General features: G+C 56.5%; 223 protein-coding genes and 6 pseudogenes (2 of these 229 running past the window's edge). 124 read left to right on the top strand and 105 right to left on the bottom strand.

Annotation, left to right across the window (positions count from 1 at the left end; all coding sequences use genetic code 11):
• The 11 genes and pseudogenes from CDA56_RS15680 to CDA56_RS15635 all read left to right on the top strand — a co-directional run.
• Positions 1–294: the final stretch of a sugar ABC transporter ATP-binding protein gene (locus CDA56_RS15680; protein WP_102802911.1), read on the top strand. Its footprint begins 1,239 nt before the window's first position; 294 of the gene's 1,533 nt are visible here — the last part of the coding sequence; its start codon lies off the left edge, out of view; its stop codon occupies positions 292–294.
• Positions 281–1,300, top strand: a complete 1,020-nt coding sequence (locus CDA56_RS15675; RefSeq protein ID WP_103814373.1) for an ABC transporter permease subunit — start codon at positions 281–283, stop codon at positions 1,298–1,300. The genes CDA56_RS15680 and CDA56_RS15675 overlap by 14 nt, the downstream gene beginning before the upstream one ends.
• Before the next feature lie 77 nt (positions 1,301–1,377).
• Positions 1,378–2,748 carry a hypothetical protein gene (locus CDA56_RS15670; protein WP_102802913.1) on the top strand — a complete coding sequence of 457 codons (1,371 nt, stop codon included), beginning with the start codon at positions 1,378–1,380 and terminating at the stop codon, positions 2,746–2,748.
• Positions 2,745–3,665 (top strand): carbohydrate kinase family protein, encoded by a 921-nt coding sequence (locus tag CDA56_RS15665; RefSeq protein ID WP_064378182.1) that lies wholly within the window; start codon positions 2,745–2,747, stop codon positions 3,663–3,665. The genes CDA56_RS15670 and CDA56_RS15665 overlap by 4 nt, the downstream gene beginning before the upstream one ends.
• 239 nt (positions 3,666–3,904) lie before the next feature.
• Positions 3,905–4,045 carry a hypothetical protein gene (locus tag CDA56_RS30940; RefSeq protein ID WP_004851064.1) on the top strand — a complete coding sequence of 47 codons (141 nt, stop codon included), beginning with the start codon at positions 3,905–3,907 and terminating at the stop codon, positions 4,043–4,045.
• A gap of 314 nt (positions 4,046–4,359) precedes the next feature.
• Complete coding sequence (locus CDA56_RS15660; protein WP_049084092.1) at positions 4,360–5,151, top strand: class I fructose-bisphosphate aldolase; 792 nt, start codon at positions 4,360–4,362, stop codon at positions 5,149–5,151.
• 14 nt (positions 5,152–5,165) lie between these two features.
• Positions 5,166–5,717 (top strand): glycerol-3-phosphate responsive antiterminator, encoded by a 552-nt coding sequence (locus CDA56_RS15655; RefSeq protein ID WP_004851068.1) that lies wholly within the window; start codon positions 5,166–5,168, stop codon positions 5,715–5,717.
• Positions 5,718–5,737: 20 nt separating this feature from the next.
• On the top strand, positions 5,738–7,276 hold the full coding sequence (locus CDA56_RS15650; RefSeq protein WP_049079371.1) for an FGGY-family carbohydrate kinase: 1,539 nt from the start codon (positions 5,738–5,740) through the stop codon (positions 7,274–7,276).
• Between the two features lie 11 nt (positions 7,277–7,287).
• Positions 7,288–8,049, top strand: coding sequence for an SDR family NAD(P)-dependent oxidoreductase (locus CDA56_RS15645; protein WP_014229444.1), 762 nt, complete (start codon positions 7,288–7,290; stop codon positions 8,047–8,049).
• A gap of 16 nt (positions 8,050–8,065) precedes the next feature.
• Complete coding sequence (locus CDA56_RS15640) at positions 8,066–9,061, top strand: 2-hydroxyacid dehydrogenase (protein ID WP_103814371.1); 996 nt, start codon at positions 8,066–8,068, stop codon at positions 9,059–9,061.
• A gap of 89 nt (positions 9,062–9,150) precedes the next feature.
• Positions 9,151–10,412, top strand: a pseudogene (locus CDA56_RS15635) (PTS galactitol transporter subunit IIC).
• Between the two features lie 131 nt (positions 10,413–10,543).
• On the opposite strand, the gene ompC reads toward CDA56_RS15635, so the two are convergent.
• The 6 genes from ompC to CDA56_RS15605 all read right to left on the bottom strand — a co-directional run bounded on the left by ompC (position 10,544) and on the right by CDA56_RS15605 (position 16,850).
• The gene (gene ompC, locus CDA56_RS15630) at positions 10,544–11,629 is read right to left on the bottom strand and encodes a porin OmpC (RefSeq protein ID WP_025106268.1); all 1,086 of its coding nucleotides are present in this window, start codon (positions 11,627–11,629) and stop codon (positions 10,544–10,546) included.
• A gap of 697 nt (positions 11,630–12,326) precedes the next feature.
• Positions 12,327–12,803 carry a WbuC family cupin fold metalloprotein gene (locus CDA56_RS15625; protein ID WP_104011378.1) on the bottom strand — a complete coding sequence of 159 codons (477 nt, stop codon included), beginning with the start codon at positions 12,801–12,803 and terminating at the stop codon, positions 12,327–12,329.
• A gap of 330 nt (positions 12,804–13,133) precedes the next feature.
• Positions 13,134–13,640, bottom strand: coding sequence for a helix-turn-helix domain-containing protein (locus CDA56_RS15620; protein WP_048252274.1), 507 nt, complete (start codon positions 13,638–13,640; stop codon positions 13,134–13,136).
• A 430-nt stretch (positions 13,641–14,070) separates the two neighbouring features.
• Positions 14,071–15,063 carry a FecCD family ABC transporter permease gene (locus CDA56_RS15615; protein ID WP_103814369.1) on the bottom strand — a complete coding sequence of 331 codons (993 nt, stop codon included), beginning with the start codon at positions 15,061–15,063 and terminating at the stop codon, positions 14,071–14,073.
• Complete coding sequence (locus CDA56_RS15610) at positions 15,060–16,016, bottom strand: ABC transporter substrate-binding protein (RefSeq protein WP_103814367.1); 957 nt, start codon at positions 16,014–16,016, stop codon at positions 15,060–15,062. Before CDA56_RS15610 ends, CDA56_RS15615 begins: the two co-directional genes overlap by 4 nt.
• Before the next feature lie 24 nt (positions 16,017–16,040).
• Positions 16,041–16,850, bottom strand: a complete 810-nt coding sequence (locus CDA56_RS15605; protein ID WP_025106265.1) for an ABC transporter ATP-binding protein — start codon at positions 16,848–16,850, stop codon at positions 16,041–16,043.
• Positions 16,851–17,139: 289 nt separating this feature from the next.
• Here CDA56_RS15605 and CDA56_RS15600 point away from each other — a divergent pair, with 289 nt between their 5' ends.
• Positions 17,140–17,469 carry an NIPSNAP family protein gene (locus CDA56_RS15600; protein WP_049102975.1) on the top strand — a complete coding sequence of 110 codons (330 nt, stop codon included), beginning with the start codon at positions 17,140–17,142 and terminating at the stop codon, positions 17,467–17,469.
• Positions 17,470–17,580: 111 nt separating this feature from the next.
• On the opposite strand, the gene CDA56_RS15595 is transcribed toward CDA56_RS15600, so the two are convergent.
• Entirely contained in the window at positions 17,581–18,402 is an 822-nt protein-coding gene (locus CDA56_RS15595) for a homeodomain-like domain protein (RefSeq protein WP_049102976.1), read from the bottom strand.
• Positions 18,403–18,555: 153 nt separating this feature from the next.
• On the opposite strand from CDA56_RS15595, the gene celB reads away from it, so the two are divergent.
• Genes celB through CDA56_RS15580 form a run of 3 tightly spaced genes read left to right on the top strand, consistent with a single transcriptional unit; the run spans position 18,556 to position 22,294 of the window.
• A complete protein-coding gene (gene celB / locus CDA56_RS15590) occupies positions 18,556–19,875 on the top strand; it encodes a PTS cellobiose transporter subunit IIC (protein WP_047723780.1) in 1,320 nt (439 codons plus the stop codon).
• A 4-nt stretch (positions 19,876–19,879) separates the two neighbouring features.
• Positions 19,880–20,833: a glycosylasparaginase gene (locus CDA56_RS15585; RefSeq protein ID WP_009652191.1), complete on the top strand. Its 954-nt coding sequence runs from the start codon at positions 19,880–19,882 to the stop codon at positions 20,831–20,833.
• 3 nt (positions 20,834–20,836) lie between these two features.
• Positions 20,837–22,294: a leucyl aminopeptidase family protein gene (locus CDA56_RS15580; RefSeq protein ID WP_049079376.1), complete on the top strand. Its 1,458-nt coding sequence runs from the start codon at positions 20,837–20,839 to the stop codon at positions 22,292–22,294.
• A gap of 831 nt (positions 22,295–23,125) precedes the next feature.
• Here CDA56_RS15580 and CDA56_RS15560 read toward each other — a convergent pair.
• Positions 23,126–24,325, bottom strand: coding sequence for an MFS transporter (locus CDA56_RS15560; RefSeq protein WP_014838552.1), 1,200 nt, complete (start codon positions 24,323–24,325; stop codon positions 23,126–23,128).
• 108 nt (positions 24,326–24,433) lie between these two features.
• On the opposite strand from CDA56_RS15560, the gene CDA56_RS15555 reads away from it, so the two are divergent.
• The gene (locus CDA56_RS15555) at positions 24,434–25,390 is read left to right on the top strand and encodes an AraC family transcriptional regulator (protein WP_004851102.1); all 957 of its coding nucleotides are present in this window, start codon (positions 24,434–24,436) and stop codon (positions 25,388–25,390) included.
• On the opposite strand, the gene CDA56_RS15550 is transcribed toward CDA56_RS15555, so the two are convergent.
• Genes CDA56_RS15550 through CDA56_RS15520 form a run of 7 tightly spaced genes read right to left on the bottom strand, consistent with a single transcriptional unit; the run spans position 25,387 to position 30,516 of the window.
• Complete coding sequence (locus CDA56_RS15550) at positions 25,387–26,175, bottom strand: pyrroline-5-carboxylate reductase family protein (protein WP_014838554.1); 789 nt, start codon at positions 26,173–26,175, stop codon at positions 25,387–25,389. The genes CDA56_RS15555 and CDA56_RS15550 overlap by 4 nt on opposite strands.
• A gap of 12 nt (positions 26,176–26,187) precedes the next feature.
• The gene (locus CDA56_RS15545) at positions 26,188–26,943 is read right to left on the bottom strand and encodes a VOC family protein (protein ID WP_102803885.1); all 756 of its coding nucleotides are present in this window, start codon (positions 26,941–26,943) and stop codon (positions 26,188–26,190) included.
• On the bottom strand, positions 26,931–27,470 hold the full coding sequence (locus CDA56_RS15540; protein WP_049082672.1) for an L-2-amino-thiazoline-4-carboxylic acid hydrolase: 540 nt from the start codon (positions 27,468–27,470) through the stop codon (positions 26,931–26,933). The genes CDA56_RS15545 and CDA56_RS15540 overlap by 13 nt, the downstream gene beginning before the upstream one ends.
• Positions 27,471–27,474: 4 nt before the next feature.
• Complete coding sequence (locus tag CDA56_RS15535) at positions 27,475–28,317, bottom strand: transporter substrate-binding domain-containing protein (protein WP_049082671.1); 843 nt, start codon at positions 28,315–28,317, stop codon at positions 27,475–27,477.
• The gene (locus tag CDA56_RS15530; protein WP_038424548.1) at positions 28,307–29,059 is read right to left on the bottom strand and encodes an amino acid ABC transporter permease; all 753 of its coding nucleotides are present in this window, start codon (positions 29,057–29,059) and stop codon (positions 28,307–28,309) included. Before CDA56_RS15530 ends, CDA56_RS15535 begins: the two co-directional genes overlap by 11 nt.
• A 9-nt stretch (positions 29,060–29,068) precedes the next feature.
• Complete coding sequence (locus tag CDA56_RS15525) at positions 29,069–29,767, bottom strand: amino acid ABC transporter permease (protein WP_032695039.1); 699 nt, start codon at positions 29,765–29,767, stop codon at positions 29,069–29,071.
• A gap of 8 nt (positions 29,768–29,775) precedes the next feature.
• Complete coding sequence (locus CDA56_RS15520) at positions 29,776–30,516, bottom strand: amino acid ABC transporter ATP-binding protein (RefSeq protein ID WP_102803886.1); 741 nt, start codon at positions 30,514–30,516, stop codon at positions 29,776–29,778.
• A gap of 332 nt (positions 30,517–30,848) precedes the next feature.
• Here CDA56_RS15520 and CDA56_RS15515 point away from each other — a divergent pair, with 332 nt between their 5' ends.
• Both CDA56_RS15515 and CDA56_RS15510 read left to right on the top strand, forming a co-directional pair.
• A complete protein-coding gene (locus CDA56_RS15515) occupies positions 30,849–31,058 on the top strand; it encodes a YdgH/BhsA/McbA-like domain containing protein (RefSeq protein WP_004102265.1) in 210 nt (69 codons plus the stop codon).
• Positions 31,059–31,129: 71 nt separating this feature from the next.
• Entirely contained in the window at positions 31,130–31,318 is a 189-nt protein-coding gene (locus CDA56_RS15510) for a hypothetical protein (protein ID WP_004134116.1), read from the top strand.
• A 41-nt stretch (positions 31,319–31,359) separates the two neighbouring features.
• Here CDA56_RS15510 and CDA56_RS15505 read toward each other — a convergent pair whose 3' ends face one another.
• Positions 31,360–31,635: a VF530 family protein gene (locus CDA56_RS15505; RefSeq protein WP_025105728.1), complete on the bottom strand. Its 276-nt coding sequence runs from the start codon at positions 31,633–31,635 to the stop codon at positions 31,360–31,362.
• A 271-nt stretch (positions 31,636–31,906) separates the two neighbouring features.
• On the opposite strand from CDA56_RS15505, the gene CDA56_RS15500 reads away from it, so the two are divergent.
• The 4 genes from CDA56_RS15500 (at position 31,907) to CDA56_RS15485 (ending at position 35,339) form a co-directional block, all read left to right on the top strand.
• Entirely contained in the window at positions 31,907–32,935 is a 1,029-nt protein-coding gene (locus CDA56_RS15500; RefSeq protein ID WP_004851112.1) for an isopenicillin N synthase family dioxygenase, read from the top strand.
• A 153-nt stretch (positions 32,936–33,088) separates the two neighbouring features.
• Positions 33,089–33,895 carry a MetQ/NlpA family ABC transporter substrate-binding protein gene (locus tag CDA56_RS15495; RefSeq protein ID WP_032719155.1) on the top strand — a complete coding sequence of 269 codons (807 nt, stop codon included), beginning with the start codon at positions 33,089–33,091 and terminating at the stop codon, positions 33,893–33,895.
• Positions 33,892–34,683 (top strand): methionine ABC transporter ATP-binding protein, encoded by a 792-nt coding sequence (locus CDA56_RS15490; protein ID WP_014229467.1) that lies wholly within the window; start codon positions 33,892–33,894, stop codon positions 34,681–34,683. The genes CDA56_RS15495 and CDA56_RS15490 overlap by 4 nt, the downstream gene beginning before the upstream one ends.
• Positions 34,680–35,339 carry a methionine ABC transporter permease gene (locus CDA56_RS15485; RefSeq protein WP_165795109.1) on the top strand — a complete coding sequence of 220 codons (660 nt, stop codon included), beginning with the start codon at positions 34,680–34,682 and terminating at the stop codon, positions 35,337–35,339. Before CDA56_RS15490 ends, CDA56_RS15485 begins: the two co-directional genes overlap by 4 nt.
• A gap of 31 nt (positions 35,340–35,370) precedes the next feature.
• Here the strand turns inward: CDA56_RS15485 and CDA56_RS15480 are convergent, their stop codons facing one another.
• Complete coding sequence (locus tag CDA56_RS15480) at positions 35,371–36,417, bottom strand: NAD(P)H-dependent flavin oxidoreductase (protein WP_102803888.1); 1,047 nt, start codon at positions 36,415–36,417, stop codon at positions 35,371–35,373.
• Positions 36,418–36,509: 92 nt separating this feature from the next.
• Here CDA56_RS15480 and CDA56_RS15475 point away from each other — a divergent pair, with 92 nt between their 5' ends.
• The gene (locus CDA56_RS15475) at positions 36,510–37,346 is read left to right on the top strand and encodes a LysR family transcriptional regulator (protein ID WP_014229470.1); all 837 of its coding nucleotides are present in this window, start codon (positions 36,510–36,512) and stop codon (positions 37,344–37,346) included.
• Here the strand turns inward: CDA56_RS15475 and CDA56_RS15470 are convergent.
• Positions 37,329–38,516 carry a YbfB/YjiJ family MFS transporter gene (locus CDA56_RS15470; protein WP_064374697.1) on the bottom strand — a complete coding sequence of 396 codons (1,188 nt, stop codon included), beginning with the start codon at positions 38,514–38,516 and terminating at the stop codon, positions 37,329–37,331. The genes CDA56_RS15475 and CDA56_RS15470 overlap by 18 nt on opposite strands.
• A 207-nt stretch (positions 38,517–38,723) precedes the next feature.
• Positions 38,724–39,344, bottom strand: a complete 621-nt coding sequence (locus CDA56_RS15460; RefSeq protein WP_014229472.1) for a LysE family translocator — start codon at positions 39,342–39,344, stop codon at positions 38,724–38,726.
• Positions 39,345–39,500: 156 nt separating this feature from the next.
• Between CDA56_RS15460 and CDA56_RS15455 the strand changes: the two genes are divergently transcribed.
• Positions 39,501–39,890: a VOC family protein gene (locus CDA56_RS15455; RefSeq protein ID WP_102803889.1), complete on the top strand. Its 390-nt coding sequence runs from the start codon at positions 39,501–39,503 to the stop codon at positions 39,888–39,890.
• A gap of 3 nt (positions 39,891–39,893) precedes the next feature.
• On the opposite strand, the gene CDA56_RS15450 is transcribed toward CDA56_RS15455, so the two are convergent.
• Positions 39,894–40,112, bottom strand: coding sequence for a DUF7661 family protein (locus tag CDA56_RS15450; RefSeq protein ID WP_102803890.1), 219 nt, complete (start codon positions 40,110–40,112; stop codon positions 39,894–39,896).
• A gap of 49 nt (positions 40,113–40,161) precedes the next feature.
• Positions 40,162–40,608 (bottom strand): VOC family protein, encoded by a 447-nt coding sequence (locus tag CDA56_RS15445; RefSeq protein WP_009654757.1) that lies wholly within the window; start codon positions 40,606–40,608, stop codon positions 40,162–40,164.
• A 195-nt stretch (positions 40,609–40,803) separates the two neighbouring features.
• Between CDA56_RS15445 and CDA56_RS15440 the strand changes: the two genes are divergently transcribed.
• Both CDA56_RS15440 and CDA56_RS15435 read left to right on the top strand, forming a co-directional pair.
• Complete coding sequence (locus CDA56_RS15440) at positions 40,804–41,994, top strand: MFS transporter (RefSeq protein ID WP_103814362.1); 1,191 nt, start codon at positions 40,804–40,806, stop codon at positions 41,992–41,994.
• A gap of 192 nt (positions 41,995–42,186) precedes the next feature.
• On the top strand, positions 42,187–42,477 hold the full coding sequence (locus CDA56_RS15435) for a hypothetical protein (protein ID WP_009654750.1): 291 nt from the start codon (positions 42,187–42,189) through the stop codon (positions 42,475–42,477).
• A 35-nt stretch (positions 42,478–42,512) separates the two neighbouring features.
• Here CDA56_RS15435 and CDA56_RS15430 read toward each other — a convergent pair whose 3' ends face one another.
• The 5 genes and pseudogenes from CDA56_RS15430 to CDA56_RS15410 form a co-directional block, all read right to left on the bottom strand.
• Positions 42,513–45,626 carry an efflux RND transporter permease subunit gene (locus CDA56_RS15430; protein ID WP_102803892.1) on the bottom strand — a complete coding sequence of 1,038 codons (3,114 nt, stop codon included), beginning with the start codon at positions 45,624–45,626 and terminating at the stop codon, positions 42,513–42,515.
• Positions 45,623–47,092 carry an efflux RND transporter periplasmic adaptor subunit gene (locus tag CDA56_RS15425; RefSeq protein WP_102803893.1) on the bottom strand — a complete coding sequence of 490 codons (1,470 nt, stop codon included), beginning with the start codon at positions 47,090–47,092 and terminating at the stop codon, positions 45,623–45,625. The genes CDA56_RS15430 and CDA56_RS15425 overlap by 4 nt, the downstream gene beginning before the upstream one ends.
• Positions 47,092–48,338: pseudogene (locus CDA56_RS15420) on the bottom strand (TolC family protein). Before CDA56_RS15420 ends, CDA56_RS15425 begins: the two are co-directional and overlap by 1 nt.
• A gap of 13 nt (positions 48,339–48,351) precedes the next feature.
• Complete coding sequence (locus CDA56_RS15415; RefSeq protein ID WP_102803895.1) at positions 48,352–48,720, bottom strand: copper-binding protein; 369 nt, start codon at positions 48,718–48,720, stop codon at positions 48,352–48,354.
• Between the two features lie 72 nt (positions 48,721–48,792).
• Positions 48,793–49,212, bottom strand: coding sequence for a hypothetical protein (locus tag CDA56_RS15410; RefSeq protein ID WP_004851141.1), 420 nt, complete (start codon positions 49,210–49,212; stop codon positions 48,793–48,795).
• Between the two features lie 70 nt (positions 49,213–49,282).
• On the opposite strand from CDA56_RS15410, the gene CDA56_RS15405 reads away from it, so the two are divergent.
• Both CDA56_RS15405 and CDA56_RS31550 read left to right on the top strand, forming a co-directional pair.
• Positions 49,283–50,263 carry an IS5-like element ISKpn26 family transposase gene (locus tag CDA56_RS15405; RefSeq protein WP_000019441.1) on the top strand — a complete coding sequence of 327 codons (981 nt, stop codon included), beginning with the start codon at positions 49,283–49,285 and terminating at the stop codon, positions 50,261–50,263.
• Entirely contained in the window at positions 50,245–50,430 is a 186-nt protein-coding gene (locus tag CDA56_RS31550; RefSeq protein WP_306821319.1) for a hypothetical protein, read from the top strand. The genes CDA56_RS15405 and CDA56_RS31550 overlap by 19 nt, the downstream gene beginning before the upstream one ends.
• A gap of 222 nt (positions 50,431–50,652) precedes the next feature.
• Here the strand turns inward: CDA56_RS31550 and CDA56_RS15395 are convergent, their stop codons facing one another.
• A complete protein-coding gene (locus tag CDA56_RS15395) occupies positions 50,653–51,453 on the bottom strand; it encodes an MBL fold metallo-hydrolase (protein WP_032694364.1) in 801 nt (266 codons plus the stop codon).
• Positions 51,454–51,639: 186 nt separating this feature from the next.
• Between CDA56_RS15395 and tam the strand changes: the two genes are divergently transcribed.
• Positions 51,640–52,392: a trans-aconitate 2-methyltransferase gene (tam, locus tag CDA56_RS15390; protein ID WP_025105745.1), complete on the top strand. Its 753-nt coding sequence runs from the start codon at positions 51,640–51,642 to the stop codon at positions 52,390–52,392.
• A gap of 233 nt (positions 52,393–52,625) precedes the next feature.
• Here tam and CDA56_RS15380 read toward each other — a convergent pair whose 3' ends face one another.
• From CDA56_RS15380 to sad, 7 genes are all read right to left on the bottom strand, one after another.
• Complete coding sequence (locus tag CDA56_RS15380; RefSeq protein ID WP_025105746.1) at positions 52,626–53,066, bottom strand: GNAT family N-acetyltransferase; 441 nt, start codon at positions 53,064–53,066, stop codon at positions 52,626–52,628.
• A gap of 313 nt (positions 53,067–53,379) precedes the next feature.
• The gene (locus tag CDA56_RS15375; protein ID WP_038424556.1) at positions 53,380–54,831 is read right to left on the bottom strand and encodes a tagaturonate reductase; all 1,452 of its coding nucleotides are present in this window, start codon (positions 54,829–54,831) and stop codon (positions 53,380–53,382) included.
• 111 nt (positions 54,832–54,942) lie between these two features.
• The gene (locus CDA56_RS15370) at positions 54,943–55,473 is read right to left on the bottom strand and encodes a GNAT family N-acetyltransferase (RefSeq protein WP_004851153.1); all 531 of its coding nucleotides are present in this window, start codon (positions 55,471–55,473) and stop codon (positions 54,943–54,945) included.
• Between the two features lie 89 nt (positions 55,474–55,562).
• Positions 55,563–56,975 (bottom strand): GGDEF domain-containing protein, encoded by a 1,413-nt coding sequence (locus CDA56_RS15365; RefSeq protein WP_004851155.1) that lies wholly within the window; start codon positions 56,973–56,975, stop codon positions 55,563–55,565.
• A gap of 107 nt (positions 56,976–57,082) precedes the next feature.
• Entirely contained in the window at positions 57,083–57,457 is a 375-nt protein-coding gene (locus tag CDA56_RS15360; RefSeq protein WP_004851158.1) for a DUF4186 domain-containing protein, read from the bottom strand.
• On the bottom strand, positions 57,457–58,383 hold the full coding sequence (gene glsB / locus CDA56_RS15355; protein ID WP_014229486.1) for a glutaminase B: 927 nt from the start codon (positions 58,381–58,383) through the stop codon (positions 57,457–57,459). Before glsB ends, CDA56_RS15360 begins: the two co-directional genes overlap by 1 nt.
• A gap of 204 nt (positions 58,384–58,587) precedes the next feature.
• A complete protein-coding gene (gene sad / locus CDA56_RS15350; RefSeq protein WP_025105750.1) occupies positions 58,588–59,973 on the bottom strand; it encodes a succinate-semialdehyde dehydrogenase in 1,386 nt (461 codons plus the stop codon).
• A gap of 105 nt (positions 59,974–60,078) precedes the next feature.
• Between sad and ptrR the strand changes: the two genes are divergently transcribed.
• Positions 60,079–60,957 carry a putrescine utilization regulator PtrR gene (gene ptrR / locus CDA56_RS15345; RefSeq protein WP_004851166.1) on the top strand — a complete coding sequence of 293 codons (879 nt, stop codon included), beginning with the start codon at positions 60,079–60,081 and terminating at the stop codon, positions 60,955–60,957.
• On the opposite strand, the gene CDA56_RS15340 is transcribed toward ptrR, so the two are convergent.
• Positions 60,911–61,393: a GNAT family N-acetyltransferase gene (locus CDA56_RS15340; RefSeq protein WP_025105751.1), complete on the bottom strand. Its 483-nt coding sequence runs from the start codon at positions 61,391–61,393 to the stop codon at positions 60,911–60,913. The genes ptrR and CDA56_RS15340 overlap by 47 nt on opposite strands.
• Before the next feature lie 145 nt (positions 61,394–61,538).
• On the opposite strand from CDA56_RS15340, the gene CDA56_RS15335 reads away from it, so the two are divergent.
• A complete protein-coding gene (locus CDA56_RS15335; protein WP_014229489.1) occupies positions 61,539–62,483 on the top strand; it encodes an L-lactate dehydrogenase in 945 nt (314 codons plus the stop codon).
• A 119-nt stretch (positions 62,484–62,602) separates the two neighbouring features.
• Here CDA56_RS15335 and CDA56_RS15330 read toward each other — a convergent pair whose 3' ends face one another.
• Together CDA56_RS15330 and CDA56_RS15325 are read right to left on the bottom strand one after the other, a co-directional pair.
• Positions 62,603–63,391 carry a PhzF family phenazine biosynthesis protein gene (locus tag CDA56_RS15330; RefSeq protein WP_102803897.1) on the bottom strand — a complete coding sequence of 263 codons (789 nt, stop codon included), beginning with the start codon at positions 63,389–63,391 and terminating at the stop codon, positions 62,603–62,605.
• A 9-nt stretch (positions 63,392–63,400) separates the two neighbouring features.
• Positions 63,401–64,192: a PhzF family phenazine biosynthesis protein gene (locus CDA56_RS15325; RefSeq protein ID WP_102803898.1), complete on the bottom strand. Its 792-nt coding sequence runs from the start codon at positions 64,190–64,192 to the stop codon at positions 63,401–63,403.
• A gap of 205 nt (positions 64,193–64,397) precedes the next feature.
• On the opposite strand from CDA56_RS15325, the gene CDA56_RS15320 reads away from it, so the two are divergent.
• Complete coding sequence (locus tag CDA56_RS15320) at positions 64,398–65,597, top strand: sugar transporter (RefSeq protein ID WP_025105754.1); 1,200 nt, start codon at positions 64,398–64,400, stop codon at positions 65,595–65,597.
• A gap of 76 nt (positions 65,598–65,673) precedes the next feature.
• Here the strand turns inward: CDA56_RS15320 and CDA56_RS15315 are convergent, their stop codons facing one another.
• Positions 65,674–66,342: a MarC family NAAT transporter gene (locus tag CDA56_RS15315; protein WP_004119839.1), complete on the bottom strand. Its 669-nt coding sequence runs from the start codon at positions 66,340–66,342 to the stop codon at positions 65,674–65,676.
• 261 nt (positions 66,343–66,603) lie between these two features.
• Here CDA56_RS15315 and marR point away from each other — a divergent pair, with 261 nt between their 5' ends.
• Genes marR through marB form a run of 3 tightly spaced genes read left to right on the top strand, consistent with a single transcriptional unit; the run spans position 66,604 to position 67,685 of the window.
• Positions 66,604–67,038 carry a multiple antibiotic resistance transcriptional regulator MarR gene (gene marR / locus CDA56_RS15310; RefSeq protein WP_004102349.1) on the top strand — a complete coding sequence of 145 codons (435 nt, stop codon included), beginning with the start codon at positions 66,604–66,606 and terminating at the stop codon, positions 67,036–67,038.
• Positions 67,039–67,055: 17 nt separating this feature from the next.
• Positions 67,056–67,436, top strand: a complete 381-nt coding sequence (marA, locus tag CDA56_RS15305) for an MDR efflux pump AcrAB transcriptional activator MarA (protein WP_004102351.1) — start codon at positions 67,056–67,058, stop codon at positions 67,434–67,436.
• A 30-nt stretch (positions 67,437–67,466) separates the two neighbouring features.
• Positions 67,467–67,685, top strand: a complete 219-nt coding sequence (marB, locus tag CDA56_RS15300) for a multiple antibiotic resistance protein MarB (RefSeq protein WP_004851184.1) — start codon at positions 67,467–67,469, stop codon at positions 67,683–67,685.
• Between the two features lie 32 nt (positions 67,686–67,717).
• Here marB and eamA read toward each other — a convergent pair whose 3' ends face one another.
• Positions 67,718–68,617, bottom strand: a complete 900-nt coding sequence (gene eamA / locus CDA56_RS15295) for an O-acetylserine/cysteine exporter (RefSeq protein ID WP_032719252.1) — start codon at positions 68,615–68,617, stop codon at positions 67,718–67,720.
• A gap of 192 nt (positions 68,618–68,809) precedes the next feature.
• Here eamA and ydeE point away from each other — a divergent pair, with 192 nt between their 5' ends.
• Entirely contained in the window at positions 68,810–70,003 is a 1,194-nt protein-coding gene (gene ydeE, locus CDA56_RS15290) for an efflux MFS transporter YdeE (RefSeq protein WP_047723749.1), read from the top strand.
• Positions 70,004–70,120: 117 nt separating this feature from the next.
• Positions 70,121–70,591, top strand: coding sequence for a helix-turn-helix domain-containing protein (locus CDA56_RS15285; RefSeq protein ID WP_102803899.1), 471 nt, complete (start codon positions 70,121–70,123; stop codon positions 70,589–70,591).
• Positions 70,592–71,089: 498 nt separating this feature from the next.
• On the opposite strand, the gene urtE is transcribed toward CDA56_RS15285, so the two are convergent.
• The 7 genes from urtE to CDA56_RS15245 all read right to left on the bottom strand — a co-directional run bounded on the left by urtE (position 71,090) and on the right by CDA56_RS15245 (position 78,421).
• Positions 71,090–71,788, bottom strand: a complete 699-nt coding sequence (gene urtE / locus CDA56_RS15275) for an urea ABC transporter ATP-binding subunit UrtE (RefSeq protein WP_048263395.1) — start codon at positions 71,786–71,788, stop codon at positions 71,090–71,092.
• A 9-nt stretch (positions 71,789–71,797) separates the two neighbouring features.
• On the bottom strand, positions 71,798–72,595 hold the full coding sequence (gene urtD / locus CDA56_RS15270; RefSeq protein WP_025105756.1) for an urea ABC transporter ATP-binding protein UrtD: 798 nt from the start codon (positions 72,593–72,595) through the stop codon (positions 71,798–71,800).
• Positions 72,595–73,668 carry an urea ABC transporter permease subunit UrtC gene (urtC, locus tag CDA56_RS15265; RefSeq protein ID WP_014229497.1) on the bottom strand — a complete coding sequence of 358 codons (1,074 nt, stop codon included), beginning with the start codon at positions 73,666–73,668 and terminating at the stop codon, positions 72,595–72,597. Before urtC ends, urtD begins: the two co-directional genes overlap by 1 nt.
• The gene (gene urtB / locus CDA56_RS15260; protein ID WP_048263393.1) at positions 73,668–75,242 is read right to left on the bottom strand and encodes an urea ABC transporter permease subunit UrtB; all 1,575 of its coding nucleotides are present in this window, start codon (positions 75,240–75,242) and stop codon (positions 73,668–73,670) included. Before urtB ends, urtC begins: the two co-directional genes overlap by 1 nt.
• Positions 75,243–75,326: 84 nt before the next feature.
• Positions 75,327–76,598 (bottom strand): urea ABC transporter substrate-binding protein, encoded by a 1,272-nt coding sequence (urtA, locus tag CDA56_RS15255; RefSeq protein ID WP_014229499.1) that lies wholly within the window; start codon positions 76,596–76,598, stop codon positions 75,327–75,329.
• 177 nt (positions 76,599–76,775) lie between these two features.
• On the bottom strand, positions 76,776–77,879 hold the full coding sequence (locus tag CDA56_RS15250; protein WP_025105758.1) for a cobalamin-independent methionine synthase II family protein: 1,104 nt from the start codon (positions 77,877–77,879) through the stop codon (positions 76,776–76,778).
• Positions 77,880–78,028: 149 nt separating this feature from the next.
• Entirely contained in the window at positions 78,029–78,421 is a 393-nt protein-coding gene (locus tag CDA56_RS15245) for a rhodanese-like domain-containing protein (protein WP_032719181.1), read from the bottom strand.
• Between the two features lie 67 nt (positions 78,422–78,488).
• On the opposite strand from CDA56_RS15245, the gene ftrA reads away from it, so the two are divergent.
• The 3 genes from ftrA (at position 78,489) to CDA56_RS15230 (ending at position 80,227) form a co-directional block, all read left to right on the top strand.
• Positions 78,489–79,499, top strand: a complete 1,011-nt coding sequence (gene ftrA / locus CDA56_RS15240; RefSeq protein ID WP_047723747.1) for a transcriptional regulator FtrA — start codon at positions 78,489–78,491, stop codon at positions 79,497–79,499.
• A gap of 135 nt (positions 79,500–79,634) precedes the next feature.
• The gene (gene mgtS, locus CDA56_RS15235) at positions 79,635–79,730 is read left to right on the top strand and encodes a protein MgtS (protein ID WP_004102377.1); all 96 of its coding nucleotides are present in this window, start codon (positions 79,635–79,637) and stop codon (positions 79,728–79,730) included.
• A 218-nt stretch (positions 79,731–79,948) separates the two neighbouring features.
• Positions 79,949–80,227, top strand: a complete 279-nt coding sequence (locus tag CDA56_RS15230) for a hypothetical protein (RefSeq protein WP_064357352.1) — start codon at positions 79,949–79,951, stop codon at positions 80,225–80,227.
• Positions 80,228–80,369: 142 nt separating this feature from the next.
• Here CDA56_RS15230 and CDA56_RS15225 read toward each other — a convergent pair whose 3' ends face one another.
• Together CDA56_RS15225 and CDA56_RS15220 are read right to left on the bottom strand one after the other, a co-directional pair.
• The gene (locus tag CDA56_RS15225) at positions 80,370–81,401 is read right to left on the bottom strand and encodes a methionine synthase (RefSeq protein ID WP_064357349.1); all 1,032 of its coding nucleotides are present in this window, start codon (positions 81,399–81,401) and stop codon (positions 80,370–80,372) included.
• A 27-nt stretch (positions 81,402–81,428) separates the two neighbouring features.
• Complete coding sequence (locus tag CDA56_RS15220) at positions 81,429–82,406, bottom strand: DUF1852 domain-containing protein (protein WP_102803901.1); 978 nt, start codon at positions 82,404–82,406, stop codon at positions 81,429–81,431.
• A 181-nt stretch (positions 82,407–82,587) separates the two neighbouring features.
• Between CDA56_RS15220 and CDA56_RS15215 the strand changes: the two genes are divergently transcribed.
• Together CDA56_RS15215 and iraP are read left to right on the top strand one after the other, a co-directional pair.
• Positions 82,588–82,869, top strand: coding sequence for a hypothetical protein (locus CDA56_RS15215; RefSeq protein WP_064374629.1), 282 nt, complete (start codon positions 82,588–82,590; stop codon positions 82,867–82,869).
• A gap of 127 nt (positions 82,870–82,996) precedes the next feature.
• The gene (iraP, locus tag CDA56_RS15210) at positions 82,997–83,308 is read left to right on the top strand and encodes an anti-adapter protein IraP (RefSeq protein WP_004851215.1); all 312 of its coding nucleotides are present in this window, start codon (positions 82,997–82,999) and stop codon (positions 83,306–83,308) included.
• Between the two features lie 188 nt (positions 83,309–83,496).
• On the opposite strand, the gene CDA56_RS15205 is transcribed toward iraP, so the two are convergent.
• From CDA56_RS15205 to CDA56_RS15195, 3 genes are all read right to left on the bottom strand, one after another.
• A complete protein-coding gene (locus tag CDA56_RS15205) occupies positions 83,497–84,705 on the bottom strand; it encodes a diguanylate phosphodiesterase (protein ID WP_064374628.1) in 1,209 nt (402 codons plus the stop codon).
• A gap of 236 nt (positions 84,706–84,941) precedes the next feature.
• Positions 84,942–85,376 carry a GNAT family N-acetyltransferase gene (locus CDA56_RS15200; protein WP_103815463.1) on the bottom strand — a complete coding sequence of 145 codons (435 nt, stop codon included), beginning with the start codon at positions 85,374–85,376 and terminating at the stop codon, positions 84,942–84,944.
• 386 nt (positions 85,377–85,762) lie between these two features.
• Positions 85,763–86,833, bottom strand: a complete 1,071-nt coding sequence (locus CDA56_RS15195; RefSeq protein WP_064374627.1) for a LacI family DNA-binding transcriptional regulator — start codon at positions 86,831–86,833, stop codon at positions 85,763–85,765.
• Positions 86,834–87,040: 207 nt separating this feature from the next.
• On the opposite strand from CDA56_RS15195, the gene CDA56_RS15190 reads away from it, so the two are divergent.
• Positions 87,041–90,148 carry a beta-galactosidase gene (locus tag CDA56_RS15190; protein ID WP_102803902.1) on the top strand — a complete coding sequence of 1,036 codons (3,108 nt, stop codon included), beginning with the start codon at positions 87,041–87,043 and terminating at the stop codon, positions 90,146–90,148.
• Between the two features lie 55 nt (positions 90,149–90,203).
• Positions 90,204–91,454, top strand: a complete 1,251-nt coding sequence (locus tag CDA56_RS15185) for an MFS transporter (RefSeq protein ID WP_025105768.1) — start codon at positions 90,204–90,206, stop codon at positions 91,452–91,454.
• 73 nt (positions 91,455–91,527) lie between these two features.
• Here CDA56_RS15185 and CDA56_RS15180 read toward each other — a convergent pair whose 3' ends face one another.
• The 3 genes from CDA56_RS15180 to CDA56_RS15170 all read right to left on the bottom strand — a co-directional run bounded on the left by CDA56_RS15180 (position 91,528) and on the right by CDA56_RS15170 (position 93,262).
• Entirely contained in the window at positions 91,528–92,616 is a 1,089-nt protein-coding gene (locus CDA56_RS15180) for an AAA family ATPase (RefSeq protein ID WP_014838607.1), read from the bottom strand.
• Between the two features lie 102 nt (positions 92,617–92,718).
• On the bottom strand, positions 92,719–92,979 hold the full coding sequence (locus CDA56_RS15175) for a hypothetical protein (RefSeq protein WP_014229513.1): 261 nt from the start codon (positions 92,977–92,979) through the stop codon (positions 92,719–92,721).
• Positions 92,980–93,007: 28 nt separating this feature from the next.
• Positions 93,008–93,262, bottom strand: coding sequence for a hypothetical protein (locus tag CDA56_RS15170; RefSeq protein WP_064374625.1), 255 nt, complete (start codon positions 93,260–93,262; stop codon positions 93,008–93,010).
• A 381-nt stretch (positions 93,263–93,643) separates the two neighbouring features.
• Here CDA56_RS15170 and CDA56_RS15165 point away from each other — a divergent pair, with 381 nt between their 5' ends.
• Complete coding sequence (locus tag CDA56_RS15165; RefSeq protein ID WP_004851233.1) at positions 93,644–93,916, top strand: ElaB/YgaM/YqjD family protein; 273 nt, start codon at positions 93,644–93,646, stop codon at positions 93,914–93,916.
• 62 nt (positions 93,917–93,978) lie between these two features.
• Here the strand turns inward: CDA56_RS15165 and CDA56_RS15160 are convergent, their stop codons facing one another.
• Positions 93,979–94,290, bottom strand: a complete 312-nt coding sequence (locus CDA56_RS15160; protein ID WP_025105771.1) for a hypothetical protein — start codon at positions 94,288–94,290, stop codon at positions 93,979–93,981.
• Positions 94,291–94,452: 162 nt separating this feature from the next.
• Between CDA56_RS15160 and CDA56_RS15155 the strand changes: the two genes are divergently transcribed.
• From CDA56_RS15155 to CDA56_RS15125, 7 genes and pseudogenes are all read left to right on the top strand, one after another.
• Positions 94,453–94,992 (top strand): DUF2058 domain-containing protein, encoded by a 540-nt coding sequence (locus tag CDA56_RS15155; protein ID WP_025105772.1) that lies wholly within the window; start codon positions 94,453–94,455, stop codon positions 94,990–94,992.
• A 114-nt stretch (positions 94,993–95,106) separates the two neighbouring features.
• Positions 95,107–95,583: a cold-shock protein gene (locus CDA56_RS15150; RefSeq protein WP_004851238.1), complete on the top strand. Its 477-nt coding sequence runs from the start codon at positions 95,107–95,109 to the stop codon at positions 95,581–95,583.
• Between the two features lie 246 nt (positions 95,584–95,829).
• Complete coding sequence (locus tag CDA56_RS15140) at positions 95,830–96,810, top strand: IS5-like element ISKpn26 family transposase (RefSeq protein ID WP_000019441.1); 981 nt, start codon at positions 95,830–95,832, stop codon at positions 96,808–96,810.
• Positions 96,792–96,992: a hypothetical protein gene (locus CDA56_RS31545; RefSeq protein ID WP_306821318.1), complete on the top strand. Its 201-nt coding sequence runs from the start codon at positions 96,792–96,794 to the stop codon at positions 96,990–96,992. The genes CDA56_RS15140 and CDA56_RS31545 overlap by 19 nt, the downstream gene beginning before the upstream one ends.
• A gap of 5 nt (positions 96,993–96,997) precedes the next feature.
• A pseudogene (locus CDA56_RS15130) lies at positions 96,998–97,264 on the top strand (SOS response-associated peptidase family protein); the annotation flags it as partial.
• Between the two features lie 477 nt (positions 97,265–97,741).
• Positions 97,742–99,010, top strand: a complete 1,269-nt coding sequence (locus CDA56_RS30730; protein ID WP_139536123.1) for a hypothetical protein — start codon at positions 97,742–97,744, stop codon at positions 99,008–99,010.
• 117 nt (positions 99,011–99,127) lie between these two features.
• Positions 99,128–99,292, top strand: a complete 165-nt coding sequence (locus CDA56_RS15125; protein WP_163520947.1) for a hypothetical protein — start codon at positions 99,128–99,130, stop codon at positions 99,290–99,292.
• A gap of 263 nt (positions 99,293–99,555) precedes the next feature.
• Here the strand turns inward: CDA56_RS15125 and CDA56_RS31540 are convergent.
• The 3 genes and pseudogenes from CDA56_RS31540 to CDA56_RS15110 all read right to left on the bottom strand — a co-directional run bounded on the left by CDA56_RS31540 (position 99,556) and on the right by CDA56_RS15110 (position 101,370).
• Positions 99,556–99,818: pseudogene (locus CDA56_RS31540) on the bottom strand (DNA polymerase III subunit theta).
• A gap of 156 nt (positions 99,819–99,974) precedes the next feature.
• The gene (locus CDA56_RS15115) at positions 99,975–100,466 is read right to left on the bottom strand and encodes a hypothetical protein (protein WP_064406410.1); all 492 of its coding nucleotides are present in this window, start codon (positions 100,464–100,466) and stop codon (positions 99,975–99,977) included.
• A complete protein-coding gene (locus CDA56_RS15110; protein ID WP_133163271.1) occupies positions 100,453–101,370 on the bottom strand; it encodes an endonuclease/exonuclease/phosphatase family protein in 918 nt (305 codons plus the stop codon). Before CDA56_RS15110 ends, CDA56_RS15115 begins: the two co-directional genes overlap by 14 nt.
• Between CDA56_RS15110 and CDA56_RS15105 the strand changes: the two genes are divergently transcribed.
• Positions 101,266–101,844: a tyrosine-type recombinase/integrase gene (locus CDA56_RS15105; protein WP_306011233.1), complete on the top strand. Its 579-nt coding sequence runs from the start codon at positions 101,266–101,268 to the stop codon at positions 101,842–101,844. The genes CDA56_RS15110 and CDA56_RS15105 overlap by 105 nt on opposite strands.
• A gap of 152 nt (positions 101,845–101,996) precedes the next feature.
• On the opposite strand, the gene dcp is transcribed toward CDA56_RS15105, so the two are convergent.
• Positions 101,997–104,039, bottom strand: coding sequence for a peptidyl-dipeptidase Dcp (gene dcp, locus CDA56_RS15100; RefSeq protein WP_102803264.1), 2,043 nt, complete (start codon positions 104,037–104,039; stop codon positions 101,997–101,999).
• A gap of 171 nt (positions 104,040–104,210) precedes the next feature.
• On the opposite strand from dcp, the gene ydfG reads away from it, so the two are divergent.
• Entirely contained in the window at positions 104,211–104,960 is a 750-nt protein-coding gene (gene ydfG / locus CDA56_RS15095; RefSeq protein WP_004851244.1) for a bifunctional NADP-dependent 3-hydroxy acid dehydrogenase/3-hydroxypropionate dehydrogenase YdfG, read from the top strand.
• A 90-nt stretch (positions 104,961–105,050) separates the two neighbouring features.
• Positions 105,051–105,737, top strand: coding sequence for a GntR family transcriptional regulator (locus tag CDA56_RS15090; RefSeq protein WP_004851246.1), 687 nt, complete (start codon positions 105,051–105,053; stop codon positions 105,735–105,737).
• 43 nt (positions 105,738–105,780) lie between these two features.
• Here CDA56_RS15090 and CDA56_RS15085 read toward each other — a convergent pair whose 3' ends face one another.
• From CDA56_RS15085 to CDA56_RS15060, 6 genes are all read right to left on the bottom strand, one after another.
• Complete coding sequence (locus CDA56_RS15085) at positions 105,781–106,212, bottom strand: universal stress protein (protein ID WP_025105778.1); 432 nt, start codon at positions 106,210–106,212, stop codon at positions 105,781–105,783.
• A gap of 277 nt (positions 106,213–106,489) precedes the next feature.
• On the bottom strand, positions 106,490–107,953 hold the full coding sequence (locus tag CDA56_RS15080) for a mannitol dehydrogenase family protein (protein ID WP_064377334.1): 1,464 nt from the start codon (positions 107,951–107,953) through the stop codon (positions 106,490–106,492).
• 234 nt (positions 107,954–108,187) lie between these two features.
• Positions 108,188–109,564 carry an MFS transporter gene (locus tag CDA56_RS15075; protein ID WP_029946863.1) on the bottom strand — a complete coding sequence of 459 codons (1,377 nt, stop codon included), beginning with the start codon at positions 109,562–109,564 and terminating at the stop codon, positions 108,188–108,190.
• A 43-nt stretch (positions 109,565–109,607) separates the two neighbouring features.
• The gene (locus CDA56_RS15070; RefSeq protein ID WP_038424569.1) at positions 109,608–110,627 is read right to left on the bottom strand and encodes a Zn-dependent oxidoreductase; all 1,020 of its coding nucleotides are present in this window, start codon (positions 110,625–110,627) and stop codon (positions 109,608–109,610) included.
• Between the two features lie 14 nt (positions 110,628–110,641).
• Entirely contained in the window at positions 110,642–111,856 is a 1,215-nt protein-coding gene (gene rspA, locus CDA56_RS15065; RefSeq protein ID WP_102803265.1) for a starvation-sensing protein RspA, read from the bottom strand.
• A 206-nt stretch (positions 111,857–112,062) separates the two neighbouring features.
• The gene (locus CDA56_RS15060; RefSeq protein ID WP_004851258.1) at positions 112,063–112,389 is read right to left on the bottom strand and encodes a YnfA family protein; all 327 of its coding nucleotides are present in this window, start codon (positions 112,387–112,389) and stop codon (positions 112,063–112,065) included.
• Positions 112,390–112,525: 136 nt separating this feature from the next.
• Here CDA56_RS15060 and CDA56_RS15055 point away from each other — a divergent pair, with 136 nt between their 5' ends.
• Both CDA56_RS15055 and speG read left to right on the top strand, forming a co-directional pair.
• Positions 112,526–112,867, top strand: coding sequence for a DUF1283 family protein (locus tag CDA56_RS15055; protein WP_004851259.1), 342 nt, complete (start codon positions 112,526–112,528; stop codon positions 112,865–112,867).
• Positions 112,868–112,929: 62 nt separating this feature from the next.
• Complete coding sequence (speG, locus tag CDA56_RS15050; protein WP_004102449.1) at positions 112,930–113,490, top strand: spermidine N1-acetyltransferase; 561 nt, start codon at positions 112,930–112,932, stop codon at positions 113,488–113,490.
• Here the strand turns inward: speG and CDA56_RS15045 are convergent.
• Entirely contained in the window at positions 113,484–114,194 is a 711-nt protein-coding gene (locus CDA56_RS15045; RefSeq protein WP_014229527.1) for a YnfC family lipoprotein, read from the bottom strand. The genes speG and CDA56_RS15045 overlap by 7 nt on opposite strands.
• Positions 114,195–114,296: 102 nt before the next feature.
• On the opposite strand from CDA56_RS15045, the gene CDA56_RS15040 reads away from it, so the two are divergent.
• The 6 genes and pseudogenes from CDA56_RS15040 (at position 114,297) to clcB (ending at position 120,705) form a co-directional block, all read left to right on the top strand.
• On the top strand, positions 114,297–114,548 hold the full coding sequence (locus tag CDA56_RS15040; RefSeq protein ID WP_004119709.1) for a DUF1161 domain-containing protein: 252 nt from the start codon (positions 114,297–114,299) through the stop codon (positions 114,546–114,548).
• Between the two features lie 148 nt (positions 114,549–114,696).
• Positions 114,697–117,132, top strand: a pseudogene (gene ynfE, locus CDA56_RS15035) (selenate/tellurate reductase subunit YnfE).
• 10 nt (positions 117,133–117,142) lie between these two features.
• Positions 117,143–117,760, top strand: a complete 618-nt coding sequence (locus tag CDA56_RS15030) for a DMSO/selenate family reductase complex B subunit (protein ID WP_032719195.1) — start codon at positions 117,143–117,145, stop codon at positions 117,758–117,760.
• A 1-nt stretch (position 117,761) separates the two neighbouring features.
• Positions 117,762–118,619, top strand: a complete 858-nt coding sequence (locus tag CDA56_RS15025; protein WP_014229530.1) for a DmsC/YnfH family molybdoenzyme membrane anchor subunit — start codon at positions 117,762–117,764, stop codon at positions 118,617–118,619.
• Between the two features lie 40 nt (positions 118,620–118,659).
• Positions 118,660–119,268: a Tat proofreading chaperone DmsD gene (gene dmsD, locus CDA56_RS15020; RefSeq protein WP_102803267.1), complete on the top strand. Its 609-nt coding sequence runs from the start codon at positions 118,660–118,662 to the stop codon at positions 119,266–119,268.
• A 141-nt stretch (positions 119,269–119,409) separates the two neighbouring features.
• Positions 119,410–120,705 (top strand): voltage-gated ClC-type chloride channel ClcB, encoded by a 1,296-nt coding sequence (gene clcB, locus CDA56_RS15015; RefSeq protein WP_064357329.1) that lies wholly within the window; start codon positions 119,410–119,412, stop codon positions 120,703–120,705.
• Here the strand turns inward: clcB and bioD are convergent.
• The 3 genes from bioD to CDA56_RS15000 form a co-directional block, all read right to left on the bottom strand.
• Positions 120,658–121,353 carry a dethiobiotin synthase gene (gene bioD / locus CDA56_RS15010; protein ID WP_004851267.1) on the bottom strand — a complete coding sequence of 232 codons (696 nt, stop codon included), beginning with the start codon at positions 121,351–121,353 and terminating at the stop codon, positions 120,658–120,660. The two genes, clcB and bioD, sit on opposite strands and share 48 nt — an antisense overlap.
• A 127-nt stretch (positions 121,354–121,480) precedes the next feature.
• Complete coding sequence (gene mlc / locus CDA56_RS15005; RefSeq protein ID WP_014229533.1) at positions 121,481–122,701, bottom strand: sugar metabolism global transcriptional regulator Mlc; 1,221 nt, start codon at positions 122,699–122,701, stop codon at positions 121,481–121,483.
• Positions 122,702–122,834: 133 nt separating this feature from the next.
• A complete protein-coding gene (locus tag CDA56_RS15000) occupies positions 122,835–123,728 on the bottom strand; it encodes a LysR family transcriptional regulator (protein ID WP_025105786.1) in 894 nt (297 codons plus the stop codon).
• 118 nt (positions 123,729–123,846) lie between these two features.
• On the opposite strand from CDA56_RS15000, the gene CDA56_RS14995 reads away from it, so the two are divergent.
• A complete protein-coding gene (locus CDA56_RS14995; protein ID WP_014229535.1) occupies positions 123,847–125,097 on the top strand; it encodes an MFS transporter in 1,251 nt (416 codons plus the stop codon).
• Between the two features lie 35 nt (positions 125,098–125,132).
• Here CDA56_RS14995 and CDA56_RS31260 read toward each other — a convergent pair whose 3' ends face one another.
• Positions 125,133–125,225: a KPN_01571 family protein gene (locus tag CDA56_RS31260; protein WP_004851273.1), complete on the bottom strand. Its 93-nt coding sequence runs from the start codon at positions 125,223–125,225 to the stop codon at positions 125,133–125,135.
• A 300-nt stretch (positions 125,226–125,525) separates the two neighbouring features.
• Between CDA56_RS31260 and CDA56_RS14990 the strand changes: the two genes are divergently transcribed.
• Positions 125,526–127,013 (top strand): carboxypeptidase M32, encoded by a 1,488-nt coding sequence (locus tag CDA56_RS14990; protein WP_103815454.1) that lies wholly within the window; start codon positions 125,526–125,528, stop codon positions 127,011–127,013.
• Between the two features lie 174 nt (positions 127,014–127,187).
• Complete coding sequence (gene asr, locus CDA56_RS14985; RefSeq protein WP_075209002.1) at positions 127,188–127,556, top strand: acid resistance repetitive basic protein Asr; 369 nt, start codon at positions 127,188–127,190, stop codon at positions 127,554–127,556.
• 112 nt (positions 127,557–127,668) lie between these two features.
• Here asr and CDA56_RS14975 read toward each other — a convergent pair whose 3' ends face one another.
• Positions 127,669–127,929: a hypothetical protein gene (locus tag CDA56_RS14975; RefSeq protein ID WP_224244191.1), complete on the bottom strand. Its 261-nt coding sequence runs from the start codon at positions 127,927–127,929 to the stop codon at positions 127,669–127,671.
• 832 nt (positions 127,930–128,761) lie between these two features.
• On the opposite strand from CDA56_RS14975, the gene CDA56_RS14965 reads away from it, so the two are divergent.
• Positions 128,762–129,574, top strand: a complete 813-nt coding sequence (locus CDA56_RS14965) for a trypsin-like serine peptidase (RefSeq protein WP_103815452.1) — start codon at positions 128,762–128,764, stop codon at positions 129,572–129,574.
• Between the two features lie 4 nt (positions 129,575–129,578).
• On the opposite strand, the gene CDA56_RS14960 is transcribed toward CDA56_RS14965, so the two are convergent.
• From CDA56_RS14960 to CDA56_RS31755, 4 genes are all read right to left on the bottom strand, one after another.
• On the bottom strand, positions 129,579–131,735 hold the full coding sequence (locus CDA56_RS14960) for a putative bifunctional diguanylate cyclase/phosphodiesterase (protein ID WP_064377287.1): 2,157 nt from the start codon (positions 131,733–131,735) through the stop codon (positions 129,579–129,581).
• Positions 131,736–131,840: 105 nt separating this feature from the next.
• Positions 131,841–132,170, bottom strand: a complete 330-nt coding sequence (gene mdtI, locus CDA56_RS14955; protein WP_004851284.1) for a multidrug/spermidine efflux SMR transporter subunit MdtI — start codon at positions 132,168–132,170, stop codon at positions 131,841–131,843.
• The gene (gene mdtJ / locus CDA56_RS14950; RefSeq protein ID WP_004851286.1) at positions 132,157–132,519 is read right to left on the bottom strand and encodes a multidrug/spermidine efflux SMR transporter subunit MdtJ; all 363 of its coding nucleotides are present in this window, start codon (positions 132,517–132,519) and stop codon (positions 132,157–132,159) included. The genes mdtI and mdtJ overlap by 14 nt, the downstream gene beginning before the upstream one ends.
• A gap of 117 nt (positions 132,520–132,636) precedes the next feature.
• On the bottom strand, positions 132,637–132,717 hold the full coding sequence (locus tag CDA56_RS31755) for a hypothetical protein (protein ID WP_463730016.1): 81 nt from the start codon (positions 132,715–132,717) through the stop codon (positions 132,637–132,639).
• Between the two features lie 327 nt (positions 132,718–133,044).
• On the opposite strand from CDA56_RS31755, the gene CDA56_RS14940 reads away from it, so the two are divergent.
• From CDA56_RS14940 to mdcH, 10 genes and pseudogenes are all read left to right on the top strand, one after another.
• Complete coding sequence (locus CDA56_RS14940) at positions 133,045–134,079, top strand: AI-2E family transporter (RefSeq protein ID WP_004119683.1); 1,035 nt, start codon at positions 133,045–133,047, stop codon at positions 134,077–134,079.
• 363 nt (positions 134,080–134,442) lie between these two features.
• A complete protein-coding gene (locus CDA56_RS14935) occupies positions 134,443–135,423 on the top strand; it encodes an IS110 family RNA-guided transposase (protein WP_104011377.1) in 981 nt (326 codons plus the stop codon).
• A 384-nt stretch (positions 135,424–135,807) separates the two neighbouring features.
• A pseudogene (gene mdcA, locus CDA56_RS14930) lies at positions 135,808–137,462 on the top strand (malonate decarboxylase subunit alpha).
• On the top strand, positions 137,462–138,304 hold the full coding sequence (locus tag CDA56_RS14925; protein WP_103814302.1) for a triphosphoribosyl-dephospho-CoA synthase: 843 nt from the start codon (positions 137,462–137,464) through the stop codon (positions 138,302–138,304). Before mdcA ends, CDA56_RS14925 begins: the two are co-directional and overlap by 1 nt.
• 17 nt (positions 138,305–138,321) lie before the next feature.
• Positions 138,322–138,621, top strand: coding sequence for a malonate decarboxylase acyl carrier protein (gene mdcC, locus CDA56_RS14920; RefSeq protein WP_004102520.1), 300 nt, complete (start codon positions 138,322–138,324; stop codon positions 138,619–138,621).
• Positions 138,614–139,447, top strand: a complete 834-nt coding sequence (locus CDA56_RS14915) for a biotin-independent malonate decarboxylase subunit beta (RefSeq protein WP_004851300.1) — start codon at positions 138,614–138,616, stop codon at positions 139,445–139,447. The genes mdcC and CDA56_RS14915 overlap by 8 nt, the downstream gene beginning before the upstream one ends.
• On the top strand, positions 139,447–140,247 hold the full coding sequence (mdcE, locus tag CDA56_RS14910) for a biotin-independent malonate decarboxylase subunit gamma (protein ID WP_049082734.1): 801 nt from the start codon (positions 139,447–139,449) through the stop codon (positions 140,245–140,247). The genes CDA56_RS14915 and mdcE overlap by 1 nt, the downstream gene beginning before the upstream one ends.
• A gap of 129 nt (positions 140,248–140,376) precedes the next feature.
• Complete coding sequence (locus tag CDA56_RS14905) at positions 140,377–141,336, top strand: AEC family transporter (RefSeq protein WP_004851304.1); 960 nt, start codon at positions 140,377–140,379, stop codon at positions 141,334–141,336.
• A 2-nt stretch (positions 141,337–141,338) separates the two neighbouring features.
• Entirely contained in the window at positions 141,339–141,959 is a 621-nt protein-coding gene (locus CDA56_RS14900; protein ID WP_004851306.1) for a malonate decarboxylase holo-ACP synthase, read from the top strand.
• Positions 141,956–142,858, top strand: a complete 903-nt coding sequence (gene mdcH, locus CDA56_RS14895; RefSeq protein ID WP_064377282.1) for a malonate decarboxylase subunit epsilon — start codon at positions 141,956–141,958, stop codon at positions 142,856–142,858. The genes CDA56_RS14900 and mdcH overlap by 4 nt, the downstream gene beginning before the upstream one ends.
• Here the strand turns inward: mdcH and CDA56_RS14890 are convergent.
• From CDA56_RS14890 to CDA56_RS14875, 4 genes are all read right to left on the bottom strand, one after another.
• On the bottom strand, positions 142,848–143,774 hold the full coding sequence (locus CDA56_RS14890) for a LysR family transcriptional regulator (protein WP_004135593.1): 927 nt from the start codon (positions 143,772–143,774) through the stop codon (positions 142,848–142,850). The genes mdcH and CDA56_RS14890 overlap by 11 nt on opposite strands.
• Before the next feature lie 214 nt (positions 143,775–143,988).
• On the bottom strand, positions 143,989–145,644 hold the full coding sequence (mqo, locus tag CDA56_RS14885) for a malate dehydrogenase (quinone) (RefSeq protein WP_103814304.1): 1,656 nt from the start codon (positions 145,642–145,644) through the stop codon (positions 143,989–143,991).
• 299 nt (positions 145,645–145,943) lie between these two features.
• Positions 145,944–146,849 (bottom strand): N-acetylmuramic acid 6-phosphate etherase, encoded by a 906-nt coding sequence (locus CDA56_RS14880; RefSeq protein WP_014838636.1) that lies wholly within the window; start codon positions 146,847–146,849, stop codon positions 145,944–145,946.
• A gap of 231 nt (positions 146,850–147,080) precedes the next feature.
• A complete protein-coding gene (locus CDA56_RS14875; RefSeq protein WP_103814307.1) occupies positions 147,081–147,821 on the bottom strand; it encodes an SDR family oxidoreductase in 741 nt (246 codons plus the stop codon).
• 107 nt (positions 147,822–147,928) lie between these two features.
• Between CDA56_RS14875 and CDA56_RS14870 the strand changes: the two genes are divergently transcribed.
• The 3 genes from CDA56_RS14870 (at position 147,929) to dcuR (ending at position 151,262) form a co-directional block, all read left to right on the top strand.
• A complete protein-coding gene (locus CDA56_RS14870; RefSeq protein ID WP_049071515.1) occupies positions 147,929–148,852 on the top strand; it encodes a LysR family transcriptional regulator in 924 nt (307 codons plus the stop codon).
• A gap of 80 nt (positions 148,853–148,932) precedes the next feature.
• A complete protein-coding gene (locus CDA56_RS14865) occupies positions 148,933–150,546 on the top strand; it encodes a sensor histidine kinase (protein ID WP_004851318.1) in 1,614 nt (537 codons plus the stop codon).
• Positions 150,543–151,262 carry a two-component system response regulator DcuR gene (dcuR, locus tag CDA56_RS14860; protein WP_004851320.1) on the top strand — a complete coding sequence of 240 codons (720 nt, stop codon included), beginning with the start codon at positions 150,543–150,545 and terminating at the stop codon, positions 151,260–151,262. The genes CDA56_RS14865 and dcuR overlap by 4 nt, the downstream gene beginning before the upstream one ends.
• Here the strand turns inward: dcuR and CDA56_RS14855 are convergent.
• Both CDA56_RS14855 and CDA56_RS14850 read right to left on the bottom strand, forming a co-directional pair.
• Positions 151,243–152,193, bottom strand: a complete 951-nt coding sequence (locus tag CDA56_RS14855) for an FAD:protein FMN transferase (protein ID WP_103814309.1) — start codon at positions 152,191–152,193, stop codon at positions 151,243–151,245. The genes dcuR and CDA56_RS14855 overlap by 20 nt on opposite strands.
• Positions 152,194–152,259: 66 nt before the next feature.
• Positions 152,260–155,037, bottom strand: coding sequence for a flavocytochrome c (locus CDA56_RS14850; RefSeq protein ID WP_103814311.1), 2,778 nt, complete (start codon positions 155,035–155,037; stop codon positions 152,260–152,262).
• 627 nt (positions 155,038–155,664) lie between these two features.
• Here CDA56_RS14850 and CDA56_RS14845 point away from each other — a divergent pair.
• A complete protein-coding gene (locus CDA56_RS14845) occupies positions 155,665–157,170 on the top strand; it encodes an anion permease (RefSeq protein ID WP_004851326.1) in 1,506 nt (501 codons plus the stop codon).
• A 52-nt stretch (positions 157,171–157,222) separates the two neighbouring features.
• Positions 157,223–158,878 carry a class I fumarate hydratase FumA gene (gene fumA, locus CDA56_RS14840; RefSeq protein WP_103814313.1) on the top strand — a complete coding sequence of 552 codons (1,656 nt, stop codon included), beginning with the start codon at positions 157,223–157,225 and terminating at the stop codon, positions 158,876–158,878.
• Positions 158,879–158,958: 80 nt separating this feature from the next.
• Here fumA (CDA56_RS14840) and pcaC read toward each other — a convergent pair whose 3' ends face one another.
• Genes pcaC through CDA56_RS14810 form a run of 6 tightly spaced genes read right to left on the bottom strand, consistent with a single transcriptional unit; the run spans position 158,959 to position 164,017 of the window.
• Positions 158,959–159,342 (bottom strand): 4-carboxymuconolactone decarboxylase, encoded by a 384-nt coding sequence (pcaC, locus tag CDA56_RS14835; RefSeq protein WP_064357309.1) that lies wholly within the window; start codon positions 159,340–159,342, stop codon positions 158,959–158,961.
• Positions 159,332–160,099 carry a 3-oxoadipate enol-lactonase gene (pcaD, locus tag CDA56_RS14830; protein ID WP_038424585.1) on the bottom strand — a complete coding sequence of 256 codons (768 nt, stop codon included), beginning with the start codon at positions 160,097–160,099 and terminating at the stop codon, positions 159,332–159,334. The genes pcaC and pcaD overlap by 11 nt, the downstream gene beginning before the upstream one ends.
• Entirely contained in the window at positions 160,089–161,441 is a 1,353-nt protein-coding gene (locus CDA56_RS14825; protein WP_103814315.1) for a 3-carboxy-cis,cis-muconate cycloisomerase, read from the bottom strand. The genes pcaD and CDA56_RS14825 overlap by 11 nt, the downstream gene beginning before the upstream one ends.
• A gap of 9 nt (positions 161,442–161,450) precedes the next feature.
• Positions 161,451–162,653: a 3-oxoadipyl-CoA thiolase gene (pcaF, locus tag CDA56_RS14820; protein ID WP_004851337.1), complete on the bottom strand. Its 1,203-nt coding sequence runs from the start codon at positions 162,651–162,653 to the stop codon at positions 161,451–161,453.
• Positions 162,654–162,663: 10 nt separating this feature from the next.
• Positions 162,664–163,320 carry a 3-oxoacid CoA-transferase subunit B gene (locus CDA56_RS14815; protein WP_014229557.1) on the bottom strand — a complete coding sequence of 219 codons (657 nt, stop codon included), beginning with the start codon at positions 163,318–163,320 and terminating at the stop codon, positions 162,664–162,666.
• Positions 163,321–163,330: 10 nt separating this feature from the next.
• Positions 163,331–164,017: a 3-oxoacid CoA-transferase subunit A gene (locus CDA56_RS14810; RefSeq protein WP_014229558.1), complete on the bottom strand. Its 687-nt coding sequence runs from the start codon at positions 164,015–164,017 to the stop codon at positions 163,331–163,333.
• Between the two features lie 167 nt (positions 164,018–164,184).
• Between CDA56_RS14810 and CDA56_RS14805 the strand changes: the two genes are divergently transcribed.
• Positions 164,185–164,991 (top strand): IclR family transcriptional regulator domain-containing protein, encoded by an 807-nt coding sequence (locus CDA56_RS14805; protein ID WP_004851343.1) that lies wholly within the window; start codon positions 164,185–164,187, stop codon positions 164,989–164,991.
• Here CDA56_RS14805 and smrA read toward each other — a convergent pair.
• Both smrA and CDA56_RS14795 read right to left on the bottom strand, forming a co-directional pair.
• Positions 164,988–165,551 carry a DNA endonuclease SmrA gene (gene smrA, locus CDA56_RS14800; RefSeq protein ID WP_004851345.1) on the bottom strand — a complete coding sequence of 188 codons (564 nt, stop codon included), beginning with the start codon at positions 165,549–165,551 and terminating at the stop codon, positions 164,988–164,990. The genes CDA56_RS14805 and smrA overlap by 4 nt on opposite strands.
• An 82-nt stretch (positions 165,552–165,633) precedes the next feature.
• Positions 165,634–166,542 (bottom strand): LysR family transcriptional regulator, encoded by a 909-nt coding sequence (locus CDA56_RS14795; RefSeq protein ID WP_014229560.1) that lies wholly within the window; start codon positions 166,540–166,542, stop codon positions 165,634–165,636.
• 166 nt (positions 166,543–166,708) lie between these two features.
• Between CDA56_RS14795 and CDA56_RS14790 the strand changes: the two genes are divergently transcribed.
• The 6 genes from CDA56_RS14790 (at position 166,709) to uspE (ending at position 174,108) form a co-directional block, all read left to right on the top strand.
• Positions 166,709–168,019 (top strand): M20 family metallo-hydrolase, encoded by a 1,311-nt coding sequence (locus CDA56_RS14790; RefSeq protein WP_064357293.1) that lies wholly within the window; start codon positions 166,709–166,711, stop codon positions 168,017–168,019.
• Positions 168,019–169,464 carry a M20 family metallopeptidase gene (locus tag CDA56_RS14785; RefSeq protein ID WP_103814317.1) on the top strand — a complete coding sequence of 482 codons (1,446 nt, stop codon included), beginning with the start codon at positions 168,019–168,021 and terminating at the stop codon, positions 169,462–169,464. The genes CDA56_RS14790 and CDA56_RS14785 overlap by 1 nt, the downstream gene beginning before the upstream one ends.
• Before the next feature lie 112 nt (positions 169,465–169,576).
• The gene (gene abgT, locus CDA56_RS14780; RefSeq protein WP_103814319.1) at positions 169,577–171,103 is read left to right on the top strand and encodes a p-aminobenzoyl-glutamate transporter; all 1,527 of its coding nucleotides are present in this window, start codon (positions 169,577–169,579) and stop codon (positions 171,101–171,103) included.
• Between the two features lie 454 nt (positions 171,104–171,557).
• Positions 171,558–172,073: a methylated-DNA--[protein]-cysteine S-methyltransferase gene (gene ogt, locus CDA56_RS14775; protein WP_014229564.1), complete on the top strand. Its 516-nt coding sequence runs from the start codon at positions 171,558–171,560 to the stop codon at positions 172,071–172,073.
• A 194-nt stretch (positions 172,074–172,267) separates the two neighbouring features.
• The gene (gene fnr / locus CDA56_RS14770; RefSeq protein ID WP_004851364.1) at positions 172,268–173,020 is read left to right on the top strand and encodes a fumarate/nitrate reduction transcriptional regulator Fnr; all 753 of its coding nucleotides are present in this window, start codon (positions 172,268–172,270) and stop codon (positions 173,018–173,020) included.
• Between the two features lie 137 nt (positions 173,021–173,157).
• Positions 173,158–174,108 carry a universal stress protein UspE gene (gene uspE / locus CDA56_RS14765; protein WP_004851366.1) on the top strand — a complete coding sequence of 317 codons (951 nt, stop codon included), beginning with the start codon at positions 173,158–173,160 and terminating at the stop codon, positions 174,106–174,108.
• A 128-nt stretch (positions 174,109–174,236) separates the two neighbouring features.
• Here the strand turns inward: uspE and CDA56_RS14760 are convergent, their stop codons facing one another.
• The 3 genes from CDA56_RS14760 to pntA all read right to left on the bottom strand — a co-directional run bounded on the left by CDA56_RS14760 (position 174,237) and on the right by pntA (position 177,498).
• Positions 174,237–174,425, bottom strand: a complete 189-nt coding sequence (locus tag CDA56_RS14760) for a YdiH family protein (RefSeq protein ID WP_004102581.1) — start codon at positions 174,423–174,425, stop codon at positions 174,237–174,239.
• A 144-nt stretch (positions 174,426–174,569) separates the two neighbouring features.
• Positions 174,570–175,958, bottom strand: a complete 1,389-nt coding sequence (gene pntB / locus CDA56_RS14755; RefSeq protein ID WP_014229565.1) for a Re/Si-specific NAD(P)(+) transhydrogenase subunit beta — start codon at positions 175,956–175,958, stop codon at positions 174,570–174,572.
• Between the two features lie 10 nt (positions 175,959–175,968).
• Complete coding sequence (pntA, locus tag CDA56_RS14750; protein WP_025105811.1) at positions 175,969–177,498, bottom strand: Re/Si-specific NAD(P)(+) transhydrogenase subunit alpha; 1,530 nt, start codon at positions 177,496–177,498, stop codon at positions 175,969–175,971.
• A gap of 522 nt (positions 177,499–178,020) precedes the next feature.
• Here pntA and ydgH point away from each other — a divergent pair.
• From ydgH to folM, 3 genes are all read left to right on the top strand, one after another.
• Positions 178,021–178,971: a DUF1471 family protein YdgH gene (ydgH, locus tag CDA56_RS14740; protein ID WP_014229567.1), complete on the top strand. Its 951-nt coding sequence runs from the start codon at positions 178,021–178,023 to the stop codon at positions 178,969–178,971.
• A 179-nt stretch (positions 178,972–179,150) separates the two neighbouring features.
• Positions 179,151–180,533 carry an amino acid permease gene (locus CDA56_RS14735; RefSeq protein WP_103814321.1) on the top strand — a complete coding sequence of 461 codons (1,383 nt, stop codon included), beginning with the start codon at positions 179,151–179,153 and terminating at the stop codon, positions 180,531–180,533.
• A gap of 36 nt (positions 180,534–180,569) precedes the next feature.
• Positions 180,570–181,295, top strand: a complete 726-nt coding sequence (gene folM / locus CDA56_RS14730) for a dihydromonapterin reductase (protein ID WP_014838648.1) — start codon at positions 180,570–180,572, stop codon at positions 181,293–181,295.
• On the opposite strand, the gene CDA56_RS14725 is transcribed toward folM, so the two are convergent.
• Positions 181,292–181,627, bottom strand: coding sequence for a GlpM family protein (locus CDA56_RS14725; RefSeq protein ID WP_014229570.1), 336 nt, complete (start codon positions 181,625–181,627; stop codon positions 181,292–181,294). The two genes, folM and CDA56_RS14725, sit on opposite strands and share 4 nt — an antisense overlap.
• Positions 181,628–182,657: 1,030 nt before the next feature.
• Here CDA56_RS14725 and iraM point away from each other — a divergent pair.
• The 4 genes from iraM to CDA56_RS14705 all read left to right on the top strand — a co-directional run bounded on the left by iraM (position 182,658) and on the right by CDA56_RS14705 (position 186,723).
• Entirely contained in the window at positions 182,658–183,005 is a 348-nt protein-coding gene (iraM, locus tag CDA56_RS14720; protein ID WP_014229571.1) for an anti-adapter protein IraM, read from the top strand.
• A gap of 348 nt (positions 183,006–183,353) precedes the next feature.
• Positions 183,354–184,070 (top strand): two-component system response regulator RstA, encoded by a 717-nt coding sequence (rstA, locus tag CDA56_RS14715; protein ID WP_004851385.1) that lies wholly within the window; start codon positions 183,354–183,356, stop codon positions 184,068–184,070.
• Positions 184,071–184,379: 309 nt separating this feature from the next.
• Positions 184,380–186,152, top strand: a complete 1,773-nt coding sequence (locus CDA56_RS14710; protein ID WP_103814323.1) for a sensor domain-containing phosphodiesterase — start codon at positions 184,380–184,382, stop codon at positions 186,150–186,152.
• Positions 186,153–186,240: 88 nt separating this feature from the next.
• Positions 186,241–186,723 (top strand): glutathione peroxidase, encoded by a 483-nt coding sequence (locus CDA56_RS14705; RefSeq protein WP_025105815.1) that lies wholly within the window; start codon positions 186,241–186,243, stop codon positions 186,721–186,723.
• Between the two features lie 177 nt (positions 186,724–186,900).
• Here CDA56_RS14705 and CDA56_RS14700 read toward each other — a convergent pair whose 3' ends face one another.
• Positions 186,901–187,590 carry a VIT1/CCC1 transporter family protein gene (locus CDA56_RS14700; protein ID WP_064374892.1) on the bottom strand — a complete coding sequence of 230 codons (690 nt, stop codon included), beginning with the start codon at positions 187,588–187,590 and terminating at the stop codon, positions 186,901–186,903.
• A 318-nt stretch (positions 187,591–187,908) separates the two neighbouring features.
• Here CDA56_RS14700 and rstB point away from each other — a divergent pair, with 318 nt between their 5' ends.
• Both rstB and tus read left to right on the top strand, forming a co-directional pair.
• A complete protein-coding gene (gene rstB / locus CDA56_RS14690; protein WP_014229576.1) occupies positions 187,909–189,210 on the top strand; it encodes a two-component system sensor histidine kinase RstB in 1,302 nt (433 codons plus the stop codon).
• A gap of 74 nt (positions 189,211–189,284) precedes the next feature.
• Positions 189,285–190,217: a DNA replication terminus site-binding protein gene (gene tus, locus CDA56_RS14685; RefSeq protein ID WP_102803283.1), complete on the top strand. Its 933-nt coding sequence runs from the start codon at positions 189,285–189,287 to the stop codon at positions 190,215–190,217.
• On the opposite strand, the gene fumC is transcribed toward tus, so the two are convergent.
• Positions 190,207–191,607 carry a class II fumarate hydratase gene (gene fumC / locus CDA56_RS14680; protein WP_102803284.1) on the bottom strand — a complete coding sequence of 467 codons (1,401 nt, stop codon included), beginning with the start codon at positions 191,605–191,607 and terminating at the stop codon, positions 190,207–190,209. The two genes, tus and fumC, sit on opposite strands and share 11 nt — an antisense overlap.
• Positions 191,608–191,749: 142 nt before the next feature.
• Positions 191,750–193,396, bottom strand: a complete 1,647-nt coding sequence (fumA, locus tag CDA56_RS14675; RefSeq protein ID WP_102803285.1) for a class I fumarate hydratase FumA — start codon at positions 193,394–193,396, stop codon at positions 191,750–191,752.
• 197 nt (positions 193,397–193,593) lie between these two features.
• On the opposite strand from fumA (CDA56_RS14675), the gene manA reads away from it, so the two are divergent.
• Complete coding sequence (manA, locus tag CDA56_RS14670) at positions 193,594–194,772, top strand: mannose-6-phosphate isomerase (protein WP_014229579.1); 1,179 nt, start codon at positions 193,594–193,596, stop codon at positions 194,770–194,772.
• A 98-nt stretch (positions 194,773–194,870) separates the two neighbouring features.
• Complete coding sequence (locus CDA56_RS14665; protein WP_014838654.1) at positions 194,871–196,433, top strand: YdgA family protein; 1,563 nt, start codon at positions 194,871–194,873, stop codon at positions 196,431–196,433.
• 25 nt (positions 196,434–196,458) lie between these two features.
• Here CDA56_RS14665 and CDA56_RS14660 read toward each other — a convergent pair whose 3' ends face one another.
• Entirely contained in the window at positions 196,459–197,487 is a 1,029-nt protein-coding gene (locus CDA56_RS14660) for a Mal regulon transcriptional regulator MalI (RefSeq protein ID WP_102803286.1), read from the bottom strand.
• A 174-nt stretch (positions 197,488–197,661) separates the two neighbouring features.
• Between CDA56_RS14660 and malX the strand changes: the two genes are divergently transcribed.
• The 5 genes from malX to yedF all read left to right on the top strand — a co-directional run bounded on the left by malX (position 197,662) and on the right by yedF (position 202,491).
• Positions 197,662–199,254: a maltose/glucose-specific PTS transporter subunit IIBC gene (gene malX / locus CDA56_RS14655; protein ID WP_004119586.1), complete on the top strand. Its 1,593-nt coding sequence runs from the start codon at positions 197,662–197,664 to the stop codon at positions 199,252–199,254.
• Between the two features lie 47 nt (positions 199,255–199,301).
• Positions 199,302–200,474 (top strand): MalY/PatB family protein, encoded by a 1,173-nt coding sequence (locus tag CDA56_RS14650; protein WP_102803312.1) that lies wholly within the window; start codon positions 199,302–199,304, stop codon positions 200,472–200,474.
• Between the two features lie 183 nt (positions 200,475–200,657).
• Positions 200,658–200,861 (top strand): putative selenium delivery protein YdfZ, encoded by a 204-nt coding sequence (ydfZ, locus tag CDA56_RS14645; RefSeq protein ID WP_004851411.1) that lies wholly within the window; start codon positions 200,658–200,660, stop codon positions 200,859–200,861.
• 188 nt (positions 200,862–201,049) lie between these two features.
• Positions 201,050–202,261 (top strand): selenium metabolism membrane protein YedE/FdhT, encoded by a 1,212-nt coding sequence (yedE, locus tag CDA56_RS14640; protein ID WP_025105821.1) that lies wholly within the window; start codon positions 201,050–201,052, stop codon positions 202,259–202,261.
• Positions 202,258–202,491, top strand: coding sequence for a sulfurtransferase-like selenium metabolism protein YedF (gene yedF / locus CDA56_RS14635; protein ID WP_004102619.1), 234 nt, complete (start codon positions 202,258–202,260; stop codon positions 202,489–202,491). The genes yedE and yedF overlap by 4 nt, the downstream gene beginning before the upstream one ends.
• Positions 202,492–202,577: 86 nt before the next feature.
• On the opposite strand, the gene metQ is transcribed toward yedF, so the two are convergent.
• Positions 202,578–203,393 (bottom strand): methionine ABC transporter substrate-binding lipoprotein MetQ, encoded by an 816-nt coding sequence (gene metQ, locus CDA56_RS14630; RefSeq protein WP_004851417.1) that lies wholly within the window; start codon positions 203,391–203,393, stop codon positions 202,578–202,580.
• A gap of 272 nt (positions 203,394–203,665) precedes the next feature.
• Here metQ and add point away from each other — a divergent pair, with 272 nt between their 5' ends.
• Positions 203,666–204,667: an adenosine deaminase gene (add, locus tag CDA56_RS14625; protein WP_064357284.1), complete on the top strand. Its 1,002-nt coding sequence runs from the start codon at positions 203,666–203,668 to the stop codon at positions 204,665–204,667.
• Between the two features lie 70 nt (positions 204,668–204,737).
• Here add and CDA56_RS14620 read toward each other — a convergent pair whose 3' ends face one another.
• A complete protein-coding gene (locus CDA56_RS14620; protein ID WP_014838658.1) occupies positions 204,738–205,778 on the bottom strand; it encodes an oxidoreductase in 1,041 nt (346 codons plus the stop codon).
• A gap of 187 nt (positions 205,779–205,965) precedes the next feature.
• Between CDA56_RS14620 and blr the strand changes: the two genes are divergently transcribed.
• The 13 genes from blr (at position 205,966) to gstA (ending at position 217,799) form a co-directional block, all read left to right on the top strand.
• Positions 205,966–206,121 (top strand): division septum protein Blr, encoded by a 156-nt coding sequence (blr, locus tag CDA56_RS14615; protein WP_102803287.1) that lies wholly within the window; start codon positions 205,966–205,968, stop codon positions 206,119–206,121.
• A gap of 96 nt (positions 206,122–206,217) precedes the next feature.
• Positions 206,218–207,588 (top strand): GH1 family beta-glucosidase, encoded by a 1,371-nt coding sequence (locus CDA56_RS14610; RefSeq protein ID WP_103814325.1) that lies wholly within the window; start codon positions 206,218–206,220, stop codon positions 207,586–207,588.
• A gap of 219 nt (positions 207,589–207,807) precedes the next feature.
• Complete coding sequence (gene ydgT / locus CDA56_RS14605; protein ID WP_004134363.1) at positions 207,808–208,023, top strand: transcription modulator YdgT; 216 nt, start codon at positions 207,808–207,810, stop codon at positions 208,021–208,023.
• 79 nt (positions 208,024–208,102) lie between these two features.
• Positions 208,103–208,543: a DUF2569 domain-containing protein gene (locus CDA56_RS14600; protein WP_004851426.1), complete on the top strand. Its 441-nt coding sequence runs from the start codon at positions 208,103–208,105 to the stop codon at positions 208,541–208,543.
• 77 nt (positions 208,544–208,620) lie between these two features.
• Complete coding sequence (gene rsxA, locus CDA56_RS14595) at positions 208,621–209,202, top strand: electron transport complex subunit RsxA (RefSeq protein WP_004102633.1); 582 nt, start codon at positions 208,621–208,623, stop codon at positions 209,200–209,202.
• Positions 209,202–209,780, top strand: coding sequence for an electron transport complex subunit RsxB (rsxB, locus tag CDA56_RS14590; protein ID WP_025105826.1), 579 nt, complete (start codon positions 209,202–209,204; stop codon positions 209,778–209,780). The genes rsxA and rsxB overlap by 1 nt, the downstream gene beginning before the upstream one ends.
• Positions 209,773–211,959 carry an electron transport complex subunit RsxC gene (rsxC, locus tag CDA56_RS14585; protein WP_064392112.1) on the top strand — a complete coding sequence of 729 codons (2,187 nt, stop codon included), beginning with the start codon at positions 209,773–209,775 and terminating at the stop codon, positions 211,957–211,959. Before rsxB ends, rsxC begins: the two co-directional genes overlap by 8 nt.
• A complete protein-coding gene (gene rsxD, locus CDA56_RS14580) occupies positions 211,960–213,012 on the top strand; it encodes an electron transport complex subunit RsxD (RefSeq protein ID WP_103814329.1) in 1,053 nt (350 codons plus the stop codon). It begins immediately after the preceding gene.
• Between the two features lie 10 nt (positions 213,013–213,022).
• Positions 213,023–213,643, top strand: coding sequence for an electron transport complex subunit RsxG (gene rsxG, locus CDA56_RS14575; RefSeq protein ID WP_004851434.1), 621 nt, complete (start codon positions 213,023–213,025; stop codon positions 213,641–213,643).
• 3 nt (positions 213,644–213,646) lie between these two features.
• A complete protein-coding gene (locus CDA56_RS14570) occupies positions 213,647–214,354 on the top strand; it encodes an electron transport complex subunit E (RefSeq protein ID WP_004851436.1) in 708 nt (235 codons plus the stop codon).
• A complete protein-coding gene (nth, locus tag CDA56_RS14565) occupies positions 214,347–214,982 on the top strand; it encodes an endonuclease III (RefSeq protein ID WP_004851438.1) in 636 nt (211 codons plus the stop codon). Before CDA56_RS14570 ends, nth begins: the two co-directional genes overlap by 8 nt.
• A gap of 597 nt (positions 214,983–215,579) precedes the next feature.
• Positions 215,580–217,085: a dipeptide/tripeptide permease DtpA gene (gene dtpA, locus CDA56_RS14560; RefSeq protein ID WP_032748929.1), complete on the top strand. Its 1,506-nt coding sequence runs from the start codon at positions 215,580–215,582 to the stop codon at positions 217,083–217,085.
• A 108-nt stretch (positions 217,086–217,193) separates the two neighbouring features.
• Positions 217,194–217,799 (top strand): glutathione transferase GstA, encoded by a 606-nt coding sequence (gene gstA, locus CDA56_RS14555; protein ID WP_004851441.1) that lies wholly within the window; start codon positions 217,194–217,196, stop codon positions 217,797–217,799.
• A gap of 47 nt (positions 217,800–217,846) precedes the next feature.
• On the opposite strand, the gene pdxY is transcribed toward gstA, so the two are convergent.
• The 5 genes from pdxY to anmK form a co-directional block, all read right to left on the bottom strand.
• The gene (pdxY, locus tag CDA56_RS14550) at positions 217,847–218,707 is read right to left on the bottom strand and encodes a pyridoxal kinase PdxY (protein WP_009654806.1); all 861 of its coding nucleotides are present in this window, start codon (positions 218,705–218,707) and stop codon (positions 217,847–217,849) included.
• A gap of 61 nt (positions 218,708–218,768) precedes the next feature.
• A complete protein-coding gene (gene tyrS, locus CDA56_RS14545) occupies positions 218,769–220,043 on the bottom strand; it encodes a tyrosine--tRNA ligase (protein ID WP_004851444.1) in 1,275 nt (424 codons plus the stop codon).
• A gap of 253 nt (positions 220,044–220,296) precedes the next feature.
• Complete coding sequence (gene pdxH, locus CDA56_RS14540) at positions 220,297–220,953, bottom strand: pyridoxamine 5'-phosphate oxidase (RefSeq protein WP_004851446.1); 657 nt, start codon at positions 220,951–220,953, stop codon at positions 220,297–220,299.
• 57 nt (positions 220,954–221,010) lie between these two features.
• Positions 221,011–221,334 (bottom strand): C-type lysozyme inhibitor, encoded by a 324-nt coding sequence (gene mliC / locus CDA56_RS14535; protein ID WP_077599002.1) that lies wholly within the window; start codon positions 221,332–221,334, stop codon positions 221,011–221,013.
• A gap of 92 nt (positions 221,335–221,426) precedes the next feature.
• Positions 221,427–222,551, bottom strand: coding sequence for an anhydro-N-acetylmuramic acid kinase (anmK, locus tag CDA56_RS14530; protein ID WP_032748924.1), 1,125 nt, complete (start codon positions 222,549–222,551; stop codon positions 221,427–221,429).
• 271 nt (positions 222,552–222,822) lie between these two features.
• Here anmK and slyB point away from each other — a divergent pair, with 271 nt between their 5' ends.
• Positions 222,823–223,290, top strand: a complete 468-nt coding sequence (gene slyB, locus CDA56_RS14525; RefSeq protein WP_004851450.1) for an outer membrane lipoprotein SlyB — start codon at positions 222,823–222,825, stop codon at positions 223,288–223,290.
• Positions 223,291–223,717: 427 nt separating this feature from the next.
• Positions 223,718–224,869 carry a sensor domain-containing diguanylate cyclase gene (locus CDA56_RS14520; RefSeq protein ID WP_227632994.1) on the top strand — a complete coding sequence of 384 codons (1,152 nt, stop codon included), beginning with the start codon at positions 223,718–223,720 and terminating at the stop codon, positions 224,867–224,869.
• Between the two features lie 41 nt (positions 224,870–224,910).
• Here the strand turns inward: CDA56_RS14520 and slyA are convergent, their stop codons facing one another.
• Entirely contained in the window at positions 224,911–225,351 is a 441-nt protein-coding gene (gene slyA / locus CDA56_RS14515) for a transcriptional regulator SlyA (protein ID WP_016810099.1), read from the bottom strand.
• A gap of 171 nt (positions 225,352–225,522) precedes the next feature.
• Here slyA and CDA56_RS14510 point away from each other — a divergent pair, with 171 nt between their 5' ends.
• The 3 genes in view from CDA56_RS14510 to CDA56_RS14500 are tightly spaced (at most 10 nt apart) and all read left to right on the top strand, a layout consistent with a single transcriptional unit that may run on beyond the window.
• Entirely contained in the window at positions 225,523–225,759 is a 237-nt protein-coding gene (locus CDA56_RS14510; RefSeq protein WP_004851455.1) for a DUF1656 domain-containing protein, read from the top strand.
• A 10-nt stretch (positions 225,760–225,769) separates the two neighbouring features.
• Positions 225,770–226,666 (top strand): efflux RND transporter periplasmic adaptor subunit, encoded by an 897-nt coding sequence (locus CDA56_RS14505; RefSeq protein WP_014229597.1) that lies wholly within the window; start codon positions 225,770–225,772, stop codon positions 226,664–226,666.
• A protein-coding gene (locus CDA56_RS14500; protein ID WP_103814333.1) for an FUSC family protein crosses the window boundary here: on the top strand, positions 226,666–228,629 show its 5' portion. 61 nt of this gene lie beyond the right edge of the window; the window shows 1,964 of its 2,025 coding nt (coding positions 1–1,964); it begins with the start codon at positions 226,666–226,668; its stop codon lies beyond the right edge, outside the window. Before CDA56_RS14505 ends, CDA56_RS14500 begins: the two co-directional genes overlap by 1 nt.

Here is a 228,629-nt window from a genome sequence, read left to right as displayed (position 1 = left end):
CTGCTGCGCGATTCGAGGCTGCTTATTCTCGATGAACCGACCCGCGGCGTGGATATCGGCGCCAAAAGGGAAATCTACGAACTGATCGACAAGCTCGCCCGCGCCGGGAAAGCCATTCTGGTGATCTCCTCCGATTTACCGGAGGCCATCGGCATTAGCGACCGCGTGCTGGTCATGCGCGGCGGGCGAATCGTTCATCAGTTACCCTCGTTTTCAGCCACGGAAGAAGAAGTGATGCTGCACGCAACAGGAACCTTTACCAGTCAATCCGGAGAATGCCATGGACAACAATAAACCTGTGACGGAACTGCCGGTCAAAGCGCCGTTTGATTTTGCGAAATGGTGGGATCGGGTGGGGATCTTAATCGTTCTGCTGGTGCTGCTGATCCTGATGTCCACCTTCGCGCCAAACTTTAACCGCGTCGATAATCTGCTGAATATCGCCCGCTCGATTTCCGTCAACGCTATTCTGGCGGCGGGCATGACCTTCGTCATTTTAACCAGCGGCATTGATTTATCCGTCGGGTCAATCGTCGCCGTATCCGGCGTAGTGTCAGTGGTCGCGGCGATGGCCGGGCTACCTGCGCCGCTGGCGATTCTGGCCGGCGTTGGCGTGGGCGCGCTGTGCGGTCTGCTTAACGGCGTGCTCACCGCCTATCTCGCTCTCGCGCCCTTTATCGTCACTCTCGGCACCATGACCTTCCTGCGCGGTATGGCCTACACCATAACCGAAGGGCAGCCTATTGTGTCGAGCAGCCTGAGCTTCCGCGAACTGGGAAATGGCTATCTTGCCGGTATCCCCGTGCCGGTCATTATTATGCTGATTGTTTATCTGCTGGCGTGGTTCATTCTTGAGCGCACGCGGTTCGGCCGTCATATCTATGCCGTCGGCGGCAACGCCCAGGCCGCGCGCCTGGCCGGCGTACGGGTCAAACGCGTGCTGGCGGCGGTCTACATGATTGCCGGCGTCTGCGCGGGTCTGGCGGGAATTATCTTCGCCGCCAGGGTGATTTCCGCCCAGCCCACGGCGGGTACGGGATATGAGCTGGACGCCATTGCGGCGGTAGTGCTGGGAGGCACCAGCCTCGCCGGTGGACACGGGCGGATTATCGGCACCCTGATTGGGTCGATTATTCTTGGCGTACTCAGCACCGGCCTGATTCTGCTGAGCGTGCCCTTTTTCACCCAGCTATTGATTAAAGGCATCGTCATCATTCTTGCCGTGGCGATTGACGGGCTGAAGCAGCATCCGGAGCTGTTTACCTTCTGGCGGAAAAAAGAGATCGCCCGTACCCGCTAGCTTTCCCTGACGCTTTGTTTATCCGCCGCGCTGGCGGCGGGTCTTCGCACGCTTAAATTTTAATGGAGTATACCCTCATGACATATCACATTACGCTGACGGACCCGATGAACGGTACCCGGGATCGCGAACCGATTACGTTTATTCTCCCGGAGAAGCTGCAGGAGCCGCTGTGGTGGGCGATTACCGACGAGGATGCGCGGATCCTGTGCCAGCGCCTTGAGCAGGAGTCGTCGGCAAGCCGTACCGCTTTTATCGCGACGGTCAGCTTCAGCGGGACCCTCAAGATGCGGCTTGACCGCCCGCTCACGGCGGCTGAAGTCGGTGAAATCGCCGGTATCCACCGGCTGCCTGGCCGGGAAAAGGACTGTTTTGTCCGTCTCAATACCGGCTGTTTCGATCTGGAAATGTGTCGGGGAACCGCCCAGGGCGTCGGTGCATCCAAGTGGGGGCTGCGCCATTTTCGCGCGCTGCAGGACAACGTCGAGCTGCTTCCTTCCGGAAATAACGCCATTGGCGGGTTTTACGGTCCGTTTTTTACCCCGGAAAATGGGCTGATAAACCCGCCGGAACATACCCTCGTTGATATTGAGATCCTCGAGGAAGGCCCGGTCTATCATCACTACCGCATGCGCGGCGCGATCCCCGACGGATTATTACCGGAGCTGCGGGGTAAACATTTCTCCATCGACTGGAAATTTAGCTGGAACACGCCCTGGTTTCAGCGGCGCTACTGCGTAGATGATTTTTCAACGGTGATTAACGGTCGTTCGGTGACCAACAAGATCACCGTCGGCGACGAATTTGAGAGCGGCCCGGGAAAACTGCTGTTCGATCGCTTCGCGGCGTACGGCGGCACCCGCTATCGCGCGGGCGACCCTTATGCCGAAGAGCTAGTCGCCATGGTGGCCAATACCGTCACCACCTCGGAAAACCAGAGCCCGAAATTTACCGAATTCCGCGAACAGCTCGCCGAAATGGCCTCCGCCCACTGGGATCTCTACTGGCGGATGTTCTGCCGCTGGGAGAACGTGCTCGATGAGGCGGAGATTCGCGAACGGCTGAGCCAGGTTCGCGCCCGGGCGCATCGCAGAGCCGATCTCACCGAGCGGGAATGGCTGCTGACCGATTCGCCCGTTGACGTTTCCGCCGTCGCGGATGAAACCATCTTTCCCGGGCCGGCCAGTAAAACCGTCGAGTATGATTCAGCGAGCGGCCGGGCGATGATCTGGTGGACCTCCCGCCCCTCCGGCGCGTTTCAGATAGTCCAGCGCCGCCAGTCAGGATGGGTTAACTGGGGCAGCAACGGCGAAAACGAGTGTCCGGAGCTCCCCGTCGGCGTCGATATCAAGACCGCCTGCGGACGTTTTGCCGAAAACTGGATGCAGGTAGCCGATCGGCTGGAAACCACGCCGGTGGTCGCGGTGAGCCGGGGAGAAAAGCCATGATCCTCTGCTGCGGAGAAGCCCTCATCGACATGCTGCCCTGTCGGAGCCGCGAGAATGCCCCCGCCTTTACTCCCTGCGTTGGCGGGGCGGCGTTCAATACCGCCGTCGCCCTGGGTCGCCAGGGGATGACGGTCGCGCTGTTTTCCGGTTTATCGGACGATTTTATGGGTGACATGCTGCGCCACACGCTTGACGCCTCCGGCGTGGATTATTCGCCCTCAACCCGCGCGCCGCTGCCCACCACCCTCGCCTTCGTCAGGCTGGTAGGCGGTCAGGCCCGCTATACCTTTTACGATGAGAATAGCGCCGGTCGAATGCTGACTGAAAACGACCTGCCGACGCTCGGGGATGACGTCTCCACCGTTCTGTTCGGCTGCATCAGCCTGATCGCCGAACCGTGCGGCAGCGTTTATGAAGCGCTGATGATAAGGGAAGCGCCGCGTCGGGTGATGTTCCTCGACCCTAATATTCGTGAAATTTTCATTCCGGACCGGCAGAAACACCTGGCGCGCATGAGGCGCATGATTGCGCTGGCGGATATCGTCAAGCTTTCCGATGAGGACCTCGCGTGGTTTGCCGAACCCGGCGAAGAGCATGAGGTGATAGGCCGCTGGCTGGCGCTGGGGCCGAAGCTTATCGTGGTCACCCGCGGCGCTGACGGCGCTGATGCCTGGACCGCTGATTTTCATCTGCATGTGCCCGCTATTCGCGTAGCGGTGGCCGATACCGTCGGCGCGGGCGATACGGTGAATGCCGGTATTCTCGCCAGCCTCTCGCAGGCCGGGCTCCTGGAGAAGGAGAAACTAGTGACACTGTCACGCGAGCAGGTTCGCCAGGCGGTGGAACTGGGGATGCGCGCCGCCGCGGTGACGGTTTCCAGGCCGGGCGCTAACCCGCCCTGGGATCATGAACTCTGAAGACAGCGGACGCTCTGTCAGCAACCGACAGCCAGATGAGGGTCTGAAACAGCGTTTATTGACGGACCCTTATCCTGATTTATGTTGTATATGATTTGAGTCCCAATTATTGAATGAAAGCTAAACCAGCTTCATTTATTCATGGGTTATTGCCGACTAATCCATTAATATCAGCTAATTAGATCGTCATTCAGTTTCTGTCGATCGCGTTAACAGACATCAGGGACAGGACGTCAATAATGAAAAACAATCCATGGTTCGTGCGTTTGCGTAATACCTCTATTCCGCAGCATAAGCTGCGGCCGGCGAAATGGCTGGCGCTGATTGCCCTGCTGCTGCTGCTGGCGCAGTTGACGATAGAGTTTTTACTCTTAGCATAAGCACAATAAAATCGGCTGTTGGTGTTCAAATTCGCAAGCGCCGATAAGATTAAACTCAAGTTTAATTCGTGATAAGCATCTCAGTTTATCAACAACGGCTAGACAGAAAGAACGCAGGCATGCTAGTAATTAATTCAAGCAAGGGAACGGATTTAAATTAAACAGCATTTAAACCCTACCCGTCAGGCTGAAAAATTAATTGATAATGGTTTGGATTGCTGAACGATTATCAAAAGGGTAAGTGAATCGAAGGCCCTCAGAGACGAAAGTCTCTGAGGGCCTTTTTTGTTTTTTTCTATCTCAGGAGTCAAAAAATGTCTAAAGAACGTCGTCTCTCTCGCATTTTCGCAAAAGATGGTAAATCCGTCACGCTGGCGCTGGATGGCTACTATTTTTCAAGCAAAACAAATGGTATTGATAATACGATAAATCAGCTCCCGACCCTTGTTGAAAGCGGCCTGGACTGCGCGCTGGTCACTTATGGCATGTTGAAAAATTTCCGCGAAGTTTTCAATTGCGTTCCCGTTGTATTACGCGTCGATAGCACAGTGAATATTTTTGATAATACCGTTCCCGATACGACTCCCGTCTTTTCCATTGAGGATGCGCTGAAAGTGGCTGCGGAAGGCGTGGTGTGCATGACCTTCCCCGGCGCGTTCAATGAAGAGAAAACGCACATCATGGCGATGCAGCTGGCGCAGGCCGCCGATCGCTGGAACGTGCCGCTGATCGTGGAATCCCTGCCGTACGGCTATCCCGTGACCAGCGACGACTCCAACAACCCGGCCGTTATCGCCGCCTCGGCCCGCATCGCCGTAGAGCTGGGGGCTGACGTGATCAAAACCCGCTTTACCGGTACCGAAGATGATCGGCTTATCGTCGAAGCGGCCGGCGTGCCGGTACTCGCGCTGGGCGGCCCGAAAACCGGCATCGACGGTTATTTTAAATTTGTGCAGCACTGTATGCAGGTGGGTGCAAAAGGCGTGGCGGTGGGCCGCAATATTACTCAGGACCCACAGCCGGCAAAAGTAGTAGCAGGTCTGAACGCCATCATCCATGAAAATGCCACAGCGGAAGATGCCTACAGCCTCTACATGGCTAAATAACATCGGATATTAATATGTTCTTAAATAACACCATCATTCCTTCCGTCAGAAAATATAAACATTTTGAACAGGCATTGGCCTGCGCATCAGAATACGTACTGCTGTCCGAAGCAAATATCGGCAACCTGCAATCGCTGATTGGCAAATGCCATCAGCGCGGCAAAAAAGTGCTTATTCACCTGGAGCTACTGGGCGGTTTTAAACCCGACCAGGCGGGGATCAGTCTGCTCAAAAATTACTACAAGGTTGATGGTGTTATTTCGTCCAATCTCTCGGCCCTACGCTATGCCAAAAAAGAGGGGTTGCTAACTATCTTCCGGGTATTGCTCATCGACTCGCGTTCGCTGGATCACTCCATCGATATTGTTAAGCATAACCCGCCAGATGCTATTGAAATCTTACCTGCTGAATATGCCTGCCAGTGTCTGGAATTGATTAGCCGGAATTTAAAAGGCTTTGACGTGATATTCATCGCCGGAGGCTTTGTAAAGCGGAAATACCTTGTAGATAAAATTTTCCATGCCGGATTTAAAGGCATTACCACCAGCGAACCCGGTTTATGGTAACGCATAAGGAGTCCACGCCAATGAAACAACACTACGTCATGGGCATTGATAACGGCGGCACCGTCACAAAAGCGGCGATTTACGATCGCGCCGGCAACGTGGTGGCCAGCGCGTCGAAGTCTACGCAAATGCTGACCCCGAAGGAATTTCACACCGAGCGAGATATCAACGAACTCTGGGCGGCCAACGTTGAAGTCATTAAAACGGCCCTCGCGCAGTCGGGGATCGACGCCAGCCAGATCAAAGGCGTGGCGGTCACCGGCCACGGCAACGGGCTGTATATGGTGGATGAAGCGGGCGCCCCGGTGCGCAACGGGATCATTTCCACCGATAGCCGGGCTAAGGGCTGGGTTGAAAAGTGGTACCGCGACCCGACGTTTGTCAGCGACATTTTGCCCAAAACCATGCAGTCCATCTGGGCAGGCCAGCCCGTCGCCCTCCTCGCCTGGCTGAAAGAGAACGAGCCTGAAGCGCTGAACAACGCGCGCTACATATTCATGGTCAAAGATCTGATTCGTTTTTATCTGACCGGCGAAGCCTTTCTCGAACTTACCGATATCTCAGGGACTAACCTGATCAACGTTCGCGACCGTGACTATGATGCCTCGCTGCTGGCCTGGTGGGGGCTCGGCGATCTGCGCGACAAGCTTCCGCCCATTAAACGCTCCACCGATTGCTGCGGCTACATTACCGACGACGTCGCGCAGCTAACCGGTTTGTGTGCCGGCACGCCGGTCTCGGGCGGCGTGTTTGATATCTCGGCGTCATCCGTCGCTTCCGGCATCAATACGCTGGATAAGCTGGCGATTATTACCGGCACCTGGAGCATCAATGAATACGTGACCGACCATCCGGTTATCGACCGGGATCTCTTTATGACCTCGATTTATCCGATTGAGGGCAAATGGTTAATTACCGAGGCCAGCCCCACATCCGCCAGTAATCTTGAGTGGTTTATCAATAACTTTATGGAAGGCGATCGCACCGCCGCGGCGGCGCAGGGATCGTCAGTCTACGATCTGTGCAATGATCTGGTCTCCACGACAACGCCCGCCGAGAGCCACCTGCTGTTCTTCCCGTTTGTCTTCGGCTCCAACACCATCCCGGACGCCTCCGCGGGGTTTATCGGCCTGAATAGCTTCCATAAAAAAGCGCATTTTCTGCGCGCTATCTACGAGGGGGTCGCCTTCAGCCACCTTTATCACACCGAACGTCTGCGCAACATCAACCCTGATCTAAGCCGCACCATTCGGATTGCGGGCGGCGTCACTAACTCTGCGGTCTGGCTGCAGATATTCGCCGATATTTTCCAGTCCACTCTGGAGATTGTCGACGTGAAAGAGCACGGCACGCTGGGCACCGCGATGACCGCCGCGGTGATGGTTGGCTGGTTTGATGACGTCTTTGCCGCCTCAAATGAGATGGTTCACGTTTCGCGAACGGTCACGCCGAACCCGGACAACAACAAGGTCTATCAGGATAAGTATCAGCTCTACAAAAATCTGCTATCGGAAATGCAGTCTCCGTGGAAAAGCTGCAGTAACTACATCACGCATTAAGCGAGGAAAGTATGGATCTGAATTTACACCACCGCACGGCTATCGTCACCGGCGGCGCAACGGGACTGGGCAAAGAGTTTGTCCTTTCCCTCGCCAGAGAAGGGGTCAACATCTGCTTCACCTATATGCGTGATGAGGAGCGCCCGGAGCAGCTGATCGATACGGTAAAAAATAGCGCCAGCGTCGAGATTATTGCGGTGAAAACCGATCTTTCCGATGAGCAAAGCCGGGAGAATCTGTTCGCGACCTGCATTGAGCGGCTGGGGAACGCCGATATTCTGGTCAACAATGCCGGGATCTGGCTAAGCGGCTACGTCACTGAAATCACCCAGCAGGAGTGGGACAGCGTGATGAACGTCAACCTGAAGGCGGTTTTCCACCTGAGCCAGCTGTTTGTCAACCACTGCCTGGCGAAAGATCGGGCCGGCAGCATTCTGAATATCACTTCTCAGGCGGCCTTCCACGGTTCGACCACCGGTCATGCGCATTACGCGGCCAGTAAAGCGGGCCTGGTGGCATTTTCTATCTCGCTGGCGCGCGAGGTGGCGAAACAGAAAATCAATGTCAACAACATCGCCGTCGGCATTATGGATACCGCGATGATCCGTAAAAACATTGAGCAGAATCCTGACTATTACGTCAGCCGTATTCCGGTGGGCCGGGTAGCCCAGCCGCACGAAATTGCCGACATCGGCGTCTTCATGGTCTCTCCGAAAACCAGCTATATGACGGGAGCGACTCTGGATGTCACCGGCGGTATGTTGATGCGTTAATTTATGGAGAATCATTATGAAATGTCTGGCAATTGCCGATCTGTTTATCAATGCAGCGATGATGGACGCGGGTCTGAAAGCGCTGAAAGATAAAGGTATTACAGTGGAAGTGCGCGAATGGTCGCACGAATCGATTGAAAAACTGCAGGAGGATAATTTACTGGTTGAACAGCAAGGCTCCGAAGCGGTGGCGCTGCCTGCCGCCCTGCTTCAGGGCGCTGAGGAGGTTGAGATCCTGATCGTCCAGTTCGCCCCGGTTAACGCGGCGGTATTCGACAAGCTGCCAAAGCTTAAATACGTTGGCGTGCTGCGCGGCGGCATTGAAAACGTTAATCAGGCGGAGGCCAAAGCGCGCGGAGTTGAGGTAATGAACACGCCGGGACGTAATGCCCGCAGCGTGGCGGAGTTTACCGTCGGCATGATTCTGGCGGAAATGCGCAACATCGCCCGCTCGCACGATGCGCTGCGCGATAAGTTCTGGCGCAAAGAGAGTCCTAACCACCGGGCCATTCCTGAACTGGGCGGCAAAGTGGTGGGTCTGGTCGGGCTGGGGCATATCGCTCAGCTGGTGGCCGGCTTCCTGCGCGGTTTCGGCAGCGAGATTATCTTTTACGATAAGTACGTCCCCGGCCATGACAGCTATGAAAAGGTGGATTCTCTCGATGAGCTGGTTCGCCGTGCGGATGTGATTTCGCTGCATGCCCGCATGACCCCGGAAACGGAAAACCTGATTAACGTGCATCATTTTGAATTAATGAAGGAGAGCGCCATTATCGTCAATACCGCACGCTCCGGCTTAATTAATGAAGGCGATCTGATCGCCGCGCTGCAGGACGGTAAAATCATGGGCGCCGCCCTCGACACTTTTGATGATGAGCCGCTGCCGGAGGATAGCGCGTTTTATTCGCTGAATAACGTCACGATAACGCCGCATATTGCCGGCAGTACTATTGATGCCTTCAGCAATTCGCCGAAGATTTTTTCTGAGATCTTGCTGAAGCAACTCGGTTAAATATTAAAAGAGCCGCGTAAGGTTTTTGCTACGGCCCATTGGGCACGGGTTCGCTCGCGCCCAATTCGGCCGCCTTTTAAGGAAATATTATGGATATTATCAACAGCATTATTAGTCTGGGGGCATCAGTGATGATGCCAGTAATATTCTTTATTATCGCCCTGTGCTTCGGCGTTAAAATTGGCACCGCATTTAAAGCCGGGATGCTGGTCGGTATCGGTTTTGAAGGGGTGGGTCTGGTGATCGGCCTGCTGTTGACCAACCTCGGCCCGGCGTCGCAGGCCATGGTTGAACGCATCGGTCTGCACCTGACGGTGGTCGATACCGGCTGGCCGACCGCCTCCACTATCGGCTGGGGCTCGCCGCTGATGCTGCCGGTGGTCGTGGGATTTATTGTTATCAATATCGCCATGCTGCTGCTTAAATTAACCAAAACGGTAAATATCGATATATTCAACTACTGGATTTTCCTGATTATGGGGTCGGTCGTGTATGCCGGCACCGGTAACTACTGGCTCTCCGTTGGCATTACCTTCGGCATATTTATCTTAACCCTGCTGGCGCGGATTTAACCGCACCGTATTTGCAAAAAAACTATAATCTTAAAGGGATATCATTCCCCCATCTTACCTGTATAACCTACGTGCCGTTTGGTATTGCCTGTAACTATATTATTGATAAGATCCCGCTGATCAATAAAATTAATTTCGACCCGGAAAGTATTAATAAAAAATTCGGCGTCTTCGGTGAACCGCTGACCCTGGGCTTCGTGCTGGGGCTGCTGCTGGCCTTCCTTGCCGGATACGATGTTGCAGCCGCGGTGTCGCTGGCGATTAAAGTTTCCGCCGCCATGCTGCTGCTGCCGAAAATGATCGAAATTTTAGTGCAGGGTCTGCTTATCGTGCGCGATGCCGCGGAAGCGAAGCTGAAAGCGAAATTTCCCAACCGCGACTTCTATATCGGCATGGATACCGCGCTGCTTATTGGCGAACCCTCGGTGCTGGCGACCGGGCTGCTGCTGATCCCTATGGCGGTGGTGCTGGCGATTATTTTGCCGGGCAACCGCGTGCTGCCGTTTGTCGATCTGGCCTCGCTGATGTTCCTGCTGGCGATGGTGACGCCGTTCTGCAAACGCAATATGTTCCGCATGTTTATCACCGGCACGCTGGTGGTCACCTGTATTTTATACGTCGGGACGGATATTTCGCGGGAATACACCCAGGCGGCGGTCAACTCTAACATTCCGGTGCCGGAAGGGATGGCGGAAATCACTAATATCGTGGGCGGAGCCACCACCCCGGTGGGCTGGCTGGCGGTGAAATTCGGCGAGTTTTTCAGTACCGCGCCGTAAACTCCCTCTTTTCTCACTCAGCCCGGCGCGGGAAACGGCGTCGGGCTTTTTCGTCTCGCCCTGCGTTCAAGTATAAAAAATGCCTGCCAGGAGGGTAAGCTGGCAGGCATGGTTCAATAAAAGGCGTTGTCTTAGAACTGGTAGGTTATGCCCACGGCAACGATGTTATCGGTGCTGATGCTGGCATCTTTGGTGAACCTGGTGTCATCCAGCAGGTTGATTTTGTAGTCCACATAGGTAGACATGTTTTTATTGAAGTAGTAAGTCGCGCCGACATCTACGTATTCAACCAGATCCTGGTCGCCGTAGCGGCCCAGATCTTTGCCTTTTGATTTCAGGTAGGCGATGGACGGACGCAGGCCGAAATCGAACTGATACTGAGCAACCACTTCAAAGTTCTGCGCGGTATTGGCGATATAGCCTTTACCAAACTTCGTCATGTTGCGGGTTTCCGCATAGGTGGTTGCCAGGTAGATGTTATTAGCATCGTACTTCAGACCGGCCGCCCACACTTCCGCTTTTTCGCCACGGGCGTAGAAGTCAGGATTCACGCGCCCTTCCCTGACCTGCGCATCGGTGCGATCGGATGCCGCGTAGGCCGCGCCTACGCCAAATCCTTCGTACTCATAGGTCGAGGCCAGACCCCAGCCGTCGCCATGCTGTTTCGCCAGATCGCGACCGTTGCCCTCTTCTTTGCCCTGGTACTGTACGGCGACGTTCAGGCCGTCAACCAGGCCGAAGAAACCGCTGTTACGGTAGGTGGCAACGCCGGTGGTACGCGCGGTGGCGAAGACATCGGTCTGGGTCCAGGTATCGCCGCCGAACTCCGGCAGCATATCGGTCCAGGCGCCGATATCATAGGCGACGCCGTAGTTACGGCCGTAGTCCAGAGAGCCAAATTCGCCAAACTTGAGGCCGGCAAACGCGAGACGCGTTTTGTCGCCGGAGTTGTCGCCTTCAACGTTATTGGCGCTGAAGTTATATTCCCACTGGCCGTAGCCGATCAGCTGGTCGTTGATCTGGGTTTCACCCTTGAAGCCCAGACGGGCATAGGTCTGATCGCCATCCTCGGACTTATCGCTGGAGAAATAATGCAGGCCGGTCACTTTCCCGTAGAGGTCGAGTTTGTTTCCGTCCTTGTTATACACTTCAGCTGCCTGCACGGTTCCTGCAGCAAGAAGTGTAGAGACGGCCACTGTTAGTAATTTTAATTTCATATTATTTCGTCCCTAACTATTAATAAAATATCAAATCTCAGATGCCTTCTGAGCGAGGCTATTATGCGATAATTCGCAAAGAGACTTGAAATTAAAAGTTCCAATTTTTTATACCAAATACCATAACTGTGACGACAACAGCGGTTGTTAATTGATGTACATCAATCATTCACTGCTTACGTTGGCAAACATTCTGAATCACGCCTTACGCAACCCAGAGATGCAGAAGGTTTGACTAAAATAGATAAATTATCATAAGGAAATTCTAATGATTAGATAAATTAAAGATTGCAATTTGTTAAAAACAATAAAAATCAATAAGTTAGAATTTAAACAACCAACCATTAATGCTTATTCATAAAGGCATCGCCCCCCCTGCTCGGCTATTAATGAGTATATTCCGATCCTTCCCCGCAGATAAATTATAGCGCCGAAATGACCACATTTCTTTATTGAAGATTCTTTACAAAAACCGTAAAAATTATAGCATAGTGGTTTAAGGTGTGTTTAACACTTCCGTGAAAGGGATATCGTTAGCTCTATTTCAGGGGGTAAGTTTAAGTATGAATAAATACTATGAATAAATAGAGCCAGGAGCTTGTCACCAGTTTGATAAGCCGCTGACGCGCCGGGAACGGCTTATCCGTATCGGGGGTAAAGGAAGCTGGCGCGGGCTGCTCCCCGCGCAATGCCTGGATTACAGGGTAAAACCGCCATCACCCACTTGCGCCCGGGCGTACCACTTCATTAGCTCGGCGGTTCCCGGCGCGTTTTCAGCTGGCGCCCACGGGGCCGCGTCTTGCTCAGAAACCGGCTGGTAACCACCGTATTTAACCTCAAAAATTACGCCGCCTTTATCCATCGACAGCACGGCATGCCAGGTACCCGCCGCCATCTCCAGCACCTTACACTCTTCGCCTAACACCACGCGCTCGGTCACGTTGCCAGCATCATCAAAGGTCAACACCACAAAACGTCCGCTAAGGGATGTCAGCAGTTCAAAAGTGTGCGGGTGGCGGTGAGGCCGAACATAGGTACCCGGCTCCACAGCGACGGCCAGGCGTTGCACCGGATCGCTTAAGTCAGGGTGGAAATTACGATGGGCACGCAGGCGAGGCGAAGCTGCAGCCTGTTCGCTTTGTTGCCGAAGGTCACTCAACGTCATTTGTTTCATATAAGCCTTTATTGTAGTTGGGCAGCTTACGACAATCAGGTTGTCGTAAGGCTTAATGCTATTTTCAACAGACGATTAGCTTCGCCGCTCGCGGAACACATCGCTGTGCGGATTATAGACGCTGATGCCGCGGTCCCAAAGCGCCAGAAATGACGAGAACAGATCGTGGTGGGGTTCCTTTGTCCCCCGCTCGCCCTTTGAGGCAAGACATGGGATAGATGACATGAAAAAGAGACACTTTGTGAGTGCGCTCCTTAACAGTCGTGGCAGGCGGAAAAATAAGATGAGAGTGCGAAGATAAAGGTATAGTCACGCATGCAGGTGCAGCAATTAATCCGGCGTAAATTTATCGAGCAGCGAAAAAGCGTGTAAATAATTAGACAGCGCCAGTAGCGCATGAAATGAGTTAAAGCCGAACTTCTCAATTAATCTTCTTTTATAGCTGCTGTAGGCCTTGGGCGAAATGCCGAGCAGCTCCGGGTAATCTTTTGCCAGTACGGTAAATTTCATAATAAAAATATACTGAAATTCTCTCTCTGTTAACGTGATGTCCTCTCCCACGGGGATGCCATCAGTCACTCTGGCGATAATACTGGCGATATGTGCAGTGCGCCTTTTGTTTATCAAACAAATAATATTACCTTCAACCCGGAAACAAACAAAATTCTTTTTCATTTCAAAGCTGTTTATCAAAAAATGAAACTGCGCGTAGCTGCTGGATGCGTACTTTGTTAAGCACAAATCGACCAGATTCGCCTTTCTGACCGCTTTTATGTCGTTTATTTTCAGACGCATGGCTTTCTTAAAAAAATGATTATGGCTGAAAATAGTTAACATTCCTTTCCCTCATGAAAGTGCAATCATCCTTTATAGAAATGCGTATAATAGGCGCCATGGGGATATACCCATGAGTGAAGTGGGTGAATTATAAGTTTGTTTAATATTTATTGTCCAGACGAGTGAATTTCAGAAAAATCCCTGCGAAATGTAAACCATGGGATTTTCACTGGCCCGGAGACAGCGCTCATCCCCACGCTTACTTTAGGATTTTTCTTACGATGCATCGGTTAAAGAGAGATTAGCAGCATATCACTCTACGACAGAGATGATAATTAACTAATAACATTGAAAAAATTAATTTATCAAAAGATAAAACTACCAATGAGGGAATTGCGCATGAACCGAAGCGCATGCGCGCGCTGACTTCCGGGCATTTGTTTGCCCTTCGTTTAAGTCTGCGCCAGGCAGCGACCCGGCGCGACTCAGTTTATGAACGGTTTCTGGCCAGCAAAATAATAATGAAGAGACCGCCGATGCCGGCCGTAATGATCCCGATAGGCAGCTCCTGCGGAGCCAGCAGCGTCCTGCTGACGATATCGCCGCCGCACAGTAGCACCGCGCCCCACAGGCCGCATAAAGGAAGCAGCAGCAGATGTTTTACGCCAGAAAAATAGCGGCACATATGCGGCACCATCAGGCCGATAAAGCCAATCACCCCGGTCAGGGCCACCAGCAGCGACGTTGCTAACGCGCAGCAGAAAAACACCTCCATGCGCAGGCGGGTAACGTTGATGCCCAGCGACTGCGCGGTCTGCTCACCGGCCAGTAAGCCATCCAGGGAGCGCCAGCGCAGGAGTATGAATGCGCCGAGAAGCAGCAGACTGAACAGGGCGTAGGGCAAATTATCCCAGCGCGCCAGACCGAGCCCCCCCAGCGACCAGAACAGCACCGAGCTGGCGGCCCGCTGGTCGCCCGAGAAAATCAGATAGCTGGTCAGCGCGCCGAATAAAAAGGAGATCGCCAACCCGCAGATCACCAGGTGCTCTGCGCCACGCTGCTTTTTAAAATGAAACAGCAGCATCACCGCCACCGCCGAGCAGATGCCGCCAACGAATGCCGACACCGGCAGCGTCAGCGCGCCAAGCCGCTCACCGAATCGGGTGATCACCAGTACCGCTCCCGCCGATGCGCCGGAGGAAAGCCCGAATAAAAAAGGATCGGCCAGATCGTTGCGCGTGGTGGTCTGTAGTAGACCGCCCACGATGGCCAGCACCGCCAGCAGCGTTCTTGGCACGCGCAAATCAATGACAATACGTCCGATCATCTCCGAAACCGGCACATCCAGCAGCCGCAAGGCGCCGAGAACCTGGGTAAGCGACAGCGGCACGCTGCCTTTAGCCACGCTGAGCAGCATCAAGCCGGCTAATAACGGCAGCGCCCCCCACGCGGCCCAGTAGTAGCGATAGTGAGTCCCGCTCATTGGTGGGCCGCAGGATACATCGCATGAGCCAGCTTTTCGGCCGCGTTGATATTCGCCGGGCCGGGCGTCAACTCAGCATATTGCAGCTTCAGATAACGCTGCTGCTTCACCGCCGGCGTCTGTTTCATTAACGGATGATTTTCGAGGAAACGGCGCAGCGAATCAGCGCCGCTGCCGGTCTGATAATCGAGAAGAATAATAAAATCGGGTTCCGCCGTCGCCACGCTCTCCCAGGAGGTGGTCCCCCAGCTCATCTCCAGGTCGTCCATCACGTTTTTCCCTCCCGCCGCTTCGATAATCGCGGTCGGCATGGCGTACCGTCCGCTGGTAAAGGGCTTATCTTCGCCGGAATCATAGACAAACACCTTTAATGGCTGCACGCCCTGCGGCGGCTTAGGCAGCGCATTCAGCGTTTTTTTCCAGCCGTCGACCAGCGTACGGGCCTCTTGCTGCTTGCCAAAAATCTTACCCAGCGTCAGCTCATCGTTATACAGCAGGTCCATACTCGCTTTTTGTTTCTGAGAGGCGGTAAAGACGCAGCTCTCGCTCAGCACAAAGGTTTTGATGCCGTATGTTTCGAGCACGGAAGGCGTGACCTCCCCGCCGACCTTCATGCCGTAATTCCAGCCGGCGAAAAAGAAATCAGGATTTGCCGCCAGCAGCGTCTCCAGAGAGGGATATTTCGGCGCCAGCTCGGGAATTGATCTCATCTGATGTTTAAATTCCGGGGTCATTTTGTACCATCCGGTAATGCCGGTTAAGCCAACGATGCGGTCCTGCAACCCGAGAGCAAAAGCCATTTCAGACATATTAAGGTCGTGGATGACCGCCCTTTTCGGCGCCTGAGTGAAGGTCACCGGCGTTCCGCAGCTGTCAATCGTGACGGGAAAATCCGCCGCGTTCGCCGCTGAAATAAAAAGAAACGCCATCGTCCCTGCAAACCATTTATTCATGCTGCGTTATCCTCCGGTAATTTATCAGGCATAGCCTGGCACCTCAAAAATCCGCAGCGCCTTCCCGGTCATGGGATGCGGTACGGTAAAGCTGGTCAAGCCGAAGACCGGGTAAAGCCGTTGTGAAACAAGCACGCGCTCCGGCACATCCCAGGCCACGGCGCGCCCTTGCGATAAAAGCAAAACCCGATCGGCAAAGGCGTCAATCAGGGAAAGATCGTGCAATACCGCAACGACCGTGATTCCCTGGCTTTTCACTAATGACAGCAGCTCCACTCTGCCGTGGGGATCAAGGTGGTTGGTGGGCTCATCCAGCAGCAGCAGTTTTGGCGCCTGGGCCAGTACCCGCGCCAGCGCCGCCCGTTGTCTCTCACCACCGGATAACGCGGAGAGCGGTCGCTTGCGCAGCCTCTGCAATCCCGTATCGTTAATCGCGCGGGTTACGATGATGTCGTGTTCGCGACGCGACATGTCCCGGGCGTGGGGAATCCGCCCGAGGGCGACATAATCCTCAAGCGCCAGACGCAGGTCGGGGGTATCATTCTGCGCAAGCACCGCGATCTGCCGGGCTCGCTGCTGCCGGGTTAATGCGGCAATGGAGCGGCCATATAACCGAACGTCGCCCTCCCGCGACGGCAGTTGGCAATCTATCGCGCGTAATAAAGTGGTTTTCCCGCTGCCGTTGGGTCCAATGACGGCCAGACACTCTCCTTTACCGGCGCTGAAATGAATGCCGGAGAGCATTTCCCCGCCGCCGGGCCGCGGTAATGATGCGATATTGACGCTAAGCACGGGATCATCGGCTTTTCCACTCTTTGTCAAACTCTCCTCCATTAGCCGCCTCTCCCTCTCTCTTCAGCGTGGATGAGCGAAACACGCGCTCTTTTGAATTTTGATCGGCAGGTAGTGATGATAATCATTATCATTTAAAAAGAAAGGTAAATAGTCACATATTTTATAATGCCATAAATGTTATGATATAACATATCAAAAAATGGGTGAGAAATGCAACCCGCGCTGCCCTCATGCCAAAGAGAAGCGACAAAACCACGGGGAGTTGTTCTAATAGCCGGACAGTGCTCTCTTGCAGCAAACTCAGTGAATGTGAACAGGAAACGTCAGGATGAAAACGGTAGAGTTTTTGCTTTACACCCTTAAACCGGGGACCGGGAACGAGTTTCACCGGATAATGAAGGAACAAAGCGCCCCCTGTCATCGCGCCGCCGGAATGGATATCGTCTCCTTCGGCAATTCAGTTGATGACAACGACGCTTATTACCTGATCCGGGCCTATGAGGACCTGACGCATTTAAACGCATCCCAGGCGCACTTCTACAGAAGCCCCGCCTGGCGCGAAGGCCCGCGACAGGCCATTATCGACAGGATCAGCGTCAGCGTAAAAACGGTTATGCTGCTGAGCGACAGCGCGATTGATGGCCTGCGAAACGGTTGACCCTCCAGGGCCGCTGGCGTGGCCCAACAAAAAACGCGCTCTCTTTTGCTGTCGCAGAGATTCTGGGGCCCGGGCAAAACGCGGCTGCCGTGCCTGCCTCCGACGCCACCGTTAGTTCTGATTCAACGACTCAAGAAAGCCCTGGGGCGTCGTGTCGCCCAGCTTTTTTTGCGCCCGTCCCCGGTTCCACAGCGCGCACAGCCGCTGCAGCGTCGCGTCCGGTTCATCCAGCGCCGGAATAACGTCGGCTAATCGTTCGCTGAGCTGTACCGCTCCGCGCTCCGCCATCGCCACCGTCCGGCAAGAGAGATCCGCGCGCGCGGGCTGGAAACCTTTATGAGCATAAATCTCAAGACATTGTATACGCGCCGGACAGGCGTTCAGCGCCTCGGTCAGCCAGCTATCGACCAGCGAGGGAGAGATCCCGCTATAGATGCGGCCAAAGCACCAGCCGCTGATCGGCTCCTGCGCCCAGAGCAGATGATGTTCACCGCCGTCGTCCATCGACAGCGCCAGCTGGCGATAGTGCAGCGTCAGGGTATCCGCGCGTATTCCCGCCTTTAACGCTTTTTTCCCCTGCAGCGCGGCATTTTTCCGTCCTTCATGGGCCGGACGCAGATAGCGGTTTAGCGTGGCGCGGGAAATAGCGATGCCCAGCCCCTCATTCACCATAAACAGCAGTTCGTCCAGCGGGGCGCGCAGCGCATCGCGGAGGGCGTTAATGAGAATCTCCTGCTCTTGTCTCAGTACTTTGTGTATCAAATGCGGCGTGGTGTGGTTATCGGAAATCTGGCTGCGGTTACGCCAGCGGCGAACCGTAGTAATGGAAATCCCCAGTTCCTGCGCCAGTTCCCGGTCGCTTTTCGTCGATTCCTGAAGATATTTACGCGTTCTGGGGGTGGTGGTGGCATTAGCGTGCAGCTTAATTTCCATACGATCCTCTACAGGAAATATAACTAATCATATGAGATATATATTATTGCAGAGAATACAATGTGAACCGCTTCACCTTTCAGCCCACCGCTTTCTCTCATAATCCGCCATAGATAACACACACAGCCCTGTCGATCTTGTACGGAGTTCACAATGAACAATGTTCTGGGATTTCTTGAAGCCAAACTGATGCCTCTGGCGGCGAAAACCGCCCAGCAGCGTCACCTCGGCGCTATTCGCGGCGCCTACGTTTCATTCATGCCTTTTATTATTGTCGGTTCAATTCTGCTGGTGATCTCGTCGTTCCCCAATCAGAGCTACCAGCAGTTTATGGCCAGCACCTTCGGCGCGAGCTGGAGCGCAATTATCGAAATCCCGTTCAACGCGGTATTTTCCACAATGTCGCTGTTTATCAGCTTCCTGGTGGCCTACCGTCTGGCGGAGCACTACGGCGATGACCGCATCTCCTGCGGCATCCTCTCGCTGGTGGGGTTTCTGATCCTCACGCCGTTCATTAAGGTCGCAGAAAACGGCGGCATCACGGTGATCCCCGTGGAGTGGATCGGCACCAAAGGTTTATTCGTCGCCATGATCGGTTCGCTGCTGTGGACCGAACTCTTCTGCTGGCTAAAACGCAAAAAGCTGGTGATTAAGATGCCGGACGGCGTTCCGCCCGCCGTGCAGGAGTCTTTCGCCGCGCTGATCCCGGCGCTGCTGGTGATGATTCTGATCCTGGCGATTCGCATCGGGTTTGCGCACACGCACTACGCCACCATCCATCAGTTTATTTATGAGGTCGTCGCCTCGCCGGTACGCCATTACGGTACCTCCTACTTCGGCGCGCTGATGACCGTTTTCAGCATTACCATTCTGTGGTCGGTCGGCATTAACTCCGGTTCGATGATCAACGGCATCATTCGTCCGCTGTGGATGGAAAATCAGACCGACAACATCGCCGCTATCCAGGCCGGCGTCACCCCGCCGCACATTATCACCGAGCAGTTCTTCGATATGATCTGGATGGGCGGCGCGGGCGCAACGCTATCGCTGGTGATAGCGATGCTGATTTTCGCCCGCAGCAAAAATATGCGCGAAGTTGCCCGCCTCGGCGCCGGCGCCTCCATTTTTAATATCAATGAGCCTATCCTCTTCGGCCTGCCGGTGATCATGAACCCGATTATGCTGATTCCATTTAACCTCGTGCCGCTGGTGCTGGTCACGGTGCAGTACGCGGCGATGAAGATCGGCGCGGTGGCCGTCACCACCGGCGTCTTTATCCCCTGGACGCTGCCGCCGGTGATCAGCGGTTTTATCGTCACCGGGCATCTTAGCGGCAGCGTGATGCAGATCCTCAATTTGCTGATTGGCGCCATGCTGTACCTGCCCTTCATGCGCATCGTCGATAAGCAGTATCGCGCGGCGGAAGTCACCGCCAGTGCTGAAACGGACAACACGCTTGCAAAACAGGAGTAAACCAATGTGGGGAATGATTGCCACCTGGCGAATGGCGCTGGAAGGCGTAACCGAAGCCGCGGCGGCGCTGGCATCCGGCGCTGATACCGCCAGCGCCGTGGTCAATGCGGTGGCGGCGGTAGAAGATTTTCCGCTGTACAAATCGGTGGGCTACGGCGGCCTGCCGACGGAAAACGGCGAGGTCGAACTGGATGCCGCCTTTATGCATGGCGATACCCTGGCCTTCGGCGCGGTGGGTAATCTGGTGGATATTGCCAACCCGGTGAAAGTCGCCCACGCCCTGAGCCGTCAGCGCTACAACAGTCTGCTGGTCGGCCAGGGCGCCAGAGAGTGGGCCATAAGCCAGGGATTCGCCGCCAAAGCGATGCTGACCGAACGCGCGATGCAGCATTACCGGAAGCGCTGTCGCGAAACGCTGGATAAAGGCCTCAGTCCTTACGACGGCCACGATACCGTGGGCATTATTGGCCTTGATAAACAGGGTTCCATGAGCGTTGCCACCTCCACCAGCGGTCTGTTTATGAAAAAGCGCGGACGGCTGGGCGATTCGCCGATTATCGGCTCCGGTTTCTACTGCGATAGCGAGACCGGCGCCGCCACGGCGACCGGCGTCGGTGAAGATCTGATGAAAGGCTGCACCAGCTACGAAATCGTCCGGCGAATGGCCCAGGGAATGACGCCGCAGCAGGCGGCGGACTCGGTGGTCTGCGAGCTGGAAGACAAACTGATGTCGCGCTTTGGCCGCGCGGGCGACCTTTCGGTGGTGTGCATGAACCGGCGCGGCGAATTCGGCGCCGCCACCAACATCAAAACCTTCTCCTTTGTCGTCGCCAGCGCGACGCAGCCGCTCACCGTGTTCTGCGCCGAGCGCGTTCGGGAGAAAACCCATTACCGGCCGGTGGACGACGAATGGATGCAGGCCTATGCCGCACGCATTCGCGCCCCCATCGAGGAGTAAGCCATGCTGGATTATCGTCTGATTAATCAACTGGATAGCGACTGCACCGGCGCGCATCTGGTGACCTGGCCCGGCAGTACGCTGCTGGCCCAGGCCCCGCTCAATGCCGTTCCCCTGCTCGCGGAAATGGTGGAACAGGCCGCCCGCGGCGAGGTGGCGGATACCCGCTTCGGCTGCTCCCCCTTCGCCCGCATCACCCTCATTCCGCCACCGCTGTGGAGGGATACGCTGAACGATGGCCTGGCCGAGGCGCTGCGGCCGCTATGCAAAAAGCCGGTGAGCGAAACGCTTATCCTCGACGCTTCGCTGGAAGAGAGCAGCGGCGCGTTAACCAAAGCGCTGCGCGAACTGTTTAACCTCGACTGGCAGCTTGATGATTTGGGCCTGCATCAGGTGAAAGCCGCCAGGCCACGCCTGCGCCAGCTCGCCCTCTACGCCTTACCCGAACAGCGGTCGGCGCTGGACACCCTCGCCCATCGTCAACGGGCCACGGCGCACGGCATGCTCGCCGCGCGGCGGCTGGCGGATCTGCCTGCGGAGCAGTGTACCCCGCAGTACGTGGTGGAAGAAGCCCGGCGTCTGTGCGCGGATATCCGCACGCTGCGCTGCGAAGTTCTGGATGAAAAAGCGATCGTCGAACAAGGGCTCGGCCTGCTGCATGCGGTGGGTAAAGGCGCTGAACGCCCGCCGCGCCTGCTGGCGATTCATTATGATGGCGTCAGCGAGGGCCCGGTTCGCTGCTACGTCGGTAAAGGCGTCACCTTTGATACCGGCGGACTGTGGCTCAAGGAAGGCGCCGGGATGTACACCATGAAGTACGATATGTGCGGCGCGGCCAACGTCCTTGGCCTGATGCTGAGCATCGCCGAGCTGGCGCTACCGGTGCGGGTAATGGGCGTACTGGCGCTGGCGGAAAACGCGATTGGCCCCGCCGCCATGCAGCCGGGCAGCGTCGCCCGGGCCTGTAATGGCCTGACGGTAGAGATCAATAATACCGACGCTGAAGGCCGCCTGGTGCTTTCCGATGCCATTGCCTGGGCGAGCCAGCGACATCCGCAGGCGCACTATATTATTGATATTGCGACCCTTACCGGCGCGGTGGTTAAGGCGCTGGGTTACGATTTGAGCGGCTTGATGACGCAAAGCGACGCGCTGCGGGCGGGGTTAACCCGGGCAGGAATAAAAAGCGGGGATGAGGTCTGGTCGCTGCCGCTGGATAGCAGGCTGAAGAAGCAGACCGAAAGCGCAATCGCCGACCTGTGCAATACGCCCGGCAATAATGCGGCCATCAGCGCCTCCGCCGCCTGGCTTTTGCACCATTTTTGCCCGCCGGAGATCCCCTGGGCCCATCTCGACGTCAGCGGCACGGCGCTGTGGCGCGAAGGCGGTAAAAGCGTCGCTTCCGGCCGGCCGATTCCGCTACTGATTCAGCATCTGCTCGACGATATCGACGAGAGTTAACACCCTCCCCGGAGGCGATGCTGCGCATCTGTCCGGGCTACGGTTACCAGCAATCTGCAACTCTGTAGCCCGGCTAAGCGCAGCGCAAGCCGGGAAGAAGCCGTAGCAATGCCACGTCACGGCATATTCCCCGGGTTGCGGCGTAAACGCCTTACCCGGGCTACGGGTTACCAGCAATCTGCGGGCCGGTAGCCCGGCTAAGCGCAGCGCGAGCCGGGAAAAAACCGCAGCAATACCACGTCACGGCATATTCCCCGGGTTGCGGCGTAAACGCCTTACCCAGGCTACGGGTTCCCGACAATCTGCGGGCCGGTAGCCCGGCTAAGCGCAGCGCGAGCCGGGAAAAAACCACAGCAATACCACGTCATGGCATATTCCCCGGGTTGCAGCGTAAACGCCTTACCCGGGCTACGGGTTCCCGACAATCTGCGGCCCGGTAGCCCGGCTAAGCGCAGCGCGAGCCGGGAAGAAGCCACAGCAATACCCCGTCACGGCATATTCCCCGGGTTGCGGCGTAAACGCCTTACCCGGGCTACGGGCTACGGGCTCCCGACAATCTGCGACCCGGTAGCCCGGCTAAGCGCAGCGCAAGCCGGGAAGAAGCCACAGCAATACCCCGTCACGGCATATTCCCCGGGTTGCGGCGTAAACGCCTTACCCGGGCTACGGGTTAACAGCAATCTGCGGCCCTGTAGCCCGGCTAAGCGCAGCGCAAGCCGGGAAGAAGCCGCAACAATACCCCGTCACGGCATATTCCCCGGGTTGCGGCGTAAACGCCTTACCCGGGCTACGGGTTAACAGCAATCTGCGGTGCTGTAGCCCTGAAAGGCCCTACTCCTCGCTCACGACTGGCTTGACTCTTACCGCAAACAGCACTATCACCATGGCGCTGACCAGCAGCACGCCGCTGCCGACAAAAACGCCGCTCGCGCCGTTGAGATCGAATACCGCACCGCCGCCAGCCGCACCGGCGCTAATCGCCAGCTGAATAGACGCCACCAGCAGGCCGCCCGCGCTTTCAGCTTCATCCGGCACCGTGGTGGCAAGCCAGGTCGACCAGCCCACCGGCACCAGACCAAAAGCAAAGCCCCACATCGCCACCAGCAGACCGTCCAGCAGCGCGACGTGGCCGAACGTTACCATCATCAGCGCCAGCACGCTCATTGCCAGCGGCACCAGCGCCAGCGTCAGGCGCAGGCTTCGGGCTAACAGATGTCCGGCAATCGAGGTGCCGATAAAGTTCGCTACCCCAAAACCGAGCAGGATCAGAGAAACCCCTTCGACGCTGGCCTGCGCCACGGTTTCGAGGAACGGACGCAGATAGGTAAAGAAGGCGAAGTGGCCGCTGAAAATCAGGATTGTCGCGAGCATGCCGCCAATCATACCTGGCCGACGCAGCACCTTAAACAGGGTAGCGAAGCTGCCGACGCTCTCCGGACGCATGGAAGGCAGAACCCACAGCTGCCAGAGCAGCGCAACCACGCTCGGCAGCGCACAGATAAGAAATACGTTGCGCCAGCCGATCAGCGCGCCGAAATAGCTGCCCAGCGGCGCGGCAACCACCGTCGCGATGGAAACGGCGGAAAAGATAATCGCCAGCGCTTTCGGCACCATCGCCGCCGGAACCAGACGCATGGTGGTCGCGGTCGACATCGACCAGAAGCCGCCGATGGCGATTCCCAGCAGCAGGCGTCCAAGCAGCAAAAACTCCAGCGAACCGGCGAAGGCCACCATCATGCTGGAGATAATTTGCAAAACGGAGAAGAACATCAGCACCCAGCGGCGGTCAATATTTCGCGTCGCGGTGGTGATCAGCAGCCCGGTAACTAACGCCACCAGCGCCGTCGCGGTGACCGCCTGCCCCGCCATGCCTTCGCTAACGCCCAGGCTTGCCGCCATCGGCGTCAACAAACTGGCAGGAAGAAACTCGGCGACAATCAGGCCAAACACCCCCAGCGCCAGCGCATAGACGGCGCGCCACGCGGGCCTGGCGTTGGCCTGGCTCTCTTCAGCTGCAATGCAGGAACTCATAAACATCTCTCCAGAACAATTAACATTTCGTTAAGGTTAGGCGGTTCTGTTCGGACGATCTATGATGCATACTCCTTGATTATTGATAATTCGTCCGGGAATGATGTTATGACTCAGCACGCCCTCGATCTCACCAGCGAACTTCTGCGCGGCATGCGCCTTTCCGGCGTCAACTACCGCCGCATCGAAACCTCCCGCCCTTTTGGCGTCGAATTCGGCTTCGTACCCGGTAAAGCGCAGTTCCACTTTATCAGCCGGGGACCGGTACTGCTGCGCATGGTCAGCGGCCAGCGCCTGATGCTGCAGAGCGGCGATGCGCTGTTTATTCCGAACGGCGATGGTCACGTGCTGCTCTCCGATGACCAGGCAACGGTGGTTAACGTGTCCAGACTGCCCAGCGAACCGGTTTGCGACTCGGTAAGCTGCGTCAAAAACGCCTGCGACGACGCGAAAAGCGACAGCGCTATTATCTTCAGCGCCTGTATGGACTTTGAGCTGGGCGGTATGCAGCCGCTGGTCAAAGCGATGCCCGAAGTGATGCTGGTCAGCAGCCTGCTGACCAGCCGTCCGGAGATCCCGCCGATGCTGGCGGCCATGGAACGCGAAAGCCTCACTCGACAGGCGGGCTACGCCGGCATTCTGGCGCGGCTGGCCGATGTGGTCGCCGCGCTGATTGTCCGCGGCTGGGTGGAGTGCGGCTGCGGCAACGCCACCGGCTGGGTACAGGTGCTGCGCGATCCTAAGCTGGCTAAAGCCATTTACGTTATGCATCAGCAGCCGGGCATTAACTGGAAAGTCGAGGATCTGGCCCGCGAGGCGGGAATTTCGCGTTCGGTATTTGCTGAACGCTTCCTCTCCGCCACCGGCACCACGCCCGCCCGCTATCTCACCGAGCTGCGTATGCGCCTCGCGGTGCAGTACATTTCCCATGAGGGTCAGGCGCTGGAAAAAGTGGCCTTCAGGCTGGGGTACAGTTCTCATGCCGCCTTCAGCCGCGCCTTTAAACGCATTATCGGAAAGGCGCCGGGCGCGCTGCGCGATCTGTCGCGGGAAGAAGGATTTTAGCACTGTCCCAGTTCACGGGTGCGCCTGACCGCCGCCAGTACGCTGCGCTGAAGCCCAGCGGCAAAATCGCTGTTGTTCAGCTCATACAGACCGTGGATCCCGACGCCCGCCGGGGAATTGTTGATATCCAGAAGCTGGCGCGGATGCTTCTGGCTTTGGCGCAGCATCTCGACCGCGCCGAGCAGGTTTTCCAGCACCACCTCCGTTGCCTGGGGCCGCGGCAGCCCCGCCAGTACGCCGGCATCGGTAAGGGACTCAATAAAGTAGTAAATATAGTTAGGGCCCGCGACGCCAAAGCCGGTAAAGATATCGATCAACCGCTCAGGCAGATACAGCACTTTGCCAAAGCCGCGCAGAAACGGCTCGATCTCAGCCGCGCTGGCGTGGGGGTTTAAGGTCACGCCGCTATAGCCAAATCCGGTATCGGTCAGGGTATTGGGGATCGCCCTGGCAATCGGCGTTGCCGCACCAAACAGGGAGGCCAGCTTTTCCAGGGTCACCCCCGCGATCAGAGAAACCACCGTCGTCGAGCCGTTTAGCTGCGGGCGCACGCGGTTCGCCACCCCCGCCAGATCGTCCTGCGGACGGATCCCCAGCACCAGCAAAGCGGCTTCGTTTACGCCACCGTCGCCCGACAGCCGATAACGGGCGCGCAGAGCCTCGACTCGCGCGCTGTCGATATCCTCCAGCGAGATCGCGTCCGCCCGCAGCGCACCGTGGCTTAATGACGCGCGAATAATCGCCTCCGCCATCTGTCCGGCGCCAATAAAATGGACCCTGGTCATGAGTCTTACTCCTTATTCAAAAAGATATTCGCCGTTGCCAACGCGAAAGCGTCGGCCTTTGAGCGCCGGGTCAGCAACGCGAAACACCAGTTCAGTCAGTTGGTTCGCCGCGCCCTGACGGAAAAGAAACTCTCGACCGCCCACCGCCAGCCCCTGCTCGCCTTGCGGGGCAAAGCCAAACAGCAGCTGCCAGCGGTCGCGCACCGCCTGAGGATGCTGAACCGTGAAAACCGCGCGCTGCAGTTCAATCTCCCCCAGAGGATGCGGCGCAGCGAGACCCTGTGCCTGCAGGCGGCTCAACCGGGCGTCATCCTCTTCCCCCCATTGCAGAATAAAGGGATAGACCAGGCCGTCAAAATCGCCGTCAATGGTGAAGATCCGCCAGCGGATAACGTTGCCCTGCGGATCGTCGCGCTGGCCGTTGACGATCGGCGAAACCCGCAGGCCCTGCTCGTGCAACTCCGCATGCGTGCGCTCAATATCGTCGCTACGCAGCGCCACCCGATACAGCGCTTCATTATCCGGCAGCATCCGCGACGCATCCCGGCAGAGTAAAAACGTCTCCGCGGCGGAAAGCAGCTCTGCATCATCGGCAATCGCCAGAAATTCGATATAGGTCAGGCCGAAATAGCTCAGCGCATTCCTGGTCCCCCAGCCCGGGTGGCGCCCACCGGCCACCGCGTTGAGCTTTTGCCCGCTCAGCGCCTGAATCGCCGCTTCCGGCTGATTAACAAACTGGACCGCGTGGTCCCACGTTAAGGTTGCCATTCGCCCTCCCGCTCCTCTGCCTGATAAAAACGCAGCCGACAGGCGGCATCGCCGCGAGCAAGCGCGGTCTGCACCTCTAAATGCAGCCCCGGAAACGCGTCGGTTAGCGCACGATCGCCTTCCATGCAGATATCGCACAGCGTCTCAATTTCGCTGGCGCCTCGCCCCTGCTGCCGCCAGCAGTTGACATAGGGACAGTAGTGAAACAGGACGATAAATTCGGCCCGGCTGGCGCTAACGGGCTCCATCTCATAAACCTGAGATTCCAGACCGCGGGTAAACAGCCCGGCAAACTCCTGCAAATCTTTTCGATCGCGCATTTGCGCGCGCAGCTGATGTCCGATATCGCGGCCATAGTGGCGTATTGCTTCACGGACAGAATCATCCGCGATATGGCGTTGTCGGCTTTCGTCCAACAGGTAACCGATCGTTGCCGCGCGTTTTTCAGTAATGGCGCGCAGCGCCAGGGTCACCTCATCGTTTAAGGTGGCGGCGTTATGCGCCGGTTCCGAGCTTATTTGCGTCATGCGCTTATTCCCAGTCGGTATTCACTTTCACGTCGCTGGCGCCCGGCAGGGCATACACATCTTCGGCGTACCATTTCCGCGAGAGCTCAGCGAGCGTGCCGTCCTTTTTCAGGGCAACCAGCTGCGCGTCAATCGCTTTGATTAGCTGCGGATCGGTATTTTTTTTATACAAATAGACGTTAGGAAACAGGCCGACGGAATCCGACGCTTTCAGATTAAGATTTAGCGCCTTATTTAACGCCAGCAGCGCGCCAATGGGGTAAATCGCCGCATCGTATTCCCCGGAAGCTACCGCTTTAAAGATATCGGCGGCGGACTGCTCGCCGTTGGGCTGCAGGTTAATTTGTTGGCCTGGATGTTTTTTATTGTAGTTTTCAATCACCGTATAACGGGCGTCGGAGGTATGAATCGGCACCAGCTTTTTCTTCCCGCTGGCGAGATCGCCGAGATTATGTATATCGTTCTCATCGTTACGCACAATCAGGCGCAAATCGCTGATCCCTGTCGGCTCGCCGGAGTGGTCGTATTTTTCCGCCCGCTCTTTGGTGAGATAAAAGTGATCCGCCGCGAGGGTATAGGCGCCGGTCGATAGGCCGACGATCATCGCATCGCGCGAGACCGCATTAAAATGAAACGTATAGTCGGTTAAACGCTGGTCCAGCACCTTTAACAGGTCGCCATCGTAACCGGTAATATTGTTGTTATCGTCAACAAAGCTAAAGGGAAAGCCGTTAGCATTGACGACAACCTCAACCGTTTTCGCGTTTGGGCTTTTTTCAACCGCCTGTGCGGCGTTCATTCCCATTGCCAACGCCAGCGCACTCACCAGTAAAATTTTATTTTTCAAAATACCTTCCCCAAAATGATAACCGTGAAACACTCTTTTCTGCGTTTCCTTGCCAGCGGGCGCTCAGAAACCTTTCTGCACTGCGCAATGCTCTGGCAATCGCCAGGCACAGCACGATATAAATCACCAGCACGACGCAGTAGGCTTCGACAAAATGAAACCCGCGCGCGGCGGCGATATTGGCTTTCGCCATCAGATCAACAACGGTGATGGTGTAAACCAGCGAGGTGTCTTTAATCAGATCGATCAGCACGCTGGTAAAGTTCGGCAGCGCGGATACCGCCGCCTGTGGAAAAATAATGCGTCGGAACTGCGTGAATCCGCTTAGCCCGATTGACCATGCGGCCTCGCGCTGCCCCTTATCAACCGCATTCCATCCCGCGCGAAAGGTTTCGGCGAAATAAGCGCTGAAGATCAGCGACAGCGCGGTGACCGCCGCCGCCAGCGGCGAGAGTTTATAGCGGTACATCGTGTCCTGCGGGCCGCCGAACAGCCCGGCGGCAATCCACGGCCAGACGTAAAAAAAGAAATACAGCATCACCAGGACCGGGACCGAACGGCCAAAGGAGAGGAATACCCTCGCCAGCCATTGAACGCCGGGTACCTGACGAATAATCGCCCACGCCAGCGCTGCGCCCAGCAAAGTGGAAAACAGTAAGGATAATAACGTTATCGTCAGGGTGACCGGCAGCGCGCTTAAAATAAACGTAAAATTGTCGCGAATGAACGCCAGGCTAAACATGTTAATTTATCACTCCAGCAGGAACTGATATTTCTTTTCAATACGAGTGGTAAAATAGAGAATAATACTATTCAGCACCCAGTAGACGATAATAACGCTAATAAATGCCGCGACTTGTTTCGCCCCGTAGCTATTTTGCGAAATCTTTTGTGCCCGCCCAAAAACATCCACAATACCAATAATATTGACCAGCGAGGTCATTTTCACGAGATTAATTAAAAGATTGCCAAAGACGGGAATAGCAATAATAAGCCCTTGGGGGAAAATAATCCGCCGTATTCCCTGATGCCAGGGAATATTCAGGCTGATAATGGCCTCTTTCTGGCCACTATCCACCGCGCGCCACGCTGAACGCATCATTTCTGCAAAGTAGGGACTGATGCTGACCGAAATAGACAGCACCGCAAAGGTGGTATCGCTAATCCACAGCGGCGGCAGCGCCAGCGCGGTCAAAATTAATTTGCCGCCGAAGAAAAACAGCAGGATCAGCAGCGCCAGAGGCGCGCCGCGCAGAATGTCGGTATACCCATTTGCCGCCGCGCTGAGCGGCCTAAAGCGGCTAAACTGCAGCAGCACAATCAGCAGCGCGATCGTTAAACCAAGCAGCAGCGATGCCAGCGTTATGCCGAGAGTCACGGGTAAATTTTCCAGCAGCTTCGGCACTATTCCGGCGATATCCTGCCAGCTAAACAGCGGGTTATTGTTCATCATCAGCCTCAGGCATGATAGTGCAGTTGCGCAAGAAACGCCCGGGTTCGGCCCTGCTGCGCCGCGCCAAATATCTGTTCCGCCGGGCCCTGTTCAACGATTTCGCCGTTTTCCATAAATACCACCCGGGAAGCGACCTGACGGGCGAACGCCATTTCGTGGGTCACGATGATCATCGTCTGGCCCGCGGCGGCAATGGTCTGAATAAGCTCCAGCACTTCACCGACTTTTTCCGGATCCAGGGCTGAGGTCGGCTCATCCAGCAGCAGAACGGCGGGGTCAATGGCCAGCGCACGCGCAATACCGATACGCTGCTTTTGGCCGCCGGAGAGACTGTGCGGATAGTGGTCTTTTTTATGCAGCAACCCCACCTGCTTTAAGAGTCGTTCAGCAATAGCCTGCGCCTCCTGCCGCGGGCGTTTTTTAGCGTATATCAGTCCTTCGGTAATATTTTGCAGTGCGGTGAGGTTATGAAAAAGATTCCACGATTGAAAAACCATAGCGGTTTTTGACCGTAGTTTTTCAATCTCCTTTTTTCCCGCTTTTGCGCAATCCAGCGCCACATCATCTATTCTTATTTGCCCGCTATCGGCAGGCTCTAAGAAATTAAGCGTACGTAATAGCGTGGTTTTCCCCGAGCCGCTGGGGCCAATAATGCAAATAATCTCGCCGGAATGAATGCTGAGAGATACCTCTTTTAGCACTCTTTCACCGGAGAAGCTTTTACTGATCTTATTGAGCGTTATCATAATGAGATATTCGTGAATAATGTTTATTTGCCGCACATCGGCATTTATTGCTGTACAAAAACTATATTGCCGCCGTTCAGATGATAGCAAACAAGAAAATCATCTATCGAAAGTCAAAAAATAACTTTTTATATATTTGTTATGACAATGAGGCTTGATTGTAATCAAACCTTATTTGCAAAACAGGATTGCGGTAACCGATATTTTCATTCAAATTTATTGAACAATGAGAGCAAATTGTTTCGATTTTAATCATCGCTTCGTCGGACTATTATTTATCACATCGGGGCAACAACGCTCCAACACTGACAAAATGCTTAAGGAATACGACCATGAAATCCATCAAAACTTTCGTTGCAGTTGCCGCACTCTCTATGATCTCTTTCGGTACTTTTGCGCAGAGCATCAGCGCCAGCGCTTCCACACTGGACCGCGCAGAAGCCAAAATTGCCGCTCAGGCCGCAGAGCAAGGCGCCTCTTACAAAATCACCAGCGCTCAGTTCAATAACCGCGTGCATATGACCGCTGAGCTGACTAAATAAAATCGACAACATTGCCGGGCCGCCGGAAGACACAGGCGACAGCGACAACACGATGAAATAAGGAACAGAATATGAAAAATATCGGCGTAGTCACCGCACTGCTGTTAGCCGCTACACTTTCGTCCGGGGCGATGGCCGCAGAGAATAGCTTTGCGCGTCCGGAGGCAGGTTCAAATATCGACACGTCCGTGCATCAGAATCATATTGATGTCAGCCATGCCTTTGATAAAGAGAGCCTGACTGCAGGCAATCTTCAGTAACACACAGCACAGGGCGCGCGCGGAATTATCCGCTGCGCGCCTTACTTTTTCTGCCAGTGTGCCCACGGATTATCCGCCGGCGCTTCCGCTTTTGCCGTATCGGTATCGGACAACGAATCGATATACAACGCTTCCACTTCTTTACGCGCCCACGGCGTGCGGCGTAAAAACTTCAGGCTCGACTTAATACTCGGCTCGCTTTTAAAGCAGTTGATGTTGATGCGTTTCGCCAGTTCGGCCCAGCCATATTGCGCGACCAGCGCGTTTAACAGCGCTTCCAGCGTGATGCCGTGCAGAGGATCGTTTGGGTGCTGCATTGCGTCTCTTTACCTGAATTAAAAATTTCGCTCACCATACTGGCTCCCGACGCCAATCGCAACAGCCCCGCCTCCCCCTTATCCAAAATTCGCAAAAGCACAGAACCCTCCACGGTCATAAATTAGAAAAGAACGTTATTGGTTGATTATTTTCGCTTAAGGCAAGCTGGCTTCAACCACCCGACTGAGGAATCGATCATGCGCTGTTGTTGTCCCCGAACCCTGAATCTGAATCGACGAAAACACCTGAATACCGCCTTCGGAGAACACAATGAACGCGACAACCTTACCGATACTGGATCTGGCCCGCTACGCGGACCCCGCTGAAAAAGCGGCGTTTCTCGCCGACCTGCGCCACGCCGCCCGCGATATCGGTTTCTTTTATCTGATCAACCACGGCGTCGATGAGTCGCTGCAGCAGGCCGTGCAGCAGCAATCCCGCGCCTTTTTTGCCCTGCCCGACGATCAAAAGCAGAGGGTGGCAATGATTCACTCTCCGCATTTTCGCGGCTACAACCGCGCCGCTTCTGAGTTAACCCGCGGTCAACCCGACTGGCGCGAGCAGTTCGATATCGGCGCCGAGCGCCCGGCCTTGCAGCTTAGCGAACGCGCGCCGCGCTGGCAGCGCCTGCAGGGGCCGAATCTCTGGCCAGAGGCGTTGCCCTCGCTCAAACCCACATTACTGACCTGGCAACGGGAAATGACCCAGGTTGGGATCACCCTGCTGCGCGCCTTCGCCGAAGCGCTGCGCCTGCCGCTGGATGCCTTCGATGGCCTGTATGGCGATAAGCCCAATGAACATATCAAGCTGATCCGCTATCCCGGCCAGCAGGAGACCCAGAGCGCCCAGGGCGTTGGCGCGCATAAGGACTCCGGCTTCCTCAGCTTCCTTCTGCAGGATGAGCAGAAAGGATTGCAGGTCGAAGTCTCCCCTGACCGCTGGATTGACGCGACCCCGCTGGCGGGCAGCTTTGTGGTGAATATCGGCGAGCTGCTGGAGCTGGCAACCAACGGCTATCTGCGGGCAACCGTGCACCGGGTCGTTTCGCCGCCTGCCGACCAGCAGCGGCTGTCGATCGCTTTCTTCCTCGGCGCCCAGCTGGATGCCGTGGTCCCCGTCTACACGCTGCCCGACGAGCTGGCCCGCGAAGCCCTCGGACCGGATAGCGACCCGCAAAACCCGCTGCTGCGCGAGGTGGGCTGGAATTACCTGAAAGGGCGTCTGCGTTCGCATCCTGATGTCGCCGAGCGCTACTACCAGGATGTTTTTCGCGAACGCGCCGAGCAATTGATCGTGTAGACCCTAAATAATTCGGGTTGCAGGCAGGCGGCAAGTCAGTGAATCCCGATGCGCTTACTCTGGTAAGTGATTCGGGTGAGCGCGCGCAGCCAACGCGCATGCAATTTGAAGTATGACGGGTATAAACATAACAACAATACAAGGAATAAGATGATGAAATATGCCGCATTTAAACTGGCAGGGGTTGCACTGTCTCTCTCTCTGGCATGGAGTTCCGCCCAGGCCGCCGCGCTACGCGTCGCCGCGGACCCGGTGCCGCACGCCGAGATCCTTAACTACATTAAGAAGATCGATCCCAGCCTCGACCTGAAAATCGTCGAACTCACCAGCGGCGTTAACGCCAACGAACTGCTGGCCAACGGCGATGTCGATGCCAACTACTTCCAGCACGTCCCCTATCTGAAAGATCAGGAGAAAGCGCTGGGCAAAACCTTCGCCGTCGCGGCGACCGTCCATATTGAGCCGCTGGGGATCTATTCTCGCAAGCATAAAGATTTTAAATCGCTGCCCGAGAACGCCACCGTGGCGGTACCGAATAACACCACTAACCTGAGCCGCGCGCTGTTCCTGCTGCAAAATCAGGGTTTGATTAAGCTGGCGGCAAAATTTACCGACCCGGCGACCACCCTGGCGACGCCGAAAGATATCGTGGAAAACCCGAAGCACCTGAAAATCCTTGAGATTGAATCACCGCAGATCCCGCGGTCGCTGGATGACGTTGACCTGGCGGTGATAAACGGCAACTACGCGCTGGAAGCCGGGCTGGTGCCGGCCAAAGACGCGCTGGGTCTGGAGAGCGCGACCAACAACCCGTACGCCAACATTCTGGTGACAACGCCGGCGCTGGCGAACGATCCGCGCATCAAGGCGCTGGCCAAAGACCTCACCTCGCCGCAGGTCGCCGAATTTATTCGTAAGCAGTATAACGGCTCGGTGATCCCGGTAGCTCCTCAGTCATGATTGAGATTGTCGGGCTGAGTAAAACCTATGCCGGAACAGGCCGACCGGCACTAAACGATGTCTCTCTGCAGGTGCCGAGAGGAGCCGTTTACGGCATCCTCGGCCGCAGCGGTGCAGGCAAAAGTACGCTGATACGCTGCCTGAATCTGCTGGAGCGGCCCACGTCGGGCCGCATTATTGTGAACGGGAACGATATTACCCGGATGGATAAAACCGCGCTGCGCGAGTACCGGCTGCGTACCGGCATGATCTTCCAGCACTTTAATTTACTTCACGCCCGCAGCGTCGCCGACAATGTCGCGGTGCCGCTGGAGATAGCCAAAGTGCCGAAAGCCGCCCGCCAGGCGCGGGTGGCGGAGCTGCTGGAACTGGTCGGGCTGGCGGATAAAGCCGCCGCCTTTCCGTCACAGCTTTCCGGCGGGCAAAAACAGCGCGTGGGGATCGCCCGCGCGCTGGCCGCGCGGCCGGATGTGCTGCTGTGCGATGAGGCCACCAGCGCCCTCGACCCCGAGACCACGGCCTCGGTGCTCAGCCTGCTGGCGGATATCAACCAAAAGCTGAACCTCACCATCGTGCTGATCACCCATGAGCTGGAAGTGGTGAAAACCCTCTGCGACCACGCGGCGCTGCTGGAGCACGGGGAGATTATTGAAAGCGGCAGAATTGCCGATTTGCTGGTGGCGCCATGGTCGCGGCTACGGCAGTCGCTGCTGCACGATCCTCAGGCAGAGCGGGATTTCCTCGCTCGCCACGGTTTTCACGGGAGGCCATTATGCGGAGTAGCATGAGTTGGGAAGATCTCTGGCCGCTGCTGCTTCAGGGCACGGTAGATACCGTTTATATGGTCGGCCTGGCGGCGCTGTTTACCGTGCTGCTCGGGCTGCCGACCGGCGTGCTGCTGTTTGTTTCACGCCGCAACGGCCTGGCGCCGATGCCGAAGCTCAACGCCGTGCTGGGCGCGATTATCAACTTTGGTCGTTCGCTGCCGTTTATCGTGCTGCTGATCGCGCTGATCCCGTTCACCCGGCTGATTATTGGCACCACCCTCGGCAGTACCGCCGCGGTGGTTCCGGTCACCATTGGCGCCTTTCCGTTCTTTGCGCGGCTGACGGAGAACGCGCTGGATGAAGTGGATTACGGGCGTATCGAGGCGATTTTATCGATGGGCGGCAATATCTGGCACGTGATCTTTAAATCGCTGCTGCCGGAAGCGCTGCCGACGCTGCTGGCCGGCATCACGCTGACCATCGTTATGCTGATCGGCTTCTCTTCGATGGCGGGCGTGATTGGCGGCGGCGGACTGGGCGATCTGGCCATTCGCTACGGCTATCAGCGCTTCAATAACGAGGTGATGTTCGGTACCGTGCTCATTCTGGTCGCGCTGGTGCAGAGCGTGCAGATGGCCGGCGACCGTCTGGTCCGCGGCCTCGCCCACCGTCGTTAACAATAAGCGGATGGCCGCGCGCCATCCGCGATTAAAACCCGCTTTCGCGCGCCAGGGTGCGTATCAGCTCCGCTGCCGGCAGCTCGCGAATCAGGCTCACTCCCTGCCCGGCCCAGTGCGCACCGTACTGACGATCTCCCTGCGCTTTCGCCGCCGATGCCAGCGCCTTTCCGGCGTCGTAGGCCACGGGATAAGCCGGAATCAGCGGCGGATCGTTTATTTCACGCCAACCGTTAACCAGACATCTCGCCGGGCGTCCGGAAATGGCTGAGGTTAAAACTGTTTGCCCGTCAGACGCGCTTTTAAGGGCCTCACGGTATCCGCCATCCGTGGACGATTCAGGGCACAGCAGAAACGCCGTCCCTAGCTGCGCCCCGTCTGCGCCCAGGTTCATTACGCTGTTAATTCCCGCGCCGTCCATCACGCCGCCAGCGGCGATAAGCGGAATATCGGTATGCCGTCTTATCGTCTGAACCAGAGTAAAGGTGCTCATCTGCCCGTCGGACGCTAGCGGATCAAAGATGCCGCGATGGCCGCCGGCCTCGTAGCCCTGCGCCACCACCATATCGATTCCCTGCTCTACGGCCAGCAGCGCCTCTGCCACGCTGGTCGCGCTCGCCAGAGTGACGATCCCCTTTTCCCGCAATCGGCGAAGGGTTTCACGATCCGGCACGCCAAAATGAAAGCTCACCGCAGCCGGAGTCAGGTCGAGCAGCAGCTCAGCCATCCGCGGCTGCTGCTGAAAACTCAGATAAATTTCCGCCAGCGTCTCCGGCGGCAAGCTGCCAAAGCGCGCAAATTCCGGGCGCAGCCGCGCCAGCCACCGGGCTTCACGCTGCGGATCCCTTACCGCCGGGGCGTGGCAAAACAGATTGACGTTAAACGGACGGGTGGTTAAGCGCCGGGTCCGGTTAATCAGCGTTTCAGCCTGCTCTACGGTTGACGAGCCCAGTCCCAGCGAGCCGAGCGCGCCGGCCCCGCTGACCGCTGCCGCCAGTTCCGGCGTCGACACGCCGGCCATCGGCGCCTGAATAATGGGGTAATCAATATCAAGCTGCTGCGTAAGCCTGTTGCTCATGGTTTGCCCTGTTGAAATTTGTGCGTTCGGGCCATTAAAATCTCTTTTAGAGATGATAAGATCAACATTATTTTCAAATTAAGAATAAAAATATGAACCACACCACATTAGAGATTTTTAAAACGGTGGCGCAAGAGCGCAGCGTCACCCGCGCGGCAAAGCGGCTGGGGCGCGCCCAGTCCAATATCACCACCCGCATTCACCAACTGGAAGAGGAGCTGGGCGTGGAGCTGTTTGCCCGCGGCAATAAAAGGATGCTGCTGTCCCCCGCCGGTGAACATTTTTTGGGCTACGCGCTGAAAATCCTCAGCCTGGCCGAAGAGGCCAGACAGGCGCTGCATCCGGCGACGCCGGGCGGCAATTTACGCATGGGGGCGATGGACGCCACCGCCGCAAGCCGCCTGCCGCCGCTGCTTCCCCGGTTTCGCGCGCTGTGCCCGGAGGTGACGCTCACCCTCAAAACCCAGCCCACCCGTCAGCTGACCCAACAGGTGCTGGACGCCGCGCTGGATTGCGCGCTGGTGAGCCTGCCGCAGGGAACGCCTCCGCCCGATGATCTGGAGTACGTATCCATCTTTAAAGAACAGCTGCTGCTGGTGCTTCCCGCCAACCCACAGCGCTTTCGCTTTGCCGCCTTTGCGCAGGGCTGTACCTACCGGGCGATGGGTGAAGCGTTTCTGGCGCAATCAGAGGAGGTGGAGAGCGAGATCCAGGACGTCGGCTCCTATCACGCGATGCTCGCCTGCGTCGCCTCCGGCGGCTATGCCGGTATCGTGCCGCAGAGCGTGCTCGATACCCTGACGCTGCCCGAAGCCAGCCAGCTGCGGCCGGTTGGCCAGGCGATCACCCAGCTTATCTGGCGCAAAGGCTACGCGTCTCCCGCCCTCGAGAAAATGCGCCAGCTTCTGGAATCAGCTTCCGACCTTTGACGCTCGCCCCGCCCCTGCCGCCACCAGCGCGGCGGCAGCCAGCAGCGCAATGGCGGCCGCGCTCAGCGAAGGATTAAACGACCCGCTGCGGTCATACAGCGTTCCGGCAACCAGCGGGCCGACGATTTGCCCGATGCCGTAGGTCGCGGTCATGGCGGCAATCATATTGAACGAAACCAGATGATTAAGCCGCCGCCCCTCGGACAGCGCGATGGTCACGGTGCCCAAAAAGGTGCAACCCACCAGCAGCGCGCTTAATATGCAAAACGGTAACGCATGGCTCCACGCCGGGAGAATGACGCCGATTGCCTGAATCAGCAAATTAAGGGTAAACGCGCGGCGGTAGCCGAGCTTGATGACCAGCCGGTGCCAGATAAAGCAGGAGGGAACGGCGGCGAGGCCGAAAATGGCCCAGATCTGCACCGGATCGATAACGTTCAGCGAACCGCTGAGAAACAGCGGAAGATAGGTGGCGGTAATAATGTAGCCAAAGCCGGCCAGACCATAAATCAGCAGCAGTTTCCAAGCCTCCCGCACCCGCCCCTCGCCCTCCTCGCGGTGTGCGATCGCGGCGGGTTGATAAGCGATAAGGTAGTCGGCGGGGCTCAGCAGCAGACGCAGCGCGAGAACAAAAAGCACGCCAGAACTTATCGCGCATATCAGCCATATCTGCTGACTGGAGAGCGCCAGCGCCTTCCCCAGGGAGATAAATTCCGCCGACAAGAATATCCCCATTCCGACGCCAGAAAAAAGCACCGGCGCGCCGTTAGGGTGCTTCATATGCTGCAGTAGCCAGAGGGAGGCGGCGATCAGCGTCACCGCGCTGAGTAATCCGGCAATTCCGCGCACCACAATAATCGCCAGGGGGGAAACCAGGAACGCCAGTAAGGCCAGGCACACCAGCGTCAACAGTGCGGAAAGCAGGCTTAGCCACCTGGCGTCCGCGGGCCTGGCTTTCGCCAGCAGCAGCGCGCCGGCCAGATAGCCGGCATAGTTCGCCGAAGCGGCAAGATTACCTTCACGCAGCGTCAGCATCTGCTCATTGAGCATCAGCGGCAGGATCCCGGTATAGGCAAACCGGCCATAGCCCATGCCAACGATCAGCACGACCGAACCGGCCAGCGCCAGCAGAAAGGCCTTCCATTTCGGCCTGGTTGCAAAAACGTTCACCCACTCCCCTCCATTATTATTCTCAAATAAAGAATTATTAGTAATAATCATTCTTTATTTATTATGATTTCGCTTGCCACGATGCGCAAGCAGCGCCATGCGGCAGCGCCCGGCCTGCGGGGAGAAACTTTACGGCAACGGCCGGGGGATGCTTCGGCGAGTAACGAAATGTGGAGTGAGGCGCTGGACATCCTTGTCCAGAGGGATTTAACGGTGGCTAAAAGCCAGTTTGGCAGCAAATAACATAAAGAGGCCGCCGGTTGCGCGGTCCATCCACCGAATAAATAGCGGCGTCTTTAATAGCCGAGCGGCAGAGCGGCTGGTCAGGATTAGCGTTAACGACCAGAGCGTCCCGATCGCCACATGGATGGCGACCAGCAGGAACGTCCAGACGATGGGCGAGTGGCCGGTCGGAATAAACTGCGGCAGGAAAGAGACGTAAAAGATCCCCATTTTCGGATTGAGCACATTGCCCATCATCCCTTTTAAAAACCAGTTACTTGCCGGCGCCGCCGCCCTGTCCTGATGAACAAAATGACCGCGCGGCTTGAGAATTAACTGAATGCCCAGCCAGCATAAATAGGCGGCCCCGCACCATTTGAGCAGGTCATACGCCAGCTCCGATGCCGCCAGTAGCGCCCCAAGACCGAAGGCGACCGCAGCCCCCCAGATAAAACATCCCGTATCAATGCCCAGCGCCGCCTGAAAGGCTTTTTTTCCGCCTTCAACGGTCGCGGTTCGCAGAATTAAAGCGGTATCCAGGCCTGGGGTAAGGGTGAGCAACAGCGCAGCAAAAGAGTAAGCAAGAAGGGAATCAGCAACGGACATTTTCTCTCTCCGAAAGCGAAGATTCTAGATAAAACGCGCCGCAGAGACAATCGAAAAAATTCGCTTTGCCGGGCGCATTAAAAGCTCTTTGTGACAAATGGCCGCCGCAAAAGCGGATACAGTCAATCTACCAAACCTTTATCGATACAGGCTGTTATGACGCTTAACGCTATGCGCATCGCCAGGCCGGTCACCGACCTTTCACTCAGTTGCCACATGTACTGCACGGGCCTTGGGCTGGAGCAGATCGCGCAGTTTGCCGATCATGCCGGCTTTAGCGGCGTGATGGTCGGACGCCGCGATCTCGGCTGGCATCTTGAATTCACCCTCTGCCATCATCATCCGGTGAAGCCCTCTCCGGGCGAGGAAGATTTGCTGGTGCTTTATTACCCGGAAGCCGCGGAATGGCGGGAACAGTGTGCGAAAATGCTGACCGCCGGTTTTGCGCCGGTCAGCGCGTTCAATCCGTACTGGAATGTGAACGGAAAAACCTTTGTCGACGGCGACGGTTATCGCGTGGTGCTGCAAAACAGAAGCTGGCCGTAGGCGCTACTCCACAAGCCGGACGTCAGGATGGTGCGGGCTTGCCGCTTCGTGAAAAATATCTCCCAGCCAGCCGGGAATTTCCGCCTCCGGGAGATCGTCCGGGATGATGATCCCACGCAGCGGCGAACATTTCCGCTCGTTCAGATCGACGCGGAAAAGTAGCCAGCGTTCGCCCTGGCGCTGGACGCCAATATGGCGCCCGAATACGTCATAAATCAGCATTCCATCACCCTGCCGATCGCAGGGGATGATGGGCGGCTCATGCATGCCATTATGCTTTGCCCTCACGCAGCCACGGGGTCACGGTAATCCCTGTCAGCAGCCCTTCCGGGCTCAACAGCCGCGTGACGGTTTGCCCCCACGGCTCAATGCGGTTGTCCACCAGCAGACGATAGCCTCTGGCCTTCAGCGCGTCGGTGGCGGTGTTGATATCGCGCACTTCAAACTCGACCCACGCCTGCGGCACCGGCAGATAGTCAGGCCAGAGATCGGCGTCAAAGCAGGAGCGCGCAGCCTGCGCCAGCGGCCACAGGGCAAAATGTTTTACCCCGCCGATGGCGTCATGTTCGGTCAGCAGATACTCTTCGTTACCGGGCATCGGTTTTAGCGGCAGGCCCAGCGCAGCCACATAAAACTCCCTGCTGGCCGGCGTCGATTGCGTTATCGGCCCAAATCCGGCGACAAAAAGCACATCCATACCGTCTAAATCGTATTCCATACTCTCTCCTGTCATTATCCGTGATGCGTTAACAGATTTTATACTCTGCCGCGCACGACTTGCCCAGAATCCTCTTTTCTCATGACTGTTTTTAGTGCGTTTGCCTGAATCATTGAGAAAACGCATGCTCTGCTCGTTGCGCCCGACGGCGCTGCGCTATGCTTAGCTTCCCTTTGGTTTTCAATACTTCGCGTTATGACCACTTCCGCCAGCACCACTCAGCTTAATCTGCGTATTATTTCTATCGTTGTTTTTACCTGTATCTGCTATCTCTCTATTGGCCTGCCGCTCGCCGTACTGCCGGGCTATATCCACTATCAGCTGGGCTATAGCCCCTTTATCGCCGGCGTGGTCATCAGCCTTCAGTACATCTCAACCCTGATCAGCCGCCCGCATGCGGGCCGCTACACCGATATCTGGGGGCCGAAAAAAGTCGTCAGTCGGGGGATTGTTTGCTGCCTGCTCAGCGGTCTCTTCACGCTGCTCGCGGTCTTGCTGCAATCCTCGCCGCCGCTGGCCGTTGCCGCGCTGTTGGTGGGGCGCATTTTCCTCGGCGTCGGGGAAAGTTTTACCGCCACCGGCACGACCCTGTGGGGGATCAAAACCGTCGGTGCGATTCACACTTCGCGGGTGATCTCGTGGAACGGCGTGGCGACCTACGTCGCCATGGCGGTCGGCGCCCCGCTGGGTGTCATGCTTAACGGCTATTTTGGCATCAGCGGATTTGCCGCCGTGGTGATCCTGGCGGCGGCGGTTGGCCTGCTCTATGCCCGTACGCGGCAGGACGTCAGCGTGACGGCGGGGATCAGAGCGCCGTTTCATGTGGTGGCGCGCAAAATCTGGCCCTACGGGCTGGGGCTGGCGCTGGGTACCGTCGGTTTTGGGGTTATCGCAACCTTTATTACCCTCTACTTCTCCGCCCATAGCTGGCAAGGCGCGGCGTTTACCCTCTCCCTGTTCAGCATCGGTTTTATCTGCATCCGCCTGATCCTGGGCAACACCATTACCCGCTACGGCGGCGTGCGGGTATCGTTAATCTGTTTTGCGATCGAATGTATCGGCCTGCTGATCATCTGGTCGGCCTCCTCGGCGTGGATGGCCGGAATGGGCGCCTTTCTCACCGGCTCGGGCTTTTCGCTGGTCTTCCCGGCGCTTGGCGTGGAAGCGGTGAAACAGGTTGAAGAACAGAATCAGGGCACCGCGCTGGGTACCTATTCGGCCTTTCTCGATCTGGCGTTGGGATTAACCGGCCCGGGCGCCGGCTGGGTGGCCGGTTATTACGATCTGGAGACTATTTATTTGTTGGCGGCGGCGGTGGTCACGCTGGCATTTATCTTGACTTTGCGCATTTACCTGCAACAACGCGCTGCTTTACCGCGAACCTGAGGAAGCATCGTCGAAAGATAACCGGCGCAAATATGGGTAAAAAATTAATCAATAATTGACGGCAATTCGGCTTCCGTGCCACCATCGCTTCAGCGTCCGGCAAGCGGCGCGATGGTGGTACGGGTGAATATCAGAGACCGCATGTTTAAGGTCCATGCCCGTCCGCAACCTGATTCTGGCGGGAATAAAGACATGCACCAAAGTTTTAATCAGCGCGTTCATTTCTATTACTGCATTCTGGTGGCGCTGAAAATACACGCAAAATCGAAGAAATCAGGCGGTATCCGCGGGAAAAATAATTTCCTGCTCAAGTGGCTGCGTAAAGCGCAGGACAACAATATATTCCACCCGGATATTACCAGCGAGATCGAATGGCTGCGCGGCAAAATCATTCAGGCCGGCTACGATACCGACCTTGAACCCATGCTCGATTTTGTCTACGCCACCGCCAAACGCGCGGAAGATCTTAAGAACGCCGACTGATTCACGCCCGAGTCGCCTGGCCCGGGCGTTGTACTTTAGCGTTTGTTACGGTGCGTCAGGAGATAGACTGCCGGGATCACCAGCATCGAGAGCAGCGGCGCGGTGATCATCCCGCCGATCATCGGCGCGGCGATACGCTGCATCACCTCCGATCCGGTGCCCCCTCCCCACATAATCGGCAGCAGTCCGGCCATGATTGTCGCCACGGTCATCACTTTCGGGCGCACGCGCAGCACGGCCCCTTCATGAATCGCCTCGTTGAGCGCGCGATCGTTCAGCTCAGGGCGGCGTTTCGCGATCGCCTGGTTCAAATAGAGCACCATAATCACCCCGAACTCCGCCGCCACGCCGGCAAGCGCAATAAAGCCCACGGCGGCGGCTACCGACAGGTTGTAGCCCAGCAGCCAGAGCAGCCAGACGCCGCCGATCAGCGAAAACGGCAAAGTTCCCATAATCAGCAGAGCGTCTTTAACGCGGCTGAAAGTGACGTAAAGCAGGATAAAGATAATCATCAGGGTAAACGGCAGCACGATTTTCAGCTTCGCGGTGGCGCGCTCAAGGTACTCATACTGCCCGGACCAGGTCAGCGAGATGCCTTCCGGCAGCCTGACCCGTTTGCCGACCTCGCTCTGCATTTCATCAACTGCGGATTTTAAGTCGCGCCCGCGAATATCCACGTAGATCCAGTCCGACAGGCGGGCGTTTTCGCTTTTCAGCATCGGCGGGCCGTCGGTAATGGTGATGTCCGCCAGTTCCGAGAGCGCTACCTGCGCCCCGCCGCTGGTCACTACCGGCAGGTCGCGCAGCTTTTGCAGCGAGTCGCGCATTTCGCGCGGATAGCGGACGCCGATCGGGTAACGTTCTCGCCCCTCGATGGTTTCGCCGATGTTATCGCCGCCGACGACGCTGGCGACGATTGACTGCAGCTCCTTCACCGACACGCCGTAGCGGGCGGCTTTCACCCGGTCGATAGCGATATCGATATAGCGGCCGCCGTCGAGGCGTTCCGCCAGCGCCGACGTCACCCCCGGTACGCTACGCACGATGCGCTCAATCTCTTCGGCGGTCTTTTCGATCTCCGCCAGATTGTTACCGTTCACTTTGATGCCGACCGGGCTTTTGATGCCGGTCGCCAGCATGTCCAGGCGATTACGGATCGGCGGTACCCAGACGTTGGCTATCCCCGGTACCTTCACCGTATTGTCGAGCTCCTCGATCAGCTTATCCATGGTCATGCCGGGCCGCCATTCGCTTTTCGGCTTGAACTGAATCGTGGTTTCCAGCATGGTCAGCGGCGCCGGGTCGGTAGCGCTGTCCGCCCGCCCGGCCTTGCCGAATACGCTTTGCACTTCAGGAATGGTCTTGATCAGACGGTCGGTCTGCTGCAGCAAGCGTCCGGCTTCGCGGCTGGAGATCCCCGGCAGCGTGGAGGGCATATACAACAGGTCGCCCTCGTCAATTTGCGGCAGAAATTCGCTGCCGAGCTGCGCCAGCGGCCACAGCGTGGCAACCAGCAGCAGGCCCGCCGCCGCCAGCGTCGCCTTCGGCCACTGCAAAACTTTATCCAGCAGCGGCTCATAGGCGCGAATCAGCCAGCGGTTGAGCGGATTGGCGGTTTCATCAGGAATTTTGCCGCGAATAAAGTAGCCCATCAGCACCGGCACCAGGGTGATTCCGAGTCCGGCGGCCACCGCCATCGAATACGTTTTGGTGAAGGCCAGCGGCGAGAACATCTTGCCCTCCTGCGCCTCGAGGGTGAACACCGGAATAAACGACAGGGTGATAATCAGCAGGCTGCAAAACAGCGCAGGCCCCACTTCCGATGCCGCGTGCTGGGCAATCTGCCAGTAGTCGGCGGAGGACGGCTGGCGTTCGGGATGCTCGTGCCGCCACTGCTCCAGCACCTTATGCATATTTTCAATCATCACGATTGCCGCATCGACCATGGCCCCGATAGCGATCGCAATTCCGCCGAGCGACATCATATTGGCGCTGACGCCCTGATAGTGCATCACAATAAACGCGCCAAGGATCCCCAGCGGCAGCGTGATCATCGCCACCAGCGCGCTGCGGAAGTGGAACAGAAACAGCGAGCAGACCACCGCCACGACGATAAACTCCTCAATGAGCTTATGGGTCAGGGTCTCGACGGCGTTTTTAATCAGCTGCGAACGATCGTAGACCGGAACAATCTCCACGCCTGCGGGCAGGCTTTTTTGCACTTCCGCCAGTTTGGCCTTTACTGCGTTAATGGTGCTGAGCGCGTTTTTACCCGAGCGCATAATGATTATCCCGCCCGCCACCTCGCCCTGGCCGTTGAGCTCGGCGACGCCGCGCCGGATCGCCGGTCCCCGGCGCACGCTGGCGACGTCGGAGAGCAGCACCGGCACGCCGCTGCGCGCAGCGATAACCACCTGGTTAAAGTCGTCGATGGACTTCAGGTAGCCGGTGGTGCGCACCATATATTCGGCTTCGCCCAGCTCGAGCACCGAACCGCCCCCTTCCTGGTTGGCGCTCTGGATCGCGCTAATCACCTGCTCGTGGGTGACGTTCAGCGCCCGCAGCCGGTCAGGATTAAGGATCACCTGATACTCTTTGACCATTCCGCCGACGCTGGCCACCTCCGAAACATCCGGCACGGTTTTCAGTTCATATTTGAGGATCCAGTCCTGAATCGCCCGCAGATCGCCGAGGCTATGCTGGCCGCTTTTGTCGGTAAGCACATATTCAAACACCCAGCCGACGCCGGTGGCATCCGGCCCCAGCGACGCTTTCGCTTCCGGCGGCAGGCTGCTCTGGACCTGGCTCAGGTACTCCAGCACGCGGGAGCGCGCCCAGTACGGGTCCGTTCCATCATCAAACAGCACATAGACATAAGCATCGCCGAACATCGAAAAGCCGCGCACGGTTTTCGCTCCCGGCACCGACAGCATGGTGGTGGTCAGCGGGTAGGTCACCTGATCTTCGACAATCTGCGGCGCTTTCCCCGGATAGCTCACGCGAATGATCACCTGGGTATCGGAGAGATCCGGCAGCGCGTCCAGCGGCGCCTGCTGTACCGACCAGACGCCCCAGGCGGCCATAATCAGCGTCGCCAGCAATACCAGCAGGCGGTTGCGCAATGACCAGCGGATAACGGCGGCAATCATGGCTGCTCCTTAGCGCCGTTCAGCGGCATCATTGAGGTGACTCGCGCCCCTTCATCGGTCAGGACGAAGTGAAACATCACCGACTCGCCGGGCCGCATCTGTTCCCGCAGCTGCGGCGTAATAGCAAAATCCATGATCATCGCCGGCCATTTCAGCGCCGGTACCGGCTGGTGCGCAATGGTTACCGCCTCATCGTTCACGGCCTTAATAACGCCCTGCGCTGAGTAGCTTTTTGCTTCCTCCTCTTGCCCGGCCATTTGCGGCAGCGCGCTGCGCAGGCTGGCTTCGGAGTCAATCAGGAACTGCCCGGAGGTCACCACCTTTTGGCCCGCTTCGAGGCCGGATTTAATCTCAACCAGACCATTCTGCGTTCGCCCTGCGGTCACCTCGACCGGACGGAAATGCCCCTCGCCGTCGGCGATCAGCACCCGATTGCTGGTGCCGGTGGCAATTAATGCCTCTTCCGGAATAGCCAGAACGGCGCTCTCCTGCTGCGCCTCAGCCAGCTCAACGTTCAAATACATGCCCGGCTTGAGCCGATGCTGCGGATTATTCAGCACTACGCGGGCTTTCAACGTACGGGTGGTGGCTTCGAGGTCGGGAAGCAGTTCGCTGACGGTTCCCTGAAACGCCATACCGGGCCAGCTGCCGGTGGTGGCTGTCACCTTACTGCCTTCGCGCAGCAGGCTGGCCTGGCTTTGCGGGTAATCAATCACGATCCAGACCGGATCGAGGCTGGCCAGCTCGAACAGCGGTTGGGCTGTCGTGACCTGCGCGCCGGTGCGCACATCCAGCTTGCTGACGTATCCATCGTGCGGCGCGCGCACCGTCATGCGGGTTTGCGGTTGACCGCTGCGCTCAACGCTACGGATAACCGCTTCCGGCATAAACTGCAGCCGCAGGCGGTCGCGGGCCGCGGCGGTCAGCCCGCTATCGCCCAGCCGCCTCACCGCCAGATACTCCTGCTGCGCCGCCGCCCACTGCGGGATCCACAGCTCCGCCAGCGCCTCGTTCTTTTTCACAAACTGCTGGGAGGCGTTGACGTAAAGTTTCTCAATAAGACCGCTGGCCAGCGCCGGTACCGTTTCAACGCCCCGCTCATCAATGGCCACGGTAGCAAAAGCATTGAGCTTCAGCGCCAGCGTCTGGCGGGAGACGTTCGCCGTACGGACGCCAAGATTTTGCTGCTGGCGGGCACTAATCTGCACGCCCCCGGCGTCTTCTCCCGCGCCTTCATCGGCGTAGCGCGGCACCAGATCCATATCCATAAACGGCGATTTACCCGGTTTATCAAAGCGCGTAGCGGGGGCCATTGGATCGTACCAGTACAGCACTTTGCGGCCCGTTTCCGCTTGGCCGCCGCCAGCGGCGGGCATCGGCGCGCTTCGCGAACCCAGCCAGTAGCCGCCCGCGGCGGCAAGGGCGACGGCCAGCGCCACAAGGGTAAGAGCAGATTTAAGCTTCATTATTTAACATCCTGTGGAATAAGGTAGCGAATAGCGGCCCACGCATCGGCAAGCGCTTTCTCCGCATTGTTGCTGGCAATTTCTCCGCTCAGGAGATCGCGGCGGGCGGCGAGCAGCTCAGGCAGCGCGGAGCTGCCGCCCCGATACTGGGCATTGACGAGACTCACCTTCTTGCGCAGCAGCGGCAGCACCTCGCTTTGCTGGCGATCGTAAATGGCTTTCGCGGCGTTATATTGCGAAATCAGCTGATACTGCTGCGCCTGATGTTCGCGCATCAATAACGTCAGCCGATCGTTGGCTTCATAGGTACGGGAGACGTCCGCTGCGTGGTCTTTGTCCTGACGTTTGCCCTGAAAAATAGGCATATCGACGGTAAACATGACCCCCACCATGTCGTCATAATCATCACCGCGTCGGGCGTAATAAACCTCAACGCCCACGTCGGGGATCGCCGCGACTTCCGACTGACCTGATTTCGCTTTCGCCAGATCGGCTTCTCTGGCGGCCTGGATCACTTCCGGGTGAAGTTTAATCCCGGCCATTAAGTCGGCTTCGTCGGCAGGCAGACGTTCAATGCGCGGCAGCGGGCCGGAGATATCGCGGATCTCCTTCCCGGTGAGCTGCAACAGGCGTGCCTGGGCGATCTGTACATCGCGGCGGGCGTTATCCTGCTCATTTTTCATCGCATTCAGCGCCAGCTGAACGTCCAGCACGCTGCTGGGACTGGCGCTGGCGCTGCTGACGCCGGCCTTTTGTACGTCGATTTGCCGGGACGTTTCGCTAATCAACGTCTGCACCGAGCGCAGCGACTTCTGCGCCAGCGCCAGCGCCAGCCACGCCTGGGCGGTTTCCCGCTGCAGCCGGGCACGAATCACATCGGCATTAGCGGCGGTCTGGCGCGCCTCGGCGGTAATGGAGTCGGCTTTCCGTTCACGCTTGGTACTGCTGACGTAGTCCTGCATCACGCCAACTCTTTGCATGGTCATCCCTCGCGAGTGAGACGGCCGGCGTTATTGCCGCCCAACGGGACGTTTTCAATACCAAATTTCAGCTTCGGATCGGGGAGCTGCATCGCGGAATCCGCCATATTCTTCAAAGCGTTAACCTGATGATCGTTGGCGGAGAGCTCGGCGGAGTAGTTTTCCGCCGCCGACAGGGCCTCAGAAAGCGTCGTTGCCCAGCCGTTGGTGGACATCAGCGACAGTAAAAGCGGCAGCCCGCAGGCCGCCTTATTGAAGATGTGCATAATGACTCCGGAATTATCGCGCGGTAATTGAAACGATCGCGTAGCCGGAGTCGGTCTGGCGGAAGGTGAAATCGACCTGCTCTCCCACCGCCAGCTTTTTATCGTGGTTATCAGCGAGCGCAAAGCTCATGGTCATCGCCGGCCAGTTCAGCTCGGTAACCGGAGAGTGGGCAATCACGACGGCATCGTCGCGCCAGGCTTTAATGACCCCGCTGGCCGAATAAAGCGTGGCGGAATCATCCGTCTTCTTCATCTCCGGCATATCCGCCATGGAGGACATGGTGTGATGGTGCATCGCGGCGTCTTCCGCGCTGGCGGTAAATGCGCTGAAGGAAAAGGTCAGTACGCTGGTAATAAGCAGAAAAATAGAGGTCGAACGCATAATAAAGTCTCCGAAAAAAACATAAAGTCGCCCGCAGACCGGGCAGATCTGATGGATGTTTTTAACGGTGCGTTATTCCCTGAAACGGCAGAAGCGTATCTCAACCGGCGGACCGGTGACCGGCGGCGTGCGCCAGTCCATACGTTCAGCGCAGGTCTCCTGCTGCGGGGAAACCACGAGTAGCGCGGTTTCGGAGGGGAGCGCGTTCAGCTGTAGAGAGGTTAAAGAGTTAGGCTGCGCGGTATCGGGATCGCAGTGCTTCTCACAGATAACTTTCTGGCCGACGTTTTCCATGCCGGGCATGTTCATCATGCCATCGACAATATGGTGAATCTGCACCTGCGGCGCCGCGGGCTGCTGCTGGCCGCCATGGTGCGCCGCGACGGCGAGCTGAAGGTTGAGCAGTAACCAACAGGCAATAACAAGCCCTGCGCGGATACGAAGCCGGCGCCGGGTTGCTTGTTTAAATAATGCCTGTAGTGACTGAATCATAGGGAAGGTGCGAACAAGTTCCTGATATGAGATCATCATATTCATCCGGAGCGCATCCCAGAGGGACATCATGAGCCATCAACTCACCTTCGCCGATAGTGAATTCAGCACTAAGCGCCGTCAGACCCGAAAAGAGATTTTCCTCTCCCGCATGGAGCAGATTCTGCCATGGCAGAATATGACCGCTGTCATCGAGCCGTTTTATCCCAAGGCGGGCAATGGCCGACGGCCCTATCCGCTGGAGACCATGCTGCGTATTCACTGCATGCAGCATTGGTACAACCTGAGCGACGGTGCCATGGAAGATGCCCTGTACGAAATCGCCTCCATGCGCCTGTTTGCCCGATTATCCCTGGATAGCGCCCTGCCGGATCGCACCACCATCATGAATTTCCGCCACCTGCTCGAGCAGCATCAACTGGCCCGTCAATTGTTCAAGACCATCAATCGCTGGCTGGCCGAAGCAGGCGTCATGATGACCCAAGGCACTTTGGTGGATGCCACCATCATTGAGGCACCCAGCTCTACCAAGAACAAAGAGCAGCAACGCGATCCGGAGATGCATCAGACCAAGAAAGGCAATCAGTGGCACTTTGGCATGAAGGCCCACATTGGTGTCGATGCCAAGAGTGGCCTGACCCACAGCCTAGTCACCACCGCGGCCAACGAGCATGACCTCAATCAGCTGGGTAATCTGCTTCATGGAGAGGAGCAATTTGTCTCAGCCGATGCCGGCTACCAAGGAGCGCCACAGCGCGAGGAGCTGGCCGAGGTGGATGTGGACTGGCTGATCGCCGAGCGTCCCGGCAAGGTAAAAACCTTGAAGCAGCATCCGCGCAAGAACAAAACGGCCATCAACATCGAATACATGAAAGCCAGCATCCGTGCCAAGGTGGAGCACCCGTTTCGCATCATCAAGCGGCAGTTCGGCTTCGTGAAAGCCAGATACAAGGGGCTGCTGAAAAACGATAACCAACTGGCGATGTTATTCACCCTGGCCAACCTGTTTCGGGTGGACCAAATGATACGTCAGTGGGAGAGATCTCAGTAAAAACCGGAAATAACGCCAGAAATGGTGGAAAAAATAGCCTAAATAGGCTGATTCGATGTGTTTGCGGGAAAAAAATCGGCCCAGATCCGCGAAATTTTAATCAGCGAGTCAGCTTGGGAAGAAATGACCTGCTTATTCGCACCTTCCATAGTGATATTCGCAATTAGACGACCGCTGGATTAAATCACACTCACTGCAAGAATTAAACGATATTTCAAAGAGAAAACTCCAGGTTAAATAGAATGAAGTTTCTCTATAAATATTTACACCAAAAAGGGATATCAGTATTTGACCTTCCCCTTGGGGGAAGGTGTATAGCCGGCGGATAATGTATTTAATAAATAGCAAAAATGTTATTTATATGTAATTAGCAAAAGTGAACGCGATTATTATTCCAGCACCAACGTATCGCCGGTTGCCGGCGCGCTACTCTCCGCTAGCCACCAGCGCCCCCATGAACCGGTGCAGTGGCAGGCCATCACCTCCTCGACCTTCTGCTGGCGCAAGAATTGTCTAAGCTGACGAATTGCCCACGGCGGCGCGCTGCGCAGATGAAGACCGCCGATGATGGCGTATACCTGCTGGATGCCGGTGATCTTCTGGCAGTGGCGAACGGTATTGATCAATCCGCGATGTCCGCAGCCGCAGATAATGACTAACCCTCGCGTCGAGCGGTAGATTAGGACGCCTTCATCGACAATATAGTCCTCACCCTGGGATTGACCCGTCAGGAGGCCATAGGCACGCGGGTGAGCGACCGTAATCTCACCGGACCACAGCAGTCGTTCGCCGATCGCCACCGGCTCGCGGCTGTACTCCATGCGGTGGCGGGAGTAGTCGATATCTCGCGACAGCTTTTTGACTTTCCAGTTGCGTCCTGCGAGAGATAACGCCGAGTAGCGGGTGAGTCCAATCTGCGGATGACAAATAATACGGCTGTTGTCCGGCAGCCACGGCACCCCGCCGCAGTGATCGTAATGTCCATGGGAGAGCACCGTGGCGGTCAGGTCAGATAAAGAGACGCCCATACGCTGCGCATTATGAAGAAACGTGCCGTCTGGCCCGGTATCAAATAGCACCCGGCTGGTTTCATCCTCCACAAGCAGGCTTAATCCGGGTTTCGCCTGCAGCAGGCTGTCCTGCCCCTTGCCAAGCCGGTTTTCGAGTAACACCTTAATGATTAACGCCATTTGATGACCATCCCCCTTGGTTTGCGACGCCTACTGTAGCCAACCGCTGGCGGGGGATGCCGTGATGAACCCTGCATAAGGAAAAGTGACAGCGTCACAACAAAGTAACATATTGATTCTGTTTAGTTGCCAGATAAGCATTGCCGTCTATGCTGATGAACGAGTTTCTCTTAACCGGAGCGCGCTATGGCAGACTGGAATCCTTCACTTTATTTGCAATTCGGCGCTGAGCGTACGCGGCCCGCCGCCGAGCTTCTCGCCCGCATCGCCCACCATCCCGCCACGCTGGCCGTTGATCTGGGCTGCGGACCTGGCAACAGTACCGCTCTGCTGCGCGATGCCTGGCCAGATGCCACGATTATCGGCGTTGATAATTCTCCGGCCATGCTGGAAGAGGCCTCCCGGCGGCTACCGGACTGCCGGTTCGTCGAGGCGGATATCGCTACATTTCGCCCCGAGCGGCCGGCGGACGTGATTTATGCCAATGCTTCGCTGCAGTGGCTCACGGATCATCAGCGCCTTTTCCCATATCTGGTCAGCAATCTTGCGAAAAACGGCGTACTGGCGGTGCAAATGCCGGTGAACTGGCAAGAGCCCTCGCACGTGCTGATGCGTCAGGTTGCTGAAGAGCTGGGGCATCCGGCCAGTGGGCGGCAGCCGCTGCCGGATGTGTCGGAGTATTACGATATGCTGACCACCAGCGGCTGCGAGGTGGATATCTGGCGCACCACCTACCATCACCCGCTGGCATCGCACCAGGCCATTATTGAATGGCTACAGTCAACGGGCCTGCGACCGTTTTTACAACCGCTTGATGAACAGCAGCGCCAGGCGTTTCTCGGACGCTATCTGGAGCGGCTGAAACAGCACTATCCGTTACAGTGTAACGGAAAGGTACTGCTGCGATTTCCGCGCCTGTTTATCGTCGCGCGCCGCTAGCGCCATCGGAGTGTAAAAAGAGGGAGAGAACGCTACGGCGCAGGAAGCAGGCGCCGTAGGCCAGGTTTACCAGGACAGATAATGGACCAGAGAGAGATCCCATGCGGTGGCCAGCAGCGAAAGAAACATGATGAGGTTCACAACCGTCTCTATGCGTTTTTCCATTTTGTTACTCCTGAGTCGTTTCCCCTGTTTTACAGGGGAAATCTTAATAACTTCTTAATCTCAGATTTTCAGAGCGTCACGCGGTAACGAACATAGTCATCGGCGGGCGTAAATTCATCATACAGACGCCGGGCCGGATTATCAGTACGAGTGTGCCAGTACAGCCGCGACCACCCTTTCTCTTTCCCTTCCGCTTGCAGCGCCTGCATCAACGCCCTGGCGATGCCTTTTCCGCGCATCGGCGGGGCAACAAACAGATCTTCCAGATAGCAAACAGGCGTCTTTACCCAGGTGCCTTCGTGAAGGACACAAATCGCAAATCCAGCGATGTTGCCATCCGCCAGGGCAACCCGGCCCAGCATGGGAGAAGCGGAATCAAGCATCCGCTGCCAGGTATATTCCGTGACGTCGGATGGCTGCGGGCTACCGTAGAAACGGGTATAGCCTTCCCAAAGCTGTAGCCACTGCGCTTTGTCCTGCTGGCTCACTTCACGAATTTCAATGACCATGGGTCTCATCCCTCGTTTGGATAAGCCATTATTTTCCAGTCAGATAATTTGTTCAACCGCCGGGGGCACAATTCATCTTTTTCTCTTAATTGCCCCTGTTTCCGCTGCCGGACGAAATGGGCACAATCTTTCAGACCTGCGTTTATAAAAAAACATAGAAGTATGTTGTAACTAATGCGAATGCCAAACTAACCCGGCAGCTGCCGGGTTGAGAGTGATGCTCCATCGCTTCAGGAATGTGCCCGGATGAGTGCCGGGCGGCGGCTGACACGATCGACGCTATTCTGGTCGTCCGTCAGCGGGCTTTAGAGTATCAGCATAATGGCTTAACGGCGGCGCGCATGCCGTCGCGCAGAATAGCATCCAGATCCTGCGTGACCCGATCAACCAGACCCGGCACTTTCGTCAGGTCCTGCTCCCAGTGGGATTCAACGGACAGTACGGCTTTTACCAACTCGCCGGTGGTGATTTGCGCATCCCGATGCTGGGCCCATAGCGCCTTATAGCTCTCCATCCATTCGGCATCATCCTGAACCGGATAGTTCTCACCGTTACGCTCGCCGCGATAAAAGGCGATCAGCGCCGCCAGCGCAAAGGTCAGGCGCGTCGGGAGAGCCCCCTCTTTCTTCTGGCCCGCCAGCAGCTGCGGCAGAATGCGGGTACGATATTTAGTCATGCCGTTCAGCGCGATAGACAGCAGCTGATGCTTGATGTACGGGTTACGGAAACGACCGGTTACCGCGCTGGCGAAGGACGCCAGCTCATCGCGCGGCAGATCGAGAACCGGAATAATCTCCTGATAAATCGCCTTCTCGACGAATGAGCAGATTTCCGCATCGTTCATCGCTTCGCCCACGGTATCCAGGCCTGCCTGGAAGGCGACCGGCACCAGCGCGGTGTGCGCGCCGTTAAGAATGGCCACTTTACGCTCTTTGTACGGTTTAATATCGTCAACAATCAGCACATTAAGCGGTAGCTTATCGAGGCGCAGCTCGGCAGCCAGGGATTTCGGCCCCTGAATGACAAACAGGTAGAAATGTTCGGCGGTATCGAGGAAACCGTCTTTATACCCCAGTTGCTCTTCAATCTGCGCGGCTTCATCGCGCGGATAGCCGGTCACAATACGGTCTACCAGGGTGGAGCAAAAAGCGTTGGCTTCATCCAGCCATGCCACAAACGCTTCCGGCAGCGCCCACTCCTGCGCATAGCGCAGCACCAGTTCCCGCAGCGCTTCACCGTTATAATCAATCAGCTCGCAGGGAACGATGACCCAGCCTTTATCCGCCGCGCCGGAGAAATGGCTGTAGCGCTCAAACAGCAGGCGGGTCAGTTTTGCCGGATAGCTTACCGCAGGCGCATCGTCGAAGCGGTCGCCCGCGTGGTAGCTAATACCCGCTTCGGTGGTATTGGAAAACACAAACCGCATATCCGGGTTGTGCGCCAGCCGCAGCAGTTCATCGTAATCCGCATAGGCGCTGATTTCGCGGTTTACCGAGCGAATCAGACGCGCATCGCTGACCGCTTCCCCTTTCTCGTTCAGGCCGCGAATAATCGTGGTGTAGAGGCCATCCTGGGTGCTGAGCGACGGCGGGAATGAGCTCTCAATCGGACGCACGATCACCACCCCGGCATTCAGGTCGGTATGCTCGTTCAGCAGATCGATCTGCCAGTCGATAAACGCGCGCAGGAAGTTACCTTCGCCAAACTGAATGATACGTTCAGGGTACTGCGCGCCCGGGAAATCGCGACGGTTTAGTGTTTTCACAAGGGTTCCCTCATAGAGTAGTCATACAACCTGAGTAATTGGTCCAATAAGTTATCAGGTTTTTACGCAAGTGAAACCCTGTTTTGATCAAAGCTGTATGCAATATAAAATTTATGACAGAAATTTATAGAACAGCGATGTTGCCGTCAGCTCGCCGTCGGGCATCAGCGCATAGCGTGGAATTTCCCCGGCTTTTTCCCAACCACACTGTACATAAAAGTTTTCTGCTCCGCTGCCGGTCGCCGTATCCAGCACCAGAACGCTCTTACCCTGCTCGCGCGCGATGGCTTCCAGTCGGGACATCAGCGCATTCGCCAGCCCCTGACGCCGCGCATTTTGGTGAACCAGAAGTTTGGCGACATCGGCGCGGTGCGGCTGGTTTTCCGGCTGGTCGGTAATCAGCTGTACCGTACCAACAAGCCGCTGCTGCGCATCCGCTGCGGCGAGAACAATGCGCTCACCGGCGGCGACGCTCTGCGCCATTCGCAGCCAGAACGCCGTCGCGGTTTCCGGGGAAAAAGGCAGCATAAAGCTCACCGAGGCCCCGCCGTTGACGCAACTGACGAGGATGTCGGTTAATTCAGGAAGGTGTTCAAGAATATCGTCACGCGACAGCGTGCGCAGAGAAAAGGATGTGGTCATAGGTAACTCCTTGAAATTGACCACATCACTATGTTTTTAACTTATATTTAACACAAGCGGAATTACCATCGTATTTTCTTATGTACGATTCAGACCATTTCTTGCGTAAAAATACGATTGCGTCCGGCTTTTTTTGCCCGAATCATAGAATCATCGGCGACCATGAGCAGCTGGTTGAACAGATCCGTTATTCTGGCTGAACCCGGCGCCCGGCTCTCCAGCCCCATGCTGATGGTCAGCTGGATCCTGTTTTGCCCCCAGGTGAAGGTTTGCGACTCGATGCCCTGGCGAATTTTTTCCGCCAGCAGCACTCCGTCTCGCGCGGATGAGGTCAGCGCCGCGACGGCAAACTCTTCCCCACCAATACGCGCCACCATGCCCTCTTCACCCACCAGCTGCCGCACCTGCTGCGCAAACTGGGCCAGCATACAATCGCCGCACTCGTGGCCCCAGCGATCGTTAACCTGCTTGAAGCCGTCGATGTCGAGCACCATCACGGTGAGCAGCTCGTTTTCCGCGATCGGCTGACGTTTCAACGCTTCGCTTAGCCCGGAGCGAGAATAGACCCGGGTCTGGAAGTCGAAATCAGCGCGCAGGGCCAGCTGTTTGACCAGGTTATTAATCGCCTCAACGCTGGAAGCGACGATGATGGGGCTGATCAGCATCGCAGCAATCCCCAGGCGCGTTGAAAACAGCTGCCACGGCTGCATCCGGGTATCGGGGGAGAGATGGATAAGCGAGTTCGCCACCAGCAGAATTTCGCTAATCCCGGTAATAAAGGTCAACAGGCAGGTTAACGGTAGCGGATAGCGAATCGCGCACCAAATCAGCGCCGGTAACGGGAAGGTTATGCTCCCGGCCCCGCCCACCGCCACGCCGAGCACAATCGACAGCACCAGCGCAATCGCCGGCAACAGCTGACGCAGGCGAAAACGCCCGAACGCCGAAGGGAGCGTGAGGGTTAAAATGAACGGCAGGATCAGCACAGCAGTCGAAAACTGTTCGCTAAACCAGTCCGCCAGTTGGGGAATAAACGTGGCGCGTTCCACATCTACCGAACCCAGCGCCCCGACGGCCGCGCAGAGCAGCGCCGCCAGCAGACAGTAGCAAAACAGGCTTAGCGCATTTATCGGTCCCGGCATCGAATCAGCCCGGCGCTTATCCCACAAAATGAGCTGCGCCAGGGTGACGATAAAAACGATATTGGAGAAGTTGATCAGAAAGGAGGCGAACCCCATTCCCCAACGAGATGTTAAACCGTCATATACCAGCATGGCGGCAAAACAAACGGCGTAAAAATAGCTGCGATTTAGCCAGATATAACGCGCAAAAATCCCCGCCATTACCGCGTTCAGCGGCCAGAAGAACGACAATTCTTGTACCAGACGCAGCATCGCGCCAAAGAAATGCAGTAGTAGCGTTAAAGTGAACAACACCAGCGCATCACGCACGGGCTGTTCCTCACGAAACAGCGTGAATGACCGAATCGACAGTGGAGACATTCATGATTATCCGTCTAATTGTTTCAGGCAATTATTATGTTAATAATTAGTAAGCGGTTCATCATATCATGAGAATAATTATCAGGCATATACCGCCGCCCGATGAATTACGGTCTGCTGCGGTCCGGCGAATTCATCTGGATCACCAGCCAGTGGTGAATCACCTGCACCACGTAGCGCTGCTCTTCGTCGCTGAGGCCGCGCCCCCGCGGGATCGCGTGCCACTTTTCCAGACAGCCGCGACAGCAGGTCGCGGTGGCATGCTGGGCGATAAACACCGGATGTCCGCGCATCGGGGTCTGCTTACCGTCGTTAGGAATTTGCGCAGGGGCCAGCCGACTGGCGATAAAGTCCGCCGCGTGCTGGTCGATAACCTCCGCGCCCTTATCATAACAATACTGCCGTTCTTTCACGCCGAGGCGAAAACGGGAGCGAAAAGTGGAGCGCTGCAGGCGGGCAAACAGGTTTTCTATGGGCACCATCAGAATACCGACCTCCCCAGTTTTTGAGTGAGTTTTTCCAGTAAAGCGATCCCGGCCAGCGAGTTCCCGGCGTCATCGAGCTCCGGGCTCCAGACCGCAATCGCCATCTCCTGCGGAACGATGGCCACAATCCCGCCGCCGACGCCGGATTTCGCCGGTAAACCGACGCGCCACGCAAACTCACCGGCGTTCTGATACATGCCGCTGGTCATCATCAGCGCGTTGACCTGCCGCGACTGAATGGGGGCGATAACCGGCGTCTCAAGGTGCGGAGCGATACCTCGGTCGGCAAGAAACAGAAAGGTGCGCGCCAGCTCTACGCAGCTCATCTCCAGCGAACAGTAGTGGAAATAGTTTTGCAGCACCGTGGCGACATCGTTATGGAAATTACCGAAGGATTTCATCAGCCAGGCTATCGCGGCATTGCGCGCCGAATGGTCGAACTCCGAGCGGGCAACCACCGGGTCATAGGCGATATCGCCCACACCGCTCAGACGACGCACGATTTCCAGCATCCGCTGGCGAGGCGCGCTGAGACGACTTTGCAGCATATCGCAGACCACCAGCGCCCCGGCATTAATAAACGGGTTGCGCGGTTTGCCTTGTTCAATTTCCAGCTGCAACAGCGAGTTGAAAGGCTGGCCGGAGGGATCTTTACCCACCCGCTGCCAGATCTCCTCTTCCTGATAGTGGTTCATCGCGACCACCAGGCTCAGGACTTTCGAGATAGATTGGATAGAGAAGCGCTCGTGCGCGTCGCCGGCGCTGTAGTGCTGACCGTCGACCGTACAGATAGCCACGCCGAGCTTATCGCCGCTGACGCTGGCCAACGCCGGAATATAGTCCGCCACTTTACCGCGACCAATTAGCGGCCTGACTTCAGCCAAAATGGCATCGAGCATTGCGTTATTCATTACCGTCGCCACGCGCGGCTCCTTGCCAACAACAAAATTCGGGCGGTAATTATAGGCGCACGGGACGCGAAGAAACAGCCTCTTTCTCGCCCTCGCGTCGCCAGGGGGATGGTTCGCTCGTCAGCGGGGCGCCTGCCCGGGCTACCAAACCCGCAAATCGCACGAATCGGTAGCCCGGGAAAGGCGTTAACCGCAACCCGGGGATTTTTCCGCAGGCTAGCGGCGATCTCTCCAGACGGTCTGCACGTTGCAGAATTCATGCAGACCAAAATGGGAGAGCTCGCGGCCAAATCCGCTTTTCTTCACGCCGCCGAACGCCACGCGGGCATCGCTGGCGCAGTAGCCGTTGATAAACACTCCGCCGCACTCCAGCTCATCGGCAAAACGCTGGGCCTGCGCTTCACTGGTGGTGTAAACCGTTGCTGAAAGGCCAAATTCGCTGTCATTAGCCAGCGCCAGCGCGTGATCGGCATCGCGGGCTTCGGTAATCGTCGCCACCGGGCCAAACAGCTCCTCGCGGAAACCGGTCATCTCCGCGGTAACGTTTCCGAGCACCGTCGGCGCGTAGTAGTTGCCGGCGCCTTCGATTTTTTCCGCCCCCAGCAGCAGGGTCGCCCCCTCTTTTAGGGTCGCGCTCACCTGCTCGTGCAGCTCATCGCGCAGATCGAACCGCGCCATCGGCCCAATATAGTTCTGCTCATCGCGCGGGTCGCCCATTTTCAGCGCGGCAGCAGCGGCGACAAATTTCTGCGTAAAGGCCTCGGCGATGCCCGCTTCGACGATAAAACGCTTCGCCGCGGCGCAGACCTGACCGGTATTCTGGTAGCGACCTATCACCGCCGCTTTCACCGCCTCGTCAAGGTCGGCATCGTTAAGCACGATAAAGGGATCGGAGCCGCCCAGCTCCAGCACGCATTTTTTCAACGCCGCGCCGGCCTGTGCGCCAATGGCCTTCCCGGCGCGCACGCTGCCGGTGACGGTCACCGCGGCGATGCGCGGATCGTTAATCATTTGCGAAACACCATCGTTGGTGGCGTTCACCCAGCCAAAGACGCCGTCCGGCACGCCCGCAGCGGCAAAAATTTCGCCGATCATCGCCGCGCTGCCCAGCACGTTTGGCGCATGCTTAAGCAGATAGCTGTTGCCCGCCAGCAGAATGGGCACCGCGCCGCGCAGCACCTGCCACACCGGGAAGTTCCACGGCATGACAGCAAGGATAGCCCCCATCGGGCGGTACTCAATCACCGCTTTATTGTCTTCAACCAGCGTCGCCTCGGTATTGAGCATCGCCGGGCCGTGTTCAGCATACCAGTCACAAAGATTGGCGGATTTAGCCACTTCGCCGCGCGCCTGGGCAATCGGTTTACCCATTTCGCGACTAATCATTTGCGCCAGCGCTTCGCCACGGGCGCGCATCGCGCTACCGACGTTACGCAGCGTCGCCGCGCGCTCCGCCACGCTGACGTTGCGCCACTGACGATACCCCTGTTCCGCAAGGGCAATGGCCGCATCGACCTGCTGTTCGCTGGCCCAGGGCACAGACGACAAAGTTTCACCGGTGGTCGGACTCACGGAAATCGCATGAGTAGCAGATAAATTCATCGTTTTTCTCTCTGTGTTGATTGCGAAGTGACCTTATTCTGGCTTACCCTTCCTTTCATTAAAAATGAATAATATTAAGCAACCCATTCACAAAAGAAGAACGCTATGGATCTGACCCAGCTTGAGATGTTCAACGCCGTCGCCAGCACCGGCAGCATTACCCAGGCCGCGCAGAAGGTGCATCGCGTGCCGTCAAACCTGACTACACGCATCCGCCAGCTGGAGGCGGATCTCGGCGTCGAACTGTTTATTCGCGAAAATCAGCGGCTGCGGTTGTCCCCCGCCGGGCACAGCTTTTTACGCTATAGCCAGCAGATCCTCGCCCTTGTTGATGAAGCGAGGATGGTGGTCGCCGGAGATGAACCTCAGGGGCTGTTTTCGCTCGGCTCGCTGGAGAGTACCGCCGCCGTGCGCATTTCCCCTACTCTGGCGCACTTTAATCAGCGCTATCCCAAGATTCACCTGGCCCTCTCCACCGGTCCTTCCGGCACCATGATCGACGGCGTACTTGAGGGAAATCTGAGCGCAGCGTTCGTTGACGGTCCGCTGGTGCACCCGGGGCTGGAGGGGTTACCGGTATTCCCGGAAGAGATGATGATCGTCGCGCCCTTTGGCCACCCGCCCATCGCCCGCGCCAGCGAAGTGAACGGCGCCAGCGTCTACGCGTTTCGCGCCAACTGCTCCTATCGCCGTCATTTTGAGAGCTGGTTCCACGCCGATCGCGCCACCCCGGGGCGGATCCATGAGATGGAGTCCTACCACGGGATGCTGGCCTGCGTCATTGCCGGCGCCGGACTGGCGCTGATGCCGCGCAGCATGCTGGAGAGTATGCCGGGCCATCAGCAGGTATCCGCCTGGCCGCTGGCCGAAGAGTGGCGCTGGCTGACGACCTGGCTGGTCTGGCGGCGCGGGGCGAAAACTCGCCAGCTCGAGGCGTTTATAGCGCTGCTGAACGAAGATCGACAAGCAGCAGCTTCTCCATAAAAATGCTTAACGGATCCGGCTGATACGGCGCAAAGGCGCTGCGGGCCTGGTAGCCATTGCGCGTGTATAACGCGACGGCGGCGTGCTGATGGATGCCCGTTTCCAGGCGTACGGTATGGCATTCGCGATTTATCGCCTCTTTCTCCAGCGCCGCCAGCAGTTTTTCCCCCAGCTGCTGGCCGCGATGGGCCGGGTGAATAAATACCCTTTTCATCTCGCCAACCCCCTCTTCGCCGAGCACGATGGCCCCACAGCCGACGGCCCGGTGCTGCGCATCGCGGATAATGAGCGCGATGACCGACGCCGCCGGTAGCGCGCTCAGGTCGATAAGATGATTGCTTTCCGCCGGGTAGAGCGTCTGCTGGTATGCGTCCAGCTCGGCAATTAAGGCGGTCAGATCCGGGTGATTTAGCGGGGTCGCGGCGATAGTGTACATAAAGAAGCTCCTTTTTTGAGCGTACTGTAGCGCGGGGCGTCCGCGGAGCCGCCATAGCATTAACTTATAGCTTCTGACCCGACTTGCGCTCCCCCCTTGAGAGGCAGTAATTTTGCGACATAACGTCTTTTATCAGGAAAATACGATGAATACCAAAGCGCGCAAGGTGATGATTATCGGGGCCGGAAACGTCGGCGCCTCAGCGGCCTACGCCCTGTTAAACCAGAATATTTGCGAGGAGCTGATCCTTGTCGATCTCAATACCTCACGCGCCGAAGCGCACGCTCAGGACCTGAGCGACGCGGCCGCCTACATGCCGGGCATGATGACGATTTCCACCCGGGAAGCCAGCGACTGCGCCGATGTCGATATCGCGGTTATCACCGTTTCCGGCGGCGCGCTCAAGCCGGGTCAAACCCGGCTGGACGAACTGACCAACACGGCAAAAATCGTCAAAAGCATCGTCCCGCAGATGATGCGCGGCGGCTTCAACGGCATCTTTTTGGTTGCCACCAACCCCTGCGACATCATCACCTGGCAGGTGTGGCAGCTTTCGGGCCTGCCGCGCGGCCAGGTGCTGGGTACCGGCGTCTGGCTGGACACGACGCGCTTACGCCGGGTACTGGCCCAGGCGCTGGATATCGGCGCGCAAAGCATCGACGCCTTTATTCTTGGCGAGCATGGCGATACCCAGTTTCCGGTGTGGTCACACTCGGCGGTTTACGGCTCCGCCATCGCCGATGTTTACCAAAAACATACCGGCCAGGCTCTCGACCGGGAGCTGATTGCCGAAAAGGTGCGCAAGCTGGGGTTTGAGATTTACGCCGGCAAAGGCTGCACGGAGTACGGCGTCGCCGGAACCATCGCCGAAATCTGCCGCAATATTTTCACCGGCAGCCATCGCGCGCTGGCGGTGTCGTGCATTCTTGACGGGGAATATGGCGTAACCGGCGCGGCGGCTGGCGTTCCCGCGGTGCTGACGCAAAGCGGCGTGCAGCAGATTATTGAGCTGCAGCTGGCCGATGATGAAGCGGAGAAATTCCGCCACTCTATCGAAGTGATTAAAGCCAATATCGCCCGTCTACCGTGATGGCCTATTTTCCCTGCGGGTTTCGCAGGAATAGCGCGCAGGATAAGTTTGCCGGCTAACCCACTCGGATTCGGGATCGGCGGGTCTGTTGCCGATCCCGTCTTATGATGACGGGTGAGCTAGCGTAGCGTTATTACGCCATTTAAATAGGTCACCGCCTGGCCGCTCATCAATACGCGTTTTCCTTTCAGCTCGCAGCGCATATCGCCCCCGCGCGCGGAAACCTGGCGCGCCAGCAGCTGAGTTTTACCCCGCTTTGCGCTCCAGTAGGGGATCAGCATAGTATGCGCCGAACCGGTTACCGGATCTTCCCACACCGCTTCACCGGGTGAGAAAAAGCGGCTAACGAAGTCATATTCGCCGCTGCCGGCGGCGGTCACGGTCACTTTATGTTCGCCGGGCGTCATCGCAGCAATATTCGGCCGCAGGGCTTCGACCTGCTCACGGGAGGCCAGTTCGATGAGCCATGCGCGCCCCTTGCGGGCATGCAGGTAGCGCTCAATCCCCAGCGCGGAGAGCATCTCCGCGGGCGGCTCGCGCTCTTGCGTTTCTCCCGCCGGGAAATCCAGGGTCAACCAGTCGCCCTCGCGGCTCACGGTCAGCCGACCGGAAGCGGTCGCAAAGTGAATCAGCGCATCAGGATAATCCAGGTGATGAAATATCACGTGCGCGCTGGCAAGCGTGGCGTGGCCGCAGAGATTGACCTCATTGCGGGTGGTAAACCAGCGCAGCGCAAAACCATCGCTCTCAGGTACCACAAACGCGGTTTCCGACTGGTTGTGCTGCTGCGCCATTTTGAGCAGCAGCTCATCCGGCAGCCATTTTTTAAGCAGGCATACCGCAGCCGGGTTGCCGGCGAAAGGCTGGTCGCTGAACGCCGCCACCAGATAAAAAGGAATTTCCGTCACCGTCCCTCCTTAACGAAGCGTAATCGTGCCGATTAAGTAAGTGGTCGCCTGACCGCCGATCAGAACCCGGTCGCCCCGCCACTGGCAGCGCAGGTCGCCGCCGCGGGCCGACACCTGCCGCGCCTGCATGTCCGTTTTGCCGAGCTTCTCGCCCCAGTAGGGAATCAGCATACTGTGCGCCGAGCCGGTGACCGGGTCTTCCGCCACCGCCTCGCCCGGACAGAAGAAACGGCTGACAAAGTCATACTCTTCGTCCGGGGCGCTGATACAGATCATTTTGCCGAGGCGCTCAAGCAGCTGCATATCCGGACGCACCGCCTCCACCTGCTGGCGGTCGGCTAAAACCACCAGGTAATCACGCGCCACGCGGACTTCCACCGCGTCGCTCAGCCCCAGCCCGGCCAGCAGCTCCGCAGGCGGCTGCTCAACGGCGGTCGTCGCCCAGGCCGGGAAATCCAGCGTCAGCCAGTCGCCGCTGCGCGTGACGCGAAGCTCGCCGACAAAGCGGGTACTAAATACGATTGTCGATGAGGGGTGGTCAAAATATTCAAAAATGACGTGCGAGGCCGCCAGGGTCGCGTGGCCGCAAAGGTTGATCTCATCCAGCGTGGTAAACCAACGCAGCTCATACCCCTCATCCGTACGCACAAAAAACGCGGTCTCCGACTGATTGTGCTGCTGCGCCATTTGCAACAGCGTTTCGTCCGGCAGCCATTCGGTCAGCGGGCAAACGGCCGCCGCGTTGCCGCCAAAGCTCCGATCGCTGAAGGCATCCACCAGATAAAAGCTAATTTCCTGCATTGTTCTGTCCCTCTATTTTTTTTACTTATCGATAACATGACATAAACGTGAGAAATCCACACGTTTAATAGAAAAATTAATCCGTTAGTGCCGAAAATCTGGCTGAAGCTAAAATGAGATGTAGATCACAAAATGGTTGTATTTTCAGCAGCAATCGTTTTAAGATCGTCCCACTTCTTTCCTCTTTGTAACCAGCCCTGAACTTATGATGACAAATACGGTTTCACGCAAGGTCGCGTGGCTGCGCGTAGTCACGCTTGCGATTGCGGCATTTATCTTTAATACCACCGAATTTGCGCCCGTGGGCCTGCTGTCGGATATCGCCGACAGCTTTGGCATGGAAACGGCGCAGGTTGGGATTATGCTGACGATCTACGCCTGGGTTGTCGCCCTGATGTCGCTGCCCTTTATGCTGCTGACCAGCAAGATGGAGCGCCGTCGCCTGCTGGTTGGCCTGTTTATCCTGTTTATCGCCAGCCACGTGCTGTCGTTCCTGGCCTGGAACTTCAACGTGCTGGTGATCAGCCGTATCGGTATCGCCTTTGCCCACGCGGTGTTCTGGTCGATCACCTCGGCGCTGGCTATACGAATGGCACCTGCAGGTAAACGCGCGCAAGCGCTGAGCCTGATTGCCACCGGTACCGCGCTGGCGATGGTCTTCGGTATCCCGATTGGCCGTATCGTCGGGCAATACTTTGGCTGGCGCACCACGTTCCTGGTCATCGGCCTCGGCGCGCTGGTTACCATGGTGTGCCTGATCAAGCTGCTGCCTAAGCTGCCGAGCGAGCACTCAGGGTCGCTGAAAAGCCTGCCGGTGCTGTTCCGTCGCCCTGCGCTGCTGAGCATCTATTTGCTGACGGTGATTGTGGTGACCGCGCACTATACCGCCTACAGCTACATTGAACCGTTCGTTCAGACGGTCGCCGGCCTGAGCGGCAACTTCGCTACCGTGCTGCTGCTGACCCTGGGCGGCGCGGGCATCGTCGGCAGCATCCTCTTTGGTAAGCTCGGCAACCTGCATGCGTCCGGGTTAATTAACGCGGCGATTGGCCTGCTGCTGGCGTGCCTGCTGCTGCTGCTGCCCGCCTCGCACAACGCCAACCACCTGATGCTGCTGAGCGTCTTCTGGGGCGTGGCGATCATGATTATCGGTCTCGGTATGCAGGTCAAAGTGCTGGCGCTGGCGCCGGACGCGACCGACGTGGCGATGTCGTTATTTTCGGGGATCTTTAATATCGGCATCGGCGCGGGCGCGCTGGTGGGCAGCCAGGTCAGTACCCATCTGTCAATGGCGTCCATTGGCTATGTCGGGGCGATCCCTGCGGTTGTCGCGTTAGTGTGGGCGGTGATGATTTTCCGCCGCTGGCCGGTGTCGCTGGAAGATCAGCAGCCGCATCACTCCTGATCGTGCTGCTAAAAAAACCTGCCGGTCGTGAGATCGGCAGTTTTTTTTACGTCTGGTATCAGGACGACGATGACCGTCAGGCGTGATAAGTGGAAATAATCTCCAGCACGCCGTTAATAATAAACTGCACGCCCATACAGACCAGCAGGAAGCCCATCAGGCGGGAAATCGCCTCAATGCCGCCCTTCCCGACCAGACGCATGATTGCCCCGGAGCTGCGGAGACAGCCCCACAGGATAATCCCGACCAGGGCAAAAATAATCGGCGGCGCGACCAGCACAACCCAGTCCGGGAAGCTCGCCCCGTGCTTTACCGTAGACGCTGAGCTGATAATCATCGCGATTGTCCCCGGCCCTGCGGTGCTCGGCATCGCCAGCGGAACGAAGGCGATATTCGCCGTCGGTTCATCCTCAAGCTCTTCTGATTTCAGCTTAGCTTCCATCGAATCATGGGCTTTTTGCTGGGGAAAGAGCATGCGGAAGCCGATAAAGGCGACGATCAGGCCGCCGGCAATACGCAGACCGGGAATCGAAATTCCGAAGGTGTTCATCACCACCTGGCCGGCATACCAGGCGACCATCAGGATGGCGAACACATAAACCGAGGCCATCAGCGACTGACGGTTACGCTCGGCGTTATTCATATTCCCGGCCAGGCCAAGGAACAGCGCCACGGTAGTCAGCGGGTTCGCCAGCGGTAGAATCACTACCAGTCCCAGGCCTATCGCTTTAAAAAGATCCATCATAGTGAATTAAGGTCCTGTCAATATTGGATTATCAAAAAAATGACGCGTGCTGAGTATATCGTCTGTTGCCAGATTGTACCCGTTCTCCTCAGGACGCATTCACCCTTCCTTCAAATCATAAGATAACAACGTGAAATAGAGTGACCTGCCTCACAACAATTCGTTTTAGCAAATCGTGGCATCGGCTAATTCATCAGGTTGACTTATATTTGCCTAGGCAATAATATCTCCCGCAACTAAGTCATTGCCTGGGCAACCATTGTGAAAAGTACAAGCGACCTGTTTAACGAAATGATCCCTCTTGGCCGCTTGATCCAGATGGTTAACCAGAAAAAAGATCGCCTGCTCAACGACTATCTCTCGCCGATGGATATTACTTCCACCCAGTTCCGGGTGCTCTGTTCCATTCGTTGCGAAGTGTGTATTACCCCCGTTGAGCTGAAAACCGTGCTTTCGGTCGACCCAGGCGCAATGACGCGCATGCTCGACCGCCTGGTCTGTAAAGGCTGGATTGAACGGTTACCCAACCCGACTGACAAGCGTGGCGTGCTGGTACAGTTAACGCCAGACGGCGCAGCCCTTTGTGAGCAATGTCATCAGGTTGTGGGTCAGAAATTGCACCAGGAACTAACAAAAAATCTGTCGACGGATGAAGTGGCCACTCTTGAGTGTTTACTCAAAAAAGTTCTGTCGTAATAAGAAGAGGTAAGATGATGTCCAGACGCAATAACGACGCCATCACTATCCATAGTATTTTGTCGTGGATCGAGGATAACCTGGAATCGCCCCTGTCGCTGGAGAAGGTTTCAGAGCGCTCAGGTTACTCCAAGTGGCACCTGCAAAGAATGTTCAAGAAAGAGACCGGTCACTCGCTGGGACAGTATATCCGCAGCCGTAAGCTGACCGAGATCGCGCAGAAGCTGAAGCAGAGCAACGAGCCTATCTTATACCTGGCCGAACGCTATGGCTTTGAATCGCAGCAAACGCTGACGCGAACTTTTAAGAACTATTTCGATGTTCCGCCGCACCAGTATCGTATTACCAACGTGCCGGGCGAGTCGCGCTACCTGCTCCCATTAAATAACTGTTGTTAACCGCCTGCAAAAAGACGTATTGAGGAAATCATGAAACTATTCGCTTCCGCCGCCATCGTGCTATTGGCGCTGGTCTCGAGCCAAAGTTATGCGGAGCAAACCAGCACCCCGGTTCGCCACAACAACCGGGATGCGATGATTATTCCTTCCGAACATAATGATTCGCCTTTTGATTTCAATCACATGGCTTCTGGCAGTGATAAATCAGATGAACTGGGCGTGCCCTATTACAACCAGCAAAGCCTGTAAAATCCCTTTAGCCCCGTGACCGGGGCTTTTTTTTATCCCCGCGCCATGCCTGGACGCACGATCCGCAGGCCAAATACGTTGATATACAGCCCGGCCATAATCAGTACCGCGCCCAGCAGCTGCAGGCTATTCAGCGTCTCGCCGAGTAATAGGGCCGCGCTGGCCATCCCGACCACCGGCACCAGCAGCGACAGCGGCGCCACGCGCCAGGTTTCATAGCGGCCGAGCAGCGCCCCCCAAATACCATAGCCGACGATAGTGGCAACAAACGCCAGATAGAGCAGCGACAGGATCGTCAGCAGGTCGATATGCAGCAGGCTTTCCGCCATGACCTGCGGGCCGTCGAGGATCCACGACGCCAGCATAAACGGCAGCACCGGGATCAGCGCGCTCCATACCACCAAAGACATAATCGGCGGCCGGCTCGCATGCGACATAATTTTCTTGTTGAAGATATTGCCGCAGGCCCAGCTCAGCGCCGCGGCCAGCGTCAGCATAAAGCCCACCAGCGGGACATGCTGGCCGCCGAGGCTGGCTTCGACCAGCACCAGTACGCCGAAAATCGCCAGCGCGATCCCCGCCAGCTGTTTCCCCTGCAAACGTTCGCCGAAAATAAACGCCCCGAGAATGATGGTGAAAAAGGCCTGCGCCTGCAGCACCAGCGATGCCAGTCCGGCAGGCATGCCGAGGCTAATCGCGCAGAACAAAAACGCAAACTGACCGAAGCTAATCGTCAGGCCGTAGCCCAGCAGCAGGCTCAGCGGAATTTTTGGCCGCGCGACGAAGAGCAGCGCCGGGAAAGCCACCAGCAAAAAGCGCAGTCCGGCGAGCATCAGCGGCGGCATATTATGCAGCCCCACCTTGATCACCACGAAATTCAGCCCCCATACCACCACCACCAGCAATGCCAGCAGCCCGTCTTTACGCGTCATACCCGCCTCGGTTGTTATTGGAATTTTTGCGAACAAAATCAAACTACCGAATAATTCGTCCGCCGCATAGATCATTATTTTCGGTAGGGCGCTGGCGTGCTTTTCATCACCCCCGGGAACTATACAAGCCCCGGTTAGCGTGCTATTTGTGATCGTGACAACAAAAATAACATCACATCAGGCAAGGAAAAAATGATACCGACTCTCAGGCGCTCAACCGCAGCGCTGCTGGCTTCGTCGTTGCTGTTAACCATTGGCCGCGGCGCAACGTTACCTTTTATGACGATCTACCTCACCCGCCAGTACCATCTGGAGGTGGATAAAATCGGCTATGCGCTGTCGAGCGCGCTGATCGTCGGGGTGCTGTTCAGCATGGGTTTTGGCATTCTCGCCGATAAGTTCGACAAAAAGCGCTATATGACGCTCGCCGTGCTGGCGTTTATTGGCGGCTTTATCGCTATTCCTCTGGTCAATAGCGTCGCGCTGGTGGTGTTTTTCTTCGCGCTGATTAACTGCGCCTACTCCGTCTTCTCAACCGTGCTGAAAGCGTGGTTTGCCGACGTGCTATCGCCGGAAAAGAAGGCGCAGATTTTTTCCCTTAACTATACCTTTCTCAATATTGGCTGGACCGTTGGGCCGCCTATCGGCACTCTGCTGGTCATGCACAGTATTAACCTGCCGTTCTGGCTGGCGGCCGGCTGCGCCGCCCTTCCGCTGGTATTTATTCAGCTGTTTGTGCAGCGCACCAGCGCCGCGATTGCTCAGGATAACGCGGTCCAGTGGTCGCCGTCGGTGCTGCTGCGCGATCGCGCTCTGCTGTGGTTTACCCTTTCCGGCCTGCTGGCCTCCTTTGTCGGCGGCTCTTTCGCTTCCTGCATTTCCCAGTATGTGCTGGTAGTAGCGGACAGCGATTTTGCCGAAAAAGTGGTTGCGGTGGTACTGCCGGTTAACGCGGCCGTGGTGGTGGCGCTGCAGTATGCGGTTGGTCGTCGCCTTACCGCCCGCAATATTCGCCCGCTGATGACCTTTGGGACGGTTTGTTTTGTGCTCGGACTGGGCGGTTTTGTTATTTCCGATAACAGCCTGCTGTTGTGGGGCCTCTCCGCCGCCATTTTTACACTCGGAGAGGTTATCTACGCGCCGGGGGAATATATGCTGATCGATAACATTGCGCCGCCGGGCATGAAAGCCAGCTACTTTTCCGCCCAGTCGCTGGGCTGGCTGGGGGCGGCGTTTAACCCGATGCTGACCGGAACGATTCTGACCCATCTGCCGCACTGGTCGCTGTTTGTGATATTGATGCTGGCGATTATCGCCGCATGGCTGATGATTTTCCGCGGCATGAACGTTCGTCCGTGGAACGGTAGCGCGGTCGCCCGCGCCTGATGCCAGGCGCCGTGCGGCTGTCAGGTTGCTGTCGCGTCCCTGTCGGGTTCCGATCGTGGTGCCCGACAGCCCGCTCGATGATACTCCATCTCAGGTTTTCACCCGGAGATAGAAACAATGAACAGTAGTCATCAGGTTAAACAATTACGTTTGCAGCGCGCCTGGTCGCAGGAGCAGCTTGCCGAACTGGCCGGCGTCAGCGTGCGCACCATTCAGCGCATCGAGAACGGCGACCGTCCCGGCCTCGAGACGCTCAGCGCGCTTGCGGCGGTATTTGAAGTTAACGTCGCCGAGATTAGCGGCGAATCGCCGGCGGGCCACGAAGCGTCGCTGGATTTACGTATTGAGGAAGCCAAAGCGCGCGTTGAACGCGAGAGCCATTTTTACCGTTCATTGACGGTGGCCGTCGTCGTTTGCGTTCTGCTGGCGCTGCTGAACTGGCTGAGCGGCGCAGAGAGCTACTGGTCCGCATGGGTGGCGATCGTCTGGGGAGCGCTGCTGGCGGTTAAAGGGTTGCGCCTGTTTGTTTTTGGCGAATGGATCAATCGCTGGCGTCAGGCGCGCCTGCAGCGGCTGCTGCGCAAATAGCCCTCTGCGCGCTTTTCCCGGGAGCGGCGCAAAGCGCCTTGCCCGGGCTACGGGTCCATCCCCGTCTGCGAGCGGTAGCCCGGACAGATGCGCAGCATCGCCTCCGGGAGCCATATCCAATGCGGCCTGTGGTGAGCTCCCCGGGGGCGGCGCAAAGCGCCTTGCCCGGGCTACGAGTCCATCGCCGTGTGCGAGCGGTAGCCCGGACAGATGCGCAGCATCGCCTCCGGGAAATCATATCCAATGCGCCCTGTGGCGAACTCCCCGGGGGCGGCGCAAAGCGCCTTGCCCGGGCTACGGGTTCATCGCCGTCTGCGAGCGGTAGCCCGGACAGATGCGCAGCATCGCCTCCGGGAGCCATATCCAATGCGGCCTGTGGCGTTCTCCCCGGAGGCGGCGCAAAGCGCCTTGCCCGGGCTACGGGCCAGCAGACTGCTGTATACCTGTAGCCCGGCTAAGCGCAGCGCGAGCCGGGGGGAGGCCGCCATCCGGGGCGAGTTAAATGGTGACCATCCCTCGGACGCCTTCGTCTTCCATATCGCCGCCGTTGCCCTGCTGGATAATCGCGCCGCGCGACATCACCAGATAGCGATCCGCCAGACCGGCGGCAAAATCATAAAACTGCTCGACCAGCAGAATCGCCATATCCCCGCGGTTCGCCAGCTGGCGAATCACCTCGCCAATCTCCTTAATCACCGACGGCTGAATGCCCTCCGTCGGTTCATCAAGAATCAACAGCTGCGGACGGCTGGCCAGCGCGCGGCCAATGGCCAACTGCTGCTGCTGCCCGCCGGAAAGATCGCCCCCGCGCCGCTGCTTCATGGTTTTCAGCACCGGAAACAGCTGATAAATCTCTTCCGGCACCGCGCGCGCGTCGCGGGCGGGAAAGCGGGACAGCCCCATCAGCAGATTCTCCTCAACCGTCAGACGCGGAAAAATCTCCCGCCCCTGGGGCACGTAGGCGATCCCCGACTGTACCCGCTGGTGCGGTTTACGGTGGGTGATATTCTTCTCCTGCCACAGCACCTCGCCGCTGCGCGCCGGGATCAGCCCCATCAGGCACTTCAGCAAGGTGGTTTTTCCCACCCCGTTGCGCCCGAGCAGGCAGGTGATCTCGCCCTGGCGAGCGGCAAAATCCACTCCACGCAGGATATGGCTGCCGCCATAATATTGATGTAGTTGATTAACCTGTAACATCCGCGCTCCTTAGCGTCCGAGATAAACTTCAATCACCTGTTCGTTGGCCTGCACCTCGCGCAGCGACCCTTCCGCCAGCACCTGTCCCTGATGCAGCACCGTCACTCTGTCGGCGATGGTCTCGACAAAGCCCATATCATGCTCGACCACCATCAGCGAATGCTGCCCGGCAAGGGTGCGGAACAGCTCGGCGGTATATTCTGTCTCCGCATCGGTCATCCCGGCGGCGGGTTCGTCCAGCAGCAGCAGATGCGGCTCCTGCACCAGCAGCATGCCGATTTCCAGAAACTGCTTTTGCCCGTGCGACAGCAGCCCCGCCGGCCGATAGCGTTCGCCCTCCAGCCGCAGCAGGCGCAGGGTTTCGCTGATTCGGTCGGCCTGCTCGCTGTTCAGGCGCGCACGCAGGCTGGCCCACACCGATTTATCACCTTTCATTGCCAGTTCGAGATTCTCTGCCACCGTCAGCGCCTCAAAGACCGTCGGTTTCTGAAACTTGCGCCCGATGCCCTGGCGGGCGATGGCGATGGGATCGAGGGTTGTTAAGTCCACCGACTGATCGTAAAGCGCCCTGCCGCTCTGCGGCCGGGTTTTGCCGGTGATGACGTCCATCAGGGTGGTTTTACCGGCGCCGTTCGGCCCAATCACGCAGCGTAGCTCGCCCACGCCAATCTGCAGCGACAGGTTGGTCAACGCCTGAAAACCGTCAAAGTTGACGTTAATCTCTTCCAACTGCAGTACCGGATCGGTCTGCTCGCGAAAGCGGTCCGTCGGCAGCTGGCGGGTAAATAGCTCTTCATCCAATGGCATCAGCGATCTCCTTTACGCAGCAGGCCGATAACGCCACGCGGTAAAAACAGCGTCACGATAATAAAAATCAGCCCCAGAAAGAGCTGCCAGTACTCCGGCATCGCCACGGTAAAGTAGCTTTTCGCGCCGTTGACCAGCCCCGCGCCGAGCACCGGGCCGATTAAGGTTCCGCGACCGCCGAGCGCCACCCAGATGGCCGCTTCGATAGAGTTGGTCGGCGACATTTCGCTGGGGTTGATGATCCCGACCTGCGGCACGTACAGCGCCCCCGCCAGGCCGCACAGTACGGCTGAAAGGGTCCATACCAGCAGCTTAAAGCCGCGCGGGTCGTAGCCGCAGAACATCAGGCGGTTTTCAGCATCGCGCACCGCCGTCAGCACGCGGCCAAACTTGCTTTGCGCCAGCAAATAGCCAATCCACAGGGTGAGCAACAGCAGCAGTACCGTGGCCATAAACAGCGCCGCCCGCGTGCTGATGGCGGTGACGGAGAAACCGAGCAGCGTGGTAAAGCCGGTAAAACCGTTGTTACCGCCAAAGCCGGTTTCGTTACGGAAAAACAGCAGCATCCCGGCGTAGGTGAGCGCCTGGGTCATAATCGAAAAATAGACGCCTTTGATTTTCGAGCGGAAGGCAAACCAGCCGAAAACCAGCGCCAGCAGGCCGGGCACCAGCACCACCAGCAGCATAGCCCAGGCGAAATGCTGGGTGCCCCACCAGAACCACGGCAGCTCGCTCCACGACAAAAACGACATAAAGGCCGGCAATCCGTCGCCCGCCGCCTGGCGCATCAGGTACATGCCCATGGCGTAGCCGCCGAGAGCAAAAAAGATCCCATGGCCAAGCGAGAGCATCCCGGCATAGCCCCAGACCAAATCCAGCGCCACGGCGACAATGGCGTAGCAGAGTATCTTGCCGGTCAGCGTCAGCAGCCAGGTGGAGACCGCCAGCGGATGCGTGGCGGGCAGCAGCGCCAGAAACGGCATACTTAGCAGGCCCAGCAGTAGCAGCACGCCGAACCAGCGCAGCGGGCGCGGCGCTTTGCGCGCCAGCGTTAAGGTAATAGGTTGGCTCATCAGTCAATAACCCTCCCTTTGAGGGCGAACAGTCCCTGGGGACGTTTCTGGATAAACAGGATAATCAAGACCAGAATCAGGATCTTACCCAGCACGGCTCCCATCTGCGGTTCAAGGATTTTGTTAAAGATGCCAAGACCAAACGCCGCCGCCACGCTGCCCGCCAGCTGACCAACGCCGCCGAGCACCACCACGAGGAAGGAGTCGATAATGTAGCCCTGGCCCAGCTCGGGCCCGACGTTACCGAGCTGCGACAGCGCGACGCCGCCCAGCCCCGCGATCCCCGAACCGAGGCCAAACGCCAGCATATCGACCCGTCCGGTCGGCACGCCGCAGCAGGCCGCCATCGCGCGGTTTTGCGTCACCGCCCGCACGTTCATCCCTAGCCGGGTCTTGTTCAGCGTCAGCCAGGTAAAGAGCAGCACCAGCAGCACGAAAACCAGTACCGCCAGACGGTTCCACGGCAGGATGAGATTCGGCAGAACCTGCACGCCGCCGGAGAGCCATGCCGGATTGGCGACCTCAACGTTCTGCGCGCCAAACAGCATGCGCACCAGCTGGATCAGCATCAGGCTGATCCCCCATGTGGCGAGCAGCGTCTCAAGCGGGCGCCCGTACAGATGACGGATCACGGTGCGTTCCAGCGCCATACCGATACCGCCGGTGATCAGGAACGCCACCGGCAGCGCAATCAGCGGATAGAAGGCAAGCCACTGCGGCGCCAGCTGCGCCAGCGCCTGCTGAACCAGCCAGCAGCTGTAGGCGCCAATCATCAGCATCTCGCCGTGGGCCATATTGATCACCCCGAGCAGACCGTAGGTGATGGCCAGACCGAGCGCGGCGAGCAGCAGGACAGAACCGAGGGAGAGGCCCATAAAAGCCTGGCCGAGAAGATCGCCCAGCAGCAGGCGGTGCTGGATTTTACTCAGGCTCTCCTGGGCCGCCGCGCGAATCGCCGGGTCCGGCTCATGCCGGGCATCGGTATACGGCGTCAGCAGCGCCTGGGTTTCCGGGTCACCGGAGTGGCCGAGCAGCGCGATGGCCGCCAGCCGCTGTGCGGGCTGAGGACTGACAAGCTGTAAACGGGCCAGCGCAATTTCCAGCTGCGACTTCACCGCGCCGTCGGTTTCCGCCGTCAGACGCTGCTGTAACAGCCCCGCCATCTCAGGCGTCGCTTCGCGCTGCAGGGTTTTCGCCGCCGCGGCCCTTTCCGTGACATTGTCACTAACCAGGAGATGCGTCGCCAGCGCGCCTGCCGCCAGGTTACGCAGGCGGTTGGTCAGACGCACCGGTTTTGTTGGGCCGACGGGCGCCGGAACCGCGCCCAGCGCCAGCAGGCTGTCGCCCTGTTTGCTGAACGCATGACCGCCGCTATCGGATTGCAATGTTTCACTTTTCAGCGCCCGCAGCAGCGGTAAACGCGGCGCTTCGGGCGCGGCGGCCCACTGTTCCAGCAGCTGAGCCTGCTGGCTGCGATTGGCCGCCACAAAATCGTCGGCGTCCGCTGCCTGCGCCCGCCACGGTATCAAGACCATCAGCAGCGCGAAGTAACACATGAGGCGTGATGCGTTCATGGTCGTTCTCCTTTTCGGGGAAATCCGGGCTTCGGGCCCGGAAGACTGAATCATTCACCCCAGCGCAGCGCCGGGGTCTAACGCTTAGTTGCTGACGGTTTTAACCGGGTGATCCGGCTTTTTATCATTCCCGGCAATCCACGGGCTCCACGGCTGGGCGCGTACCGGCTCTTCGGTCTGCCAGACCACGTTAAACTGGCCGTTGCTTTCGATTTCGCCAATCATTACCGGCTTGTGCAGGTGATGGTTGGTGGCATCCATGGTCAGGGTAAAGCCTGACGGCGCCTTGAAGGTTTGGCCGGCCATGGCATCACGCACCTTGTCGACATCGGTCGATCCTGCTTTCGTCACCGCCTGCGCCCACATGTGCAGGCCAACCCAGGTCGCTTCCATCGGGTCATTGGTTACCACGGTATCGGCGTTTGGCAGCTTGTGGGCTTTGGCGTAAGCGCGATAGTCGGCAACAAACTGTTTATTGGTTGGGTTATCGACGGACTCGAAGTAGTTCCACGCCGCGAGGTTGCCCACCAGCGGTTTAGTATCAATCCCGCGCAGCTCCTCCTCGCCCACGGAAAAGGCCACCACCGGCACGTCCGTCGCCTTCAGCCCCTGATTAGCCAGCTCTTTATAGAACGGAACGTTGGAATCACCGTTGATGGTAGAGACCACCGCGGTTTTACCGCCGGCGGAGAACTTCTTGATATTGGCGACGATAGTCTGATAGTCGCTATAGCCGAACGGGGTATAGACCTCTTCGATGTCTTTATCCTGAATGCCTTTGGCGTGCAGGAAAGCGCGGAGAATTTTGTTGGTGGTGCGCGGGTAGACGTAGTCGGTACCGAGCAGGAAGAAGCGTTTCGCCCCGCCGCCGTCTTCGCTCAGCAGGTATTCCACCGCCGGAATCGCCTGCTGGTTTGGCGCCGCGCCGGTGTAGAAGACGTTCGGCGACATCTCTTCGCCTTCATACTGTACCGGGTAGAAGAGCAGACCATTCAGCTCTTCAAATACCGGCAGAACCGATTTGCGCGATACGGAGGTCCAGCAGCCGAACACCGCCGCCACCTTATCCTGCGTCAGCAGTTGACGCGCTTTTTCGGCGAACAGCGGCCAGTTTGATGCCGGATCCACCACGACCGGTTCCAGTTTTTTACCCAGCACGCCGCCTTTGGCGTTGATGTCATCGATAGCCATCAGGGCGACATCTTTCAGCGGGGTTTCAGAAATCGCCATCGTCCCGGAAAGCGAGTGCATAATGCCGACTTTAATGGTGTCGGCGGCATAAACCTGTAAGGAGAAGCCCATGCTAATAACAGAGGCGGAGAGAGCAAAAGCTTTTAATAGTGTTCGACGCTGCATGTGTGTCACTCCTGAATAGCGCAAAAACAAAAAAATGAATTAACGACTCACCGGAAGTGATAAGGCAAAAACGATGCCAGGTTGTGAAAGCGTCTGAAAGCGCGGCAGAATACGGGGAGAATAAAGGCGGGTGCACAGCGTTGCCTTAAAATAGTGCAACGCTGCGCTATGGAGAGATTACCAGACCTGCGCGGCGATGCCGGTGACCAGGCGGACTTTATCCCACTGCTGGGCTTCGGTCAGAGAGTTACCCTCTTCGGTGGAAGCAAAACCGCACTGCGGGCTGAGGCAAATTTGCGCCAGCGGGACGTACTGCGCCGCCTCCTGCAGACGAGCCTTCACCCCTTCCGGGTTTTCCAGCTCCCCGTTTTTAGTGGTGATCAGGCCCAGTACCACCTGCTGATGGCCGGGGCGAACGTAGCGCAGCGGCGCGAAGTCGCCGGAACGGTCATTGTCATATTCGAGGAAGAACGCGTCGATGTTAACGCCGCCGAACAGCACTTCCGCAACCGGCTCGTAGCCGCCCTCGGAGATCCAGGTCGAGCGGAAGTTACCGCGACATACGTGCAGGCCAACGGTCAGATCCTCCGGCTTCCCTTCCAGGGCCTTATTCAGAACGCGGGCATAAATGCGCGCCAGCTCATCCGGGTCTTCGCCGCGCTCGCGCACCTGCTGTCGCTGCTCATCGGAGCAGAGGTAGGCCCAGACGGTGTCATCAAGCTGTAAATAGCGGCAGCCCGCATCGTAGAAGGCGCGAATGGCATCGCGCCAGGTGATTGCCAGGTCATCGAAATAGTCGGCGAGATCCGGATACACCGTCGCGTCGATATCTTTCCGGCCGCCGCGGAAGTGCAGCACGCTCGGGCTGGGAATGGTCATCTTCGGCTGAGCGCTGCCGCTGATGCTCTTCAGATAGCGAAAATCTTCCAGCATCGGGTGATCGCCAAAGGCCAGTTTACCGGTGACGCGAACACCGTGCGCTTTGGTCTGTACCCCGTTGAACTGAATGCCCTTTTCTGAATCGTAGCGCTCAACGCCCTGTAGTCCGTCAAAGAAATCAAAGTGCCACCACGCGCGGCGGAACTCACCGTCGGTGACCACATGCAGCCCGCACTCGCACTGCTGCTGCACCAGAACGCGAATCGCCTCATTTTCTATCTGCCGCAGCTGCTGCGCGTCGATGGTGCCGGCGGCCAGTTGCTGACGGGCCTGTTTGATGGCGTCCGGACGTAAAAAGCTGCCGACAATATCTGCGCGGAACGGGGCCTGATGACGTTGCATGGTGTCTCCTTAGCGGCGGGCAAAGTTAATTACCCACCGTGATAGTTCATTATTTGAATTTATAGACTTCTGGATGGCTATATGTCCAGATACTGGCATGCAGAGGTTTCATCGGCAAACGACAATATTTCATGGCACATGAAATAAATTCACTTTGCGAAAGGCAACCCTTCATCTTCCCAGCCGGTCAGGCCGCCGAGCATCATTTTTACCGGGCGCCCCAGCAGAGCCAGCTTCATGGCGGCGACGTCCGCCCCGTTGCAGTGCGGCCCGGCGCAGTAGACCACAAACAGCGTGTCATCAGGCCACTGCGCCATTCTGGTTTCATCAATTTGTCGGTGCGGTAAATGCAGGGCGCCCGGGAGATGACGACGGGCAAAGGTTTCTTCACTGCCGACGACGTGCAGCAGAACAAAATCCACTTCTCCTTCGTGCATCGCGCTGTAGACATCGGCGCAGTCGGTCTCGAGGCTTAGCTTATGACGAAACCAGGCGGCGGCGTCAGTAGAACTGGCGGGGGCAATAGCGGTTACAACACTCATGGCATCTTCTCCTTGTCTGTGATACCACTACTTTAATTAACCGCCTGCGCGACATCTGCCGAGAACCATGACTGAAAACGCTGAAATCCTGACAATCCCATCCGTGACGTTGTCACGCCACCGGGTTGTTGCCCTCGCCTACGATGGCCTGTGTACCTTTGAATTTGGCGTCGCCGTAGAGATCTTCGGCCTGCCGCGCCCGGAGATGGGCGAACGATGGTATCGCTTTGCCGTAGCCGCCGTCGACGACGGTGAGCTGCGGGCAACCGGCGGAATTCGGCTCATGACCGACGGCGGTATGGCGCTGTTAGGCGAAGCGGACACCATCGTGGTGCCCGGCTGGCGCGGTATTGACTCCCCCGTGCCGCCAGCGCTGTGCGAGGCGCTGGTCGCCGCCCATGCGCGAGGCTGCCGGATAATTTCTATCTGCTCCGGGGTTTTCGTTCTGGCCGCGGCCGGGCTGCTGAACGGCCGCCAGGCGACCACCCACTGGCGCTATACCGACCAGCTGCGGGCGCGGTTTCCGCGCATTGAGGTGATCGATGACGTGCTGTACGTCGGCGCCGAAGGCGTCATGACCTCCGCAGGCAGCGCCGCGGGTATCGATTTATGTTTGCACCTGGTGCGCGAGGACTTCGGCGTCGAAGCGGCGAATCTTGTCGCCCGACGGTTAGTGGTCTCCCCCCATCGCGACGGCGGGCAGGCGCAGCAGATTGTTCGCCCGGTGGCCAAAGCGCGGGAGAGCCAGCGGCTGGGGCAATTATTTGATTTCCTGCACCAGAATCTCGCCGCTGGCCACACCGTGGCCTCGCTGGCGGAAAGAGCCGGCATGGGGCAGCGCACGTTTTTACGCCGTTTCGAAGACGCCACCGGCAAAACCCCCGCCCGCTGGCTGCTTGACGAGCGCCTTCAGCGCGCCACGCAGCACTTAACCCACAGCCGGCTGAGCGTTGAGCAGATTGCCGAGCTTTGCGGTTTCTCAAATGCCAGCACCCTGCGCCATCACTTCCGCCAGCAGTTTGCCCTTAGCCCGTTGCAGTACAGGAAAAGCGCGCTGGCGGGTAAAAAGGGAGAGTGATTCACATGGATAATAGTCACGCTGGGCAATTTGTTAATCGTTTGTTTAGATTAGTCGGGTTAAGATGTATCCAACAACCGTAAACCCGTTCAATGAGGACAACATAGCGCATAGCAAAACTAATGGAGGTTAATCATGCTGGGAAATATGCATGTATTTATGGCAGTTCTGGGAACCATTCTGTTCTTTGGATTTCTTGCCGCATACCTGAGCCACAAATGGGATGACTGATGAACGACGATAATCCCCATCCGTAAACGCCCCCTGCTGCCGATGCACCAGGGGGCGTTCTGCTTTTGGTTTGCCGATCGATGAACCACCTTATACACGATAATTTATCGTATCAGTCACCAGGAGAAACTCCGTCCGAACATCCCTCAACAGCCCACTCGATGCTGATCGTTGATAGGCTATGTTATGCTTTGTCATCATGAGCAAGGAGGCAGAATATGCATATCAATACCAAAATGAGGCTTGCGGCGCTGTTATACCTAATGGCGGCGTACGCGGTTGCTCTGCCGGGGCTTGCGCTGTTTACAGACATGGGGATAAACGGTGGCATTATTGATATGTGGAAAGGCGCGTATTCATTTATGGACCTGCTTGCCCGACGTAAAATACTTTATCTGCAGTTTGCCGGGCTGGGCGCTACTCTGGGTTTTGTCTACTGGCTGTTTTTCTTCCGAAAATACCGCCATCACGATCCCCTCGATAAATATTTTAAATAGCGCCCGAGCGCCCGGCACGACGTACTGATTATGCCCGGTCAGCGAATGATGAAATCTGAGCCAGAAGCATTTCGCTTACCTTACATACCATTCGCTGGATATCCGTCAGCTGCGGCGAGGCTTCCAGCCCTTTGCCAGGGTTCTATTTAGCCTGCAGCTCCCTGCGGATAATTTCCGCCCCGGCGCTTAGCGCATTGAGCTTGCCGCTCGCCACCGGACGCGATAGCGGCGCCATGCCGCAGTTGGTTGAAGGATAAAGCTTATCGGCATCCACAAACTGCAGCGCTTTACGTAAGGTCGCGGCGACTTCCTCCGGCGTTTCGATCGCATTGGTCGCCACGTCGATGGCTCCAACCATCACTTTTTTTCCGCGAATCAGTTCAAGCAGATCCATGGGAACATGTGAGTTATGACATTCCAGCGAGATAATATCGATGCTGGATGTTTGCAGCTTAGGAAACGCTTCTTCATATTGTCGCCACTCTGTTCCCAGGGTCTTTTTCCAGTCGGTATTCGCTTTGATGCCGTATCCATAGCAGATATGTACCGCAGTTTCGCATTTTAGCCCTTCAACGGCTCTTTCTAAGGCCGCGATGCCCCAATCATTAACCTCATCAAAAAACACATTAAAGGCTGGCTCATCAAACTGAATAATGTCGACGCCGGCGGCCTCCAGCTCCCTGGCTTCCTGATTAAGTATCTTCGCAAACTCCCAGGCCAGTTTTTCGCGGCTCTTATAGTGATTGTCATAGAGCGTATCAATCATGGTCATGGGACCCGGCAGCGCCCACTTAATCGGCTGGCTGGTGAGCTGACGTAAAAAACGCGCATCTTCGACAAAAACGGGTTTTTGACGCTCGACGGCGCCCACGACGGTCGGAACGCTCGCATCATAGCGATTACGGATTTTAACGACTTCGCGTTTTTCAAAATCGACGCCGCTGAGGTGCTCAATAAACGTAGTAACAAAGTGCTGACGGGTTTGCTCGCCATCGCTGACGATGTCGATGCCGGCGCGCAGTTGGTCAAATAAGGACAGGCTCAGCGCGTCTTTTTTCCCGGCAATTAGCTCTTCATTCTGCAGTTTCCATGGGGACCACAGTTTCTCCGGCTCTGCAAGCCAGGACGGTTTCGGTAAGCTGCCGGCTGTTGAAGTGGGTAATAATTTTGTCATTATCGATAGCCTTATATATGCGATGTCTTAAAGAGCGTAATGAGCAGACCATTGCTGCAGAATATTTTTATACGGTTTAATAAAGTGCTCTTCGGTAAACTTCCCCTGCTCTACCGCCAGCTGGCTGCGCTCTTCACGATCGTAAACAATTTTGGTTAATGAATGGTCCTGATGATGCAGATCGGGCTGATAGCAGAGTCCTGCGGCAGAGTTGGCGTTGTAGATCTCCGGGCGGTATATCTTCTGGAACGTCTCCATCGTGCTGATGGTGCTAATCAGCTCAAGGCTCGTGTAATCGCTCAGCAAATCCCCTGAGAAATAAAAGGCCAAAGGCGCAACGCTGTTTTTCGGCATAAAGTAGCGAACCTTCAGGCCCATTTTGCCAAAATATTGCTCAGTCAACGATGAACCCTCTGGCCGGTATTCGAGCCCCAGGACAGGATGTTGATTTCCGGTCTGGTGATAGGTGTCTTTGCTGGAGACGCTAAGGCAAATGACCGGTGATTTTTTGAAATTGGCCTTGTACTCCGCTGAATTGACGAAATGTTTAAATATGTTGCCGTGCAAATCGCCGAATCCTTCCGGAAGGCTAAAACCTGCGCGTCCTTTATTATGGTCTAACAGCAATACGCTAAAGTCGTAGTCGCGAACGTACGAAGAGAAATTATTGCCAACGATACCCTCAATACGTTCATCGGTCTTTTTATCAATAATGCTGGTTTGCAATATTTCAATCACCGGAAAGGTATCGCCGGTGACGCTGATATTCATTTCGGCTGAAATAATTTCCAGCGCAACGGCATAGCGATCGCCTTTGGGGTTATCCCAGTGCGCCAGCGTATTGAAACGATTGTCAATCATGACTAAGGTATTGCGCAGATTCTCCTGGCGATTTTCCCCTCTTGCTAAATTAGCAAAGTTGGTTGTAATACGCGTATTTTCTGAGGGGTTATAGTTTTCATCAAAGAGAGTGCGTTTAATAGTAAAGGTAAATTGTTGATTCATCGCAGATGTGCATCCTAAGTTCTGAGATAAAAACTGCAGTCCTTTCTGATGGTTGCAGGCTGGCGCAGGCTTCCATAAGCAGTCTTCATCTTCATATTATCTATATCGAATACAGCATGTTATGCCAGAGCCATTAGATGAGTGAAAGCGAGTTAATTTCATTACAACATGAGCCATATTCATGGTCTGGCGTCAGCCCATGCTGTATCTCGTTGAACAGAGCCAGCCGCTCTTGCCAACGAGCTTGTCCTGCCGGTTTAACATCCGCACATTTTCCTGTCGCCTGTATGAGTTGATGCTGAAGCAAGAAACATCAGAGGTCGGCCAGGCTAAACACGACCTCAAGCCTGGCGTCTTTCTTTTCAACAACCGCACTCTTCATGCTCCTTTGCGCTCTGTCAGGCGCGATCGTTGGAGGAATATGGAAGTGGGACCGGCGCGTTTTCATGCTTTACTTTGGTGATGTCCAAAACCTGACTAACGCTGCCGATATTTTTTCTGGCATATTTATGTTCTATGGTTAATTCGGATTATCAACAGCGAATATAGCCATCAACAACCTGCTCTAACTTATTGATTTGAGGGATACAATGAATAATGTCATTCTCAGCATAATTGCTAAAATTTCCGCCATGGATGCCGAAAGTAAGCAGCTTGCTGCCCAGGTCGAGGCGCAGTCTTTGCTCATTAGCGCGCTGATGCTCGCTATCGGCAAGGAAGGCGGCGTCGCGGAATTAGTTAGCAGCGTAACGAAAGCGATAAATTCAGTACTGGAATCATCTGAAGACGTTCTGAAGACGGACGCAGAACTGCTTCTGACCAAGTTTCAGGAACAAATAGCGCTCACGCAGTTGATAAGCACCCACGAAGATGAAATCAGTCATGACAGGCTAGATGATTAACAAGGGTCAGTCTGTTATAGATTGGGAATATGCAGGGCTTACGGTTAGTCATGAGCTTACCGGCCATCAGCAACTATTGGCCGGTTCAGCTTCAGAAAATAGGGAGACTCCAGGCGGAATACGCAATGTCTACTCGCCTGCGCTGCTGCCGGAGGCAAACCGCTCGGTACATTAAGGCAAATCAGGCTTCACTTTTCCCCAGGCCAGCGTATGTCACCGACGCCGTTGACTTTCGGCATGGCAAATAAAAAGCCCTGGAAACGTTTAATACCCGCAGATTCGAGCCAGCACCACTCCTCTATCCGCTCTATGCCTTCAGCAACCACCGCAATCTCAAGTTCACGGCAGCAGTTGATAATCGATCTTACCACCGCTTGTTTAGGGCCGCTCTGATGGATATCGGTAATAATCTCGCGGTCGATTTTAACTTTATCAGGCTGAATTTTTGTCAACAACGAGAGTCCAGCATAACCGGCGCCAAAGTCATCAATTGCCAGCCCCATACCAGAGACGCGCAGTTTTTTTATCGCGCTGCTGAACTGGCTAAAACCGGAGATCATTTCATCTTCCGTCACCTCCACGATCACCTGTTCGGGTTCAAGACCCTGTTTTTTTATTTCCTGCAACAGGTATTCAATGGCATCAGGAATAACAACCAGAGACATCGGAAGGATATTAATGGATATTTTATGGTCGCCAATATTGATTTCTTTCGCCAGGGCAAAGGCAACTGATTTCGCTTTGAGATCAACTTCATAACGTTTCTCTGGCGGAATCGAGGCAAAGAAATTAGCGGGACTACCGCCGTCTTTATCACGAATAAGCGCTTCAAGCGAAGTGATATTCCCGGCCAACGGTTCGATAATGGGCTGGAAAGCAAACTGACAGCATTGACTGGCAAAAAAAGATTCTTGCGGCGCATGAAATGCATGTTTACGCGAATGAAGCGACCATTTGTCAGGCCGTAAAAAGGGTGACGGCGCGACAGCGCTTTTTTGACTGATAAAAGTATGGATAAATTTATAGACGCGCTCTTCGGTGGAAAGATAACCTTTCAGTTGGCTAAGCTGGCGAACCTTTGTCAGGACGTCAGCGGTTTGCAGTTTATTCAGGTCAAAAAACATCATCCCTACGTTTTCAAAGCGCCGGCGCGGCGCGTAATCACGCATCAGCTCGACAACCTGATGGTGGCGATCGTCTTGCTTGATCGTGCTGAATAGCTGCTCAAGCACGCACTCATCCCCCTCAAGTATCTGAAGGTAAACATTATCTTTTAAAAGAAGTATGCCCGTAATCCCGCGTGCTGCGTTCTCAGCATTCGCTTTTTCAACCAGCAGTATGAGATCGGTTTCTTGTGTTAAATGCATCTGACTTCTGTAAATCAGAGTTGTCAGCATAATCCCATCCAGATGTTTGCCAGGAGAATGGAACTGTGTAACACAGTTTACCCTTTTAACCCAGGCTATCTGTCATAATTAACTGGACCGGCTGTAGCCGACTAAGTTTATCCGATTATTTACGGCAGCAACCGGCAAGGGCCAGCGAAATAATCCTCAGCGGCCGGGTAATGGCATTGATTCATTCAGCAGCCATTTAAACCGTTTGGTAAATGCGTTTTTTTAAGCGGTATTTACTAGCCAACAAATCCCTGCTCGCGCATACGCGCTATCGCCTCTTCGCTGGCGCAGACCATGCCCGTGGTCAGCGTTTCAAAACCAAAGCGGCGATAAAAGCCGACTTTATCCACCACCGAGTAGATGAAGGTTTTGCCGAACGGCCGCAGCCGGTCGCTGACCGATTGCATCAGCTGCTGCCCGTACCCCTTTCCCTGACAGCGCGGGTGCACCGCGACATCTGCCAGATAGCTGCACCAGGTCAGGTCGCTAATCGCCCGGGCAACGGCAATAAGCTGCCCGTTTTCATAGCCAAACCAGCAAAAGGTACTATGGCGAAACGCGCGCTCCACCAGCGCGGCGTCCCGCTGATTGAGACCTGCGGCGGCGATAATCTCCGCCACCGTCAGCCAGTCAACCGAGTCCACGTGCTCTTTATCTTTTAATATCATCATGACGTTGCCTTTCACTCGCCTGCTTTGGCTTTCAGCATAGCCGAATGGCGCTAAAAAAAGCGCGCCCTGCCGCCCCCGGTCAACAGCATTTTATGCTGGATAAAAAAGTATAAGCCGGGGAAATTTTCTGACACCGCGGCGTGAAAACAGCGCATTTATGCTTAACAGCGGCGAGTAATCGACCTGCTGGTAGAATTAAATAAAATAACGCCATATTCCAACGACCGAAAACGGGCAAAAAAAAACCGCCATGTGACTGGCGGTGAATGAATGCTTGCATGGATAGATTGTGTTTTGCATTTTTACGTTCAGGGCATAACCTCCTGAGTACGCTTGTCCGATAAGCTATCACGCGCAACATCAATGAAAGCTAAACGGACTGTTGCTTACAGCTTTTCCACCAGCGCTTTGATCTGCGCGACAAGACCCTCTTTCTCCTCCTGCGTGGCGCCCGCGCAGGGCCAGGTGGATTGGCGGATAATCAGGCGCGTCGGCAGCAGCTCGCGGATCTTCATCTGCGGGGCAGCCATTAGCTGGATGAGCAGCTCAACCGCCCTTTTTCCCAGAACGTTAAAATCCTGGGCGACGGTGGTCAGCGGCGGCTGGAAGTAGAGGCTGTCCGCGGTATCGTCATAGCCGGTGACCGAGATCGCCTGGCTGCCGGTGCGATTCAACTGCGCCAGCGCGCTCAGTACCCCGAGCGCCATCTGATCGTTAGCCACCACGATGGCGCTAATGCGCGGATGATGATGCAGGAGCTCAAACGTTTTGTTCCAGCCGCTGGCGGCGCTCCAGTCGCCAAACACCGTCACCGCATTACTGACGCCCAGCCGATGCAGCGCCTCGCGCCAGCTGCTCAATCGCATGCGCGCGGAGACCGAGCTCTCCGGCCCGGCCAGCAGGCCGAACTCCCGGTGCCCGGCGTCCCAGAGATGCCGCACGCACGCGCCGCAGCCGTCGCGATGATCGAAACGCACGCAGCACACGTCGGTCTCCGGCGAAACATCAAGAAACATGCAGGCGATATCGGGGTTTTCCACCACCAGCCGCTCCGCGAGGCTGCTTTCGAGCGGCAGGCTGATAATCGCGCCGCGAATATGCTGGGCGCGAAACTCATTAAGCCGCGCCTGCAGCGACGGATAGTCGACCTGCACCGGCATCGCAATCGAGACCTCAAGCTGCTGCAGACCGGCGTAGCTTTTCACCGCCGCGGCGATTTGTGAAGGCGCGTGCAGCGTCAGCGAAGCGGTGATCAGCCCAATCGACGGCGCGGATTTCCCCGCCAGCAGCTGAGCGGAACGGTTCGGTACGTAGCGCAGCGCCTGCATCGCGCGGATGACCTTATCGCGGGTTCGTTCAGACACCACGTCCGGATTATTCAGCACCCGGGAGACCGTCTGCTGAGACACGCCGGCCTCGCGGGCCACATCGTCAAGCGTTGCCAGGCGACGCTGCATAGTGCACTCCTTCTGAATCAAAACCTCAATGTCGTCCGCTAACATTTTATGTTTAAAAGACGACAAAAATCAGCTGTTTTTCCAACTTTTCGTGATCGCCAGTGGGTTTCATTTTCGCCAATATTGCGGCTATAGCGAAAATAACTGATAACAAAATTATATTGTCTAGCGAATGACATTTTTATCACTTATCCGTCAGGAATACGTATGCAACAACACGACTCTCATTCCGCCGCAGGAGCAACGTTCCATCAGATTCTTGCCCGCGAAGACTGGCAGAACCAGACCATTACCCATCTCAACCGTTTACCGGCCCACCCGACTTTCGCCAGCTGGCGCGATACCGACGCGGCGCAGAAAAACCAGCCCTCGGCGTTCCGCCGCCGGCTTGACGGCCAGTGGCAGTTCTCCTGGGCCCGCAGCCCGTTTGACGTGGATGCCCGCTGGCTGGAAGACGATCTGCCGGACAGCCGCAGTACGCCGGTGCCGTCAAACTGGCAAATGGAAGGCTACGACGCTCCGATCTATACCAACGTCCGCTACCCGATCGACACTACGCCGCCGCGCGTACCTGAGGAGAATCCGACCGGCTGCTACTCGCTGACGTTCAGCGTCGATGAGAGCTGGCGAGCCGACGGCCAGACGCAGATTATCTTCGACGGCGTTAATTCGGCTTTTCATCTGTGGTGCAACGGCGAATGGGTCGGTTATTCGCAGGACAGTCGCCTGCCCGCGGCCTTCGATCTCTCGCCCTACCTTCAGCCGGGCGATAACCGCATCTGCGTGATGGTGATGCGCTGGAGCGCGGGTACCTGGCTTGAAGACCAGGATATGTGGCGCATGAGCGGCATCTTCCGTTCGGTCTGGCTGCTGAACAAACCGACCCTGCACCTCTGCGACGTTCAGCTCACGCCGCAGCTCGATGCGCTCTACCGGGATGCCGAGCTGCTGGTGAACTTAAGCGTCGCCGCGCCGGTCGCGCTGCTGGAGGCGCTGACGGTGAAGATCGAACTGTGGGATGACGATCGTCTGGTCGCCAGCCACCAGCAGTCGCCGGGTTCGCCGATTATCGATGAGCGCGGAAGCTATGCCGAACGCGCGGCGATTCGTCTGCCGGTAGAGCGACCGGCGCTGTGGAGCGCGGAAACGCCAAACTGCTATCGGGCGGTGGTGTCCCTGTGCCGCGGCGATGAAACGATCGAGGCTGAAGCCTGGGATATCGGCTTTCGCCGGGTTGAAATCAAAAACGGCCTGCTGCTGTTAAACGGCAAACCGCTGCTGATCCGCGGCGTCAACCGTCACGAGCACCATCACCAGCGCGGCCAGGTGGTGACCGAAGAGGATATGGTGCAGGACATCCTGCTGATGAAGCAGAACAACTTTAACGCCGTGCGCTGCTCGCATTATCCAAACACCCCGCGCTGGTATGAGCTGTGCAATCGCTATGGCCTGTACGTCGTTGACGAAGCCAATATTGAAACCCACGGCATGGTGCCGATGAATCGTCTTTCCGACGATCCGGCCTGGCTGCCGGCCTTCAGCGCCCGCGTCAGCCGGATGTTGCAAAGCAACCGCAACCACCCGTCGATTATTATCTGGTCGCTGGGGAACGAATCCGGCGGCGGCGGCAACCATGAAGCGATGTATCACTGGCTGAAGCGCAACGATCCCTCCCGCCCGGTGCAGTACGAGGGTGGAGGCGCCGACAGCACCACCACCGATATTATCTGCCCGATGTACGCCCGCGTTGAGCGCGATCAGCGGATTCCGACGGTGCCGAAATGGGGGATCAAAAAGTGGATCAGTCTGCCGGGCGAGCAGCGCCCGCTGATCCTCTGCGAATACGCCCACGCGATGGGCAACAGCCTCGGCAACTTTGCTGATTACTGGCAGGCCTTTCGCGACTATCCGCGCCTGCAGGGCGGGTTTATCTGGGACTGGGCCGATCTGGCCATCAGCAAAACCTTCGACGACGGCAGCATCGGCTGGGCCTACGGCGGTGATTTTGGCGATACGCCGAACGATCGCCAGTTCTGTATGAACGGCCTGGTCTTCCCCGACCGCCGCCCGCACCCTTCATTAATTGAAGCGAAACACGCGCAGCAGTACTTCCAGTTTACCCTGCTTGCGCAATCCCCGCTGCGTATCAGCATCAGCAGCGAATATCTGTTCCGCGCCACCGATAACGAAGCGCTGCGCTGGCAGGTCCAGGCCGCCGGAGAAACCTTTGCCGAGGGTCAAGTGAAGCTTGAGCTGAGCCCTGAAGGCCAGAGCGAGCTGACGCTGTGCGATGCGCTGACGCTGCCCGTGGGCGCCGAAGCGGTGTGGCTGACGCTGGAGGTTGTCCAGCCGCAGGCCACCACCTGGTCCGACGCCGGGCATCGCGTCGCCTGGCAGCAGTTCCCGCTCGCCGCCCCGCTGGCGCTGCGCCGGCCTTCCCCCGTCGGCACGGCGCCAGCGCTGGAGAGCAGCGACGCGGCCTGGACCGTACGCAGCGGCTCGCAGCAATGGACTATCGACCGGGAGAACGGCCTGCTGACCCACTGGCAGGTAGAGGGTGTGGAACAGCTGCTGACGCCGCTGCGCGACCAGTTTGTACGCGCCCCGCTGGATAACGATATCGGCGTCAGCGAAGTGGAGCGTATCGACCCCAACGCCTGGGTTGAACGCTGGAAGAGCGCCGGGCTCTACGGCCTCAGCGCCCGCTGCGTACAGTGCGACGCCCAGCGCCTGGCCCATGAAGTGGTTATCGATAGCCGCTGGCACTATCTGCGCGGCGACGAAGTGGTGATTGTCAGCCACTGGCGGATGACGTTTGATGGCGAAGGCAAGCTGCATCTGGCGGTCGATGGCGAACGCGCCGGCACCCTGCCGCCGCTGCCGCGCATCGGGCTGAATTTCCAGGTTCCGGACCAGCATCAACCGATTTCCTGGCTCGGCTACGGCCCGCATGAAAACTATCCGGACCGCCGCACCAGCGCCTGTTTCTCCCGCTGGCAGCTGCCGCTGGAAGAGATGACCACACCGTACATTTTCCCGACGGAAAACGGCCTGCGCTGCGATAACAAAGCGCTGGACTGGGGGCGCTGGCACGTCGCGGGCGATTTCCACTTCTCCGTACAGCCCTACAGCACCGCGCAGTTAATGGAGACCGATCACTGGCACAGGATGAAGCCGGAAAACGGCGTCTGGATCGCGCTTGATGCTCAACACATGGGTATCGGCGGCGATGACTCCTGGACACCCAGCGTACTACAGCAATGGCTGCTGCTTGAGACACAATGGCAATATCAGTTAACGATTCATTTCCAATAATAATCGGGGGCGCCAGCCCCCAACCTTACAGGCATAATAATATGGAATATTCACAATGAAACTCTCTGAACTCGCGCCACGAGAACGGCATAATTTTATATATTTCATGCTGTTCTTTTTCTTCTACTATTTCATTATGTCAGCCTACTTCCCCTTCTTCCCGGTGTGGCTGGCGGAAGTAAACCATTTAACCAAAACCGAAACGGGGATTGTCTTCTCCTCCATTTCGCTATTCGCGATAATTTTCCAGCCGGTGTTTGGCCTGATTTCCGATAAGCTCGGCCTGCGCAAACATCTGCTGTGGACGATTACGATTTTATTAATCCTGTTTGCCCCCTTCTTTATTTTTGTTTTCTCTCCGCTGCTGCAGATGAATATCATCGCGGGCGCGCTGGTGGGCGGGATCTATCTGGGGATCGTCTTCTCCAGCGGCTCCGGGGCGGTAGAAGCCTATATTGAACGCGTCAGCCGCGCCAACCGTTTTGAATACGGTAAAGTGCGCGTCTCCGGCTGCGTCGGCTGGGCGCTGTGCGCCTCGATCACCGGCATTCTGTTTAGTATCGACCCCAATATCACCTTCTGGATCGCCTCCGGCTTCGCGCTGATCCTCGGCGTGCTGCTGTGGGTCTCGAAGCCGGAAAGCAGCAATAGCGCCGAGGTTATCGACGCCCTGGGCGTCAACCGTCAGGCGTTCTCCATGCGCACCGCCGCCGAGCTCTTGCGGATGCCGCGCTTCTGGGGCTTTATTATTTATGTCGTTGGCGTCGCCAGCGTCTATGACGTTTTCGACCAGCAGTTCGCCAACTTTTTTAAAGGCTTCTTCGCCAGCCCGCAGCGCGGCACCGAAGTGTTTGGCTTCGTGACCACCGGTGGGGAATTACTCAATGCGCTGATCATGTTCTGCGCGCCGGCAATTATTAACCGAATTGGCGCCAAGAATGCCCTGTTAATTGCCGGGGTAATTATGTCAGTCCGAATTTTAGGCTCCTCTTTCGCGACCTCGGCGGTGGAAGTGATTATATTAAAAATGCTGCATATGTTTGAGATCCCCTTCCTGCTGGTTGGCACCTTTAAATATATCTCGTCGGCATTTAACCCAAAACTTTCGGCGACGCTGTTCCTGATCGGCTTTAATTTATCGAAACAGCTGTCGGGCGTTGTGCTCTCGGCGTGGGTAGGACGGATGTATGATACCGTCGGCTTCCATCAGGCTTATCTGATCCTGGGCTGTATTACCCTGAGCTTTACCGTCATTTCGCTGTTTACCCTGAAAGGCAGCAAAACCCTGCTCCCGGCGGCAGCATAACGCCAGGCCGCCGGAAACCCTCCGGCGGCGCGTCGGCAATACACCGTTAAGACGCCGGGTAAGGCAGTTGCCGCTAGCCGGCGATCCGCGTTTCCCCGTCGCTATTTTCCAGCCCGTAAAGACGCGCTTCCGCCATCGATGAAATCAGCTCGGCCAGCTCGGCGGAGTGGCTGGTTAACCAGATTTGGCTATAGCGGGACGCTTCGACAATCAGCCGGGCCAGCGCCGGGAACATCTGACGATGCAGGCTGTTTTCCGGCTCGTTAATGGCCAGAAATGCCGGAGGGCGCGGGCTTAATAGCGCCACCGCCAGGCACAGGAAGCGCAGCGTGCCGTCGGACATTTCCGCCGCCAGTAAAGGCCGCCAGACGCCGTTACGGCGCATCTTCATCGAGAAACGCGAGTTTTCGTTTTCACAATAAAAGGTACACGCCGGGAACGCTTCGCCGAGGATCTCATGCAGCAGCTCTTCGGCGCCGATTTCCACGATGGTCTGAAAGGCGGCGGCGAGGTTGTGCCCATCGCTGTCGAGCACCGGCGAGCGGTAGCCTACCGTCGGGTGTCGCAGCGGTGAGAGTCTGCCAATATTGAATTCGTGATAAAAGCGCCAGTGGCGCATGGTTTCCCTGACCCGCGAGACCTCCGGAAAACGGTGCGGCTCGCCCAGTTGGCCAAAAATCGATTCATTCTCGTAAATGGCGTCGGTAAAAGTACTCTTTTCGCCATTCACATCCACCAGGAACGCCGCCTGGTTTTTACGCTCCAGCACGCGCGATGAAGGACGTCGGGAAAATCCCGCCAGCCAGATCGACTCCTCTTTAACGATCGGATCCAGCTGAAACTGGGTAGGATAAGGCAGCTTTTCCGGAAAACCCACCTGCAGCTGGTAGTCAAACTCGTCGGTCAGACAGCCAATCTGCAGCCGCCGCGGAAAGCGGTCGGTCGGCGCGCCTGGCCCGGACCACATAATGTTTTCCAGCCCGCCCTCATCGCTGATATAGCCGGAAAACTTCCCGTCGGCGCAGGCGGTTAACAGGTGGATGGCTTTATAGATATTGGATTTACCGCAGCCGTTGGGGCCAAAGACGATATTCAGCGCACCGAGTTCCAGCTCAATATCCCTGACCGATCTGAAATTTTTTATCCGGATATGGTTAATCATAGATTCCCGAAACTGATAAAAGCGTTTGGCGCTACTGTATCGGAGGCGAAAGGAAAACAAAACAGGCGCGGACCGGACGACTGCTTGCCGCCCGGCTCCGGCTTAGCTGAAGAGTTTTTTCATGCCGCGGGTCAGCGCGACTCTTTTGAGTTTGTCCGTATCCTCATGGCTCTCGTTGAAAACGCCGAAAAAATAGCGTTCATCGTCAATGGTCTGCGATACGATTCTGTAGCTCAGCGGCTGGCCGGATTTCGCGCCGTACTGCGCAGGCGTCACGGAAATCTCCGTCGCGTTATCGGCAACGCTAACCATCAGGCCGTCGCCTTTCCCTCCAACCAGCATCACCTTAATTAACGGGTGCACCATGTCCCTCCCGGGTTGAGGTCAATGATTAATTTTCGATGGCCGCAGGCTGACAGTTGGCCGTTGCACCGCCGTGGCCGGACTTGTCTTTAGCGGAGGCCGGCTGAGCGCCCTCTTTACCAACAACGGGCGGTAACGGCACGCCTTCTTTGTCCACCGCAGGCGACGCCTTCTGGCAGGTCGCCGTTTTCGTGGCCTCTGCGCCCCAGACAGGGGGTTGCAGACTCAGGATCGCCACGGGAGCAAGCAGCAACGTGTTCTTCAGTACTTTCTTATAGTTCATACCGGCCTTGAGTAAAAAAATTTCTTTCTTATGCTGAGCTAAGCGCTGATTATTAGGAGTAAAAGCTGACAAATGATGAAGGAAAAAAGAGGAATTGTGAACATCAATAGTTCTTATTTATGAATTGCTGCCTTTCCTGCCCCCGCGCCCGACGGATCTTATATCCAGGAATTACCTTAATCAATTGAAATGACGGCAATCCCCCCATTCTGGCGACGTTTCTTTTCGCCAGAGTGTAGCGCTTTTGTGGCAGAAACAGCGACCTGGTTTATATCCCGGACGTTGTGGAAAATTCCTGGAGTGAGGCTCACCGACGGCTGAGCATTTGTACTTCGCTTGTTAGCCACTAGACTTAAATAAGTCAAACGAAAGGAGACTCCCATGTCATCACAAGAGTATGAAAACGACGCGCAGAATCTGGCGGACAAAGTGAGCAACAAAGTCAATGAATTCGCCGGGGAAGCCCAGCAGCAATTTGGTGATGCGGTTGATTCGCCTAAACATCAGCTAAAAGGCGCGGCCCGTAAGTACGCCGCTCAGGCGTCGGATGCCGTATCAGAGGTCTCCGAGCGCGTAAGGGAAAATCCGCTGACCGGACTGCTGGCGGCCGGCGCTATCGGGCTGGTGATTGGTTTACTGGCGGGACGGAAATAACCCATTCTAAGGCCCTTCGGGCCTTAATTTTTTGCCTGCGGCGCGCTTATGCTAACGCTGACTTAAATCGCCACGACTTCAGCTACGTTAAACTGAAAAACGTAAGGGTCGGACAACAGGTGGAATTGCTCATCATCCGCATAGGTCACTGCGACATGATACGCTTCACCGGCAAAGGCGATGACCGCATCCAGATTGTGCCAGTACGTTGCCAGGAAGAAGTGTTCCCACTCCCCCTGCGTTTCCCGTCTGACAAACGCCCCCGCGTTGCCGCTGATGCCCTGGGAATGCTGTACGCCTGTCGCCTGCAAATGAACCGCAAACGCATCGCCAAACTCAACGGGAACACAACCATGCCAGGTTCTGACAATCATCTTTACACCTCATAAAAAATCAATAAAGATGCATTTATAGCAAATAAATGGCGATAATAGTGATTTTTTATGCAATTGCTTTGTGCGAATCATACCGCCTGGTACATCCCGGACATTTGCAGGTATAATCTCACTCATTATTCAGCGGATTCAGACACGAAGATGACAAAACTCACCTTACAAGAACAAATGCTTAAAGCCGGGTTAGTGACCAGCAAAAAAATGGCCAAAGTTCAGAGAACGGCGAAAAAGTCCCGCGTTCAGGCTCGCGAAGCCAGAGAAGCAGTGGAAGAGAATAAAAAAGCGCAGCTTGAGCGAGATAAGCAGCTTAGCGAGCAGCAAAAGCAGGCGGCGCTCTCGAAAGAGTATAAAGCGCAGGTTAAGCAGCTTATTGAAATGAATAAAATCGATATTTCAAAAGGCAATATTGATTTTAACTTCACGGATAACAACTTCATTAAAAAAATCGCCGTGGATAAACTCACCCAGGCACAGCTGATTAGCGGCCGTCTCGCCATTGCGCGTCTGGCCGGTGATAACGACGGCGAGAGCAAATACGCGATTATCCCGGCGAGCGTCGCCGATAAAATCGCCCAGCGCGACGCCAGCAGCATTGTCTTAAACAGCGCGCTAAGTGCGGAAGAGCAGGACGAAGACGATCCATATGCTGATTTTAAAGTTCCCGATGATTTGATGTGGTAAGCAATGCGGGCCTGCGCAGACCGGCGATTCAGGCCTGGTCTGCGCAGGCGTTGTGCTTTACACTGCGCGCGGCAAAAATTGAGTAGATAAACGATTAACCAGGCGGTAACGGCGATGAACGGAACGATCACAACGTGGTTTAAAGATAAAGGTTTTGGATTTATCAAAGATGAAAACGGCGATAATCGCTATTTTCATGTGATTAAGGTTGCCAACCCTGAACTCATTAAAAAAGATGCAGCAGTCACTTTCGAACCCACCACCAATAACAAGGGTTTGTCAGCCTATGCGGTAAAAGTCCTGCCGGAAAGCAAATATATCTATATTGCAGGCGAGCGGATTAAGCTTACATCGATCAAATCTTTCCTGGTGTACAGCGAGGAAGAGCCCGCCGATGCCCGCATCGACAAAGAGAATGCGGTCCTTTCCGTAGGCCTGTTGATGGGAAATATCAGGCCAAAATCCACCGCTAAGCCTGGCGAAATGCGCTCGGTGAAAAAGCTGGCTATTACCACCTTCCAGGGAACCACCCTCATCTTCTCGGAAGATGAGATAGACATTGAGGCCACGGTAAAGCTGCTTAAGGTGTGAAAGCGTACGGCTCAACAAACCGGGCTCTGTGCCCGGTTTGGGAGTGATGACAAATCTGTTTAAACATCTTCCCCGGTTCTTCACCGGGTGGCGGTTGACGCCTTACCCGGCCTGCCAATACCAGAGTCACAACCTGCCGCGCAATTTCTTCGGACTCGTGCAAGCGAAGCGCTGTTAGGGAAGGTGCGAACAAGTTCCTGATATGAGATCATCATATTCATCCGGAGCGCATCCCAGAGGGACATCATGAGCCATCAACTCACCTTCGCCGATAGTGAATTCAGCACTAAGCGCCGTCAGACCCGAAAAGAGATTTTCCTCTCCCGCATGGAGCAGATTCTGCCATGGCAGAATATGACCGCTGTCATCGAGCCGTTTTATCCCAAGGCGGGCAATGGCCGACGGCCCTATCCGCTGGAGACCATGCTGCGTATTCACTGCATGCAGCATTGGTACAACCTGAGCGACGGTGCCATGGAAGATGCCCTGTACGAAATCGCCTCCATGCGCCTGTTTGCCCGATTATCCCTGGATAGCGCCCTGCCGGATCGCACCACCATCATGAATTTCCGCCACCTGCTCGAGCAGCATCAACTGGCCCGTCAATTGTTCAAGACCATCAATCGCTGGCTGGCCGAAGCAGGCGTCATGATGACCCAAGGCACTTTGGTGGATGCCACCATCATTGAGGCACCCAGCTCTACCAAGAACAAAGAGCAGCAACGCGATCCGGAGATGCATCAGACCAAGAAAGGCAATCAGTGGCACTTTGGCATGAAGGCCCACATTGGTGTCGATGCCAAGAGTGGCCTGACCCACAGCCTAGTCACCACCGCGGCCAACGAGCATGACCTCAATCAGCTGGGTAATCTGCTTCATGGAGAGGAGCAATTTGTCTCAGCCGATGCCGGCTACCAAGGAGCGCCACAGCGCGAGGAGCTGGCCGAGGTGGATGTGGACTGGCTGATCGCCGAGCGTCCCGGCAAGGTAAAAACCTTGAAGCAGCATCCGCGCAAGAACAAAACGGCCATCAACATCGAATACATGAAAGCCAGCATCCGTGCCAAGGTGGAGCACCCGTTTCGCATCATCAAGCGGCAGTTCGGCTTCGTGAAAGCCAGATACAAGGGGCTGCTGAAAAACGATAACCAACTGGCGATGTTATTCACCCTGGCCAACCTGTTTCGGGTGGACCAAATGATACGTCAGTGGGAGAGATCTCAGTAAAAACCGGAAATAACGCCAGAAATGGTGGAAAAAATAGCCTAAATAGGCTGATTCGATGTGTTTGCGGGAAAAAAATCGGCCCAGATCCGCGAAATTTTAATCAGCGAGTCAGCTTGGGAAGAAATGACCTGCTTATTCGCACCTTCCCTAATATTGCAAGGAAGCTATATTTAATATATTAATATTATTGTTTAAGCCTCTACGGCAACATGGGAGAGCAATTTGTTTTGCAGACGGCTGGTTTGAATGGAAGCGAGCAGGCGACAAGAAACAGCCTTACTTCATCCACCGTTAAGACAGAAAGCCCATCTTCATAGCGGCTATCGGCAGCGTCCCTTTCGAGCGTGGGGATGAAGATGAGGGATTTTTGATTGTCACCGCTGCAGCCTATCACGGTCTCGTCGATATTCACGACCGCCGGCCACTCGTTCTGGTGCCGGAATCAGCGCGCGAATGAATGCGGCAGGATATCGGCAGCAAGCAAAATCAAGGGGCAGCTTGATAGCCCACATATAAAGAATTCATATAAAACATAGAAAATAATAATTTTAACTTATTACTTATGCATCGCATTTTCTACCTGATATGAACTCAGCAATCACACTTTTCTCGGCTCAGGGTCATAATAACTGAAATCCTCTCGCATGCAACTTCACCGACCTAAAATAAAAACTCTCTTGCATCAAAGTCAGTCAAATAGTTTGAATAAATACACGCATGGGTAATTGCGCCAAAATAAAAAACGATTTAATAACTCAGCCCATGACTTAATAACACACCAGAAAACAAATAATTACTCGCACTATCCTAAGATAAACTTTCATTTTTTAAAAAAGACATCAGACACTTAACTTGACTAACTTCATCTAAGGTACGCAACCGATACTGGGCGGACTGCAAGCTAAGATATAAATTACATTCAAAATGTGATATGAATGACAATGATAATATTGTTTACACAAAACCGCTTGGCTTAGCTAAACTGGATATTATTGAATCTCTTTTGGGAGGTTATAATAGCCATGTTCAGAGCATGGCTCGACGTAGTACTATTATTACCCCATGCAAAATTTTCAGCCCAACCATGAAAGGGGAAAACATGCGAACAGCTCTTGCAATGCTAACATTAATAATACCCGCATATGCTAATGCAGATACTTGCGAAAGTATTATCGGGTTATCAAAAATCACCCACATAACGGTTCGAGATCAAAACTCTATTGAGCAAAATGCAGATTATTTCTGCAAAGAATATAGCAAAGGCACATCGGTATCCAATAATTCTAAATTTGGTGCCAGTTACAGCGTTCTTTCAGCTAGTTTCGGAAGTTCGAATGCTACAGTAATTCAAGTAGCTAGCAGATATTGCTCAGCAGAAAGTAACTACTCAGAAAGTCAAGACGCCTACAAACAATATATAGAATCCATTGCGCCAGGTGCATATGATGCCTACAAACAATGCACCGAAGCAAAAAACAACATGACATATAATGTAGATAGTATCCTGCCATCAGAATTTTCAATGTCTGTAGGTTTCGCATCGCCAGGCTCTCATGATAAGTCAGCTTCAATTGCCTATTCTGCATCTAACGGTGTTTCATGTAAGTGGAATGACTCAGAGACCAAATCTATAGTTATTCCAACAGGATCTACAGCTATTCTTGAGTGCAGCAGAAACGAACAAAGTAAAAAAGCTTTTGTTAAAATTGTAAGAACAGATTCAACGGTGCCCCCTCCTTTAACCCTATCTTGGCAGGCATATGATAATCAAGACAATCCTATAGATGCTCTAACAACAATCGATGATCGTTTAAAAAACCTAGAAATGGAGTTGACAAGACTAGAACAAAACAGTGTTGTTGGTTTTATGTCAGATACCTGTCCTTCTGGATGGATACCTGTGCTAAACGCACAGGGCAGATTCCTTAGAGGTATAGATAGTTCAGGATCTACAAAAATCGACCCGGCAGGAATACGTATCCCAGGAAGTATCCAAGAGGATATGATCGCAAAACATACGCATACTTATCAATCCGGGTTTCATTCTGGTGAATCAAATAATGGGACAGGGGCTGACCCTAACAAGAAAAACGCGGTATTAACTAGTACAGATGAGGGTAAATCAAAGGATGGAGAATTAGGTCCTGAAACTAGGCCGAAGAACATGGCCGTTCTATTCTGTACCAAAGAGAGAAGGTAATACCCATAACGCATAGTTAAATTCAATTAAGTGACCGCTTACTGTACCTTTTGTTATACGATCTGCATCGGGTCACATTATGCGCCAGCTGCCTATCCAGCAAGGACACATATCACGATGGGTATGAAATTGATTTTTGAATCAGCGCTGGCTCTGGTCGCTTCAGTCATTGACAGCGTAACTGCATATCTTAATGCCGCATGTGGGATTGCAGATCTCAAATGGATAGCGGCTATCGATAATGATAGCCGCAATATGATTATGCTGTCAGGCTTGACATAAATTCTGCAAGCAGAGCGTTAATCTTCGCCATTACTGACATATCCTGATGCGCAGCAACACCTGGAAGCACGATAGACAGAGCAAAATCATACGTCCCCATCAACGATGCACCACCTATTCCTAGTCTCCTCTTTGAAAACAGTACCAGTCTGCAACGATTGAGGCCAGAATGTATTCTTCAGCAGACAGCTCCACGCCTTCCAGCACCACAACTTATATTGGCGCGGTATAAATAAAAGGGCGGGGAACTATCCCGTGCATAATCATTTCTTGGCGTTCTGCCCGGCAATCTCGATGTAGCACGGATCGGATGCCGCGGGAGTTGAATGCTCTGTTCGCGGTAGTAGCGTACCCCCCCCCATGAAGTATTCCCGGAGGTGTTCAGGTTGTTCTCTGGCGACCTACTCTACTCAGCTATCGCCGACATATTCAGGCGCACTTTGTATGTAACGCCACTGGCGGCCAGATCGACGTTAACCTGGTCTCGCACTTCCTGGCTTTTTGCTGCAATATTCCACTTCAACACAAGAAAAATCCCCAGTGGTGCTGAGGGGATAATAGCTCACTTCTAACTGTACTGCTTGGCATTTGCTCTAAAGGACTTTTACCACAGAATTGATAATTGCTAACAAACAAATAGTTAGTTATGAAAGAAACTGTAATGGTCAAAAACATACCGCAGCTAATCATTTTTTTCGGTATTATTTTGCTCTGAAGCCTTTAAGGCTTTTGATTGTAGTTCTTTAACTTTTAACCATAGTTGTCCAGAAACAACAATTTTTCCTAACGCATTGACCAACCCTTCCTGATCCCAGCAGTCTGTTCGTTCACCCATAAATTCAATTGTGAAAGGGTACCCATCAGGATCTTGCTCCCAACGGGCAATAGAGGCATTCCCACCACTGCTTAGAACTATCTTTAATGTTCCAGTAGAACCTTTACTATCTAATGAGACAAGTGGAGGAGCACTCTGATTTATAATGGCATAAGTTTTTGCTATTTCTGCAAATGCACTAGGTTTTTGTATGTAGCGTTCAATGGTAAACAGGCCGTCAGTTTCATCAGCCAGCTCACTATTTAACGAGGAAAAAACCTTATCGACGCTCTCGCGGTTTTTCTCAACTCTATTCGCTTCGCCCATACCAGTTTTGATAAGTTCTTTAAACTGAAACATTTTTAACCTCTCTTTTACATATACATCCAATAACCGGCATGTGGTCAAAATAATGCTTGCTATCCATTATGGCAACACGTAGTTTGTCAGTCAAAACTACTCCCGTAGAAGACTCTTTAAGATACCATGGCCCACAATGGAGAAAATGGCCTGAAAAAATGATCTGATCGAACGTAGACCAGTGATTGCGATTACCTGATTTGCTATAACACGTCCCAAAGTCATGTTGTTGCTCATCTATAGTGAATGGCATTCTAGCAGCAAGAGCCTTCCAGTACGGGTTATATAACCAAAAATTAGGCTCTGAAAGTACTAAGGCTCTATCGTTTGTTGCGCGTATGTTTTTGAACAAACTTTGTGAATATGGTTCATCATTATAATCCCCCATTAATATAACCAGTTGCCCCCCCTCAATGAAACGCTCGATATAACGTCTTAAACCTTTAGAACATTCGTCTCTAAAGTCATCCGCAATTTTACGGAGTTGACTTGGCCAATGCGAGACAAAAATATTTATGACAGAGGAAGCATCCCCATTAATAACAATAATCAATTGTTGAGCAACTTTTACTATAGATGTTCCTAGTCTAGCGGTATGTGCCATACCTTGTATAACGCTAATTTCACCTGATTCATAAATATAACCGACATCAAACTCTGCTCCAGTTAATGTTCTGTCTGGTAAAAACTGAGCTGAAAGTGATAACCCAAGTTTACCAAGCTCGCTGGATATATGATTAAATGAGTCCTTATTTACCTCACATAAAGCTAAAAACATTATTTTTTTGCTGGTAAATAAATCCACAATAACTTCAACCGCATCAGCCATGTTGGCAGGCGCACGCATCTCCTTAATACCTGGTGGCGAAATCGCGCAATTCCAAAATGCGAATATAAATTCCAAGCCCCCTCTCCCCATGCATTTAATAATGCTTCACATTATAGCAACGATGTATCGGTTTGGGAGGGATACCTGCACGTTAAGCAACAAAAGACAGGTGTGAAACTTGCTATTCCACTCAGTTTGCGCAGTGAGGTGCTGGACGTTAGCCTGGCACAAGTGATCAAGCGCTGTAGGGATCGGGTTGTTAGCCCGTGGCTTCTTCACCACGTAACGTCCAGCGGTAAAGTAAAAGCTAGTGATCAGGTTGGCGAGAACAGTCTTAGCGTTTCCTTCAAACTCGCAGTGGATAGCACCAACCTTTCCGTTGAAAGAGGGAAAACAATGCCTACTTTCCATGAGCAACGCTCGCTGTCCGAACGTCTGTACGAGGCTCAGGGAATCAACACCCAACAGCTGTTAGGGCACTCATCGGAAAAAATGACCGCGCAGTATCATAACGATCGAGGTCTCGACTGGGTGAAAGTGAAGGTGTAGCTACGTGAAAAATTGGGCCGTACCCCCATGCAAATTTAGCAAAATTTAAAGATTTATTTTGGGGAAAAGTTTTGGAGGGATTTTGGGGAAGAAAAAATTGGATAAAAACCGGGCGCTGCGCCCGGTCTTCTTCTACTCGTCAAAACGCTCGGCTAGCTCAGCCCGCGGTTTTCCAGCATCGGCTCAATCTGCGGATCGTGTCCGCGCCACTGGCGATAAAGTTCTGCTAAATCAGTACTATTGCCGCAAGACAAAATCGCTTCGCGGAAGCGCTGGCCGTTTTCACGGGTTAAACCACCCTGCTCAACAAACCACTGGTAGCCGTCATCCGCCAGCATCTGCGTCCACAGGTAAGCGTAATAGCCTGCCGCGTAGCCGCCGCCGAAAATATGCGAAAAATAGCTGCTGCGATAGCGCGGCGGCACGGCGGCCAGATCCATATTCTCCGCACGCAGGGACGCGGCTTCAAACGCATCGACATCGTCCGGGAGTTTATCCTCCCTCACGCTATGCCAGTGCATATCCAGCAGCGCCGCTGCGAGCAGTTCGCTCATGTCGTAGCCTTTATTAAACTTCGCCGCGCGGAACATGCTGTCGCGCAGCGCGGCCGGCATGATTTCCCCGGTTTGATGGTGCCGCGCATAGTGGGCAAATACCTGCGGCTCGCTGGCCCAGTGTTCATAAATCTGTGAAGGAAACTCAACAAAATCGCGCGGCGTATTGGTTCCCGACAGGCTGGCATACTTCTGGCTGGCAAACAGGCCGTGCAGGGTATGCCCAAATTCGTGAAATAAGGTGATGACCTCATCCCAGGAAAGAAGCGCGCTATGTCCGGCTTTGGGTTTCTGGTAGTTACAGACGTTATAAATTACCGGATGCTGCGCACGCAGGGTGGATTGTTCAACAAATACGCCCATCCACGCCCCGCCGCTTTTGCTGTCCCGCGAGAAGTAGTCGCCGTAGAACAGCGCAATTCCCTCTCCGTTAGCGTCGATAATTTCCCATACCTGCACGTCCGGATGATAAACCGGAATATCGAATCGCTCGACAAAGCGAATACCGAACAGCTGTGTCGCCGTCCAGAACACGCCGTCGCGCAGGACGCGGTCGAGGGCAAAATAGGGCTTGAGCTGCGCTTCATCGATGGCAAATTTCGCCCTGCGCACCTGCTCGGCGTAATAGAGCCAGTCCCACGCCGCCGCGCGGAAATCACCGCCTTCATTATCAATAACTTGCTGAATATCCGCCAGCTCCTGCTCGGCCCGCGCCTTCGCCGCCGGGGCGATTCGCCGCATAAAGGCAAACGCCTCTGCCGGATCGCCCGCCATCTGATCGGCCATTGACCAGCTGGCGAAGTCATCAGCGCCCAGCAGCTGCGCTTTGCGCGCGCGGAGCTCCGCTAGCCGCAGTACCAGCTCGCGAGTGTCATTCGCATCGCCCTTCTGATTTCGCGTCCAGCCTGCTGCAAACAAATTCTCTCGCGTCTGCCGGTCCTGCAGCGAAACCAGCGCCGGCTGCTGGGTCGTATTGAGTAAAGACAGCAACCAGCGACCACCTAATCCCTTCTCCTGCGCGGCTTCTGCCGCTGCGCTTATCTCATCGTCGCTAAGCCCTGCGAGCTGATGAGCGTAATCCACCACCAGACCGCCAGATTTTACCGCCGCCAGCAGGCGCTGCTGAAACTGGCTTTGCAGCGCTGCCGCTTCGGTATTCAGCGCACGAAGCGCCGCTTTTTGATCGTCCGCAAGCGTGGCTCCCGCAAGGGTAAAGCGTTGCCAGGTCACCTCCAGCAGGCGTCGGGATTCGGCGTCAAGGGAGAGCGACTCTCGCCGCTCCCACACCTGCTTCACGCGTTGAAAAAGGGCATCGTTGAGCCAGATATCATTCGCCAGTTCCGCCAGCTCAGAGGAAAACTGCTCATCAAGCGCCTGAATGGCCGGATTGGTCTCCGCGCCCGCCATAGCGAAGAAGACGTTGGTTACCCGAGCCAGCAGCTGGCCGCTCTGTTCCAGGGCTTCCAGCGTGTTGGCAAAATCAGCCGGCTGCGGGTTATTCGCGATAGCGGCAATCTCTGCGCGCTGGCGACGAACGCCCTCGTCGAAGGCCGGACGGTAATGACTCACGTCAATCAAATCGAAACGCGGCGCCTGATAAGGCAGCAGACTGACGCTAAAAAAAGGATTGTTCTCCGACATCTTCATCTCCTGAACACGATTATTCTGTAAGATTAGGCAACTCATTGATTGACCGCAATGATTACTCTGTTCACCGCCGCGTTCGGCGGGGAGGTCTGGTGATTTCCATTACCCGTCGCCGGGATCGCGTGCTATGGTATGAAGACACAAAAATCGTTGAGGAACAGTAAGATGATTATCCTGGTTACCGGAGCAACAGCGGGTTTTGGTGAAAGCATAACTCGCCGTTTTATCGCTAACGGTCACAAAGTGATTGCCACCGGGCGTCGCGAAGAACGCCTGAAAACGCTTAAAGATGAGCTGGGCGAGAACCTTTATACCGCCCAGTTGGACGTGCGCAACCGTGCAGCCATTGAAGAGCTGATTGCCGGACTGCCGGCAGACTGGCAGGCGATTGATGTTCTCGTCAATAATGCCGGGCTGGCGCTGGGACTGGAGCCCGCGCATAAAGCCAACATTGAAGACTGGGAAGACATGATTGACACCAATAACAAAGGGCTGGTGTATATGACCCGCGCCGTTCTGCCGGGAATGGTTGAGCGTAATCGCGGCCACGTAATCAATATCGGTTCGGTCGCCGGCGCCTGGCCTTATGCTGGCGGTAACGTCTACGGCGCGACCAAAGCGTTTGTGCGTCAGTTCAGCCTCAATCTTCGTACCGATCTTCACGGTACCGCCCTTCGCGTGACCGATATTGAGCCCGGTCTGGTCGGTGGCACCGAATTCTCTAACGTGCGCTTTAAAGGTGATGACGCTAAAGCCGAGAAAGCTTACGAAAATACCCAGGCTCTGACTCCGGAAGACGTCACCGAAGCGGTCTGGTGGGTCGCAACCCTGCCAAAACACGTCAACATTAATACCCTGGAAATCATGCCGGTCAGCCAAAGTTTTGCCGGACTGAACGTGCACCGCCAGGGCTAAGCTCTGTAACCCGGCCCGCGGGCCGGGTCTGGGCTGGAAGACAAAAAACGCGTAAAATAGCGCAAATACCTCATATAAAAGTAATCATCCATGGCCGCAGAAGCACAACTGAATCCGACACAGCCCGTTAATCAGCAAATTTATCGTATCCTGCGTCGGGATATCGTCCATTGTCTGATCCCGCCAGGCACCCCTCTTTCGGAAAAAGAAGTCTCCGTGCGCTTTGACGTTTCCCGGCAACCGGTACGCGAAGCTTTTATCAAACTGGCTGAAAATGGCTTAATTCAGATCCGTCCGCAGCGCGGCAGCTATGTGAATAAAATCTCGCTCTCGCAGGTGCGTAACGGCTGTTTTGTCCGCCAGGCCATCGAATGCGCCGTGGTGCGACGCGCCGCAGGAATGGTGAATGATGAACAGCTCTACCAGCTTGAGCAAAATCTCAATCAGCAGCGTACGGCGGTGGAGCGGCAGCAGTTAACGGATTTTTTCCAGCTGGATGACGAATTTCACCAGAAGCTCTCGCAAATCGCCGACTGCCAGCTCGCCTGGGATACCGTCGAGAATATTAAAGCCACCATTGACCGGGTGCGCTATATGAGCCTCGATCATGTGACCCCACCCGATATGATGCTGCGTCAGCACTATGATATTTTCCAGCCGCTGGTCGCCCGCAATCCGGATGCGGTTGAAAAAGCCATGCGCCTGCATCTGCAAGAAATTAGCGAGTCCGTGCTGCTTGTTCGTCAGGAAAACAGCGACTGGTTCAGCGAGGAATAAAACGAGTTGCGGCAGAACAGGTTATCTGCCGCTAGAAATTGACTTACCTGACAACCAGAACCGGTATTTTAGCGTGACGTAAAATCGACTCAGCGTTTGAACCAAGAAGATGAGTGGATATACCCGGCTTGCGGGAACCAATAACGATAACGTCAAAATCCTCATTGCCGCTCACCGCCAGAATTTCATCGCGCACGTTGCCAAAGACCACTCTGGAATGAATCCGCTCGGCGGGAATGGAGAACAGACGGGATATTGTCTTCATCTTTTTCTCCGATTCCTCACGCATATAGGCCTCAAACTTACGTATATCGGCCGCAAAACCGCGTAAAATTGAGCTGCTGCTGTTCGGCAGAACGTTGAGCAGCGTAATCTCCCCTTCATCCGCTGATGCTAAAAACTCAGCATGGCGAACCGCTTTGTCACTTAAATCCATTTCAAAAACGTCTACGGGCAGCAAAATTTTTTTGTACATAGTCCGTTCTCCTTTTTTCTGAGGAAACTTAGTAAGTTAACTCATCATGCCATATTTACTTCACCAGGAGAATGAATAATCACCCAGATAAATATTTAATTCATTAAAATAGACATCAGTTATTTATACTTAACTGTTGTTAGATAAAGTTATGTATATTCAACGATCTGGATCAAAGATTGCGCCTGACGCGAAATATATTTCTGGCGGGAAAAGCGTTCAGGGATAAAGCATGAGGGCAATGCCGCCGGGACCGGCGGCACGCGGGTGAAATAAATTAGTTTGCCTGAGCCCAGGCCGCTACGGTCGCTTTTGCGCCGTGCTGCTGCAGGGATAAATAAGCGCGAACCACCGCGTTCACGAAACGGCTCTCCTGGGGCAGGCTGGCACCGAAAATAGCCTCAATACCCAGCAGCGCGCGCACGCGTTCTTCGCCGTCTGCGCTATTCTGTACGGTTTGCGCAATTACCGGCAGTAAAGGATCGGAGATTTCAATCGCCTGCCCCTGGTCATCCACCCCGCTGACATAGCGCATCCAGGCCGCGACGCCCATTGCCAACAGCGTAAAGTCGCCGCCATGCGCCAGGTGCCAGCGAATCGAATCCAGCATCCGCTGCGGTAGTTTCTGACTGCCGTCCATCGCTATCTGCCAGGTGCGGTGCTTCAGCGCCGGGTTGCTATAGCGCTCGATCAGCAGACCGGCATAGCGTGCCAGATCCACACCCTGCACGTTCAGCGTCGGCGCCTGCTCCTCCAGCATCAGCGCACGCGCGGCGCGACGGTAGTTTTCGTCCTGCATACAGTCATTAATATGCTGGTATCCCGCCAGATAGCCCAGCCAGGCAAGAAACGAGTGGCTGCCGTTCAGCATGCGCAGCTTCATCTCTTCAAAGGGCAGCACGTCCGACACCAGCTCAGCGCCGGCTTTTTCCCACTGCGGACGACCGGCGACAAAGTTGTCTTCAATGACCCACTGACGAAACGGTTCGCAGGCGACGCCGGCCGGGTCGCGAACGCCGGTGAGCTGTTCAATTTTCTCCAGCGTTTCGGCCGTCACCGCCGGTACGATGCGGTCAACCATGGTAGAAGGGAAAGTGACACTGCGCGCAATCCACTCGGCTAATTCGGCATCGACGGCGCGGGCATAGGCGCAGACGACATTACGCATGACGTGACCGTTTTCCGGCATATTGTCGCAGGACATCACGCTGAAAGCCGGCAGACCTGCCGCCTTGCGGCGTGCCAGCGCTTCTACCACCACGCCCGGCGCGGATTTCGGTTGATGAGGGTTTTGCAAATCGGCAACAATCAACGGGTGATCTAACTGCAGTTCACCGCTGGCCGGCGAGTGGCAGTAGCCTTTTTCGGTAATGGTCAATGACACAATAGCGACCTGAGGCTCGCACATTTTTGCCAGCACGCTTTCCAGACCATCGACCTGGGCATGCATCGCCTCTTTGACCACGCCAACAATGCGGGCGGTCCAGGCATCCGCCGACATTTCGGCGACGGTGTAAAGTAAATCCTGCTGTTGCAGATCGGCGATTTGCTGCTCGCCACCGATCAGGTTCACTTCTGTATAGCCCCAGTCGCTGCCGTGTTCTGTCGCCAGAATATCGGCATATACCGCCTGGTGAGCGCGATGAAATGCGCCAAAGCCCAAATGAACGATGCGCGGAATAAGACCGTTGCGATCGTAAGCTGGCAGCGTGGCGTTCGCTGTTAATAGCATATGTTCCATGGTGGCTCTCATACTTATGATTTCTGGATCCCCACGGTAAGTGGGAACCGGCTGGTGAAATAAACCATCTCATGCAATTGGTATGATATCTTTGACTTTTATCAACTACCATACAAGAAGACGGACGAGTTATACTTTCGCTATTTCTGAGTATAAAAGAGTGAAAATGCCGGGCTAATGGCCCGGCATAATGTTATTTACGGCGATCATCATTCGGTGCGGAGTTTGTGTTTTTTAAATATATTGCCCGTTACCCACCGCTTTATTCTGCGGCGCGCAGTCTGCGGCGTCATTCAGCAAGCTCAGATCGCGGTCGCGCACTTCAGGCATCAGAATGGCGGAAATTAAGCCAATGATGGAGTAGCACACCAGCATCACAACAATGGGCATCCAGGAACCGGTCATATTGCAGAAAATACCGGCCAGCACCGGGCCAAAGCCTACGGCGACTAATCCCCCCGCCTCTTTTGAAATTGCCATGCGGGTAAAGCGATTACGTGAACCGAACATTTCCGCCATGGTGATGTTTTCCAGCGCAAACAGACCCAATACCGCGATATTATGAATGACGATCAGTGACGCCATGATGGTGCTCGCGCTATAGCTCTTATCCACAATAATCGACAGCATGGGGTACGCCAGAATAATGGCTGAAATATTAATGATAATATAGGGTAAGCGACGCCCCACTTTATCAGACAGCCACCCAAGAAATGGGATGGTAATAAAGCCGATAACAGAGCTAATCATTAACGCATCGGTAGGGATAGCTTTATCAAACAGTAATGTTTGTACCAGATAGCCCGCGAGGAAAGTTTGCAACAATCCTGAATTTCCCGCCTGTCCGAAGCGCAGACCCGTCGCCAGCCAGAAGGACTTACTTTTCAGCATGGCGCTAAAGGTACCTTCCTGGGTTGCTATCTCTTTCTGCAGGACGCTGTCTTCGCTCACTTTCTCAAAAACCGGGCTCTCTTTCAGATTGAGACGCAGCCAGATGGCAAAGATCATCACCACTACGCTTGCCAGGAACGGCACTCGCCATCCCCACGCGACGAGCTGTTCACGGTCCAGCACGAAGAACATCACCGCCCAGATAGCCGTGGCGCTTAACGTACCGCAGTTGGTGCCCATAGCCACCAGCGAAGAGATAATTCCACGCTTACCTTTCGGCGCATATTCCGCCAGCATGGTACCCGCACCTGATATTTCAGCCCCGGCGCCCAACCCCTGAATAATACGTAAAGTCACAAGCAACACCGGCGCTAAAATACCAACCTGGGCATAGGTTGGCAGCACGCCAATAAGCGTGGTACAGATCCCCATCATGGTGATGGTAATAAACAGAACCTTCTTGCGCCCAATACTGTCGCCCATTTTACCAAAAATAAAGGCGCCGACGATCCGCGCAATATAGCCCGCGCCGTAGGTTCCCATTGCCAGAATCAGCGCCATGGCGGCGGATTGCTCCGGGAAAAAAATCTCATGGAAAACCAGCGCTGCGCCAAGGGAATAGAGTTGGAAATCCATAAACTCCAGTGCCGTGCCTAACCAACCAGATACGGCTGCACGAATGAGATCGGAAGTGGTTCTCTCATTTTTTACGGTAGTCATAATGATTATCTCTAATTGTAGAATACAGAGTCCGCACCTGTTGTTATTGGCTGAAGGTTAATAAAACCTTACAGCAACGTTTCCTGTCATTTTCAAAAAGCTCCAGTGCATCGATAACATGTTGATAAGCAAATTGATGAGTAATCAGCTCCTCCGGGTTAATTAAGCCTTGTTCCAGCCACTTTATGACCACCGGGAATTTATTGGCGTTAAGACGCGACGAGAAAATAGAGAGCTCTTTGCCGGTAATACCCTGCTGTGCAACCTGCGAAGGCTCCGTCGAGAATCCCATTAAAACAATTCTCGCCGCCGGAGAAGCCAGGGTGACCGCCTCTTGTAGAATCGAGGGATGACAGGCCGCATCGATAATCAGCGTCGGTAGTACCCCCTCCGCCTTCAGCGTATCCGTCAGAGGCACGACGCTGTTATTAATCACCCAATCCGCGCCGTTACGCTGGGCCATCTCCAGGCGTTCATCAATGCGATCGACCACGATGACCTGCTTAACGCGATACACCCGCTTCAGCACCTGAATGGTCGTCAGGCCCATTGGCCCGGCGCCGTAGACCAGCGCGATATCCTGATCGGTTGGCGAAACGTGCCCGGTAACGTTGGCCGCGATAGTGAAAGGCTCAATCATCACCGCATGTCTGTCCGTCACGTTGTCCGGAACCTGCCAGGCATTTTTCGCCGGCACCACCGCGTACTCGCTAAAGCCGCCATCCCGATGCACGCCGAGCACCACCAAAGAGGTGCAAACGTTTGGTTTGCCCACCGAGCAAGGATAGCAATGGCCGCAGCTGATGACCGGATCAACGCTGACCCGCTGGCCGATGGCTTTGTCGGTAACCCCTTCTCCGATGGCGTCGATAACGCCAAAAAATTCATGGCCAATAACGCGCGGGTATTTGGCAAACGGATTGTGGCCGCGATAAATATGGCTATCGGAACCGCATATCCCCGCCAGCTTAATTTTTACCCGCACTTCGCCCGCGGCAGGCTGCGGGATAGGACGATCTTCAATCACCAGTTCGTTGGGCTGGCGAATCACGATACTTTTCATTTTGACTTCCTTCTTTACCAGTTCCACAACGTGCCGTCTTCCAGACGCGCTACAGGCAAATAGGCCGGTTCATAGGGGTATTTCGCGGCCAGTTTTTCATCGAACTCAATTCCCAGCCCCGGTTTTTCACCCGGATGCATATAGCCGTTATCAAACGTCCAGCTGTGCGGGAAGACTTCCAGCATCTGTTCGGAATAGCCCATATATTCCTGGACGCCAAAATTCGGCACCCACAGGTCGAAGTGCAGCGCGGCCGCCATGCAGACCGGAGAAAGATCGGACGGCCCGTGTGAACCGGTGCGTACCTGATAAAGCGAGGCAAAATCGGCGATCCGACGCATCCCCGTAATCCCGCCTGCGTGGGTAATGGTGGTGCGGATATAGTCAATCAGCTGCTCTTCGATCAGCTGTTTACAATCCCAGATGCTGTTGAAGACTTCTCCGACGGCAATCGGCGTGACGGTATGCTGGCGAATTAAACGGAAACACGCCTGATTCTCCGCCGGGGTCGGATCCTCCATCCAGAACAGGCGGTAATCTTCAATACTTTTGCCAAAACGCGCCGCTTCAATCGGCGTCAGGCGATGATGCATGTCGTGCAGCAGATGCTCGTTAAAGCCAAATTTTTCGCGTACGGCGGCAAACAGCTGTGGCGTAAAATCGAGATACTTCTCGGTAGACCACAGCTGCTCTTCCGGCCACTGGCCTTTGGTTGCCGGTTCGTAGGCCTGCCCTTTACCTTTCGCCATCCCGTAGGTGGTTTTCATCCCCGGCACGCCGCACTGCACGCGAATCGCTTTAAACCCCTTCTCTTTGTGGCGCGCGTAGTCATCCAGCACTTCATCGATGGAGTGACCCGTAGTGTGGCAGTAGACCATCACGCCTTCGCGCGAAGCCCCGCCCAGCAGCTGGTATAGCGGCATGCCTGCGGCTTTCGCCTTGATATCCCAGAGCGCCATATCGATAGCGGAAATCGCCGACATCGTGACCGGACCACGACGCCAGTAGGCGCCCTTGTAGAAAAACTGCCAGATATCTTCGATGCGATGCGCGTCGCGGCCAATCAGCTGCGGACAGAGATGATCCCGCAGATAGGACGCAACGGACAGCTCGCGACCGTTTAGCGTCGCGTCACCTAACCCGACGATCCCGTCATCAGTGGTGACTTTAAGGGTGACGAAGTTGCGCCCCGGACAGGTGACGAAAACTTCAGCGGCAACGATCTTCATTTCTCATTCCTTACTTCTGTGCGGTTAGTGGGTAAAAGTAAACCATCAGACCTACTACCATACAAGTATAACGATCGAAAAAGACGCGGCAGATCACAGTATCCCATCGGGGATAAAAGCGGCGTGAACAGAGAAAGCGAGCGAGAAGGCAGGAAGAGATGGGCCGGGACAGCATCACCTGGCCCGGCTCACTCAGTATAAGAAGGCTATGCGCGTCCCCAGCCGGCCACAATAATCAGCATGCCGCACAGCGCAACCAGCGCGCCGGCCCAATCATAGTGGCTGAGTTTGACGCCATCGATAAAGCGCAGCCACAGCAGCGCAGTACACACGTATACCCCACCGTAAGCGGCATAAACCCGTCCGCTGGCCTCGGGGTGCAGCGTCAGAAGCCAGACAAAAAGCGCCAGCGCCAGGGCCGTCGGCATCAGCAGCCAGGGCGTCGCCCCGCGTTTTAACCAAAGCCAGGGTAAATAGCAGCCAATGATTTCGCACAGGGCGGTAGCAAAGAAAAGCAGCGTGGTTTTTAACATGCAAAGCGTCGTAAGTTGAACAAGCGTTAACGCATTCTACGCAATAATGGCCGTCGTTTACTCTGTTTTGTCGGGTATGCCGTCGAAAGGAGATGTAGTAAACTCAATCCAAGGGAATCGCTTAAAGGAAATCGTGATGAACACAACACTGAACAAACGCTGGTGCCTGACTGCCCTGCTGGCGCTGAGCGCGGTGGTCTTTACCGCATCGTCATTCGCCAAAACGGACAAGCTGGTCATCGAATCCGGCGACAGCGCCCAGAGCCGCCAGCAGGCCGCCATGGAAAAAGAGCAGTGGAATGACACCCGCACTTTACGCCAGAAGGTCAACAAGCGCGCCGAAAAAGAGTGGGATAAAGCCGACGTGGCTTTTGACGCCCAGGACAACTGCCAGAAGAGCGCGAACGTCAACGCGTACTGGGAGCCTAACACCCTGCGCTGCCTTGACCGCCGCACCGGTCGCACCATTACCCCGTAATGAATGGCGCCCGCACGGGCGCCACAATCACCAAAACTTCGCTATAACACACAGGTACTCCCATGACTGACGCTTATCACGTCAAACTCCGCCCGCTTGAGCGCGAAGACCTTCGCTTTGTCCACCAGCTCGACAACAACGCCAGCGTTATGCGCTACTGGTTTGAAGAGCCCTATGAAGCCTTTGTTGAGCTTTCCGACCTGTACGACAAACACATTCACGATCAGAGCGAACGCCGCTTTGTCATTGAATGCGACGGCGAAAAGGCCGGACTGGTTGAGCTGGTTGAAATCAACCACGTGCACCGCCGCGCCGAGTTTCAGATCATTATCTCTCCCGATTATCAGGGAAAAGGTCTGGCCACCCGCGCCGCTAAGCTCGCGATGGACTACGGCTTTATGGTGCTCAACCTGTATAAGCTCTACCTCATCGTCGATAAAGAAAATGAAAAAGCGATCCACATCTACCGCAAGCTCGGATTTATGGTGGAAGGCGAGCTGATTCATGAATTCTTTATTAACGGCGAATACCGCAATACCATCCGCATGTGCCTGTTCCAGCACCAGTATCTGGCCGAGCATAAACCGCAGGGCCAGACGCTGCTGAAACCGACGGCTCAGTAATAGTCAATAGTGCTTTTGATGGTGTAGTGGCGGGTTAACGCAGGCTGCACGCTGTCGTCGACAACCTTAAGCTCGCAGCTTACCGGGTTGTCGTGACTGTCGTAATCGCAGGTCTGGCTTACGTTGCCCAGCGCGCGGTCATTGAAGGTGCTCACTGCGGTGTAGTCCATTTTTTTGCGCGGATCGGATGACGGCGTTGAGGCCACCGTAAATTGTTCACCTTTGGCTATGGTGGTTTTGCCCAGCGGATAGCCTTCTCTATCGTAGCGGTACGTCGCTGTACTCTCCTTGCCGCGAGCGGTGACGACAAACCCGTTATCATCGGTTTCCCAGGAGACCCCCGCCGAGGGCATTTCCGCCAGCTGACATTTGCCTTGTAAACGCAGGCGCTTTTCGTGGCTTTGCGCATCCAGGTAGTAGTTAGCGTCCAGCACCAACGCCGCGCCGGTTTTATTCTCCCGATCCTCAAATGCCAGCAGGTCAAAGCATCCTTCGCTGGATAAACGCCCTTTAACCCACTTCACCACTTGATCGTGTTCGTCATACAGCGTCTGGCTAAACGCTTTCACCGGCCCGCGCAGCGGATCGAACTCAAATTCGTTAGAAAAGCTGGCCATTTCCGGGGTGAAGGCCTGCGGCGCGCCCTTTTCATCGCAGGCGCTAAGAGCCCCGACAGCCAGTAACAGCAACAACCGTTTTTTCACGCGCGATTCCTTTTGTGCATAGTTCAATCATATTAGCAAATACAATTGTTTACACCACTTCTGCTATGCTTAAATCTGGATAACGTTAATAAGGAGTTTATGATGAAACTATCACCCTGGCTATGTGCGGCTCTGCTGCTGGGTTCGACAGCTGCTTTCGCGGCGCCGGATTCCTGCGAGCGGGTAAAAAGCGATATTCAGCAAAAAATCATCAACAACGGCGTCCCGGAATCGGGCTTCAGCCTGACGATAGTCCCGAACGACCAGCCCGATCAGCCCGGCGCGCAGGTTGTCGGCCACTGCGCCAACGACACCTTTAAAATCATCTATACCCGCGACAGCGGTGCGCAGTAACCTCGCCGAATGTCTGGAGAAGTCTTATCCCTCGGTTGACCAGGGATAAGATCTCTCTACTCCATTTTAAGTATGATTCCTCACTCTCCACGCCGACCTTACGAAGGCGTTGGCATTACGCCATTATAACAAAATCATGGAGTGAGCAATGTCTAACCAGGAACATACCGACGGCCTTACCCGTCGAACGCTAATCAAATCAACCGCCCTTGGTTCGCTGGCTCTCGCCGCCGGCGGTTTATCGCTGCCGTTCAGCCTGAGTCACGCCGCTGCCGCGGTGCAAGACGCCGCTCACGGCGAGGAGCGTATCGTCTGGGGCGCCTGTTCGGTCAACTGCGGCAGCCGCTGCGCCCTGCGTTCACACGTGCGTGACGATGAAGTCGTCTGGGTCGAAACCGACAATACCGGCGCGGATATTTATGGCGATCACTAGGTGCGCGCCTGCCTGCGCGGCCGATCCATCCGCCGCCGCATTAATCATCCCGACCGCCTTAACTATCCCATGAAGCGCGTCGGCAAACGCGGCGAAGGCAAGTTTGTCCGCATTAGCTGGGAGGAGGCGCTGGATACGATCGCCGACAATCTCAAACGCATCGTCAAAGAGTATGGCAACGAAGCGGTTTATATTAACTACTCCTCCGGGATTGTCGGCGGCAATATGACGCGATCGTCGCCCACCGCCTCACCGGTTATGCGCCTGATGAACTGCTACGGCGGTTCGTTAAACCAGTACGGGACCTACAGTACCGCGCAAATTGCCTGCGCCATGCCCTACACCTACGGCAGCAATGACGGCAACAGCACCTCCGATATCGAAAACAGCAAGCTGGTGGTGATGTTCGGCAATAACCCGGCGGAAACCCGCATGAGCGGCGGCGGTATTACTTATTATTTAGAACAGGCGCGCGAGCGCTCCAGTGCGCGGATGATCGTTATCGACCCGCGCTACACGGACACCGCCGCCGGGCGGGAAGATGAGTGGATCCCGATTCGCCCCGGCACCGACGCCGCGCTGGTGGCAGGTATCGCCTGGGTGCTGATTAATGAAAATCTGGTCGATCAGGCGTTCCTCGATACGTACTGCGTCGGCTACGATGAAAAAACGCTGCCGGCAGATGCCCCGAAGAACGGGCATTATAAAGCGTATATTCTTGGACAGGGCGATGACGGCGTGGCGAAAACGCCGCAATGGGCCTCGCGGATCACCGGCATTCCCGTCGACCGCATCATCAAGCTGGCCCGGGAAATCGGCAGCACCAGGCCGGCTTACATTTGCCAGGGATGGGGACCACAGCGCCAGGCTAACGGCGAGCTGACCTCCCGGGCGATCGCCATGCTGCCTATTTTGACCGGCAACGTCGGCATTAACGGCGGCAACAGCGGCGCCCGCGAATCCACCTATACCATCACCATTGAACGCCTGCCGGTACTGACCAACCCGGTCAAAACCGCCATCTCCTGCTTTAGCTGGACCGACGCCATCGACCGCGGCCCGGAGATGACCGCCACCCGCGACGGCGTTCGAGGAAAAGAGAAGCTGGACGTGCCGATTAAATTCATCTGGAACTACGCCGGCAATACCATCATTAACCAGCACTCCGATATCAATAAGACCCACGAGATCCTGCAGGACGAAAGCAAGTGCGAGACGATCGTGGTTATCGAAAACTTTATGACCTCCTCGGCCAAATACGCCGATATCCTGCTGCCGGACCTGATGACCGTCGAGCAGGAAGACATTATTCCCAACGACTACGCCGGCAATATGGGCTATCTCATCTTTATTCAGCCAGTTACCTCCGCTAAATTCGAGCGCAAACCTATCTACTGGATCCTCAGCGAAGTGGCAAAACGGCTTGGCGAGGATGTCCACCAGAAGTTTACCGAAGGCCGCACCCAGGAGCAGTGGCTGCAGCATTTGTACGCGAAAATGCTGGCGAAAGACCCGGCGCTCCCGAGCTACGATGAACTGAAAAAGATGGGGATTTATAAGCGTAAAGACCCCAACGGTCACTTTGTGGCCTACCGCGACTTCCGCAAAGACCCGGTCGCCAATCCGCTAAAAACCCCGTCGGGTAAAATCGAGATCTACTCCAGCCGTCTGGCGGATATCGCCGCCAAATGGCAGCTGGAAAAAGACGAAACCATTAGTCCATTACCGGTATATGCTTCTACTTTCGAAGGGTGGGACGATCCACTGCGTGAGAAATTCCCGCTGCAAATGTTCGGCTTCCACTATAAAGCACGTACCCACTCCAGCTACGGCAACGTGGATGTCCTGCAGGCGGCCTGTCGTCAGGAGGTGTGGCTAAATCCGCTGGACGCCGAAAAGCGCGGGATTAAGAACGGCGATATGGTGCGCGTATTCAACGCCCGCGGCGAGCTGCGCATTCCGGCTAAGGTGACCCCGCGCATCATGCCCGGCGTGTCGGCGATGGGCCAGGGCGCCTGGCATGACGCCAACATGAATGGCGATCGTATCGATCGCGGCTCCTGTATTAATACGCTGACGACGCACCGTCCTTCGCCGCTGGCTAAAGGCAATCCGCAGCACACCAATCTGGTCGAAATCGAGAAGGTTTAAGGAGTAAACCATGAGCGCTCAGTATGGATTTTTTATCGATTCCGCCCGCTGCACCGGCTGTAAAACCTGCGAGCTGGCCTGCAAGGATTATAAAAACCTCACGCCTGACGTAAGCTTTCGCCGCATCTACGAATACGCGGGCGGCGACTGGCAGGAGGACAACGGCGTGTGGCAGCAAAACGTCTTCGCCTATTACCTGTCCATCGCCTGCAACCACTGCGAAGACCCGGCCTGCACAAAAGTGTGCCCCAGCGGCGCCATGCACAAGCGCGATGACGGCTTTGTGGTGGTGAACGAAGAGGTATGCATCGGCTGTCGCTACTGCCATATGGCCTGCCCGTACGGCGCGCCGCAGTACAACGCGGCAAAGGGCCATATGACCAAATGCGACGGCTGCTATGACCGGGTCGCCGAGGGTAAAAAGCCGATTTGCGTCGAGTCCTGCCCGCTGCGGGCGCTCGACTTTGGTCCCATCGAAGAACTGCGCGAAAAGCACGGTCAGCTTGCCGCCGTCGCCCCGCTGCCGTCCGCGCACTTCACCAGGCCGAGTATCGCGATCAAACCGAACGCCAACGCGCGTCCGTGCGGTGATACCACCGGCTATCTGGCCAATCCGAAGGAGGTGTAAAATGGGAAATGGATGGCATGAATGGCCGCTGGTGCTGTTTACGGTGCTGGGGCAAAGCGTTGCAGGGGCGATTATCGTCAGCGGGCTCGGCTGGCTTTCGCTGAATAATAACTCCGAAGCCCGGCAGCGCCTGGTGCGCTGCATGTTTTTTATCTGGCTGGTCATGGGGATTGGCTTTCTGGCGTCGATTATCCACCTCGGCTCGCCGCTGCGGGCATTTAACTCTCTTACCCGGGTCGGCGCATCGGCGTTAAGTAATGAAATCGCCAGCGGCGCGCTGTTTTTCGCCGTCGGAGGAGTCTGGTGGCTGCTGACGTTTCTCGGCAAAATGCCGGCAATCCTGGCCAAGGCCTGGCTTCTGCTCACCATGCTGCTCGGCTGCCTGTTCGTCCTCGAGATGACCCTGGTCTATCAAATTAATACCGTGCCGACCTGGTATAATGCCTACACCACCGCCGCCTTCTTCCTGACGATGGTGCTGTGCGGGCCGCTTTTCGCCGCCCTGCTGCTGCGGGTAGCCAACGTGCCTTTTAACGGCACGGTCTTCGCGTCGATGAGCGTCCTCGCGCTGCTGGCAAGCCTGGCCGTGGTCATTTTGCAGAACAGCGAACTGGCGGAGATCCGCAGTTCCGTGCAGCAGGCCAGCGCCCTGCTGCCAAACTACGGCTGGCTACAAATCCTGCGTTTAGCATTTTTGACGCTGGGCCTTGGCTGCTGGATCTGCCCGCTGGCAAGAAAGAAAAACCCGCGCATCGCCAGCCTGCTGCTCGGACTGATACTGGTATTACTCGGCGAGTTTATCGGTCGCGGCCTGTTTTATGGCCTACATATGACCGTCGGTACGGCGATTGCCGGTTAATGAATGGGTGCCGCGGCACCCTCTGCAGTAAGGAATAGATATGATGCAATCGCAAGACCGCGATGCCGTCGCACTCAGCGCCCGTACGCTGGGGGCGTTGTTCTCTTATGCTCCGGGCAGCGAGCAGGCTGCTCCGCTGGTTGCCGCCCTGCGCGACGGCAGCTGGCAAAGTCAGTGGCCCTGGCCGGTCTCGAACGGCCTGGCGGCGCAGTTCGCTCTCGAAGACGATGAACCGCTGGCGGACGCCTGGCAGCGGCTGTTCATCGGCCCGTGGGCGCTGCCTGCGCCGCCGTGGGGCTCCGTCTGGCTGGATAAAGAAAGCGTGCTGTTTGGCGACTCTACGCTGGCGCTGCGCGAGTGGATGCGTGCTAACGGCATCGGTTTGTCTGAGCAACGCGCTGAACCGGAAGACCACTTCGGTACGCTGCTGCTGCTGGCGGCCTGGCTTTGTGAATCCGGTCAGGATGAGGCATTTAACCAGCTTCTGGCCTGGCATCTTCTACCGTGGTCGGGCCGTTTTCTGAGCGTGTTTATTGCCGGGGCGGGAAACCCTTTTTATCAGGCTCTTGGTCAGCTGGCGCAAGAAACGCTGGCGCGATGGCAGGCGCGGCTGCCCTGCGCGGTCGCGGATAAGCCGCTCTACCGCTAATGCCCTGACGTTATGCCCGCCCGCCGGGCATAACGCACTTCGTGACAACGTCACATTTAATCTCTTTCGCACTTATCGCTTTTGCGTCTATGCTTATTCCCGGTAAAAATAAGCCCCATTTCCCGTTAACCGAATTCGCTGATGCATCGTCTTCACGCTTATCCTGATGTTCAGGTTATGTTTCGCCGCATGGTTATCGCCATGCTGGTCGGCGTCCTCGCCGCGCTCGCGGTTGCCCTGTTTCGCCATGCGATGACCGGTCTGGAAAGCCTGTTTCTGAGCAATGACAGCGGAAGCCTGGTGAACGCCGCCGAGTCGTTGCCACCATGGCGTCGGTTGCTGACGCCCGCGCTTGGCGGCCTTGCGGCTGGCGCCCTGCTCTGGCTCTGGCAGCGCCGCACCCTTGCGCGGCCCCGTGCGCCAACCGACTATATGGAAGCGCTCGAGACCGGCGACGGCGTGTTTGATACGCCAGCCAGCCTGGTAAAATCGCTGGCCTCTCTGCTGGTGGTGACGACCGGCAGCGCCATCGGTCGCGAGGGGGCGATGATCCTGCTGGCGGCGCTGGCCGCATCGCTGTTCGCCCGCCGCTTTACGCCAAAAGAAGAGTGGAAGCTATGGGTAGCCTGCGGCGCCGCCGCCGGGATGGCCAGCGCTTACCACGCTCCGCTGGCCGGGAGCCTGTTTATCGCCGAGATCTTATTCGGTACCCTGATGCTGGCGTCGCTTGGCCCGGTGGTGATTGCCGCGGTGGTGGCCCTGCTGCTGACCAATCTGCTGAACGGCGATTCGGCTCCGCTGTATCACGTTGAATTCCACGAAACCCTGAGCGCGACGCACTATGCGCTGATGCTGGCGACGGCGCTGCTGGCCGGGCTTTGCGGGCCGCTGTTTATCTGGCTGATGAGCTATAGCCACCGGTGCTTTGTCCGGCTGCGCCTGTCGCCTCCGTGGCAGCTGGCGCTGGGCGGACTTATCGTCGGTCTGCTGTCGCTGCTCGCGCCGGCCGTCTGGGGAAATGGCTATAGCGTTGTGCAAAGCTATCTTCTTTCGCCGCCGCTCTTCAGCGCCATGATTGTGGTGTTTGTCTGCAAGCTGCTCGCCGTGCTGGCCAGCAGCGGTTCCGGCGCGCCGGGCGGCGTTTTTACCCCAACGCTGTTTGTTGGGCTGGGGATTGGCATGCTGTTCGCCAGCCTGACCGGACTATGGCTACCTGATTACCAGGCTATCGCGATAGTGGTTGGCTTAACCGGCATGGCGGCGTTTCTGGCAGCCACCACCCACGCGCCGATTATGTCCACGCTGATGATTTGTGAAATGACCGGACAATACGTTTTACTGCCCGGTTTACTGATTGCCAGCGTACTGGCGTCGGTGCTGTCGCGGACGTTACGCCGGGATTCTATCTACCGCCATCACCTCGCCGAGTATCGATAAGTCGATATACTGGCTCAGTTCACGCTGCTCCGCGCGCGGTAAGTAAGGCAGTTCACCGATCAGCGGCGCCGGCAGCTTTTTGCTCAGCACCTCGATGATTTCAGCATAATGCGCCAGGCCTGGGTTAATCCGGTTGGCCACCCAGCCGATCAGCGGCAGGCCGTCGTTGGCAATCGCCTGCGCGGTCAGCAGAGCATGATTGATACAGCCTTCCTGAATGCCGACGACCATTAACACCGGCAGCTGTTCCTGCACCACCCATTCCGAAAGCGGACGCAGGTCGTTCATCAGGCTGCGCCAGCCGCCGGTACCTTCAACCACCACATGTTCAACCTGGCCGCTGAGGCGCTGGAGACCATCCGACAGCAGTCCGTAGTTGATCGGGCAACTGTGCGCCACGCTGCTTTCATCTTCGCTTAACGCGATGGGATTGACAGCTTCATACGGTAACACCAGCGATGACACGCTCTGTAAGACCAGCGCATCTTTGTTCCGCAGTCCGTCCGGCGTCTCTTTACTGCCCTTCGCCACAGGCTTGTACCCGGCGACGCTTTTGCCGCTGGCAGCCAGTGCCTGCAACAGCGCACGGGAAACCACCGTCTTGCCGACAGCGGTGTCAGTACCTGTTATGAAGAAACGCTTAAACATCACTAACCCCACAGTTATGTTGATGAAATATACGGGAGAGAAATAATCAACTGTGGAAAAAGTCTACGCGATGCTGCCGGAAGCCAGCTTGAGATAGCGCAATTTTTGGTGTGAATATGAAAAAATGTTAACCCTGTAACAGTCGTATCAGCAGCGATCCGTTATAGAGGGCATCCTTTACCAGGGCCGCGCCAGCCATCGTTCCCCGGTTAGAAAACTGGGTGCTTTCCACGGCAATATGTCGGCTGTAGGCTGGTAACGATTGTTGTCGAATACAATCAGATATTGCCGGAAACAGAATATCCGCGGCGAGATTGAAGGGAGAGCCGATAAGGATTTTCTGCGGGTTAAAGAGGTTAACCATAATCGCCAGAATCCGTCCAACGTGGTTCCCGACGCCGCTGATAATGTCCCGCGCCAGTAAATCCCCCTGCAGCGCGGCCTGACATAGCCATTCAACGCTCAGCGGCTGCTGATGCAACATTGAGCTCATCGACTTCGCCATGCGGATCTGCGCCAGTTCCAGCACGCTCTCCACGCTGGCAATGGTTTCCAGACAGCCATGGTTACCGCAATAGCAGCGTTTACCATACGGATCGACCTGGGTGTGGCCGATTTCGACCAGACTGCTGCTGCCCGCGTGCAGCAGACGACCGTCGGTGATCACGCCCGCGCCAACGTTATGGTCAATCACCACCTGAATCACATCTCGCGCTCCCCGGGAGGCGCCAAACAGCGATTCAGCCATGGTCCAGGCGCTGATATCGTGCTGAATGTAAACCGATACGCCGGTATGATTGGCTAAGATTTCGCCCAGCGGCATGTCCTTAACGTCTTCATAAAACGGCATCCGGTGGATGATACCGTGCTCGGTATCGATGATCCCCGGCATGGTGACGGCGATGGCGGTTAAACGCTCCAGCTTCTTTTGGTGACGAATAAAGAACTGGTCAACCTGATCGAGCAGCCGGCTCGCGAAGGGCTGAACGTGCTGTAACGCCAGTTCCAGCTGCTCTTCCACCACCAGCGCGCTGCTTAAATCCCGTAGCGCGAGGTGGATCTCGCCGCGGCTGATGCGGATAGAGAGGTAGTGCCAGGCTTCGGTTTCCACCATCAAGCCAACGGCAGGCCTTCCCCGGCTCCCTGGCTCCTGGATTTCCGTCTCCTGGACCAGATGCGCTTCCAGCATTTCGCGGACGATTTTGGTGATGCTGGCAGGGGCCAGCTGCGCGAAGCGCGAGAGGTCGATGCGCGACACCGGGCCAAGCTGATCAATCAGGCGATAAACCGCGCCCGCGTTGGTCTGCTTAATTTGATCGATATGGCCTGGCTGACTGTCCGCTACCACCGTTGACTCCCTTTATTTTCGCGCTTCGAAATAAACTGATGGCTATGGTGAAGCACTTCAACGGTACTCGTCAAATTTTTGCTTAGCCTTGTGATTTACCGCACATTTTTAGCCGTTATTTGTCCTAAATGTCTCATGTGGCGCTGGCAAGCAGCGATTCACGAAAACGCCGGGCCGCTTGCCCCTGTTCGTGATGCTTCGACCACACCAGCCACATTTCCGACACCGCGTCCTGCTCTTCGATCGGCAGCCAGCACATTTCCAACAGCTGGACCCGCCTGAAGGACGCCGGTAAAATCGACACGCCAAGCCCGGCGGCCACCAGGCCGATAATCGTCATTGCCTCCCCCACCTCCTGGGTGATGGCTGGCGTCAGGTCGTAGCGGCGCATCAAGCCCAGAATGTCGTCATACAGCCCGGTACCCACATGGGGATCGAAAAACACGAACGGCTCCCGCGCCAGTTCCCGCAGGCTTACGCGCGGCTTGCTGGCCAGCGGATGATCGCGGGGCACCATCGCCAGCAGCGGTTCGCGCAGCACTCTTTCCCAGACCAGGGTATCCGGCAGCTGGGTATTACGCATCAGTCCCAGATCCAGCGCGCCCTCGTTCAGCGGCACAATCTGCTCGCGCGTGTTGGTTTCCCGCGTCTGAATATGTACATCGGGATAGCGGCGGCGAAAGGTCGACAGCGTGTCGGAAACCGCCTTGATAAAGGGGGCCGATGAGGTAAATCCAATGCGCAGCTCGCCGGTTTCGCCGTGGTGAAGCCGAGCCGCGCGCGCGGCAGCATCATCGACCTGCGAGAGGATCTGCCGGCTATCGGCGAGAAACTGCCTTCCGGCTTCGGTCAGGCTGACGCTGCGATTAGTACGAGCAAACAGACGCGCGCCAATTTGCTGTTCAAGGATTTGAATCTGCTGGCTAAGCGGCGGCTGAGAGATATTTAACCGCGCCGCCGCATGGCCAAAATGGAGCTCTTCCGCCACGGCAATAAAATAGCGCAGATGGCGCAGTTCAATATTCATATTTAAAACGTCTTATTTGAGATTATTAATATATTAGACAGAATATTTACATTTTCATACCCTGAATAAGTGGCCATTGCGGTCACTTAACTCTCTGTATATCAGCAAGGATTTTTCCGTGAGTCGTACAACTACCGTTGACACCGCCCCGGCAAACGACGTCAGCGACATCATCGCTCCTCAGCCAAACCAGTTTATCAAACGCGGTACTCCGCAATTTATTCGCGTCACTCTCGCCCTCTTTTCTGCCGGACTGGCGACGTTCGCGCTGCTTTATTGCGTCCAGCCGATCCTCCCGGTGCTCTCCAGTGAATTCGGCGTCTCACCGGCCAGCAGCAGTATCTCGCTGTCGATTTCCACGGCGATGCTGGCGGTCGGCCTGCTGTTTACCGGTCCGCTGTCCGACGCCATTGGCCGCAAACAGGTGATGGTTACCGCGCTGGTGCTAGCCTCCTGCTGCTCACTGCTGTCGACGATGATGTCCAGCTGGCATGGGATCCTGATGATGCGCGCCCTGATCGGCCTGTCGCTGAGCGGCGTGGCGGCGGTCGGCATGACCTATCTGAGCGAAGAGATTCACCCCAGCGTGGTGGCGTTCTCAATGGGTCTTTATATCAGCGGAAACTCCATTGGCGGCATGAGCGGCCGTCTGCTGACGGGGGTATTTACCGATTTCTTCGGCTGGCGGATAGCGCTGGCGGTCATTAGCGGCTTCGCGCTGGCGGCCGCGCTGATGTTCTGGCGCATCCTGCCGGAATCGCGCCACTTCCGTCCAACCTCGCTGCGGCCAAAATCGCTGCTGATCAACTTCCGCCTGCACTGGCGCGATCGCGGGCTGCCGCTGCTGTTTCTTGAGGGTTTCTTGTTAATGGGGTCATTCGTGACGCTGTTTAACTATATCGGTTACCGCCTGATGCTTTCGCCGTGGTCCCTCAGCCAGGCGGTCGTTGGCCTGCTATCGGTGGCCTATTTGACCGGTACCTGGAGTTCGCCGAAAGCCGGGGCCATGACCGTTCGCTACGGTCGCGGCCCGGTGCTGCTGTTCTCGACTGCGGTGATGCTCGGTGGCCTGCTGCTGACCCTGTTCTCGTCGCTGTGGCTGATTTTTATCGGCATGCTGCTGTTTTCCGCGGGTTTCTTCGCGGCCCACTCGGTGGCCAGCAGCTGGATTGGCCCGCGCGCGCGTCGTGCCCGCGGCCAGGCGTCATCGCTCTATTTATTCAGCTACTATCTGGGTTCCAGCATGGCGGGGACGTTAGGCGGCGTATTCTGGCATAACTACGGCTGGAACGGCGTAGGTGGGTTTATCGCGCTGATGCTGCTGGCGGCGCTGCTCACCGGCGCGTGTTTACACAAGCGACTGAAATAACGCAGATTAACGTGGCCTGAAACGGGCCACGCTCTTCACCACATCCCCAGTACCGACGACATTCCCAACAGTTCTCTAACGGCATCGACGGAAAGCAGTGCTATAAACAGCCAGGTAAACGGATTCATAATCCACCTCGCATCGGCGGCCTGTGCCTGCATTAAGTTTAGCCGTAGTTCAGAGAAAGCGTCTGCTACTTTACGCACATCTGGATTATTTCGAGCCAAACATAAAATACGCAATCGATTAATCACTACATTATGCTGATGCTTGCGTCGAGCGGGCGAGCCGACGCTGTGGGCAATTTCCCATTAACGTCGGGGTGATTTATGTCGAAAGCGCCCGCATCCCTCGACCCCATCGGCGGATCGCGATAGTGTAGGCCCACGAAAAAGCTTTTGTTCACTTGCCACCGTCAGAGTGTAAACATGACCGAAAATAAAAATTATCATCAGCTTACCCGCACCTTCCAGCGACTCTCCCGCTTCTCGCATCTTTCCGCCATCGCCGGCTGGGATATGTTCGCCATGATGCCCCCCGGCGGCAGCGCGGCCCGCGGCGAAGCGCTGGCCGAGCTTGGCGTTTTGCAGCATCAGATCCTGACCGATAAAAAAGTGGGTGAATGGCTGCAGAATGCGCTTCAGGAAGAGCTAAATGATGTGGAACAGGCCAACCTGCGCGAAATGACCCGCCAGTACGAACAGGCGGCGCTGCTGCCGGAAAGCCTGGTGGAAGCGAAATCGCTGGCGGGTAGCCGCTGCGAGCACGCCTGGCGCAGCCAGCGTCCGGCGAACGACTGGCAGGGTTTTGCCGAGAACCTGCGTGACGTCGTCAAACTGAGTCGCGAAGAGGCGCAGATTCGGGCTGCGGCAAAAGGCGGTTCCCGCTACGACGCGCTGCTGGATATTTTTGAACCCGATATGACCAGCGCCCGTCTTGACGTACTGTTCGCGGACCTGAAATCCTGGCTTCCTTCGCTGCTGAAGAAGGTGGTTGAGAAGCAGGCGCAAACACCGCTCATCGAACCTCAAGGGCCGTTTCCGATTGCCGACCAGCGCGAGCTGGGGCTGGAGGCGATGCGCGTGCTGGAATTTGATTTTGACGGCGGACGCCTGGATATCAGCGCCCACCCGTTCTGTGGCGGCGTGCCCCAGGACGTCCGTATCACCACGCGCTACAACGAAAACGACCTGCTCAGCGCGCTGTTTGGCGTCATTCACGAAACCGGCCACGCGCGCTATGAACAAAACCTGCCGCGCAACTGGCTCGATCAGCCCATTGCCCTCGCCCGCTCCACGGCGATCCATGAATCGCAAAGCCTGTTTTTCGAGATGCAGCTTGGCCGTAGCGACGCCTTCCTGCAGCGCCTGCTGCCAACGGTACGCCAGTACTTTGGTGAACAGCCGGCCTTTAGCCACGAAAACTTCATCGCATGGAATCAGCGCGTCAAGCCGGGCTTTATCCGCGTCGACGCTGACGAAGTGAGCTATCCGGCACACGTTATTCTGCGCTACGAAATTGAACGCGCGCTGATTGATGGCGATATTGAGGTCGAGGATATTCCGGCGCTGTGGGATGAAAAAATGCAGCACTGGCTGGGACTTTCCACCCTCGGCAACTATCGCGACGGCTGTATGCAGGATATCCACTGGACCGACGGCGGTTTTGGCTATTTCCCTTCCTACACGCTTGGCGCGATGTACGCCGCTCAGCTGATGGCTTCCGCCAGACGGGCGCTGCCGCAGCTGGAAAGCGATATCGCCAACGGTAACTTCAGCGCCCTGTTTGACTGGCTGCGGCAAAATATCTGGCAGCACGGTAGCCGTTTTACCACCTCGCAGCTGATTCAGCATGCAACCGGAGAAGACCTTAACAGCGACTATTTCCGCCAGCACCTTACCTCGCGTTATCTGTAAATCACCGGCGTCGGGCCGCGCCCGACGCCGTGTCCCATTGTTGTAGCAGCGCGTTGTACATATGGTTACACGCCGATACCAAACACTCACGGAAACCTCGATAAGACAGGCATATAGTTCTTTCAACGGCCCCGCAGTGGGGTTGAAACAAGAAACCTTTTCGAGGATATCAGAATGAAAAAAGTATTAGCTCTGGTCGTTGCCGCTGCAATGGGTCTGTCTTCTGTTGCTTTCGCTGCCGATGCTGCCACCACCACGACTCCGGCGCCGGCTGCTGCAACTCACAGCACCACCGCTAAAGCGACCCACCACAAGAAACACCATACCGCCGCTGCGAAACCGGCTGCTGAGCAGAAAGCGCAGGCTGCGAAAAAGCACAAAAAAGCAGCCGCTAAACCCGCTGCCACCCAGAAAGCTCAGGCCGCTAAGAAACACAAAAAAGCCGCTGCTAAACCAGTAGCTCAGAAAGCACAGGCAGCGAAAAAACACCACAAAACCACCAAACATCATACCGCTAAACCAGCTGCACAACCGGCTGCTTAATCTCCCGGGTTAAGCGATGTGATATGATATCGGCGCTGGCTTCAGCGCCGTTTTTTTCTGGAGAGCACCATGCTGCGGCGCTATCGTTTTGAGCTCATCCTGATCCTGCTGATTATCTGCGCGCTGGTCGCCAGCCGTTTTTTTCTTTACTAAACCTATTGCTGCCACAGGTTGTCGCCGAGACCGTCGTCAAACGTTTGACGTAACGCGCCGTTAGCCAACGACGAACCGCCAGAATATCAAGCGAAAGCACGCTCCGGTCGATACGCACCCACACCGCCGTCAACAGCCCCAGACAGCAGCCGATACCGTCGGCGATATGAATAGACTGCGGAAAAAAGAGAATATCGTTGGGGTCGCTTAATGCGGTCACCAAACCTGCCATCACCCGCTACGCTTTGTTGCCACCTGCTGCGCAACGGCACCTTCACGCAATATTGCCGGCAGCGTTAGCGCTGAGAAAATGTAAGGGACGAAGATTTTGCTGACGAGAACACCGGCGGCCTGCCCGGGGATTTAGCTATCAATAAAACGCCGGAACGGGCGGCGCTGGCCGCAAAACGCGCTCAGCCCGCCGCTTAAACATGCCTGGTTCCACCACGGTGAGGTCGCGGATTAAAGAACGTGAACCGCCGTCACCAGCAGATAGCCCGTCGCGCCCCAAATCATTGCTGATACCAGCGAAACGTAAACCAATGCGCGAATACCTTGTTTAGACATAAATCCTCCCGTACATCGGGTGTTTGACATTGCAGATATCATCGCCGGGATAACATCTCTGTTTGCTCAACAAGGTGATAGCAATAACAACGTTTTCGGTGAGAAAATGTTTCGCTTTGAAAGTAAGTGATAAACAGGTAAAGAAGTCCGATTTTCCTGTGAAGATATCTCTTTTTTTGCGTGATATTGGCCGTTTTCGCCATTAACTGCCTTGAGAAAAAGCTGAACCGCAAATCCTTTATTCGGCACCCGCCGGTTGTACGTTCGGATACACGATTTATGTTGCTTCCGCTGCCCTTTTCTGCGGAAATAACGCCGCAGGAAAATGGCGTTAACATATTGAATTCACGCCATTCATCCGTAAGCGACTGGCGTTTTTTGCTGATTTCGCCTGCCGCCTGGCTTAATTAAAATTATTCTTAACTTTCATAAACTTAAATCTGCTGCTACTTTCAATATACATAATTATCTCCCCAGAGAGTGATATGCGTAGAGACGTCCTGTTATTACTGTGTTCAATTTCCCTGTTTCCAGCGCTGGTCCAGGCCGACGATGATGGTATGAGTGCAAAAGATATTAAGACGCTGTTTTTTGGTCATGACGACCGAAAACCGGTCAGCAACCCCACGGACGATCCCTGGGATGCGATTGGGCAACTGGAAACCGCCAGCGGTAATCTCTGTACCGCCACGCTTATCGCCCCCAATCTGGCGCTCACCGCCGGGCACTGCCTGCTCACGCCGCCCAAAGGCAAACCGGATAAACCCGTCGCGCTGCGTTTTATCTCGCGTAAAGGCGGCTGGGTGTACGAAATTCACGGTATTGAAGGCCGCGTAGATCCTTCGCTGGGGAAACGGCTTAAGGCGGACGGCGATGGCTGGATAGTTCCCAGCGCCGCGGCGCCGCGGGATTTTGGCCTTATCGTGCTGCGCTACGCCCCTTCCGGCATTACGCCGGTGCCGATTTTTAGCGGCAGCAAAGCCGATCTGACCGCCGCGCTAAAAACCGCAGAACGAAAAGTGACTCAGTCTGGCTATCCGGAAGATCATCTGGATAATCTCTATACCCACCAGGATTGCGTAGTCACCGGCTGGGCGCAGACATCGGTGCTCTCTCATCAGTGCGATACGCTGCCGGGGGATAGCGGCTCGCCGCTGCTGCTGAAAACCGACGACGGCTGGCAGGTGATTGCGGTGCAGAGTTCGGCGCCTGGACCAAAAGATCGCTGGCGGGCGGACAACCGCGCCATCTCCGTCACCGGCTTTCGCGATAAGCTTGAAGCGCTGGCAGCCCAGTAAGCGGTCAGCCTTGCTGCTGGCGCAGCTGCAATAACGACGCGACGGGCATCGGCTCACTGAAGAAGAAACCCTGCAATCTGTCGCATCCCGCCCGCCGCAGCAGCGCCAGCTGTTGCTGATTCTCAACGCCCTCCGCCACCACCGTGATGCCTAACGCTCCGGCAATACGGACGGTCCCGCGCACCAGCTCCGCCGCCTGGGTATCCACATCCACCAGACCGGCCAGGGACTTGTCGATTTTAAGACTGTCGAAGCTGAAGCTGCGTAAATAGCCGATGCTGGAATAGCCGGTGCCAAAATCATCGAGCGCCACCGCGATGCCAAGCGCCCTTAAGTTCTCAATGGCCGACTTCGCCCGCTCGGGATTCTCCAGAACGTAGCTCTCCGTGACTTCGAGCTGTAACCGACGGGCCGGGAAATGACAGCGGCCCAGCACCTGCACCACCCGCGACTCAAACTCCGGATCGCGGAACTGCGCCGGGGAGATATTCACCGACAGCAGCAGATCGTCCAGTGGCTGCAGTTCGCTACAGGCGCGTTCAAGCACAAACTGGCCAAGCGCGTAGATCAAACCGCTACTTTCGGCGATACCGATAAACGCATCCGGCGGCAGTGCCCCCTGAGGACGCCGCGGCCAGCGCAGCAGCGCTTCCACGCCTTCCATAACCAGCGTATCGGCGTTGACAATCGGCTGATACCAGACATCAAACTCTTCGTTCTCCAGTCCCTGACGAATGCCATTTTCGATATTCAGCTGATACTGCCGCGCGTCGCTGAGCGCTTCGTCATACCAGGTCGTGCGCCCTTTGCCGGTTTTCTTCGAATGGTACATGGCAATATCAGCGCGGCGAAAAAGCTCGGTGCTGGAGCAGCTTGCCGGGAGGCCGCTGGCGATACCGATACTGGCGCTGATATAAATTTTTCGCTCGTTGAGGATAACGGGCGCTTTTAACAGTTCCAGTACCGCCCAGGCAAAAGCCAGCGCCTGATTTACCGCCTGTTCGCCGCTTACCGTCATCGCGAACTCATCGCCGCCCATACGCGCCAGCATCCCTTCAGGCGGAACGCGCTCCCGAAGTTCTTTAGCGATATGAATAATCAGCGCATCGCCAACGTCATGGCCGTAGTTATCATTAACATCCTTAAAGCCGTCGAGATCGATAAATACCACGCTTTGCATTTGGTGTTGGGAGGTTTCGCACACCTGGTTAAGGCGTTCGATCAGCGCCCGTCGGTTTGGCAGGCGGCTCAGCCAGTCGGTCATGGCACTGTCGCGCGCCAGCTTTTCGCCGCGCGCCAGCTTGTAAAGCCCGAGGTAGCTGAAGAGAATAAACAGCAGGATCAGCCCAGCCGCCACGGCGGCAATCAGCCGCATACTGTCGGAGGCCGCCCGCGCGGCTTCCGCGCCGGGAAGCCCCGGCTGCCAGCTCAGGTAACCCACGATCTCCCCGGCCTGGGTGCGTAGCGGAATACTGTATTCACCGCCGCCTGGCGTGACGTGCAGGTTGCGAATCTGAAACGTGTCGCCCAGGCGCTCAAGCATTTGCGAGTTGATATGGCGGGTGATCGCCAGATAGCGACGCGTATCATCATGCACCTGTAGCCGCCCTGCCGTCGGGCGAATCAGGCCAATACCAATAAACGCAATACCGGCGCGGGTTCGCGTGATGCCGGCATAAGCGCTTTTACCGCTGCGCAGCGCGGCGGCATGCTGCGAGATAAGCGCACGAAAACCGTTGCCGAGGAATTGGGCATCCTGCTCGGTAAAGCTCTCACTGCGAAACGATCCCCACAGCACCCGATAGTGCTGGTCGAGTACGAAAGTGCCGTCATAGAGATTATTGATTTTAAAACCCGATCCCCATGAGTTGTAGAGCCATTGCGGATCGAGCCTGTCGGCATAGGTCTGATGCACCGCATCATCCCAGATAGCGTTATCCATCACCAGCGACAGCACGCGGTTCACCGAGGTCTGCACCGCCCCATCCACCGATAGCACGGAACGATGCTTATCAATTTCGTTTGCTTTCAGGCCGATCAGGTGTTGGGTGAGATAAAGAAGCGAAACAATGGACACGATTAAGCCGATCCCGGCGAGGACAATCATGATGGACAGCGTTCTGGCGGAGGGAATATTGCGCCAGCCTGGCAAATGAATCATGTTCTGCCCTCATATCGGCCGGCAGCAAAATACGCCGAACTGGCTCTTTTTTAAGCGTAATACAGAGAGCAGAATTTGCCGCCCGCATTCACAGGCGGCATCATATCAGGCGAGTTTAATTAACACCATGCCGACCACCAGCAGAAGCAGACCGGCCCAGCCTTTATGATTCAGCCGCTGGCCAAACAGCACCCAGCCGGCGGCAATGGTCGCCGCGATACCGAAACCGCCCCACAGCGCATAGGCCACCGACAGGTCAATTCCTTTGACCGCCTGCGAAAGCGCGCTAAAGGCGCCCAGGACCGCCGCCAGCGACATAATGCCGTAGAATTTACGTCGAAAGCCGTCGGAAAATTTCAGAAAAACGTTGGCCAAAATTTCCAGCGCAATCGCCAGCGCCAGCCAGGCGGCGTGGACCCACTCAAACTGTTGCATGCGCTTTCTCCTTGCCCGGCTTCACCGCTTTCTGCGTCCCCGATTTAATCAAAACAATCCCGGCGACCAGGGTCACCAGGCCGGCGATTTTTATCGTCGACAGCGTCTCATCAAACAGCAGGACGCTGAAGATAGTGATCAGTAAAATGCCGATCCCCTCCCAGAGGGCATAGGCCACGCCGAGGGCGATTTTTTTCACCGCGAAAGCCAGAAAAATATAAGAAAGCGCGATCATGACCAGCATTAAAATAAAACCAGTATGGCCGCCGCTTACGCTTGCCCATTTCATCGACAACGTGCCGGTAATTTCAGCAACGATAGCTAAAGCTAATAAAATCCAATAAAACATGATCCCTTCTCCTGCTTGAGAATATAATCCATGGCGGCTTACAGAGAAGTAAACCGGAAAAATTCTGACGTTAAATTAGCCGTGCGCAGCGCGCCAGCTCAGGCAGAGAGAAGAAGACTAAAGCGCCGAGCGCCAGTGCTGCTCGCCGAGAAAGCGGGAGTGAGAGAGGGATACTGCAGGGTGAAAAGAAATATACATCCTGAACTGATTGTCCATAAAATTACAATTATCCGCGGTATTGCTTCTCGTCATTTGCGGATCAAAATTGTCCTCTGTAGTTATACACACGCAGATTTGTACCATAACGCCACATTTAACTCAAAGTCTTTGCAGTTCTTTACCTCTGGTATTTGATTTGGATTAGTTTTTTCCGATCGCAATCACCATTATGATATCGTTCCGGCCATTATTGATTAATTGGTCGTTTTTTTTCATTTTAGCGGACGCGACGCGCTGAGACGCCGACTTTGCCAACGTCTACAATGACTCACATTAGACCCCATTTTTTCTCTCGCAGGGAGCGGTATGGCCAAACCCATCATCACGCTTAACGGCTTAAAAATAGTCATCATGCTCGGCATGCTGGTTATCATCCTGACAGGCATTCGCTTCGCGGCGGATATTATCGTTCCTTTTGTTCTGGCGATCTTTCTGGCGGTGGTGATAAACCCGCTGGTTCAGCTCATGGTGCGCTGCCGGGTACCGCGGGTGCTGGCTATTTCGCTCCTGGTCGGCGTGATTGTCCTGCTGGCCGTTGTGCTGCTGGCCTCGCTCGGCACGTCGCTTAACGAGCTTGCGCGCACCCTGCCGCAGTACCGTAATTATCTCTATGAACCGATGCAGACCGTTGCGCCCTGGCTACAGCGCTTCGGCTTTACCGTGTCGGTGGTGGAGCTGAACAAGTATATTGACCCCAACGCGGTGATGACGCTGGTGACCGGCCTGCTCACCCAGCTTTCCAACGCGATGTCCTCTATCTTCCTGCTGCTGCTGACGGTGGTCTTTATGCTGCTGGAAGTGCCGCAGCTTCCCGCGAAGCTGCAGCAGCTGATGTCGCGGCCGGTGGAGGGAATGGGCGCGATTCAGCGCGCGCTGGATAGCGTCTCCCACTACCTGGTGTTAAAAACCGCCATCAGCCTGGTGACCGGCCTGGTGGTCTGGGGAATGCTGGTGCTGCTGGACGTCCGCTTTGCTTTTATGTGGGGACTGCTGGCCTTTGCGCTCAACTACATTCCCAACATTGGTTCGGTGCTCGCGGCGATCCCGCCGATCCTGCAGGTGCTGGTGTTTGGCGGTCTGTACGAAGCGCTGGTGGTCCTGGCAGGCTATCTGGTGATTAACCTGGTGTTCGGCAATATTCTTGAACCGCGCATTATGGGCCGCGGGCTGGGGCTGTCGACGCTGGTGGTCTTCCTGTCATTGATCTTCTGGGGCTGGCTGCTGGGCCCGGTGGGTATGCTACTCTCGGTACCGTTGACGATTATCGTCAAAATCGCCCTCGAACAGACGGTGGCCGGGCAAAGTATTGCCTTTCTGCTGAGTGATTTGAGTAAAAACTAACGCCATTGCGCACGCTTCCCCGGAGGCGATGCTGACGCATCTGTCCGGGCTACCGGCCCGCAGACGACCCTTAACCTGTAGCCCGGGCAGGCGCTTTGCGCCGCCCCCGGGAGCAGAGCGCGGAGCCGCTGAACTTCCCCGGAGGCGATGCGGCGCATCTGTCCGGGCTTGTATGATTACTCCGTCAGAAAGAACCGGCCAGTTCTCTCTGATGGCGGTCCGGATGCCGTGTCCGGGCTTAGGCTTTCGCGCCTGTTCCGTAGATCCTTTGCACCGGACCGCCGTTCTTTCTCATGTGATAAACCGGACAGTATCATGGACCGGCTTTCACCGGTAACCCGTATTTGCAAGGTTGGTTTCACTATGGAAAATGAACTCCACTTCATCGGTATTGATGTCGCCAAAGCTAAACTGGATATCGATATTCTTCGCCCTGATGGCCGGCATCGCTGTAAAAAATTTGACAATACCCTCTCCGGACACGAAGCGCTGGTCCGCTGGCTTCGCGGCCATGACGTGAACCGTGCCCATGTCTGCATGGAGTCCACCAGCACCTACATGGAAGACGCGGCCGCGCATCTGAGTGATGCCGGGTATACCGTGTCCATCATCAACCCCGCCCTCAGTAAAGCTTTCGCACAGAGTGAGGGGTTGCGCAGTAAAACTGACAAAGTGGACGCCCGTATGCTGGCTCACTTCTGCCGGGAAAAACGCCCGTCAGCCTGGGAGGCCCCTCATCCGACAGAGCGGGCACTGAAAGCCCTGGTGTTAAGGCATCAGGCTCTGACAGAGATGCAGACGCAGGAGAAAAACCGGCGGGAAACCGCGCCGGAGGTTCAGCTGGCCAGCATTGATATCCTGCTGGGATGTCTGAGCGCGGAGCTGGCACGTATCGAAAAACAGATAAAAGACCTGACGGATAACGACCCGGATATGAAACGACGGCGGAAGCTGCTGAACAGTATTCCGGGCATCGGGGAGAAAACAGCGGCTGTTCTGCTGGCGTATACGGGCCTGAGGCTGAAGTTCGGTACAGCGCGGCAGTTCGCGGCGTATGCAGGACTGACGCCGGTGCAGCATGAGTCGGGCAGCAGCGTGATGCGGGCGAGCCGGATGAGCAAAGCGGGGCCGGTTCAACTGCGCAAGGCGTTATACATGCCAGCGTTATCGGCGCTGTACCATACGGCGTGGGGAAAAGCGTTCAGGAAAAGGCTGGAAGAGAGCGGAAAGCGGGCAAAAGTCATCATAGGGGCGATGATGCGAAAGCTGGCGCAGGTGGCTTATGGAGTACTGAAGTCAGGAAAGACGTTCGATGCCTCACAGCATGAGCTGTTGATAGCGTAACAACGTTCCCTGAGAAAAAACGACAGCACCAGAGAGTGCTGTCGTTGGTGTGCCTGTCATCCGGGAGCCGGAGAAAGTATCGGCAACTAAAAATGGTTGCAGGCGTTCACAGTATCTACCGGCCCGCAGACGCCCTTAACCCGTAGCCCGGCTAAACGCAGTGCGAGCCGGGAAGCCGCGCCAATGCCTCAACCCGGTACGTCCCCTGCTCGTAGACCAATCATTCGCAATCATTATTGATCGTCATCACATCTCTGCCCCGCCAATCATTACTCTTACGCTAACGATTAGCCATCGGCCTTAATTGATGCCCGCCACCTCGCGACGCACACTTACTTCCACACCAGGACAATCAAAACGATTCGTCGAATCAGGAGGTTAATAATGAGTGCCGAACAAACGACGGGACGCGTCTGGAACCGTCGCCGTACGGAAAAACAGCGGCGACTGACCGAGGCGAAGGTCTCGGGCAAAGTGATCCCCACCGACCAGCTGGTCGCCGTTCTTGAGCAGCTGTTGGCCCCGGCGACCGGGTGGTGCTGGAAGGCAACAACCAGAAACAGGCTGATTTCCTCTCGCGGATGCTGGCGGAAGTTAACCCACAAAAAATTCACGACCTGCATATGATTATGCCGAGCGTCGGGCGCAGCGAGCATCTGGACCTCTTCGAAAAAGGTATCGCCCGCAAGCTTGATTTCTCCTTCTCCGGTACCCAAAGCCTGCGTATTTCGCAGCTGCTGGAAGATGGCCTGCTGGAAATCGGCGCTATCCACACCTACATCGAACTTTACTCTCGCCTGTACGTCGACCTGTCGCCAAACGTCGCGCTGATCGCCGGTTACAAAGCCGACCGCAAGGGCAACCTGTACACCGGGCCGAGCACCGAAGATACCCCGGCGCTGGTGGAAGCCGCCGCGTTCCATGACGGCATCGTTATTGCGCAGGTTAACGAACTGGTCGATGACGAGTGCGATCTGCCGCGCGTGGATATACCCGGTTCGTGGATTGACTACGTGGTCGTCGCGGATAAACCGTTCTTTATCGAGCCGCTGTTTACCCGCGATCCGCGCCTGATTAAGCAGGAACATATCCTGATGGCGATGATGGCGATTAAAGGCATCTACGCCGAGCATCAGGTGCAATCCCTGAACCACGGGATCGGCTTTAACACCGCCGCCATCGAACTGCTGCTGCCGACCTACGGCGAACAGCTCGGCCTGAAGGGCAAAATCTGTAAACACTGGACGCTGAACCCGCACCCCACCCTTATTCCGGCAATTGAAAGCGGTTGGGTCGAGAGCGTGCACTGCTTCGGCGGAGAGCTGGGAATGGAAGAGTACATTCGCGCGCGTCCGGATATCTTCTTCACCGGCGCCGACGGCTCCATGCGCTCCAACCGCGCGTTCTGCCAGCTGGCGGGACAGTATGCGGTAGATATGTTTATCGGCTCGACCTTACAGGTTGACGGCTACGCCAACTCCTCGACGGTGACCCGCGGCCGCCTCTCCGGCTTCGGCGGCGCGCCGAATATGGGCCACGACCCGCACGGTCGACGCCACGCTACGCCGGCATGGCTCAACATGATCACCGAACCGGATCCGATGCAGCGCGGTAAAAAGCTGGTCGTTCAGATGGTGGAAACCTTCCAGGCGGGCGTGAAACCGACCTTCGTGGAAAAACTCGACGCCGTTGAGGTCGCCAAAACCTCCGGAATGCCGCTGGCGCCGGTGATGATTTACGGCGATGACGTCACCCACGTGCTGACCGAAGAAGGCATCGCCTATCTCTATCGGGCGGAAAGCCTGGAAGAGCGCCGGGCAATGGTGGCGGCCGTGGCCGGGATCACCGATATCGGGCTCGGCGTTGACGCCAAACGCGTGGCCGCACTGCGCCAAAGCGGCAAAGTCGTCTATCCGGAAGATATCGGTATCCGCCGCAGCGACGCCACCCGCTCTCTGCTCGCCGCCGGCAGCGTAGCCGATCTGGTGGAGTGGTCCGACGGTCTGTACAACCCACCGGCAAAATTCCGGAGCTGGTAATGAAAAAACTCTCTCCCCACGTTGCTGAAACCCGGGCCCGCTGGCTGGCCCAGACCGCCAGCGCCTGCCTGGTTGACGAAGCGCGACTCAGCCCAAAGCCGGGCCTGGTGGATAGCCGCGGCAACGGCGCGCATCAGGACCTGAACCTGGCCCTGATGGAGCGTTCGGCCCACAGCCTGCAGCCGACGTTTCACGCGCTGGCTCAGCAGAGCTGGCGGCGTCCGGCCGACGTTGCCCTGCGCGAAACCGTTGGCCGGCTTGGCCGCGAAGGCGAAGCGCGGATGATGCAGGCGACCGCCGGGGTCAATACCCATCGCGGCGCTATCTGGGCGCTGGGCCTGCTGGTCAGCGCGACGGCGATGCTCGGGGAGGAGGGTCAGGCACAGAGAATTACGGAAACCGCCGCCGCCCTGGCCCGTCTGCCGGACGCCTGCGCGCCAAAGACCTTCAGTAAAGGTCTGCGCGCCAGCCGCCGCTGGCAGGTTCCCGGCGCGCGGGAAGAAGCGCAGCGCGCTTTTCCGCACATCACCACCCTGGCGCTGCCGCAGCTATTGCGCAGTCGGGCCGCGGGAGCCAGCGAGGATCAGGCCCGGCTTGACGCGCTGATGGCGATTATGACCTCGCTTAGCGATACCTGCGTGCTCTCCCGCGCCGGAATGGCGGGCCTTGAGGCGATGCGGCAAGGCGCAGGCGAGGTGCTGGCGGCAGGAGGATGTGCGACAGCCAGGGGGCGCGCCGCGCTGGCGCGGCTCGACGTGCAGATGCTGGCGCAGAACGCCTCGCCGGGTGGCGCGGCGGATCTTCTTGCCGCCACCCTGTTTCTCGACCGGGTTTCCGCTTAACGCATTCAGAGGATGTTATGGAACAGATTAAATTGTCATTCCCTGCCAACCGCGCCCTCAGCGGCAAAGCGCTGGCAGGCGTTGTCGGCTCCGGCGATATGGAAGTGCTCTATACCGCCGGACAGAGCGATACGCTCAACGTCGAAATCACCACCTCCGTGGACAACAGCCAGGCGCGCTGGAACGCGCTGTTCGAACGACTGAGCCTGATTAACGGCCTGCCCGGCGGACAGCTGATCATCCACGATTTCGGCGCCACGCCCGGCGTCGCGCGGATCCGTATTGAACAGGTTTTTGAGGAGGTGGCTCATGCGTAACGATCGCAGCTTTATTGAACTCCGCGCCCGTGAACGCGCCCGCACCCTGCTGGATGACGGCAGCTATCGCGAACTGCTGGATCCCTTTGACGGCATTATGTCCCCGTGGCTCGGCGCGCAGGGCATCGTCCCGCAGTCCGACGACGGTATGGTCGTCGCAAAAGGCACCATTAACGGCCAGCCGGCGGTAGTCATTGCCATCGAAGGTACCTTCCAGGGCGGCAGCATGGGCGAAGTCTCCGGCGCGAAAATGGCCGCCGCCCTTGAGCTGGCGGCGGAAGATAACCGCAACGGCATTCCTACCCAGGCGGTTCTGTGCCTGGAAACCGGCGGCGTGCGCCTGCAGGAAGCCAATCTGGGCCTTGCCGCCATCGCCGATATTCACGCCGCGATTGTCGACCTGCGCCGCTACACCCCGGTAATCGGCATTGTCGCCGGTACCGTCGGCTGCTTCGGCGGGATGTCCATCGCCGCGGCGCTGTGCAGCTACCTGATTGTCACCCGTGAAGCGCGTCTGGGCCTCAACGGACCGCAGGTGATTGAACAGGAAGCGGGGATTGAAGAGTACGACTCCCGCGACCGTCCGTTTATCTGGAGCATGACCGGCGGCGAAATTCGCTACGCCAGCGGTCTGGTGGATGCCCTGGTGGGCGATGGCATCAACGCGGTGAAAAGCGCGATGAACGAAGCCATTGCCAAAGGCGTGCCCGCGCAGCATCGCAGCGACAAATATGAAGATTTCCTGACCCGTTTGACCCATTTCGATACCCGCCAGCAGGCGGATACCGCTCAGATCAAACAGCTATTCGCCCGGGAGGAGAAATAATGAGCCAGTTCACAAACCGCGCCGCGCTGTGGCTAAACCAGCTGGCGCCGAACGCCCCGCTAATGACCGGTCTGTGCCCCTCGGTGCAGGTTGCCGATGCCGATTTTAACGGTGAAACCGCCCGTTTTATCGCCGTGGTGCCGGATGCTAATAACCATTATCCACGCGCCGCTCAGGGTGAAGTCGGCCTGCTCGAAGGCTGGACGCTGGCCAAAGTGGTCAACGAAACCATCGACGCCGATGCCAATAACGCGGTGAAGCGCCCGATTATCGCGGTTATCGATGTCCCCAGCCAGGCCTATGGCCGTCGCGAAGAAGCGTTCGGTATTCATCAGGCGCTGGCGGGCGCCGCGGGCGCCTACGCCAAGGCGCGGCTTGCCGGACATCCGGTGATTGGCCTGATCGTCGGCAAAGCGATGTCCGGGGCGTTTCTCGCCCACGGCTACCAGGCCAATCGTCTGATCGCCTTTAACGACGCCGGGGTACTGGTGCATGCGATGGGTAAAGAGTCCGCCGCGCGGATCACCCTGCGCACCGTTGAGGCGCTGGAGAAACTGGCGGCAACCATTCCGCCGATGGCCTATGACGTCAGCAACTACGCAACGCTCGGCCTGCTCTCCGCCCTGCTGGATATCAGCAATCCTGACGCGCCGGACGCCCGCGATCTGACGCTGGTCACCGACACCCTGCGCGACGCCATCGCTGACGCCCGCCGGGATGTCTCGCTGAAGTGCCGCCTTGGCGCGGAGAACCGCCGTAGTTCCCAACAGGTGCGCGATCGCATGCGCGCCAGCTGGTAGTCAGTCCCTAAGTAGAAGAAAACCTGCCGGAAGCGGCCGCCCGGGGCGCCATCGCGCGCCCCGGAAATAAACCGCTTTTAGAAATTATAACAATCGCGCCAGTACTCTATTTTCATTTACAGGTGATTTATGACTTATGTGATTATTCATGCCCTCGCGCCGATTTTTGTCATCATGCTGCTGGGCTTCTGGGCCGGCAAGGCCAAAATGGTCGATAACAAAAACGTCTCTTTACTCAACATCTTCGTGATGGACTTCGCCCTGCCCGCCACGCTGTTCAGCGCCACGGTACAAACGCCGTGGAGCGGTATTGTCGCGCAATCGCCGCTGGTGCTGGTGCTGACCGGGGCGATGTGGATTACCTATGCGGCCATCTACTTCCTCGCGACCCGCGTCTTCAAGCGCTCGCCGCAGGATGCCGCCGTGCTGACCCTGACCGTCGCGCTGCCTAACTACGCCGCGCTTGGCCTGCCGATTCTGGGCAGCGTGCTCGGCGAAGGCGCATCCACCTCCCTTTCCGTCGCCGTTTCCATCGCCTGCGGATCGGTACTGATGACGCCGTTCTGCCTGCTGATTCTGGAACGTGAAAAAGCGCTCGCCGCCGGAGAGAACAGCGGCTCGACGCTGGCAATGCTGCCGGTTCTGATGTGGCGTTCGGTGAAAAAACCGATTGTCTGGGGTCCGCTGCTGGGGGTCGTGCTTTCGGCCATCGGTATCAAAATGCCGGATCTGCTGCTCGCCTCTATCAAACCGCTGGGCCTGGCGGCGACCGCCGCCGCGCTGTTCCTGACCGGGGTGATTCTGTCGGCGCGTAAGCTGCAGCTCAATGCGCTGATTGCCACTTCCACTATCGTCAAACTGCTGGTGCAGCCGTTTATCGCCTGGGGTCTGGTGATGCTGCTGGGGCTGCACGGCTCTATCGCCATTACCGCCATTCTGATGATTGCGCTGGCGGCCGGTTTCTTTGGCGTGGTCTTCGGCAACCGCTTTGGCGTGCAGTCGCCGGATGCGGAAGCGGTGCTGCTGTTAAGCTCGGTTCTGTGTATTCTGTCGCTGCCGCTGTTTATCACCTTAACGTCAGGAATCTAACGATGTCATCAACGCCGCGTCCTCATGATTTAGTCTGGTTGAATAATGCCGCCGCGCTGGAGGCGATTGAGGAGTCCTGGGTCGCGCAGCACTGGCGTATTAGCCTGCCGGTGGTGGTACGACGCGACGTTGATGCTAACGCCCGCATTCCGGTGGGCGTACGGGGGATGAAGCGCGATCAGCGGGCCGCAGGCTGGGTACAGAGGGAAAATATCGTCCGTACCGTCAGCCCGGAAACCCTCGCCGATCGCCAACAGCTCCTGCGCTCGCCGTTTGTCTCCCAGCCGCCGGTACAGGCGGCGATATCACTGACCTTACACCCCTGGCCGTGGCGCTGGGGCATTACCGGCAGCACCGGCTACGCGCTGGCCACCGAGATTCCGGTGCTTCACGCCGCCAGCGATCTCGATCTGCTGATCCGCGCGCCGCAGCCGATCGCTCGCGAAGCGCTGCTCGCCTGGCAGTCCCGCGTCGCGCAGCTGCCCTGCCGGGCGGATACCCAGGTCGAAACGCCAGCAGGGGCTTTCGCGCTAAATGAGTGGCTGCGCGATGGCCGCGTCCTGCTGAAAACGTCCCGCGGCGCGCGCCTGACCGCTGCGCCGTGGAACAGGGAGGAAGCATGAAAATTCTCTTTACCTTTCCCGGTCAGGGAAACCAGCGGCCGGATATGCTCGCCGCGCTTCCCGACCGCCAGAATATCCTCGCTGAAGCGCGAACCGTGCTCGGCGATGAAGTAGACCATATAGATACCGCCGCCGCGTTAAAACATACCCGTGCGGTGCAGCTGTGCCTGCTGATCGCAGGCACAGCCTGGGCGCGGGAGCTGCAGCGTCAGGGAGTAAATCCGGACATGGTCAGCGGCCTGTCGATAGGGGCTTTCCCGGCGGCGGTGATGGCCGGCGCGCTGGATTTCACCGACGCCCTGCGGCTGGTGGCGCTGCGCGGCGATTTAATGGAGCAGGCTTATCCTCACGGCTACGGGCTGACGGCGATTATGGGCCTGACGCTCGACCGCGTGGAAAAGCTGATTGCCGACAGCGACCTCTATATTGCCAACCTGAACGCGGAAACGCAGATTGTCATTGCCGGACGCGACGACGAGATGGCCCGCGTGGCCCGGCTGGCGCTGGCGGCTGGCGCCGGTAAAGCACAGCGGCTGGCGGTCAGCGTACCTTCCCACTGCGCGCTGCTGGATGAACCGGCGGCTAAGCTGGCAAAAGCGTTCTCTGACGTCACGCTGCAGCGCCCGCGCTGCGCCTATCTGAGCGGTTCCACGGCGCGCGTTTTATGGGACCCGTTAAGCATTGCCGACGATTTGGCGCGGAATATGGCGCGAACCGTGCGCTGGCAGGAAGCGATGATCGCCGCTGACGAACGGGACGCGCGGCTGGCGATCGAGATGCCGCCCGGCGGCGTGCTGACCTGTCTCACCCGCAAGGCGGGCTGGCAGGGGGAGTGTATTGCGCTGGAGCGCAGCGGTATCGACGTTGCCCGTCACCTGGCGAACCGGCTTAACGGCTGAGGCTGCGGGCGTACATCCGCCCTTCTGCCGCCAGCGCCAGCAGGTCGGCGTCGCGCTCGCGATGGTGTGAGTAGACAATGGAGATCAGCTGGCGCATCTGATACGGCTCCGCCAGCTTCAGCAGCTGTACGTCGTTTTCATACACCTTTTTCATTCGTCCCGGCAGCAGCGCAAAGCCTACGCCCGCCTGCACCAGGCTAATCATCGAAAAGATATCGTTAACCCGGGTGACGATTTCAGGCTCGAATCCGGCCACCTGGAAGGCGTCCTGAAATCCGGCATAGGTGGCAAACCCTTCCGCCAGCGAAACAAACTTGCGCCTGGCGTAATCGCGCAGCTCGGCGGGAGCGGTGGTATCCAGCTGTTCCGTCGCCGGGGCGGCGAGGAAGATATCGTCCTCAAACAGCGGGACCACATCAAAAGCCGAATTATTAAATTCACCTTCGTTAGTGGCGATCAGGATCGCATCAAGCGCGTCATCTTCCAGCATATCCAGCAGCATCTGATTGGAGCCCATGGTGAGATCCAGCTCCAGCTCCGGCCGACGCAGCTTCATGCCCATAATAATGCGCGGCACGGTTTCAAGGGTCAGGGAATAAAGCGTGCCGATGCGCAGCCGGCCCTGCCCGACGCCGGCTACTTTACGCGTCGCTTCCAGGCCGCGGGTCATCAGGCTCATGACGTCCTGGCAGTACTCCAGCAGCGTCCACGCCGCCGGGAGCGGCAGCAGGTTGCGCCCTTTATGAATAAACAGCGGGCAGCCGACGCCCTCTTCCAGCGTATGCAGCGCCCGGTGGACGCTGACGCCGCTCAGCTGCATAGCCTCAGCGGTTCTGGCGATGTTCCCTTTCGCCATAAACATCATAAATACCGACAGCTTGCGGAAGGTGATGTCCTGATTAATGTCGTCTTTCATTGCCCTGGGCTCCGCGTTTCGGTCTTCATTAGCATTTTCTTTCGTGATTTCAAGACAGTATAACCACAATTAACGAATGAAGGATTAGCCGGAAGGGGGATATCAGCTCGGGGGAGAGATTAAAGTAATGTCTCGTTTTCGCCGGGGCAGCGAAGAGAGGCCAGTAGGCCCGGTGAGGCGTCAGCCGCCACCGGGCAATGTAAACGACGTGGGCTTACAGCGCCATATCGTGCTGTGGCGACGTTTCCGCCTTCGGCTCTGCCGGTTTGGCGGTCATCACCGGCGCGGTGGCGTTCATCTCAATCACCGGCGGTTTGGTCAGCTGCAGCGCCGCCGCGGTATCATCCCAAACCTGCTGGGTCAGCGCGACGTTGCCGTTCAGCTTCTGGCCGTAGCTCGGGACGATATCGTGAATACGGCGCTGCCATTCCGCTGAATGGAACTGCTCAGGGAACATCTGCTTAAGAACGTTCAGGGTAATCGGCGCGGCGGTAGAAGCACCCGGCGAAGCGCCCAGCAGCGCGGAGAGGGTTTTCTGCTGATCGACCACCACTTCGGTACCCAGCTTCAGTATGCCGCCCTTCTCTGCATCTTTTTTGATGATCTGCACGCGCTGACCGGCCTGGATCAGCTTCCAGTCCTCTTTACGCGCGCCAGGGTAATACTCTTTCAGCGCCGCAAAACGGTCGTCGTCGCTCAGCATCACCTGGCTGATGAGGTATTTCACCAGGTCGAAGTTGTCCAGACCCACGTGGGTCATCGGCAGGACGTTATTGGTGGTGGTGGTGCTCAGCAGGTCGAAGAACGAACCGTTTTTCAGGAATTTCGTCGAGAAGGTGGCGAATGGCCCAAACAGCACCACGCGCTTGCCGTCGAGGAAACGGGCATCAAGATGCGGGACCGACATCGGCGGTGCGCCTACAGAGGCCTGACCGTAAACTTTTTGCTGGTGCGCATTGGTCACCGCCGGGTTTTCGGTCATCAGGAAAGAGCCGCCTACCGGGAAACCCGCATAGTTATCCGCTTCCGGAATACCGGTTTTTTGCAGTAATTTCAGCGCGCCGCCGCCGGCGCCGATAAATACGTATTTCGCATCGATCGCCTGCTCTTCACCGCTATTAACGTTTTTAATCGTCACGTGCCAGGAATTATCGGCATTGCGTTTAAAATCGGTGACTTCTGAAGAGGTCTGCAGCGTGAAGTTATTATTTTTCTTCAGGCTACCGATCAGCTGGCGGGTTATTTCCCCATAGTTAACGTCGGTACCCACCGGAGTCCAGGTTGCCGCAACGCGCTGCTGCGGATCGCGCCCTTCCATCACCAGCGGCGCCCACTGTTTTATTTGCGCGTGATCGGTAGAGAATTTCATCCCCTGGAATAAGGTCGTTTGCTGCAGCGCGGCGTAGCGTTTTTGCAGATAATCAACGTTATCTCCCCAGACGAAACTCATGTGCGGCGTGGAGTTAATAAAAGAGTGCGGATCGTGCAAAATGCCGCGTTTGACCTGCGCCGTCCAGAACTGGCGGGAGATCATAAACTGTTCGTTAATATCCAGCGCTTTGCTGACGTCGATGGTGCCGTCCGGGCGTTCCGGCGTATAGTTCAGCTCCATATTCGCGGAGTGCCCGGTACCGGCGTTGTTCCAGCCGTTAGAGGACTCCAGCGCGACGCCATCCAGCTTCTCAACCATCACCTGTTTCCAGTCCGGCTGTAATTCCTGCAGCCAGGTCCCCAGCGACGCGCTCATAATACCGCCGCCAATCAGCAGGAAATCGGTTTTTTTCGAGGTATCGTCATTTGCGAAGGTCGCCGAGCTGACGAACATCGCTAATGCGGTCATAGATATAATCGTATTTTTAATTGCAGGCATAATAGAAATATCACATAGCACAAGTGTAATAAGAGCGTGCATATTAACGCACTTTTACTTTATTTTAAAATATCATTTACACATCCGCACACATAGCTAATTATTGTTAACCTGGTTTTTTAACTTAAAAAAGTAAATACCTCGCTGGCAGCAATAAATACGTCTTGCGATCGCCATTTTCAAAAGGGGAATTAAACCGGGTAAGCGGATGAAGAGTATGGAATAACGATGCTGTGTATGACCAGATTATTTTGCGTTATCCGGCGCGTATTGTGGAAATACGCGCCGTCGGGTTAAGTTCAGGCAACCGTCTGCGCCGCGCGTAGCGCAATCCGCAGATGATCGTTATGCTCTGCCAGCAGCTCGCGCGCCTGCCAGGCATCCAGCCCGCTGAGGAGCATGAGTATTGCCGTCCGGCAGTGCTGATTGCAGCTGGCCAGCGCGGCTTTGGCCTCGCTGCGCGAGCCCCCCGTCGCCGCCATCACGATCGCTATCTGCCGCTCGGCCTCGTGCGGCGTATTGGCCTGCAGATCGACGCGCAGGTTTTCATAGACCCGTCCTTCGCGAATCGCCAGCCCGGTGGTCAGCATCGTCAGGATCTGCCGCTGCGCAATGCGCGCTTTCGGATTCCCGAAACCCGCCACCGCTTCCGGCCCGGTTTGCGGGGCGATAATGATATCCGCCAGCTGCGCGGCTTCACTGGCGGGCTGCTGCGTCACAACCGCAATCGGCGCCCCCAGCGACCAGGCGTGGCGCATCGCGCCCCAGACCCACGGCGTTTTGCCGCTAACCGTCAGCGCCAGCAGCATATCCTGGTTGCTGAATCGCAAAGCCTCAAGTTCGAAAGCTCCAAGATCGTAATGACTCGCGGCGGTTTCCATCTCCTGCCGCGCGGCGGTCGCTCCTCCGGCGATAAGGGCGACCAGCGAATGTTTTCCCTCCGGGGTAAATTCATTCACCGCCTGCGCGGCGGCTTGACCCGATGCCCCGGCCCCCACAATCACCAGCCGCCCTCCCCGGCTGAGCGTCGCCGTCGCGTTATCCATCAGGCGCGCGATCGCCGGCAAACAGGCCTCAACGGCATCGGCAATCCGCTTATCATCCTTATGCAGCAGCGTCAGCATATCGAGGGTGGCAAGACTATCAATATGGGTGGTTTCAGGGTGGCGTCGTTCCATCATTGAAGCGGTTGGCTTACTGCTCATAAAAACCTCCATTTAAACGCGAAAGAACCTTCCGGGACGAAAGCGCAGGCCTGAGGCAAACCCTTTCATTGACCATGGCTATTAATGGCAGTGTAAAGCTTAAGCGACGCGCTTTACCGCCACCGGAGTCACAGTTTTCATCCCCCTGAAGCCATTCAGCTGCCGATTGGTCGTTATCCAACCAGCGGCGCGTTCGGCGCGCCGAGGTTGCGAGGCGAGGCCAATGCGCTATTAGCGCAACGTCAGGCCGCCATCCACGACATACTGGCTACCGCTCACGAAGGACGCCGCGTCGGAAAGCAGAAACAGCGCCACATCAGCCGCTTCAGCCGCCGTCCCCTGGCGGCGAAGCGCCAGGCGGCTCACCACCGAGGCTTCAAATTCGCGGCGCACCTCGTCGCGCATAAAATGGCGAAATGGGGTGTCAATCGGGCCGGGAACCAGCGCGTTAACGCGGATATTTCGTTCCCCTAACGCCGCGGCCCAGCAGCGGGTTAACGAAATCAGCGCGCCTTTAGTCGCCGAATAGAGGCTTGCCGCCGCGGCCCCTTCATAAGCGGAAGTGGACGCCGTCACCACCACCGAGGCTCCCGCATTAAGCTTTCCGGCGAGCGCCGCCATCTGGAGAACCGGCCCGCGCACGTTGGTCGCCATCATGCGATCAAAGGCCGCGGCATCCACCTGCGACAGCTCCCCAACCGCTGCGTATCCGGCGTTGAGCCAGAGGCCATCAAGCCCGCCGGATGAATCGATCGCCTCGGCCAGCGCCGCGCCGGTCAGCGGATCGCTGGCATCATTGTCAATGACCCGCGCCCGATCCGAGAGCTGCCGGCGAAGAGACGCCAGCCGTCTGGGATCGCGCCCGGTGGCGATCACCCAACCGCCTTCGCTATCGATGCGCTTTGCCCCGGCAAGCCCGATTCCGCTTGTCGCACCGGTGATAAGAACTCTTTTTGCGCTAAATCTCGCCATGGTCATTGCCCCTCTCTGCGTAATCACATTTATCAGGATGGTAACCAGCGAAGAACTGTTTGATAATACCAGCATTATCAATAAGACTGTTTGGGATAATAGCCATAATGCGCGGAAGTGATTTTGCGGAATTAAGAGCCTTCGCGATGGTCGTTGAGCAAGGCAGTTTTACCCGGGCGGCGGCGCATCTCGGCGTCACGACCTCCACCTTAAGCGCAACCATCCGTCGTCTCGAGGAGCGCATCGGCGTACGTTTATTACACCGGACAACGCGCAGCGTCGCGCCGAGCGAGGCCGGCAAGCGCATGATGCAGCGGCTGGCTCCTGCGTTGGCGGCGCTGGAAGACGCGGTTACCGATGCCCGGACGGCCAGCGCGCCCGCGGGCCGCCTGCGCCTCAATGTGTCGCGCATCGCCGCGATTCATTATCTGGCGCCGCTGCTGGGCGGATTTATGCAACGCTATCCCAACATTGAGCTGGATATTGTTACCGACGATGCTTTAGTCGATATCGTTTCTTCCGGTTTTGACGCCGGAATTCGTCTCGGTGAAAAGCTCCATCAGGATATGGTTGCCGTCAGGCTGAGCGGCGACCTTGAAATGAAAGTCGTCGCCTCTCCGCACTATCTGGCGCAAGCGCCGCAGCCGCGAAAGCCGCAGGATTTGCTACAGCACCCCTGTCTGACTTATCGCAGGCCCAGCGACGGCAGCGTTTATCGTTGGGAGTTTCAGCGCGACGGCGAACGCTACGAGATTGCGGTCAAAGGGCCGATCGTCGTCGATGAGCCGGCCATGCTGACGCCGTTAGCCCTCAAGGGCACCGGTATTGCCTATCAGTTTGCCCATCAGGTCGATCCCTGGCTGGAGACAGGCCAGCTAGTCCAGCTATTGAAAGAGTGGACCCCGGCTTTTCCCGGGTTTTACGTTTACTACCCCAGCCGTAAGCAGATGGCATCGCCGCTGCGGGCGTTTATTGACTATCTGCTGGTCGTCGGCGGCAAATCGCCTCCGCCAGAATTGCCGTCTGGCTGATTTTGCTTTTATTACGCGGCTTTATGAAAACCGCGCATTCAGCGATAATACGCCTCTATCCGTTTTCTCCCGGGGTCGGTATGAATGAATTCGCGCAGCAGCCCGCGCGTAAACGCGCAATGAGCATGAAGCTGAGCACCGCTGTGACCTTAATGATCGGCAGCGTCATCGGTTCAGTACTGATTCTGGTCTATGCCCTGTGGTTTATGCAGATTAGCGGCGCCACCCGCGACGGCGTGAAAGATACGGCGCTGGCGGTGGCGCGGACGCTGGCCGACACCCCGGAAGTCAAGCGCGGCCTGACGCTGCCGCCGGACAGCGGCATTATTCAGCCGCTGGCGCTGGCCGTCACCCGGCGCAATGGCCTGCTGTTTGCCGTCGTCACCAATATGGACGGCATTCGCTACTCGCATCCCAATAGCCAGATTATCGGCAAACCTTTTATCGGCGATGACATCCGGCCCACGCTGGCGGGCAAAGAGAACGTTGCCGTCAACCACGGCGTGCTGGCTCCGGCGCTGCGCGTCTTCACCCCGGTGTTTGACGATAGCCGCCGGCAAATCGGCGTGGTGGCGATTGGCATTTCGCTGAGCAAAGTCGATACGCAGATCGCCGCCAGCCGCTGGGATGTGATTCTGACCGTGCTGTTCAGCGCGCTCGTGTGCGCCGTCGGTACATGGAGCCTGGTTCGCGGCCTGAAGCGCGTCCTGCTGGGCCTTGAGCCGCAGGAGATCTCAACGCAGTTCCAGCAGCGCCAGGCGATGCTGCACTCATTAAAAGAGGGCGTCGTGGCGGTGGATACAGACGGCAAGGTGACGCTGATTAACCCCGCCGCGCGCGACATTCTGTTTAACGGCCCCGGGAACGATATCGCGCAAACGCCGCTGCTGGCGGATTTGCAGGAAGTGCTGCAAACCGGCGAGCCGATTTACGATCGGGAGCTGGGCTGTAACGGTCTGCTGCTGATCAGCAACACGGTCCCCGTCCGCGACGAGGATGACGTGGTCGGCGCCATCAGCACCTTCCGTGACAAAACCGAAGTCAGCCAGCTGCTGCAGCGGCTTGACGGGATGGTGAACTATGTGGACGCCCTGCGTACCACATCCCATGAATTTATGAATAAGCTGCACGTGATCCTCGGCCTGTTGAATATGAAAAGCTACGATAAGCTGGAAGAGTACGTGCTGCAGACCGCCCACACCTATCAGGCGGATATCGGCGAAATCCAGCACCGGATTAAATCACCGGTAGTGGCAGGCTTTTTGATCGGTAAAATTCAGCGCGCTAAGGAGCGGGGTTTTACCCTCACTCTCGCCGAAGAGAGCCTGGTGCCGGACTGCCCGAATGAAAAACAGGTCACCGTACTGGTTACGGTGCTGGGTAATTTAATCGAGAACGCGCTGGATGCCATGAGCGGCCAGGCCGAAGGCGAAGTCGGCCTGCTGCTGCATTACCAGAACGGCTGGTTAAGCGGCGAAGTCAGCGATGATGGTCCCGGTATCCCGGAAGCGTTTATCGATGATATTTTTAATAAAGGCTTCTCCACCAAAGGCGAAAACCGCGGCGTCGGGCTGTTTCTCGCCAGCCAGCAGCTTCGCGAACTGGGCGGATCGCTGGCCGTGGAATCCGAACCCGGCGTATTTACTCAATTTTTTGTTCATCTCCCGTGGGACAGTAAAAGGAAAAGTGCGTGATAAATGTATTAATTGTTGACGATGATGCCATGGTTGCCGAACTGAACCGCCTGTATGTAGGACGGGTCAGCGGCTTCCGCTGCAGCGGCACGGCGTCTACGTTGAGTAAAGCCAGGGAGATGATTAACGACAAGGATCTGGAGATAGACCTGGTGCTGCTGGATGTCTATATGCAGCAGGATAGCGGTCTGGATCTGCTGCCCGCCATTCGCGCGTCCGGACGGGCCATCGACGTGATTATGATTACTTCCGCCGCGGATGCCGCGACGGTTCAGGCCTCGATGCGCTACGGTGTGGTGGACTATCTGATCAAACCCTTCCAGTTTCCACGGTTTGAAGAGGCGCTCACCGCCTGGCGCGAAAAGCGTAAGCTGATGACCGGTCAACCCTATTATGAACAAGCGGATGTCGACCGGCTGCTGCACGGCGGCGTACCGGAAGCCGCTGACGCCCGCAAGTTGCCAAAAGGCCTGACGCCCCAGACGCTGCGCACCCTCTGTCAGTGGATCGATGCCCATCCGGACGTGGAGTTCTCCACCGACGAGCTGGCGGCAGCGGTAAATATATCCCGGGTTTCGTGCCGCAAATACCTGATTTGGCTGGCGCAAATTAATATTTTGTACACCAGTATCCACTACGGCGCCACGGGACGTCCGGTGTACCGCTACCACCTGATAGCGGAGCAGTACGGCCTGCTTAAGCAGTACAGTCAGTAAGCCGGTAGCCGTCATCCAGCAGCTGAAAGCGGAAACGACGCTGTGAAGAGAGGATAACGTCGCGATTTTTAGTGACGAAAATCGCTTCGATATCCTCGCGCTGGCGCAGCGCCGCGCAGCCTTTCTCTACGCCAAGACCGTAGATCAGGGTGGTCCAGATATCACCGTCCAGCGAGTCGGCGGAAATAATCGTTACGCTCTCCAGCTCGTTATCCAGCGGGTAGCCGCTGCGCGGGTCGAGAATATGGTGCCAGCGTTTGCCGTCCTGCTCGAAGTAGCGTTCGTAAATGCCCGAGGTCACCACCGATTGCCCCGCCACCGCAATGCTGCCAATCAGCGCATCCGCCGCTGAGTACGGTTTTTTCAGCCCGATTGACCACTCGCCCAGGGTATGGACATTGCCGCCGAGATTAATCAGCGCGGCGTTCACGCCCTGCTGCCGCAAATAGTCGCGCACCCGGTCGGCGATATAGCCTTTCGCGATGGCCCCAAGATCGATCTCCATTCCCGTCCGCGCAAGGTAGACGCTGCTGGCGGCGTCATCGAGGATCACATCCTGTGCACGCGTTAACGTCAGGCGAGCGGCAATATCCTGCGGGGCGGGCACGCTCTGGCCCTGAAAACCAACGCGCCACAGCTTCACCAGCGGGCCGATCGCCAGGTTAAACGCGCTGTCCCGCACCATGCTGGCGGCTTTGGCGCATTTAATCAGCGCATACACCGGGCGGCTCACCGTCACCGGATGCCGCCCGGCGGCATGGTTGATATCCATCACCTGGGAGTGCACGCGGTTAACGGTGAAAAGATCTTCATAGCCTTTAATCAGCTGAAAGACGCGGGAGGCAAGCGGTTCATCGTGAACGTAGAGCTTGAGGAGAATGGGCGAACCCATCAGTACGGCGGAGTAGCTGTAGACGCGGTTGTCGGACATATCGCACTCCTAGAGAGATAAGAAGCCGGGCCGTCTATTTGCCAGCCCGGCGGGTGTCGCTGACGCTTAACCTCTGGCGCGTTTCGCCGCCTGATGGCCCGCGAGGGTCCCGAAGATAATGATATCGGCCACCGCGTTACCGCCGATGCGGTTACCGCCGTGAATGCCGCCCACCACTTCGCCCGCGGCAAAAGCGCCCGCAATCACCTGATGACCGGCATTCAGCACCGCGGTATCGGTGTTAATGGTCACGCCGCCCATCGTGTGGTGAACCCCCGGAGCGATACGAATCGCATGGTAAGGGCCTTCATTGATCGGCGCACGCAGCGCGGTGGTACGGCCAAAGTCATCGTCATGCTGTTTGTCAACAAAGCCGTTGTAGCGTTCCAGCGTATTGAGAAAAGCATGGTAATCCATCCCCAGTTTCTCCGCCAGCTGACGCGGCGAGCTGGCGCTGGTGACGAAACCTTTAGCGATGTACTCATCGGCGGCTTTGTTTTTTGCCCGGACGTGCTCGTCAAAGACGATATAGGCGAAGTGCTCAGGCAGCGCGATAATCGCGGCGGAAACCTTATCGCGGGTCTCCATTTCGTTGAAGAAGCGGTTGCCCTGCGGGTTCACCAGTATCGCCCCGCCGCCGCGAATCGACTCGGAAATCAGGTACGAGGTTTGCTGCTCGACGGTCGGGTGAATCTGAATTTCACCCATATCCACGGTGCCCGTGCCGATGCGTTCAAGCAGCGCGATACCGCCGCCGGTCGCCCCTTTATGGTTGGTAGTCACAAAGCCCGCCAGATCCGGGCGGTATTTCACCACCATCGCGCTGTTGGCGCTGAAGCCGCCGGTCGCCACCACGATGCTCTTCGTCTGTACCACAACGGATTCGTTTTCATCGGTGAGCAGGCGCACGCCGCTCACCTCATCGTCGGTCATCAGGATCTCTTCCACCGACGTATCCAGCAGGACATCGATACCGCGTTTGGTGATGTTACGCACCAGGCCGCTGATCAGGTAGCCGCCGACCGCCGACCCGTCGCGCGGACGGTGGGTGCGGTCGATGCTCATCCCGCCGGTAGTGGTGATATCGTTAAGCATAATGCCGCGACGCGCCAGCCACTCAATGGCTTCCGGCGCATTCTCCACGAAGCGGCGCAGCAGCTGCGGATCGTTTTTGTTCTTACCGCCTTTCAGCGTTTCCTGGTAAAACAGCTCTTTGCTGTCTTCAATACCTTTCACGCGCTGGAAGCGGGTCTCTGCGGCGTTCATCCCGGCAGAAGCTTTAATGGTGTTACCGCCGATGGTCGGCATTTTTTCAACGATCAGAACGCTCGCGCCTTCATCGTGCGCCTGAATTGCGGCCGCCAGACCGGCTCCGCCGCTGCCGACCACCACCACATCGTAGCTTTTCGGCGCCGCATCGCCCGCGCCCTCTTCGGCGGCCAGCGCTTTACTGGACTTCAGCATCGCTTTGGAAACTGCCTTTTTCACCGCTTCGCTCTGGCTGGTTGCGCCGGAAATCGCATCCACGTGCGGGGTGTTGGCGCTGAGGATCCGCTCGCGGATCTCTTCAAAGCTGGTGGTGAACTCGACGGTCTGTACCGGGCTTGCCGCCAGTGCGATATCGGCAATGCGGTCGTTTTCCAGGCTGACGTTGATCACCAGCTCGTTAGCGTCGTCCTGAACGGTTTCGACGAACATCCCCGGTTTGAATTTGGCGTCGCCCATGCTCATATCGCGGATCATCGCCTCCACCAGCGAGAAGCGCCACAGCGGTTCCGGGATGTTCAGCGCTTCGCGCTGGGTGCTGTCAATAAACAGTTCCAGCTCTTCGCCGGCGGCAATGCGCGCCGTCCAGTCAGGATACGCGATACAGGCGCGGCCCACCGCCATCAGGTCGTAGCCGTGATCCAGGCCCTGCTCGGCATCGGCCGCGTTCACTACCCCGCCCACGCCCATCACCGGCACCTGAGCCAGGGTTTCAGAGCGCATGGCGCAATATTTTTCAATCAGCGGCGTGGGATCGCTGGTATCGACAATCGACGGTCGCAGCGTGGCGCCAACCGAGAAGTGGAGATAGTCGACGCCGCGGGCGGCCAGCTTTTCCAGCAGATACATGGTGTCAGCAAAACGGATACCGGGGACTTCCATCTCTTCCGGGGAGAACCGGTAGCCGATAATAAAGGCATCGTCGGCGTACTGGCGGGCCATTTTGTGGGTGATGTCCAGTACCGCCAGCGGGAATTTCGCGCGATTATCGCGGCTGCCGCCCCATTCATCGTCGCGCTGGTTAGAGTTTGGCGAATAAAACTGCTGGATCAGATAGGTGTTCGCGCCGTGAATCTCGACGCCGTCGAAACCGGCCTGAATGGCGCGGCGTACGCCTTCGCCAAACTTCGCGATCATGCCCTCGACTTCAGCGCCGCTCAGCGCGCGCGGGGTTGCTGCGCCATCGCGCGGCGCGGCAATCGCGCTCGGGGCAACCGGCTGGCGTCCGCCGATAAGCTGCGGGTCGACCATCCGGCCGCCGTGGTAGATCTGCAGAATCGCTTTTGACCCTTCCGCCTTGATGGCGGCGGCAATTTTCGCCAGGCCAGCCACTTTTTCATCATTATCGATACCGATGGCGCCGGGGAACGCCAGACCGTAGTCATCAATAAAGCAGCATTCAACGATAATGGTGCCGATACTGCCTGCGCGAGCGCGGTAGTACTCAACCAGTTCGCTGGTCACGGTACCGTCAAAATAACCGGTGCAGGTGGTCATCGGCGCCATTAACAGGCGATTTTTAAGCTCAGTACCGTTCGGTAAAGTAAAAGGACGCAAAATTCGTGGATGACTGGTCATAATGACGCTCCAGATTTTAAATATTGAAAATTGAGAATTGGGTGACGGAATTGTTTTTGTTTGTATTTGGTAATCCCTTAAGTCATGCCAATAATATAGCGCTTTTTTTAGTTACCAAAATAATTACGTTAGTTAAAAAACTATTTAATACCAACAATAACATCGATACCTCCTTTGTATTATTAATTAAATATAATTCGTTCACATAGTGGATATAACCAATAACAAATCTGAAACCATTTTTAACATGTATTGCCAGGAACACATCAAGATAAAATGATAAAATTCAATAACATAAAGAAACGATCAGTTCATGGAATCATTCGTGATTTAACATTAAGCCAAATTTCAGACAAATAAACACCTCACTAAACAGGGTTATCCGCAATAATAAAAAAGTGGCTAACAACCCGCTTTTTTTGATCTAAATCAATTGCAACGGCGCATGAAAGCGCAATATATAAATAACCCAATATTTTAATTTAACGCCCAACGAAGCGCGTTAAATAACGTTCAGCGCAATAACCAAAACCGACAATTAATAATTAAAGAAAGTTTTGCAACTAAAGAAATCGAACGGTTAAGCGATGACCAAACCCTATTTTTAACTACTTGCAGATACTCATTATGAAAGAGAAAAAGACAACCATACCGCCTGCCGGTGCAGCAACAAATGCTGCTTATAAACGTCTGCTGATGATGGCGATGCCCATTATCGTTGCCGTCTTACTCTTATTCGTCCCGGTGCCCGACGGCCTTCCCCCTTACGCCTGGCACTACTTTGCCATTTTCGTCGGCGTGATCGTCGGTCTGATCTTCGAACCGCTGCCCGGCGCGGTCATCGGTATTACCGGCGTGGTGGTGATTGCGCTGTGCAGCCAGTGGCTGCTGTTCAGCCCTGAACAGCTGGCCGCGCCAGGGTTCAAGCTTGCCGGCGCCTCCTTTAAATGGGCGGTGAGCGGTTTCGGTAACTCCACCGTCTGGCTTATCTTCGGCGCCTTTATGTTTGCCGCCGGCTACGATAAAACCCAGTTTGGCCGCCGTCTGGCGCTGATCCTGGTGAAGTATCTCGGCCGCCGCAGCCTGACGCTGGGCTACGCCATCACCTTCGCCGACCTGCTGCTGGCGCCGTTTACTCCCTCCAACACCGCGCGCAGCGGGGGGACTATCTACCCGATTATCGCTAACCTGCCGCCGCTGTACGGCTCTAAGCCCAACGACCCGAGCGCGCGCCGTATCGGCTCCTACCTGATGTGGGTGGCCATTACCGCCGCCTGTATCACCAGCTCGATGTTTCTCTCCGCACTGGCGCCGAACCTGCTGGCGCTGGCGCTGGTGAAAAGCATCGTCGGCATTAATATCTCCTGGGGCACCTGGTTTATCGCCTTTCTGCCGCTGGGTATCCTGCTGATTCTGGCAATGCCGCTGCTGGCCTACTGGTTCTACCCGCCGGAAGTGAAAGTCAACGATGAAGTGCCGCTGTGGGCCGCCCGCGAGCTGGAAAAACTTGGCCGCCTGTCGCGCAATGAAATTCTGCTGCTGGTCTTCGTCTGCTTTGCGCTGATGATGTGGATCTTCGCCGCCGAATGGATTGAACCGGCGCTGGCCGCCCTGCTGGTTATCGTGCTGATGCTGTGGACCGGCGTACTTTCGTGGAACGATATCACCAGCAACAAAGCGGCGTGGAATACCTTTGCCTGGTTCGCGACCCTGGTGGCGCTGGCCGACGGCCTCTCCTCCACCGGTTTTATCGCCTGGCTGGGTAAAGAAGGCGGCGCGCTGATGAGCGGCATCTCCCCGGGCGTCGCGACCGTCGTCCTGCTGCTGGCGTTCTATCTGCTGCACTATCTGTTCGCCAGCACCACCGCGCACACCACCGCGCTGCTGCCGGCCATGCTGACTATCGCCTCCACCATTCCGGGGATGAATATGCAGGTGTTCGTACTGCTGATGGTGACCTCGCTCGGCGTGATGGGGATTATCACCCCCTACGGTACCGGCCCGAGCCCAATCTACTACGGCAGCGGCTATCTGCCGACCAAAGACTACTGGCGTCTCGGCACCATTTTCGGCGCCATCTTCCTGGCCGCCCTGCTGCTGATTGGCTATCCGTGGATGTCCATGATGTTCTGATTCATAACCGTCGGGCCGAACCCCGGCGGTTTTACTCTTAGGGAGCAAAGCAATGTCGACTAAACCATTTGTCTATCAGGAAGCCTTTCCGCTAGCAAAAGATAAGACTGAATACTATCTGCTGAGCAAAGAGCACGTGTCCGTGGCCGAATTTGAAGGCCAGGAGATCCTCAAAGTAGACCCTCAGGCCCTCACCCTTCTGGCACAGCAGGCCTTCCACGATGCGGCGTTTATGCTGCGCGTTTCCCACCAAAAACAGGTCGCGCAGATCCTTCTCGACCCTGAAGCCAGCGATAACGATAAGTACGTGGCGCTGCAGTTCCTGCGCAACTCTGAAATCGCGGCCAAAGGCGTGCTGCCCACCTGCCAGGATACCGGCACGGCGATTATTATGGGTAAGAAAGGCCAGCGCGTGTGGACCGGCGGCGGTGATGAAGCGGCCCTCGCCCGCGGCGTCTATAACACCTATACTGAGGATAACCTGCGCTATTCGCAGAACGCGCCGCTGGATATGTACAAAGAGGTCAATACCGGGACTAACCTGCCTGCGCAAATCGACCTCTACAGCGTCGACGGCGATGAATATAAATTCCTCTGTATGGCCAAAGGGGGCGGCTCGGCCAACAAAACCTATCTGTATCAGGAAACCAAAGCGTTAATCACTCCGGCGAAGTTGAAAAACTATCTCGTTGAGAAGATGCGCACGCTCGGTACCGCCGCCTGCCCGCCGTACCATATCGCCTTTGTGATTGGCGGTACCTCGGCAGAAGCGACGCTAAAAACGGTGAAGCTGGCCTCTACCCACTATTACGACGAACTGCCGACCGAAGGCAACGAACACGGCCAGGCCTTCCGCGATATTCAGCTGGAGCAGGAACTGCTGGTGGAGGCGCAAAACCTCGGTCTCGGCGCGCAGTTCGGCGGCAAATACTTCGCCCACGATATCCGCGTCATCCGCCTGCCGCGCCACGGCGCCTCCTGCCCGGTGGGCATGGGCGTCTCCTGTTCGGCGGATCGCAATATCAAAGCCAAAATCAACCGCCACGGTATCTGGATTGAGAAACTGGAGAGCAACCCGGGTCAGTATATTCCCGAACATCTGCGCCAGCAGGGCGAAGGCAAGGTCGTCAGCATCGATCTTAATCAGCCGATGAGCGAGATTCTGGCCCAGCTTTCCGCCCATCCGGTCTCGACGCGTCTGACGCTCAACGGCACCATTATTGTGGCCCGCGATATCGCCCACGCGAAGCTGAAAGAGCTTATCGATAACGGTGAAGAACTGCCGCAGTACGTCAAAGATCATCCGATCTACTACGCCGGCCCGGCGAAAACCCCGGAAGGCTATGCGTCCGGCTCCCTTGGCCCGACCACCGCAGGCCGCATGGACTCTTACGTCGACCTGCTGCAATCCCACGGCGCAAGCATGGTGATGCTGGCCAAAGGCAACCGCAGCCAGCAGGTCACCGATGCCTGTCACAAACACGGCGGTTTTTACCTCGGCAGCATCGGCGGTCCGGCGGCGGTGCTGGCGCAGCAGAGCATCAAGAGCCTGGAGTGCGTGGCCTATCCTGAACTGGGGATGGAAGCCATCTGGAAAATCGAAGTGGAAAACTTCCCGGCGTTTATTCTGGTGGATGACAAAGGCAATGACTTCTTCCAGCAGATCCAGAATAAGCAGTGCGCAGGCTGTTCGCAGCAAAGAGGATGATATTACCCGCCCCTGGCGGCGGGTAACCGTCGAAGGCCGTCGCATGACGGCCTGAAATGTGCGACAAACCTGCCTGGCGGCTAAACGGCATCCAGCTCGTCAAATACCTGCTGCGCCAGATGCATCGTGGCGTTGGCGGCGGGCAGGCCGCAGTAGAGCGCGGAGTGCATAATCAGCTCTTTCAGCTCATCGCGGGTGACGCCGTTATTAAACGCCGCGCGCAGATGCATTTTCAGCTCTGCTTCGCGGTTCAGCGCAATCAGCATGGCAATAGTGATCATGCTGCGGGTATGATGATCGAGCCCCGGCCGGGTCCAGGTCTCTCCCCAGGCGTAGCGGGTAATAAAATCCTGGAACTCTTCATTCAGCGGCGTCAGCTTTTGCAGCGTCTTATCGACGTGAGCATCGCCGAGCACCTTCCGCCGGACCTCCATTCCCCGCTGATACCGCTGTTTATCGTCCATGCTTTTCCCCCTGAACAAAACCCAGCAGCGCCGAGCTGAACGCCCCCGGCGCTTCGATATTCGATAAATGCGAAGCCGCCAGCACGACGACTTCAGAGACCGGGATCTGCTGATGCAGGAAGTTGGCGTCCGCCACCGTTGTGACAGGGTCACTTTCCCCGGCGACGATCAGCACCGGAATCGCGATCTGCGCGACCTCTCCACGCAGATCGGCGGCGGCCAGCGCTTCGCAGCAGGCCGCATAGCCTTCAGCATCGATATGGGTCAGTTGGTGACACAACGCCTCCACCACTTCCGGCGTCTTCTGGCGAAATGCGTGGGTAAACCAGCGGTCCGCGGCGCCTGCGGCGACCACTGCCATCCCTTCCTGACGCACCGTGCGGGCACGCGACAGCCAGCCGGCCTGGTCGCCAATACGCGCAGCGGTGTTGGCAACGACCAGCCCCTGAAAACGTTCAGGGGCAAAGCGCCCCAGCCACAGGCCGGTCAGGCCGCCCATTGAAATCCCGCAGAACCAGGCTTTAGCGATATTAAGATGATCGAGCAGCGCAATCACATCTTCGCCGAGCTGCGCCAGCGTCACTTTACCGTTTTTACGGGTGGCACCATGGCCGTGGGTATCGTAGCGCAGCACGCGAAAATGCTGCGTTAACGCCTCAAGCTGCGGCTGCCACATCGCCCGGGTAGTGCCCAGCGAGTTAGAGAGAACGATGACCGGCGCGTCTTGCGGCCCATCTATCTGATAATCAACATTCATAACGTTGCTCCTTATAGCGCGCCACAACCTGGCGCACGAAGAGTGCTGAGCTGCCGGTCGCCGTTGTCGGGTCCAGCAGTTGGGTTAAGCGGCTGGCGGAGAGATGCTCGCTGACCAGCGGATCGGTTTCCAGCACGCTTAACAGCGAACGTGACGCATCCAGCGCCTGGCGACACAGCGCCTCAACCCGGTGATGAGCCTCGGCTTTGCCGACAAACTCCGCCAGCGCCAGAGTGACGGCCTCGGCCATAATCAGGCCATGGGTGATATCGAGGTCGGTGCGCATCTTATGCGGGAAGACCTGCATATCGCGGACCAGCGCTTCGCTCTGCGCCAGCGCGCCGCCGACGAGGGTTATCAGCTCCGGCAGCGTTTCCCACTCCGCCTGCCAGCCGCCCAGCGCCCGCTCGTGCTGCTGGATCTGCCCGGCATAGAGCGTTGCCACCAGTCCGGGCGTACGCTGGGCGGCGGTCAAAATAGCGGCGCAGGAGATGGGATTGCGTTTGTGCGGCATGGTAGACGATCCGCCGCGTCCTTCGGCGACCGGTTCACCCACCTCTGCAACCTCGGTTTGCATCAGCAGAGAAAAATCATTGGCGAATTTACCCAGCGTGCCGCAGACGCCCGCGTACCATGCCCCCACCTCCAGCAGCCGGTCGCGCTGGCTGTGCCACGGCGCGTCCGGAAGCTGCAGGTCGAGGGTTTTCGCCAGCGCGCCGGCGATCCGCGGCGCCTGCGTTTTAAGGGAATCGAGGGTGCCCGCCGCGCCGCCAAACTGCAGCGCCAGCACCCTTGAGCGCATCTCTCGCAGACGCACCTGCCAGCGCAGCAGCGCATCCAGCGTCCCGGCCAGTTTCAGACCGAAGGTGACCGGCAGCGCATGCTGCATCCAGGTACGCCCGGCCATCACCGTATCCTGATAGCGCGCCGCCTGATGGGCTAACGCGTCGAGCAGTTGCTGCAGCAGGGAGTCCGTTTCCGCCAGCGCGCCGCGCAGTTGCAGGATAAAGCCGGTGTCGATAGCATCCTGGCTGGTCGCCCCCCAGTGTACGTAGCGCGCCGCCGCGTCATCCCGTTGTTTAACCCGCGCGGTCAGCTGTTTGACCAGCGGGATCGCCAGATTCCCGGCGCTGGCGGCGGCCTGCCCCAGCGCGGAGAAGTCGATGTTTTCGTGCCGGCAACTCTCAATAATGGGATTAAGCGCCGCCTGCGGCACGAGGCCGCATTCGACCTGAGCGCGAGCCAGCGCGGCTTCAAAATCCAGCATCCCCTGTACCCGCTGCGCATCGCTGAACCAGGCGGTCAGCGGACTGGTGCGCATCATCGGGGTCAACAAACTCATTATGGCTCCTTAAACGCGTTCTATAATCAGCGCGATCCCCTGACCGACGCCGATACACATGGTGCACAGCGCATAGCGCCCGCCGGTACGGCGCAGCTGGTACGCCGCGGTCATTGCCAGACGGCCGCCGGAGGCGCCCAGCGGATGTCCGAGGGCTATCGCGCCGCCGTTAGGGTTGACGTGCGCCGCATCGTCGGGCAGACCCAGATCGCGCGTGACCGCCAGCGCCTGAGCGGCAAAGGCCTCATTCAGTTCAATGACGTCCATCTGCCCAAGCGTTAGCCCGGTTTGCGCCAGCACCTTACGTACCGCCGGCGCTGGGCCAAATCCCATAATACGCGGCGCCACCCCAGCCGTCGCGACGCCCACCACGCGGGCGAGCGGCTGTAAATCATTGGCGGCCAGCGCCTGCTCGCTGGCAAGCAGCAGCGCGCAGGCGCCGTCGTTGACTCCGGAAGCATTACCTGCCGTCACCGTACCGTCGGCGCGCACCACGCCGCGCAGCCTGGCCAGCGCCTCCGCCGTGGTGCTGCGCGGGTGCTCATCGCGGCTAAAGAGTAGCGGTTCGCCCTTACGCTGCGGCACCGAGACGGCAATCAGCTCGTCGGCAAAGCGTCCGGCCTCCTGCGCCGCCGCCGTACGCAGCTGGCTGCGAAGCGCAAACGCATCCTGGTCCTCCCGCGAAATGGCGAAATCGTCCGCCACGTTTTCCGCCGTTTCCGGCATCGAATCCACGCCGTACAGCGCTTTCATCTGCGGGTTAATGAAGCGCCAGCCGATGGTGGTATCTTCCATCCGCATCGTGCGGCTAAAGGCGCTTTCGGCCTTGCCCATCACAAAAGGCGCGCGCGACATGCTCTCCACGCCGCCGGCGATCATCAGCTGAGTTTCGCCGCTTTTAATCGCGCGCGCTGCGATACCGATCGCATCAAGGCTGGAACCGCACAGGCGGTTTACGGTACTGCCCGGTACGCTTTCCGGCAGACCGGCCAGCAGCAGCGCCATGCGCGCGACGTTGCGGTTATCTTCCCCCGCCTGGTTAGCGCAGCCGTAAATCACATCATCAATACGCGCCGGATCGAGTCCCGGATTGCGCTCCAGCAGCGCTTTCAGCGGCAGCGCCGCCAGATCGTCGGCGCGCAGGGTGGCCAGGGTACCGCCAAAGCGGCCGAACGGCGTCCGCACCGCATCACAGATAAATGCCTGATTCATCATAGGTTCCTTACGCGCTTTCCGCCAGTTGTGCAAAAGTCAGCGCCACCGGCGTGATGCGCTGCAGTTCCTCAAAAGAGAGGCCATTAAAGATTTCCCGCACCACCGGGCCGCTTTCGCTGATATCGATGACCGCCAGGTCGGTGTAGATACGGCTGACGCAGCCGACGCCGGTCAGCGGATAGGTGCAGTGCTCTACCAGCTTGCACTCCCCGTCGCGGGTCAGGTGATCCATCATCACGAAGACCTGACGAGCGCCAATGGCCAGATCCATCGCTCCGCCGACGGCAGGAATGGCGTCGGGCGCGCCGGTACTCCAGTTCGCCAGATCGCCGCTGGCGGAAACCTGGTAAGCGCCAAGCACGCAGATATCGAGGTGCCCGCCGCGCATCATGGCGAAGGAGTCGCCGTGGTGAAAGTAGCAGCCGCCGTTGAGCAGAGTCACATACTCTTTCCCGGCGTTAATCAGCTCCGGATCCTCTTCCCCCGGCAGCGGTTTCGGCCCCATCCCCAGCAGGCCGTTTTCGCTGTGCAGGAAGATTTCTTTATCGGCAGGAAGATAGTTGGCGATGCGGGTGGGCAAGCCGATCCCCAGATTGACGTAAGCGCCTTCGGGAATATCGCGGGCCACGCGCTGGGCCATCTCATCGCGAGTCAGTTTTTGCATTAAGAGTTCCTCAGGCGCTTTTAGCGGCAATCAGGTTTTCCAGGGAGTAGACGCGCTGCACAAAAATGCCCGGGGTAATGATGCTTTCCGGGTCGAGATCGCCCAAGGGCACCAGCTGCGAAACTTCTACAATGGTGGTTTTCGCGGCGGTCGCCATAATCGGGCCGAAGTTGCGCGCCGCTTTGCGATAAACCAGGTTTCCCCAGCGGTCGCCCTGGTGGGCTTTGATCAACGCGAAGTCGGCCCTGATGGGGTATTCGAGCACGTAATGACGCCCGTCGATTTCGCGGGTCTCTTTCCCCTCCGCCAGCGGCGTGCCGTAGCCGGTGGGGGTAAACACCGCGCCGAGGCCCGCGCCTGCCGCCTGGATCCGCGCCGCGAGGTTGCCCTGCGGTACCAGCTCCAGCTCAACTTTACCGCGGCGATAAAGGTCATCGAAAATCTGCGAATCAACCTGACGTGGGAACGAACAGATCATTTTTCGCACCCGACCGGCCTTCAGCAGCGCCGCCAGGCCGACTTCGCCGTTGCCCGCATTGTTATTGATAATGGTTAAATCACGGGCCCCCTGTTCTATCAGAGCATCTATCAGGTACGTCGGCTGCCCGGCGGGGCCAAAACCGCCAATCATTATGGTCGCCCCGTCGTGGATCCCGGCGATGGCATCACGTAGCGTCGACACGCTTTTATCAATCATCAGGTCGCTCCTGTATGTGCGGTAATCGCACTTTTATTCGTTGTTCGCACAAAATGTGACCCGCTTAACGATGCTGGTCAAGGGCGATAATCGAAATATGGTGCGATAATCGAACATCGTGTATGTTTAGCGAAAGAATGTGATCGACGGCAAATACGGAGAAGAGAATGGAGAAGCATCCAGATGATTTACTGACGGGCGATAGCGATCCGTTTAAGGGCGATCCGAACTTTATGGCTTCGCTGGCGCGCGGGCTGGAGGTGATCCAGGCGTTTACTCCGCAGCGCCCGCTGCTCTCAATTTCGCAGATCAGCCAAAAGACCGGCATTCCGCGCGCGGCGGTGCGCCGCTGCCTGTATACGCTGAGCAAACTGGGCTTTGTTTACGCCGAAGATGGTAAAAATTTCCAGCTGCGACCGAAAATTCTGGCGCTGGGCCACGCCTGGCTTGCCTCCACGCCGCTGGCGCGTTCGGCGCAGCCGGTGCTGAAGCATTTAAGCGAAATGCTCAATGAGTCCTGCTCCATCGCCACTCTCGACGGCGACGACATTCTTTATATCGCTCGCGCGTCGAGTTCGCGCATTATGACCATCGATCTCGACATCGGCAGCCGCCTGCCCGCCTGGGCGACCTCCATGGGACGCGTGCTGCTGAGCTATCAGCCGGAGGAGAAGCTGAACGATATGCTGGGCCGGGTCACGATGATTCGCTATACCCCGCAAACCGTTGATTCGGTTGCGAAGCTGCGTACCGAACTTAAGCGCGTGCACCAGCAGGGCTACGCGCTTAACGATCAGGAGCTCGAGATGGGGCTGCGCTCGCTGGCGGTACCGCTGTTTAACCCTCAGGGGCAGATTCAGGCTGCGCTGAACGTCGGCGTACACGCCGGACAGGTCTCCACGCACGAGATGCTGGAGCGGGTGTTACCCGAGCTACAGAAAGCAGCCCGGGAACTGACGCTGCTGATGCGCTAGCGGCTATGCTTGGCGTGGCGCTCCCAGTTTTCCTGCTTTGCCTCCGCCGATTTCCGCAGGGCCACGTAGCAGGCGCCGCTGCCGCCGTGGTGCGGTAACGCCGCGCAGAACGCCTGGACTTCCGGGAGTTCCACCAGCCAGCGCGCCAGGTAGCTGCGAATAATATTGGCGTGCGCGTTATCGTCGCGCCCTTTGCCATGCACGATCAGCACATTACGCAGCCCCTCTTTTTGCGCCTGGACCACAAAAGCAAACAGATTCTGTCGGCACTTCTCCACCGGCTGGCGCAGCAGATTGAGGCTTGCCTGCTGGCCGTATTTGCCGCGCCGGAGCTTCTCCAGTACGCCGCTTTGCAGACCTTCCCGCTTAAACTCAAGGGCGGTTGCCAGCGGCACAATATCGAGATAGCCGGTGGTCAGAAAGTTATCCAGCTGCAGGGGATCAATCCGCTGCGCGGCGCGAGTATTGCGCGCGGGGTGCCAGTGAACGTCGTGATTATGTTTCAGAGGCTGAACGTCCTCCATGGCGCCAAGAAATAGGGATTTGTCGTCAAGGTTCATGCGCGCTCCTCCAGCTACTACCGGGAGGTTACTATAGCCGTCTCGCGGCGCCTCCTCAACGCGTTTAACCACCTCTGCGCGATTATGGAAACAGTTGTCGGCTCTGACGACGAAACAACGTGATTAATGACGCGGTTAAGGGCGTTTGCCGCGTATCGCGGCGCTGAATCAGAAAATAGGTGGCTTTGGGTAACGCTTCTCGAATGGGGATCATCACCAGCTTATCCGCCATCATCGGGTCGTTGCCAAGTTCGACCGGCAGAATGCTGAGAAAATCGCTTTTCACCACCAGGCTAATGCACGAAGAGAAGGTCTCACAAACGATATCCACCTTTGGCGCCAGTCCGGCCTGGTTAAACATCTCCTGCAGCTGTTTGAAGTAGCTGCCGCGCGGCGTCGGCATCGTCCAGTGGTGATCGAGCAGCTCGGTCAGTGAAGTGACGTGTGCCGCCGGGTGACCGGCGCGGGCGAATACCGCGAAAGGTTTCTCAAATAGCTTCTCAAAGCTGAATTCATGATCGTAGGGGCCGGGATAGTAAGTATTGATGGTGAAATCCAGCTCACCCTGACGCAGTTCATTAATCATCGCCAGCAGCTGTCCTTCCATAATCCGCACCTTCACCAGCGGATGCTGCTGATGAAAGCGGCAAATAACCGAAGGCATCAGCGAACGCGCTACGCTGGCGCCAAGGCCGATATTAATCTGCCCGGCCTGCTCGCCCTGACGTTGCAGCAATTCATCCTGCGCCACCCGCAGCTCTTCCAGGATCAGGCTCGCATGTTGATAAAAACTTTCGCCATTTTCGGTCAGCGCCACCCCCTGGCTACGGCGCACAAACAGCTGCGCGGAGAGCCCCTCTTCCAGCTCTTTAATCGCTTTGGTCAACGCCGGCTGCGAAATCGCCAACGCCCGGCTGGCGCCGCGAATACTTCCTTCGCGCGCGACCTCAACGAAGGCCCGAATGTGGTGAAATTTAATCTGAAATGACATGTTGTGAGTGATAACCAGTGTTTATCAGACAGAAGAAAATGACATCTACTGTAATCGATTGTGCTGTGGCAGGTTAAGGATGAGAGTGCATGAAAGTGATGAGTGATAAGTAAAGGCTATCACTTCGTGAACATCATCACAGTTTTTGCTTATAACGGGAAAGGTTATGCCGCAACTTTATGATTTCATCAACCAGCTGGCGCCAAAAATGACCGAATGGCGTCGCGATTTTCACCTGCATGCGGAATCCGGCTGGCTGGAGTTCCGCACCGCCAGCAAAGTGGCGGAAGTATTAGACGGTCTGGGTTATCAGCTGGCGCTGGGGCGTGACGTTATCGATGCCGATAGCCGTATGGGCCTGCCTGATGAAGAGACCCTGGCGCAGGCGTTCCAGCGCGCCCGCGCGCAGGGTGCGTCTGAACGCTGGCTACCGGCGTTTGAAGGCGGCTTCGCCGGAGTGGTGGCGACCCTCAATACCGGGCGGCCGGGGCCGACGCTGGCGTTTCGCGTCGACATGGATGCGCTCGATCTCAACGAGCAGCATGACGATAGTCACCGTCCGCATCGCGATCGTTTTGCCTCCTGCAACGACGGCATGATGCATGCCTGCGGCCACGACGGTCACACCGCAATCGGGCTGGGTCTGGCGCACGTGCTGAAGGAGTATGCCGCGCAGCTCAACGGGACGATGGTGCTGATTTTCCAGCCGGCGGAAGAAGGTACCCGCGGCGCGCGCGCCATGGTCGCGGCGGGCGTACTTGATGAGGTGGATTACTTTACCGCTATTCATATCGGTACCGGCGTCCCTGCCGGCACCGTCGTCTGCGGCGGCGATAACTTTATGGCCACCACCAAATTTGATGTGCAGTTCAGCGGCGTCGCCGCCCACGCTGGTGGTAAACCGGAAGATGGCCGTAACGCGCTACTGGCGGCGGCCCAGGCCGCCCTTGCCCTGCACGCCATCGCGCCGCACAGCGCCGGGGCGTCAAGGGTTAACGTCGGCGTCATGCAGGCCGGTACCGGGCGTAACGTGGTTCCCTCCTCCGCGCTATTAAAAGTCGAAACCCGTGGCGAAACGGATGCCATTAACCAGTACGTCTTTGAGCGGGCTAAACAGGCGATCGCCGGCGCGGCGACCATGTATGAAGCCAGTTACCAGCTGCAGCTGATGGGCGCGGCCACCTCCAGCGCCCCGTCGCCGGCGTGGGTGGACTATCTGCGCCAGCAGACGGCCCAGGTCCCCGGCGTTAAACAGGCTGTCGATCGTATCGCTGCCCCGGCGGGCTCCGAGGATGCCACCCTGATGATGGCCCGGGTCCAGGAGCGCGGCGGTCTCGCCTCATACATGATATTCGGCACGGAACTGAGCGCCGGTCACCACAATGAAAAATTCGATTTCGACGAGAACGTGATGACCTTGGCCGTCGAAACGTTAGCACGCGTCGCCCTGAACTTTCCCTGGCAGCGAGGTGTGTAATGGAACACGTTTATCAATTTGTCGATGACGTTATTGAGGGGCGGCGCAACGATTTTTGCGCCATTGCCGATGATATCTGGGACCATCCGGAAACCCGCTTTCAGGAGTTCTGGTCCGCTGCGCGTTTGGCCGATGCGCTGGAAGCGGAAGGCTTTCAATTGACCCGCAATGCCGGCGGGATCCCTAACGCCTTTATCGCCAGCTTCGGCGTGGGCCAACCGGTGATTGCCCTCCTCGGCGAATTTGACGCCCTGGCGGGGCTCAGCCAGCAGGCCCACTGCGCGGAACCCGCGTCTTCGACGCCGGGAGAAAACGGCCACGGGTGCGGGCATAATCTGCTTGGTACGGCGGCGTTCGCCGCCGCGCTCGCCGCCAGGAACTGGCTGCAGCAACAGGGCGGCGCCGGCACGCTTCGCTTCTATGGCTGTCCCGGCGAGGAAGGTGGCTCGGGGAAAACCTTCATGGTCCGCGAGGGGTTATTCGATGACATCGATGCCGCCCTGACCTGGCATCCGGAAGCCTGGGCCGGGATGTTCAGCACCCGCACCCTTGCCAACATTCAGGCGGCGTGGCGGTTTACCGGCACCGCGGCGCACGCGGCAAACTCGCCGCATTTGGGCCGCAGCGCCCTGGATGCCGTGACGCTGATGACCACCGGCAGCAACTTCCTTAACGAACATATTATCGAAAAGGCGCGGGTGCACTACGCCATCACCGATACCGGCGGCGTCTCTCCCAACGTTGTCCAGGCGCAGGCGGAGGTGCTGTATCTCATTCGCGCGCCGGAAATGGCCGACGCGCAGCAGATCTTCGCCCGGATCGAGAAAATCGCCCAAGGCGCGGCGTTGATGACCGAGACCCGCGTCAGCTGTCGCTTCGAAAAAGCCTGTTCCAGCTATCTGCCCAACCGCACGCTGGAAGCGGCGATGTATCAGGCGGTTTGCCATTACGGCACGCCGCCCTGGAGCGCGGAAGAGCGCGCATTCGCCGCCGAAATTCGCGCAACCTTGAGCGCGAACGATATCAATAACAGCCTGAAAAACATTGCCGACACCGGCGGCGAGGACGGGAAAGCGTTCACCCGCCGCCACCGCGAAACGCGCCTGATCGATGAAGTGGCGCCGTGGGCGGCAACGGACAACATCCTTGCGGGCTCTACCGACGTCGGCGACGTGAGCTGGAAGGCCCCCGTGGCCCAGTGCTTCAGCCCCTGTTTTGCCGTCGGGACGCCGCTGCACTCCTGGCAACTAGTGAGCCAGGGCAGAACCTCCATCGCCCACAAAGGGATGCTGCTGGCGGGGAAAGTGCTGGGCGCGACGGCCATTCGTCTGTTCAGCGACAGGGCGTTACTGACCGCCAGCCAGCAGGAACTGGCACAGGTCTTAGCCGAAAGTCCCTACCGGTGCCCCATTCCACAGGAGGTCAAGCCGTCGATTTTAAAATAATAAAAGCCCCGTGGATGGAGTACGGCAACGCGGTAATCGCCAAAAAAATAACGGCTGACACGCCCAGGGGTAAAGAGACAACCAACACAACAACGACAACTGAGGAACGCCCATGAGTATGTCATCCATACCGTCGCCTTCCCCCACCGGTAAGCTTTATGGCTGGGTTGAAAAAATAGGTAACAAGGTCCCGCATCCGTTTTTACTGTTTATCTATCTGATTGTGGCGTTAATGGTCGCCACCGCCATCCTGTCGGCGCTGAACGTCGGGGTACAGAACCCCACCGACGGCTCGCGAGTGGTGGTGAAAAATTTGCTTAGCGTTGAAGGATTGCACTGGTTTTTGCCGAACGTCATTAAAAACTTTAGCGGTTTCGCGCCGCTGGGAGCCATTCTGGCTCTGGTGCTGGGGGCCGGTTTTGCGGAACGAGTGGGCCTGCTGCCTTCGCTGATGGTGAAAATGTCATCCCACGTTAGCGCCCGTTACGCCAGCTATATGGTGCTGTTTATCGGCTTCTTTAGCCACATCTCTTCCGATGCCGCGCTGGTGATTATGCCGCCGCTGGGCGCCCTGATGTTCCTCGCCGTCGGCCGCCACCCGGTTGCCGGGCTGCTGGCGGCCATCGCCGGCGTCGGCTGCGGCTTCACGGCCAATCTGCTCATCGTCACCACCGATGTCCTGCTCTCTGGCATCAGCACCGAAGCGGCAAAAACCCTTGACGCCTCGCTCCACGTCAGCGTGATTGATAACTGGTATTTTATGGCAACCTCAGTGATCGTTCTCACGCTGGTTGGCGGATTGATTACCGATAAACTGGTGGAACCGCGGTTAGGGCAATGGCAAGGCAACAGCGATGAAACGCTGCAGACGTTGACGCCGGAACAGCGCTTCGGCCTGCGCGTGGCCGGCGTGGCCGCGCTGTTATTCGTGGCGGCGATCGCGCTGATGGTCGTGCCGGAAAACGGTATCCTGCGCGATCCCATCAAGCATACCGTGATGCCTTCGCCGTTTATAAAAGGGATCGTCCCGCTCATTATCTTTTTCTTCTTCGTCGTTTCACTGGCCTACGGCATCGCCACCGGCAAAATTCGCCGACAGGCCGATCTGCCTCAGCTGATGATTGAGCCGATGAAAGAGATGGCAGGTTTTATCGTGATGGTCTTCCCGCTGGCCCAGTTCGTCGCCATGTTCAACTGGAGCAATATGGGGAAATTTATGGCCGTCGGCTTGACGGATCTGCTGGAGAGCGCGGGAATGAACGGCGTACCGGCGTTTGTCGGCCTGGCGCTGCTATCCGCCTTTTTGTGTATGTTTATCGCCAGCGGTTCGGCAATCTGGTCGATTCTGGCGCCGATTTTCGTGCCGATGTTTATGCTGCTGGGCTTTCACCCGGCATTTGCGCAGATTCTGTTTCGCATCGCCGACTCATCGGTGCTGCCGCTGGCGCCGGTATCGCCGTTTGTGCCGCTATTTCTCGGCTTCTTACAGCGCTACCGGCCCGACGCTAAGCTTGGAACCTACTACTCGCTGGTCTTGCCTTATCCATTAATATTCCTTGCCGTCTGGCTACTGCTGCTGGTTGGCTGGTACCTCGTGGGGCTGCCCATCGGACCGGGTATTTATCCGCGATTACCTTAACGTCGCGACAGGCCAGGGAAGGCCACAAACACGTTAACGCCAGGTCGTGCGGTTACTGATGACTTTATACAGTCCTTCAATCGCCAAAGCGATCAGATGAATTACTAAGCCGCTGATAATCACAATTACAACGCCAGTCATCATATATTGCATATCACCACCTTTGTTGGTAAAAACCCGCGCAGAAACGCCGGGAAATCATGGACTCAAGGAAAGCCAGCCTGTTTATCTGCCGCGCCGGATGGTTGCCGATGAATTCGCCGCCGGATAAAGGTAGCAAAATCGCCTTGCCAACGCGTCTGCGAGTTAATGTAAAAATAAACATCGCTTTCCTCACCTCATAATTAATAGTCCATGCTGACCCTGTTTGTTGACCTTTTCGGAGTATGGTTTGCCCACATCGCGTCGTGCTATGGTGATGCCCTGCCAAAATAACCTCGCTGAAGGATGACCGATGCTCACGCTGTTGCAAGATAAAATTGACACCCCGCTGGGGCCTCTGTGGGTGATTTGCGATGAGCAGTTTAACCTGCGGGCCGTTGAGTGGGATCAGCACCGCGACCGCATGGAGCAACTGCTGGATGTGCATTATCGCCGTGAAGGCTACCAACGCGTTGATTCGCGTAATCCAGGTAACCTGAGCCGTAAGCTTAGCGATTACTTCGCGGGCGATCTCGCCGTTATCGACACCTTACCTACCGCCACCGGCGGGACGCCGTTTCAGCGGGAAGTCTGGCAAACGCTGCGCACCATCCCTTGCGGCCAGGTCATGCACTACGGTCAGCTCGCGGAGGCGCTGGGACGTCCGGGTGCGGCGCGCGCCGTGGGTGCCGCCAACGGTTCAAATCCTGTCAGTATTGTGGTGCCCTGCCACCGGGTGATCGGGCGTAACGGCACCATGACGGGTTACGCCGGCGGCGTGCAGCGAAAAGAGTGGCTATTGCGTCACGAAGGCTATCTGCTCCTTTGACCGTAAGTGCCTTTTCTGGAATCTTCCGGTAATTTTACAATCCAATATCGCCGGATAACTTATTCATAATCAATGAGATAAAATGGGTAACTGATTTACCCTTTTAATATTACGTGTTTCAGGGGTTCGAGACTTACCTGCTCACCAAAAAGATGTTAAAATTGACCAATATCAATTAAAGCCTGAGCAGACTTATGATCCCGGAAAAGCGAATTATACGACGCATTCAGTCTGGCGGTTGTGCAATCCATTGCCAGGATTGCAGCATTAGCCAGCTTTGCATCCCTTTTACTCTGAACGAGCATGAGCTTGACCAGCTTGATAACATCATTGAGCGGAAAAAGCCTATCCAGAAAGGACAGACCTTGTTCAAAGCCGGTGATGAGCTGAAATCGCTGTATGCAATTCGTTCTGGCACCATTAAAAGCTACACCATCACCGAACAGGGCGATGAGCAGATCACCGGTTTTCATCTGGCCGGCGATTTGGTCGGCTTTGACGCCATCGGCACCGCCCACCACCCGAGCTTTGCCCAGGCGCTGGAAACCTCAATGGTCTGCGAGATTCCGTTTGAAACGCTGGACGACCTCTCCGGTAAGATGCCGAACCTGCGTCAGCAGATGATGCGTCTGATGAGCGGCGAGATCAAAGGCGATCAGGATATGATCCTGCTGCTTTCCAAAAAGAACGCAGAGGAGCGCCTGGCGGCCTTTATCTACAATCTGTCCCGCCGTTTCGCGCAGCGCGGCTTCTCGCCGCGTGAGTTCCGCCTCACCATGACCCGTGGCGATATCGGCAACTATCTGGGCCTGACGGTAGAAACCATCAGCCGCCTGCTGGGACGTTTCCAGAAAAGCGGTATGCTGGCGGTTAAAGGCAAATATATCACCATCGAAAACAGCGACCTGCTGGCGCAGCTTGCTGGCCAGGCCCGCAACGTCGCCTGATAGTCCTCCCGTATCCGGCCGGATCGCGAATTTTTTTCTAATTTGTTGATCTGGCCAGGCTCATCCCCTGTTTCATTTCATCCATATAGGTTATCTTTTTAATACAGACTGTAGTTACAGTTGTAAGGAGACCCTGTATGGCGAAGTATCAGAACATGCTGGTAGTAATCGACCCCAATCAGGACGACCAGCCTGCATTGCGGCGCGCGGTGTATCTGCACCAACGGATTGGTGGCCGCATCAAAGCCTTTTTGCCGATCTATGATTTTTCTTATGAAATGACCACCCTGCTCTCCCCCGACGAACGCACGGCCATGCGCCAGGGCGTCATCGGGCAGCGTACCGCCTGGATCCGCGAGCAGGCAAAATTCTATATAGAGTCCGGCGTGCCCATTGATATTAAAGTGGTGTGGCACAATCGTCCCTTCGAAGCCATTATTCAGGAAATCATCAGCGACAAGCATGATTTAGTGCTGAAGATGGCGCACCAGCACGACAAGCTGGAAGCGGTGATTTTCACCCCAACGGACTGGCACCTGCTGCGTAAATGCCCATGCCCGGTCTGGATGGTCAAAGATCAGCCGTGGCCGGAAGGCGGTAAAGCGCTGGTGGCGGTCAATCTCGCCAGTGAAGAGAACTACCACAACGCGCTCAATGAAAAACTGGTCAGAGAAACCATTGAGCTGGCGGAACAGGTAAACCATACAGAGGTGCACCTGGTGGGCGCCTATCCCGTCACGCCCATCAATATCGCGATTGAGCTCCCTGATTTTGACCCCAGCGTCTATAACGACGCCATTCGCGGTCAGCATCTGCTGGCCATGAAAGCGCTGCGGCAAAAATTCGGCATCGATGAAGGCCGCACCCACGTTGAAAAAGGGTTACCTGAGGAGGTCATTCCCGACCTTTCAGAGCATCTTCAGGCGGGGATCGTGGTACTGGGTACGATTGGTCGAACCGGACTCTCGGCAGCCTTCCTCGGCAATACCGCTGAACAGGTTATTGACCACCTGCGCTGCGACCTGCTGGCGCTGAAGCCGGACCAGTACCAGACGCCGGTTGAGCTGGACGACGAAGAAGACGATTAGTCCGTTGACTTCATTCGTGGTAATAAGACGTCATCCCCCGCCCGCGCGGGGGATTTTTTTGCATCCCATTAACAAAAATAAAGGGCCATTTGGCCCCGATTTCAACAGCTTTGTGGGTAACGAAAACGTTAGTGGATACCTAAGCGCCAGGCGTGATCGATCTCTTCTTTAAGCTCCATGGACGAAAGCGCCATTAAATCGGCGAACTCAAGTTCCAGCAATTTCAGCTTTTTCAGATACTGCGCGGGGGTTAAAGCAGCGGGGTCACGGCGCAGAAATTCGATGGCCAGTTGCGTGGGGGTTAACTCGGTATCCATAATATCCTCAGTTTGGGTGAAAAACAGCCTATTGTAACACCTTCGCCTGATTATTTTATGAGCAAATAACCCCTTCGTTACCTATATAAAAAAGCCGTCTCAGAAGAGACGGCTTAAGAAGCACTGGTTTTAAACGACCAGGCCTTACAACGCTTTCAGAATCGCATCGACGCTGGCTTTGGCATCGCCAAACAGCATGTGGGTGTTCTCTTTAAAGAACAGCGGGTTTTGTACGCCAGCGTAGCCGGTGTTCATTGAACGTTTAAATACAATGACGTTCTGCGCTTTCCACACTTCCAGCACCGGCATACCGGCGATCGGGCTGCCCGGATCGTCCTGCGCGGCCGGGTTCACCGTGTCGTTAGCGCCGATGACCAGTACGGTGTCGGTATCGGAGAAATCATCGTTGATCTCATCCATTTCCAGCACGATGTCATACGGGACTTTCGCTTCCGCCAGCAGGACGTTCATATGGCCCGGCAGACGCCCGGCAACCGGATGAATACCGAAACGCACTTTGATTCCGCGCGCGCGCAGTCTTTCAGTGATTTCCGCGACCGGATACTGGGCCTGCGCAACCGCCATGCCGTAGCCCGGGGTGATGATGACCGACTGAGAACCTTTCAGCATCTCAGCGGTTTCTTCGGCGCTGATTTCACGGTGCTCGCCCACTTCTTCATCACCTGTGGACGCCGTGCCGTCAGAACCAAAACCGCCGGCAATCACGCTGAAGAACGAACGGTTCATCGCCTTACACATGATGTAGGACAGAATTGCACCGGAAGAACCTACCAGCGCACCGGTTACGATCAGCAGGTCGTTGCTGAGCATAAAGCCCGCCGCCGCCGCCGCCCAGCCGGAGTAGGAGTTCAGCATTGATACCACGACCGGCATATCCGCGCCGCCGATGGAGGCCACCAGGTGCCAGCCAAACGCCAGGGCAATCACGGTCATCACCAGCAGGCACAGTACCTGCATGCCGATGCTGTCGGTACGCACGAAAACGATCAGCAGCAGGAAAGAAACGACCAGCGCCGCCAGGTTTAGCTTATGACGGTTCGGCAGCATCAGCGGCTTAGAAGACATCTTGCCGCACAGCTTGCCAAACGCCACAACGGAACCCGTAAAGGTCACCGCGCCGATGAAGATACCGAGGAACACTTCGGTCAAATGAATATTGACCAGAATCTGTTCCATACCGGTTTCATGCTGCAGATAGCTGTTAAAGCCAACCAGTACCGCCGCCAGGCCCACGAAGCTGTGCAGAATCGCCACCAGCTCCGGCATCTCGGTCATTTCAACTTTCTTCGCCAGACGAATACCGATCGCGCCGCCGATAACCATCGCCAGCAGGATCCACGCGACGTTGCTGCTATCCGGCCCCAGAATGGTCGCCACCAGCGCAATCGCCATCCCGGCAATGCCGTAGTAGTTCCCCTGCTGGGAGGTTTCGTGTTTGGAAAGCCCCGCCAGGCTAAAAATAAACAGAATCGCGGCAACAATGTATGCAGCTGTAACTAATCCACCAGACATTTGTTACCCCTTATCCTTTGCGGAACATTTTCAGCATGCGCTGAGTGACGGTGAAACCACCAAAAATATTAATGCTGGCGATCAGCACCGCGATAAAGCTCAGGAAGCTGACCCAGCCGCCGTGGCCTATCTGTAACAATGCCCCTACCACGATAATGCCGGAAATCGCGTTAGTGACCGACATCAGCGGCGTATGCAGCGCATGGGAGACGTTCCATACGACGTAGTAACCGACCACGCAGGAGAGCGCGAAAACGGTAAAGTGGCCGAGGAACTCTTTCGGTGCCACGCTTGCCAGCCAGCCAAACAGAATAATCGCCAGCGCCATCAGCGCATACTTGCGCAGCGGCGAGTTCGGTTTCGCCTCTGCTTTTGGCGCTTCAACCTTTTTCGCTGCCGCCTGCGGCTGAGCAGATACCTGAATGGGTGGAGCGGGCCAGGTGATTTCACCCTCGCGAACCACGGTAACGCCGCGGATAACGACATCATCAAAATCGATAACGACATTGCCGTCTTTCTCTTTGCACAGCAGCTTAAGCAGGTTAACCAGGTTGGTGCCATACAGCTGTGAGGACTGCGTCGGCAGACGACCCGGGAGATCGGTATAACCGATAATCTTCACGCCGTTGGCGGTGGTAACCACCTGGCCCGGCACGGTGTATTCACAGTTGCCGCCGTTTTGCGACGCCAGGTCAACCACCACGCTGCCGGACTTCATGGAGTCAACCATCTCGCGGGTAATCAGTTTCGGCGCCGGTTTACCCGGAATCAGCGCGGTGGTAACGATGATGTCGACATCTTTGGCCTGCGCGGCAAAGAGCGCCATCTCGGCTTTGATAAAGGCTTCAGACATGACTTTGGCATAGCCGTCGCCGCTGCCCGCTTCCTCTTTAAAATCCAGCTCAAGGAACTCGGCGCCCATACTCTGCACCTGTTCTTTCACTTCCGGACGGGTATCAAACGCGCGGACAATTGCGCCGAGGCTGTTAGCCGCACCGATGGCCGCCAGACCGGCAACCCCGGCTCCGATAACCATCACCTTCGCGGGAGGAACCTTACCTGCCGCGGTGATCTGCCCGGTGAAGAAGCGGCCAAACTCGTGGGCGGCTTCAACGATCGCGCGATAGCCGGCGATGTTAGCCATCGAACTTAACGCATCCAGCGACTGAGCGCGCGAAATACGCGGCACTGAATCCATCGCCATCACGTTGATATTACGCGCCGCCAGTTTTTCCATCAGCTGCGGGTTTTGCGCCGGCCAGATGAAGCTGATGAGCGTCGTGCCGGGATTAAGCAGCAGGATCTCTTCGTCATCGGGCGCGTTCACTTTCAGAATGACGTCGGACTGCCAGACGTCATCGCCGCTAACGATCTCCGCTCCAGCCTGAACGAAGGCCTCGTCGTCGAAACTGGCCAGCTTACCTGCGCCGCTTTCTACCGCGACGCTGAACCCGAGTTTCAGCAGCTGCTCCACCGTTTTCGGCGTGGCGGCGGCCCGGGTTTCCAGGGCTAGTCTCTCTTTTGGTACACCAATACGCATAGTTTTCCCTTCCATCGGTTTTTGATGATGGTTTACTTTTCTTACAAACGACCGTCGCGAAGGCGGATGAACGTGCCTTCCAACATATGTCTGAAAAAATAAAACAGTAACAAACTTTTTATAACCTACTGAAAATACCGATTGTGATCTACAGCAATAAAACAGAAATTTTGATTTTATTGGTAAAACGCACGGCTAACCGTGCCAGGCAGCAATATTTACCTTATTTTTATGCCAGCGCCTGATAATCCGCTTGGCAGAGGGGTTAATTCACCATTTATCGCCGTCTTGAACATCGCATTAACATTACGTTAACTTATGAAAGTGATATCGATTATCGATTTTGCTGGTCAAGCGGCTGTTTTTTCAACATATCGAAAAATGTTATATTTCTGCAGTATACGTTTAGGGCGACAACTGAAAATTGACGCAGACAGTCACTCACGATAAATGCAATAATCAAATGTTTTCAGTCAACAACAATACCAGTACATGGTTTGCGCAAGGCAAAGGATTATTTTTATGAAGCTTAAGAACTCACTCCTGGCGTCTGCTCTTCTGGCTACAACCGCGTTGTCTGCCCATGCAGCGACCGAGCTGACTCCGGAGCAGGCGGCAGCGCTGAAGCCCTACGATCGCGTAGTGGTTACCGGCCGTTTTAACGCCATTGGCGACGCAGTGCAGGCCGTTTCCCGTAAAGCGGACAAAGAAGGCGCAGCATCCTTTTATGTTGTCGACACGTCTGATTTTGGCAGCGGCGGCAACCTGCGCGTAACGGCCGATTTTTATAAAGAAAATGCCCCGCAGGCCGACGCGCCGAAAAATCGTGTGATTAACGGCGTAATGGAATTACCGAAGGACCAGGCCGTCGAGCTGGAGCCGTTTGATACCGTCACCGTACAGGGCTTCTACCGCAGCCAGCCGGAAGTTAACGACGCCATCACCAAAGCCGCTAAGGCCAAGGGCGCCGCCTCCTTCTTTATCGTGCGCCAGGTTGATGCCAACCAGGGCGGCAACCAGCGAATCACCGCCTATATCTACAAAGCCGATGCCAAAAAACGCGTTCTGCAAAGCCCGGACGCTATCCCGGCAGATTCAGAAGCCGGTCGCGCTGCGCTGGCTGAAGGCGGAGAAGCCGCGAAGAAAGTGGAGATCCCGGGCGTAGCGACCACCGCAGCGGTCGGTTCCGGCACCGGCGTAGGCCGCTTCTTTGAAACGCAATCATCTAAAGGCGGGCGTTACACCGTCACTCTGCCGGACGGTACCAAAGTCGAGGAAGTGAACAAAATCACCGCCGCGCAGATGGTGCCATACGACAGCATCAAGTTCACCGGTAACTACGGTAACATGACGGAAATCTCCTACCAGACGGCTAAGCGCGCGGCGAAGAAAGGCGCGAAGTACTACCACATTACCCGCCAGTGGCAGGAGCGCGGTGGCAACATCACCATCAGCGCCGACCTGTATAAATAACGGCGTCTGAGCTGAACAAAAAGGCGGCGATCTGCCGCCTTTTTTCTTTTTTTCATTTCTCGCCATTGCATGCATACAAAACACTCCGTAAAATCCCGCGCCTTAGCGCAATCCTCCATTTTTATGCGATTTCGCCAAATAAATATTCTTAGTTTGATGATTGTCACCTCGGGAATGCAATGGAAAAGAAACTGGGCCTTAGCGCCCTGACCGCGCTGGTTCTCAGCTCAATGCTGGGTGCAGGCGTATTCAGCCTGCCGCAAAATATGGCAGCCGTCGCCAGCCCTTCCGCACTGCTTATCGGCTGGGGTATCACCGGCGTGGGGATCCTGTTCCTCGCCTTTGCCATGCTGCTGCTCACCCGCATTCGCCCCGAACTCGACGGCGGTATTTTTACCTACGCCCGGGAAGGCTTTGGCGAGTTGATAGGCTTCTGCTCCGCCTGGGGCTACTGGCTGTGCGCGGTTGTTGCCAATGTCTCCTATCTGGTTATCGTCTTCTCTGCGCTAAGCTTCTTTACCGATACCCCCGAGCTGCGCCTGTTTGGCGACGGCAACACCTGGCAATCCATCGTCGGCGCCTCCGTCCTGCTGTGGATTGTCCATTTCCTGGTGCTGTGCGGTGTACAAACGGCCGCGGGTATCAACCTGGCCGCGACGCTGGCCAAACTGCTGCCCCTCGGCGCGTTTATCGCGCTGGCCGCCATCGCGTTTCGTATGGAGACATTCCGCCTGGATTTCAGCGGCCTGGCGCTGGGCGTACCGGTATGGGAGCAGGTGAAAAACACCATGCTGATCACCCTGTGGGTTTTTATCGGCGTCGAAGGCGCGGTCGTGGTTTCCGCACGCGCGCGTAATAAACAGGATGTTGGCCGCGCGACGCTGCTGGCAGTACTCTCCGCGCTGGCGGTCTATCTGCTGGTGACGCTTCTCTCGTTAGGCGTCGTGCCGCGTAGCGAGCTGGCGGAAATACGCAACCCCTCAATGGCCGGGCTGATGGTCAACATGATGGGCTCATGGGGGGAGATTGTTATTGCCGCCGGGCTGATTATTTCCGTCTGCGGCGCGTATCTGAGCTGGACCATTATGGCGGCGGAGGTGCCCTATCTGGCAGCAACGCATAAAGCCTTCCCGCGCCTGTTTGCCCGGACCAATAAAAACAATGCCCCGTCGGCTTCGCTGTGGCTCACCAACGTCAGCGTACAGGCTTCGCTGGTATTGATTTGGCTTACCGGCTCAGATTACAACACGCTGCTGACCATCGCCTCTGAGATGATCCTGGTGCCCTACTTTCTCGTCGGCGCATTTTTGCTGAAGATTGCTGAGCGCCCGCTGCACAAGGCCGTCGGTGTCGGTGCCTGTATTTATGGCTTATGGTTATTATATGCGTCCGGCCCTGTGCATTTATTGTTGTCAGTGATACTTTACGCTCCGGGTCTTCTGGTTTTCCTGTATGCCCGTCGTACACACCAGCACGATCGCCCGCTCAAACGCCGTGACCTGGCATTAATTGGTTTTTTGCTGGTTGCCGCCGTACCGGCAACGTGGATGTTGGTAGGGTAAGCGGTTACCCTGCCGCTGAACTCAAAGGAGATACCCATGGCTGACATCCAGCCTCGTCCAATCCTGATTACCGGCGGGGGCCGTCGTATCGGCCTCGCCCTGGCCCGCCATTTTCTGGCCCGGCAGCAGCCCGTTATTATCAGCTACCGCACCTGGTATCCCGCCATCGACGCGCTACGTGAAGCGGGCGCCGTTTGTCTGCACGCGGATTTCAGCACTGACGATAGCATTCTGGCGTTCGCCGAAGAGGTGAAGGCGCACGCCGGCAGCGGTCTGCGCGCCATCATCCATAACGCCAGCGGCTGGATGGCGGAAAAGCCCGGGGTGCCGTTAACCACGGTGCTCGCCAGCATGATGCAAATTCACGTCAACGCCCCCTACTTGCTCAACCATGCCCTGGAGAGCCTGCTGCGCGGCCACGGCCATGCGGCCAGCGACATTATCCATATCACCGACTACGTTGTGGAGCGCGGCAGCGACAAACACATTGCCTACGCCGCCAGCAAAGCGGCGCTGGATAATATGAGCCGCTCGTTCGCCCGCAAGCTGGCGCCGGAAATTAAGGTCAATGCTATCGCCCCTTCGCTGATTTTATTTAACGAAGGCGATGACGCGGAATACCGCAAGCAGGCGCTTGATAAATCGCTGATGAAAATCGCGCCAGGTGAAAAAGAGATTAGCGACCTGATCGAATACCTGTTCAGCAGCCGCTACGTGACCGGTCGCTCATTTGCCGTCGACGGCGGCCGCCATCTGCGCTAGTGGAAACGGCTCCAGCCGATAATTAACAGCCACGCGCAGAGGCTCCAGCACCCCACTGCGCCTGCCAGAGCGAACGGCAGGCGCATAACGCCGGTGAAATACCATAGCGAGAGCAAATAGATAAAGTACGGAATGATCGACCACATCCCGAATACGATGGTGGTTCGCAGCGCTTCGATCCCCCGCTCGCTGGCAACGATATAGTTCGCGATCAGGGCGAAAGTCGGAAAGAGCGGAATCAACCCGGCGATGTAGTAGTTCTTCGTTTTAGACAGCACGCCAATCAGGACAACGACCAGCGCGCCGAGCAGCGCTTTTATCAACAACCCCATTCCTTTTGCCTTAACATTTAAACAACAAGACCCCGCAGCATAACGGAAGCGCCGACAATTATAAACGCGCAAGAGCGGCCGATACCGTGTAGAAGCAAAAGACCTATTTTTTAGCGGTCTCATCACTGCCGCCCCCCCCTATGCCGAATATCCGCTCCTGGCGATAACCGTTCGCAAGGATGATATCCCTGGCAAGCGGAGCGCGTTATTAGATGGCCGTTTTTGCTGCCTTAAAAACTCTTCGGCTAAATACATTCATTAAATCAAAAAGAGAATGTTTTTTCTGATTATTGAGTTATACGTATAACATATTATTTTTCGTATTTTTAGATACAAATCAAATTAGCCTATTTTCGGCGCATCTCTTCCTCACGTATTTACACAGATTTTAAAGTCTGGCGCGCTTGCCTGGCGGGCATTTACAAAATGCCCAGCTCAATAACCGCACCGCTTCAGTGCAGCTATTGTTTTGCACTAAATGATTCAAATCAATACTGGCAAAATAGAGTGAAAGTGGTTAATTGATATGGTTGATTTTTATCATAAGAGGTTATTTTGAAATTATTCTTTTTGCGCAAATCCTGAATAAGCGCACATAGCCATTTTTTAGCAAAATGGCTAAATAAAACCAATTATTTTGATTTACATCAATATAAAACCGATTTCATAAGGAAGCATACTTTGCCGTTAATAACAGGCGCGGTAGTAGATATGATCGTAATTATATGATTTCACAATCTTTCGATCTGTTCCTGATATACAGAACAGAATTTTATTCTGTTCACAATCCTCAATGTAGCCATTTAGTTCAGCTCATGCCAGTTTTTCGAATCTTTTACTTGTTGCTATTATCATTACTAGTATTAGACACTCATCTAATTGTTATTATTTTATATTAATCAGCATAAGAACTAGTTAAAGGAATCTCCATGTTCGGACCTGCTTCACGCAAAGTAAAAATGGCCATGAACTTAATCAAAATATATTCATCAACGCGAAAATGCTCGTAAATTACCGGAGAGCGTCAAGCATGCAGTGGAATATTGAAAATAGCCTTGTATGTCCTGTAACAGGAACAGGTTTTTCAGTTGCGGCAAGTGCCAAAAATCTGAAATTAATTATTTGGTATAGTGGGGATTATTTTTTGAGCATTGGTTCGGTTATTAACATCACACAAAATGAAGTTTTCATTAATGGTGTGCCCGGCGATTTACAGGTTATTCATGCATTCCCCTATACGGAAAATTTATGGTCAACATTTTCAAAGAATATTGAATGCCCCGGTAATCAGAACCCTATGCTGCTCATCTGCAATCGAAGAAGCCTCTGCAAGTTCGCCTTGTGCCCCTACGGCGCCAGGCAAAAGAGGCCGCAATAAGGCTTCCCCATCATTCGCGCTAGCGTACCGGTACTTATTTTCTATGTGGGCACGCGCTGTCCTGACAGCCCGTGCCCACATTGTGCCGCACCCTGTTCCCTTAATGCGCAATGCTTCTGCTCGTATCTGAATCATTGTCTGGCTCCGCAAAAAATAGTCCTGAACCGCAGCTCCGGGAATCATAGCGAATTTCATGGCTAATATATAGCTCATATTAATGTCCGGATGGTTTACAATGGCGGTAGCGAATGAATAGGCACCTGACTTCAGATACTGAATGCGCCACCTCAGCCGCGATGCAGGTAAAGAGATTCAAGCGATTAAAAGATGAGTGCAAGCATACATAATATGAATAAAATTGTTTTCGTTGAGGATGATGCCGAGGTCGGCGCACTGATTGCGGCCTACCTTGGCAAACACGATATGGACGTGGTGGTAGAACCGCGCGGCGATCGGGCGGAAGAGGTTATCGCGCGCGAAAAGCCGGACCTGGTGCTGCTGGATATCATGCTGCCGGGTAAAGACGGTATGACGCTGTGCCGCGATTTACGCGGCCAGTGGCAGGGGCCAATCGTATTGCTCACTTCACTGGACAGCGATATGAACCATATTCTCTCACTCGAAATGGGCGCCAGCGATTATATCCTGAAAACCACGCCGCCCGCGGTGCTGTTAGCTCGCCTGCGCCTGCATTTGCGCCAGCATATCGCCGTGCCGGACGGCAGCGTCCCCTCCTCACTCACCCCGCATAAAGCGATCGCTTTTGGCTCCCTGAGTATCGACCCGGTGAATAGACAGGTGATGCTCGGCGGCGAAAGCGTCGCCTTATCCACTGCGGATTTCGATCTCCTGTGGGAGTTAGCGACCCATGCTGGACAAATTATGGATCGGGACGCGTTATTAAAAAATCTGCGCGGCGTCAGCTACGATGGTATGGACCGCAGCGTCGATGTCGCCATCTCGCGGCTGCGTAAAAAGCTTCTCGATAATGCGACTGAGCCATATCGTATCAAAACGGTACGCAATAAAGGTTATCTGTTCGCCCCGCACGCCTGGGACAATTAATTTTGGCATATGGCGATGGAATAGCTGTTTGTGCGGAGTTAGCCGTCAGAGCCAATTCAACCTCCTGTTAATTATTTTTAAAACAGGGGGTGAAATTGCTTTTCCCACGCAAAACCCGCGCTTCACCGCGCGGCGCGCCTCACGACTTGCCGGGCGGGTGATACTCTTTGCAGACAATCAACGGAAAACATTCTACTGTGGAGTGATAGCGCTGGCGCCTGGCCAGTATCGACACCCGTCGTGAGTATAGAGATTCACACCTTCAGTGGGTTGGGATGACCGCAATATCTACTGCACGGGAGCATCTATATGTTGAACGATCTCAGCAGCGATGAAAGCAAAAGACGCGCGGCGATTGACCTGTTAAAAAACGCGGACGAAGGGCGAGACGAAGCGTTAAAAAAATACACTCATCTGGTCTGCCAGTTGCTAAAAATGCCAATGAGTTTTGTGTCAATCCTTGACGATGAAAAGCAGTACATCAAATCCGCTCAGAATATCGCCCCCACGGACACCAGCCTGGGCGGAGCATTTTGCGAACAGACCCTGAAACAGGGTGAGACTTTCCTTTGTCCTGATACGCATCAGCACCCGATCTTTCATCGCGATCGGGCGGTCAGAGAAGCGCCATTCATTCGCTTTTATGCAGGATGCCCGCTGAAAACCCGCGACGGAGTGACCGTGGGTACCTTGAGTATCTTAGATACGCAACCCAGGGTACTTTCAGATGAGCAGATCGCTATTTTTAAGGCGCTGGCCGAGCTGATATCGGATTTCTTAGCCTCCTGGCACTCAGTGGGGTATATCGACGTCGTCACACTTTTACCCAATCGGCAGCGCCTGCTCAAGGACATTGAGGTGTCGGCGGAGGGTACTTTCAGGCTGGTCATTATTGACTGCATTGATATGCCATTTGCCTACGAGATGGCCCGCTCATTGGGGATGCTGGCGGTAGAGAATTTGCTTCGTGACATGACCGTCGCGCTGCAGGCGCGCCTGCCCATGGCGAGCAAACTTTACGCCGTGGCGGTTGGACGCTTTGCCTTTTTCACCCCGGAACCCATGGCGCTGTCATTGGAGGGTATAGCACTACGGCTTCAGGGAACCCAGGCCAGGATCGGCCCGGACGTTCCCCTGGATTTGAATATTCACATGGGTGACTCCGGTATTTGCGATAGCGACATGACGCCAAATGAAATTCTGCGGCGCGCGGTGAGCGCACTGCATGAAGCGATAAGCCAGGGGCACCGTTTTACGACCTATAATGACGCACTGGACATCCGCAAGAAGCGAGATTTCAGCCTGCTCACCGAACTCAGGCAAACGCTGCAGGGAAACCAGGGGTTATATCTGGTCTTTCAGCCAAAAATTTCGCTGACGACGGGAGACGTGACGGGCGCTGAAGCCTTGATAAGATGGAAGCATCCTATCAATGGCGAAGTGCTGCCGGGTGAATTTATTCCGCTGGTCGAAAAGACTAGCCTGATGCGCGAACTCTCGGCCTGGGTTATCGATCATACTATCGCGCAGTTGAGTGACTGGCGGGATCGGGGGCTTTCTCTTCCCGTCTCAATTAATCTCGCCGCCAGCGATTTTTCTCGACCCGATTTCGCTGAGGAGCTTGAGCAGAAACTGCGGGAGGTGTGTCTTGACCCAGCCCTGCTGGGGGTGGAGTGTCTGGAGACTGAGAAGATGCTTGAAAGTCCGGCCGCGCTGAACGGACTGGACATGCTCAAAAAACGCGGGTTTAAAATTTCTCTGGATGACTTTGGATCGGGATACAGCAACATTAATTACCTGCGGCAAATCCCGCTGGACATCATCAAACTCGACCGGTCTATTGTGAGGCATATAGTCCATGAGAAAGCCAGCCGCATTATTGTGCACAACGTTATCAGGCTCCTCAAGCAGCTCGATTACGTCGTCCTTGCCGAAGGCGTCGAGGATCTCGAAACGGTTGAGATTTTACGCAGCCTGGGCTGCGATGAGGTTCAGGGATATTTTTATGCCCGGCCGATGGTCTCCGTTGATTTTGCCGCATGGTATCGCGCCAGAAAGGCAGACCTGGGAAAGCAATCCTGAGACGAACGACTCTTTTCAATGTTCTTTCAGTATATGAACCAATCCAGCGATAAAGACGCGCAACGGGCGCTGCACTGAGGAACACGATATGACTACCTTTTACCAATTGACTGCCACCAGCCTGCACGGCCAGCCCATCTCAATGGCTGACTATGCTGGCAAGCTCGTTCTGGTGGTCAATACTGCCAGCCACTGTGGCTTCACACCGCAATATGCAGGGCTGGAAGCGCTCTACGCGAAATACGCAGCTCAGGGGCTGATAGTGCTTGGTTTCCCCTGCAACCAGTTTGGTAAGCAGGAGCCCGGCGGCGTCGATGACATCGAGCAGACCTGTCGGATCAATTACGGTGTAAGCTTCCCGATGTTCGAGAAAGTGGAGGTCAACGGCGCCGGCGCGCACCCGCTGTTTCGTTACCTGAAAGATGAGTTACCCGGCGTGCTGGGCGGGCGGATCAAATGGAACTTCACGAAGTTCTTGATCGGTCGCGACGGCACCCCTCTCACGCGTTTCGCGCCGTTCACCACCCCGGAGAAAATGGAGACCGCCATCCTTGCCGCACTAAAGATTTAAATCTTTTGCCTCCCTGACCACTGCCTGTGCGCGAGTGAATGTTCGCTCCGCGCCGGAAGTGCGCCTGAAAAAATGACGATGGGCTATAAATAAGTCCCGCGCACGCGATACAACTCACTCATTTTTTCAGCCCACTACATGGCAGATATTTCTCTTTTCTGCGAGTTAAGCCATCTATTAAAACAATACCTGCCCGGCAAGATGACCTATTCCCATCGACGAAAACATCGCCAGGGTGCTCCAGCAAGTAATTCTGCCGATCGCCCTGAGAGGGGAGGCTCTGCTGACAATTGAAGATATATAGCCAAGAGCGGCCAGTGAAAAAAGGGAGGAGAGAATAACAAAGAGAAAAACCAGCGTTGCTGGAGAAAGCCATGCAACGACTAAAGGCAACGTTGCGCCAGCGGAAAAACTCAGCGCCGAGAAAACGGCAGCCTGCAGGGGGCGCGCAGAATTGGTATCCGTCAGTCCCAGCTCCTCGCGGGCATGCGTGTCCAGAGCATCTTTCACCATGAGTTGTTCGGCAACCTTTTGGGCAAGCTCTGGCTCGAGTCCGCGTTGCACATAAAGTAAAGTCAGCTCGCGTACTTCTCCCTGATAATCTGTTTCCAGTTCCCTCTTTTCCTGAGCGAGAGCCGCGTTTTCCGTGTCGGCCTGAGATGAGACGGAAACATATTCCCCCGCGGCCATCGACATCGCCCCCGCGACCAGCCCGGCAATGCCCGCCAGTAAAACCCCGGAAGAGCCCGTATTAGCAGACGCAACGCCAAGAACAAGGCTCGCTGTCGAAACAATACCATCGTTAGCCCCGAGTACAGCAGCCCTTAACCATCCGACGCGTTCAATGCTGTGTCGTTCAAGATGCATGCTTTTATTCTCCTTTAAGTACGCCTGTTCAGCCTACCGGGATGAGGGTGGAATAAAACGGATTAAAACAGAGAACGCTTCGCACATCGGCGCCGACCGAGGTACATTACATTCTTCTCTGATTTGGCTTCAACCCACACCATCATACTTATGCGTGCCGGATGTTGTCAGCCGCAGCGAACCCTGCTTTCATAGCAAATCAAATGGGCATAAAACGCAACAAGGGTTTTTCACGTAGATTGCGCCTGGATAAATGCCCCCGCAGTGCCCCTGCAGGTAAAAGCAGGAATTTAACCTTTTGATTTTGAGTGAGATTTAATGAAAAAGCTGTTTGTGCAGTTTTACCTCCTGCTGTTCGTCTGCTTCCTGGTCATGACCATGATGGTGGGCCTGGTGTACAAATTCACCGCCGAACGCGCAGGGCGTCAGTCGCTGGACGACCTGATGAAAAGTTCGCTGTATCTGATGCGCAGCGAGCTGCGGGAGATCCCGCCGCGCGACTGGAGCAAAACGCTCAAAGAGCTGGACCTCAATCTCTCTTTCGATCTGCATATCGAGCCCATCAGCAAATTCAAGCTCTCGGAAAACTCGATGCAGCATCTGCGCGCCGGGGATATCGTCGCCCTCGACGATCAGTACACTTTTATCCAGCGGATCCCGCGCAGCCACTACGTGCTCTCCGTCGGTCCGGTGCCGTATCTCTATTTTTTGCATGAGATGCGCCTGCTCGATCTGGCCCTGATGGCTTTTATCGCCATCTCGCTGGCCTTTCCGGTCTTTATCTGGATGCGTCCTCACTGGCAGGAGATGCTGCGTATTGAGACCGCCGCCCAGCGCTTCGGCGACGGACATCTTACTGAACGCATTCATTTCGACAGCATGTCCAGCTTCGCGCGGCTGGGGGTGGCGTTTAATCAGATGGCCGATAATATCAACGCGCTTATCGCCAGCAAAAAACAGCTGATCGATGGCATCGCCCATGAGCTGCGGACCCCGCTGGTGCGCCTGCGCTATCGCCTGGAAATGAGCGAGAACCTCACCGAAGCCGAATCGCAGGCGTTGAACCGCGATATCGGCCAGCTGGAGGCGCTGATTGAAGAACTTCTGACCTACGCGCGGCTTGACCGCCCGCAGAACGAACTGAAGCTGACGACCCCCAATTTCCCGGCGTGGATCCGCGATCACGTGGAAGATATTCAGACGGTTAATCCCCAGCGCGAGATTGCGCTAACCGACGTCGTGGCCGGGAGTTACGGCGCGCTGGATATGCGCTTAATGGAACGGGTGCTGGATAATCTGGTGAATAATGCCCTGCGCTACAGTAACCAGCGTATTCAGATCAGCCTGACGCTGCAGGCTTCGCGCGCGACGCTGCGGGTCGAAGATGATGGCCCCGGAATTGCGCCTGATGAACGTGAGCGAGTGTTCGAGCCTTTCGTACGCCTCGACCCGAGCCGCGATCGCGCGACCGGCGGCTGTGGCCTCGGTTTAGCTATCGTCCACAGCATCGCCCAGGCAATGGCCGGGGAAGTGCATTGCGAAGCGAGTTCGCTGGGCGGGGCCTGTTTTTGCTTTAGCTGGCCGGTCTATCATCAGTTGCCGGATTTTACCTCCGCCTGATACGCCTTTGCGCAAAAGCTGAGGCCTGCTATAGTTAAAAAATCGCTAAGTATGTTGTAACTAAGGTGGGGAATATGGCCAGCTATGACCTTGTTGAACGTCTGAACGACACCTTTCGCCAGCTCGAGCATGAACTACAGACGCTAAAACACGCCCTGAGCCAGTGCCGCCTGCTGGCCGCCCGCGTCTTTGAGCTGCCGCCGGTGAGTAAAGACGCAGAACACCAGCCGCTGGAGAGCATCAACGTGGTTCAGCACACCGGCAAAACCGCGCTGGAGATGGCGCTCAGGCACTATAGTCATCTGTTTATCCAGCAGCAGTCGGAAACCCGCAGCAGCAAAGCCGCCGTGCGTTTACCCGGCGCGATTTGTCTGCAAACTGACGCCCGCGAACAGGCTGAACTCTTAGACAAAATCACCCATATCAACGCCCTCAAAGCGCGCTTCGAGAAGATTATCACCGTGGATTCCGGCCTGCCTGCCGCCGCGCGGTTTGAGTGGGTCCATCGCCACCTGCCGGGGCTGATTACGCTGAGCGCCTATCGCACGCTAACTCCCCTCCTCGATCCGAGCACCATCCGCTTCGGCTGGGCCAATAAGCACGTGATTAAAAATCTCACCCGCGATCGGGTACTCATGCAGCTGGAAAAAAGCCTTCAGTCGCCCCGGGCGGTTCCGCCGTGGACCCGCGAGCAGTGGCAAAGCAAGCTGGAGCGAGAGTATCAGGATATTGCCGCCCTGCCGCAGCGGGCAAAGCTGAAAATAAAGCGGCCGGTGAAGGTGCAGCCCATCGCCAGGGTCTGGTACAGCGGGGAACAAAAACAGGTGCAATACGCCTGTCCGGGACCGATGATTGCGCTGATATCCGGCACCAAGGGCGTCAGCGTGCCGGACCTCGGTGAACTCCTGAACTATGACGCCGATAACGTGCAGTATCGCTACAAACCGCAGGCGCAGTCGCTCAGGCTACTGATTCCGCGGCTGCACCTGTGGCTGGCTAGCGAGTAGACATACTGCCCACCATCTCTTCCGGGCGCACCCAGCGGTCAAACTCGGCTTCCGTCAGGTAGCCGAGCGCCAGCGCCGACGCTTTCAGGGTTAACCCCTCTTTATGGGCCTTTTTGGCAATTTCCGCCGCTTTGTCATAGCCGATATGGGTATTCAGCGCGGTTACCAGCATCAGCGACTCATTCAGCAACTGGCTGATGCGTTCACGGTTCGGCTCAATGCCTTCCGCGCAGTGCTCGTTAAAGCTCGCCATCCCGTCAGCCAGCAGCCGCACCGATTGCAGGAAGTTGTGGATCACCATCGGGCGATAGACGTTGAGCTCAAAGTTGCCCGATGCGCCGCCGATATTCACCGCGACATCGTTGCCCATCACCTGACAGCACAGCATGGTCAGGGCTTCGCACTGGGTCGGGTTCACCTTGCCCGGCATAATCGACGAACCCGGTTCATTTTCCGGGATCGCAATTTCGCCAATCCCACAGCGCGGGCCGGAGGCCAGCCAGCGCACATCGTTGGCAATTTTCATCAGCGAAGCGGCCAGCCCTTTCAGCGCCCCGTGCGCGTGCACCAGCGCATCAACGGTCGCCAGCGCTTCAAACTTGTTCGGCGCGGTGACAAACGGCTGGCCGCTTAAGGCCGCCAGCTCGGCGGCGACGCGTACCGCATATTCCGGATGGGTATTGAGCCCGGTTCCCACCGCCGTCCCGCCCAGCGCCAGCTCGGCCAGATGCGGCAGGCTATGGTCGAGATGTTTTAAATTGTGCTCCAGCATGGCTACCCAGCCGGAGATCTCCTGACCGAGGGTCAGCGGCGTCGCATCCTGCAGATGGGTGCGGCCTATTTTGACAATATCGCTGAAGGCAACGGCTTTATTGTTCAGGGTCTGCTTCAGCACGTTGAGCTGCGGGATCAGCTTCTCCCGCAGGGCAATCATCGCCGCCACGTGCATCGCCGTCGGGAACACGTCGTTAGAGCTCTGGCTCTTGTTGACATCATCGTTGGGGTGAATCTTACGCTCCATCCCGCGCGCCCCGCCCAGCAGTTCACTCGCGCGATTGGCCAGTACCTCATTCATATTCATGTTGCTTTGCGTGCCGGAGCCGGTTTGCCAGATAGCCAGCGGAAACTCGTCCGGATGTTTGCCTGCCAGCACTTCGTCCGCGGCCTGAATAATCGCTTGCGCTTTCTCCACGGCCAGAAGGCCGAGATCGTTATTCACCTTCGCCGCTGCGCGCTTGGTCAGCGCCAGCGCATAAATAAGCTCGGCCGGCATTTTTTCCGTCGAAATACGAAAATGCTCCAGCGAGCGCTGGGTTTGCGCGCCCCATAGCTTGTCGGCAGGCACATCGATGGCGCCCATTGAGTCTTTTTCACTGCGATGCGTTGTCATGACTGTCTCCTTGGATTCAACGTGCGTAATAGCGACAAAGCTCACCTGCTCAAAGGGTAAAGTATGGGTCAGATTTATAAGTTGTTTTGGTGGTTCGTGCCGCTAAGCGGCATAAAAAAACCGCCCCGAAGGGCGGCTGAAATCATTTCACGCAGCGGGCGCACTGCGAGCTCTGGATTTGCTGGAAGAAGTCGTTGCCTTTGTCATCCACGAGGATAAACGCCGGGAAGTCTTCGACTTCAATTTTCCAGATGGCTTCCATACCCAGCTCCGGGTACGCCACGCACTCGAGGCTGCGGATACTCTGCTGCGCCAGTACCGCCGCCGGGCCGCCGATGCTGCCGAGGTAGAAACCGCCGTGTTTATGACAGGCATCGGTCACCTGCTGGCTGCGGTTGCCTTTGGCTAACATGATTTTACTCGCCCCGTGCGCCTGCAGCAGGTCGACGTAGGAGTCCATGCGGCCAGCGGTCGTCGGGCCAAGGGAGCCGGACGCGTAGCCGTCGGGCGTTTTCGCCGGGCCCGCGTAGTAGATCGGGTGGTCTTTGACGTACTGCGGCAACGCCTCACCGCTGTCGATGAGCTCTTTCAGCTTCGCGTGGGCGATATCGCGAGCCACGATAATCGTCCCGCTCAGCGACAGGCGGGTCGACACCGGGTACTGCGACAGCAGCGCCAGAATATCGCTCATCGGCTGGTTGAGGTTGACCTTGACCGCCTCGCCCTCGCCGGCCTGACGAAGATGCTCGGGAATATATTTGCCCGGATTGCTCTCCAGTTTCTCAATCCAGATCCCCTGGCGATTGATCTTGGCTTTGATATTGCGATCCGCCGAGCAGGAGACGCCCATGCCCACCGGGCAGGAGGCGCCGTGGCGCGGCAGGCGGATGACGCGAATATCGTGGGCGAAGTATTTACCGCCAAACTGCGCACCGAGGCCAAGGTTCTGCGCTTCCAGCAACAGCTCGTTTTCGAGCTGAATATCGCGGAAAGCCTGGCCGTGCTCGTTGCCCTCGGTCGGCAGGCCGTCGTAGTACTTGGTTGAGGCCAGCTTAACGGTTTTCAGGGTGGACTCCGCCGAGGTGCCGCCAATGACGAAAGCAATATGGTACGGCGGGCAGGCGGCGGTTCCCAGAGTGCGCATCTTTTCGACGAGATAGTTTTTCAGCTTCGCCGGGGTAATTAACGCTTTGGTTTCCTGGTACAGGTAGGTTTTATTCGCCGAGCCGCCGCCTTTGGCGATGCAGAGGAATTTGTACTCCTCGCCGTCGGTGGCGTAAAGATCGATCTGCGCAGGCAGGTTAGTGCCGGTGTTGACCTCTTTATACATATCCAGCGGCGCGTTCTGCGAATAGCGCAGGTTATCCTGGATATAGGTGTTATAAACGCCCTGCGCCAGCGCGGCTTCATCGCCGCCGCCGGTCCACACGCGCTGGCCTTTTTTGCCGGTAATAATCGCGGTACCGGTATCCTGGCAGGTCGGCAGCACGCCTTTGGCGGCGATATCCGAGTTGCGCAGAAACTGCAGCGCCACGTACTTATCGTTTTCGCTGGCTTCCGGGTCGTTGAGAATATCCGCCACCTGCTGCTGGTGCGCCGGGCGAAGCATAAAGGAGGCGTCGTGGAAAGCGTGTTGTGCCAGTAAAGTTAGCGCCTGAGGTTCAACTTTCAGAACTTCCTGGCCGGCGAATTCGGCGACGGAGACGTAATCACTGCTGAGGAGGTAGTACTCGGTATCGTCCTTTTTCAGTGGAAAAGGATCCTGATATACAAACGGTTTATTCGACATTGTGCTCTCACTTACTGCTTAGCTGATTATATTTCAGGCAGACACTCCATTTGCCCGTGGAAAAGCGAGTCGATCGATTTTACACAATTTTTTAACAAAAACTGAGACAAGGACGACTTTTTCTTCGCGCCGGTTGCTTATCGGTCGATTGCTGGTTTAATAGTGCCATGACTATTAAGTGGAAACAGGGATTGAGAATGCAAAAGCTCATTAACTCAGTGCAAAACTACGCCTGGGGAAGCCATACCGCCTTAACCGAACTTTATGGGATTGCTAACCCGGACAACCTGCCGATGGCGGAGCTGTGGATGGGCGCCCATCCCAAAAGCAGCTCGCAGATTGTGGATAATAGCGGGACGCCGCGCTCCCTGCGCGACGCGATCGAAAGCGATAAAGCAACCCTGCTTGGCGCGAAAGTCGCCGAGCGTTTTGGCGAACTGCCGTTCCTGTTCAAAGTTCTGTGCGCCGCGCAGCCGCTCTCTATCCAGGTGCACCCCAACAAGCAGGCCTCGGAAATCGGTTTTGCCAAAGAGAACGCTGCCGGGATCCCGCTTGATGCCGCCGAACGTAACTATAAAGATCCGAACCACAAGCCGGAGCTGGTTTTCGCCTTAACGCCGTTCCTCGCCATGAACGCCTTCCGCGAGTTTGCCGAAATCGTCACCCTGCTGCAGCCGGTTGCCGATGCGCATCCGGCGATTGCCCAGTTCCTTGCGCAGCCTGACGCCGGGCATCTGAGCCAGCTGTTCGCCAGCCTGCTGAACATGAAAGGCGATGAAAAAGCGCACGCCTTACGGGCGCTGCAGGCGGCGCTGGACAGCGAACAGGGTGAGCCCTGGCAGACTATCCGCCTGATCGCCGAGTTCTACCCGGACGATAGCGGCCTCTTCTCTCCGCTGCTGCTCAACGTGGTCAAACTGAATCCCGGAGAGGCGATGTTCCTGTTTGCGGAAACCCCGCACGCCTACCTGCAGGGCGTGGCGCTGGAAGTGATGGCCAACTCTGACAACGTGCTTCGCGCGGGCCTGACGCCGAAATATATCGATATTCCGGAACTGGTGGCGAACGTCAAATTTGAGCCAAAACCCGCGGGCCAACTGCTGACCCAGCCGGTAATTCACGGCGCGGAGCTGGACTTCCCCATCCCGGTTGACGATTTTGCCTTCTCGCTGCACGACCTGTCAGCGCAGGCGTCAACCATCGCCCAGCAGAGCGCGGCGATCCTGTTCTGCGTCGAGGGTGAGGCGACGATTGCCAAAGGCGAACAGCGCCTGACGCTGAAGCCGGGTGAATCCGCGTTTATCGGCTGTAATGAATCACCGGTGCAGGTCAGCGGCCGCGGCCGCGTGGCGCGCGTGTTTAATAAGCTCCAGTAAGTTACTGAACTTTTTAGCCACAGTTGCTAGACTTTCACCCATCATGACAACACAACCAGGCGGCCCGATCCGCCTGGTTTCATTTATGGACAAATGCTATGAAAAAATCGCTGGTCGCAGCAGGAGTTATCATTGCGCTGGGCGTCGTCTGGACGGGCGGCGCGTGGTATACGGGGAAGCAGCTGGAAAGCCGCATTGCCGACATGGTGCAGCAGGCTAATGCTCAGCTGCAAAGCAGCGCGCCGCAGGCTGGCGTGGAGCTGACGTATCAGGGCTATCAGCGCGGGCTGTTCCGCAGCCATTTACAGCTGGTGCTGAAGCCTGCTGCCGGCAAAGCGCCCCGCTGGCTTGCCGCCGGACAGTCGCTGGTGTTTGATGAAGTCGTCGATCACGGCCCTTTCCCGCTGGCTTCGCTCAAATCCTTTAACCTCGCCCCGGCGATGGCGTCCGTCAAAACCACCCTGACCAATAACGACGCCAGCAAGGCGCTGTTCGACATCGCTAAAGGCGAAACGCCGTTCACCATTGATACCCGTATCGCTTATAGCGGCGACAACACATCCGCTATTGTGCTCAACCCGCTTGATTACGCGAAAGGCGATGAGAAGGTGACCTTCAGCGGCGGACAGTTCCAGCTGGACGCTGACCGCGAAGGGAAAACCCTCAGCCTGAGCGGCGAAGCCGGTAGCGGGCAGATTAACGCGGTTAACGAGTACAACCAGAAAGTTCAGCTCACCTTTAATAACCTGAAAACCGACGGCTCTACCGAAATGGCCAGCTTCAACGAGCGTATCGGTAAACAGGCTATCTCGCTGGACAAGCTGGCGATTGGCGTTGAAGGCAAAGAGCTGGCGCTGTTCGAAGGGATGAAAATTGACGGCAATTCGTCGCTGACTGCCGACGGTAAAGGTATTAACAGCCAGCTGGACTACACGGTCAATAGCCTCAAGCTGCAAAATCAGGATATCGGTAGCGGCCGGCTGACGCTGAAGCTGGACAATATTGATGGCGAAGCCTTCCATCAGTTCAGCCAAAAATACAACGCTGAAGCGCAGGCGCTGATGGCGGATCCGCAGCTGGCGCAGAATCCTGAGCTCTATCAGCAGGCGCTGACGCAGACCTTCTTTAGCGCGCTGCCGATGATGCTGAAAGGCAGCCCGTCTCTGACCATTTCGCCGCTGAGCTGGCGCAATGCGAAGGGGGAAACCACCCTGAATCTTTCGATTCTGCTCAAAGACCCGTCGCTGACCACCACGCCGCCGCAGACGCTGGCGGATGAAGTGGATCGTAGCGTTAAATCGCTCGACGGCAAGCTGGTGATCCCGGTGGATATGGCGACGGCGTTTATGACCCAGATTGCCGGGCTGGAAGGCTATCAGCCCGCCGACGCCGCTAAGCTTGCGGATCAGCAGGTGAAAGGCCTGGCGGCGATGGGGCAGATGTTCCGCATCACCACCATGGAAGATAACGCCATTACCTCAAGTCTGCAGTACGCTGACGGCCAGGTTACGCTGAACGGACAGAAAATGCCGCTGGATGAGTTTGCCGGAATGTTCGGTTTAGCGCTTCCCGCCGTCTCTGAACCCGCAGCGCCGCAGGAAACTCAGCCGCAAGATGACGCGCCGCAAGACGTGGTGCCACCCGCCGCGCCGCAGCAATAAACGGCAAATAGCCCCTGCCCAGGGGCTATTTTCGGGTAATCAGCCGGGGAGAAATAATCTGGTTTCTCGCCGCGCCCTGTCTCTCTTCCATACGCCGTAAAATACACTCCGCGAGGCTTTGCCCCAGCTCCCGGGCGGGCGTCGTCACCCAGGTCAGCGGCAGATCGTCCAGCGCCTCCTCGGGTAACTCCGCAAAGGCCGCCAGCGCGACCCGCTGTTCAAAATAGCTTTCGACGCCAGCTTCGCCGCTCTGGCGCCCGGCGCGCATCAGCCCAAACCACGCCCCGGTGGCAATCACGCTGTTGTAGCACAGCACCGCGCTAATCGTTGGGTTTTGCCGCAGCAGCGCCGCCATCGCCTCTGCCGCCTGCTTCTGGCTCGACTCGCACTCCAACACCCACTCGCTATGAAACGGCAGGCCATACTTCAGCAGGGTGGCGCAGTAGCCGCCTACCCGTTCGGCGCGCGTCAGGGACGAGCTCTGCCCTCCCAGCCAGGCAATGCGCTGATGGCCGCGGCGGATCAGGTGCTCGGTGACAATCTGCGCCGCCTGCATATTATCCGGGCGGATCAGGTCGACATCGTCGAGATAGCTGGCGCGGGAAGCAAACACCAGCGGCATTCCAGCTTGCGCCGCGCGATCGCGCAGCTCCGCTCCCTGGTCGATCGCCCCGGCAATCACCACGCCGTCGACCCCTTGCGCCACCAGGGTATCAAAACGCTGGAGCATTTTTTCACCGCTGTGCCCCCCCTGGGTGAGAAACACCATTCTGCCCTGCGACTCAAGCGCGTCGGTCAATCCGGCGGTCATCTCCGCGTAGAAAGGCTTCGATAAGTCGCTGACGATCAGGCCAATAACGCCGCTCTGGCCGCCGCGCAGCGACGCCGCCTGGCGGTTGCGCACGAAGCCCAGCTGTTCAATGGCATGATTGACGCGCTCGCCGGTGGCCGACGAAATACGCCCCTTGCCGCTCAGCACCAGCGATACCGTACTGACCGACACGCCCGCCGCCTGGGCGACATCATTAATGGTGATTTTTTTCGCGATAGCCATAACTGCAGGCCGACTCCCTTTGGCTGTCGATAAAACGTTTTATCAAGATACTCTCTTTATAAACGTTATTATCGCCGGAATATGTGATTTTTATCGCACTAAAATTTGGTAAAACGTTTTATCTTTCCGTGGCGTTACATCCTACCGATAACTTAAAGAACCAGGATTCGTGTTATGACGGCGAAAACAGCAACCAAAATTACCCTGTGGGAGTTTTTCCAGCAGTTAGGGAAAACCTTCATGTTACCCGTGGCGTTGCTCTCCTTTTGCGGGATCATGCTGGGGATCGGCAGCTCTCTGAGCAGCCATGATGTCCTGACGCTCCTGCCGTGGCTGGACGTGCCGCTGCTGCAGGCCGTATTCATCTGGATGGGCAAAGTCGGCTCCTTCGCCTTCAGCTTTCTGCCGGTGATGTTCTGTATCGCCATTCCGCTAGGACTGGCCCGGGAAAACAAAGGCGTCGCCGCGTTTGCCGGTTTTGTCGGCTATGCCGTGATGAATCTGGCGGTTAACTTCTGGCTGACGGCCAAAGGCATTCTGCCGACCACCGATGCCGCCGTCCTCAAAGCGAACAACATCCAGAATATTATCGGCATTCAATCGATCGACACCGGGATCCTCGGCGCGGTGATCGCCGGGATCATCGTCTGGATGCTGCATGAGCGTTTTCACAATATCCGCCTGCCCGACGCGCTGGCCTTTTTTGGCGGCACCCGCTTTGTACCGATTATCACCACCGTGGTTCTCGGCCTGGTCGGTCTGGTCATTCCGCTGATCTGGCCCGTCTTCGCCATGGGGATTAATGCCCTCGGTCACGTCATCAATAGCGCGGGAGATTTCGGACCGATGATTTTCGGTACCGGAGAGCGCCTGCTGCTGCCTTTCGGCCTGCACCATATTCTGGTGGCGCTGATCCGCTTTACCGAGGCGGGGGGAACCATGGACGTTTGCGGCCATAGCGTCAGCGGCGCGCTGACCATTTTCCAGGCCCAGCTCAGTTGCCCCACCACCCACGGCTTCTCCGAAAGCGCGACCCGTTTCCTCTCGCAAGGCAAAATGCCGGCCTTCCTCGGTGGCCTGCCGGGAGCGGCGCTGGCGATGTACCACTGCGCTCGCCCGGAAAACCGCCATAAAATTAAGGGGCTGCTGATTTCCGGCGTTATTGCCTGCGTGGTAGGCGGCACGACCGAGCCGCTGGAATTTTTATTCCTGTTCGTCGCCCCGGTGCTGTACGTTATCCACGCGCTCCTCACCGGACTGGGCTTTACCATGATGGCCATTCTGGGCGTGACTATCGGCAACACTGACGGCAACGTTATCGACTTTGTGGTGTTCGGCATTCTGCACGGTCTGTCAACCAAGTGGTATCTGGTACCGGTGGTCGCGGCCATCTGGTTTGCGGTTTACTACGGTATCTTCCGTTTCGCTATCACCCGTTTTAACCTGAAAACCCCGGGACGCGATATTGAAACCAATAGCGCTTTCGAAAAGGCCGTCACCGGCGTGACCGGAAAATCAGGCTATAACGTTCCGGCGATTCTGGCCGCGCTCGGCGGCGCGGAAAATATCGTTTCGCTCGATAACTGCATCACCCGCCTGCGTCTGTCGGTTAACGACATGAGCAAAGTCGACAGCGCCGCGCTGAAAGCGAATCGCGCCATCGGCGTGGTGCAGCTTAACCAGCACAACCTGCAGGTGGTGATTGGCCCGCAGGTGCAGTCGGTAAAAGATGAAATGGCTGTCCTGATGAATACCGTCGAAGCATAGGCTCCGCCCCCTCCGTACAGGAGGGGGACATGATGAAGGAAGTGCAGATGTTTGATTTTTCAACGCCGGTCGACCGTCACGGCACCTGGTGTACCCAGTGGGATTACGTCGCCGACCGTTTTGGCGCGGCCGACCTGCTGCCTTTTACGATCTCCGACATGGATTTCGCCACCGCCCCCTGCATCATCGATGCCGTCAGCAAACGCCTGGCGCACGGCGTTTTTGGCTACAGCCGCTGGAAAAACGATGAATTCCTCGGCGCGGTGAGCCACTGGTTCGCCAGCCGTTTTCATAGCCCAATCGACCGCGAAGCAATTGTTTACGGGCCGTCGGTTATCTATATGGTGGCGGAGATGATTCGTCAGTGGTCGGCAACGGGTGACGGTATTGTGGTACACACTCCGGCCTACGATGCCTTTTATAAAACCATTGAAGGCAACCAGCGGCGCGTCGCGGCGGTTCCGCTCTCCCTCGACAACCATCAGTGGCGCTGCGATATGGCGCAGCTGGAACGGGTACTGGCTCAGCCGCGTAATACCGTGCTGCTGCTGTGCAGTCCGCATAACCCCACCGGCAAGGTATGGACCCGCGAAGAGCTGGAAACCATGGCGCGGCTGTGCGAGAAGCACGGCGTAAAGGTAATTAGCGACGAGATCCACATGGACATGGTGTGGGACGAACATCAGCACATCCCGTGGTGCGAGGTGGCGCGCAGTCCCTGGGCGCTGTTCACCTCCGGATCGAAAAGTTTCAACATTCCGGCGTTTACCGGCGCATACGGGCTGATTGACGATCCCGCGACGCGCGAAAGCTATTTGCACGCGCTCAAGGCCCGCGATGGCCTCTCTTCCCCTTCCGTACCGGCGCTGGTGGCGCATATCGCCGCCTATCGCGAGGGCGCCGCCTGGCTGGATGCCCTGCGCGCCTATCTGCAGGAGAATATGCGCTACATCGTGCGCGAACTGAATCAGGCGTTTCCCGAGCTAAACTGGCAGCCGCCGCAGGCGACTTACCTGGCGTGGATTGACCTGCGCCCGCTGGCGGTGGACGATCGCGCCCTGCAAAAAGCACTTATTGAGGAACAGAAGGTCGCCATTATGCCAGGGGACACCTACGGCGATGAAGGTAAGGGTTTTGTCCGCCTGAATGCCGGCTGCCCACGTGAAAAGCTGGAAAAAGGCGTGCAGGGATTAATTGCCGCCCTGGGCTCGCTGCGCTAACTGTTTTCGCTGGCCGCCAACGCGGTAGCGGCCTGTCCGCTACCGCTGACTCTCCGCTCACTCATCCGTCCTCCCCGCACAATAAAACGATATTTTGACGAGACTCAAAAAACGCTATTTCACAAAGGTGTATTTAAATGCCGTTTTTAATTCCCGTCAAAATATTCACCAGGAGGAAAAAATATGAACACCTACGATCGTAACCGTAACGCTATCGCTACCGGCAGCATGGTTATGGTGGCCGACAGCGGCGCGACGGGCGTCATCAAAGCCATCCACGCCGAGGGTAAAACCGCGGAGCAGCTCCGCCGGGCGGACTGCGTGGAAATAGACGGACATCAGGGTTTATATTGCCCGCTAAACCTTATTCGCCTGGGCTTTAATTAATCGCAATATCCGTCATCAATATCTGACCGCGGATCCGCAGGCGTAAAAGGCCACCCAAGCGTGGCCTTTGATATTCTCTTTATCGTTCAATTTGATCCCATCGAGCGTTTTACATTAATAAGCAGCGTATTATCGCCCCTCTTCTACCCGCTACGGGTAATATACCTTCTGAGTTCAGAGGCATCTTCATGACATGGCAACAGTTCAAACAGGCGTGGCTGATTAAATTCTGGTCGCCCGTCCCCGCCGTTATCGCCGCGGGTATTCTCTCAACCTACTACTTTGGCATTACCGGCACCTTCTGGGCCGTCACCGGCGAATTCACCCGCTGGGGTGGGCAATTGCTGCAGCTCGTCGGCGTGCACAGCGAAGAGTGGGGCTACTATAAGCTCATTCATCTCGAGGGCACCCCGCTCACCCGTATCGACGGCATGATGATCATCGGCATGTTCGGCGGCTGTTTCGCCGCCGCGCTGTGGGCGAATAACGTCAAGCTGCGCTTCCCCCGCAGCCGGATCCGCATTCTGCAGGCCGTCGCCGGGGGAATCATCGCCGGTTTCGGCGCCCGTCTGGCGATGGGCTGCAATCTGGCCGCATTTTTTACCGGTATCCCACAGTTTTCTCTGCACGCCTGGTTCTTTGCCATCGCTACCGCTATCGGAACCTGGTTCGGCGCGCGCTTTACCTTACTGCCCATCTTCCGTATTCCGGTAAAAATGCAGAAAGTGTCCCAGGCCTCGCCGCTGACGCAAAAACCTGACCAGGCGCGGCGCCGGTTCCGTCTCGGCATGGTGGTCTTTTTCGCCATGATCGCCTGGGGCCTGCTCACCGCGGCCGATCGGCCGAAGCTCGGCCTGGCGCTGCTGTTTGGCGTCGGATTTGGCCTGCTCATCGAGCGGGCGCAGATCTGCTTCACCTCCGCCTTTCGCGATATGTGGATCACCGGACGTACCAATATGGCGAAGGCGATTATTTTCGGCATGGCCGCCAGCGCTATTGGGATCTTCAGCTACGTGCAGCTGGGTATGGAGCCGAAAATCATGTGGGCGGGGCCCAACGCGGTTATCGGCGGCCTGCTGTTTGGCTTTGGCATCGTCCTGGCGGGCGGCTGCGAAACCGGCTGGATGTACCGCGCGGTGGAAGGTCAGGTGCACTACTGGTGGGTCGGGCTGGGCAACGTTATCGGTTCAACGATCCTCGCCTACTACTGGGACGGGCTCTCTCCGGCGCTGGCCACAAGCTGGGATAAAATCAACCTGCTGGCGACCTTCGGGCCATTCGGCGGCCTGCTGGTGACCTATCTCCTGCTGCTGATCGCGCTGATTCTGGTGATTGGCTGGGAAAAACGGTTTTTCCGCCGCCAGTCTCTCGCCCCCTCGACCGTTAAGGAAAGCGCATGAAAACTCTGGTCCCCGATTATCGCCTCGATATGGTTGGCGAACCCTGCCCCTATCCGGCCATCGCCACGCTCGAAGCCATGCCTTCGCTGAAGAAAGGCGAGATTCTGGAAGTGGTCAGCGACTGTCCGCAGTCGATTAACAACATCCCGCTGGATGCCAAAAACCACGGCTATACCGTGCTCGACATTCAGCAGGATGGGCCAACCATCCGCTATTTGATTCAAAAATAGCCAGAAAAAAGCCGGTAGTGGGCTACCGGCTGTCTTCCGCATCACATGCGCTAGCCCGCGCGTCACGGGCCTGAAAACGTCAACGATTACCAGCCCTTAACCGCATCGCCTTTGTAAAGCTGCTCTGCTGCCGCGGCCACCTCATCGCTCTGGTAGGCCTTCACCAGGTTTTTCACCTTTTCGCTGTCTTTATTTTCGATACGACTGGCGAAAATATTCACGTAAGGGGAATCTTTGCTTTCCACAAACAGGCCGTTGCGCGACGGCGACAGCCCGACCTGGCTTGAGAAGGTGGTATTGATAATCGCCATGGTTATCTGCTGGTCGTCCAGCGCGCGGGTGAGCTGCGGCGCTTCAATTTCGACGATTTTCAGCTTTTTCGGGTTGTTGATAATATCCAGCGAGGTGGGCAGCAGACCTACGCCGTCCTTCAGCGTAATCAGCCCCTGCTTTTGTAGCAGCAGCAGAGAGCGGCCGAGGTTAGTTGGATCGTTGGGGACCGCCACCTGCGCGCCATCGGGCAGCTGAGCGACCGACGTGATTTTCTTCGAATAGGCCGCTATCGGATAAACGAACGTGGTGCCAACCTGAACCAGCTTATAGCCGCGCTCCTGGATCTGTTTGTCCAGATAGGGCTTATGCTGGAAAGCGTTAGCATCAAGATCGCCATTGTTCAGCGCCTCGTTGGGCAGGACGAAATCATTAAACGTCACCACCTCAACGTCGAGATTGTACTTCTCTTTAGCCACTTTTTGCGCCACCGCCCAGACTTCCTGGTCAACGCCTGCGCTTATGCCCACTTTGATGTGGTTGGGGTCCTGCTCGCCAGGTTTGCAGGCGGCCAGCAGCAGCGAGCCTGCGACAACCAGCGGTACCGCGACTTTTTTTAACGTGAAGATCATATTCCCAGAGTCCTTTTTAAAATTGCCTGCCATTCATTGCAGGAAAACCAGCGCCTGAGACTATAGAAAATCTCGGGCGCGAAATTAAATACTGATTGTCTATGATTAATAGCGTTTTGCTATGAGCGATTTCGTCATTGCTCCCTTTGAGAGGGCAATCTTCCCTTCCCTCACCGTTTTCCCTTGTATTGTTCGGTAATTTTCTCCGCTTTTAACCATTTATCGTTCTGATGTACAATGACGCGCACTTTAACTAAAAAAAGAGTGCGACCATGATTGATTTAACTTTGCCATTAACCGACATCCATCGCCACCTTGATGGTAATATCCGGGCCCAAACCATTCTCGATCTTGGCCGCCAGTACAACCTCGCCCTTCCGGCAGACACCCTCGACACATTACGTCCTCATGTACAGGTCACCAGCAATGAGCCTGACCTGGTCAGCTTCCTCGCTAAGCTGGACTGGGGCGTAAAGGTGCTGGCCTCGCTGGAAGCCTGCCGCCGCGTCGCTTATGAAAACCTCGAAGATGCCGCTCGCAACGGCCTGCACTACGTTGAACTGCGTTTCTCTCCGCGCTATATGGCGATGACCCACCAGTTGCCGGTCGCGGGCGTGGTCGAAGCGGTGATCGCCGGCGTTAAAGAAGGCAGTCGCGACTTTAACGTTGAGGCCCGCCTGATCGGCATTCTGAGCCGCACCTTTGGCGAAGCGGCCTGCGAAGAGGAGCTTGGGGCCCTGCTCGCCCATCGCGATGGCATCACCGCCCTCGACCTCGCCGGGGATGAGCTCGGCTTCCCGGGAAATCTGTTTATGGATCACTTCAGCCGCGCGCGCGATGCGGGCTGGCGCATCACCGTACATGCGGGCGAAGCCGCTGGCCCGGAAAGCATCTGGCAGGCGATTCGCGAACTGGGCGCCGAGCGTATCGGCCACGGCGTGAAGGCGGTGCAGGATCCGGCGCTGATGGATTATCTCGCCGCGCAGCGAATCGGGATTGAGTCCTGCCTGACCTCTAATATTCAGACCAGCACCGTGCCATCCCTGGCCGAGCATCCGCTGAAAACATTCCTTGAACACGGCGTGCTGGCCTGCATCAATACCGACGACCCTGCCGTTCAGGGCGTCGATATTATCCACGAATACACCGTCGCCGCCCCGGCTGCCGGTTTAAGCCGCGAGCAAATTCGCCAGGCGCAGAGAAACGGTCTGGAGCTCGCCTTTTTAAGCGCCCAGGAAAAAGCGGCGCTGATCCAGCGCGTGCAGCAGGCTTGATGTTTCTCCCCCGTGCCAGCACGGGGGGAAGCTCAATCAGCGCCTGGCCAGCGCGTTTCGTCAGGTCGGCCTAATTCAGGCACAGCGTCGCCCGATGCCTGGCCGACTCCAGCCCAAGCTCAATCAGCTCCATAATCTGAATCGCCTGGCTTGCCGGAACCGGGTTAACGCCGATGCCATTAAGCGCATCGCGAATGGCGGCGTAATAGGCCGGATAGTTGCCCGGTAGCGTCAGCCACGACTCCTCGGTGATTTCCTCGCCTTCGGCACGCGTCAGCAGCCCGTCGCGCATATCGTACCCCCAATCCTCCTGCGGCAGGCGCTCGCCGCTTTTCAGCCGTTCTTCCTGCGGATCAAGGCCGTATTTCACATAGCTTCCCCGCGAACCGTGGATGATAAAGCGCGCCGTTTCCGCCGCGGCCACCAGGGTTCCGTGCAGCACCACGCGACGCTGCGGCCAGGCCAACACCGCATGAAAATAGTCTGTGGACTGGGAGCCAGGCCGTAGCTGAGCCAGGTCGACCTGCATACTCACCGGCAGACCGAAGAGATTTACCACCTGGTCCAGCAGATGCGGGGCAAGATCGTACCAGATGCCGCTGCCCGGCCCACCTTGCTCGCGCCAGCGTTGCCGTACCTGCGGTCGATAGCGGTCGAAATGCGACTCAAAATAGCCGACTTCCCCTAACAGGCCTTCGTTAATCAGCGACTTCACCGTCAGAAAATCGCTGTCCCAGCGGCGGTTATGGAACACGGACAGCAGTCGCCCCTCGCTTTTGGCAATGGCCTCAAGCTCGCGAGCCTGTGACAGCGTCACGGTAAACGGTTTATCCACCACTACATGCTTGCCCGCTTCCAGCGCGGCTTTCGCCAGCGGGAAATGGGTATCGTTGGGCGTGGGGATCACCACCAGATCGATATCGGGGTCGCTAAAGAGCGCCTGCGGCGCGGTCACCACCTTCACCGCAGGCCAGTCGGCCAGCACTTTCGTTTCATCGCTGCTCGAGACCGCCGCCAGCGTCATCCCCGGCGTACCGCTGACCAGCGGCGCATGAAAGGTTTTGCTCGCATAGCCGTACCCGATTAAACCTACCCGGATAGGGTCACTCATTTTTCTGCCCCCTTAACGAAATGTCGCAGCCGCACTAATACCGCGATTCTGAACGCATCTTCGACGCGTTTGCCCCTGCACGGTTGCTCAGCTTTACACCATTTGCGCAGCTAAGATCATGTAACACTTGCGTTACTTCAGTCGTTGAGTACCATTTCAGTCTGGTTTCACCATTTGCCGTAGAGTTATGGAAAACGTTTTTAACCGTATTGTAGAACTTATTGGCTGGATTGTTTTGGGCGTTTCGGCCCTGCTTTTAGTTATCGCTCATCATATTGATAACTACCAGTCCCCGCCTGCCGTTGATGCTGTTCAGACGAAGCCGCTGTCAAATAAACAGTGACCCGCTTCGCAACTATGCAACCGGTTTCTGAAACCGGTTGCATAGTTGCATACGCCTTTATTACACTCTCTTTATCAATCGATAAGGAGTTTCTTCATGTCCAAATTCCCGCAACACTTTTTATGGGGCGCCGCGACAGCGGCCTGGCAGGTTGAAGGCGGTCACGATGCCGACGGCAAAGGCCCTTCTATCTGGGATATTTATTCTCACCTTCCGGGCACCACCTATCAGGGGACGACCGGTGACGTCGCCGTTGACCACTACCATCGTTTTCGCGAAGACGTAGCGCTGATGGCGGAAATGGGTTTGCAAAGCTATCGCTTTTCTATTTCCTGGCCCCGCCTGCTGCCTGGCGGCCGCGGTGAAGTGAACGAGGCTGGTGTCCAATTCTACAGCGACCTGATTGACGAACTGCTGGCGCATAACATTGAACCGATGATTACCCTGTACCACTGGGATCTTCCCCAGGCGCTGCAGGATGAAGGCGGCTGGGAGGCGCGCAGTACCGCGGAAGCCTTCGCTGAGTACGCTCGCCTGTGCTATCAACGTTTTGGCTCCCGGGTCAAACTGTGGGCAACCTTTAACGAGACTATCGTCTTTATCGGCCACGGTTACATTAACGGCCTCCATCCTCCTGCGGTGCGCGATCCGGCGCGCGCCATTCAGGCCTGCCATCACGTCTTTATCGCCCATGCGCTGGCCGTGAAAGCGTTTCGTGAAATGGGCGTGGCGGGGGAGATAGGGTTTGTCAACGTGCTGCAGCCGCACACCGCATTAACCGACAGTGAGGAAGATAAGCGGGCGACAGAGATGGCGGACGCCATCCATACCCACTGGCTCTACGATCCGGTATTAAAAGGCGGCTATCCCGAAGAGCTACTGCAGCAGACCCGGGCGCTGTGGGGGGTTCCGGTCTTTGAACCGGGAGACGACGCGCTGCTGCGTGACAACCGCTGTGACTTTATCGGCCTGAACTACTATCGCCGTGAAACCGTGTCGGCGCAGCCTCCTGAAGTACCGACCGGCGGCGAGCCGGGCGTGGATGGGCTCTTCCACTTCGTGCGCAACCCGCAAAGCACCTATACCGAATGGGGCTGGGAAATTTGGCCTCAGGGCTTAACCGACGGGATCATGATGATTAAAGCGCGCTACGGTGATATTCCGATCTACATCACCGAAAACGGCCTGGGGGCAATAGACCCGATTATCAATGGCGAAATCGTCGACGACCCGCGGATTGACTATCTCAGTAGCCACATTACCGCGCTTGAAAAAGCGCTGGAACAGGGCGCCGACGTGCGCGGCTACTACCCCTGGTCCTTTATTGATCTTTTGAGCTGGCTGAACGGTTATAAAAAACAATACGGATTCGTTTATGTCGATCACCAGCAAAAACTGGCGCGTAAACGGAAAAAGAGTTTTTTCTGGTACCAAAACGTTATTGCCAGCCGAGGCGAACAGCGTTAATCTTCTCTCCCAGGCGCCTTCCGGCGCCTGATTCAGTTCTGGAATACTCTTAAATTTCTTTTTACCAGGCCGGAAACATCATCTGTTCTTGTCACCGGTATTTACAACCGAAATAATTGCATACAGTTTATCTTAGAAAGGAACTGCCGGTTGAGAACAGGTTTACTCAGTATGGGTATATTCAACTTAATTTATTCCGATTATAAAATGGATACGCAAATGACCGTTCAGGACTACTTATTAAAATTTCGTAAAATCAGTTCGCTGGAAAGTCTGGAAAAACTTTTTGATCACCTTAACTATTCCCTGACCGATAACGAAGAGATCGTCAACATGTATCGCGCGGCCGACCATCGCCGGGCGGAGCTGGTTTCTGGCGGCAAATTGTTCAACATCGGCGAAGTGCCCAAGTCCGTCTGGCGCTACGTGCAATAAAGACTGTCATCATTCACGCCAGTTGCTTATACTTCCGCCCTGCTTTTATTTATAACTGGCGTTGAATTTTGGAGTAATAATGTCTTCTGACTCTGTGGAACGTATTGGCGGATGGCTTCTGGCACCGCTGGCATGGCTCCTGGTAGCCCTGCTTAGCGCCTCATTGTCGCTGCTGTTTTTTGCTGATGCCCTGATGTCTTCCCAGACTTACACATTGCTGAGCGCGATGAGTATCGAACATCTCGCTCTGTGGATCGCCTCCTTAGCGTTTGCGATCGCCATGTGGTACTACACGCTGTGGTTGACCATCGCCTTCTTTAAACGGCGGAAAGGGGTACCGAAGCACTACATTATCTGGCTGCTGATCACGCTTCTGCTGGCGGTAAAAGCCTTTGCCTTTTCCCCGATTTCCGACGCGCTCGCGCTGCGCCAGCTGCTTTTCCCTCTCCTCGCCGCAGCGCTGCTTGCGCCCTATTTCAGGCGTTCTCAACGGGTTAAGCGGACCTTTGTGAATCCGTAATAACCACACAGTTAACCTGTTGTCGCCGGTATCGATTTATTCGATAATAGACGGCTTTTTCTATTTCAGGTCGAATGATGGCTGATTATTTACTGCTCTTTGTTGGCACTGTCCTGGTTAACAACTTCGTGCTGGTGAAGTTTCTTGGACTGTGCCCGTTTATGGGGGTTTCCAAAAAGCTGGAAGCCGCTATGGGGATGGGGCTCGCCACCACGTTTGTGATGACGCTGGCCTCTATTTGCGCCTGGTTAATTGATACCTGGATCCTTATCCCGCTGGATCTGGTCTATTTACGTACGCTGGCCTTTATCCTGGTCATCGCCGTGGTGGTGCAGTTTACCGAAATGGTCGTGCGTAAAACCAGCCCGGCGCTGTATCGCCTGCTGGGCATATTCCTGCCGCTGATCACCACCAACTGCGCGGTGCTCGGCGTGGCGCTGCTCAACATTAACCTTGGGCATAATTTCCTGCAATCGGCGCTGTACGGTTTTGCCGCCGCGGTCGGTTTTTCGCTGGTTATGGTGCTTTTCGCCTCCATTCGCGAGCGACTGGTGGTAGCGGATGTTCCCGCGCCGTTTCGCGGTAACGCGATTGCGCTGGTCACCGCAGGTTTAATGTCCCTTGCTTTCATGGGTTTTAGTGGTTTGGTGAAGTTGTAATGAACGCTGTCTGGATAGCCGTGGTCGCCATTAGCCTGCTGGGGCTAATTTTCGGCTTAATTCTGGGGTACGCCTCCCGCCGCTTTGAGGTGGAGGATGACCCGGTGGTGGAAAAAATTGATGCCCTGCTTCCGCAGAGCCAGTGCGGCCAGTGCGGCTATCCTGGCTGTCGTCCCTACGCTGAAGCGGTGGGGACCCAGGGCGAGAAAATCAACTGCTGCGCCCCCGGCGGCGAAGCGGTGATGCTGAAAATCGCCGAGCTATTGAACGTCGATCCGCAGCCGACAGACGGCGATGCGCAGGAAGCCGAACCGGCGCGAATGCTGGCGGTGATCGACGAGGCGAACTGCATCGGCTGCACAAAATGCATTCAGGCCTGTCCCGTCGATGCCATCGTCGGCGCCACGCGCGCCATGCATACGGTGATGAGCGATCTCTGTACCGGCTGTAATCTTTGCGTCGCGCCTTGTCCGACGCAATGTATTGAACTGCGCCCGGTGGCACCGACGACAGAAACCTGGAAATGGGATCTTCAGACCATCCCGGTACGCATTATTCCCGTGGAACAACATGTTTAAGTTATTTTCCGCTTTTCGCAAAGATAAAGTCTGGGACTTCAACGGCGGCATCCATCCGCCAGAAATGAAAACCCAGTCCAACGGTACCCCGCTGCGTCAGGTTTCGCTGCCGCAGCGTTTTGTCATTCCGCTAAAACAGCATATTGGCGCGGAAGGTGAGCTCTGCGTTCAGCCGGGCGATCGCGTCCTGCGCGGCCAGCCGTTAACGCGTGGCTGGGGCAGAATGCTGCCGGTGCACGCCCCGACGTCCGGTACGGTGGCGGCCATTGCTCCCCACTCTACCGCCCACCCTTCCGCGCTGGCGGAAATGAGCGTCATTATTGATGCCGATGGCGAAGACCGCTGGATTGAACGCGATGGCTGGAACGATTACCAGAATAAATCCCGCGAAGCGCTGATTGAGCGTATTCACCAGTTTGGCGTGGCCGGACTGGGCGGCGCGGGTTTCCCGACCGGCGCCAAGCTGCGCGGCGGCGGCGACAAAATCGACACACTCATTATCAACGCCGCCGAGTGCGAACCCTATATTACCGCCGACGACCGTCTGATGCAGGATTGCGCGGCGCAGATCGTCGAGGGTATTCGCATCCTTGCCCATATTCTGCAGCCAGCTCAGGTACTGATCGGCATCGAGGATAATAAACCGCAGGCGATTTCGATGCTGCGCGCGGTATTAGCCGACACGCACGGTATTTCCCTGCGCGTGATCCCCACGAAATATCCCTCCGGCGGCGCGAAACAGCTGACGCAGATCCTCACCGGCAAGCAGGTGCCTCACGGCGGACGCTCCTCTGACATCGGCGTGCTGATGCAGAACGTCGGCACCGCCTATGCGGTGAAACGCGCGGTAATCGACGGCGAGCCGCTGACGGAGCGCGTCGTCACCCTGACCGGGGAAGCGATCTCGCGTCCGGGCAACGTCTGGGCGCGCCTCGGCACTCCGGTCAGCCATCTGCTCAACGATGCCGGTTTCTGTCCAAGCGGCGATCCTATGGTAATTATGGGCGGGCCGCTGATGGGCTTCACCCTGCCGTGGCTCGACGTGCCGGTCGTGAAAATCACCAACTGTCTGCTGGCGCCGTCGGCGAGCGAAATGGGCGAGCCGGAAGAGGAAAAAGGCTGCATCCGCTGCAGCGCCTGCGCGGACGCCTGCCCGGCCGATCTTCTGCCGCAGCAGCTTTATTGGTTCAGCAAAGGCCAGCAGCACGACAAAGCCACCAGCCATAACCTGGCGGATTGCATTGAGTGCGGCGCCTGCGCTTGGGTCTGTCCAAGCAATATCCCGCTGGTGCAGTACTTCCGCCAGGAAAAAGCGGAAATTTACGCGCTTGCTCAGGAAGAGAAACGCGCGGCGGAGGCGAAATTACGCTTTGAGGCCCGTCAGGCGCGTCTTGAGCGCGATAAAGCCGCGCGTCTTGAACGGCATAAGCAGGCCGCGGTCCAGCCCGCGGCGAAAGATCAGGACGCGATTAACGCCGCCCTTGCCCGGGTACGGGAAAAGCAGCGTGACGCGGCGCAGCCGATTATCGTGCTCTCCGGCGCCAAACCGGATAACAGCGAAGCCATTGCCGCCCGCGAAGCCCGCAAGGCCGAGGCCCGGGCACGCAAAGCTCAGCAACAGGCACAAAGCAACGTCGCCGGGCCGTCATCTGACGCCGCCGTTGACCCGCGCAAAGCCGCCGTCGAGGCCGCCATCGCCCGAGCCAAAGCGCGCAAAGTCGAACAGCAGGCGGTTCCTGCGGAAGACGCCCCAGCAGAGCAGCCCGCCGCCAGTGACCCGCGCAAAGCCGCCGTCGAGGCCGCCATCGCCCGGGCCAAAGCGCGTAAAGCCCAACAGCAGGCGGTTCCTGCGGAAGACGCCCCAGCGGAGCAGCCCGCCGCCGTTGACCCGCGCAAGGCCGCCGTTGAGGCCGCCATCGCCCGGGCTAAAGCGCGTAAAGCCCAACAGCAGGCCGCTCTGGCAGAAGACGCCCCAGCGGAGCAGCCCGCCGCCGTTGACCCGCGCAAGGCCGCCGTTGAGGCCGCCATCGCCCGGGCTAAAGCGCGTAAAGCAGAACAACAGCAACAAGCAGTTCCCCCGTCGGCAGCCAATGATGACGCCCGCAAAGCGGCAGTCGCTGAAGCAATCGCCCGCGTTCAGGCCCGGAAAGCATCCCGGCAGGCAGTTAACGAGGATTAAATGGTTTTCAGAATCGCAAGTTCCCCTTATACCCACAATCAGCGCCAGACTTCGCGGATTATGCTGCTGGTGCTGCTCGCCGCCGTGCCCGGCATCGCGGTTCAGACCTGGTTTTTCGGCTGGGGTACCGTGCTGCAAATTATCCTTGCCGCCATCACGGCGTGGGGAGCCGAAGCGGCCATCCTTAAACTGCGCAAACAAAATATTCCCGCGATCCTCGCCGATAACTCCGCGCTGCTGACCGGCCTGCTGCTGGCCATCAGTATTCCGCCTTTTGCTCCCTGGTGGATGGTGGTGCTGGGGACCGCGTTCGCGGTGATCATCGCTAAACAGCTCTACGGTGGTCTGGGTCATAATCCTTTTAACCCGGCGATGATCGGCTATGTCGTACTGCTCATCTCCTTCCCGGTCCAGATGACTTCGTGGCTCCCGCCGCATGAGATAGCCGCCAATGTTCCCGGATTTAGCGACGCGCTGCGGATGATTTTCACAGGTCACACGGCGAGCGGTGGAGACATGAACAGCCTGCGAATGGGCATTGACGGTATCAGCCAGGCCACGCCGCTGGATACCTTCAAAACCTCGCTTCATGCCGGTCACGCGGTTGAAGAGATTCTCCAGTATCCTGTCTACGGCGGCGCGCTCGCCGGCCTCGGCTGGCAGTGGGTTAACGTGGCGTATCTGGCGGGTGGTCTGTTCCTGTTATGGCAGAAAGCCATTCGCTGGCATATTCCGGTCAGTTTTCTGCTGAGCCTTGCCGTTTGTGCTACCCTCGGATGGCTGTTCTCCCCGGAAAGCCTCGCCTCGCCGCTGATTCATCTGCTGTCCGGCGCCACCATGCTGGGCGCGTTCTTTATTCTGACGGATCCGGTTACCGCCTCCACCACCAATCGCGGACGCCTGATCTTCGGCGCGCTGGCGGGATTACTGGTATGGCTAATTCGCAGCTTTGGCGGCTATCCGGATGGCGTGGCCTTTGCCGTTCTGCTGGCCAATATTACCGTTCCCTTGATCGATTACTATACGCGCCCGCGCGCGTACGGCCACCGCTGAGGACCCGAACATGTTACAAAGCATGCGTAAACACGGCATCACGCTGGCCCTCTTTGCGGCGGGGTCTACCGGGCTGACGGCCGCGATTAACGAGCTGACCAAAAGCACCATTGAAGACCAGGCTGCCCAGCAGCAAAAAGCCTTATTTGACCAGGTTATGCCGGCTAATCTTTATAACAACGACTTGCTGAAAAGCTGTTATCAAGTTACCGCCCCGGCGCTGGGAAAAGGCCAGCACAAGGTTTGGATCGCTCAGGATGGCGAAAAACCGGTGGCTGCGGTGATGGAAGCCACCGCACCGGACGGCTATTCCGGGGCCATTCAGCTGCTGGTGGCCGCCGATTTTAAAGGTACCGTGCTGGGTACCCGCGTCACCGAACATCATGAGACGCCGGGGCTGGGCGATAAAATCGAACTCAGAATTTCCGACTGGATCACCCTCTTTGCCGGTAAAGTGATTCATGGGCAAAACGACAGCCACTGGGCCGTGAAAAAAGACGGCGGCGACTTCGACCAGTTTACCGGGGCCACCATTACCCCGCGCGCGGTGGTCAATGCCGTCAAGCGCGCCGGCCTGTACGCACAAACGCTGCCCGCGCAGATTTCCGCATTCACTCCCTGTGGAGACTAAATCATGAGCGAAGTAAAAGACGTTATTGTTCAGGGGTTGTGGAAAAACAACTCCGCGCTGGTTCAGCTGCTGGGGATGTGTCCCCTACTCGCCGTGACCTCGACCGCCACCAACGCCCTTGGCCTTGGGCTGGCGACGACGCTGGTGCTCACCCTGACGAACCTGACTATTTCCAGCCTGCGCCGCTGGACGCCGGCGGAAATCCGTATTCCGATTTACGTCATGATCATCGCTTCGGTGGTGAGCGTCGTGCAGATGCTGATCAACGCCTACGCGTTCGGCCTCTATCAGTCTCTGGGGATCTTTATCCCGCTGATTGTCACCAACTGTATCGTGGTTGGGCGCGCTGAGGCCTTTGCCGCGAAAAAAGGCCCGGCGCTGTCGGCGCTGGATGGTTTTTCCATCGGTATGGGGGCAACCTGCGCGATGTTTGTGCTCGGCTCAATGCGGGAAATTCTCGGCAACGGTACCTTGTTTGACGGTGCCGATAGCCTGCTCGGCAGCTGGGCTAAAGTTCTGCGCATTGAAGTATTTCATACCGATACGCCGTTTCTGCTGGCGATGCTGCCGCCGGGGGCATTTATTGGCCTCGGCATGATGTTGGCGGTAAAATACCTTATCGATGAACGTAGCAAACAGCGCAAAGCTAAAGCGGTACAAGCCGATGTCGTTGCGCCGTCTGATGTGACGGGAAAAGCCTGGAATGAATAAGAGTAAACGCCTGGAGATCCTCACCAGGCTCAGGGATAACAACCCGCACCCCACCACGGAGCTGAATTTTCACTCGCCGTTTGAATTATTGATCGCCGTCCTGCTCTCGGCGCAGGCCACCGACGTCAGCGTCAACAAAGCGACGGCAAAACTCTACCCGGTCGCCAACACGCCGGCGGCCATGCTGGCGCTGGGCGTTGAGGGCGTGAAGTCGTATATCAAGACTATTGGCCTGTTTAACAGCAAAGCAGAAAACGTCATCAAGACCTGTCGTATCCTGCTTGAGCAGCACAATGGTGAAGTGCCGGAAGATCGGGCGGCCCTTGAGGCGCTTCCCGGCGTCGGCCGTAAAACCGCGAACGTGGTACTCAACACCGCCTTCGGCTGGCCGACAATCGCCGTCGATACGCATATCTTCCGCGTTTGCAATCGTACACAATTTGCGCCCGGTAAGAACGTTGAACAGGTCGAAGAAAAGCTGTTAAAGGTGGTTCCAGCGGAATTTAAAGTCGACTGCCATCACTGGTTAATCCTGCACGGTCGTTATACCTGTATTGCCCGCAAACCGCGCTGCGGCTCCTGCCTGATAGAAGACCTTTGCGAGTACAAAGAGAAGGTCGATCTCTGAACACGCACCGCGTCATTATCCATCAGGGTGATGACGCTGCTTTTCCCCCGCCTTCATCGACATTCACGCCATCATTTTCGCGCTGTTGCGGGTGATTATGCGGTTATATAATCATCGGCCAGCTTATTCATTTTTTTTAGAGGCAAAATTTCTATACATTTGTGATCGAGATCACCTGGTCAATTTATTGTTGATTTAATGTTAACGCTTTTGCGTGCAAACCTGCTGATTCAAATACCCTTAAGTTAAATACCAAAACAATAACCCATCAATTTTTAGGATTACGGGCTATATCACTGGATGCAAGCGCATACAGCCGAACATATCGCCATTATGCGAAAAACTTCGGATTCCAACAGATAAAAACTCTCCCTTTGGCTAAATCTTGAAATTTAACTCTGAATAACATTTGAGTAGGCGGTGTATTATGCCGCATGGAATATGTGTAACAGATTATTGCAAAGCTATTGCCTGAAGGGGCAGGATAGTGAACATTACCTGCCGTTTTCCCTCCAGAATAACTATAAAGGCGGCGGTCTGAGAAGATTGCGCCCCGAACACCCCCCGTTAATATGGGATGTAAAAAAAGAGGTATTTGTGTCGACTGCAAACAATAAACCAACAGAAAGCGTAAGTTTAAACGCTTTCAAACAACCACGTTCGTTCTATCTCATCTTCTCTATTGAGCTGTGGGAACGTTTTGGTTTCTACGGCCTGCAAGGGATCATGGCCGTTTACCTGGTTAAACAGCTGGGTATGTCAGAAGCGGACTCTATTACTCTGTTCTCCTCCTTTAGCGCCCTGGTCTACGGTCTGGTGGCGATTGGCGGCTGGCTGGGCGACAAGGTGCTTGGCACTAAGCGCGTCATCATGCTCGGCGCAATCGTTCTGGCTATCGGCTACGGCCTGGTGGCGTGGTCAGGGCACGATGCAGGCATCGTATATATAGGTATGGCGACGATTGCCGTCGGTAACGGCCTGTTTAAGGCTAACCCCTCTTCCCTGCTCTCAACCTGCTATGAAAAGAACGACCCGCGTCTGGACGGTGCATTTACCATGTACTACATGTCCATCAACATCGGTTCTTTCTTCTCTATGCTGGCCACGCCATGGCTGGCGGCGAAGTTCGGCTGGAGCGTCGCTTTCGCCCTGAGCTTTGTCGGCCTGGTGATCACCATCGTCAACTTCACTTTCTGCCAGCGCTGGGTTAAACAGTACGGCTCGAAGCCTGACTTCGCCCCGCTGCAGATAGGCAAGCTGCTGGCGACTATCGTTGGCGTGGTGGTTCTCATCGCGATTGCAACCTGGCTGCTGCACAACCAGGGTATTGCACGTATGGCGCTGGGCGTGGTTGCGCTGGGCATCATCGTTATTTTCGCTAAAGAAGCCTTCGCGATGCAGGGCGCGGCCCGTCGCAAAATGATCGTCGCTTTCATCCTGATGCTGCAGGCGATTATCTTCTTCGTTCTGTACAGCCAGATGCCAACCTCCCTCAACTTCTTTGCGATTCGCAACGTTGAACACTCTCTACTGGGCATCGCTTTCGAGCCTGAGCAGTACCAGGCGCTGAACCCTTTCTGGATCATTATCGGTAGCCCGATTCTGGCCGCCATTTATAACAAGATGGGCGATACCCTGCCGATGCCGATGAAGTTTGCTATTGGTATGGTCCTGTGCTCCGGCGCCTTCCTTGTCCTGCCGCTGGGCGCTAAGTTCGCCAGCGATGCGGGCATCGTAAACGTCAGCTGGCTGGTGATCAGCTACGGCCTGCAGAGTATCGGTGAACTGATGATTTCCGGTCTGGGTCTGGCGATGGTGGCACAGCTGGTTCCGCAGCGCCTGATGGGCTTCATTATGGGTAGCTGGTTCCTGACTACCGCTGGCGCCAACCTGATCGGCGGCTACGTGGCGAACATGATGGCGGTGCCGGATAACGTGACTGACCCGCTGATGTCGCTGGAAGTTTACGGTCGCGTGTTCCTGCATATCGGTGTCGCCACCGGCATTATCGCCATCCTGATGCTCATGACGGCGCCGAAGCTGAACCGTATGACCCAGGACGACGATAAAACGGCAAAAGCCAGCGATACCGCTACGGCTTAAGCTCCCCGGGAAAACCCATAAATTTAAACCGCTAACGCGCTGTTAGCGGTTTTTTTTTACCCCTGGGCGGACTAACATACAGGAAACCGCAGCCACGAGGAGTTACCGATGAAACTGTTCTACAAATCCGGCGCTTGTTCCCTTGCTTCGCATATCGCGCTACGCGAAAGCGGGCTGGACTTCACCCTGCAGGGCGTTGACGTGATGAAAAAACGTCTCGAAAACGGGGATGATTATCTGCAGATCAACCCGAAGGGTCAGGTACCGGCGCTGCTGCTGGACGATGATGTGCTGCTGACGGAAGGCGTGGCCATTATGCAATATATCGCCGATCGCGTGCCGGACCGCCAGCTGCTGGCGCCGGTGGGAAGCATCGCCCGCTATCAGACGCTGGAGTGGCTAAACTACGTGGCGACGGAGCTGCATAAAGGTTTTACTCCGCTGTTTCGCCCGGATACGCCGGAGGATTATAAACCTGTCGCTCGCGCGCTGCTGGACAAAAAAATGCAGTACGTGAACGAATGCCTGGAAGATAAAGAGTGGATTAACGGGCACCGTTTCACTATCGCCGATGGCTACCTGTTTACCGTGCTGCGCTGGGCGTACGCCGTGAAGCTGGATATGGAAGGCTATAGCAATATTGCGGCCTGGATGAAGCGCGTTGCCGCGCGGCCTGCGGTAGCCGCCGCCCTCGAGGCTGAAGGGCTGAAGTGAAGCCGATGCTTGCCCGACGCAGGTCGGGCAAGTTGTTCTCACGCCTCTTAAAGCTGCGTGGCGCTGAAGTAGTGCTCCGGCTGCGCGATGCGATCCTGAGCCGCCACAACCTGTAGCTCATACTCCTGCATATTTTTTGTCGCCAGCATGATTTCATACACCGCGGCGGTCACGTGCTCCAGCGCATCGCGCAGTCCCGCGCCCTGCAGCAGCTTAACCAGCAGCAGCCCGCTGGTGACATCGCCGACGCCCACCGGCTGGCGCATGCCAAAATCCACCAGCGGACGGCTGATGTGCCAAGCTTCCTGCGCGGTGACCAGCAGCATTTCAAAACGATCCATACTCAGCCCGGCCCGCGAAAGATGCTTCACCAGCACCACTTCCGGCCCCTGTGCAATCAGCTCGCGCGCGGCCAGCACCGCTTCGTTAACGTTCGCCACCGGATGCCCGCAGAGGATCTCCAGCTCAACCAGGTTTGGCGCAATAATATCGCTCGCCGGCAGCGCATAGCGTACATGAAACTCCGCGACGCCGGGCGCTACGATACAGCCCTTTTCAGGGTGCCCCATGACCGGATCGCAGAAATATTTCGCGGCCGGATTGGCGCTTTTCACCTGACGCACGATGCCAAGAATATGTTCGCCCTGTTCCGCCGATCCCAGGTATCCGCTTAATACCGCGTCACAGCGCTGCAGCTGGTTAATATCGGCAATCCCCTGAACAATTTCCGTCAGATGCGCTGGCGGCATCACGCAGCCGGTCCACTTTCCGTATTGGGTATGGTTGGAGAATTGTACGGTATTAAGCGGCCAGACGTTGGCGCCAAGGCGGCGCATCGGAAATTCAGCGGCGCTGTTGCCCGCATGGCCAAACACAACGTGGGACTGGATGGCGAGGATATTCTTCATCTTGATTACCTGAGAGCAAAAAATAAGGGGCGCGGTTTCCCACGCCCCTGCCTTTACGCAATTACTTCCAGCAGACCAGACAGTAATTTTTCTTACCGCGACGCAGTAAGGTGTAGCGACCAAAGAGACGGTCGGCATCAACAAATACGTATTCCGGGTCGGACTGTTTTTCGCCGTTGATGGTCACCGCATTGGATGCGATGGTTTTACGCGCCTGACCGCGGGACGGCTGCAGTTCAGAATCCACCAGCGCCTGCATCAGATCGGCGCCTTTATCCATTTCGATCATCGGCACGCCATCCTGCGCCAGCTGTTCGAAATCGGCTTCGCTCAAATCGCTCAGGTTACCGTTGAACAGGCTCTCGGTAATGCGTTTTGCCGCCACCAGACCTTCTTCACCGTGCACCAGGCGGGTCACCTGTTCGGCCAGCACATACTGGGCGCGCGGTGCTTTACCGCTGTTTTTGTCTTCTTCTTCCAGGGCATTGATTTCAGCCATGTCCATAAAAGTGAAGAACTTCAGGAAGCGATAAACGTCGGCATCCGCGGTGTTGATCCAGAACTGGTAGAACTTGTACGGACTGGTTTTCTTCGGATCCAGCCACACTGCGCCGCCTTCGGTTTTACCGAATTTCGTGCCGTCCGCCTTGGTGATCAGCGGAACTGTGAGGCCAAAGACCTGGTTCTGGTGCAGACGACGGGTCAGGTCGATACCGGAGGTAATGTTGCCCCACTGGTCAGAACCGCCGATTTGCAGCGCCACGCCGTGCAGTTTGTTCAGGCAGGCAAAGTCGTACCCCTGCAGCAGGTTGTAGGAGAACTCGGTAAAAGAGATGCCCTGGTCGTCACGGTTCAGACGCTGCTTCACCGCTTCTTTGTTGATCATCTGGTTTACCGAGAAGTGCTTGCCGATATCACGCAGGAAAGTCAGCACGTTCATGCTGCCAAACCAGTCGTAGTTGTTGGCGGCAATGGCAGAATTTTCACCGCAATCAAAGTCGAGGAAAGGCGCGACCTGTTTGCGGATTTTATCTACCCACTCCTGCACGGTATCTTCAGTGTTCAGTTTACGCTCCGCGGCTTTAAAGCTCGGGTCGCCAATCAGACCGGTCGCGCCGCCCACCAGGGCAACCGGTTTATGGCCGGCCATCTGGAAGCGTTTCAGGCATAACAATGGAACAAGATGCCCCAAATGCAAGCTGTCAGCGGTGGGATCGAAGCCGCAATAGAGCGCGATCGGGCCTTGCGCCAGTCGCTCTGCTAACGCTTCTTCGTCCGTCACCTGGGCTATCAGCCCCCGCTCCTGCAATTGTTTAATCAAGTTACTGCTTGCCATCAAATTCTCCATCTATAAAACGACTGCACCTCTGCCGGTACACGACTTTTCGCCAGACGCGAAAAAAATATCTACGCAAAATTATTCAAGCTGCGTCGCCGCGGCAAGCATGTGAAAGCCCAGGGAACTTACTCAGGTAAGCGACAGAGCCAGGCAGGCGCAGCTAACAAAGATGCAGCTTGAAAAATGAAGCGTATAGAATAAAGCGCCGGGCCACGATGCACCAGCGCTTAACACAACATTTTTGCGTCCTTTATGGCGCCAGTCGGTCGATTTGCCAGCCGCCGTTTTGCCGCTGGTAGAGAAAACGATCGTGCAGACGATGCTCGCCGCCCTGCCAGAACTCCATCTGTTCGATACTGACGCGGAATCCGCCCCAGAAGCTCGGCAGCGGCACTTCGCCCTGCTGGAATTTTTGCTTAAGCTCGAGGAACTTACTCTCAAGGATGCCGCGCGCCGAGATACGGCTGGACTGCTGCGACACCCATGCGCCAATCTGACTATCGCGCGGACGGCTATGGAAATATTTCACCACTTCCAGCGTTGAAAGGCGTTCCGCTTTACCGATAACCATCACCTGACGTTCCAGCATATGCCATGGGAAAAGCAGGCTGATGCGGGGATTTTTTTCAATCTGATGGGCTTTGCGGCTGCCGAGGTTGGTATAGAACACCAGGCCTTTCTCATCGTAGTGCTTGAGCAACACGATGCGCTGGTAAGGCTGCGAGTTTTCATCGACGGTCGCGACAACCATCGCCGTTGGGTCAGCGAGCTTTGCGTCACAGGCCTGACGCAGCCAGCGCTCAAAGAGTGCCAGAGGTTCGGCGGGAAGATCGTGGCGGCGCAGGCCACCACGGGTATACTCACGGCGCAGGTGCGCGATTTGCTGCAATTCGTCGTTATCAGACATGGCAATTGAGAAAATAATCAAAGGGTAGCGTTATTGTGCGCCCCCATGGCTGAAATCTCAACGTTTGGCGGTTTGCAGCTGACAGTTTTCCAGCACGATACGGTCCCGTTTATAGACGGTGGCGCTATCGCCCTTCGACCAGAAGACGTAAACGCCATCGGTATAGCGCGCGCCAGAAGCGGAGAGCCCCTGCTGTAAATTGAGCCGCTGATTATCGTAAATAAAGCTGACCTGCTGGCGAGTATGATTGAGATGGACGGTCAACGGTTTCTGGTCACACTGATACTCGAGGGTGTCCGTATTCATCCGCTCGACAAACTGGTTGTAATAGCTACAGCCCGCCAGCATAAAAGGTACAGCAAGAATAAGAATTTTTTTCATCAATTTGCCTTCGACTTTCCCGGTCCGGGAAGGCATAACGCCCTCCCTCAACGCTGTCCAGTTTACGAAGAAACCGGCGCGGGTGATTTCAGTTAACTCTGATTTTGCGGCGGATTGGCCGGAAAAATCGCACCAAGCACGGAAGCTTGCGACGCGCCGGTCACGGAAGGGAGATTGCCGGGTAGTCCGGCAAGCGTCCGCCACGCCAGCCATGCGAAAGCCAGCGCCTCCATATCATCACCGCTGATCCCCGCCTCATCGGTCGTCGATACCTCGGTTCCCGGCAGCAGCGCCGCCAGACGGGCCATCAGAAGCGGATTGCGCGCCCCGCCGCCGCATACCAACAGACGTTCACATCCCCCGCTGAGCAGCACCTGTTCACTGATGCTGACGGCGGTCAGCTCCGCAAGGGTCGCCTGAACGTCCTGGGCGCGAAGCCCCGGATAACGCGCCAGATGCTGCGACAGCCAACCGTAGTTAAAGTATTCACGACCGGTGCTCTTTGGCGCCGGCAGCGCAAACCACGGATCGCTTAGCATATCCTGCAGCAACGGCAGCACAATTTTACCCTCGCTGGCCCACTGTGCGTCTTTATCGAAGGGTTTACCGCACTGACGCCAGACCCACGCATCCATCAGCATGTTGCCCGGGCCGGTGTCGTAGCCGCGCACCGGCAGACCTGGCGCCAGCAAAGAGAGGTTGGCGATCCCGCCAATATTGAGAACCATTCGACGCTCAACCGGGTGCGCCAGCAGCGCGTGGTGGAACGCCGGGACCAGCGGCGCGCCCTGCCCGCCGAGCGCCATATCGCGACGGCGAAAGTCCCCGACCACCGTCACGCCGGTATGCGCGGCAATCTGGTTATTGTCGCCAATCTGCAGAGTATGCGGCGCATCGCCTGCTGGCTCATGCCAGACCGTTTGGCCGTGGCAGCCGATAGCGATGATGTCCGCCGCCTTAAGCTTTTCCTGAGCCATCAATGCCAGAACCGCATCGGCAAATAGGCGTCCCAGGCGCGTATCGAGACGCCCCAGCTGCGAAAGAGTCAGCGGCTGCCCCTGGCAGATGGCCAGGATATCTTCTTTAATCGCGATGGGGATGGGATAGGTCAGGCTGGCCTGCTGGGCAACCAGATTTTCATTAATTGCTGCGAGAACAACATCAACACCATCAAGGCTGGTGCCGGACATAACGCCGATAAAGCGGCCTGATTTCATACGCTTTCCTTCATTCCATGACTCTCGTATATCCCCACACTCCATCATAAACGAGGGGGCAAAGCTACGCTGCTATAATACTTTTTAACAATACAAGCAGCGCTGCCGGTTCTTAGGGTAAAGAACTTGTGTTTAGTTTAGGTTGAGACGACTCTGATTATTATTTTTTGTATAGTCGTTGCATCTGCTATGCCAGCAGACGCTTAAATGCCATATAATTGGCTACAAGGAAGTTCAACAGAACGCTTCTTGGTGAACAGGAGATTCATAAATGATTTTACGTGTTTTGGCTGTCTCGATGATTGGTTTTACGCTTGCAGGCTGCGTCAGCAGCAGCGGCCTGTCCGGCGATGTTTACTCCGCATCTGAAGCCAAACAGGTCCAGAGCGTGACCTACGGCACCATTGTGCATACCCGTGCGGTGCAGATTCAGGGCGGAGATGACAGCAACGCCATCGGCGCTATCGGCGGCGCGGTGCTCGGCGGCTTCCTCGGTAACACCATTGGCGGCGGCACGGGTCGCTCCCTGGCAACGGCGGCAGGCGCTGTCGCCGGCGGCGTAGCCGGTCAGGGCGTACAGGGCGCGATGAACAAAACTCAGGGCGTTGAGCTGGAAATCCGCAAAGATGACGGTAACACCATCATGGTCGTGCAGAAGCAAGGCAGCACGCCGTTCTCCGTCGGCCAGCGCGTAGCCATTGCCGGCAGCGGCAGCCAGGTGACGGTCTCCCCGCGCTAAATCTTCTCTCTGCGGCCCGGACGGGCCGCTTATTGATATAAAATACGTATTATTTTCCCAGCGTAAATAAATAATTCATATATATTTATATTTTTCTTTCATACATGCACTAATTTGCGCCCGCGCAATATTCCGCCCGTCACCATCAAGTATTCTCCAGCCAGTATTATTTAAACATTGCGGCAATTCTGTCGTTTTACCTTCGCATTTTTCAGGGATGTTGACTATGCGCGTTAATATAAAAAGCTTACCCTATCGGATATTTATTTACGCTATCGCGTGCAGTCTTTCTATTGCTGTGGTTAATTTTATTACCACCTCATTAATTCATCGTATTTCTACAACATCATCCATGCTTTTCCCCGTGCTGACTATTTCACTGATGGGCTTTCATATTATGATTGCCTGCTTTATGGGCATGAAATAACTGTGTGATAAAAATCAACTGTACCTGGCCCCGATAGCCTTCGCGTTTACCTGCTCGGCCCTGCTGATGCTGGGAACGATAGGCAGCTATCCCGACTGGCTGGTCTGTGCTCAGGGGCGCGAGATCAATCAAAATGACGCGCTGGTTTTTTATTTTTTCCGCAACGTGATGATGGCTGTTTTATTTATAACCTCAATTGTTTTATATCGCATCCGACACATTACCGGCCACTCAAGAAAAATTCACGGTGCGGTGCTCAGTAGTTGTTTTATTTTTATCAGCGCAACGCTCATATTATCGTGGGTTCATTCAAGCAACTCGCCGTTGCTAAGCATTGAATTCATTGACAATCTAACCTACACCTTTACGCCACTATGGCATAATCGCATTGGCTGGCTATTAATTATAATATGGTCATTAACGCTGATTTTACTGATCGGCCTGACTCGGCTGCGTAATATATTCTGGTACAGCGGCGCTTTTTTTTGTACCGCCTATATCTTTACGCTGCTGGTGCTGCTCTCCACGGTTAGCGGTAACGCTCACTCCTGGAACCAGGCGCGGCTTTTTGAAACGCTGAGCACCCTGTTTCTGATTTTAATTCTACTTGGTGACGTTTTTATACTCTATCGTGAATCAAACGAAAGATACGTCCGCTCTTACCAGAACTCGATTCGCGATCCCCTGACCCGGCTGTATAACCGCAGCTATTTCTATGACACCCTGACTCAGCGATTGTCGAAGGCTTCCGCTTCACAGCCGCTGTCGGTTATCGTCTGCGACCTCGATCGCTTTAAGCGCATCAACGACACCTACGGTCACGTGCAGGGAGATAAGGTGATTCAGTTTGCTGCCAGCGTGTTGCAGAACAACGTGCGCCAGGAGGACATTGCCGCGCGTATCGGCGGGGAAGAGTTTGCCGTGCTGCTGGTGAATATCGGCGCCAACGAAGCGCTGGCAATCGCCGAACGTATCCGCCTGTCGGTCAGCGAGAAGCAGGAGGGATTACCGGAGAGAATGACCATCAGTATGGGCGTGTTCACCACGCAGGATGCGCACGTTTCGGCAGAAGAGTGCGTTAAGCGCGCGGATACCGCGATGTACGAAGCGAAAAACAGCGGGCGTAACCGCGTAGTGGTCTGGCGTGAATAAACAAAAAAGAGGCCTTGAGAGTCCTCAAGGCCTCGCTAAGGTCAATCTTTTGCCTGGAGATCGAGAATATTGTGTTCAAGTTTACGAATCAAATTAAGCAGCGTTTCCACCTCTTCCTTAGATACGCCGGCCAGAATCTCATCACGCGTTTTGCCGATAACCTCTTCCATTTCGTTGATCAGAGGCTCGGCTTTTTCGGTAAGCTTGATACGTTTTGCCCGCCGATCGTTAGCACAGGTCTGGCGAGAAATAAGCCCTTTCTCCTCCAGCTGGTCGAGCGTGCGAACCAGCGACGGCTGCTCAATACCAATGGCTTTCGCCAGCTGAATCTGCGACTGTTCAGGCGGCAGCTGGTGAATGTTATGCAGCGTGACCCAGTGCGTCTGCGTTAACTCCAGAGGTTTCAGGCGATGGTCGATTAGCGCGCGCCAGACGCGCACCAAACGTGCCAGATCAGAACCAAGTGGCGATTCCAATTTCATCTCCTTATAATTAGCTTGCTAAGTTATTATACTGATTTTAGAATAGTGTGCAGCATTTAAATTACCAAAACAAATGAATTACCCGATTCACTAAAATCAGAACAATGATTTACAATGTGAATAATCGCATAACCTGAACATTCTTCCTGCAACGGCAAAGGATTTTTGCTTGTGAAACTGAGTCTTAACACTGCCGGATTGTCGCTCCAGGACCTGGTGTTCGGCGCTTCTGTCTATTTCCCTCCCGTCTTTAAAGCCGTTTTGCTGGGCTTTTTTATCTGGTTGATTATCCACCGCCAGCTGCGGGACTGGATGTATGCAGGCGAGATTTGGCATCCCCTGCTAATGGACCTCTCCTTCTTTGCGCTCTCCGTCTGTCTGGCGCTGGTTTTACTGACTATCTGGTAATGTTCATTACATGAAGAAACTAAAATACTTATCCACGCTGCTGGTCGCCGCGCTGGCTATTATTGCCGCCTGGCTGGTCTGGAATTACTACACGCAATCCCCGTGGACCCGCGACGGCAAGGTCCGCGCCGAGCAGGTTGGCGTCACGCCCCAGGTTTCCGGCAGCATCCTGCAGCTCAACGTGCGCGACAACCAGCTGGTTAAAGCGGGAGACGTGCTGTTCAGAATCGATGACACGCCTTATAAAATCGCCCTGCTCAACGCCCGGGCGCAGCTTGCTAAAGCCAAAGCGGAAGTCGCCCGCGCGCAGGCAGAACAGAAAAAAGCCGCCAGCGATGCCAGCCGTCGGCGTCATCTTTCACAGAACTTTATCTCGGCAGAAGATTTAGAAAACGCCAACACCGCGCTGAATACCGCCACGACCAACCTCGAAGCCGCTAAGGCCGTGGTTGGCGTGGCGCAGGCCACCCTCGATCACGCCCAATGGCAGCTCACGCAGACGGAAATAAAAGCGCCGGTTGACGGCTGGGTCACCAATCTCTCAACCCGGGTTGGCGACTACGCCGCCGTTGGCCACCCGGTTTTCGCCCTCGTGGACAGCCGCTCCTTCTACGTGGTGGGTTATTTTGAAGAAACGAAACTGCGCAATATCCGTCCCGGCGACAGCGCCCAGATCATTCTTTATAGCAGCAAGCAGAAGTTACAGGGTCACGTGAGCAGCATCGGACGCGCCATCGTCGACCAGAGCGTGGAGAGCGGCGGCGATCTGGTGGCGAACATTAAACCGAATATTCCGTGGGTCCGACTTGCCCAGCGCGTACCGGTGCGTATTGAGTTTGATCATTTGCCGCCGGATACCATCCTGGTCTCCGGTACCACCTGCACCGTAGCCATCGGCGCGCAATAATGAAGCTGCAGGCTCTGACGTGGCGCTCGCTCCCGTGGATTAAGGCCAGCCGTCCGCAGTGGCGCTATGCCTTGCGTAACGGGATTGCCATGTGCCTGGCGCTGAGCGTCGCCTACTGGCTGAATCTTGACGAACCCTACTGGGCGATGACCTCCGCCGCGGTGGTCAGCTTTCCCACCGTCGGCGGGGTGATCAGCAAAAGCTTCGGGCGTATTGCCGGCAGCCTGCTCGGCGCCTGCGCGGCGCTGCTGCTGGCCGGGCATACGCTCAACGATCCGTGGCTGTTTCTGTTCAGCATTTCGGCGTGGATAGCCCTCTGCACGTGGGCCTGCGCGATGTTTACCAATAACGTCGCCTACGCTTTCCAGCTTGCGGGCTACACCTGCGCGATTATCGCTTTCCCGGTTATCAATATCACCGACGCGAACGAACTGTGGACCATCGCCCAGTCGCGCGTCTGCGAAGTCATCGTCGGTATTTTGTGCGGCGGGCTGATGATGATGATCTTACCGAGCACCTCCGATGGCGCTACGCTGCTGACGGCGCTGAAAAACATGCATGCGCGCCTGCTGGAACACGCCAGCCTGCTGTGGGTGCCGGAAACGACCGATGCCATTCGCACCGCGCACGAGAGCGTGATCGGGCAAATCCTGACCATGAATCTGCTGCGCATTCAGGCCTTCTGGAGCCACTATCGCTTTCGTCGGCAAAATCCGCTGCTGAACTACCTGCTGCATCAACAGCTGCGAATGACCAGCGTGATTTCGAGCCTGCGGCGAATGCTGCTCAACTGGCCCACCGCGCCCGCCCGCACCCGCGAGATACTGGAGTCGTTGCTCAACGAGTTATCTCATGCCAACGCCGACGCCCTGAGCGTTGCCCGCATCATCGCTCCGCTGGCGCCGCCCGCGGACGCTGACTACCGGCATATCGCCTTCTGGAAGCGTCTGCGCTACTTCTGTCGTCTCTATCTGGAGAGCAGCCGCTGGCTCAGGCGCATCGAAAACGCCAGCGCGATAACCGAATTTAACGTACCTTCCGCGCCAGCGCTGGCCCGCCATACCGATCAGGCCGAAGCCTTATGGAACGGCGTACGCACCTTTTGCGCGCTGGTGATGGTCGGCGCCTGGGGAATTAGCACCCAATGGCAGGCCTGCGCCGCAGCCCTGACCCTGGCGGCGATCTGCTGCGTGCTCTATTCGGTCTCTCCTTCGCCGTTTAAGTCACTAACGCTGCTGATGCGTACCCTGATCCTGCTTTCACTCTTTAGCTTTGTGGTGAAGTTTGGCCTGATGGTGCAGATAACCGATTTATGGCAGTTCCTGCTGTTTCTGTTTCCCCTGCTGACCACCATGCAGCTGCTGAAACTCCAGATGCCTAAGCTCGCCGGACTGTGGGGGCAGCTGATTGTCTTTATGGGGTCGTTTATTTCGGTGACCAACCCGCCGGTCTACGACTACGCATCGTTTCTTAACGATAATCTGGGCAAAATCATCGGCGTCGGCCTTGCCTGGCTGGCGTTCGCCATCATCAGCCCGGGTTCAGACGCGCGTAAAAGCCGCCGTCATATCCGTGCGTTACGGCGTCACTTTGTCGACCAGCTAAGCCGCCGCCCGCAGCATAGCGAGCATGAATTTGAATCGCTGGTTTATCACCACATCAGCCAGCTCAGCAATAGCCAGGATGCGCTGGCGCGCCGCTGGCTGCTGCGCTGGGGCGTGGTTTTGCTCAACTGTTCCCACGTGGTGTGGCAGCTTCGCGAGTGGGAAACCCGTTCCGACCCGCTATCGCAGGTGCGCGATTTATGCATCAGCCTGCTGCGGGATGTGATGAGCGAGCGCGGGGTACAGCAGCGGCCACTCGCCTCGACGCTGCAGGAGCTGCAGCGCATCTGCTACGCGCTTAATCACCACCACCAGCCGGCGGCCAAAGAGCTGGCGGCGGTTATCTGGCGACTGTGGTG

It is taken from the genome of Klebsiella michiganensis (assembly GCF_002925905.1).
Lineage (GTDB): Bacteria > Pseudomonadota > Gammaproteobacteria > Enterobacterales > Enterobacteriaceae > Klebsiella > Klebsiella michiganensis.
The sequence above is the reverse complement of the archived record's forward strand: the minus strand, read 5'-3'. Positions and strand labels throughout refer to the sequence as shown.

Coding starts and splice junctions, on each gene's coding strand:
- CDA56_RS15230 (WP_064357352.1), top strand. CDS start 79,949: ATGCATATCAATACCAAAATGAGGCTTGCGGCGCTGTTATACCTAATG.
- mqo (WP_103814304.1), bottom strand. CDS start 145,644: ATGCCTGCAATTAAAAATACGATTATATCTATGACCGCATTAGCGATG.
- ydeE (WP_047723749.1), top strand. CDS start 68,810: ATGATACCGACTCTCAGGCGCTCAACCGCAGCGCTGCTGGCTTCGTCG.
- CDA56_RS15490 (WP_014229467.1), top strand. CDS start 33,892: ATGATTGAGATTGTCGGGCTGAGTAAAACCTATGCCGGAACAGGCCGA.
- bioD (WP_004851267.1), bottom strand. CDS start 121,353: ATGTTTAAGCGTTTCTTCATAACAGGTACTGACACCGCTGTCGGCAAG.
- mdcH (WP_064377282.1), top strand. CDS start 141,956: ATGAAAATTCTCTTTACCTTTCCCGGTCAGGGAAACCAGCGGCCGGAT.
- nth (WP_004851438.1), top strand. CDS start 214,347: ATGAATAAGAGTAAACGCCTGGAGATCCTCACCAGGCTCAGGGATAAC.
- iraP (WP_004851215.1), top strand. CDS start 82,997: ATGAATAATGTCATTCTCAGCATAATTGCTAAAATTTCCGCCATGGAT.
- CDA56_RS15650 (WP_049079371.1), top strand. CDS start 5,738: ATGAAACAACACTACGTCATGGGCATTGATAACGGCGGCACCGTCACA.
- CDA56_RS15055 (WP_004851259.1), top strand. CDS start 112,526: ATGAACACAACACTGAACAAACGCTGGTGCCTGACTGCCCTGCTGGCG.
- CDA56_RS14960 (WP_064377287.1), bottom strand. CDS start 131,735: ATGATTCATTTGCCAGGCTGGCGCAATATTCCCTCCGCCAGAACGCTG.
- CDA56_RS15455 (WP_102803889.1), top strand. CDS start 39,501: ATGACGCTTAACGCTATGCGCATCGCCAGGCCGGTCACCGACCTTTCA.
- CDA56_RS14785 (WP_103814317.1), top strand. CDS start 168,019: ATGGAACACGTTTATCAATTTGTCGATGACGTTATTGAGGGGCGGCGC.
- CDA56_RS30730 (WP_139536123.1), top strand. CDS start 97,742: ATGAATGACAATGATAATATTGTTTACACAAAACCGCTTGGCTTAGCT.
- CDA56_RS15025 (WP_014229530.1), top strand. CDS start 117,762: ATGGGAAATGGATGGCATGAATGGCCGCTGGTGCTGTTTACGGTGCTG.
- urtE (WP_048263395.1), bottom strand. CDS start 71,788: ATGTTACAGGTTAATCAACTACATCAATATTATGGCGGCAGCCATATC.
- CDA56_RS15155 (WP_025105772.1), top strand. CDS start 94,453: ATGACAAAACTCACCTTACAAGAACAAATGCTTAAAGCCGGGTTAGTG.
- CDA56_RS15410 (WP_004851141.1), bottom strand. CDS start 49,212: ATGATTCAGTCACTACAGGCATTATTTAAACAAGCAACCCGGCGCCGG.
- CDA56_RS14845 (WP_004851326.1), top strand. CDS start 155,665: ATGAAAGAGAAAAAGACAACCATACCGCCTGCCGGTGCAGCAACAAAT.
- CDA56_RS15510 (WP_004134116.1), top strand. CDS start 31,130: ATGAAAAATATCGGCGTAGTCACCGCACTGCTGTTAGCCGCTACACTT.
- tam (WP_025105745.1), top strand. CDS start 51,640: ATGGCAGACTGGAATCCTTCACTTTATTTGCAATTCGGCGCTGAGCGT.
- CDA56_RS15445 (WP_009654757.1), bottom strand. CDS start 40,608: ATGGAATACGATTTAGACGGTATGGATGTGCTTTTTGTCGCCGGATTT.
- pcaC (WP_064357309.1), bottom strand. CDS start 159,342: ATGGACGATAAACAGCGGTATCAGCGGGGAATGGAGGTCCGGCGGAAG.
- CDA56_RS15165 (WP_004851233.1), top strand. CDS start 93,644: ATGTCATCACAAGAGTATGAAAACGACGCGCAGAATCTGGCGGACAAA.
- urtB (WP_048263393.1), bottom strand. CDS start 75,242: ATGAACGCATCACGCCTCATGTGTTACTTCGCGCTGCTGATGGTCTTG.
- CDA56_RS15425 (WP_102803893.1), bottom strand. CDS start 47,092: ATGAAGCTTAAATCTGCTCTTACCCTTGTGGCGCTGGCCGTCGCCCTT.
- CDA56_RS15560 (WP_014838552.1), bottom strand. CDS start 24,325: ATGAGTTCCTGCATTGCAGCTGAAGAGAGCCAGGCCAACGCCAGGCCC.
- CDA56_RS14880 (WP_014838636.1), bottom strand. CDS start 146,849: ATGAGCAGTAAGCCAACCGCTTCAATGATGGAACGACGCCACCCTGAA.
- marA (WP_004102351.1), top strand. CDS start 67,056: ATGTCCAGACGCAATAACGACGCCATCACTATCCATAGTATTTTGTCG.
- CDA56_RS14760 (WP_004102581.1), bottom strand. CDS start 174,425: ATGGATACCGAGTTAACCCCCACGCAACTGGCCATCGAATTTCTGCGC.
- CDA56_RS14935 (WP_104011377.1), top strand. CDS start 134,443: ATGGAAAATGAACTCCACTTCATCGGTATTGATGTCGCCAAAGCTAAA.
- CDA56_RS15030 (WP_032719195.1), top strand. CDS start 117,143: ATGAGCGCTCAGTATGGATTTTTTATCGATTCCGCCCGCTGCACCGGC.
- CDA56_RS14925 (WP_103814302.1), top strand. CDS start 137,462: ATGAAAAAACTCTCTCCCCACGTTGCTGAAACCCGGGCCCGCTGGCTG.
- mdcC (WP_004102520.1), top strand. CDS start 138,322: ATGGAACAGATTAAATTGTCATTCCCTGCCAACCGCGCCCTCAGCGGC.
- pdxY (WP_009654806.1), bottom strand. CDS start 218,707: ATGAAGAATATCCTCGCCATCCAGTCCCACGTTGTGTTTGGCCATGCG.
- CDA56_RS15140 (WP_000019441.1), top strand. CDS start 95,830: ATGAGCCATCAACTCACCTTCGCCGATAGTGAATTCAGCACTAAGCGC.
- CDA56_RS15480 (WP_102803888.1), bottom strand. CDS start 36,417: ATGAGCAACAGGCTTACGCAGCAGCTTGATATTGATTACCCCATTATT.
- CDA56_RS15080 (WP_064377334.1), bottom strand. CDS start 107,953: ATGGAACATATGCTATTAACAGCGAACGCCACGCTGCCAGCTTACGAT.
- CDA56_RS14710 (WP_103814323.1), top strand. CDS start 184,380: ATGTTGAACGATCTCAGCAGCGATGAAAGCAAAAGACGCGCGGCGATT.
- CDA56_RS15075 (WP_029946863.1), bottom strand. CDS start 109,564: ATGACTACCGTAAAAAATGAGAGAACCACTTCCGATCTCATTCGTGCA.
- pntB (WP_014229565.1), bottom strand. CDS start 175,958: ATGTCTGGTGGATTAGTTACAGCTGCATACATTGTTGCCGCGATTCTG.
- CDA56_RS15325 (WP_102803898.1), bottom strand. CDS start 64,192: ATGCAGGAAATTAGCTTTTATCTGGTGGATGCCTTCAGCGATCGGAGC.
- CDA56_RS15675 (WP_103814373.1), top strand. CDS start 281: ATGGACAACAATAAACCTGTGACGGAACTGCCGGTCAAAGCGCCGTTT.
- CDA56_RS15550 (WP_014838554.1), bottom strand. CDS start 26,175: ATGACCAGGGTCCATTTTATTGGCGCCGGACAGATGGCGGAGGCGATT.
- manA (WP_014229579.1), top strand. CDS start 193,594: ATGCAAAAGCTCATTAACTCAGTGCAAAACTACGCCTGGGGAAGCCAT.
- CDA56_RS15665 (WP_064378182.1), top strand. CDS start 2,745: ATGATCCTCTGCTGCGGAGAAGCCCTCATCGACATGCTGCCCTGTCGG.
- CDA56_RS15040 (WP_004119709.1), top strand. CDS start 114,297: ATGAAACTATCACCCTGGCTATGTGCGGCTCTGCTGCTGGGTTCGACA.
- add (WP_064357284.1), top strand. CDS start 203,666: ATGATTGATTTAACTTTGCCATTAACCGACATCCATCGCCACCTTGAT.
- CDA56_RS15180 (WP_014838607.1), bottom strand. CDS start 92,616: ATGATTAACCATATCCGGATAAAAAATTTCAGATCGGTCAGGGATATT.
- CDA56_RS15555 (WP_004851102.1), top strand. CDS start 24,434: ATGACTCAGCACGCCCTCGATCTCACCAGCGAACTTCTGCGCGGCATG.
- CDA56_RS15580 (WP_049079376.1), top strand. CDS start 20,837: ATGCTGGATTATCGTCTGATTAATCAACTGGATAGCGACTGCACCGGC.
- CDA56_RS15530 (WP_038424548.1), bottom strand. CDS start 29,059: ATGTTTAGCCTGGCGTTCATTCGCGACAATTTTACGTTTATTTTAAGC.
- eamA (WP_032719252.1), bottom strand. CDS start 68,617: ATGACGCGTAAAGACGGGCTGCTGGCATTGCTGGTGGTGGTGGTATGG.
- CDA56_RS14620 (WP_014838658.1), bottom strand. CDS start 205,778: ATGAGTGACCCTATCCGGGTAGGTTTAATCGGGTACGGCTATGCGAGC.
- CDA56_RS14810 (WP_014229558.1), bottom strand. CDS start 164,017: ATGATTGATAAAAGCGTGTCGACGCTACGTGATGCCATCGCCGGGATC.
- CDA56_RS15450 (WP_102803890.1), bottom strand. CDS start 40,112: ATGCTGATTTATGACGTATTCGGGCGCCATATTGGCGTCCAGCGCCAG.
- CDA56_RS15435 (WP_009654750.1), top strand. CDS start 42,187: ATGCACCAAAGTTTTAATCAGCGCGTTCATTTCTATTACTGCATTCTG.
- CDA56_RS14505 (WP_014229597.1), top strand. CDS start 225,770: ATGAAGAAACTAAAATACTTATCCACGCTGCTGGTCGCCGCGCTGGCT.
- CDA56_RS15595 (WP_049102976.1), bottom strand. CDS start 18,402: ATGGAAATTAAGCTGCACGCTAATGCCACCACCACCCCCAGAACGCGT.
- CDA56_RS14600 (WP_004851426.1), top strand. CDS start 208,103: ATGTCTTCTGACTCTGTGGAACGTATTGGCGGATGGCTTCTGGCACCG.
- CDA56_RS15485 (WP_165795109.1), top strand. CDS start 34,680: ATGAGTTGGGAAGATCTCTGGCCGCTGCTGCTTCAGGGCACGGTAGAT.
- CDA56_RS15540 (WP_049082672.1), bottom strand. CDS start 27,470: ATGACGCAAATAAGCTCGGAACCGGCGCATAACGCCGCCACCTTAAAC.
- tyrS (WP_004851444.1), bottom strand. CDS start 220,043: ATGGCAAGCAGTAACTTGATTAAACAATTGCAGGAGCGGGGGCTGATA.
- ogt (WP_014229564.1), top strand. CDS start 171,558: ATGCTCACGCTGTTGCAAGATAAAATTGACACCCCGCTGGGGCCTCTG.
- CDA56_RS14705 (WP_025105815.1), top strand. CDS start 186,241: ATGACTACCTTTTACCAATTGACTGCCACCAGCCTGCACGGCCAGCCC.
- CDA56_RS14660 (WP_102803286.1), bottom strand. CDS start 197,487: ATGGCTATCGCGAAAAAAATCACCATTAATGATGTCGCCCAGGCGGCG.
- CDA56_RS14990 (WP_103815454.1), top strand. CDS start 125,526: ATGACCGAAAATAAAAATTATCATCAGCTTACCCGCACCTTCCAGCGA.
- pcaF (WP_004851337.1), bottom strand. CDS start 162,653: ATGAATCAGGCATTTATCTGTGATGCGGTGCGGACGCCGTTCGGCCGC.
- urtA (WP_014229499.1), bottom strand. CDS start 76,598: ATGCAGCGTCGAACACTATTAAAAGCTTTTGCTCTCTCCGCCTCTGTT.
- CDA56_RS31260 (WP_004851273.1), bottom strand. CDS start 125,225: ATGAATCCGTTTACCTGGCTGTTTATAGCACTGCTTTCCGTCGATGCC.
- CDA56_RS14805 (WP_004851343.1), top strand. CDS start 164,185: ATGGAGAAGCATCCAGATGATTTACTGACGGGCGATAGCGATCCGTTT.
- CDA56_RS14855 (WP_103814309.1), bottom strand. CDS start 152,193: ATGTCCGACAACCGCGTCTACAGCTACTCCGCCGTACTGATGGGTTCG.
- folM (WP_014838648.1), top strand. CDS start 180,570: ATGGCTGACATCCAGCCTCGTCCAATCCTGATTACCGGCGGGGGCCGT.
- ompC (WP_025106268.1), bottom strand. CDS start 11,629: ATGAAATTAAAATTACTAACAGTGGCCGTCTCTACACTTCTTGCTGCA.
- CDA56_RS15585 (WP_009652191.1), top strand. CDS start 19,880: ATGTGGGGAATGATTGCCACCTGGCGAATGGCGCTGGAAGGCGTAACC.
- CDA56_RS15225 (WP_064357349.1), bottom strand. CDS start 81,401: ATGACAAAATTATTACCCACTTCAACAGCCGGCAGCTTACCGAAACCG.
- CDA56_RS14850 (WP_103814311.1), bottom strand. CDS start 155,037: ATGACCAGTCATCCACGAATTTTGCGTCCTTTTACTTTACCGAACGGT.
- CDA56_RS15170 (WP_064374625.1), bottom strand. CDS start 93,262: ATGAACTATAAGAAAGTACTGAAGAACACGTTGCTGCTTGCTCCCGTG.
- CDA56_RS15115 (WP_064406410.1), bottom strand. CDS start 100,466: ATGTTTCAGTTTAAAGAACTTATCAAAACTGGTATGGGCGAAGCGAAT.
- urtD (WP_025105756.1), bottom strand. CDS start 72,595: ATGCCATTGGATGAAGAGCTATTTACCCGCCAGCTGCCGACGGACCGC.
- iraM (WP_014229571.1), top strand. CDS start 182,658: ATGCAGTGGAATATTGAAAATAGCCTTGTATGTCCTGTAACAGGAACA.
- CDA56_RS15205 (WP_064374628.1), bottom strand. CDS start 84,705: ATGCTGACAACTCTGATTTACAGAAGTCAGATGCATTTAACACAAGAA.
- CDA56_RS15085 (WP_025105778.1), bottom strand. CDS start 106,212: ATGTACAAAAAAATTTTGCTGCCCGTAGACGTTTTTGAAATGGATTTA.
- CDA56_RS15360 (WP_004851158.1), bottom strand. CDS start 57,457: ATGGTGCCCATAGAAAACCTGTTTGCCCGCCTGCAGCGCTCCACTTTT.
- rstB (WP_014229576.1), top strand. CDS start 187,909: ATGAAAAAGCTGTTTGTGCAGTTTTACCTCCTGCTGTTCGTCTGCTTC.
- CDA56_RS14725 (WP_014229570.1), bottom strand. CDS start 181,627: ATGGGGTTGTTGATAAAAGCGCTGCTCGGCGCGCTGGTCGTTGTCCTG.
- CDA56_RS14790 (WP_064357293.1), top strand. CDS start 166,709: ATGCCGCAACTTTATGATTTCATCAACCAGCTGGCGCCAAAAATGACC.
- CDA56_RS14900 (WP_004851306.1), top strand. CDS start 141,339: ATGTCATCAACGCCGCGTCCTCATGATTTAGTCTGGTTGAATAATGCC.
- ydfZ (WP_004851411.1), top strand. CDS start 200,658: ATGAACACCTACGATCGTAACCGTAACGCTATCGCTACCGGCAGCATG.
- CDA56_RS15125 (WP_163520947.1), top strand. CDS start 99,128: ATGGGTATGAAATTGATTTTTGAATCAGCGCTGGCTCTGGTCGCTTCA.
- rsxD (WP_103814329.1), top strand. CDS start 211,960: ATGGTTTTCAGAATCGCAAGTTCCCCTTATACCCACAATCAGCGCCAG.
- CDA56_RS14890 (WP_004135593.1), bottom strand. CDS start 143,774: ATGAAAGACGACATTAATCAGGACATCACCTTCCGCAAGCTGTCGGTA.
- CDA56_RS15405 (WP_000019441.1), top strand. CDS start 49,283: ATGAGCCATCAACTCACCTTCGCCGATAGTGAATTCAGCACTAAGCGC.
- CDA56_RS15090 (WP_004851246.1), top strand. CDS start 105,051: ATGGCCGCAGAAGCACAACTGAATCCGACACAGCCCGTTAATCAGCAA.
- ptrR (WP_004851166.1), top strand. CDS start 60,079: ATGGATCTGACCCAGCTTGAGATGTTCAACGCCGTCGCCAGCACCGGC.
- CDA56_RS15195 (WP_064374627.1), bottom strand. CDS start 86,833: ATGCAGCGTCGCCTGGCAACGCTTGACGATGTGGCCCGCGAGGCCGGC.
- clcB (WP_064357329.1), top strand. CDS start 119,410: ATGCATCGTCTTCACGCTTATCCTGATGTTCAGGTTATGTTTCGCCGC.
- CDA56_RS15620 (WP_048252274.1), bottom strand. CDS start 13,640: ATGTTAACTATTTTCAGCCATAATCATTTTTTTAAGAAAGCCATGCGT.
- fnr (WP_004851364.1), top strand. CDS start 172,268: ATGATCCCGGAAAAGCGAATTATACGACGCATTCAGTCTGGCGGTTGT.
- CDA56_RS15500 (WP_004851112.1), top strand. CDS start 31,907: ATGAACGCGACAACCTTACCGATACTGGATCTGGCCCGCTACGCGGAC.
- CDA56_RS14940 (WP_004119683.1), top strand. CDS start 133,045: ATGGCCAAACCCATCATCACGCTTAACGGCTTAAAAATAGTCATCATG.
- CDA56_RS15615 (WP_103814369.1), bottom strand. CDS start 15,063: ATGAGCGGGACTCACTATCGCTACTACTGGGCCGCGTGGGGGGCGCTG.
- mdcE (WP_049082734.1), top strand. CDS start 139,447: ATGAGCCAGTTCACAAACCGCGCCGCGCTGTGGCTAAACCAGCTGGCG.
- CDA56_RS15250 (WP_025105758.1), bottom strand. CDS start 77,879: ATGCAACGTCATCAGGCCCCGTTCCGCGCAGATATTGTCGGCAGCTTT.
- celB (WP_047723780.1), top strand. CDS start 18,556: ATGAACAATGTTCTGGGATTTCTTGAAGCCAAACTGATGCCTCTGGCG.
- blr (WP_102803287.1), top strand. CDS start 205,966: ATGGAAAACGTTTTTAACCGTATTGTAGAACTTATTGGCTGGATTGTT.
- abgT (WP_103814319.1), top strand. CDS start 169,577: ATGAGTATGTCATCCATACCGTCGCCTTCCCCCACCGGTAAGCTTTAT.
- CDA56_RS15440 (WP_103814362.1), top strand. CDS start 40,804: ATGACCACTTCCGCCAGCACCACTCAGCTTAATCTGCGTATTATTTCT.
- CDA56_RS14825 (WP_103814315.1), bottom strand. CDS start 161,441: ATGAGTTTGTTGACCCCGATGATGCGCACCAGTCCGCTGACCGCCTGG.
- CDA56_RS15190 (WP_102803902.1), top strand. CDS start 87,041: ATGCAACAACACGACTCTCATTCCGCCGCAGGAGCAACGTTCCATCAG.
- CDA56_RS15150 (WP_004851238.1), top strand. CDS start 95,107: ATGAACGGAACGATCACAACGTGGTTTAAAGATAAAGGTTTTGGATTT.
- CDA56_RS14610 (WP_103814325.1), top strand. CDS start 206,218: ATGTCCAAATTCCCGCAACACTTTTTATGGGGCGCCGCGACAGCGGCC.
- ftrA (WP_047723747.1), top strand. CDS start 78,489: ATGACTGAAAACGCTGAAATCCTGACAATCCCATCCGTGACGTTGTCA.
- CDA56_RS14570 (WP_004851436.1), top strand. CDS start 213,647: ATGAGCGAAGTAAAAGACGTTATTGTTCAGGGGTTGTGGAAAAACAAC.
- dmsD (WP_102803267.1), top strand. CDS start 118,660: ATGATGCAATCGCAAGACCGCGATGCCGTCGCACTCAGCGCCCGTACG.
- slyB (WP_004851450.1), top strand. CDS start 222,823: ATGATTTTACGTGTTTTGGCTGTCTCGATGATTGGTTTTACGCTTGCA.
- CDA56_RS15415 (WP_102803895.1), bottom strand. CDS start 48,720: ATGCGTTCGACCTCTATTTTTCTGCTTATTACCAGCGTACTGACCTTT.
- CDA56_RS15610 (WP_103814367.1), bottom strand. CDS start 16,016: ATGAATAAATGGTTTGCAGGGACGATGGCGTTTCTTTTTATTTCAGCG.
- mdtI (WP_004851284.1), bottom strand. CDS start 132,170: ATGCAACAGTTTGAGTGGGTCCACGCCGCCTGGCTGGCGCTGGCGATT.
- asr (WP_075209002.1), top strand. CDS start 127,188: ATGAAAAAAGTATTAGCTCTGGTCGTTGCCGCTGCAATGGGTCTGTCT.
- gstA (WP_004851441.1), top strand. CDS start 217,194: ATGAAACTGTTCTACAAATCCGGCGCTTGTTCCCTTGCTTCGCATATC.
- pntA (WP_025105811.1), bottom strand. CDS start 177,498: ATGCGTATTGGTGTACCAAAAGAGAGACTAGCCCTGGAAACCCGGGCC.
- CDA56_RS14815 (WP_014229557.1), bottom strand. CDS start 163,320: ATGCAAAAACTGACTCGCGATGAGATGGCCCAGCGCGTGGCCCGCGAT.
- rsxB (WP_025105826.1), top strand. CDS start 209,202: ATGAACGCTGTCTGGATAGCCGTGGTCGCCATTAGCCTGCTGGGGCTA.
- CDA56_RS15365 (WP_004851155.1), bottom strand. CDS start 56,975: ATGTCTCCACTGTCGATTCGGTCATTCACGCTGTTTCGTGAGGAACAG.
- marB (WP_004851184.1), top strand. CDS start 67,467: ATGAAACTATTCGCTTCCGCCGCCATCGTGCTATTGGCGCTGGTCTCG.
- rstA (WP_004851385.1), top strand. CDS start 183,354: ATGAATAAAATTGTTTTCGTTGAGGATGATGCCGAGGTCGGCGCACTG.
- CDA56_RS30940 (WP_004851064.1), top strand. CDS start 3,905: ATGAAAAACAATCCATGGTTCGTGCGTTTGCGTAATACCTCTATTCCG.
- CDA56_RS15625 (WP_104011378.1), bottom strand. CDS start 12,803: ATGAAACAAATGACGTTGAGTGACCTTCGGCAACAAAGCGAACAGGCT.
- CDA56_RS14905 (WP_004851304.1), top strand. CDS start 140,377: ATGACTTATGTGATTATTCATGCCCTCGCGCCGATTTTTGTCATCATG.
- CDA56_RS15670 (WP_102802913.1), top strand. CDS start 1,378: ATGACATATCACATTACGCTGACGGACCCGATGAACGGTACCCGGGAT.
- CDA56_RS15395 (WP_032694364.1), bottom strand. CDS start 51,453: ATGGCGTTAATCATTAAGGTGTTACTCGAAAACCGGCTTGGCAAGGGG.
- CDA56_RS14965 (WP_103815452.1), top strand. CDS start 128,762: ATGCGTAGAGACGTCCTGTTATTACTGTGTTCAATTTCCCTGTTTCCA.
- mdtJ (WP_004851286.1), bottom strand. CDS start 132,519: ATGTTTTATTGGATTTTATTAGCTTTAGCTATCGTTGCTGAAATTACC.
- CDA56_RS15320 (WP_025105754.1), top strand. CDS start 64,398: ATGATGACAAATACGGTTTCACGCAAGGTCGCGTGGCTGCGCGTAGTC.
- CDA56_RS14870 (WP_049071515.1), top strand. CDS start 147,929: ATGCGCGGAAGTGATTTTGCGGAATTAAGAGCCTTCGCGATGGTCGTT.
- CDA56_RS14665 (WP_014838654.1), top strand. CDS start 194,871: ATGAAAAAATCGCTGGTCGCAGCAGGAGTTATCATTGCGCTGGGCGTC.
- CDA56_RS14735 (WP_103814321.1), top strand. CDS start 179,151: ATGGAAAAGAAACTGGGCCTTAGCGCCCTGACCGCGCTGGTTCTCAGC.
- speG (WP_004102449.1), top strand. CDS start 112,930: ATGACTGACGCTTATCACGTCAAACTCCGCCCGCTTGAGCGCGAAGAC.
- rsxC (WP_064392112.1), top strand. CDS start 209,773: ATGTTTAAGTTATTTTCCGCTTTTCGCAAAGATAAAGTCTGGGACTTC.
- fumA (WP_102803285.1), bottom strand. CDS start 193,396: ATGTCGAATAAACCGTTTGTATATCAGGATCCTTTTCCACTGAAAAAG.
- urtC (WP_014229497.1), bottom strand. CDS start 73,668: ATGAGCCAACCTATTACCTTAACGCTGGCGCGCAAAGCGCCGCGCCCG.
- CDA56_RS31755 (WP_463730016.1), bottom strand. CDS start 132,717: ATGTATATTTCTTTTCACCCTGCAGTATCCCTCTCTCACTCCCGCTTT.
- CDA56_RS15645 (WP_014229444.1), top strand. CDS start 7,288: ATGGATCTGAATTTACACCACCGCACGGCTATCGTCACCGGCGGCGCA.
- rsxG (WP_004851434.1), top strand. CDS start 213,023: ATGTTACAAAGCATGCGTAAACACGGCATCACGCTGGCCCTCTTTGCG.
- pdxH (WP_004851446.1), bottom strand. CDS start 220,953: ATGTCTGATAACGACGAATTGCAGCAAATCGCGCACCTGCGCCGTGAG.
- uspE (WP_004851366.1), top strand. CDS start 173,158: ATGGCGAAGTATCAGAACATGCTGGTAGTAATCGACCCCAATCAGGAC.
- CDA56_RS15215 (WP_064374629.1), top strand. CDS start 82,588: ATGGTCTGGCGTCAGCCCATGCTGTATCTCGTTGAACAGAGCCAGCCG.
- ydgT (WP_004134363.1), top strand. CDS start 207,808: ATGACCGTTCAGGACTACTTATTAAAATTTCGTAAAATCAGTTCGCTG.
- CDA56_RS15475 (WP_014229470.1), top strand. CDS start 36,510: ATGAACCACACCACATTAGAGATTTTTAAAACGGTGGCGCAAGAGCGC.
- CDA56_RS15315 (WP_004119839.1), bottom strand. CDS start 66,342: ATGATGGATCTTTTTAAAGCGATAGGCCTGGGACTGGTAGTGATTCTA.
- CDA56_RS14875 (WP_103814307.1), bottom strand. CDS start 147,821: ATGGCGAGATTTAGCGCAAAAAGAGTTCTTATCACCGGTGCGACAAGC.
- CDA56_RS15600 (WP_049102975.1), top strand. CDS start 17,140: ATGAAAACGGTAGAGTTTTTGCTTTACACCCTTAAACCGGGGACCGGG.
- CDA56_RS14700 (WP_064374892.1), bottom strand. CDS start 187,590: ATGCATCTTGAACGACACAGCATTGAACGCGTCGGATGGTTAAGGGCT.
- CDA56_RS15245 (WP_032719181.1), bottom strand. CDS start 78,421: ATGAGTGTTGTAACCGCTATTGCCCCCGCCAGTTCTACTGACGCCGCC.
- CDA56_RS15605 (WP_025106265.1), bottom strand. CDS start 16,850: ATGGAGGAGAGTTTGACAAAGAGTGGAAAAGCCGATGATCCCGTGCTT.
- CDA56_RS15220 (WP_102803901.1), bottom strand. CDS start 82,406: ATGAATCAACAATTTACCTTTACTATTAAACGCACTCTCTTTGATGAA.
- smrA (WP_004851345.1), bottom strand. CDS start 165,551: ATGAACCTTGACGACAAATCCCTATTTCTTGGCGCCATGGAGGACGTT.
- mgtS (WP_004102377.1), top strand. CDS start 79,635: ATGCTGGGAAATATGCATGTATTTATGGCAGTTCTGGGAACCATTCTG.
- CDA56_RS15370 (WP_004851153.1), bottom strand. CDS start 55,473: ATGACCACATCCTTTTCTCTGCGCACGCTGTCGCGTGACGATATTCTT.
- CDA56_RS15655 (WP_004851068.1), top strand. CDS start 5,166: ATGTTCTTAAATAACACCATCATTCCTTCCGTCAGAAAATATAAACAT.
- CDA56_RS15660 (WP_049084092.1), top strand. CDS start 4,360: ATGTCTAAAGAACGTCGTCTCTCTCGCATTTTCGCAAAAGATGGTAAA.
- CDA56_RS15505 (WP_025105728.1), bottom strand. CDS start 31,635: ATGCAGCACCCAAACGATCCTCTGCACGGCATCACGCTGGAAGCGCTG.
- dcp (WP_102803264.1), bottom strand. CDS start 104,039: ATGTCGGAGAACAATCCTTTTTTTAGCGTCAGTCTGCTGCCTTATCAG.
- sad (WP_025105750.1), bottom strand. CDS start 59,973: ATGAATTTATCTGCTACTCATGCGATTTCCGTGAGTCCGACCACCGGT.
- metQ (WP_004851417.1), bottom strand. CDS start 203,393: ATGATCTTCACGTTAAAAAAAGTCGCGGTACCGCTGGTTGTCGCAGGC.
- CDA56_RS15520 (WP_102803886.1), bottom strand. CDS start 30,516: ATGATAACGCTCAATAAGATCAGTAAAAGCTTCTCCGGTGAAAGAGTG.
- malX (WP_004119586.1), top strand. CDS start 197,662: ATGACGGCGAAAACAGCAACCAAAATTACCCTGTGGGAGTTTTTCCAG.
- rspA (WP_102803265.1), bottom strand. CDS start 111,856: ATGAAGATCGTTGCCGCTGAAGTTTTCGTCACCTGTCCGGGGCGCAAC.
- fumC (WP_102803284.1), bottom strand. CDS start 191,607: ATGACAACGCATCGCAGTGAAAAAGACTCAATGGGCGCCATCGATGTG.
- yedF (WP_004102619.1), top strand. CDS start 202,258: ATGAAAACTCTGGTCCCCGATTATCGCCTCGATATGGTTGGCGAACCC.
- ydfG (WP_004851244.1), top strand. CDS start 104,211: ATGATTATCCTGGTTACCGGAGCAACAGCGGGTTTTGGTGAAAGCATA.
- CDA56_RS15640 (WP_103814371.1), top strand. CDS start 8,066: ATGAAATGTCTGGCAATTGCCGATCTGTTTATCAATGCAGCGATGATG.
- CDA56_RS14865 (WP_004851318.1), top strand. CDS start 148,933: ATGAATGAATTCGCGCAGCAGCCCGCGCGTAAACGCGCAATGAGCATG.
- CDA56_RS15515 (WP_004102265.1), top strand. CDS start 30,849: ATGAAATCCATCAAAACTTTCGTTGCAGTTGCCGCACTCTCTATGATC.
- CDA56_RS14795 (WP_014229560.1), bottom strand. CDS start 166,542: ATGTCATTTCAGATTAAATTTCACCACATTCGGGCCTTCGTTGAGGTC.
- CDA56_RS15340 (WP_025105751.1), bottom strand. CDS start 61,393: ATGTACACTATCGCCGCGACCCCGCTAAATCACCCGGATCTGACCGCC.
- CDA56_RS14915 (WP_004851300.1), top strand. CDS start 138,614: ATGCGTAACGATCGCAGCTTTATTGAACTCCGCGCCCGTGAACGCGCC.
- mliC (WP_077599002.1), bottom strand. CDS start 221,334: ATGAAAAAAATTCTTATTCTTGCTGTACCTTTTATGCTGGCGGGCTGT.
- CDA56_RS15070 (WP_038424569.1), bottom strand. CDS start 110,627: ATGAAAAGTATCGTGATTCGCCAGCCCAACGAACTGGTGATTGAAGAT.
- rsxA (WP_004102633.1), top strand. CDS start 208,621: ATGGCTGATTATTTACTGCTCTTTGTTGGCACTGTCCTGGTTAACAAC.
- CDA56_RS15060 (WP_004851258.1), bottom strand. CDS start 112,389: ATGTTAAAAACCACGCTGCTTTTCTTTGCTACCGCCCTGTGCGAAATC.
- anmK (WP_032748924.1), bottom strand. CDS start 222,551: ATGAAATCAGGCCGCTTTATCGGCGTTATGTCCGGCACCAGCCTTGAT.
- CDA56_RS15430 (WP_102803892.1), bottom strand. CDS start 45,626: ATGATTGCCGCCGTTATCCGCTGGTCATTGCGCAACCGCCTGCTGGTA.
- CDA56_RS15285 (WP_102803899.1), top strand. CDS start 70,121: ATGAACAGTAGTCATCAGGTTAAACAATTACGTTTGCAGCGCGCCTGG.
- CDA56_RS15545 (WP_102803885.1), bottom strand. CDS start 26,943: ATGGCAACCTTAACGTGGGACCACGCGGTCCAGTTTGTTAATCAGCCG.
- CDA56_RS14650 (WP_102803312.1), top strand. CDS start 199,302: ATGTTTGATTTTTCAACGCCGGTCGACCGTCACGGCACCTGGTGTACC.
- CDA56_RS15380 (WP_025105746.1), bottom strand. CDS start 53,066: ATGGTCATTGAAATTCGTGAAGTGAGCCAGCAGGACAAAGCGCAGTGG.
- CDA56_RS15185 (WP_025105768.1), top strand. CDS start 90,204: ATGAAACTCTCTGAACTCGCGCCACGAGAACGGCATAATTTTATATAT.
- CDA56_RS15335 (WP_014229489.1), top strand. CDS start 61,539: ATGAATACCAAAGCGCGCAAGGTGATGATTATCGGGGCCGGAAACGTC.
- CDA56_RS15495 (WP_032719155.1), top strand. CDS start 33,089: ATGAAATATGCCGCATTTAAACTGGCAGGGGTTGCACTGTCTCTCTCT.
- pcaD (WP_038424585.1), bottom strand. CDS start 160,099: ATGAATGTTGATTATCAGATAGATGGGCCGCAAGACGCGCCGGTCATC.
- CDA56_RS15000 (WP_025105786.1), bottom strand. CDS start 123,728: ATGAATATTGAACTGCGCCATCTGCGCTATTTTATTGCCGTGGCGGAA.
- CDA56_RS15525 (WP_032695039.1), bottom strand. CDS start 29,767: ATGAACAATAACCCGCTGTTTAGCTGGCAGGATATCGCCGGAATAGTG.
- slyA (WP_016810099.1), bottom strand. CDS start 225,351: ATGAAATTGGAATCGCCACTTGGTTCTGATCTGGCACGTTTGGTGCGC.
- fumA (WP_103814313.1), top strand. CDS start 157,223: ATGTCGACTAAACCATTTGTCTATCAGGAAGCCTTTCCGCTAGCAAAA.
- tus (WP_102803283.1), top strand. CDS start 189,285: ATGGCCAGCTATGACCTTGTTGAACGTCTGAACGACACCTTTCGCCAG.
- CDA56_RS15460 (WP_014229472.1), bottom strand. CDS start 39,344: ATGTCCGTTGCTGATTCCCTTCTTGCTTACTCTTTTGCTGCGCTGTTG.
- CDA56_RS15160 (WP_025105771.1), bottom strand. CDS start 94,290: ATGATTGTCAGAACCTGGCATGGTTGTGTTCCCGTTGAGTTTGGCGAT.
- yedE (WP_025105821.1), top strand. CDS start 201,050: ATGACATGGCAACAGTTCAAACAGGCGTGGCTGATTAAATTCTGGTCG.
- CDA56_RS15200 (WP_103815463.1), bottom strand. CDS start 85,376: ATGATGATATTAAAAGATAAAGAGCACGTGGACTCGGTTGACTGGCTG.
- ydgH (WP_014229567.1), top strand. CDS start 178,021: ATGAAGCTTAAGAACTCACTCCTGGCGTCTGCTCTTCTGGCTACAACC.